This is a genomic window from Kitasatospora sp. NPDC058162 (assembly GCF_042884005.1).
In the GTDB taxonomy this organism is placed as follows: Bacteria; Actinomycetota; Actinomycetes; order Streptomycetales; family Streptomycetaceae; genus Kitasatospora.
The window spans coordinates 1-186821 of the sequence record NZ_JBHVUS010000003.1; the positions used below are offsets into that span (position 1 = coordinate 1).

The 186821-nt window shown below is 72.6% G+C and carries 160 protein-coding genes, 1 tRNA gene, 4 pseudogenes and 1 riboswitch; of the genes and pseudogenes, 70 read left to right on the plus strand and 95 right to left on the minus strand.

Annotated elements, in window-relative coordinates; genetic code table 11:
• Positions 1 to 87: 87 nt before the first annotated feature.
• The 5 genes from moeZ to ACFVXG_RS06430 all read right to left on the minus strand — a co-directional run bounded on the left by moeZ (position 88) and on the right by ACFVXG_RS06430 (position 6691).
• Positions 88 to 1266: an adenylyltransferase/sulfurtransferase MoeZ gene (moeZ, locus tag ACFVXG_RS06410; protein ID WP_387924907.1), complete on the minus strand. Its 1179-nt coding sequence runs from the start codon at positions 1264 to 1266 to the stop codon at positions 88 to 90.
• Between the two features lie 229 nt (positions 1267 to 1495).
• The gene (locus tag ACFVXG_RS06415; protein WP_387924909.1) at positions 1496 to 2503 is read right to left on the minus strand and encodes an NAD-dependent epimerase/dehydratase family protein; all 1008 of its coding nucleotides are present in this window, start codon (positions 2501 to 2503) and stop codon (positions 1496 to 1498) included.
• 107 nt (positions 2504 to 2610) lie between these two features.
• Complete coding sequence (locus tag ACFVXG_RS06420) at positions 2611 to 3690, minus strand: hypothetical protein (protein WP_387924911.1); 1080 nt, start codon at positions 3688 to 3690, stop codon at positions 2611 to 2613.
• A complete protein-coding gene (locus ACFVXG_RS06425; protein ID WP_387924913.1) occupies positions 3690 to 5459 on the minus strand; it encodes a DUF3492 domain-containing protein in 1770 nt (589 codons plus the stop codon). The genes ACFVXG_RS06420 and ACFVXG_RS06425 overlap by 1 nt, the downstream gene beginning before the upstream one ends.
• Positions 5460 to 5788: 329 nt before the next feature.
• Positions 5789 to 6691 carry an alpha/beta fold hydrolase gene (locus ACFVXG_RS06430; RefSeq protein ID WP_387924914.1) on the minus strand — a complete coding sequence of 301 codons (903 nt, stop codon included), beginning with the start codon at positions 6689 to 6691 and terminating at the stop codon, positions 5789 to 5791.
• A 242-nt stretch (positions 6692 to 6933) separates the two neighbouring features.
• On the opposite strand from ACFVXG_RS06430, the gene ACFVXG_RS06435 reads away from it, so the two are divergent.
• The 3 genes from ACFVXG_RS06435 to ACFVXG_RS06445 all read left to right on the plus strand — a co-directional run bounded on the left by ACFVXG_RS06435 (position 6934) and on the right by ACFVXG_RS06445 (position 8421).
• Positions 6934 to 7593, plus strand: a complete 660-nt coding sequence (locus ACFVXG_RS06435) for a TetR/AcrR family transcriptional regulator (RefSeq protein ID WP_387924916.1) — start codon at positions 6934 to 6936, stop codon at positions 7591 to 7593.
• Between the two features lie 133 nt (positions 7594 to 7726).
• Entirely contained in the window at positions 7727 to 7954 is a 228-nt protein-coding gene (locus ACFVXG_RS06440) for a DUF3107 domain-containing protein (protein WP_387924918.1), read from the plus strand.
• 140 nt (positions 7955 to 8094) lie between these two features.
• Positions 8095 to 8421, plus strand: coding sequence for a hypothetical protein (locus ACFVXG_RS06445; protein WP_387924919.1), 327 nt, complete (start codon positions 8095 to 8097; stop codon positions 8419 to 8421).
• A gap of 54 nt (positions 8422 to 8475) precedes the next feature.
• Here ACFVXG_RS06445 and ACFVXG_RS06450 read toward each other — a convergent pair whose 3' ends face one another.
• A complete protein-coding gene (locus ACFVXG_RS06450; protein WP_387924920.1) occupies positions 8476 to 9204 on the minus strand; it encodes a ferritin-like fold-containing protein in 729 nt (242 codons plus the stop codon).
• 691 nt (positions 9205 to 9895) lie between these two features.
• On the opposite strand from ACFVXG_RS06450, the gene ACFVXG_RS06455 reads away from it, so the two are divergent.
• The 5 genes from ACFVXG_RS06455 (at position 9896) to ACFVXG_RS06475 (ending at position 15423) form a co-directional block, all read left to right on the plus strand.
• Positions 9896 to 11932: a DEAD/DEAH box helicase gene (locus tag ACFVXG_RS06455; protein WP_387924923.1), complete on the plus strand. Its 2037-nt coding sequence runs from the start codon at positions 9896 to 9898 to the stop codon at positions 11930 to 11932.
• A 165-nt stretch (positions 11933 to 12097) separates the two neighbouring features.
• A complete protein-coding gene (locus ACFVXG_RS06460) occupies positions 12098 to 12976 on the plus strand; it encodes an alpha/beta fold hydrolase (RefSeq protein ID WP_387924925.1) in 879 nt (292 codons plus the stop codon).
• Between the two features lie 393 nt (positions 12977 to 13369).
• Positions 13370 to 13528 (plus strand): hypothetical protein, encoded by a 159-nt coding sequence (locus ACFVXG_RS06465; protein WP_350506143.1) that lies wholly within the window; start codon positions 13370 to 13372, stop codon positions 13526 to 13528.
• A gap of 321 nt (positions 13529 to 13849) precedes the next feature.
• Entirely contained in the window at positions 13850 to 14488 is a 639-nt protein-coding gene (locus ACFVXG_RS06470) for a DUF6758 family protein (RefSeq protein ID WP_387924926.1), read from the plus strand.
• A gap of 74 nt (positions 14489 to 14562) precedes the next feature.
• A complete protein-coding gene (locus ACFVXG_RS06475; RefSeq protein WP_387924928.1) occupies positions 14563 to 15423 on the plus strand; it encodes a PHP domain-containing protein in 861 nt (286 codons plus the stop codon).
• Positions 15424 to 15545: 122 nt separating this feature from the next.
• On the opposite strand, the gene ACFVXG_RS06480 is transcribed toward ACFVXG_RS06475, so the two are convergent.
• Positions 15546 to 16187 (minus strand): suppressor of fused domain protein, encoded by a 642-nt coding sequence (locus tag ACFVXG_RS06480; RefSeq protein ID WP_387924929.1) that lies wholly within the window; start codon positions 16185 to 16187, stop codon positions 15546 to 15548.
• A 402-nt stretch (positions 16188 to 16589) separates the two neighbouring features.
• On the opposite strand from ACFVXG_RS06480, the gene corA reads away from it, so the two are divergent.
• The gene (gene corA, locus ACFVXG_RS06485) at positions 16590 to 17711 is read left to right on the plus strand and encodes a magnesium/cobalt transporter CorA (protein ID WP_387924930.1); all 1122 of its coding nucleotides are present in this window, start codon (positions 16590 to 16592) and stop codon (positions 17709 to 17711) included.
• A gap of 28 nt (positions 17712 to 17739) precedes the next feature.
• Here the strand turns inward: corA and ACFVXG_RS06490 are convergent, their stop codons facing one another.
• Positions 17740 to 18669 (minus strand): DMT family transporter, encoded by a 930-nt coding sequence (locus tag ACFVXG_RS06490; RefSeq protein WP_387924931.1) that lies wholly within the window; start codon positions 18667 to 18669, stop codon positions 17740 to 17742.
• Between the two features lie 131 nt (positions 18670 to 18800).
• Here ACFVXG_RS06490 and ACFVXG_RS06495 point away from each other — a divergent pair, with 131 nt between their 5' ends.
• The 4 genes from ACFVXG_RS06495 (at position 18801) to ACFVXG_RS06510 (ending at position 22598) form a co-directional block, all read left to right on the plus strand.
• Positions 18801 to 19340 (plus strand): hypothetical protein, encoded by a 540-nt coding sequence (locus tag ACFVXG_RS06495; RefSeq protein WP_387924933.1) that lies wholly within the window; start codon positions 18801 to 18803, stop codon positions 19338 to 19340.
• 129 nt (positions 19341 to 19469) lie between these two features.
• Positions 19470 to 20756 (plus strand): magnesium transporter MgtE N-terminal domain-containing protein, encoded by a 1287-nt coding sequence (locus tag ACFVXG_RS06500; protein WP_387924934.1) that lies wholly within the window; start codon positions 19470 to 19472, stop codon positions 20754 to 20756.
• A 76-nt stretch (positions 20757 to 20832) separates the two neighbouring features.
• Entirely contained in the window at positions 20833 to 21381 is a 549-nt protein-coding gene (locus ACFVXG_RS06505; protein WP_387925735.1) for a DUF1003 domain-containing protein, read from the plus strand.
• A gap of 56 nt (positions 21382 to 21437) precedes the next feature.
• Entirely contained in the window at positions 21438 to 22598 is a 1161-nt protein-coding gene (locus ACFVXG_RS06510; RefSeq protein WP_387924935.1) for an Mrp/NBP35 family ATP-binding protein, read from the plus strand.
• Positions 22599 to 22789: 191 nt separating this feature from the next.
• Here the strand turns inward: ACFVXG_RS06510 and ACFVXG_RS06515 are convergent, their stop codons facing one another.
• The 4 genes from ACFVXG_RS06515 to sigE form a co-directional block, all read right to left on the minus strand.
• The gene (locus ACFVXG_RS06515) at positions 22790 to 23467 is read right to left on the minus strand and encodes a hypothetical protein (protein ID WP_387924937.1); all 678 of its coding nucleotides are present in this window, start codon (positions 23465 to 23467) and stop codon (positions 22790 to 22792) included.
• A 234-nt stretch (positions 23468 to 23701) separates the two neighbouring features.
• Complete coding sequence (locus ACFVXG_RS06520; protein ID WP_387924939.1) at positions 23702 to 24136, minus strand: sec-independent translocase; 435 nt, start codon at positions 24134 to 24136, stop codon at positions 23702 to 23704.
• A 129-nt stretch (positions 24137 to 24265) separates the two neighbouring features.
• Positions 24266 to 25297: an anti-sigma factor family protein gene (locus ACFVXG_RS06525; RefSeq protein WP_387924941.1), complete on the minus strand. Its 1032-nt coding sequence runs from the start codon at positions 25295 to 25297 to the stop codon at positions 24266 to 24268.
• Complete coding sequence (sigE, locus tag ACFVXG_RS06530; protein WP_387925736.1) at positions 25294 to 26022, minus strand: RNA polymerase sigma factor SigE; 729 nt, start codon at positions 26020 to 26022, stop codon at positions 25294 to 25296. The genes ACFVXG_RS06525 and sigE overlap by 4 nt, the downstream gene beginning before the upstream one ends.
• 288 nt (positions 26023 to 26310) lie before the next feature.
• On the opposite strand from sigE, the gene ACFVXG_RS06535 reads away from it, so the two are divergent.
• Complete coding sequence (locus ACFVXG_RS06535) at positions 26311 to 26943, plus strand: O-methyltransferase (protein ID WP_030287423.1); 633 nt, start codon at positions 26311 to 26313, stop codon at positions 26941 to 26943.
• 131 nt (positions 26944 to 27074) lie between these two features.
• Here the strand turns inward: ACFVXG_RS06535 and ACFVXG_RS06540 are convergent, their stop codons facing one another.
• Positions 27075 to 27242 carry a DUF3117 domain-containing protein gene (locus ACFVXG_RS06540; protein WP_014137929.1) on the minus strand — a complete coding sequence of 56 codons (168 nt, stop codon included), beginning with the start codon at positions 27240 to 27242 and terminating at the stop codon, positions 27075 to 27077.
• A gap of 296 nt (positions 27243 to 27538) precedes the next feature.
• Here ACFVXG_RS06540 and ACFVXG_RS06545 point away from each other — a divergent pair, with 296 nt between their 5' ends.
• Positions 27539 to 28339 (plus strand): enoyl-CoA hydratase-related protein, encoded by an 801-nt coding sequence (locus ACFVXG_RS06545; protein ID WP_387924942.1) that lies wholly within the window; start codon positions 27539 to 27541, stop codon positions 28337 to 28339.
• On the opposite strand, the gene ACFVXG_RS06550 is transcribed toward ACFVXG_RS06545, so the two are convergent.
• A complete protein-coding gene (locus ACFVXG_RS06550; RefSeq protein ID WP_387924944.1) occupies positions 28336 to 28944 on the minus strand; it encodes a DNA-3-methyladenine glycosylase I in 609 nt (202 codons plus the stop codon). The genes ACFVXG_RS06545 and ACFVXG_RS06550 overlap by 4 nt on opposite strands.
• Complete coding sequence (locus tag ACFVXG_RS06555) at positions 28941 to 29369, minus strand: DivIVA domain-containing protein (RefSeq protein ID WP_387924945.1); 429 nt, start codon at positions 29367 to 29369, stop codon at positions 28941 to 28943. The genes ACFVXG_RS06550 and ACFVXG_RS06555 overlap by 4 nt, the downstream gene beginning before the upstream one ends.
• Positions 29370 to 29549: 180 nt before the next feature.
• Here ACFVXG_RS06555 and folP point away from each other — a divergent pair, with 180 nt between their 5' ends.
• The gene (gene folP / locus ACFVXG_RS06560) at positions 29550 to 30362 is read left to right on the plus strand and encodes a dihydropteroate synthase (protein WP_387925738.1); all 813 of its coding nucleotides are present in this window, start codon (positions 29550 to 29552) and stop codon (positions 30360 to 30362) included.
• 16 nt (positions 30363 to 30378) lie between these two features.
• Here the strand turns inward: folP and ACFVXG_RS06565 are convergent, their stop codons facing one another.
• Positions 30379 to 31188 (minus strand): TIGR00730 family Rossman fold protein, encoded by an 810-nt coding sequence (locus ACFVXG_RS06565; protein ID WP_387924947.1) that lies wholly within the window; start codon positions 31186 to 31188, stop codon positions 30379 to 30381.
• 112 nt (positions 31189 to 31300) lie between these two features.
• Positions 31301 to 32377 (minus strand): succinyl-diaminopimelate desuccinylase, encoded by a 1077-nt coding sequence (gene dapE, locus ACFVXG_RS06570; protein ID WP_387924949.1) that lies wholly within the window; start codon positions 32375 to 32377, stop codon positions 31301 to 31303.
• 146 nt (positions 32378 to 32523) lie between these two features.
• Between dapE and ACFVXG_RS06575 the strand changes: the two genes are divergently transcribed.
• Both ACFVXG_RS06575 and ACFVXG_RS06580 read left to right on the plus strand, forming a co-directional pair.
• Positions 32524 to 33591, plus strand: coding sequence for a hypothetical protein (locus ACFVXG_RS06575; RefSeq protein ID WP_387924950.1), 1068 nt, complete (start codon positions 32524 to 32526; stop codon positions 33589 to 33591).
• A gap of 309 nt (positions 33592 to 33900) precedes the next feature.
• A complete protein-coding gene (locus ACFVXG_RS06580; protein ID WP_387924952.1) occupies positions 33901 to 34704 on the plus strand; it encodes a hypothetical protein in 804 nt (267 codons plus the stop codon).
• 115 nt (positions 34705 to 34819) lie between these two features.
• Here ACFVXG_RS06580 and dapC read toward each other — a convergent pair whose 3' ends face one another.
• Both dapC and fdxA read right to left on the minus strand, forming a co-directional pair.
• On the minus strand, positions 34820 to 35968 hold the full coding sequence (dapC, locus tag ACFVXG_RS06585; RefSeq protein WP_387924954.1) for a succinyldiaminopimelate transaminase: 1149 nt from the start codon (positions 35966 to 35968) through the stop codon (positions 34820 to 34822).
• A 20-nt stretch (positions 35969 to 35988) separates the two neighbouring features.
• Positions 35989 to 36315 carry a ferredoxin gene (gene fdxA, locus ACFVXG_RS06590; protein ID WP_030287402.1) on the minus strand — a complete coding sequence of 109 codons (327 nt, stop codon included), beginning with the start codon at positions 36313 to 36315 and terminating at the stop codon, positions 35989 to 35991.
• Positions 36316 to 36448: 133 nt separating this feature from the next.
• Here fdxA and ACFVXG_RS06595 point away from each other — a divergent pair, with 133 nt between their 5' ends.
• Complete coding sequence (locus tag ACFVXG_RS06595; RefSeq protein WP_387924956.1) at positions 36449 to 37450, plus strand: GNAT family N-acetyltransferase; 1002 nt, start codon at positions 36449 to 36451, stop codon at positions 37448 to 37450.
• Between the two features lie 31 nt (positions 37451 to 37481).
• On the plus strand, positions 37482 to 38390 hold the full coding sequence (locus ACFVXG_RS06600) for a transglutaminase family protein (RefSeq protein ID WP_387924958.1): 909 nt from the start codon (positions 37482 to 37484) through the stop codon (positions 38388 to 38390).
• Between the two features lie 4 nt (positions 38391 to 38394).
• On the opposite strand, the gene ACFVXG_RS06605 is transcribed toward ACFVXG_RS06600, so the two are convergent.
• Positions 38395 to 39024: a response regulator gene (locus ACFVXG_RS06605; protein WP_387924960.1), complete on the minus strand. Its 630-nt coding sequence runs from the start codon at positions 39022 to 39024 to the stop codon at positions 38395 to 38397.
• A gap of 64 nt (positions 39025 to 39088) precedes the next feature.
• Here ACFVXG_RS06605 and ACFVXG_RS06610 point away from each other — a divergent pair, with 64 nt between their 5' ends.
• Positions 39089 to 40033: a MerR family transcriptional regulator gene (locus ACFVXG_RS06610; protein WP_387924962.1), complete on the plus strand. Its 945-nt coding sequence runs from the start codon at positions 39089 to 39091 to the stop codon at positions 40031 to 40033.
• On the plus strand, positions 40027 to 40521 hold the full coding sequence (locus ACFVXG_RS06615; RefSeq protein ID WP_387924964.1) for a GNAT family N-acetyltransferase: 495 nt from the start codon (positions 40027 to 40029) through the stop codon (positions 40519 to 40521). Before ACFVXG_RS06610 ends, ACFVXG_RS06615 begins: the two co-directional genes overlap by 7 nt.
• A 10-nt stretch (positions 40522 to 40531) precedes the next feature.
• Here the strand turns inward: ACFVXG_RS06615 and ACFVXG_RS06620 are convergent, their stop codons facing one another.
• From ACFVXG_RS06620 to ACFVXG_RS06635, 4 genes are all read right to left on the minus strand, one after another.
• Entirely contained in the window at positions 40532 to 41791 is a 1260-nt protein-coding gene (locus ACFVXG_RS06620; RefSeq protein WP_387924966.1) for a sensor histidine kinase, read from the minus strand.
• Between the two features lie 8 nt (positions 41792 to 41799).
• Positions 41800 to 42522, minus strand: coding sequence for an ABC transporter permease (locus ACFVXG_RS06625; RefSeq protein WP_387924967.1), 723 nt, complete (start codon positions 42520 to 42522; stop codon positions 41800 to 41802).
• Positions 42519 to 43469 (minus strand): ABC transporter ATP-binding protein, encoded by a 951-nt coding sequence (locus ACFVXG_RS06630; protein ID WP_387924969.1) that lies wholly within the window; start codon positions 43467 to 43469, stop codon positions 42519 to 42521. Before ACFVXG_RS06630 ends, ACFVXG_RS06625 begins: the two co-directional genes overlap by 4 nt.
• Positions 43470 to 43628: 159 nt before the next feature.
• Positions 43629 to 45782, minus strand: a complete 2154-nt coding sequence (locus ACFVXG_RS06635; protein ID WP_387924971.1) for a prolyl oligopeptidase family serine peptidase — start codon at positions 45780 to 45782, stop codon at positions 43629 to 43631.
• Between the two features lie 313 nt (positions 45783 to 46095).
• Here ACFVXG_RS06635 and ACFVXG_RS06640 point away from each other — a divergent pair, with 313 nt between their 5' ends.
• The 5 genes from ACFVXG_RS06640 (at position 46096) to ACFVXG_RS06660 (ending at position 52286) form a co-directional block, all read left to right on the plus strand.
• Entirely contained in the window at positions 46096 to 46290 is a 195-nt protein-coding gene (locus ACFVXG_RS06640) for a DUF2304 family protein (RefSeq protein WP_380401919.1), read from the plus strand.
• Between the two features lie 31 nt (positions 46291 to 46321).
• Positions 46322 to 47272 carry an N-acetyl-1-D-myo-inositol-2-amino-2-deoxy-alpha-D-glucopyranoside deacetylase gene (gene mshB / locus ACFVXG_RS06645; protein ID WP_387924973.1) on the plus strand — a complete coding sequence of 317 codons (951 nt, stop codon included), beginning with the start codon at positions 46322 to 46324 and terminating at the stop codon, positions 47270 to 47272.
• The gene (locus ACFVXG_RS06650) at positions 47269 to 47727 is read left to right on the plus strand and encodes a DUF6113 family protein (protein WP_387924975.1); all 459 of its coding nucleotides are present in this window, start codon (positions 47269 to 47271) and stop codon (positions 47725 to 47727) included. Before mshB ends, ACFVXG_RS06650 begins: the two co-directional genes overlap by 4 nt.
• A 239-nt stretch (positions 47728 to 47966) precedes the next feature.
• The gene (locus tag ACFVXG_RS06655) at positions 47967 to 50372 is read left to right on the plus strand and encodes a peptidoglycan binding domain-containing protein (RefSeq protein WP_387924977.1); all 2406 of its coding nucleotides are present in this window, start codon (positions 47967 to 47969) and stop codon (positions 50370 to 50372) included.
• 192 nt (positions 50373 to 50564) lie between these two features.
• A complete protein-coding gene (locus ACFVXG_RS06660) occupies positions 50565 to 52286 on the plus strand; it encodes an ABC transporter family substrate-binding protein (RefSeq protein ID WP_387924979.1) in 1722 nt (573 codons plus the stop codon).
• A gap of 38 nt (positions 52287 to 52324) precedes the next feature.
• Here ACFVXG_RS06660 and ACFVXG_RS06665 read toward each other — a convergent pair whose 3' ends face one another.
• The 19 genes from ACFVXG_RS06665 to ACFVXG_RS06755 all read right to left on the minus strand — a co-directional run bounded on the left by ACFVXG_RS06665 (position 52325) and on the right by ACFVXG_RS06755 (position 79051).
• Positions 52325 to 53374 (minus strand): ABC transporter ATP-binding protein, encoded by a 1050-nt coding sequence (locus ACFVXG_RS06665; RefSeq protein WP_387924981.1) that lies wholly within the window; start codon positions 53372 to 53374, stop codon positions 52325 to 52327.
• Positions 53375 to 53527: 153 nt separating this feature from the next.
• On the minus strand, positions 53528 to 54652 hold the full coding sequence (locus ACFVXG_RS06670) for an ABC transporter ATP-binding protein (protein WP_387925740.1): 1125 nt from the start codon (positions 54650 to 54652) through the stop codon (positions 53528 to 53530).
• 13 nt (positions 54653 to 54665) lie between these two features.
• Positions 54666 to 55718 (minus strand): ABC transporter ATP-binding protein, encoded by a 1053-nt coding sequence (locus ACFVXG_RS06675; RefSeq protein WP_387924983.1) that lies wholly within the window; start codon positions 55716 to 55718, stop codon positions 54666 to 54668.
• 16 nt (positions 55719 to 55734) lie between these two features.
• Positions 55735 to 56649 (minus strand): ABC transporter permease, encoded by a 915-nt coding sequence (locus tag ACFVXG_RS06680; RefSeq protein WP_387925742.1) that lies wholly within the window; start codon positions 56647 to 56649, stop codon positions 55735 to 55737.
• Between the two features lie 76 nt (positions 56650 to 56725).
• The gene (locus tag ACFVXG_RS06685; RefSeq protein WP_387924985.1) at positions 56726 to 57652 is read right to left on the minus strand and encodes an ABC transporter permease; all 927 of its coding nucleotides are present in this window, start codon (positions 57650 to 57652) and stop codon (positions 56726 to 56728) included.
• A gap of 99 nt (positions 57653 to 57751) precedes the next feature.
• Complete coding sequence (locus ACFVXG_RS06690; RefSeq protein WP_387924987.1) at positions 57752 to 59377, minus strand: ABC transporter substrate-binding protein; 1626 nt, start codon at positions 59375 to 59377, stop codon at positions 57752 to 57754.
• Between the two features lie 212 nt (positions 59378 to 59589).
• Positions 59590 to 60606 (minus strand): ABC transporter ATP-binding protein, encoded by a 1017-nt coding sequence (locus ACFVXG_RS06695; RefSeq protein ID WP_387924989.1) that lies wholly within the window; start codon positions 60604 to 60606, stop codon positions 59590 to 59592.
• Positions 60599 to 61648 (minus strand): ABC transporter ATP-binding protein, encoded by a 1050-nt coding sequence (locus ACFVXG_RS06700; protein WP_387924991.1) that lies wholly within the window; start codon positions 61646 to 61648, stop codon positions 60599 to 60601. The genes ACFVXG_RS06695 and ACFVXG_RS06700 overlap by 8 nt, the downstream gene beginning before the upstream one ends.
• A gap of 19 nt (positions 61649 to 61667) precedes the next feature.
• Positions 61668 to 62609, minus strand: a complete 942-nt coding sequence (locus ACFVXG_RS06705) for an ABC transporter permease (protein ID WP_387924993.1) — start codon at positions 62607 to 62609, stop codon at positions 61668 to 61670.
• Entirely contained in the window at positions 62602 to 63528 is a 927-nt protein-coding gene (locus ACFVXG_RS06710) for an ABC transporter permease (protein WP_387924994.1), read from the minus strand. Before ACFVXG_RS06710 ends, ACFVXG_RS06705 begins: the two co-directional genes overlap by 8 nt.
• A gap of 140 nt (positions 63529 to 63668) precedes the next feature.
• Positions 63669 to 65312, minus strand: a complete 1644-nt coding sequence (locus ACFVXG_RS06715; RefSeq protein ID WP_387924996.1) for an ABC transporter substrate-binding protein — start codon at positions 65310 to 65312, stop codon at positions 63669 to 63671.
• 431 nt (positions 65313 to 65743) lie between these two features.
• Positions 65744 to 67612 (minus strand): translational GTPase TypA, encoded by a 1869-nt coding sequence (gene typA, locus ACFVXG_RS06720; protein ID WP_387924997.1) that lies wholly within the window; start codon positions 67610 to 67612, stop codon positions 65744 to 65746.
• Between the two features lie 288 nt (positions 67613 to 67900).
• Positions 67901 to 69742 carry an ABC transporter family substrate-binding protein gene (locus ACFVXG_RS06725; protein WP_387924999.1) on the minus strand — a complete coding sequence of 614 codons (1842 nt, stop codon included), beginning with the start codon at positions 69740 to 69742 and terminating at the stop codon, positions 67901 to 67903.
• Positions 69743 to 69891: 149 nt separating this feature from the next.
• Positions 69892 to 72516 (minus strand): SpoIIE family protein phosphatase, encoded by a 2625-nt coding sequence (locus tag ACFVXG_RS06730; protein WP_387925001.1) that lies wholly within the window; start codon positions 72514 to 72516, stop codon positions 69892 to 69894.
• 256 nt (positions 72517 to 72772) lie between these two features.
• A complete protein-coding gene (locus ACFVXG_RS06735; RefSeq protein WP_387925003.1) occupies positions 72773 to 75508 on the minus strand; it encodes a SpoIIE family protein phosphatase in 2736 nt (911 codons plus the stop codon).
• A 138-nt stretch (positions 75509 to 75646) separates the two neighbouring features.
• Positions 75647 to 76093 (minus strand): NUDIX domain-containing protein, encoded by a 447-nt coding sequence (locus ACFVXG_RS06740; RefSeq protein WP_387925005.1) that lies wholly within the window; start codon positions 76091 to 76093, stop codon positions 75647 to 75649.
• 173 nt (positions 76094 to 76266) lie between these two features.
• Complete coding sequence (locus ACFVXG_RS06745; RefSeq protein WP_387925007.1) at positions 76267 to 76431, minus strand: hypothetical protein; 165 nt, start codon at positions 76429 to 76431, stop codon at positions 76267 to 76269.
• A 210-nt stretch (positions 76432 to 76641) separates the two neighbouring features.
• Positions 76642 to 78069: a DUF4190 domain-containing protein gene (locus ACFVXG_RS06750; RefSeq protein WP_387925009.1), complete on the minus strand. Its 1428-nt coding sequence runs from the start codon at positions 78067 to 78069 to the stop codon at positions 76642 to 76644.
• A 133-nt stretch (positions 78070 to 78202) separates the two neighbouring features.
• A complete protein-coding gene (locus tag ACFVXG_RS06755; RefSeq protein WP_387925010.1) occupies positions 78203 to 79051 on the minus strand; it encodes a methyltransferase domain-containing protein in 849 nt (282 codons plus the stop codon).
• Between the two features lie 248 nt (positions 79052 to 79299).
• Between ACFVXG_RS06755 and ACFVXG_RS06760 the strand changes: the two are divergent.
• Positions 79300 to 80447 (plus strand): annotated as a pseudogene (locus ACFVXG_RS06760) (dihydrofolate reductase family protein).
• A 61-nt stretch (positions 80448 to 80508) separates the two neighbouring features.
• Positions 80509 to 81174 (plus strand): HAD-IA family hydrolase, encoded by a 666-nt coding sequence (locus tag ACFVXG_RS06765; protein ID WP_387925012.1) that lies wholly within the window; start codon positions 80509 to 80511, stop codon positions 81172 to 81174.
• A 59-nt stretch (positions 81175 to 81233) separates the two neighbouring features.
• Here the strand turns inward: ACFVXG_RS06765 and ACFVXG_RS06770 are convergent, their stop codons facing one another.
• The 4 genes from ACFVXG_RS06770 to ACFVXG_RS06785 all read right to left on the minus strand — a co-directional run bounded on the left by ACFVXG_RS06770 (position 81234) and on the right by ACFVXG_RS06785 (position 83453).
• Positions 81234 to 81488, minus strand: coding sequence for a Txe/YoeB family addiction module toxin (locus ACFVXG_RS06770; RefSeq protein WP_387925013.1), 255 nt, complete (start codon positions 81486 to 81488; stop codon positions 81234 to 81236).
• Positions 81485 to 81766 carry a type II toxin-antitoxin system Phd/YefM family antitoxin gene (locus tag ACFVXG_RS06775; protein WP_387925015.1) on the minus strand — a complete coding sequence of 94 codons (282 nt, stop codon included), beginning with the start codon at positions 81764 to 81766 and terminating at the stop codon, positions 81485 to 81487. The genes ACFVXG_RS06770 and ACFVXG_RS06775 overlap by 4 nt, the downstream gene beginning before the upstream one ends.
• Positions 81767 to 81902: 136 nt before the next feature.
• Complete coding sequence (gene ychF, locus ACFVXG_RS06780; protein ID WP_387925017.1) at positions 81903 to 82976, minus strand: redox-regulated ATPase YchF; 1074 nt, start codon at positions 82974 to 82976, stop codon at positions 81903 to 81905.
• A gap of 84 nt (positions 82977 to 83060) precedes the next feature.
• Positions 83061 to 83453, minus strand: a complete 393-nt coding sequence (locus tag ACFVXG_RS06785; protein WP_387925019.1) for a VOC family protein — start codon at positions 83451 to 83453, stop codon at positions 83061 to 83063.
• Positions 83454 to 83755: 302 nt separating this feature from the next.
• On the opposite strand from ACFVXG_RS06785, the gene ACFVXG_RS06790 reads away from it, so the two are divergent.
• Positions 83756 to 84205, plus strand: a complete 450-nt coding sequence (locus ACFVXG_RS06790; protein WP_387925021.1) for a DUF6542 domain-containing protein — start codon at positions 83756 to 83758, stop codon at positions 84203 to 84205.
• Positions 84206 to 84238: 33 nt separating this feature from the next.
• Here ACFVXG_RS06790 and ppgK read toward each other — a convergent pair whose 3' ends face one another.
• Both ppgK and ACFVXG_RS06800 read right to left on the minus strand, forming a co-directional pair.
• The gene (ppgK, locus tag ACFVXG_RS06795) at positions 84239 to 84985 is read right to left on the minus strand and encodes a polyphosphate--glucose phosphotransferase (protein ID WP_387925023.1); all 747 of its coding nucleotides are present in this window, start codon (positions 84983 to 84985) and stop codon (positions 84239 to 84241) included.
• Between the two features lie 150 nt (positions 84986 to 85135).
• Complete coding sequence (locus ACFVXG_RS06800) at positions 85136 to 86110, minus strand: 4-hydroxy-3-methylbut-2-enyl diphosphate reductase (RefSeq protein WP_387925025.1); 975 nt, start codon at positions 86108 to 86110, stop codon at positions 85136 to 85138.
• Positions 86111 to 86220: 110 nt separating this feature from the next.
• Here ACFVXG_RS06800 and ACFVXG_RS06805 point away from each other — a divergent pair, with 110 nt between their 5' ends.
• Both ACFVXG_RS06805 and xseA read left to right on the plus strand, forming a co-directional pair.
• Complete coding sequence (locus ACFVXG_RS06805; RefSeq protein ID WP_387925027.1) at positions 86221 to 87579, plus strand: APC family permease; 1359 nt, start codon at positions 86221 to 86223, stop codon at positions 87577 to 87579.
• A gap of 10 nt (positions 87580 to 87589) precedes the next feature.
• Entirely contained in the window at positions 87590 to 88822 is a 1233-nt protein-coding gene (xseA, locus tag ACFVXG_RS06810) for an exodeoxyribonuclease VII large subunit (RefSeq protein ID WP_387925028.1), read from the plus strand.
• 35 nt (positions 88823 to 88857) lie between these two features.
• On the opposite strand, the gene ACFVXG_RS06815 is transcribed toward xseA, so the two are convergent.
• Positions 88858 to 89346: a GNAT family N-acetyltransferase gene (locus tag ACFVXG_RS06815; RefSeq protein WP_387925030.1), complete on the minus strand. Its 489-nt coding sequence runs from the start codon at positions 89344 to 89346 to the stop codon at positions 88858 to 88860.
• Between the two features lie 93 nt (positions 89347 to 89439).
• On the opposite strand from ACFVXG_RS06815, the gene ACFVXG_RS06820 reads away from it, so the two are divergent.
• Both ACFVXG_RS06820 and ACFVXG_RS06825 read left to right on the plus strand, forming a co-directional pair.
• Positions 89440 to 89697 carry an exodeoxyribonuclease VII small subunit gene (locus ACFVXG_RS06820; RefSeq protein WP_375884656.1) on the plus strand — a complete coding sequence of 86 codons (258 nt, stop codon included), beginning with the start codon at positions 89440 to 89442 and terminating at the stop codon, positions 89695 to 89697.
• 153 nt (positions 89698 to 89850) lie between these two features.
• Complete coding sequence (locus ACFVXG_RS06825; RefSeq protein WP_387925032.1) at positions 89851 to 90453, plus strand: malonic semialdehyde reductase; 603 nt, start codon at positions 89851 to 89853, stop codon at positions 90451 to 90453.
• A gap of 87 nt (positions 90454 to 90540) precedes the next feature.
• On the opposite strand, the gene ACFVXG_RS06830 is transcribed toward ACFVXG_RS06825, so the two are convergent.
• The gene (locus ACFVXG_RS06830) at positions 90541 to 91077 is read right to left on the minus strand and encodes a DUF4245 domain-containing protein (RefSeq protein WP_387925034.1); all 537 of its coding nucleotides are present in this window, start codon (positions 91075 to 91077) and stop codon (positions 90541 to 90543) included.
• A 215-nt stretch (positions 91078 to 91292) separates the two neighbouring features.
• Here ACFVXG_RS06830 and glpX point away from each other — a divergent pair, with 215 nt between their 5' ends.
• Positions 91293 to 92333: a class II fructose-bisphosphatase gene (glpX, locus tag ACFVXG_RS06835; RefSeq protein ID WP_387925036.1), complete on the plus strand. Its 1041-nt coding sequence runs from the start codon at positions 91293 to 91295 to the stop codon at positions 92331 to 92333.
• 121 nt (positions 92334 to 92454) lie between these two features.
• On the opposite strand, the gene ACFVXG_RS06840 is transcribed toward glpX, so the two are convergent.
• Both ACFVXG_RS06840 and ACFVXG_RS06845 read right to left on the minus strand, forming a co-directional pair.
• Positions 92455 to 92883 (minus strand): WhiB family transcriptional regulator, encoded by a 429-nt coding sequence (locus ACFVXG_RS06840; protein ID WP_387925037.1) that lies wholly within the window; start codon positions 92881 to 92883, stop codon positions 92455 to 92457.
• A 263-nt stretch (positions 92884 to 93146) separates the two neighbouring features.
• Positions 93147 to 93917, minus strand: coding sequence for a DUF1707 domain-containing protein (locus ACFVXG_RS06845; protein ID WP_387925744.1), 771 nt, complete (start codon positions 93915 to 93917; stop codon positions 93147 to 93149).
• 230 nt (positions 93918 to 94147) lie between these two features.
• Here ACFVXG_RS06845 and ACFVXG_RS06850 point away from each other — a divergent pair, with 230 nt between their 5' ends.
• From ACFVXG_RS06850 to ACFVXG_RS06860, 3 genes are all read left to right on the plus strand, one after another.
• Complete coding sequence (locus ACFVXG_RS06850) at positions 94148 to 95815, plus strand: fumarate hydratase (protein WP_387925039.1); 1668 nt, start codon at positions 94148 to 94150, stop codon at positions 95813 to 95815.
• 125 nt (positions 95816 to 95940) lie between these two features.
• The gene (locus tag ACFVXG_RS06855; RefSeq protein ID WP_387925041.1) at positions 95941 to 96213 is read left to right on the plus strand and encodes a type II toxin-antitoxin system Phd/YefM family antitoxin; all 273 of its coding nucleotides are present in this window, start codon (positions 95941 to 95943) and stop codon (positions 96211 to 96213) included.
• On the plus strand, positions 96210 to 96470 hold the full coding sequence (locus ACFVXG_RS06860; protein WP_387925043.1) for a Txe/YoeB family addiction module toxin: 261 nt from the start codon (positions 96210 to 96212) through the stop codon (positions 96468 to 96470). The genes ACFVXG_RS06855 and ACFVXG_RS06860 overlap by 4 nt, the downstream gene beginning before the upstream one ends.
• A 19-nt stretch (positions 96471 to 96489) precedes the next feature.
• Here the strand turns inward: ACFVXG_RS06860 and ACFVXG_RS06865 are convergent, their stop codons facing one another.
• On the minus strand, positions 96490 to 97248 hold the full coding sequence (locus ACFVXG_RS06865) for a GntR family transcriptional regulator (protein ID WP_387925045.1): 759 nt from the start codon (positions 97246 to 97248) through the stop codon (positions 96490 to 96492).
• A gap of 136 nt (positions 97249 to 97384) precedes the next feature.
• Between ACFVXG_RS06865 and ACFVXG_RS06870 the strand changes: the two genes are divergently transcribed.
• Complete coding sequence (locus ACFVXG_RS06870) at positions 97385 to 97603, plus strand: hypothetical protein (protein WP_387925047.1); 219 nt, start codon at positions 97385 to 97387, stop codon at positions 97601 to 97603.
• A gap of 239 nt (positions 97604 to 97842) precedes the next feature.
• Here the strand turns inward: ACFVXG_RS06870 and ACFVXG_RS06875 are convergent, their stop codons facing one another.
• A complete protein-coding gene (locus ACFVXG_RS06875; RefSeq protein WP_387925049.1) occupies positions 97843 to 98127 on the minus strand; it encodes a hypothetical protein in 285 nt (94 codons plus the stop codon).
• A gap of 214 nt (positions 98128 to 98341) precedes the next feature.
• Here ACFVXG_RS06875 and ACFVXG_RS06880 point away from each other — a divergent pair, with 214 nt between their 5' ends.
• From ACFVXG_RS06880 to ACFVXG_RS06890, 3 genes are all read left to right on the plus strand, one after another.
• Entirely contained in the window at positions 98342 to 101305 is a 2964-nt protein-coding gene (locus tag ACFVXG_RS06880) for a BTAD domain-containing putative transcriptional regulator (protein WP_387925051.1), read from the plus strand.
• Positions 101306 to 101789: 484 nt separating this feature from the next.
• Positions 101790 to 102563, plus strand: a complete 774-nt coding sequence (locus ACFVXG_RS06885) for a methyltransferase domain-containing protein (protein ID WP_387925053.1) — start codon at positions 101790 to 101792, stop codon at positions 102561 to 102563.
• A gap of 68 nt (positions 102564 to 102631) precedes the next feature.
• Positions 102632 to 104539, plus strand: coding sequence for a SpoIIE family protein phosphatase (locus ACFVXG_RS06890; RefSeq protein WP_387925055.1), 1908 nt, complete (start codon positions 102632 to 102634; stop codon positions 104537 to 104539).
• A gap of 125 nt (positions 104540 to 104664) precedes the next feature.
• Here the strand turns inward: ACFVXG_RS06890 and ACFVXG_RS06895 are convergent, their stop codons facing one another.
• Positions 104665 to 106854 carry an MMPL family transporter gene (locus ACFVXG_RS06895; protein WP_387925056.1) on the minus strand — a complete coding sequence of 730 codons (2190 nt, stop codon included), beginning with the start codon at positions 106852 to 106854 and terminating at the stop codon, positions 104665 to 104667.
• Positions 106855 to 107009: 155 nt separating this feature from the next.
• Here ACFVXG_RS06895 and ACFVXG_RS06900 point away from each other — a divergent pair, with 155 nt between their 5' ends.
• Positions 107010 to 107633 (plus strand): TetR/AcrR family transcriptional regulator, encoded by a 624-nt coding sequence (locus tag ACFVXG_RS06900; protein ID WP_387925058.1) that lies wholly within the window; start codon positions 107010 to 107012, stop codon positions 107631 to 107633.
• Positions 107634 to 107639: 6 nt separating this feature from the next.
• On the opposite strand, the gene ACFVXG_RS06905 is transcribed toward ACFVXG_RS06900, so the two are convergent.
• On the minus strand, positions 107640 to 108596 hold the full coding sequence (locus ACFVXG_RS06905; protein WP_387925060.1) for a LysR substrate-binding domain-containing protein: 957 nt from the start codon (positions 108594 to 108596) through the stop codon (positions 107640 to 107642).
• Between the two features lie 192 nt (positions 108597 to 108788).
• Between ACFVXG_RS06905 and ACFVXG_RS06910 the strand changes: the two genes are divergently transcribed.
• The 4 genes from ACFVXG_RS06910 (at position 108789) to ACFVXG_RS06925 (ending at position 111991) form a co-directional block, all read left to right on the plus strand.
• A complete protein-coding gene (locus ACFVXG_RS06910) occupies positions 108789 to 109340 on the plus strand; it encodes a peroxiredoxin (RefSeq protein ID WP_387925062.1) in 552 nt (183 codons plus the stop codon).
• Positions 109341 to 109343: 3 nt separating this feature from the next.
• Positions 109344 to 109886, plus strand: coding sequence for an alkyl hydroperoxide reductase (locus tag ACFVXG_RS06915; RefSeq protein WP_387925063.1), 543 nt, complete (start codon positions 109344 to 109346; stop codon positions 109884 to 109886).
• A gap of 131 nt (positions 109887 to 110017) precedes the next feature.
• Positions 110018 to 110371 (plus strand): hypothetical protein, encoded by a 354-nt coding sequence (locus tag ACFVXG_RS06920; RefSeq protein ID WP_387925065.1) that lies wholly within the window; start codon positions 110018 to 110020, stop codon positions 110369 to 110371.
• Positions 110372 to 110383: 12 nt separating this feature from the next.
• Complete coding sequence (locus ACFVXG_RS06925; RefSeq protein WP_387925067.1) at positions 110384 to 111991, plus strand: alpha/beta hydrolase; 1608 nt, start codon at positions 110384 to 110386, stop codon at positions 111989 to 111991.
• A 21-nt stretch (positions 111992 to 112012) separates the two neighbouring features.
• On the opposite strand, the gene ACFVXG_RS06930 is transcribed toward ACFVXG_RS06925, so the two are convergent.
• The 4 genes from ACFVXG_RS06930 to ACFVXG_RS06945 all read right to left on the minus strand — a co-directional run bounded on the left by ACFVXG_RS06930 (position 112013) and on the right by ACFVXG_RS06945 (position 117630).
• Positions 112013 to 113515 carry an AI-2E family transporter gene (locus ACFVXG_RS06930; RefSeq protein WP_387925068.1) on the minus strand — a complete coding sequence of 501 codons (1503 nt, stop codon included), beginning with the start codon at positions 113513 to 113515 and terminating at the stop codon, positions 112013 to 112015.
• Positions 113516 to 114036: 521 nt separating this feature from the next.
• Positions 114037 to 114777: a transglycosylase SLT domain-containing protein gene (locus ACFVXG_RS06935; RefSeq protein ID WP_387925070.1), complete on the minus strand. Its 741-nt coding sequence runs from the start codon at positions 114775 to 114777 to the stop codon at positions 114037 to 114039.
• 450 nt (positions 114778 to 115227) lie between these two features.
• On the minus strand, positions 115228 to 116562 hold the full coding sequence (locus ACFVXG_RS06940; RefSeq protein ID WP_387925072.1) for a PhoH family protein: 1335 nt from the start codon (positions 116560 to 116562) through the stop codon (positions 115228 to 115230).
• Between the two features lie 273 nt (positions 116563 to 116835).
• Positions 116836 to 117630, minus strand: coding sequence for an isoprenyl transferase (locus tag ACFVXG_RS06945; RefSeq protein ID WP_387925074.1), 795 nt, complete (start codon positions 117628 to 117630; stop codon positions 116836 to 116838).
• Between the two features lie 374 nt (positions 117631 to 118004).
• Between ACFVXG_RS06945 and ACFVXG_RS06950 the strand changes: the two genes are divergently transcribed.
• Positions 118005 to 119606, plus strand: a complete 1602-nt coding sequence (locus tag ACFVXG_RS06950) for a chitinase (RefSeq protein WP_387925076.1) — start codon at positions 118005 to 118007, stop codon at positions 119604 to 119606.
• 118 nt (positions 119607 to 119724) lie between these two features.
• On the opposite strand, the gene ACFVXG_RS06955 is transcribed toward ACFVXG_RS06950, so the two are convergent.
• Positions 119725 to 120447: a prepilin peptidase gene (locus tag ACFVXG_RS06955; RefSeq protein WP_387925078.1), complete on the minus strand. Its 723-nt coding sequence runs from the start codon at positions 120445 to 120447 to the stop codon at positions 119725 to 119727.
• 276 nt (positions 120448 to 120723) lie between these two features.
• Between ACFVXG_RS06955 and ACFVXG_RS06960 the strand changes: the two genes are divergently transcribed.
• The gene (locus tag ACFVXG_RS06960) at positions 120724 to 121938 is read left to right on the plus strand and encodes a pyridoxal phosphate-dependent aminotransferase (RefSeq protein ID WP_387925080.1); all 1215 of its coding nucleotides are present in this window, start codon (positions 120724 to 120726) and stop codon (positions 121936 to 121938) included.
• Positions 121939 to 122128: 190 nt separating this feature from the next.
• Here the strand turns inward: ACFVXG_RS06960 and ACFVXG_RS06965 are convergent, their stop codons facing one another.
• Positions 122129 to 123955: a phosphoenolpyruvate carboxykinase (GTP) gene (locus ACFVXG_RS06965; RefSeq protein WP_387925081.1), complete on the minus strand. Its 1827-nt coding sequence runs from the start codon at positions 123953 to 123955 to the stop codon at positions 122129 to 122131.
• A 285-nt stretch (positions 123956 to 124240) separates the two neighbouring features.
• Here ACFVXG_RS06965 and ACFVXG_RS06970 point away from each other — a divergent pair, with 285 nt between their 5' ends.
• Positions 124241 to 124933 (plus strand): hemolysin III family protein, encoded by a 693-nt coding sequence (locus ACFVXG_RS06970; protein ID WP_350506039.1) that lies wholly within the window; start codon positions 124241 to 124243, stop codon positions 124931 to 124933.
• On the opposite strand, the gene ACFVXG_RS06975 is transcribed toward ACFVXG_RS06970, so the two are convergent.
• Positions 124904 to 125470, minus strand: a complete 567-nt coding sequence (locus tag ACFVXG_RS06975) for a hypothetical protein (protein WP_387925083.1) — start codon at positions 125468 to 125470, stop codon at positions 124904 to 124906. The two genes, ACFVXG_RS06970 and ACFVXG_RS06975, sit on opposite strands and share 30 nt — an antisense overlap.
• 312 nt (positions 125471 to 125782) lie before the next feature.
• On the opposite strand from ACFVXG_RS06975, the gene ACFVXG_RS06980 reads away from it, so the two are divergent.
• Together ACFVXG_RS06980 and ACFVXG_RS06985 are read left to right on the plus strand one after the other, a co-directional pair.
• Positions 125783 to 127375: an MFS transporter gene (locus ACFVXG_RS06980; RefSeq protein ID WP_387925084.1), complete on the plus strand. Its 1593-nt coding sequence runs from the start codon at positions 125783 to 125785 to the stop codon at positions 127373 to 127375.
• An 8-nt stretch (positions 127376 to 127383) separates the two neighbouring features.
• A complete protein-coding gene (locus ACFVXG_RS06985) occupies positions 127384 to 128040 on the plus strand; it encodes a TetR family transcriptional regulator (RefSeq protein WP_387925086.1) in 657 nt (218 codons plus the stop codon).
• A 70-nt stretch (positions 128041 to 128110) separates the two neighbouring features.
• On the opposite strand, the gene ACFVXG_RS06990 is transcribed toward ACFVXG_RS06985, so the two are convergent.
• Positions 128111 to 129004, minus strand: a complete 894-nt coding sequence (locus ACFVXG_RS06990; protein WP_387925088.1) for a hypothetical protein — start codon at positions 129002 to 129004, stop codon at positions 128111 to 128113.
• 8 nt (positions 129005 to 129012) lie between these two features.
• Entirely contained in the window at positions 129013 to 129687 is a 675-nt protein-coding gene (locus ACFVXG_RS06995; protein WP_387925090.1) for a papain-like cysteine protease family protein, read from the minus strand.
• 214 nt (positions 129688 to 129901) lie between these two features.
• Here ACFVXG_RS06995 and ACFVXG_RS07000 point away from each other — a divergent pair, with 214 nt between their 5' ends.
• Positions 129902 to 130870, plus strand: coding sequence for a hypothetical protein (locus tag ACFVXG_RS07000; RefSeq protein ID WP_387925745.1), 969 nt, complete (start codon positions 129902 to 129904; stop codon positions 130868 to 130870).
• Between the two features lie 13 nt (positions 130871 to 130883).
• Here the strand turns inward: ACFVXG_RS07000 and ACFVXG_RS07005 are convergent, their stop codons facing one another.
• Together ACFVXG_RS07005 and ACFVXG_RS07010 are read right to left on the minus strand one after the other, a co-directional pair.
• Positions 130884 to 131510, minus strand: coding sequence for a hypothetical protein (locus ACFVXG_RS07005; RefSeq protein WP_387925092.1), 627 nt, complete (start codon positions 131508 to 131510; stop codon positions 130884 to 130886).
• Positions 131507 to 133261, minus strand: coding sequence for an alpha/beta hydrolase (locus ACFVXG_RS07010; RefSeq protein ID WP_387925094.1), 1755 nt, complete (start codon positions 133259 to 133261; stop codon positions 131507 to 131509). Before ACFVXG_RS07010 ends, ACFVXG_RS07005 begins: the two co-directional genes overlap by 4 nt.
• Before the next feature lie 67 nt (positions 133262 to 133328).
• Here ACFVXG_RS07010 and ACFVXG_RS07015 point away from each other — a divergent pair, with 67 nt between their 5' ends.
• Entirely contained in the window at positions 133329 to 133694 is a 366-nt protein-coding gene (locus ACFVXG_RS07015) for a hypothetical protein (RefSeq protein ID WP_387925095.1), read from the plus strand.
• A 21-nt stretch (positions 133695 to 133715) separates the two neighbouring features.
• On the opposite strand, the gene ACFVXG_RS07020 is transcribed toward ACFVXG_RS07015, so the two are convergent.
• Complete coding sequence (locus ACFVXG_RS07020) at positions 133716 to 134579, minus strand: GNAT family N-acetyltransferase (RefSeq protein ID WP_387925097.1); 864 nt, start codon at positions 134577 to 134579, stop codon at positions 133716 to 133718.
• Positions 134580 to 134618: 39 nt separating this feature from the next.
• A complete protein-coding gene (locus ACFVXG_RS07025) occupies positions 134619 to 136676 on the minus strand; it encodes a thioredoxin domain-containing protein (protein ID WP_387925099.1) in 2058 nt (685 codons plus the stop codon).
• Positions 136677 to 136837: 161 nt separating this feature from the next.
• Here ACFVXG_RS07025 and ACFVXG_RS07030 point away from each other — a divergent pair, with 161 nt between their 5' ends.
• On the plus strand, positions 136838 to 137293 hold the full coding sequence (locus tag ACFVXG_RS07030) for a very short patch repair endonuclease (RefSeq protein ID WP_387925100.1): 456 nt from the start codon (positions 136838 to 136840) through the stop codon (positions 137291 to 137293).
• A 36-nt stretch (positions 137294 to 137329) separates the two neighbouring features.
• On the opposite strand, the gene ACFVXG_RS07035 is transcribed toward ACFVXG_RS07030, so the two are convergent.
• The 4 genes and pseudogenes from ACFVXG_RS07035 to ACFVXG_RS07050 form a co-directional block, all read right to left on the minus strand.
• Positions 137330 to 138217, minus strand: a complete 888-nt coding sequence (locus ACFVXG_RS07035; protein ID WP_387925102.1) for a DUF6339 family protein — start codon at positions 138215 to 138217, stop codon at positions 137330 to 137332.
• Positions 138214 to 139206: a hypothetical protein gene (locus ACFVXG_RS07040; protein WP_387925103.1), complete on the minus strand. Its 993-nt coding sequence runs from the start codon at positions 139204 to 139206 to the stop codon at positions 138214 to 138216. Before ACFVXG_RS07040 ends, ACFVXG_RS07035 begins: the two co-directional genes overlap by 4 nt.
• Positions 139203 to 141107, minus strand: a pseudogene (locus ACFVXG_RS07045) (transcriptional regulator); the annotation flags it as partial. The pseudogene ACFVXG_RS07045 and the gene ACFVXG_RS07040, both read right to left, overlap by 4 nt.
• A gap of 336 nt (positions 141108 to 141443) precedes the next feature.
• A pseudogene (locus tag ACFVXG_RS07050) lies at positions 141444 to 142829 on the minus strand (RNA polymerase sigma factor RpoD/SigA); the annotation flags it as partial.
• On the opposite strand from ACFVXG_RS07050, the gene ACFVXG_RS07055 reads away from it, so the two are divergent.
• The 4 genes from ACFVXG_RS07055 to ACFVXG_RS07070 are packed head-to-tail and all read left to right on the plus strand — an operon-like array spanning position 142819 to position 150597.
• A complete protein-coding gene (locus ACFVXG_RS07055; protein WP_387925104.1) occupies positions 142819 to 144432 on the plus strand; it encodes an NERD domain-containing protein in 1614 nt (537 codons plus the stop codon). The pseudogene ACFVXG_RS07050 and the gene ACFVXG_RS07055 overlap by 11 nt on opposite strands.
• The gene (locus tag ACFVXG_RS07060; RefSeq protein WP_387925105.1) at positions 144429 to 147587 is read left to right on the plus strand and encodes a helicase-related protein; all 3159 of its coding nucleotides are present in this window, start codon (positions 144429 to 144431) and stop codon (positions 147585 to 147587) included. Before ACFVXG_RS07055 ends, ACFVXG_RS07060 begins: the two co-directional genes overlap by 4 nt.
• 5 nt (positions 147588 to 147592) lie before the next feature.
• A complete protein-coding gene (drmB, locus tag ACFVXG_RS07065; RefSeq protein WP_387925747.1) occupies positions 147593 to 149497 on the plus strand; it encodes a DrmB family protein in 1905 nt (634 codons plus the stop codon).
• On the plus strand, positions 149494 to 150597 hold the full coding sequence (locus tag ACFVXG_RS07070; protein ID WP_387925106.1) for a DNA helicase: 1104 nt from the start codon (positions 149494 to 149496) through the stop codon (positions 150595 to 150597). The genes drmB and ACFVXG_RS07070 overlap by 4 nt, the downstream gene beginning before the upstream one ends.
• Before the next feature lie 130 nt (positions 150598 to 150727).
• Here the strand turns inward: ACFVXG_RS07070 and ACFVXG_RS07075 are convergent, their stop codons facing one another.
• Both ACFVXG_RS07075 and mca read right to left on the minus strand, forming a co-directional pair.
• Positions 150728 to 150919, minus strand: a complete 192-nt coding sequence (locus ACFVXG_RS07075) for a hypothetical protein (RefSeq protein ID WP_350515052.1) — start codon at positions 150917 to 150919, stop codon at positions 150728 to 150730.
• 49 nt (positions 150920 to 150968) lie between these two features.
• Positions 150969 to 151874: a mycothiol conjugate amidase Mca gene (gene mca / locus ACFVXG_RS07080; protein ID WP_387925108.1), complete on the minus strand. Its 906-nt coding sequence runs from the start codon at positions 151872 to 151874 to the stop codon at positions 150969 to 150971.
• A gap of 241 nt (positions 151875 to 152115) precedes the next feature.
• Here mca and ACFVXG_RS07085 point away from each other — a divergent pair, with 241 nt between their 5' ends.
• Both ACFVXG_RS07085 and greA read left to right on the plus strand, forming a co-directional pair.
• On the plus strand, positions 152116 to 152529 hold the full coding sequence (locus ACFVXG_RS07085) for a DUF4307 domain-containing protein (RefSeq protein ID WP_387925110.1): 414 nt from the start codon (positions 152116 to 152118) through the stop codon (positions 152527 to 152529).
• A 372-nt stretch (positions 152530 to 152901) separates the two neighbouring features.
• Positions 152902 to 153402: a transcription elongation factor GreA gene (gene greA, locus ACFVXG_RS07090; protein WP_387925112.1), complete on the plus strand. Its 501-nt coding sequence runs from the start codon at positions 152902 to 152904 to the stop codon at positions 153400 to 153402.
• Positions 153403 to 153526: 124 nt separating this feature from the next.
• Here greA and ACFVXG_RS07095 read toward each other — a convergent pair whose 3' ends face one another.
• The 3 genes from ACFVXG_RS07095 to ilvA form a co-directional block, all read right to left on the minus strand.
• Positions 153527 to 154384 carry an ABC transporter permease gene (locus ACFVXG_RS07095; protein WP_387925114.1) on the minus strand — a complete coding sequence of 286 codons (858 nt, stop codon included), beginning with the start codon at positions 154382 to 154384 and terminating at the stop codon, positions 153527 to 153529.
• Position 154385: 1 nt separating this feature from the next.
• The gene (locus ACFVXG_RS07100; RefSeq protein WP_387925116.1) at positions 154386 to 155483 is read right to left on the minus strand and encodes an ATP-binding cassette domain-containing protein; all 1098 of its coding nucleotides are present in this window, start codon (positions 155481 to 155483) and stop codon (positions 154386 to 154388) included.
• Positions 155484 to 155656: 173 nt separating this feature from the next.
• Positions 155657 to 156868: a threonine ammonia-lyase gene (ilvA, locus tag ACFVXG_RS07105; protein ID WP_350506023.1), complete on the minus strand. Its 1212-nt coding sequence runs from the start codon at positions 156866 to 156868 to the stop codon at positions 155657 to 155659.
• A gap of 122 nt (positions 156869 to 156990) precedes the next feature.
• Here ilvA and ACFVXG_RS07110 point away from each other — a divergent pair, with 122 nt between their 5' ends.
• Positions 156991 to 157473, plus strand: a complete 483-nt coding sequence (locus ACFVXG_RS07110; protein WP_350506022.1) for a MarR family transcriptional regulator — start codon at positions 156991 to 156993, stop codon at positions 157471 to 157473.
• Between the two features lie 67 nt (positions 157474 to 157540).
• On the opposite strand, the gene ACFVXG_RS07115 is transcribed toward ACFVXG_RS07110, so the two are convergent.
• Positions 157541 to 158695 carry a cystathionine gamma-synthase gene (locus tag ACFVXG_RS07115; RefSeq protein ID WP_387925119.1) on the minus strand — a complete coding sequence of 385 codons (1155 nt, stop codon included), beginning with the start codon at positions 158693 to 158695 and terminating at the stop codon, positions 157541 to 157543.
• 191 nt (positions 158696 to 158886) lie between these two features.
• On the opposite strand from ACFVXG_RS07115, the gene msrA reads away from it, so the two are divergent.
• Complete coding sequence (gene msrA, locus ACFVXG_RS07120) at positions 158887 to 159561, plus strand: peptide-methionine (S)-S-oxide reductase MsrA (RefSeq protein WP_387925121.1); 675 nt, start codon at positions 158887 to 158889, stop codon at positions 159559 to 159561.
• 60 nt (positions 159562 to 159621) lie between these two features.
• Here msrA and ACFVXG_RS07125 read toward each other — a convergent pair whose 3' ends face one another.
• Entirely contained in the window at positions 159622 to 161907 is a 2286-nt protein-coding gene (locus tag ACFVXG_RS07125; RefSeq protein ID WP_387925123.1) for a serine/threonine-protein kinase, read from the minus strand.
• Between the two features lie 243 nt (positions 161908 to 162150).
• Between ACFVXG_RS07125 and ACFVXG_RS07130 the strand changes: the two genes are divergently transcribed.
• Positions 162151 to 162513: a cupin domain-containing protein gene (locus tag ACFVXG_RS07130; protein WP_350506018.1), complete on the plus strand. Its 363-nt coding sequence runs from the start codon at positions 162151 to 162153 to the stop codon at positions 162511 to 162513.
• Between the two features lie 67 nt (positions 162514 to 162580).
• On the opposite strand, the gene ACFVXG_RS07135 is transcribed toward ACFVXG_RS07130, so the two are convergent.
• The 3 genes from ACFVXG_RS07135 to ACFVXG_RS07145 all read right to left on the minus strand — a co-directional run bounded on the left by ACFVXG_RS07135 (position 162581) and on the right by ACFVXG_RS07145 (position 166264).
• Entirely contained in the window at positions 162581 to 163870 is a 1290-nt protein-coding gene (locus tag ACFVXG_RS07135; protein WP_387925125.1) for an Ig-like domain-containing protein, read from the minus strand.
• Positions 163871 to 164058: 188 nt separating this feature from the next.
• Positions 164059 to 164391 carry a hypothetical protein gene (locus ACFVXG_RS07140; protein ID WP_387925127.1) on the minus strand — a complete coding sequence of 111 codons (333 nt, stop codon included), beginning with the start codon at positions 164389 to 164391 and terminating at the stop codon, positions 164059 to 164061.
• A gap of 472 nt (positions 164392 to 164863) precedes the next feature.
• Entirely contained in the window at positions 164864 to 166264 is a 1401-nt protein-coding gene (locus tag ACFVXG_RS07145; protein WP_387925129.1) for a cystathionine beta-synthase, read from the minus strand.
• A 232-nt stretch (positions 166265 to 166496) separates the two neighbouring features.
• On the opposite strand from ACFVXG_RS07145, the gene ACFVXG_RS07150 reads away from it, so the two are divergent.
• The 3 genes from ACFVXG_RS07150 (at position 166497) to ACFVXG_RS07160 (ending at position 170151) form a co-directional block, all read left to right on the plus strand.
• Positions 166497 to 167618 (plus strand): SGNH/GDSL hydrolase family protein, encoded by a 1122-nt coding sequence (locus ACFVXG_RS07150; RefSeq protein ID WP_387925131.1) that lies wholly within the window; start codon positions 166497 to 166499, stop codon positions 167616 to 167618.
• A 65-nt stretch (positions 167619 to 167683) separates the two neighbouring features.
• A complete protein-coding gene (locus ACFVXG_RS07155) occupies positions 167684 to 168904 on the plus strand; it encodes an acetyl-CoA C-acetyltransferase (protein ID WP_387925133.1) in 1221 nt (406 codons plus the stop codon).
• Between the two features lie 290 nt (positions 168905 to 169194).
• Positions 169195 to 170151, plus strand: coding sequence for a hypothetical protein (locus tag ACFVXG_RS07160; RefSeq protein WP_387925135.1), 957 nt, complete (start codon positions 169195 to 169197; stop codon positions 170149 to 170151).
• Positions 170152 to 170251: 100 nt separating this feature from the next.
• Here ACFVXG_RS07160 and ACFVXG_RS07165 read toward each other — a convergent pair whose 3' ends face one another.
• The 3 genes from ACFVXG_RS07165 to ACFVXG_RS07175 form a co-directional block, all read right to left on the minus strand.
• A complete protein-coding gene (locus ACFVXG_RS07165) occupies positions 170252 to 170620 on the minus strand; it encodes a hypothetical protein (protein ID WP_387925137.1) in 369 nt (122 codons plus the stop codon).
• A 275-nt stretch (positions 170621 to 170895) separates the two neighbouring features.
• Positions 170896 to 171762 (minus strand): Bax inhibitor-1/YccA family protein, encoded by an 867-nt coding sequence (locus tag ACFVXG_RS07170; protein WP_387925139.1) that lies wholly within the window; start codon positions 171760 to 171762, stop codon positions 170896 to 170898.
• A gap of 141 nt (positions 171763 to 171903) precedes the next feature.
• Positions 171904 to 171985, minus strand: a tRNA-Leu gene (locus ACFVXG_RS07175).
• A 257-nt stretch (positions 171986 to 172242) separates the two neighbouring features.
• Here ACFVXG_RS07175 and ACFVXG_RS07180 point away from each other — a divergent pair.
• Both ACFVXG_RS07180 and ACFVXG_RS07185 read left to right on the plus strand, forming a co-directional pair.
• Positions 172243 to 173055: an ABC transporter ATP-binding protein gene (locus ACFVXG_RS07180; RefSeq protein ID WP_387925141.1), complete on the plus strand. Its 813-nt coding sequence runs from the start codon at positions 172243 to 172245 to the stop codon at positions 173053 to 173055.
• A 47-nt stretch (positions 173056 to 173102) separates the two neighbouring features.
• Positions 173103 to 175658 (plus strand): ABC transporter permease, encoded by a 2556-nt coding sequence (locus ACFVXG_RS07185; protein WP_387925143.1) that lies wholly within the window; start codon positions 173103 to 173105, stop codon positions 175656 to 175658.
• 269 nt (positions 175659 to 175927) lie between these two features.
• Here ACFVXG_RS07185 and ACFVXG_RS07190 read toward each other — a convergent pair whose 3' ends face one another.
• The 7 genes and pseudogenes from ACFVXG_RS07190 to ACFVXG_RS07220 form a co-directional block, all read right to left on the minus strand.
• Positions 175928 to 177295 (minus strand): NAD(P)/FAD-dependent oxidoreductase, encoded by a 1368-nt coding sequence (locus ACFVXG_RS07190; protein WP_387925145.1) that lies wholly within the window; start codon positions 177293 to 177295, stop codon positions 175928 to 175930.
• A gap of 428 nt (positions 177296 to 177723) precedes the next feature.
• Complete coding sequence (locus ACFVXG_RS07195; protein ID WP_387925749.1) at positions 177724 to 178659, minus strand: exopolyphosphatase; 936 nt, start codon at positions 178657 to 178659, stop codon at positions 177724 to 177726.
• A gap of 146 nt (positions 178660 to 178805) precedes the next feature.
• Positions 178806 to 179333: pseudogene (locus tag ACFVXG_RS07200) on the minus strand (DUF501 domain-containing protein); the annotation flags it as partial.
• Positions 179305 to 179787, minus strand: coding sequence for a septum formation initiator family protein (locus ACFVXG_RS07205; RefSeq protein WP_387925147.1), 483 nt, complete (start codon positions 179785 to 179787; stop codon positions 179305 to 179307). The pseudogene ACFVXG_RS07200 and the gene ACFVXG_RS07205, both read right to left, overlap by 29 nt.
• A gap of 185 nt (positions 179788 to 179972) precedes the next feature.
• Positions 179973 to 181262 carry a phosphopyruvate hydratase gene (eno, locus tag ACFVXG_RS07210; protein WP_387925149.1) on the minus strand — a complete coding sequence of 430 codons (1290 nt, stop codon included), beginning with the start codon at positions 181260 to 181262 and terminating at the stop codon, positions 179973 to 179975.
• 283 nt (positions 181263 to 181545) lie between these two features.
• Positions 181546 to 182346, minus strand: a complete 801-nt coding sequence (locus ACFVXG_RS07215) for a transglycosylase family protein (RefSeq protein ID WP_387925151.1) — start codon at positions 182344 to 182346, stop codon at positions 181546 to 181548.
• A 1-nt stretch (position 182347) separates the two neighbouring features.
• A riboswitch (cyclic di-AMP (ydaO/yuaA leader) is annotated at positions 182348 to 182518 on the minus strand.
• 210 nt (positions 182519 to 182728) lie between these two features.
• Positions 182729 to 184045 carry a cytochrome P450 gene (locus tag ACFVXG_RS07220; RefSeq protein WP_387925153.1) on the minus strand — a complete coding sequence of 439 codons (1317 nt, stop codon included), beginning with the start codon at positions 184043 to 184045 and terminating at the stop codon, positions 182729 to 182731.
• A gap of 314 nt (positions 184046 to 184359) precedes the next feature.
• Between ACFVXG_RS07220 and ACFVXG_RS07225 the strand changes: the two genes are divergently transcribed.
• Positions 184360 to 184785 (plus strand): SDR family NAD(P)-dependent oxidoreductase, encoded by a 426-nt coding sequence (locus ACFVXG_RS07225; RefSeq protein WP_387925155.1) that lies wholly within the window; start codon positions 184360 to 184362, stop codon positions 184783 to 184785.
• A gap of 21 nt (positions 184786 to 184806) precedes the next feature.
• Here the strand turns inward: ACFVXG_RS07225 and ACFVXG_RS07230 are convergent, their stop codons facing one another.
• Entirely contained in the window at positions 184807 to 185829 is a 1023-nt protein-coding gene (locus tag ACFVXG_RS07230) for a MazG family protein (RefSeq protein WP_387925156.1), read from the minus strand.
• Between the last annotated feature and the right edge of the window lie 992 nt (positions 185830 to 186821).

Genomic DNA, 186821 nt, shown 5'->3' on the forward strand with positions numbered 1-186821 from the left:
CACATCCGGAGGAGGGCCCCACCGCTCGGCGGTGGGGCCCTCCTCCGTATGTCCGGGCCGTCCGGGGCCGTACGTCCGGCCGGCGGCCTAGTAGACCGGCTTGTGCGGCTCGATCTGGTTCACCCAGCCGAGCACGCCGCCGCCCAGGTGGACGGCGTTGGCGAAGCCCGCGGCCTTGACCACGGCCAGCACCTCGGCCGAGCGCACGCCCGACTTGCAGTGCAGCACGATCTTCCGGTCCTGCGGCAGCTTCTCCAGGGCGTCGCCCATGAGGAACTCGTTCTTCGGGATCAGCACCGCGCCGGGGATGTTGACGATCTCGTACTCGCCGGGCTCGCGGACGTCGATGAGGTAGATGTCCTCCTCGTCGTCCTGCCACTGCTTGAGCTGCTTCGAGGTGATGGTCGAACCGGCGGCGGCGGCCTGCGCCTCCTCGGACACGACGCCGCAGAAGGCCTCGTAGTCGATCAGCTCGGTGACCGTCGGGTTCTCACCGCAGACGGCGCAGTTCGGGTCCTTGCGGACCTTCACCTGGCGGTAGTTCATCTCCAGGGCGTCGTAGATCATCAGCCGGCCGACCAGCGGGTCGCCGATCCCGGCCAGCAGCTTGATCGCCTCGTTCACCTGGATCGAGCCGATGGACGCGCAGAGCACGCCCAGCACGCCGCCCTCGGCGCAGGACGGGACCATGCCCGGCGGCGGGGCCTCCGGGTAGAGGCAGCGGTAGCAGGGGCCGTGCTCGGCCCAGAAGACGCTGGCCTGGCCGTCGAAGCGGTAGATCGAGCCCCACACGTACGGCTTGCCGAGCAGCACCGCGGCGTCGTTCACCAGGTAGCGGGTGGCGAAGTTGTCGGTGCCGTCCACGATCAGGTCGTAGCCGGCGAAGATCTCCATCACGTTGGAGTTGTCGAGGCGCTCCTCGTGCAGCACCACGTCGACGTACGGGTTGATCTCCTTGACCGAGTCGCGCGCCGACTCCGCCTTGGAGCGGCCGATGTCGGCCTGGCCGTGGATGATCTGGCGCTGCAGGTTCGACTCGTCGACCACGTCGAACTCGACGATGCCCAGCGTGCCGACACCGGCGGCGGCCAGGTACATCAGCGCGGGCGAGCCGAGGCCGCCGGCGCCGACGCACAGCACCTTGGCGTTCTTCAACCGCTTCTGCCCGGCCATCCCGACGTCCGGGATGATCAGGTGGCGGGAGTACCTGCGGACCTCGTCGACGGTGAGCTCGTCGGCCGGCTCGACCAGGGGTGGCAACGACACGGGGACTCCGATGGGTGTCTTGTTCAGGCGGCCGGGGCCTGCCTCGGACGGGGTTGTTGCACCGCCACTCAGGTGGCTCTCTAGGCCAACAGTGTCATGCCCCACCGGTATTCCGAGACAGCTCGTCCGATGGGCGAGACGGGCCGCGCCGGATCGTGGAACCGCCCGCCGGACGCCCCGGAGCGCCCCGGGCCCGTCGTTCCGGGCCCGGGGCGCTCCCGCTCCGGACTCACACCCGGCAGGCCGTCTCCAGCCAGACGTCCCCGAGCGACTCCTCCAGCGGCACCTGTGTCCGCCAGCCGAGACGGTCCCGGGCGGTGCGCACGTCCGCCTGCCGCCACGGCACCGGCTCGCCCGGGGCGGGCCGGCCCTCCGGCCGGTGCACCTCCGCCCGGTGGCCCGGCAGGTACGGACCCGGCTGGTGGCCGTGGCCCGGCAGGTGGTCGCCGCCCGGCCCGCCGACCTGCGCCGGCAGCAGGACCGGCCGGTTCTCCTCCACGATCGCCCCCTCGAAGCCCGACGCCCGGACCAGCAGCTGGGCCGCGTCCCGGGCCCGCACGGCGTGCCCGCTGCCCACGTTGATCACCCCGGTGGCGGCCGAGACCGCCGCCGCCTGGATCGCCCGGGCGACGTCCCGGACGTCCACGAAATCCCGGTATCCGGACAGGTCCGGCATCCGCACCTGGTTCTCGTCCCGCTCCAGCGCCCGCCGCAGGCCCTCGGCGAGGCGCCCGAACAGCGAGGCGGTCGGCGCCCCCGGGCCCACCACGTCGAACACCCGCAGCACCGCCGCGTCCAGCCCGGAGGCCAGCACCAGCTCCGTCCCGGCCAGCTTGGACACCCCGTACGGGCCGACCGGCCGCGGCTCGGCCTGCTCGGACACCGGCACCCCGCCGGGCACCGGCCCGTACTCGGCAGCCGAGCCGACGTGCACCAGCCGGGCCGGCTCCCGGCTGCGCCGGATCGCCTCGCAGACGGTCGCGACGGCCAGCGTGTTCGACCGGATCAGGGTCCGCGAGCTGCCGTAGGTGGCGCCCGCGCAGTTGATCACCACCTGCGGCGCGACCGCGTCCAGGAAGCGGGCCAGCGCGCCCGGGCTCCCGGTGGTCAGGTCGAAGCGGATGTCGGCCGAGTCGCGCCGGCCGAGCACCGTCACCTGCAACTCCTGGTCCATCAGCAGACGATCGGTGACCCGGCGGCCGATGAAGCCGTCGGCGCCCAGCAGCAGCACCCTCATCGGGGGCGTCCTTCCACGAAGCGAGGTCGGGGACGACCTGGCGGACTGAAAACAGCGAACGAGAAGCGAACGAGATCTGACAGGTCTGACAGGTCTGACAAGGGGGTTCAGCGGTGCGCACCGGCCCGGCCGAGCACGGCCCAGCCGTGCAGCAGCAGCACCGCCGCGACCGCGCCGCCGCCCACCAGGACGGCCGACGGCCAGGGACGGCCCAGGGCGAGCAGCACCGCCGTCGCGGCGGGCCCGGCCGCGGCGCCCAGCGCGGCGGCCGTCGCCCGGCCGCACCGCGCCAGCAGCGCGGGCAGCACCAGCAGCAGGCCCAGCACGCCCTGCGCCGCCCACGCCGCCGGACCGGCCCGCTCGGCGGCCAGGTGCAGCAGGCCGCCGCCGTGGCCGGGCCCGGGCCGCGGCGCGACCACCGCGAGGACGGCCAGCGCGGCGTAGGTCAGCACCGCGAGCACCGCCAGGTGCAGCGCGAGCGCGACCGGCAGCACCGGGCGCATCCGGGCCCGGAACTCGGCCAGCGTGCGGGCCGACCCGAGGTGCCCCCGGCCGACCTGCCGGTACCAGCGGGCCGCCCGCTCCGCCGAGCCCGCCGACACCGCGGCGGCCAGCACCAGCGCGGCGGCCAGCGGCCGGTCCCGGCCCGGCGCCGCCAGCGGGAGCAGCAGCAGCGCGGCCAGGCCCAGCCCGTACCCGAAGGCGGCGGGGCGCAGCCGGGAGCCGGCCGGCCGGGACGGGGTGCGGACCGGGCCGAGCTCCGCCGGGCAGGCCGGGCCGCAGGGCGGCGGGGCGGGCTCGGCCGGGGCGGGCCCGGTCAGCGCGGGCAGCAGCGCCAGCGGGACGGCGGCGGGCAGCAGCACCGGCCAGCGGGCGCCGAGCGCCACCACCCCGGCGCAGGGCAGCGCGGCCAGCGCGGCGGCGGTCAGTGCCGCCCGGGCGGCGGCCCCGCTGCGGCGCGGCGCGGGCGGTTCGGGCGGCGGCGGGCGCCGGGGCACCCGGGCGTACAGCTCCTCGGCGAGCGCGAAGAGGTCGGCGTGCCGGCAGCGCGCGGCGGCGTCCGGGCCGAGCCCGGCCTCCTCCAGTCCGGCCGCGATCTCCAGCGGGTCGACGGCGCGCTCGCACAACTCCCGGTGCTCGGCCATCAGTTCGCGCACCGGGTCGGCACTGGCGACGGGGCCGGACATCAGACGGCCTCCGCGAGGGCCGGCCCGGAGGGGCGGGCGGGGGTGTCGGCGATCACCGACGCGGCGGCGAGCTGCCCACTACGGCGGTGCGGGCCCGGGGCATCTGCCTCGGCATCGGTCCCGTCCTCCCGACCGCCCGGCGGGCCGTCGCCGAGCCAGTACTCGGCGGGGCGGGCGAACGGACGCGGCGCGCCCGCCCCGCCCCCCTCGGGGAAGGCCGGGTACTGCGAGACCAGCTCCAGGTAGATCTCCCGGAAGGCGCCGATCACCGGCTCGACGGCGAAGCGTTCCTGCGCCCGCAGCCGCCCCGCCAGGCCCAGCCGGGAGCGCCGTTCCTCGTCGCGCAGCAGCGCCAGGCAGGCCCCGGCCAGCGCGCGCGGGTCGCGGGCGGGCACCAGCAGCCCGGTCGGGCCGACCACCTCGCGGGCCACCCCGACGTCGGTGGAGACCACCGCGCGGCCGCTGAGCATGGCGTCGGCGAGCAGCCGGGGGCTGCGCTGGGAGAGCGCGGAGAAGACCGCCACCGTGCCGCCCTGCCAGGCCTCGGCGAGCGAGCCGGGCCGTCCGGCGAAGTCCACCGCCCGGGCCACCCCGAGCCGCTCGGCGACCGCCGCGCAGTGCGCCCGGTAGCCGGGGGCGGCCTCCTCGCCGTGCACCACCAGCCGGGCCCCGGGCAGTTCGGCGCGGACCCGGGCGAAGGCGTGCAGCACCAGTTCGGTGTCGCGCCCCGGCTCCAGCGCACCCGCCCAGACCAGGGTCGGCCGCTGCGGCTCCGGCCCGGCCGCCGGGCGGTCCACCGCCGGGGTGCCCTCGTACACCACCCGGGTACGCGCCGGATCGGCCCCGCAGCGGCGCTGCCACTGCTGGTCGTGGGCGCTGCCCGGGGTGAGTATCGCGGCCTGCCGGTAGGTCTCCTCGGTGAGCGCCCGGAAGAAGGACAGCAGCAGCGCCCGGACCGGCCACCGGTACGGCGCCTCGTGACTCGCCCACTCGCCTCCGGGCGCTCGAACCCGGTGCCGACGGTCGTCGCTCCCGCGCTCGTGCCTCGCTTGTCGCTCCTCACTTTCGGCACCGGCGCGCCCTTCGGCTCGGGGCGCGCAGCCGAGGTACTGCTCGCGCAGGTGCAGCCCGTGCTCGGTGACCACGAAGGGCACCCCGTGCAGCTGCCGGGCGATCAGGGCGGGCAGCGCGGCCGGGCCGCCGCCGACCACGTGGCACAGGTCGGCGGCGCCGAGGCCGCCGGGCCCGGTGCCGTACCAGGGCGCGGACAGCGGGCGCAGGCACTGCTCCAGCAGGTCCGCGGCGACCAGCACGTCGTGGACCAGCGGCTGTCCGGCCGAGGTGTCCGCGCCGGGCAGCCGCCAGGTCCGCTCCAGCACCCGGCGGGCGTGGGCGGAGGCGAGGAAGGCGGGCAGGGTGCCCTCGTCCTCCCGGGCCAGCACCGCCAGCCGGTACAGCCCGGCCCCGAAGCCGGCCCGCTCCCCCGGCAGCACCAGCGCCCGCACCAGCTCCTCGTACGCCCGGGCGTACCGGCGTCTGCGCACCGCCCCGGGGGCCCGGCCGCACGGCCGACGGCCCCAGAGTGCGAGATCCCGGGCGCCGTGCCAGGCGGGCGAGAGCCGCGCGACGGCGCCGAGGCCGTCCGGGCCGGTGAGCAGGTACAGCTCGAACTCGTGCTCCGGCAGGCCCTCGGCCAGCCGCTCGCACCAGGCCCCGGCACCACGGTCGGGATGCGGACGGGCACCCTCGGTGAGCAGCGCGACGCGCACGGGAGACCTCCTTCTGCCTCGGGACGGGGGCGGCGCCGGCGGCCTCGGTCAGGCCGGCCGCCCCCGCACCCCTGGGACGCCCCCTGGGCAGGGGCCACGGGAGCCGCGGGGCCGTACGCCGGGACGCTTGCTCGGGCCGTGCGCCGAGTGCTCCGGCGTCAGCGGTCCTCCCCCACACCTGTTCGGTCCGGCAGCAGAAAGGTAGGACCGGCCCGGGGCGATCCATCGGTCACATGCCTGGCTGCCACCTGAACGAGTGAACCGCCGTGACCTCGCCCCGAGCCGGGCCGTTACCGCGCGCTATACGGCGCTCCGGCGCCGCCCGCCGCTCAGCGGGCGGTGCCCGCGATCAGCTCGCGCACGGCCCGGGCGACCGCGTCGGGGTGCTCCATCATCGCCACGTGCCCGGACTCCGGCAGCACCAGCAGCCGGGCGTCGGCGAAGGCCGCGCAGGCCCGGCGGGCGGAGCGGTAGGAGACCAGCTTGTCGCGCAGCCCGTACACCAGCAGCACGGGCGCCGCGACCTGCTCGGCCTGCCGCCACAGGGCCTGGTCGCCGCGCTCGGTGTAGGCGGAGACGATGCCGCGGGCCGAGCCGATCAGGGCCGGCATCGCGTGCGGCTGCTCCAGCCGGAGCCGGTACTCGGCCACCGCCTCGGCCCGGGCGGCCGGGCTCAGGCCGGCCGGGTCGCCGTAGACCAGCCGCAGCAGGTCCTCGGTGGCCGCCTCGGCGTCGCGCCGACCGGCCGACAGCCGGCGCGCCAGGGCGGGCAGACCGGGCAGGGCGAGCAGACCGGTGGGCCAGGCGGAGCGCTGCGGGGGCAGTTCGGGCAGGGCGGGCGAGACCAGGGTGAGGCTGCGCACGAGGTCGGGGCGCAGTGCGGCGAGCCGGACGGAGACGGCGCCGCCGAGCGAGTTGCCGAAGAGGTGGACGGGCCCGCGGCCGGAGGCCTCCAGGTAGCCGATGACGGCGCGGACGTGGCCGTTGAGGCTGAGGTTGCCGTCGGTGGGCGGGCCGGAGCGGCCGAAGCCGGGCAGGTCGACGGCCTCGCCGTCGACGAGGCCGGAGAGCCGGTCCATCAGGGCGGTCCAGTTGGCGGCCGAGCCGCCCAGGCCGTGCACGAAGAGCCCGGGCTCGCGCCCGTCGGTGCCGCCCTCCTCGGCGGGCCGGTGCACCGCGAGCACCGCGCCGGGGACCTCGACCGTACGTACCTGCTGCTCAGCGCTGCTCATGGTGGACGATGGTAGTGAGGCCCCACCGGGGGCGGCCGGGGTGGTCCGGCGGTTGCGGCCCCCGGTCCCGTCCCCGTCCTTCCCTCGTCGCACCACTGCCGACGCCGAGGTCAGCGCCGTATTGTGGGCTCCTGACAAGCGGGCGGACTGCTTTTCTCGCCTTCACCGAGGGCGGGCGCGGTTACCGAAAAGTAGAATCGGCCCTCTTGCCAGCCCCGAAGAACCCCGAAGTGAGGAGCGCCGTGACGGCCATCCAGGAGGCGCAGGAGCGCCCGCGCGGTGCCCGCCTGCCGCGAAGCGCCCGCCGTGAACAACTGCTCGGTGCCGCCCAGGAGGTGTTCGTCGCGCAGGGTTACCACGCGGCCGCCATGGACGACATCGCCGACCGTGCCGGGGTGAGCAAGCCGGTCCTCTACCAGCACTTCCCCGGGAAGCTGGAGCTCTACCTGGCGCTGCTGGACAAGCACTGCGACGCCCTGGTCGAGTCCACCCGCGAGGCGCTGGGCACCACTCCCGACAACAAGCTGCGGGTGGCCGCGACGATGGAGGCGTACTTCAACTACGTCTCCAGCGAGTCGGGCGCGTTCCGGCTGGTCTTCGAGTCGGACCTGACGAACGAGCCGGCCGTGCGCGAGCGGGTGGAGCGGGCCTCCGAGGCGAGCGCGACGCTGGTCAGCAAGGTGATCCAGGAGGACACCGACCTGCCGGAGGCGGAGTCCAAGCTGCTGGCCGCCGGGGTCTGCGGCCTGGCCCAGATCACCGCCCGGTACTGGCTGTCGCAGGGTCTGGAGATCCCGCGCGACGAGGCGGTGCGGCTGGTCGCCAGCCTGGCGTGGCGGGGGCTGAAGGGCTTCCCGATGCACCCGGCCGACCTCGCGCCGGAGGGTTCCGCTCAGCGCTGACGATCCGCTGACCTTCGCCTCGGCGGTGATCGGGTGCTCTATGGTGAAGCCGTACGGCGCGGTCGCCGTGGCCGCTTGTCCCAGGCGGCCCGTGGCCGCGCGTGGAGACTGCCAACCCGGAGGGACGGAAGCCGTGGAGGTCAAGATCGGCGTGCAGAACGCGCCGCGCGAAATCGTGATCGAGAGCTCGCAGACTGCCGATGAGGTCGAGAGCGCGGTCGCGAAGGCGCTGGAGGGCTCCACCAAGCTCTTCTCGCTCACCGACGAGCACGGCCGTCGCGTCATCGTCCCGGCCGAGCGCCTGGCGTACGTGGAGATCGGCGAGTCGGCCGCCCGCAAGGTGGGCTTCGGCACCGCCTGAGGCGCCGCCCCGTCAAGGCCGGCCCGGTGCCCCGTTCCCGTCAGGGAGCGGGGCACCGTCGCGTGTACGGCCTGGTCGGGCTGGGTACGGCGACAGGTGCGGCACCGTCGCCGCACGCCCGTTCCCCCGGGGAGGCCGCCTTGCTGGTCGAGTCGTTCGTCTTCGTCCTGGTCGGTCTGGTCGCGGCCGCGGCCGCGCTGCTGGGCCTGCCGGGGTACTACCGGGCGTCCCGCCCGCTGGTGGTGGGGACGGCCCTGGCGGCGGCGCTGCTCGGCGGGGTGGTCGCGCACTTCTGCCTGGACGGGCGCTCCCCGGTGGCCTCGGTGGCGTTCTCGGCGCTGGCCGCGGGGGTGGTCACCTCGCTGCTGGCCCGGCCGGACCTCGCGGCCGGGCGGGCCCCGGCGCACCGGCACCACCCGCACCGGGCCGGCGCCCACCGCGCGCCGCGGCGGCACCGACCGGCCTGAGGGCCGCTCCGACGCCCGTCATGAAGCCCGTGACGGAGCCCGTGACGACGCCCGTTACGACGCCAGCCCGAGGGCGGCCATCCGCCGGGTGTGCGCCTCGGTGATCCGGTTGAACATCTTGCCGACCTCGACCAGGTCGAAGCCCTGCACCTGCACGCCGCCGACCAGCAGGTTGGACAGCGCGTCGCGCTCGGCGACGACCCGCTGGGCCTGGCTGAGCGCCTCGCCCATCAGCCGCCGGCCCCACAGCGCGAGGCGGCCGCCGGCCCGCGGGTCGGCCTCGATCGCCTGGCGGACCTTGTCGATGGCGAACTGGCCGTGGCCGGTGTCTGACATGACGCCGAGGACCAGGTCGCGGGTGTCGTCGTCCAGCCGGACGGCCACCTCGCGGTAGAAGTCGGTCGCGATGGCGTCGCCGACGTAGGCCTTGACCAGGCCCTCCAGCCAGTCCGAGGGCGCCGTCATCCGGTGGAACAGCTCCAGCGGCTCGACGAAGGGGCGCATGGCCTCCTGCGGGTCGGCGCCGATCTCGGCGAGCCGGTCGTGCAGCCGCTGGTAGTGCTGGAACTCGGCGGAGGCCATCCGGGCCAGGGCCGCCTTGTCGGCGAGGCCGGGCGCCAGCTTGGCGTCCTCGGCGAGCCGCTCGAAGGCGCTCAGCTCGCCGTACGCGAGCGCGCCGAGCAGGTCGAGCACCGCCGCGCGGTAGCCCGGTTCGGCCGAGCACGTGGCCCAGTCGCCGATCGAGCCGGGCGCGCCGTCCTGCGTCTCACCATGGGTCTCCATGACCCGCCACCCTAAGGCCTGCGCCCCGACGCCGGGTGCACCCCCGGTGACCTGCCGGTTCGACCGGTCCCGCGGCGGCCGGCGGGGGCGGTGTCAGACGCGTCACGTGTTCGAGTCGTCGCCTGACTGTATGGTGGTACGGAGCCCCGTCGTGTTCGCACGGTGTCACCGCCGTCTCGGTGACCCGCACGAGCCCGCTCCGTAGCGGCAGCGCGTCCCCCGGACGTGTCCGCACCGGAGGCACGGGTACTCACGTACGCGGATGCCCGGTCGGAGAGCCGATCGGCTCCGACCATGGCTTGGACTTCAAGCCTTGGCACCGCATCAGTGGCCGAGCGAGGGCCGCCGAGACCACGCCCACCTGGCGGAGGTCCCGCGCAGGTCCCTCACGGGAATCCTCCCCGACGCCGCCGGCGACGCGCCCCGCCATCGGGCCGCGCGCACCGGCCGGCCGCAGGGACCGGCGCGGTTGTGCGTCCGCGCAGCTGTCATCAGGGCCGTCAGGCCCGTACGCAGCCGCGCGGCTGCCCGCCCGCCGCTCGCTCTCGGCCCCTCCGAAAACGGAAGAGGCAGCACCCTGTCCACCACCGCTGAACCCATCAAGACGACGTTCCGGGATCTGGGGATCCTCCCGGAGACCGCCGAGGCACTCGAGTCCGTCGGCATCGTCCATCCCTTCCCCATCCAGGAGATGACCCTCCCGGTCGCGCTGACCGGCCACGACGTCATCGGCCAGGCCAAGACCGGCACCGGCAAGACCCTCGGTTTCGGCCTGCCGCTGATCGAGCGCGCCATCGTGCGCGCCGACGTGGACGCCGGCCGGGCCACCGAGGAGCAGCTCTCGGACTTCCCGCAGGCGCTGATCGTCGTCCCGACCCGCGAGCTCTGCACCCAGGTCACCAACGACCTGCAGACCGCCGGCAAGGTCCGCAACGTCCGCGTGCTCGCGGTCTACGGCGGCCGGGCGTACGAGCCGCAGGTCGAGGCGCTCAACAAGGGCGTCGACATCGTGGTCGGCACCCCGGGCCGACTGCTGGACCTGGCCGGCCAGAAGAAGCTGAACCTGTCCAAGGTCCGCGCGCTGGTCCTGGACGAGGCCGACGAGATGCTCGACCTGGGCTTCCTGCCCGACGTCGAGAAGATCATCACCATGCTGCCGGCGAAGCGGCAGACCCTGCTGTTCTCGGCCACCATGCCGGGCCAGGTCATCAGCCTCGCCCGCCGCTACATGAGCCAGCCGACCCACATCCGGGCCGCCGCCCCGGACGACACCGGCGCGACCGTCGCCAACATCGAGCAGCACATCTTCCGTGCGCACTCGCTGGACAAGGTCGAGATGGTCTCGCGCATCCTGCAGGCCGACGGCCGCGGGCTCGCGATGATCTTCTGCCGCACCAAGCGCACCGCCGCCGACGTCTCCGACCAGCTGACCCAGCGCGGCTTCGCGGCCGGCGCCGTCCACGGCGACCTCGGCCAGGGCGCCCGCGAGCAGGCGCTGCGCGCCTTCCGCAACGGCAAGGTCGACGTGCTGGTCTGCACCGACGTGGCCGCCCGCGGCATCGACGTCGAGGGCGTCACCCACGTCATCAACTACCAGTGCACCGACGACGAGAAGACCTACCTGCACCGGATCGGCCGCACCGGCCGGGCCGGCGCCTCCGGCACCGCCGTCACCCTGGTCGACTGGGACGACATCCCGCGCTGGCAGCTGATCAACAAGGCGCTGGACCTGCCGTTCAACGAGCCGGAGGAGACCTACTCCACCTCGGCGCACCTCTACGAGCTGCTGAAGATCGCGCCGGGCACCAAGGGTGTGCTGCCGCGTTCGGAGCGCACCCGGGCCGGGCTCGGCGCGGAGGAGATCGAGGACCTCGGCGAGACCGGCGGGCGGGGCGCCCGCACCGGCCGCGGCGGGCGCAGCGGCCCGAACCGCGCCGCCGTCGAGACCCCGGCAGAGGAGAAGCCGCGCCGCACCCGTGAGCGTCGCCGCACCCGCGGCGGCTCGTCGGCCGGCGAGGGCGAGGCCGCTGCCGCCGCCCCGGTGACCGGGTCGGCCCCGGCCGTCGAGGGCGCCGAGGGCGAGGCCGCGCCGCGCCGTCGTCGCCGCCGTTCGCGCGGTGGCGCCGCTTCGGGCGAGGCCACCGCGGTGGTGGCGACCGAGGTCGTCGCCGAGGCCGCTGCGGTCGTCGAGGCCGCCGTGGTCGCCGTGGTCGCGGCCGAGCCGGTGGTCGAGGAGAAGCCGCGCCGGACCCGGACCCGCAAGCCGAAGGCGGAGGTCGCCGAGACCGTCGAGACGGCCGCCGTGACCGAGGCTGTGGCCGAGGCCCCGGCGGAGGCCCCGGCGGAGGAGAAGCCGCGCCGCACCCGGACCCGCAAGCCCAAGGCCGAGGTCGCGGTCGCGGTCGCGGTCGCGGTCGCCGAGACCGTCGAGGCGGCTGCCGTGACCGAGGCTCCGGCCGAGGCCCCGGTGGAGAAGAAGCCGGCCCGCGCCCGGACCCGCAAGCCGAAGGCCGAGGTCGCCGAGACCGTCGAGGCCGCCGCCGTCACCGAGGCCCCGGCCGAGGAGAAGCCGGCCGCCCGGACCCGGACCCGCAAGCCGAAGGCCGTCGCCGAGACCGCCCCGGAGGCTCCGGCCGCCGAGGCCCCGGCCGAGGAGGCGCCGGCTCCGCGCAAGCGCACCCGCACCCGCAAGGCCGTGGCCGCCCCGGAGGCCACTCCGGAGGGCTGACCCGCCCCGCCCCCTCGGGCGTTCCCGGACGTCCTGCCCGGTGGGAGGGGGGTCTTGACGGCAGGGCCAGTCTTCGGACTCCCGTCGTCCGCCCGCCCCGCAGGCGGGAGTCCGAAGACGGGCCCTAGGCTCGGGGCGTCGTCTGCCCCGGGAGGGAACCCGCTCATGAGTACTCCGCCGTTCCTGGACCTGCCCCGCTGCGCCCGGGCGGAGCGCGTGCCGACCGAACGCGGGGAGTTCGCGGCGCTGCGGGCGGAGCCGGACGGCCCGGTGCGCGGCTCGGCCCTGCTGGTGCCGGGGTTCACGGGCAGCAAGGAGGACTTCATCGCGCTGCTCGCACCGCTCGCGGCCGCCGGGTACCGGGTGACGGCCGTGGACCAGCGGGGCCAGTACGAGACCGGCGGGCCGGACGACCCGGCGGCGTACGCCGTGGACGCGCTGGGCGCCGACGTCCGGGCGCTGACCGGGGTGCTGGCCGCGGAGGGCGGGCCGGTGCACCTGCTGGGGCACTCCTTCGGCGGCCAGGTGGTCCGGGAGGCGGTGCTCGCGGCCGCCGCCGAGGGCCCGCTGCCGTGGCGTTCGCTGACCCTGATGGCCACCGGGCCGGGGGCGATCGACCCGGCCGAGGCGGCCCGGACCAGGCTGCTGCTGGACGTCCTGCCGGTGCTGGGCCTGGAGGAGATCTGGCAGGTCATGCGGCAGATGGACGAGGACAGCGGGCAGCCGAAGCCCGCCCTGGCGCCGGATGTCGCGGAGTTCCTGCACCGCCGCTGGGTGGCGAACGTGCCGCGGTCGCTGGCCGTCACCGGCGGGCACCTGGTGGCCGCGCCGGACCGGGTGGACGAGCTGGCCGCGGTGACGGCGGGGGCGCTGCCGGTGCTGGTGTTGTCCGGGGAGCGGGACTACGCCTGGCCGGTGCCGGAGCAGGGCGCGATGGCGGAGCGGCTGGGCGCCCGCCGGGTGGTCGTCGCGGGCGCGGGCCACTCCCCCAACGCCGAGCGGCCGGCCGCCACGGCCGAGGCGCTGGCCGCGTTCTGGGCCTGAGCCCGGCCCCCCGACCGGCCCCGGGGCCGACCCTCTCCCGGAGTGGTCTGTACCACTTCCGGAGGTTCGACCGGCTTCAACGCAGGACAAAAGTCGTTAGTTACGGTAATCTTTGATTCTGTCCGGGAATCATCGGCGGCCCCTCCGGGGTTCCTATCAGTCGAAACCCGGACGTTACGGACGGGCAACGGCCCGGTAGCACCACCACGGCACCGTGGTTCACGAGGCACCAGACGCATCAGGCAAGTCCAGGGGGAGCCCTTGCCGCAGCAGACCGCCGCTCGTACGACGCGCCCGGTCCGGCCCCAGCGCCGGATCCGCAAGACCCCGAAAGGGCTGATACCGACTCAGCCGCAATCGCCCCGCACCGCGGGGCCCGGAAAGGAGACGCCCATGACCAAGCCCATGCGCTTCGAGATCCTCCGACTGGACGACGCCAACGGCTCCGCCACCGAGCGCGTGATAGCCGACGCCGAGACCGTCCGCGAATTCGTCCAGGACGCCGCCCGCACCGGTGAGCGCCTACTCATCCGCCCGTGCCCGACCGTCTGACCCGGCGCGGCGCCTCCGATCGGGAGGCCCCACCCGCCGCCGACGAGCCGGGAGCGTCCGACCCGGACGTACCGATACCCGACTGACGCCCCGTCACCGCGATCGCCGATGACGGGGCGTCAGTGCGTCCGGCCCCGGCACCGCCCTCGGCCCCCGGGACGTTTGCCGCCGCCCGCCACGGGACATCCCCCAACGGGGAACCGCCCGCGCCGCACCCCATCCGCGCCGGCCGGGCGTCCAGCACCGACGAGGTGCCGCCGAGCCGTCCGTACGGGTGATCGTCCTTGACGCGGCGGTCCGGAGGGAGGAGCGTTGTCGGCTATGAGGGGCGAGCCAAGCTGTCCGAGGTGCGCCGGTCGGGTCCGCGCCCCCGGTCTTTTTTCGGACACCTGGCAATGCGACCGACACGGAGCCGTGCACCCGATGCAGCCCGTGCTGCCCCCGAGCGTGGAAGCCCTGGGCGTCGCCGTCGCCCGCTCGCAGGTCCCCGTCTGGCTGCCCTGGCCGCTCCCGGTCGGCTGGCTCTACACCGGCATCGCCCACGTCGGCGACGACGTCTCGGGCGCCCGGGCCACCGCCGTCGCCTGCGCCGGGCCCGCCCCGCTCGGCGGCTTCGGGGAGCTGGTGCTGGTCGCCGAGGAACTGGGCGTCGGGCTCGGCGCCCGCTACGCCGGACTGCCCGGCCCCGACCCGGGCGACTCGGTCGGCCTCTACAAGCCCGCCGACGCCAAGCTGATGGCCGCCGGCCGGCCCACCCCGATGTTCCACGTCCCGGACGCCCCGGCCGACCGCGCGGTGTTCGTCGGCGAGGCCCGCGGGCTCTGGCTCTGGGCGATCGCCTGGCCCGAGCAGTCCGCCCTGGTGATGTACGACGAACTGGTGCTCACCGACCTGCGCGAGGCCGGCGCCGAACTGGACCTGCTGCCCTGCGGGGCGCTCTCCCCCCGACTGCTGGGCTGACCCCGGGCCGGACGGACGGCCTGTCCTGCGGACGACCTATCCTGGGCGACACCCGACCCCCAGGAGTCCGCCCCGTGCGCATCGACCTGCACGCCCACAGCAACGCCTCCGACGGCACCGACAGCCCGGCCGAACTGGTCGCGGCGGCGGTCGCCGCCGGCCTCGACGTGGTCGCGCTCACCGACCACGACACCGTCGCCGGCCATGCCGCGGCCGCCGCGGCGGTGCACGCGCTGCCGGACGGCACCCGGCTGACCGTCGTCCCCGGCGCCGAGCTGTCCTGCGTGGTGGGCGGGGTCAGCATGCACCTGCTGGCGTACCTGTTCGACCCGGAGGAGCCGGAGTTCGCGGGCGAGCGGGAGCTGGTGCGCACCGACCGGTTCCGGCGCGGGCGGGCGATCGTCGAGCGCTGCCGGGAGCTGGGCGCGGACATCGACTGGGAGCAGGTGCAGCGGATCGCCGGGGACGGCTCGGTCGGGCGGCCGCACATCGCCAGCGCGCTGGTCGAGGCGGGCGTGGTGGCCACCGTCTCGGACGCCTTCACCGGGCAGTGGCTGGCCAACGGCGGCCGGGCGGACGTCCGCAAGCACGAGACCGACCCGGTGCGGGCGGTCCGGCTGGTCCGGGCGGCCGGCGGGGTGCCGGTGTTCGCCCACCCCGGCGCGGTCAAGCGCGGCCGGACGGTCCCGGACCAGGTGATCGCCGACCTCGCGGCCGCCGGACTGGCCGGGCTGGAGGTCGACCACACCGACCACGACGAGGAGACCAGGCAGCGGCTGCGCGGGCTGGCCGGCGAACTCGGCCTGCTGGTCACCGGTTCCAGCGACTACCACGGCAGCCGCAAGACCGTCCGGCTCGGCGAGTACACCACCGACCCCGCGGTGTACGAGGCGCTGCTGGCCCAGGCCACCGGGGCGAAGCCGATCCAGCGCTGACGGCGGGCGGGGCCGCGCTCCGGCGCACCGGAGCGCGGCGGGGCGGGCGGGCACGGCCGTACGCCTCCCGCCCGCGCCCCGTACGCCTCCCGCCCGCGTCCCGTACGCGTCCTGACCGTGGGTCAGTCGAGCTTGACGCCGCGCCGCTGCGGGTCGCGCAGGTCGGCGCCCTGGTTCAGCCAGCGCTCCTGCAGCGCGGCCGCGCCGTGCACCCGCTTCCAGCCCGCCTCGTTGGGCGTCATCGGCAGCAGCGGCAGGAAGCGCACCGGCTCGGCGGGCTCGGCCAGTTCCAGGTCCTCGACCAGCCCGCCCGGCTCGGCGGCCAGCACCGAGGTGAACGGGGCGCCGTCCCAGAGCGGGGCGCCGAGGTCCAACGAGCCGCCCGGGGCCACCACCAGGCCCTCGACCTGCGGGGTCGCGGCGAAGGTGGCGAGGCTGCGCAGCACGCCGTCCCGCCCGCCGCGCACCGTCAGCACCAGCTCGACCCGCGGTCCGCGCAGCTGGTCGGCGACCGGCTGGGTCGGGTCGGCCATCGGGGCGGCCGACATCCCGAGCGTCGCGTAGCGGACCAGGCCCTCGGGGTCCGGGCCGAAGCGCAGCACCTCGATCCGGTCGGTGCCGAGGAAGGTGACGGCGGCGCGGCCGCTCGGTTCGCCGAGGGTCGAGATCAGCCGGGCCTCGACGGCGGCCAACACCGCCTCCCGGGTGAGTTCCGGGGAGCTGCCGCCGTGGGGGTCGCCGAAGGACGGGAAGTCGTGCGCCATGCCGGTGAGCGTAACCCGGGCCGCCCCGGCGTCCGCGCGGGGGCGTACGGGCGGGGGCCGGCGAACGCCCGGGGCGCCGATACCCGGTCAGATGTTAGGGTGAGCGACTGGCCACCGGGATCGTTCGTCCCGGGGCGGCGGCGCGAAGGAGGTGGTTGCGGTGGATACCGGCCGACCATGCAGTACCGGCAGCTCTGCCCGGCCCCGACGTCCCCGCACCCCCGCACCGCAGGCCTGAGCGGCTGATCCAGCCGCAGTGGCCCGGGCGCGGCCGGCGGCGGACGGACCGGCCGGGAGAGCACCTCCATCCCCCTTCACCGGTGTTCTTCGCCGTCGCACCACGGCCCTGCCCTCGGCCCCTCTTCGCCGCCGTGCGACGGCTCCTGCCCCAGGGAGCCTGCCATGTCGATGATCAACAGCCTGCGCGCCGCCGTCCGCACCAACCGCCGTCGGGGCGCCGCCGGGACGTACGACGCCGTGCCCGAGGGCAGCGGATCGGCGGTCGTGGACTGCGCGGTCTACCAGCACGGCCGGCGCAACGGCGAGGCCTGCAGCCCCCGCGAGGCCGTCCGCCGGGTCAAGGCGGCCCACCAACTCCCGGACACCGCGGGCTCGTTCAGCTGGATCGGACTGCACGAGCCGACCGGGGCCGAGTTCGAGGGCATCGCCCAGCGGTTCGGCCTGCACCCGCTCGCGGTGGAGGACGCGGTGCACGCCCACCAGCGGCCCAAGGTGGAGCGCTACGACGACGTGCTGTTCGCCGTCTTCAAGACCATCCGCTACGTCGAGCACGACCAACTCACGCCCACCAGCGAGGTGGTGGAGACCGGCGAGCTGATGGTCTTCGCCGGGCGGGACTTCGTGATCACCGTGCGGCACGGCGGCCACGGCTCGCTGCAGGAGCTGCGGCACCGACTGGAGGCGGACGCGGACGAGGCCGGACTGCTCGCCAAGGGCCCGGCCGCGGTGCTGCACGCGATCGCCGACCACGTGGTGGACAACTACCTGCTGGTCGCCGATCGGCTGCAGAACGACGTGGACGAGATCGAGTACGGCGTCTTCTCGGCCAAGGGCGCACGCAGCGCGGACGTCGGCCGGGTGTACCAACTCAAGCGCGAGGTACTGGAGTTCAAGCGCGCGGTGGCGCCGCTGCTGCGTCCGATGCAGCAGCTATCCGAGCCGTCGCAGGGCCTGGTCGACCCGGATGTCCAGAAGTACTTCCGGGACGTCGCCGACCACCTGGCCCGGGTCACCGAGCAGGTGCACGGCTTCGACGAACTGCTGAACTCGCTGCTCCAGGCGAACCTGGCGCAGGTGTCGGTGGCGCAGAACGAGGACATGCGCAAGATCACCGCCTGGGCGGCGATCTTCGCGGTGCCCACCATGATCACCGGCGTGTACGGCATGAACTTCGACTACATGCCCGAACTGCACCACGCCTACGGCTATCCGCTGGTGCTCGGCGCGATCGCGGTGATCTGCGTCGGGATGTACCGGGGCTTCCGCCGCAACGGCTGGCTGTAGCCCCCGGCCCCTCTCCCCGCTCCCCCGGTCAGCGCCGCCCGCCCCGGGCGACCAGGACCAGGCCGAGCAGGATCAGCACCACCGCCGGGTAGGCCGCCGCCGGGGGCCACTGGCCGAGCCAGAGGGCGGCGATCAGGGCCGCGCCCGGGGTCTCCAGCAGGATCGCGGTGGAGGTGATCGACGGGCCGAGGGTGCGCACCACCCGGTTGCTCAGCGAGTGCCCGAGCAGCTGCGCGGTCACCATCAGCAGCACGATCTGCCACCAGGCCCCGGCCGACCAGCCGGACAGCCGCGTCCCGGTGGCCAGGCAGATCACCAGCAGGCCGACCGCCGTGGTGGCGTAGCAGACCAGGGTGTACCCGGTGGTGCTGACGGTCTTGCGGACCTCCGCCCCCAGCAGCATGTACCCGGCTGCGGCCAGGCCCGCGGCGAGCGCGAGGCCGTCCCCGAGCAGGGCCCGCGGGGACATCGAGAGGTCGACGCCGGTCAGCACCAGCACGCCGGCGAAGGCGACGACCGTACCGAGCCAGACCATCCTCGGCGCGCGGACGCCGAACAGCCGCATCAGCAGGATCGTCCACAGCGGGGTGGTGGTCACCAGCGCGGTCGCGGAGGCCACCGAGGTCATCCGCAGGCTGGGCATCCAGAGCGCGAAGTGCACCGCGAGCAGCGCCCCGGCGGCGACCGCGAGCAGCAGCGCCCGCCGGCCGATCCCGCGCAGTTCGGCGCGGTGGCGCAGCAGCGCGTACGGGCCGAGGGCGCCGACCGACATGACGTTGCGCCAGAAGGCGATGGCCAGCGCGGGCGCGGCGGTCGCGGAGATCAGCGGGCCGGAGAAGGAGATGCCGCCGATCGACACCGCGAGCAGCAGCAGGTCGACGGTGGGCAGCGGGTGCGCGGGCCGCTGGTCGGCGGCGGTGGCAGGGGCGGGGGCGGTCGCGGGCCGGGCGGCGGGCACGGCGCTCCTTCGCTGGTCGCGGGGGCGGGGCGCTCATACGGTAAGGCCCGTGGGCCGCCAATGGAACTGTCGCCCGGGGGCTGAGACATCCGGCGGACGGGCGCGGGCCGGAAAGCCGTACGCTGTCCGCCATGGACCGCAACTCCGCCGCCCCCACCGCCGACGACTTCCTCGACCAGGCCCTGCTGGAGGAGGCCGCGAAGAAGTCCGGCCTGCTCTGGGTGCGCGCGGACGGCGAGGCGCAGTCCCGCCCGCTCTGGCACGCCTGGCACGACGGCGCGGTGGTGGTGGTCGGCGGGGGCGGCGAGCAGCCGCTGCACGGCCTGACGGCGGGCGCCGGCGCCGTGGTCACCGTGCGCAGCAAGGACAAGGGCGGCCGGCTGACCGGCTGGAGCGCCGAGGTGGTCGAGCTGGCCCCGCACGGCGAGGCCTGGCTGGGCGCCGTCGAGGAGCTCAAGGGCAAGCGGCTGAACGCGCCCGACACCGACACCATCGCCGAGCGCTGGGCCCGCGAGTGCCGGGTGCTGCGGCTGCGGCCGGTCGGCGCGCTGACCGAGCACCCGGGCGCGATGCCGGACGGCTCGCACGCCGCCCACCCGATGCCCACCCCGGCCACCACCCGCCGCCCGATCCCGGCCGGACTGCCCAAACTGCTGTTCAAGCGCCGCTAAAGGTTCACGCCGAGGACTCCTGGGACCGCTACCGTGCCTCACCGGGCCGGGCGCACGCGCCGCGGGTAGCCTAGGCCGGACGTGCGCCCAGGCGCGCACCGGACGGCGTCGAGCGAGTCGAGGGAGTTCATGGCAGGGCCAGGCAGCCGGGTCTTCATCTCCCATCTCTCCGCCATCGCGGTCTTCGACCCGAACGGCGACCAGGTCGGGCGGGTCCGGGACGTGGTCGTCTCGCTGCGCCTCGGCGGCCGCCCGCCGCTGGTGCTCGGCCTGGTGGTCGAGGTCGTCGCCCGGCGCCGGATCTTCCTGCCGATGACCAGGGTGACCAGCCTGGAGTCCGGCCAGGTGCTCACCACCGGCCTGATCAACCTGCGCCGCTTCGAGCAGCGCCCCTCCGAGACCCTGGTGCTCGCCGAGCTGCTGGACCGCACCGTCTCCTGGTCCAAGACCGGTGAGGACGTCACCGTGCTGGACGTCGGCATGGTGCAGACCCGGCTGCGCGAGTGGGAGGTCAGCAAGGTCTTCGTCCAGGTCGGCCGGGCCACCCGGCTGCGCAAGGGCAAGGGCGAACGGCTCACCCTGGACTGGCAGGACGTCACCGGCTTCGCGCTGCCCGAGCAGGACCAGGGCGCGGCCAACCTGCTCGCCACCTTCGAACAGCTGCGCCCCGCCGACCTCGCCAGCGTGATGCACCACCTGTCCGCCAAGCGCCGCGCCGAGGTGGCCGCCGCGCTGCCCGACGAGCGGCTCGCGGACGTCCTGGAGGAGCTGCCCGAGGACGACCAGGTCGAGATCATCGGCAAGCTCCAGGGCGAGCGGGCCGCCGACGTCCTGGAGGCTATGGACCCGGACGACGCCGCCGACCTGCTCTCCGAACTGCCCGGCGACGAGGCCGAACGGCTGCTCGGGCTGATGGAGCCGGAGGAGGCCGAGCCGGTCCGCCGCCTGCTCTCCTACGAGGAGGACACCGCCGGCGGTCTGATGACCACCGAGCCGATCGTCCTGGAGCCGGACGCGACGGTCGCCGAGGCGCTGGCCCGGATCCGGATCCGCGACCACAAGCCCGCGCTGGCCGCCCAGGTGTACGTCTGCCGGCCGCCGAACGAGACCCCGACCGGCAAGTACCTGGGCACGGTGCACTTCCAGCGGCTGCTGCGCGAGCCCCCGTACGTCCTGGTCGGCTCGCTGGTCGACGACGACCTGGACGCGCTGCCGCCGGACACCCCGCTGTCGCTGGTCACCAGCTACCTGGCGACGTACAACCTGGTGGCCGCGCCGGTCGTGGACGAGGCCGACCACCTGCTCGGCGCGGTGACCGTCGACGACGTGCTGGACCACCTGCTGCCCGAGGACTGGCGCGACGCCGCGCTGCACGCCGGGGACGACGACAGAGACGAGGTGCACGGTGGACGGTGACCGCAACGGACGGCCGGGCGAGTCCGCCCGCCGGCGGCTGCAGGGCGAACTGCGGGAGCTGCGCCAGCTGCGCGAACTGCGCACCCGCGAGGGCGGCGGCCGGGACCGCCTGGAGACCTCCCCCATCACCGGCTCCAACCGCACCCGGCTCGACCAGCCGCGCACCGCCCGGCCCGGCCTGCTGACCCTGCCGTCCTACGACCCCGAGGCCTTCGGCGTGCTGTCGGAGCGGATCGCCCGCTTCCTCGGCACCGGGCGGTTCATCGTCTGGATGACGGTGCTGATCGTCGTCTGGGTGCTGTGGAACACCATGCTTCCGGCGGACGCGCGCTTCGACGAGTACCCGTTCATCTTCCTCACCCTGGTGCTGTCGCTGCAGGCCTCCTACGCGGCGCCGCTGATCCTGCTGGCGCAGAACCGGCAGGACAACCGGGACCGCGTCAACATGGAGCAGGACCGGGCCCGCAGCGACCGCAACATCGCCGACACCGAGTACCTGGCCCGCGAGGTCGCGGCCCTGCGGCACGGCCTCGGCGAGGTGGCGACCCGGGACTTCATCCGTTCCGAGCTCCAGTCGCTGCTCAAGGAGATCGACGAACGGCGGGAAGCCTCCGAGTCCTTGTGACCGGCGGCACGCTACCGGCCGGTTAAGCAGTTCGCCGGGCGCCGTACCATCAAGGCATGGCCAACGAGACAGAGGTCGCGGCCGGCGTCACGGAGGACTCCGTACGCCAGGCGCTGGCGACCGTCAACGACCCGGAGATCAACCGCCCGATCACCGAGATCGGCATGGTGAAATCGGTCGGGATCGCCGAGGACGGCGCGGTGCGCGTCGCGGTCTACCTGACCGTCTCCGGCTGTCCGATGCGCGACACCATCGTCACCCGGGTCCGCGAGGCGGTCGGCAAGGTGCCCGGCGTGACCGGCGTCGAGGTCGAACTCGACGTGATGAGCGACGAGCAGCGCAAGGAGCTCTCCCAGCTGCTGCGCGGCGGCGCCCCCGAGCGGGAGATCCCGTTCGCCAAGCCGGGCACGCTGACCCGGGTCTACGCCGTCGCCTCCGGCAAGGGCGGCGTCGGCAAGTCCTCGGTGACCGTCAACCTGGCCGCGGCGATGGCCGCCGACGGGCTGAAGGTCGCCGTCGTGGACGCCGACATCTACGGCCACAGCGTGCCGCGCATGCTGGGCGTCGAGGGCCGGCCCACCCAGGTCCAGGACATGATCATGCCGCCGCAGGCGAACGGCGTGAAGGTCATCTCGATCGGCATGTTCACCCCGGGCAACGCCCCGGTGGTCTGGCGCGGCCCGATGCTGCACCGCGCGCTGCAGCAGTTCCTCGCCGACGTGTACTGGGGCGACCTGGACGTGCTGCTGCTGGACCTGCCGCCCGGCACCGGCGACATCGCGATCTCGGTGGCCCAGCTGGTCCCCAACGCGGAGATCCTGATCGTCACCACCCCGCAGATGGCCGCCGCCGAGGTGGCCGAGCGGGCCGGCACCATCGCGGTGCAGACCCACCAGAAGATCGTCGGCGTGATCGAGAACATGTCCGGCATGCCGTGCCCGCACTGCGACGAGATGATCGACGTCTTCGGCACCGGCGGCGGCCAGACCGTCGCGGACGCGCTGACCCGCACCGTCGGCGCCACCGTCCCGGTGCTCGGCTCGATCCCGATCGACGTCCGGCTGCGCGAGGGCGGCGACGACGGCCGCCCGGTCGTGCTCGCCGCCCCCGACTCCCCGGCCGGCGCCGCCCTGCGCGCCGTGGCCGGCAAGCTCGGCGGCCGCCAGCGCGGACTGTCCGGCATGTCGCTGGGGCTGACGCCCAAGAACAAGTTCTGACGCGAGCGGGCGAGTCTCCGCCCCCGAGCCGAAGGGGCGCGCCGGTGCCGAAAGGGAGAAGCGACAAGCGAGGCACGAGCGCCGGAGCGCCGACCGTCGGCACCGGGTCCGAGCGCCCCGGAGGCGAGCGGGCGACTAGCTGACGAGGGCCCGGGTGGATTCCACCCGGGCCCTCGACGTCTCCGCACGCCCTACGGCCGGGCGTAGCCGCCCAGGTCGGGCACGGTGGCGAAGCCGACGCCGTAGGCGCTGACGCCCCGGCCGAAGGCGCCCAGCAGCACGCCGGGGGCCTCGCCCGCCAGCACCCAGCCGTACTCGGACTCCCGGTAGCGGAAGGGCTGCGGCAGGCCGTTGACCGGCAGGCTCAGGGTCGACCAGCCGGGCCCGGCCAGGTCGTCGGCGAGGTCCCAGGCCAGGTTGCTCTGCTGGTCCAGCCAGTCCTGGCGCAGCGCGCGGTCCAGCTGGCCGGGCCAGGTCGCGGCGAGCAGGCCGGAGCCGGCCAGCCAGGCGGCCGAGGAGGCGGAAGTCGCCTCCAGCGTGCCGGTGTTGTCGGCGCTGCGGCGGCTGTCCCGGCGGGCCATGGTGACCACGACGGCGAACTTCCGCACGTCGCGCGGCTCGTACTGCTTGGCCGGCTCGTCGCCGTGGCCGAGGGTGCCGTAGTCGACGGTGCCGGCCGCCCCGCCGCGCGGGGTTCCGGCGCCGGCCTGCATCAGGAAGCGGCGGCCGGTCCAGCCGTCGTCCAGGCCGTACCAGGGGAAGTCGGCGGACAGGTAGGGCACCAGCGGGTCCGCCGGGCCGGCCTGTCCGCCGACCACCGGGCCGCCGGCCGTGACCGTCGCCCCTCCCGTCTGACTCGTCGCGTCCATCCCCGGGCCTCCTCAAACGCACGTGTGCCTGCCGTGGCGCGCTCCCATGGTGGCGTACCTCGGCGTTCCCGGGGGCCGTACCGGCCCCGCGCGGGCGCAGATGTGACGGACGGCTCAACGGGAACAATCAGCACAATAGCGGCGCACAGGCCGTCGCCCCGCTCAGCCGGGCGGGCCGGCGGGCGGTGGCGTCAGGTCGTGGGCGGGGCCGGGCCCGCGGTCGTCCGGTCCGGATCAGGTGGCGTCGGGGTCGAACGGGGGCCGCTCGCCGGGCTGCAGCGGGGCGCCGGTGGAGACGGGCGCCGCGGCGGCCTTGTCGAAACTCACGCTGCCCGCCCGGGAGTTCACCGGAGCGGCGGGCTTGTCGTCCAGGACGGAGCGGATGTCGAGCGAGTCCTTCATGTCCTTCAGGCCCAGCGGGTCCTGCTCGTCGCCCATGAGCTGCTTGCGGACGAAGGTCTTGGGGTTGAGGTCCTCGAACTCGAAGTCCTTGAACTCGGGCCCCAGCTCGCTGCGGATGTCCTCCTTCGCGGTGTCGGCGAAGGAACGGATCTTCCGGATGAAGCCCATGGTGTCCTGGATCAGCTTCGGCAGCTTGTCGGGGCCGAAGATGATGATCGCCATCACGATCAGGGTCAGGATCTCCAGCCCACCTACGTCGCTGAACACCTTTGCTCCCTAGCTCGTCGGACGACGGTTCCTACAGGGTAATGGCCACCGGCGGGTCCCTGGTCCACAGCGGGATGAAGCCGTGGTAAAGACCAGCCGGTGGCCGGGGCAAGCTCGGTTGTCGTTCGACTAGCGGATCTGCTGGCGCAGGGCGGCGAAGTTGCCCGGGAAGCGCTCCGGCGAGGAGGACGGCGCCGCCGCTTCGCGGGTGGCGGCCACCGGGCGGCCCGGGAAGAAGTCCACCGGGACCTCCGCGTTCATCGGGACCAGGCCGGTGCGGCCGCTGCCGCCGACCGGGCTGACCGTGGTGCCGTGCTGCTCCTCGCCCTGGGTGAGCCCGCCGACGCCGCCGAGCGTCACCGCGGCGACCGAGAAGGCGCCCGCGGCGGCGAAGACCAGCCGGCGGCCACGGGCCGCGGAGGGCCGTACGGCGGCCGCGGCGGGCTGCGGGCGGGCGGCGGTGCGGTCGGGTCGGGCGACGTCCTCCGGACGGCCGGTGCGCCGCCCCATGAGGGGTCGCAGCACCGAGCCGCGGCCGAAGGCGCGCGGGTCGACCCCGGGCACCGGGGCGTCGGCGCCGAGCGCGCCCCCGCCGAAGGAGGCTCCGGCGCCGCGGCCGAAGGAGCCGCCGGTCAGCCGGCTGCCGCCGAGCGTGCCGGTGGCGGGCACGCCGCCACCGGGGAGGTCGTCGTCGTCGCGGCCGCGGCCGCGCGGCCAGCCGGCGTCCGCCGGGGCGTCGTCCGGGAGGCTGCCGACGGCCATCAGCCGGGCCATCAGCGCGGAGGAGGGGCCGGGGGTGTCGGTGCGGGTCAGCAGGTGCTTGACGGACCGGCCCTCGTCGGCCTCGGCCTTGCACTGCGGACAGGTGGCCAGGTGGGCCAGGACCCGCTCGCGGGAGTCGTGGCCGAGTTCGCCGTCCAGGAAGGCGGACAGCCGGTCGCCGAGGTGGTGCTCCTCGGCCGCGGGTTCGGCGGGCCGTACGGGCAGCGCGCGCAGTGCCGTGTCGGCGGGCAGCGGGACGGCGGGCAGCAGGGGGTCACCGGGTTCGCCGCCCACCGGGTCCCCGGTGCCGCGTCGTCCCGGCAGTGCCCAGCTCCGCCAGGCCGAGGACCGGTCGGACGCATCCGAACGGTCCGGACCGGACCAGCTGGTTCCGCTCACGATCGCCTCCGTCCGCGCCCGCCCGGCGCAGTCGCGACCTCGGCGGCGACGCCGACCGGCACCGGCTCCTCCGAGCCGCCGCGGCGCTCGCGGCCCGGGGCCGAGCCGGGGGCGCGGTGCTTGAGGGCGGCGCGCAGGTGGGAGCGGCCGCGGTGGATGCGGCTGCGGACGGTGCCGAGCTTCACGCCCAGGGTGGCGGCGATCTCCTCGTAGGACAGGCCCTCGATGTCGCAGAGCACCACGGCGGCGCGGAACTCCGGGGCGAGGGTGTCCAGGGCCTGCTGCACGTCGGCGTCGAAGTGGGTGTCGCTGAAGTGCTGGGCCGGGCTGGGCTCGCGGGAGGCGAGCCGCTCGGCCGCGTCCTCGCCGAGCGCGTCGAAGCGGATCCGCTGGCGGCGGCGGACCATGTCCAGGAACAGGTTGGTGGTGATCCGGTGCAACCAGCCCTCGAACGTACCGGGGGTGTAGGTCGACAACGAACGGAACACCCGGACGAAGACCTCCTGGGTGAGGTCCTCGGCGTCGTGCTGGTTGCCCGTCAGGCGGTACGCGAGCCGGTAGACCCGGGCGCTGTGCGCCTCGACGATCTCCTCCCACGTGGGCGGAGTCCAGCTCTGCGAGTCGGGACCCTCGGCGAAGGTCGCGAGGACAGGGGCCTCGGCGGTACCGGCGGCCGGCAGGGCGGCGGCGGGCTGGTCCAGGTCGGAGTGCGCAGGCTGGTTCATCACGGGCTTCGGCGTACGGGCCGACGCGGTGCCGCGGGAGTGCCGCCGCACAGGGACGTCGCCCTCGGCCACACCTCCTCGGTCGGCTCTTCTGCCCAGCAGGGCCACCACCATATCCACCTCACCCGTCAAGCCTGGATAAAAGTGCCCGGGAGGTCTTGCGCACCCGGTCCTCAGTGACAACGGCCCGCCGCCGTACGCGGTTCCCGCCCGGCCAGTAACCTGTGGCAGGAAATATCGACATCCCCCGGCACCGGGCCGCCACCCGGGGCTCCGAAAGAGGCAGCCATCAGCGAGTTCGGGCCCGCGCGCGCGGCCCTCGCCGACACCTACGTGGGCGAGGACGCGGTGCTGACCTACGCCCGGGCCCAGTCCGCACGGACCGGCATACGGGCCATCGGACCGAGCGGCGGTGCCTGTCTACGGCTGCTGGCCGCCGCACTGGACGCCAAGGCGGTGGCCGAGATCGGCACCGGCACCGGCGTCTCCGGCGTCTACCTGCTGCGCGGAATGCGGCCGGACGGCGTGCTCACCACGGTCGATTCGGAGCCGGTGCGCCAGCAGCTGGCCCGCGAGGCCTACCAGGCGGCCGGGTTCGCGGCCAACCGCTCGCGGTTCATACCGGGCCGGGCCCTGGAGGTGCTGCCCCGGCTCGCCGACGGCCAGTACGACCTGGTGTTCTGCGACGGGGACCCGGCCGAGTCGCGCGAGTACCTGCTGGAGTCGCTGCGGCTGCTGCGGCCCGGCGGGATGGTCTGCTTCGAGGGGGTCTTCCAGGAGGGCCGGCTCGCCGAGCCGGAACTCCAGGACCCGCAGACCGGCGCGGTCCGGGACCTGGTGCGGGACGTGCGGGAGAGCGACGCGCTGCTGCCCGCCCTGCTGCCGGTCTCGGACGGGCTGCTCTGCGCCGTGAAGCGCTAGCCGCGGGCCGGGCCGGGTGCGGCCCGCCTCGGGTGCGGTCCGGGCCCGGAGCACGCGCGGGCCCGGGCCGACATGACGTCGTGCCCGGGCCCGGCGGTACGTCTCCAGGAGACGGCGAGCACCCGCTGCGGTCAGCCGCAGGCCTTCTTCAGGGCCTCGCCCAGGGCGTCGGCCTCGTCAGGCGTGAGCTCCACCACGAGGCGTCCGCCGCCTTCGAGCGGAACGCGCATGATGATGCCCCGCCCCTCTTTGGTGACTTCGAGCGGGCCGTCACCCGTCCGCGGCTTCATGGCCGCCATGCTCGTTCCCCTTCCTGCAACCGCTCAGCTACGCACCGGCAGTCCGTCCACCGCCGGTATCGAACGCATTGATCGGAAGCCATTATCCCGCATGCCACGGCCTGATGACCAACATCACTCTCGGTGCAACCACGGCCGGACCGGCCGCAACCACCGCAATTGGCGCGATAAGCCCTGGCGTGGCGGTGGTGGCGGCACCGCCGGAAGGTGCGATACCTCACACTCCCCACGGCGCCCCGCGCTCCGGCATCCTGGCACGACCACCCACACGACGATCGTTTAGGGAGCCCTCCCCCATGTCCGATTCCGTGCTGTACGAGCTGGACGGCGGCCTGGCCGTCATCACCATCAACCGCCCGGAGGCGATGAACGCCCTGGACGTGGCCACCAAGGTCGCGCTGCGCGACGCCGTGACCGAGGCGGCCGGGGACGCGGCCGTGCGCGCGGTGCTGCTGACCGGGGCGGGCGAGCGGGCGTTCTGCGTCGGGCAGGACCTGAACGAGCACCTGGCACTGCTCAAGCGGTTCGAGGAGACCGGCGAAGGCGCGCTGCGGACCGTCGCCGAGCACTACAACCCGCTGACCCGGGCACTGGCCGGCATGCGCAAGCCGACCGTCGCCGCGGTCGGCGGGGTGGCGGCCGGCGCGGGCGCCTCGCTCGCCTTCGCCTGCGACTTCCGGATCCTGTCCGACCGGGCCGGCTTCAACACCGCCTTCGCCGGGATCGGCCTGACCGCCGACTCCGGCGCGTCCTGGACGCTGCCCCGGCTGGTCGGGCACGCCAAGGCCACCGAGCTGCTGATGCTGCCCCGGACGGTCAAGTCCGCCGAGGCGATGGAGCTGGGCCTGGCCACCAAGGTCGTGCCGGCCGACGAACTCGCCGCCACCGCACGGGTCTTCGCCCGCGAGCTGGCCGAGGGCCCGACGGTCGCCTACGGCGCCATCAAGGCCTCGCTGGCCTACGGCGCCTCGCACTCGCTGGACGAACTGCTCGACAAGGAGGACGAGCTGCAGACCCTGGCCGGGGAGAGCGAGGACCACCGGATCGCGGTGCGCGCCTTCATCGCCAAGGAGAAGCCGAAGTACGTCGGCCGCTAGGGCTGCTGGCGCTTCTTCCGACCGCCGGTGCGGACGTGGCAGTCCGCCAGGTGGTCGTCGACCAGGCCGCAGGCCTGCATCAGGGCGTAGGCGGTGGTCGGGCCGACGAAGCGGAAGCCCGCCTTCTTCAGCGCCTTCGCCAGTGCCGTCGACTCGGGGGTGACGGCCGGCACCTCGCTCAGCGTGCGGGGCGCCGGTCGGTCCGGGTCGGCGGCGAACTGCCAGATCAGCGCGTCCAGGCCGCCGTCCAGGTCGCGGGCGACCCGGGCGTTGGCGATCGCCGCGTCGATCTTGGCGCGGTTGCGGATGATGCCGGCGTCGGCGAGCAGCCGCTCCTTGTCGGCCTCGCCGAACTCGGCGACCTTGCCGATCTCGAAGCCGGCGAACGCGGCGCGGAAGCCCTCCCGGCGGCGCAGGATGGTCAGCCAGGACAGGCCGGACTGGAAGGCCTCCAGGCAGACCCGTTCGAACAGGGCGTCGTCGCCGTGCACCGGCCGGCCCCACTCGGTGTCGTGGTAGACGCGGTAGTCGTCGGTGGACTCGCCCCAGCCGCAGCGGAGCAGGCCGTCCGCGCCGAGCACCGCACCGCCGGTCGCCTCGGTCACTGGTCCTTCACCGGCTTCGCGTCCTCGGGGGCCGGTGCGTCGGCGGGCGCGCCGCCCGGCCGGACCACCTGGGCGAAGGCCTCCAGGCCGGGCAGCGGCTCGGCGGCCGGGTCCGGGGCGGTGGTGGCCTCGACCGCGCCGCGCAGGTGGGCGGCGGCCTCGAGTTCGGCGATCCGCGAGTCGCGGTAGGCGAGTTCGGCTCCGAGGCGGTCCAGGACGTCGTCCACCTCGTCCATCCGGTAGCCGCGCACGGCCATCGGCAGGCGCAGCTCGTCGACGTCCGTCTTGCTCAGCGGGCGGTCCTGCGGCAGCCGCGCGGCGATGCGGTCCGGCACCGCCTCCGGCATCGAGCCGCCCCCACCGAGCGCAACCAGCGCGGCGCCGCCGACCACCACGGCCATGGCGACCACGATCACCCAGAACACGAGCTGTCCTCCCGAACTCCCGGTCGGCCTCCTCCGAGGGGCCAGGGAACCGGGCTGATCATGACAGCATGGTCCCTAGTGAGGCCGGGGGCCATCATCGCACCCGCAGCAGCTGTGGAGGAGACATCGGTGGCACTGCGCCTGGGACCGCGCGAATTCGGTGACGACGAGCTGGTGATCATGGCGATCGTGAACCGGACCCCGGACTCGTTCTTCGACAAGGGGGCGACCTTCGCCGACGAGGCCGCGTTCGCCGCCGCCGACCGCGCGATGGCGCAGGGCGCGGCGATCCTGGACATCGGCGGGGTCAAGGCCGGCCCGGGCGACGAGGTCACGGTCGAGGAGGAGCTGCGGCGCACCGTGCCGTTCGTGGCCGAGCTGCGCAAGCGCCACCCCGAGGCGGTGATCAGCGTGGACACCTGGCGGCACGAGGTCGGCGAGGCGGTCTGCGAGGTGGGCGCGGACCTGCTGAACGACGCCTGGGGCGGGGTGGACCCGAAGCTCGCCGAGGTGGCCGCCCGATACAACGCCGGGCTGGTCTGCACCCACGCGGGCGGCGCCGAGCCGCGCACCCGGCCGCACCGGACCGGGTACGAGGACGTGATGGCGGACATCCTGCGGGTCACCGTCGGGCTGGCCGAGCGGGCGGTGGAGCTGGGCGTCCGCCGGGACGCGGTGATCATCGACCCGGGGCACGACTTCGGCAAGAACACCCGGCACTCGCTGGAGGCCACCCGGCGGCTGCCGGAGATGACCGCGACCGGCTTCCCGGTGCTGGTGTCCCTCTCCAACAAGGACTTCGTCGGCGAGACCCTGGACCGGCCGGTGAACGAGCGGCTGCTCGGCACCCTGGCCACCACGGCGGTCTCGGCCTGGCTGGGCGCCCGGGTCTACCGGGTGCACCAGGTCGAGGAGACCCGCCAGGTGCTGGACATGGTCGCCTCGATCCGGGGCACCCGCCCCCCGGCGGTCGCCCGCCGGGGGCTGGCCTGAGAAACCCCAAGCGCCGCTAGATCTCGTTCGCGGGTCGGCGGGCGTCGGCGAGGATCTTCAGGACCTCGTCGATCTCGTCGGTGATGTGGAACAGCTCCAGGTCGCGCGGGGCCGCCTTGCCCTGCGCGACCAGGGTGTTCTTCAGCCACTCGTAGAGGCCGCCCCAGTAGGCGCTGCCGTAGAGGATCACCGGGAAGCGGGTGACCTTCTTCGTCTGCACCAGGGTGAGCGCCTCGAACAGCTCGTCCAGCGTGCCGAGGCCGCCGGGCAGCACCACGAAGCCCTGGGCGTACTTCACGAACATCGTCTTGCGGACGAAGAAGTAACGGAAGTTCAACCCGAGGTCGACGAACTCGTTGAGCCCCTGCTCGAAGGGGAGCTCGATGCCGAGCCCGACGCTGAGGCCGCCGGCCTCCGTGGCGCCGCGGTTGGCGGCCTCCATCGCGCCCGGGCCGCCGCCGGTGATCACCGCGTAGCCGGCCTCGGCGAGGGCCCGGCCGATGGCCACCCCGGCCTCGTACTCGGGCGAGTCGGCCGGCGTCCGGGCCGAGCCGAACACGCTGATCGCGGGCGGGAGTTCGGCGAGGGCGCCGAAGCCCTCGACGAACTCGGAGGTGATCCGCAGCACCCGCCAGGGATCGGTGTGCAGCCAGTCGGTGGGGCCCGTGGTGTCCAGCAGGCGCTGGTCCGTGGTGCTGGTTCCGACCTGGTCCCGGCGTACGAGCACCGGGCCCTTCTGCTTCTCGGGCCAGGCCTTCTTCTTCCGCGGCACGCCGACCTGCTCGGGGCCGTGTCCGTACTGCTTGTCGTCTCCTGTGCCTGTCATGACGAAACCCTACGCCGACCTCCCCCCGATTTCAGGCAACGGGGGAAGGTCGGTTGGGCAACCGGAAGGTGGCGTTCGACCGGCCTGCGGATCGACCGCGAACGCTTTCGATTCAGCTGGTCAGCCAGGCCCGCAGGCGGTCCTCGGTCTCGGCGATGGCGGTCAGCGAGCAGTGCTCGTCCCGCTTGTGGGCGAAGTTCGGGTCGCCGGGGCCGTAGTTGACCGCCGGGACGCCGAGCGCGCTGAACCGGGCGACGTCGGTCCAGCCGAACTTGGCCCGGGCCTGGCCGCCGGTGGCCGCCAGGAAGGCCTGCGCGGCCGGCTGGGACAGGCCGGGGAGGGCGCCGGGGGCGAAGTCGGTCACGGTCAGCTCGAAGCCGTCGAAGACCTCGCGGACGTGCTTCTCCGCCTCGGCTTCGCTGCGGTCCGGCGCGTAGCGGAAGTTGATCGTGACGACGCACTCGTCCGGGATCACGTTGCCGGCCACGCCGCCGTCGATCCGCACCGCGTTGAGGCCCTCGCGGTACTCCAGGCCGTCGATCTCCACCCGGCGCGGCTCGTAGGTCGCCAGCCGGGTGAGCACCTCGGCGGCGTGGTGGATGGCGTTGTCGCCGAGCCAGCTGCGGGCCGCGTGGGCGCGCACGCCGCTGAGCCGGATCTGGGCCCGCAGGGTGCCCTGGCAGCCGCCCTCGACCATGGCGCCGCTGGGCTCCATCAGCACCGCGAAGTCGGCGGCCAGCCAGTCCGGGCGGTCCTTGGCGAGGTGGCCGAGGCCGTTGCGGTGGGCCTCCACCTCCTCGCAGTCGTAGAACACGTAGGTGAGGTCGCGGTTGGGCTCGGGCAGGGTGGCGGCGAGCCGCAGCGCCACGGCCACGCCGGACTTCATGTCCGAGGTGCCGCAGCCGTAGAGCAGGTCGCCGTCGACGTAGGAGGGCAGGTTGTCGGCGATCGGCACGGTGTCCAGGTGGCCGGCCAGCACGACGCGCTCGGCGCGGCCCAGGTTCGTCCGGGCAACCACGTTGTTGCCGTAGCGGTCCACGGTCAGGTGCGGGTAGCCGCGCAGGGCGGCCTCGACGGCGTCGGCGAGTGCCTGCTCGTCGCCGCTCACCGAGGGGAAGTCGACGAGCCGGGCGGTCAGCGCCCCACCGTCGATGGTCAGGTCCAAGGGCGTCGGGTTCGGGCTGCTCATGGCGTCAGCCTAGTGCCGTCGCTTGTGCACTCCGTGTGGTCGTTCTGTGACATGGAACGCCTCCGGTTCGGCAACCGGATTGCGCCGCACATCCGTCCGAGTGGGTACGGTGTCGGATCAAGAAGGCGGGCGCGAGAGGGGCGACGGTGGCCAGGAGAAGGAACAGCGAGGAGCTGGGCGACGAGCTGGGCGACGAAGTGGCGCCCCGCCGTCGCGGTCCGGTCCGCGCGCTGTTGCTCGTGCTGGTCGGGCTGCTCGGCCTGGCGATGGTCGCGGGCCTGGCGGTGGTCGGGATCTGGTGGTTCGGCTTCCGGCAGGGCGCCACGGAGGAGTGCACCGTGAAGACCGCGGCCGGCAGCGGCACGCTGGAGCTGCCGCAGGCCGCCAACGCGGCGACGATCGCCGCGGTGGCGCGGGCGCGGAACCTGCCCGACCGGGCGACGGCGATCTCGCTGGCGACCGCGATGCAGGAGTCCAAGCTGCGCAACCTGGCCGGCGGCGACCGGGACTCGATCGGCCTGTTCCAGCAGCGGCCCTCGATGGGCTGGGGCACCCCGGAGCAGATCGCGGACCCGGTGTACGCCACCAACAAGTTCCTGGACGGCCTGGTCAAGGTGCCCGGCTACACCCGGCTGCCGCTGACCGACGCGGCCCAGGCGGTGCAGAAGAGCGGCTACCCGCAGGCGTACGCCAAGCACGAGACCAAGGCGACCCTGCTCACCTCGGCGCTGGCCGGCCGCGAGCCCGCCTCGTTCAGCTGCGTGGTGAAGGACTACGCCAAGCCGGACCCGGCGGACGCGCCCTCCCCGACGGCCGGCGCCTCGGCCACCCCGGCCGCGCAGCCGGACCGCACCCAGGTGCTGTCGGACCGGGTGCGCCGGGAGTTCGGCCGCACCGTCACCCCGGCCACCGGCTACACCTCGACGATCAAGGGCGCGGAGAACGCCGTCGCGCTGACCCCGGACCCGGCCGCCGCCGCGCTGACCACCTCGGCGGACGCCGGGGGCGACGCCGGGGCGTCCGCGGAGCGGGCCAGCGGCTGGGAGGTGGCCCACTGGGCGGTCGCCCAGGCCCAGCAGCTGGGCATCGCGACGGTCGCCTACGACGGGAAGATCTGGCGCAAGACCGAGTCGGAGGACGGCTGGCAGACCCAGACCTCGGGGACGTCGACCAAGCTCGTCCAGGTCACCCTGGCCCCGTACGGGAAGAGCTGACGCACTCATGTTCGGGTAGCCGCCGGACGGGTGATTGCGGTCAACCCCGGTGGACCGCCCGCCCGCCCCGGCGGCCCCCGATGGAGAACCGTCACTTCCCTTGCCCCGGGCCGGTCCGACGGCCTCCCGCGGATCGGGGACGGGCCTCCGCTGCGGTCGTACGATCCGATGGTCGGTCAGGCACTTTCCTTGCACCGGCCGAAACCTTCTGGCTTCTCAAGCGGTAACAACGTCGTCCGCCAGGTCCCGTCCGCACCCGGATCGTCCACCCGGCGGACGGGACGGACCCAGACCCCTTCGAGGAGCCTCATGTCTCACTCCCTCACGCGCCGGATCGCCCAGGCCGCGCTCGTCGTGGCGGCCGGAGCGACCCCGCTGGTCGCGGCCGGCTCCGCGTCCGCCCTGGGCGGGGACGCCCTTCTTCCCAAGAGCGACCTCGCGGCGCCGCTGGGACAGCTGACCAACACCGACACCGGTTCGACCCTGCAGCACACCACCCACCAGCTCGGACAGGCGGCCGGCACCACCGGTGCCGCCACCGTCGCCGCGGGCGTACCGGCCTCCGCCGACGCCGCCGGGAACATCGTCGCCCACCAGCTCCCCGAGGCGAACGAGAAGGCCAGCTCGCTGACCGCCCCGGTGGACCAGACCGCCGCCACCACCGGCCAGCTCTCCGCCGTCACCCCGAAGGTCGCCTCGGCGCTGGCGGGCAAGCTCGGCGAGGCCGTCACCGGCAAGGGCATGGGCACCCGCAGCGCCAACGCCGACACCAGCCCGGTCGGCGGCCTCGGCCAGGCGGGCGCCCTCGCTCACGCGGTTCCCGGTGCCGACAAGCTCTCCAGCGCCGTCCCCAGCACCAACGCCGTCACCGACGCGCTGCCGACCAGCGCCGTGGAGCGCGCCCTGCCGCTCGGCTCGGTCGAGCACGCGCTGCCCGGCGGCCTGCCCGCCACCGACGTCCTCGGCCTCGCGGAGCACGGCTCGGCCAACCGCCTCGGCGGCGCCGACCTCGGCCCGAACAACCCGCTCTCCGGCCTCACCGGCGCGCTCGGCCCGGTCGGCGGCCTGCTGAACGGCGTGAACGGCGGCAGCATCAGCGGCCTGCCGCTGTAGGACCGCCGTCGGTCCGCTCGTCGGTCCGCAGTCGGCCGCGGCGACCCAGCCGAGGCCCGCACACGCAGGAGGGGCCGGTGTTCCGTTTCGGAACACCGGCCCCTCCGTCGTACCGTCAGCGCGCCGCGGTCAGCCGCTCCACGGCCGCGGCGACCCGCTCGTCGGTCGCGGTGAACGCGACCCGCACGAAGTTGCCGCCGGACGGCCCGTAGAAGTCACCGGGCGCCACCAGGATGCCCAGCCCGGCCAGTTCGGCCACGGTCTCCCAGCACGGGCGGTCCTGGGTCGCCCACAGGTACAGGCTCGCCTCGGAGTGCTCGACCCGGAAGCCGTACGCCTCCAGCGCCGCGCGCAGCGCCGAACGCCGGGCCGCGTAGCGGTCCCGCTGCTCGGCCACGTGCGCGTCGTCCGCGAGCGCCGCGATCGTCGCCGCCTGGACGGGCGCAGGCACGATCATGCCGCCGTGCTTGCGCACCCCCAGCAGCTCCCCGACCACGACCGGGTCGCCCGCCACGAAGGACGCGCGGTAGCCGGCCAGGTTGGAGCGCTTGGAGAGCGAGTGGACGGCCAGCAGGCCCTCATGGTCGCCACCGCAGACGTCCGGGTGCAGGACGGAGACCGGCTCGGCCTCCCAGCCCAGCTCGAAGTAGCACTCGTCGCTGACCAGCAGCACCCGGTGCTCCCGGGCCCACTCGACGGCGCGGCGCAGCTCGGCCGCGCCGAGCACCCGGCCGGTCGGGTTGGACGGCGAGTTCACCCAGAGCAGGCGCACCCGGGAGCCGTCCAGCTCGTCCACCGAGTCGTACTCGACCGGCTCGGCGCCGCACAGCCGTGCGCCCACCTCGTAGGTCGGGTAGGCCAGTCGCGGGTAGGCGACCTGGTCGCCCGGGCCGAGGCCGAGCTGGGTCGGCAGCGAGGCCACCAGCTCCTTGGAGCCGACGGTCGGCAGGACGGCCCGCGGGCCGACCACGGCGCCGCAGCGGCGGTTCAGCCAGCCGGCGATCGCCTCGCGCAGCTCCAGCGGGCCCCAGACGGTCGGGTAGCCCGGCGTGTCGGTGTGGGCCGCCAGCGCCTTCTGGATCAGCTCGGGGACCGGGTCGACGGGGGTGCCGACGGAGAAGTCGCAGAGGCCACCGGGGTGGGCGACGGCGGTGGCCTTGTAGGGCTCCAGCTTGTCCCAGGGGAACACCGGGAGCCGGTCGGAAACGCGGCGCGCCGCCCCCGGGTGGCCCGGGAACGGCGCGCGCGTGCTGTTGGTGTTCACAGCTCAGTAGCCACCGATCGTCAGTGGTCGGCGTTCTGCGGCGGCAGCGCGGCGATGAACGGGTGGTCCCGCTCGATCAGGCCGAGCTTGGAGGCGCCGCCGGGCGAGCCCAGGTCGTCGAAGAACTCGACGTTCGCCTTGTAGTAGTCCTTCCACTCCTCCGGAGTGTCGTCCTCGTAGAAGATCGCCTCGACCGGGCAGACCGGCTCGCAAGCGCCGCAGTCGACACACTCATCCGGGTGGATGTAGAGGGAACGCTGGCCCTCGTAGATGCAGTCAACCGGGCACTCTTCGATGCACGCCTTGTCCTTCACGTCGACACAAGGCTGCGCGATGACGTAGGTCACGCTGTCGTTCCTCCTCGGAAGGGCCTGGCGGCCCGTTCTGTTCTGCTGCCGTGCGCGGTGAGCGCGGCGTCGTCGATGCCCGCCCCTAGTATCGCGGGTCGGAGCAGGCAAATGCACAGGAGGTGGCCGGATCATGACCCGAGACCAGCTGGAACGCCGTCCGGAAGTCCGGATAGATCGCTCTGACGTGGGACTTCGGGTCTCCGTGCGACGCCTCTCCGAGTTCGTGGACGACCGTCCGGTGTTCCGCGATGTGATCGGCGTGCTCACATCGTGGGACGATCACGGGTTGACGGTCGAGCCCCGCTCGGGCGGACCGGTCGCCTTCCCGGAGAAGCTGCTGGTCGCGGGCAAGGTCGTGCCGCTGTTCCCGGCCCGGCGCGCGCCGCTGCCCGCCGCCACGCCGGTCGAGCTGCAGCGGACCGCCGGGCGCGGCTGGCCCGGGGTCGAGCAGGAGGCGCTCGGCGAGTGGACGCTGCGCGCGGCCGCCGGGTTCACCCAGCGCGCCAACTCCGTCCAGGCGCTCGGCGACCCGGGCCGGCCGCTGCCGGCCGCCCTGACCGCCGTCCGGGACTGGTACGCGGCGCGCGGGCTGCCCGCCCTGGTCGAGGTGGTCACCCCCGGGACGGACGATCGGCTCCGGCCGCTGCTCGGCCCGCCGCGCTCCCCCACCCAGGTGCGCACCGCCCCGCTGGCCGCGGTGGCCCGGGCCGGCGCCGGGCACGACCGCGTACGGCTCGCCCGGACCGCGGACGACGCCTGGCTGTCGCTGTACGGGAAGCTGAGCGAGGACCCGGCGGTGCGCGCGGCGGCCCGGCAGGTGCTGCACGGCGGCCCCTCGGTCTGGTTCGCCACCGCGCCCGGCGCCCCCGGGCAGCCCCCGCTTGCGATCGGACGCTGCGTCATCGACGGCCCGTGGGCCTGCTTCGGCGCGATCGAGGTGCAGCCGTACGCCCGGCGGGCCGGGCTGGCGACCGCGGTCATGGCGGTGCTCGCCGCCCGCGCGGCGGAGGAGGGGGCGAGCGGCGCGTACTTGCAGGTCGAGGCGGAGAACGACGGTGCGCGGGCGCTCTATGACGGACTCGGCTTCACGACCAGTCACACTTACCACTACGCACTCCTTCCGCAGGAGTAGCCGCCCGACCGTTCCATCCTGGTATGTCCGCTTGTCCGTCCGTCGTACGAAGGCCGTCGCCGTCACCGTGACCGAGCAGAGCAGAGACCGCTTCCGGACCGCCGCCCGCGCCGAGCAGCCCGACCCAGTGCTGCTCTGCCTGCTCGCCGCCGCCGAGCACGTCCCGGTCCTCGACCCGGGCGATCCGGGCGAACCGCCCGGCGTGGACACCCTGCTGGCCGCCTGCGAGGCCGCGCTCGACCGGCACGCGGCGGCCGTCCGGCTCGCCGTGGCCGAACGCTCGCCGTCCGGACCGGAGGAGACCGCCGCGCTGCTCGCCGCCGTGCTCGGCGGGCGGGAGCGCTTCCACGGACGCCAGTCCGACTACCGGCGGCTGGAGTCCTCACTGCTGCCCGACGTGCTGCGGCGCCGGCGCGGACTGCCGATCATGCTCTCGCTGGTGTGGACGGCCGTCGGCCGCCGGGCCGGTCTCACCGTGCACGGCATCGCCCTGCCCGGCCACTTCATCGTCGCGGTCGGCGGCCCGGGCGGCGGCGAGGAATACGTCCTCGCCGACCCCTTCCACGGCGGGCGGCTGCTCGACCCGGCCGACGTCGAACACCTGATCGCCGCCTCCGGACACGACTTCACCCCCGCGCTGCTCACCCCCGCCCAGCCGCTGGACATCGTGCTCCGGGTGCTCGGCAACATCCGGGCCTGGGCCGCCGACCGGCCCGAACAGGCCCGCACCCAGCTGTGGGCCACCGAACTCGCCCTGCTGCTCCCCCGGCACCCGGCCCAGCTCCGCCTGGAACGGGCCGAACTCCTGGTCCGGATGGGCGACTTCCTCGGCGGCGCGGCGGAGATGGACGACTACGCGCGGATCCTGGACGCCTACGACCCGGACGCCGCCGCCAAGGTCCGCCAGGAGGCCCGGGCAGCCCGCCACCGGCTGAACTAGCCGTTCAGAGCCAGCCCTTCTCGCGGGCGACCCGGACCGCCTCGGTGCGGTTGCGGGCCTCGGTCTTCTGGATCGCCATCGAGAGGTAGTTGCGGACCGTCCCCTCCGAGAGGTGCAGCCGCTTGGCGATGTCCGCGTTCACCGCGCCGTCCGCGGCCGCGCCCAGCACGTCCCGCTCGCGCGCGGTCAGCGGATTGGCGCCCTCGGCCAGCGCGGCCGCCGCCAGCACCGGGTCGATGACCCGCTCGCCGCGCAGCACCCGGCGGATCGCCTCGGCCAGCTCGGACGCGGGCGCGTCCTTCACCAGGAAGGCGTCCGCACCGGACTCCATCGCCCGGCGCAGGTAGCCGGGGCGGCCGAAGGTCGTCGCGATGACCACCCGCGTCCCCGGCGCCCGGCGGCGCAGTTCGGCGGCCGCCTCGATGCCCGTCATGCCCGGCATCTCGATGTCCAGCACGGCGACCTGCACGTCGTTCGCCAGCGCCGCCGCCACCACCTCGTCCCCGCGGCCGACCTGCGCCACGACGTCGATGTCCCCCTCCAGCCCGAGCAGCGCCGCCAGCGCCTCCCGGACCATCCCCTGGTCCTCGGCGAGCAGCACGCGGATCCCGGGGCCGTTCTCTGCAGTACCCATGGCCATGACCTTAGAGGGAAAGGGGCTTGAGTCTCCGGCAGGGGGAGACCCCACAGTGGTCCCCATGGACGGCAGCGAAACGCTCTACTCGATCGGCGACCTCTCCCGGCGCACCGGACTCACCGTCAAGGCCATCCGGTTCTACGCCGACACCGGGCTCGTCCCGCCCACCGACCGCACCACCGCCGGCTACCGCCGCTACGACATCCACGCCCTCGCCCGGCTGGACCTGGTCCGTACCCTGCGCGAACTCGGGCTCGACCTGCCCGCGATCCGCCGGGTGCTGGAGCGCCAGGCCCCGCTGCACGAGGTCGTCGCGGCGCACGCGGAAGCCCTGGAGGTGCAGATCAGCACTCTGCGACTGCGCCGGGCCGTCCTGCTCGCGGTCGCCCAACGTTCGTCCACCCCGGAGGAGATGACACTCATGCACAAGCTCGCCCGACTGTCCGACACCGAACGCCGCCGGCTCGTCCACGACTTCATCGACGAGACCTTCGGCGGCCTGGACGCCAACCCCGAGTTCGTCGAGATGCTGCGCTCGGCGATGCCCGAACTGCCGGACGAGCCGCGGCCGGAGCAGGTCGAGGCCTGGGTCGAGCTGGGCGAACTCGTCCAGGACCCGGACTTCCGGGCGGCGGTGCGGCGGATGGCCGAGCACCAGGCCGTCGAACGGGCGGACGGCGACAAGGGCGGGCTGCACGCGGCACTGACCGAGACCGTACGGACGGTGGTCGGCGCGGCCCTGGCCGAGGGCATCGCGCCCTCCTCCCCGGCCGCCGGCCCCGTCCTGGACACCCTCACCGCCGCCTACGCCGAGACCTTCGAGCGCCCCGACGACCCCGCCCTCCGCTCCTGGCTGCTGGAGCGCCTCACCACCGCCGACGACCCGCGCGCCGAGCGCTACTGGCAGCTGCTGGCCGTCATCAACGGCTGGCCGGTGCCGGAGGGCCTGCGCGAGGTATTCGGCTGGCTCACCGAGGCCCTGCGCAGCACACTGGCCGGATGCTGACCCTGGAGCCGCTGCGCCCCGACCACGCCGACGCCGTGCTGGCCTTCGAACTCGCCAACCGCGCCTGGTTCGCCCGGACCGTGCCCGACCGCGGTGACGCCTACTTCACCGCGACCGGGTTCGCCGGCCGGCACGCCGCCCTGCTCGCCGAACAGGCGGCGGGCGTCTGCCGGTTCCACCTCGTCCTGGACGCGGACGGCACGCTGGTCGGCCGGCTCAATCTGATGGACCTCGTGGACGGCGGCGCCGAACTCGGCTACCGCGTCACCGAGTCCGCGGCGGGCCGGGGCGTCGCCACCGCCGCCGTCGCCCTGGCCCGCCGGGTCGCCGCCCGCGACTACGGCCTGCGCTCGCTGACGGCCGCCACCACCCTCGACAACCCGGCCTCGGCGGCCGTCCTCACCCGCAACGGGTTCACGGCCACCGGGGAGTGCCTCCTCGACGGCCGTCCCGGCGTCCGCTACCACCGCGACCTGGACGGCGCCTGACCCCAGTGCCCTAGGAGACCTTCGAGGACCCGGAGGTCGGCGCGGGCACCGTCCGCAGCGGCACCGAGGCCCGCAGCCGGAAGCCCTTGCCGCGCTCCCCCGGGCCGGTCTCCAGGTGCCCGCCGACCAGGGCGAGGCGCTCCTCCAGGCCGGAGAGCCCGTTCCCCGGCTGGGACTTGCCCGGGCCGGGCCCGTTGTCGGTGATCTCCAGGACGGCGTACCGCTCGCCGCCGCCCTCCCAGCTCTCGTCCGCCGTCACGGTGCAGACGGTGGCGCCCTCGCCGTGCCGGACGATGTTGGTGACGGCCTCGCGCAGCGCCCAGGCGAGCGCGCCCGCCTCCTCGTCGGCCAGCGACGGCCAGGCGTCCACCAGCTCCGGCGCGGCCTCCAGCCGGACCTGCGCGGCGGACAGGGCGGTGCGGGCGGCGGCGAGTTCGACCGGCAGGGTGGGACGGCGGAAGCCGGTCACGGCCTCCCGCACGTCGATCAGCGACTGCCGGGCGACCTGCTCGATCTCGGCGACCTGCGCCCGCGCCGCCTCGTCCTTGCCCGCGTCCATGAACCGGCCGGCCAGCTCGCTCTTCAGGGTGATCAGCGAGAGCGAGTGCCCGAGCAGGTCGTGCAGGTCGCGGGCGAGCCGCAGCCGCTCCTCGGAGGCGGCCAGGTGGGCGACGGCGGCCCGGGCCTCGCGCAGTTCCTTCATGGTGGCGACCAGCCGCTGCAGGCCGGTCATCGCGACGCCGGAGAGGAAGGCGCTGAGGGCGAAGGTGGTGGTGTTGTCGGTGTCGGCGTGGGTCACCAGGCCGGTTCCGGCGGTCAGCGCGCCCATGGCGACCAGGAAGCGCAGCGCGTGCTTCGGCGGGGTGATCACCGCGAGGCACACCGAGGCGTAGATGAACATGGTCAGGAACGCGCCGCCGAGCACCGCGGAGGCGGCCACGGCGAGCACGGTCATCGTCCCGACGATCACCTGGCAGGCCCGCGGCTTCATGCCCGCCTGCGAGCGGAAGATCACCAGCAGGACGTAGGCGACCACGAAGACCGCCAGGCAGATCCAGCCGAACACCTGCTCCGCCGCGCTGTGGCCGCCGTTCAGCAGGTTGCCCGCCGGGTAGAGCAGGTAGGTCATCCACAGCAGCATCCAGGCGACCTTGATGGTCATCTGGCGCCGGGTCTCCACCGGGGCGCCGGGGACGTTCATGAAGGAGGGGCGCGCCGGGCCGGCCTCGAGCGGTTCATCGGGGTGCCTGGTCCGGCGCGCGTCAGTCATGTCGATCATCATGCCTGGCGGGTGTCACGGCGGTACAGCACCGCTGCACCCGCCGCGAACACCGCGAAGAAGGCGGCCAGTCCGGCGACCGCGACCAGGTCCAGGGAATGCCCGGGCTGGGTGAAGGTGGCCAGCTTGTTGTACAGGAACACCGGGTTGAAGCGGGCGAACTTCTCCAGCGAGCCGCTCACCGGGAACCAGGTGCCGCCGAGCAGCGCCATCGCCATGTAGGTGATCATCACGATCGGCTGCACCGCGTCCGGCGCCGCCGCGTAGCCCAGCGCCACCCCCAGCGCGGCGAACACGAAGCTGCCCAGCCAGAGCGCGGCCACCAGCCCGATCCACTGCGGCACGCTCAGCGAGACGCCCTGGGCCGCCCCGACCGCGAAGACCACCAGGATCGCCGGCAGCGTGGTCACCGCGGTCGCCGCGATCTTGCCGACGGTGTACGCCCGGCCCGGCAGCGCGGTCAGCCGCAGCTGGCGCGTCCAGCCGCTCTTGCGCTCCAGCGAGATCCGCTGCGCGCTGCCGGTGAGCACCGCGCCGACCGCGCCGAAGGTGGCCATCGACACCATGAAGTAGGTCTTCACGGGCAGGCCGCCAGCCTGGTTGCCGGAGCCGTAGGCGTTGATGAAGAAGACGTACATCAGCGCCGGGTAGAGGACGGTGAAGAACAGGTAGCGCCGGTTGCGCAGGGTCCGCAGGATCTCCAGCTTGATCAGGGTGGTCATCGCACGCTCTCCTTCTCGGCGTCGGCCCGGCGGTCCAGCTCGCCCGTGATGGTCAGGAAGGCCTGCTCCAGGCCGACCCCGGTGACCTCCAGCCCGCGCGGGTACAGGCCCGCCCGGTAGATCCCGGCGACGCCGGCGTCGGCGTCCGCGGTCCGGATCCGCACCGTCCGCACTCCGGGGACGCGGGCGGTGACGTCCAGCGACTGCACGCCCGGCAGGGAGCGCAGCACGGCCTCGTCGAACTCGCCGTCCACGTCGTGGAGTTCGAAGGCGATCCGGCGGGCCCCGGCGCGCGCCTTGATCTCGGCGGAGCTGCCGTCGGCGATCAGCCGGCCCCGGTGCAGCACCAGGACCCGGTCGGCGATCGAGTCCGCCTCCTCCAGGTAGTGGGTGGCGAACAGCACCGTGCGCCCGGCGTCGGCCTGCGCGCGGATACTGGCCCAGAACGCCTGCCGGACGCTGACGTCCATGCCGGTGGTGGGCTCGTCCAGCACGATCAGGTCGCTGTCGCCGGCGACCGCCAGGGCGAAGCGGACCCGCTGCTCCTGGCCGCCGGACAGCTTGTCCACCCGGCGCTCGGCGATCTCCCCGACCCCTGCGTCGGCCAGCACCTCCGCGACCGACCGGCCGCGCGGGTGGACCTTGCAGGCGAGCTCGACCAGCTCGCGGACCTTGACGTCGGTCATCAGCCCGCCGCTCTGCAGCATCGCGCCGACCCGGCCGTCCGCGATCGCCGCCCGCGGGGTGCCGCCGAACAGCGTGACGCTGCCCCGGTCGGGTTCGCGCAGGCCGAGCAGCAGGTCCAGGCTGGTGGACTTCCCGGCGCCGTTCGGGCCGAGCAGGGCGACGGTCTCGCCCGGCCGCAGCACGAGGTCCAGCCCCTCCACGGCGCGCACCCGCCCGTAGCTCTTGCCGACGCCGCGGAAGGCGGCCACCTCGGTAACCATCGCCCGGCTCCTCTCCCTGGTGGTGTTCCGTGCGGAGCCGTCCGCACCACCTCAGGGTCCCGCCCGGGCCGGGGCCGGCGGCAGTGCCGGCCGTCGTGCCTTCGGTATGACGGATGTCATGCCGGAGGCACGACGGCCCACCCGGAGGGCCTACAGGCCCTACAGGCCCAGCGAGCGCTTCACGAAGTCGACCTGGAGCAGCAGCAGGTTCTCCGCGACCTCCTCCTGGGGCGTCATGTGGGTGACGCCCGACAGCGGGAGCACGGTGTGCGGGCGCCCGGCGGCGAGCAGCGCCGAGGAGAGCCGCAGGGTGTGGGCGGCCACCACGTTGTCGTCGGCGAGGCCGTGGATGATCATCAGCGGGCGCTCGAGACCGGCCGCGTACTTGTTCAGCGAGTTGGCCTCGTACACCTCGGGCCGCTCGGCCGGGTGGCCCAGGTAGCGCTCGGTGTAGTGGGTGTCGTACAGCTCCCAGTCGGTCACCGGCGCCCCGGCGACCCCCACGTGGAACACGTCGGGGCGGCGCAGCACGGCGAGGGCGGCGAGGTAGCCGCCGTACGACCAGCCGCGGATCGCGACCCGGTCGAGGTCCAGCGGGAATTCGTCGGCGAGTGCCCGCAGGGCCTCCACCTGGTCGTCCAGGGTGGCGCCGGCGAAGTCGAAGGCGATGGACTTCTCCCAGGCCGGTCCGCGCCCGGGGGTGCCGCGCCCGTCGGCGACGACCACCGCGAAGCCCTGGTCGGCGAACCACTGCGAGTTGAGGTGCGGGTTGTGCGCCTGGACGACGCGCTGGCCGTGCGGGCCGCCGTACGGGTCCATCAGGACGGGCAGCAGGCCGTCGCGCTCGCGGTCGTAGCCGGTGGGCAGGAAGACGGCGGCCGGGATGCGGCGCTCGCCGGCGAAGCGGAACACCGGGCGGGCGGTGATGACCGGGGTCTCGGCGTACGAGGCGACGGTGGCGACGTCGTCGACCACCACCCCCTCCGGCAGGTCGCGGGCGACCTGCACCAGCGTGCCGGGCAGGTCGGGCTCGGCGGTGGCCCGGACGGTGATCCCGCCGGCGTGCACCGCGCTGGTGACGGAGGTGAACGGGCGGCCGTTGGCGGACTCCCAGGCCAGGTCCTTGCCGTCGTGGCTGATCCGGCCGACGGCGATCCAGCCGGGCTCGGGGTCGGTCTCCCCGACGCCGCCGGAGGCGCTGAAGAACACCTCCCGCGCGGTGACCGCGACCACCGACCGGACGTGCAGGTCGGCCCCGGTGACGGCCCGGTCGCCGACCACCAGCGCCCGCACCCCGCCGTGGTCGGAGATCCGGACCAGCTTGCCGTCCGGGGTCCAGGCCGGCACGCCCGGGAAGGCCTCCAGCCAGGCTTCCTCGCGCTCCTCGAACAGCACCTCGGTGGCGCCGGTGGTCACGTCCAGGCCGAGGATCCGCTGGGCGCGCTGGTCGCGGGACTGGACGAGCAGCAGCGGCACGCCGCCCTCGGACCAGTGCACCCGGGCCAGGTACGGGAAGGCCTCGTGGTCCCAGGCCACCTCGGTGCGCCCGCCGTGCAGGTCGAGCACCCAGAGGCCGACCTCGGCGTTGGCGGTGCCGGCCGCCGGGTAGGCCACCTCGGCGGGCTCGCGGTCCGGGTTGGCCGGGTCGGCGATCCACCAGCGGCGCACCGGGCTGTCGTCGGCGCGCTCGGCCAGCAGCCGCTCGCCGTCCGGGGACCACCAGAAGCCGCGGTCGCGGTCGATCTCCTCCTGGGCGATGAACTCGGCCTGGCCCCAGGTGACGTTCGGGCCGTCCGGCTCGGCGAGCGCCCGGTCGCCGCCGCCGTCGGTGCGGGTCAGCCGCAGTTCGCCGGCGGTGTTGGCGTAGGCGACGTGGGCGCCGTCCGGGGACAGCCGCGGGTCCAGCAGCGGGCCGACGGCGGGCAGTTCGGCGGTGCCGCCGGTGGCCAGGTCGGCGATGAACAGCCGGCCGGACAGCGCGAAGGCGGCCCGGGTGCCGTCGGCGTCCAGGGCGTAGCCGACGATGCCGGCCGAGCCCTCCCGGCTGCGCTCGCGGCGCGCCTTCTCGGCCGGCGAGAGGTCCTCCTCGCCGCCGTCGAGCAGCACGGCCGGGTCGGCGGCGATCCGCTCCTCGCCGGTGGCGGTGTCGAGGGTCCAGAGCAGGTTGGCCCGGCCGCCGCCCGAGCCGGAGCGGAGGAAGACGACCCGCGAGCCGTCCGGTACGACGGAGAAGGAGCGGGGGGCGCCGACGGTGTAGCGCTGGGTCCGCGCGTACTGCCGGGGGAAGGTGTCCGCAGGGGTGTGGGAGGTCATGGCACCAGACCCTACGACGGCCGACTCCCACTGCCGGGTGACTGACGATCACTCGTTCGGAGCATCACCCCCGAGGATGCCCCAAAGGGCGCCATACCCCCTCCGACCGGCCCATGCGCCCCACGAGTGCCCCGATGCCCCGGCGCGCGCGGACTCACTGAATGTAATGCTCCCCTTACCCATCGGGTATGACTGATCAGGACGGGTGATCGTCGGGCCCCGTCCCGGGCCCGGGTCACCCGACCCCGGTTCCCGTACGGTCCCACCGCCGCCCTCCCCAGGGGCCGGCACCCGAGAAGGGGTATGAGCCCACATGGCCATGAACATCTCCGCAGCCGTGCTGATGCTCGTCATCGTGGTGGTGATGATCCGCCGCTCCGGCCTCAAGCTGTCGCACGCCATCGTCTGCGCGCTGCTCGGCTTCTACCTGGCGTCCAGCTCGATCGCGCCGTCGATCAGCCAGGTCACCAGCAACCTCGCCGGAATGATCAACGGCCTGAAGCTCTGACCCCTGCGGGCCGGTGGTTAGGCTTCCTCCCATGACCGCGACTACCGGCCGCCGCCTCCTCCTGGTGCACGCCCATCCCGACGACGAGTCGATCGGCAACGGCGCCACCATGGCCAGGTACACCGCCGAGGGCGCCCGGGTGACGCTGGTGACCTGCACCCTCGGCGAGGGCGGCGAGGTGATCCCGCCCGGGCTCGCCCACCTGACGGCCGATCGGGACGACACCCTCGGCGCCCACCGGATCGGCGAGCTGACCGGGGCCATGCACGCCCTCGGCGTCACCGACTTCCGCTTCCTCGGCGGGCCGGGGCGCTACCGCGACTCCGGGATGATGGGCGTGCCCGAGAACGACGCCCCAAGCTGCTTCTGGCGGGCGGACGTGGACGAGGCGGCGGACCACCTGGTCGCCGTGGTCCGCGAGGTGCGGCCGCAGGTGCTGGTCACGTACGACGAGAACGGCGGCTACGGGCACCCGGACCACATCCAGGCGCACCGGGTCGCGATGCGCGCCTACGAGCTGGCCGCCGACCCGGCGCACCGCCCCGAGCTGGGCGCCGCCTGGCGGATCGCCAAGGTGTACTGGAACCGGATGCCCCGCACGGTGCTCGACGCCGGGCTCGCCGCGACCGCCGCCGAGGCGTCGTTCCCGGGCGTCGCCCAGCCCGCCGACGTCCCCGGGGTGGTGGCCGACGAGGTGGTCACCACCGTGCTGGACGGCACCGGGTACGCCGCGGCCAAGGCCGCCGCGCTGACCGCGCACGCCACCCAGATCACCGTGGCCGGCGCCTCCTTCGCGCTCTCCAACCACCTCGGCCAGCCGCTGTTCGCCACCGAGTACTACCAGTTGGTGCGCGGCCAGGCCGGGCCGGAACGGCCCGAGCGCGACCTCTTCGCGGGCCTCGACACCGACGCCGCGGGCCCGGCGACCGACCCGACGGGCCGGGCAGCCGACCCGATCCCGAGCGAGGGGACCGCCCGATGACCGCGCCCGCCGCCAAGCCGAAGAGCCGCTCGATCGCGGTGGCCGTCCTCGGTACCCGCGAGGAGCGGCTGGCCGAGCCCCAACCCCCGCGCGCCGCCCGGATCGCGGCGTATGTCCTGTTCTTCCTGCTGGGCATCGCGGTGTCGGTCTGCGGATCCTTTGTGCAGGCCCTGTGGCCGCCCGTGGGAGTTCTGCTGGCGCTCGCCGCCACCGCCGCGACCTTCTACGCCGGACTGCGGGTCACCGGCACCCGGCTGGGCGCCGCGCTGCCCGCGGGCGGCTGGTTCCTGGCGATGCTGCTGATGATGGTGCCGCGGCCGGAGGGCGACAACGTGCTGTGGTCCAACGCCACATCGCTGGCCTGGCTGTTCGTCGGCTCGATCCTGGGCGTGATCTGCGCCACCCTGCCCACCCGCACCAGCTGGTTCCCCGGCGTGCCCAACCCCCCTCGCTGAACCGGGCGGGCGGCCGCGTACGGTAGCGCGCACAACGCGCAGTCAGGACCACTCCGCCGTACTCTCATACCGGAGGAACCGGACGTATCAGGATCTGTCCGAAGCCGTTCACCGCTCAGTTCTTCCCAGTATGGTGGTCCCGCAGTACGTCGTACCCGACCGCCGTTTGCCCCAGGCCCGGCGACCACGAACCGCGGTCGCGCCGCACGGCCCGCCCGCGAACCCGGAGCAGAGCAGCATTGAGCAGCCGCGAATCTGACAACGCCAACCCGACGCCCCGGCGCACGGGCCCGGACGCCTACCCGTCGGGCACGCCGCCCTACGGCACCCCGGCGGGCCCCGGCGGCGACCGGGCCGCGGTCGGCGCCGACACCGGGTCGGGCGGCGAGGACGACGGCCCGAAGACCGAGACCACCCTGACCACCCGGGTGCGGATCAACATCCCCGGCTCGCGCCCGATCCCGCCGGTCGTGGTCCGCAGCCCCGTCAGGAACGAGACCGCCCGCGGCGATGACGGCCAGGCCGACCCGGCGCCGTCCGCCGAGCCCGGCGGCCCGCGGCACCGCTCCGCGCCCGCCTCGCCCGTCCTCGGCGTGATGGACGGCGGCGCCGGCTCGGCCACCCCGCCGAACCTGCCGCCGGAGTGGCAGATCCCGCCGATCCCGCCGGCGACCTCGGAGGCCGAGTCCACCGGTGCGTGGTTCCGGCCGCGGCAGAAGAAGGGCCCGGCCACCGAGCCCGCCCCGGCCACCGTGTCGGTCGGCGCCCCGAGCGCGCCGGAGGTCCCGGCCGGGCCCGGCACCGCCGCCGAGGCCCGTCCGCAGGCCGCCCCGAACGGTGCCCGCCCGGCTCCGGCCGGCGGTGCCGCGCGGGCGAACGGCCGTCCGCTGCCCGCCCAGGGCAAGGCCCCGCACCAGGGCGCCGCACCCACCCCGGCCGCCCCCGCCTCGCCGTACGGCGCCGGGGCCCCGGACGGGGAGCCCGGGGTGTACGAGGCCGCCGACCCGTTCGCGCCGGTCGGCGACCCGTTCGCGCCGACCGGCCCCGAGGGCGGTGCGCCCGGCCGACGCGACCAGCGCGGCCCGCGCGGCGGACGTCCGCAGCAGCCGGCGCCGCAGCAGGGCGGGCTGCCGCAGCGCAACCCCCAGCAGGGCCTCCAGCAGGGCGGCTTCCAGCAGGGCGGGCTGCAGCAGGGCGGCTTCCCGTCGGCCGAGCCCAACCCGGAGGACACCTCGGTGGACGGCTTCGCGCCGATCCGCGAGCACGCCCAGCCCCCGGCCGCCATACCCGGCCTGGACCGCAACGGCACCCCGCACGGCGCCGACGGCCGCCCGCAGCCGGGCCTGTTCGCCTCGGCCCCGACCGGCACCGACCCGTTCGCCACCCAGCGCCCGGCCGCCCCCGGCCAGGACCCCTTCGCCACCCCGGCGGGCCCGGGCGGGCTCTTCCCGGGCGCGCCCCAGCCGGCCCCGCAGCCCGCCCCGGGCGGCCCCCGGAAGGCCCGCCGCGACCCCGAGGCCACCGAGGTCACCCCGCTGCCGGCCCCCGGCCCCCAGGCCGCGCCGGGCGACCCCGGCTCCGCCGCCCCGTTCCTCCCCGGCGCCGTCCCCGGGCCCGCTCCCTCGACCGGCCCCGCGCCCGCCAAGGACAAGCCCGCGCCGGCCGCCCCGGCCAAGGCGAAGGCCAAGCGCGGCGGCGCGAAGAAGCTGGTCAAGCTCGGCGTCTACGCCGTCGGCGGGGTGTTCTTCCTCGGTGCGGCCGCGTACGGCACCGGCCTGATGCTCAACCAGTCCGACATCCCCAGGGGCACCGTGGTGCTCGGCACGGACATCGGCGGCAACGGCCGCGACCAGGCGATCCACGCGCTGGACGCCTCGGTCGGCAAGGCCGGGCAGCAGCCGCTCAAGCTCAAGATCGGCGACCAGAGCGTCGACCTCGACCCGACGGTCGCCGGGCTGAGCTTCGACACCACGGCCACCGTGGACGGCCTGGCCGCGCACAGCTACAACCCGGTCGACGTGATCAAGTCGATCCAGGGCGGCAACAAGGCCGTCGCCCCGGAGGTCCGGGTCGACCGCGCCAAGCTCAAGGCCGCGCTGGACTCGCTGGCGGCCGGCTCGGGCCAGGGCCTGCAGGAGGGCTACGTCAAGTTCGCCGACAACGGCGACCCGGTCGTGGTCCCCGGCAAGGCCGGCCAGGCGGTGGACACCAACGCCGCACTGGACGTGATCGAACAGGCCTACCGCGACCGCGCCGCCGGCAAGCCCGACCAGCCGATCGCCCTGGCCGTCACGGCCGCCCAGCCCAAGGTCTCCACCCAGGCCCTACAGGCCGCGGCGGACAGCCTGGGCAAGCAGGTGACCAACGGGAAGATCCACCTCGTGGCCGGCGCCAAGACCTGGGACTTCGGCCCGAAGACCGCCGCCAAGGCGCTCACCCTGGTCCCGGACGCCTCCGGCAAGATCACCCCCAAGTGGGACCTCGACGCGCTGAACTCGCAGCTCAACGGCGCGTTCGACAAGGTGAAGGCCAAGAAGAACGGCCAGACCGCCGCGATCACCCCGCAGGACGTCGCGGACGCCGTCACCTCGCTGTTCGACAAGACCGGCGACAAGGACCGCACCTTCAAGTTCACCGTCGCCTGACACCGGACACCGGACGCCCGGCCCCGGACGGCAACGCCGTCCGGGGCCGTCCGCCGACGAACCGGGCGCGCACGAGGGGCGGGGCCGCCGCATCGCCCGGATGCGGCGGCCCCGCCCCTCGACAACTCCCCCTCCCGGTCAGCAAGATGTGACGCCACACCATCCGTCACAGTCACCCCGGGAGCCACGCCGATGGGCCGCCGCCGCCTCCAGCACCACCGGACGGCGCTGCTCGCCGGTCTCACCGTCCTGACCCTCTCCCTCGCGCTCTGCTCCTGCTCCTCCGGGCAGGACGCCCCCGCCCCGGACGCCCTGCCGGGCGCCACCGGGATACCCAAGCTGACCTCGGTCGACATCAACGCCCACGACCGCGCCCAGCTGCGCCAGGGCGGCACCCTGAACCTGGCGATCACCCAGTTCTCCCACCAGTGGTCGCCGATCCAGACCGACGGCAGCGAGTCCTCGACCATCGCGGTCAGCAAGCCGCTGCTGCCGACCTTCTTCCGCTCGGACGCGGCCGGCACCCAGACCGTCAACCCGGCCTACCTCCAGGAGGCCCACGCCGAGGTCAGGGACGGCCACCAGGTGGTCATCTGGACGCTCAACCCCAAGGCCCACTGGTCCGACGGCACCCCGATCACCTGGCGCGACATCGAGGCCGACTGGCACGCCCTGAACGGCAAGGACCCGGCCTACCGCCCCTCCAGCAGCTCCGGCTTCGAGCTGGTCACCTCGGTCGAGCGGGGCAAGGACGACTTCCAGGCCGTGATGACCTTCGACCGGCCGTTCTCCGAGTGGCAGTCGATGTTCAACGGCGCCGCCAACGCCCCGCTGCTGCCCGCGAGCAAGGTCGCCACCCCGGACCTGTTCAACTCGGCCTACCTGGACGCCATCCCGCTCACCGCCGGCCCCTTCAAGGTCGAACGGCTGGACCCGGCCGCACAGACCGTCACCCTGGTCGCCGACCCGACCTGGTGGGGCGACAAGCCGATGCTGGACCGGATCGTCTTCCACGCCCTGCTGCCCGACGCGACCCGCACCGCCTTCGCCAAGGGCGAGATCGACCTCCTCAACAGCGGCCCGGACCTGGCCGGCTACCAGGTCATCAAGAACACCAAGGGCGCCGCGGTGCGCCGGGCCGGCGGACCGGACTTCCGGCAGCTCACCCTGAACGCCCGCAGCTCCCTGCTCTCCGACGCGACCGTCCGCCAGGCCGTCTTCCAGGCGATCAACCGGGACGCCCTGATCCGCTCCGACCTCAACGGCCTGGACTGGCCCGCCGTCCCGCTCAACAACCACCTGCTGGTCGCCAACCAGAACGGCTACCGCGACAACTCCCTGGGCCTGTCCCGCTTCGACCCGGCCGAGGCCGCCCGCAAGCTGGACGCGGCGGGCTGGAAGGTCGACGGCGACGTGCGCAAGAAGGACGGCCACGAGCTGAACCTGCGGATGGTCGTGCCCGCCGGGGTCGACGTGGCCCAGAACGAGACGGCCTCCGTGTCGAAGATGCTCAAGGACGTCGGCATCAAGGTCACCCCGGTGACCGCCACCCCCAGCGAGTTCTTCACCAAGTACGTCTACCGCCACGACTTCGACCTCGCCGTCTACGCGCTGATCGGCACCCCGTTCCCGGCCAGCGGCAGCCGCGCCACCTTCGTCCAGAACAGCGCCGCCAACCGGTCCGGCGCGGGCAGCTCCGCAGTGGACGCCGCGCTCGACCAGGCGGCCGCCGCGGCCGACGCCGGCACCGCCTCCGAGGCGATCAACCAGGCCGACGGCGAGCTCTGGAAGGTGGCCGGGATCCTGCCGCTCTACCAGCGCCCCCAGCTGTACGGCGCCCGCGCCGACCTCGCCAACATCGGCGCCCAGGGCCTGTCCGACATCGTCTGGGAGAACGTCGGCTTCACCAAGTAGCGCCCCGGCGCAGACCGGCCGGCCCATGGTGCGCGGTCTCAGCCGTGCAGGGTCTCCCGCCAGTAGTGGCAGGCGCTGCGGCGGCCCGGCAGCTCGGCCCCGTCCTCGTCCGCCACCGGCACCAGCGCCGGGAGTTCGGTCAGGCAGCGGTCCTGCACCCGGTCGCAGCGGGGGTTGAACGCGCAGCCCTCCGGGATGCGCAGCAGGCTGGGCGGCAGGCCCTTGATGGCGTGCAGGTCCTGGCCCTTCTGGTCCAGCCGCGGGATGGAGGCCAGCAGTCCCCGGGTGTACGGGTGGGCCGGGCGCGCGTACAGCTGGTGCACGGGGGCGGTCTCGACGATCCGGCCCGCGTACATCACCGCGATCTTGTCGGCCACGTCGGCGACCACGCCGAGGTCGTGGGTGATCAGGATCAGGCCCATGTTGAACTCGGCCTGGAGCTCGGCCAGCAGGTCCATCACCTGGGCCTGGACGGTGACGTCCAGGGCGGTGGTGGGCTCGTCGGCGATGATCAGGTCGGGCTCCAGGGAGAGCGCCATGGCGATCATGATGCGCTGGCGCATGCCGCCGGAGAACTGGTGCGGGTAGTCGCCGACCCGCTGCTTGGCGGCGGGGATGCGCACCCGGTCCATCAGCTCGACGGCCTTGGTCTTCGCCTCGGCCCGCGAGAGCCCCTGGTGCTCCCGGAACATCTCGCCGAGCTGGTAGCCCACGCTGAGCACCGGGTTGAGGGCGGACAGCGCGTCCTGGAAGATCATCGCGATCTGCCGGCCCCGGACCGTCCGGCGGTGCCTGGGGCTCATGGTCAGCAGGTCCTCGCCCCGGAACAGGATCCGCCCCGAGGTGATCCGGCCGGGCGGCACGTCCAGGATGCCCATGATCGCCTGCGCCGTCACCGACTTGCCGGAGCCGGACTCGCCCAGCACCGCCAGCGTCTCCCCCGCCGCGACCGAGTAGCTCACCCCGTTGACGGCCTTGGCGACGCCGTCCCGGGTGTGGAACTCGATGTGCAGGTCCTCGACTTCCAGCAACGGGGTCCCGGGCACCAGGTTCTCCCGTCCGCCGCCGACCACCTCGACCGCATCCATCCGGGCAGCCCTCCTCAGCGCAGCCGCGACCATCGACAGGCGCAGTGCAACTATCAAGGAACGGGAGGCACTTGGGGAGTGCGCGGCAGATCTCGGTTCCATCACGGCGAAGGGCGCGCCCTCGGTACGAGGACGCGCCCTGGGGTGCGCGGGTCAGTCCGTACCCTGCTCGGGCCCCCGCTCCGCCGCGCTCTGCCCGATCTCGCGCTCCGCCGCGCTCTGCCCGATCTCGCGCTCCGCCGCGAAATGACAGGCCGAGTCGTGGACCGCCAGTCCGCCCAGCCAGGTCGGCGGCGCCAGCAGCGGCACCTCCACCTCGCAGCGCTGCTGTGCCTTCCAGCAGCGGGTGCGGAAGCGGCACCCCGAGGGCGGGTTGGCCGGCGAGGGCACGTCCCCGGTGAGCACGATCCGGTCCCGGGTCTCGCGCGCCGTCGGGTCCGGCACCGGCACCGCGGAGAGCAGCGCCTGGGTGTACGGGTGGGTGGCGTGGTCGTAGATCTCCAGGTCGCTGCCGAGCTCGACCATCTTCCCGAGGTACATCACCCCCACCCGGTCCGAGATGTGCCGGACGATGGAGAGGTCGTGGGCGATGAACATGTACGACAGGTTGAACTCGCCCTGCAGCTGCGCCAGCAGGTTGATCACCTGCGCCTGGACGGACACGTCCAGCGCGGAGACCGGCTCGTCGCAGATGATGATCTCCGGCTTGAGCGCCAACCCCCGGGCGATGCCGATGCGTTGGCGCTGGCCGCCGGAGAACTGGTGCGGGTACCGGTTGATGTACTCCGGGTTGAGCCCGACCACGTCCAGCAGGTCCTGGACGGCCTTGCGGCGGTCGCCCTTGGGCGCCACCTCGGGGTGGATCTCGTACGGCTCGCCGATGATGTCGCCGACCGTCATCCGCGGGTTCAGCGAGGTGTACGGGTCCTGGAAGACCATCTGGATGTTGCGCCGGACGGCCTTCAGCGCGGCCCCGGACAGCCGGGAGATCTCCTCCCCCTTGTAGCGGACGGACCCTCCGGTGGCCGGCTCCAGGTTCATCAGCACCTTGGCCAGCGTGGACTTCCCGCAGCCGGACTCGCCGACGATGCCGAGCGTCTCGCCCTGCATCAGGTCGAAGCTGACCCCGTCCACCGCCTTGACCGCGCCGACCTGCTTCCGGAACAGCACGCCCTTGGTCAGCGGGAAGTGCTTGACCAGGTCCCGGACCTCCAGGATCGGCTCGCCGCGCGGCACCGGCCGCTCGAAGGCGACCTCCTCCGGCACCACCACGCCCATCGCGCTGGCCCCGTCACCGGTCATGGAGGGTCTCCTTCCAGAAGAAGCAGGCGCTGCCGCGCCCCTCCAGCGGGGTGCCGTCGTCCTCGGCGACCGGGAACAGCTCCGGCACCTCGGCCCGGCAGACGTCCTGCGCCCGGGGGCAGCGCGGGTTGAAGGCGCAGCCCGGGGGGATCCGCAGCAGGTTGGGCGGCAGGCCCTTGATGGCGTAGAGCTCCTGGCCCTTCTGGTCCAGCCGGGGGATGGAGTCCAGCAGGCCGCGGGTGTACGGGTGCGCGGGCCGGGCGTACAGCTCGTGCACGGGCGCCGTCTCGACGATCCGGCCCGCGTACATCACCGCGATCTTGTCCGCGACGTCGGCGACCACGCCGAGGTCGTGGGTGATCAGGATGAGCCCCATGTGGTACTCGGCCTGGAGTTCCGCGAGCAGGTCCATCACCTGGGCCTGCACTGTCACGTCCAGGGCGGTGGTGGGCTCGTCGGCGATGATCAGGTCCGGTTCCAGGGCCAGCGCCATGGCGATCATGATGCGCTGGCGCATGCCGCCGGAGAACTGGTGGGGGTAGTCGTTCACCCGCTGCTTGGCGGCGGGGATGCGCACCCGTTCCATCAGTTCGACGGCCTTGGCCTTCGCCTCGGCGCGGGAGGTGCCCTGGTGCGCCCGGAACATCTCGCCGAGCTGGTAGCCCACGCTGAGCACCGGGTTGAGGGCGGAGAGCGCGTCCTGGAAGATCATCGCGATCTTCCGGCCGCGGATCCTGCGCCGCTCCTCCTTGCCCATCTTGAGCATGTCCTGGCCGCGGAAGCGGATCTCCCCGCGCGGGATCCGGGCCGGCGGCATGTCCAGGATGCCCATGATCGCCTGGGCGGTCACCGACTTCCCGGAGCCGGACTCGCCCAGCACCGCCAGCGTCTCCCCGGCCCGGACGCTGTAGTCGACCCCGTTGACGGCCTTGGCGACGCCGTCCCGGGTGACGAACTCGACGTGCAGGTCCCGTACGTCGAGCAGCGGCCCCTCGTAGGGCGTCTTCCGGTCCTGCCCGGTGGTGTCCACCGCAGTACTCACGATGCGCTCCCCTCGCTCAGCGAAGCTTCGGGTCGAGGGCGTCGCGCACCGCGTCGCCCAGCATGATGAAGGCCAGCACGGTGACGGAGAGCGCCGCGGCCGGGAAGAACAGCACGTACGGCGCCGTGCGGATCACCTTCTGGGCGGAGGAGATGTCGATGCCCCAGGAGATGGTCGGGTCCTGCAGACCGATGCCGAGGAAGCTCAGCGTGGCCTCGGCGGCGATGTAGCCGCCGAGCGCGATGGTGGCGACGACGATCACCGGGGCGATCGCGTTCGGCAGGATGTGCCGGAACATCAGCCGCCCGGTGCCGGCGCCGAGCGCCCGGCCCGCCACCACGTAGTCGGCCTGTTTGACGGTCAGCACCGCGCCGCGCATGACGCGGGCGATCTGGGTCCAGCCGAGCACGCCGAGGGCGATGACCACGCTCCACACCGTGCGGGTGGCGAAGGCGTTCAGCAGCACCAGGGCGCCGAGCAGCAGCGGGATGCCGAAGAAGATGTCGATGATCCGGGAGATCACCGCGTCCACGGCGCCGCCGAAGTAGCCGGCGACCATGCCGGTCAGCCCGCCGAGCACGGTGACCGCGGCGGTCACGAAGACGCCGACGGTGATCGAGGCGCGGGCGCCGTAGATGACCCGGGCGAAGATGGAGCGGCCCTGGGCGTCGTAGCCGAACCAGCTGACCCCGAAGACGTCGCCCCAGTCCGGCCGGCGCAGGTAGTCGTTCACCAGGTCGGCCTTGCGCGGGTCGGCGTCGGTGAAGGCGTACGGGAAGACCGCCATCACCACCAGCAGCAGGATCAGCACCGCCGAGATCAGGAAGATCGGCCGCCGGCGCAGGTCCCGCCAGGCGTCGCCCCAGAGGCTGCGGGCCTCCTCGCGCTTCGCCACGTCGGGTTCGACCAGGGTCTCCTGCTCGACCGCCATGCCCTGTTCGCCCGCGTAGTCCAGGCGCGAGACGCCGGGCTTGGGGTGCGGCTTCGTCGAGTCCTCGTCGTGGATGTCAGGCATAGCGGATCCTCGGGTCCAGGACCGCGTAGAGCAGGTCGACGAGCAGGCTGGCGACCAGGTAGACGATCACCAGGACGGTCACGATGCCGACCACGGTGGGGCCTTCCTTCGTGTTGATCGCCCGGTACAGGACGTTGCCGATGCCCTGCACGTTGAAGATGCCCTCGGTGACGATCGCGCCGCCCATCAGCGCGCCCAGGTCGGTGCCGAGGAAGGTGACCACCGGGATCAGCGAGTTGCGCAGCAGGTGGCGCAGGATGATGGTGCGCCGGGGCAGGCCCTTGGCGACGGCGGTGCGCATGTAGTCGGCCCGCAGGTTCTCGCCGATCGAGGTCCGGGTCAGCCGGGCCACGTAGGCGAGCGACAGCGAGCCCAGCACCACGGCGGGCAGGACGAGTTGGGAGAGGTCGTAGCTGTCCTGCACGGTCGGGGTGACCCAGCCCAGATTGGTGGCGAAGACCGTCTGCGCGATGTACGCCAGCACGAAGACCGGGATCGAGATCACCACCAGGGTCAGCACCAGCACCAGGGTGTCCGCGATGCTGCCGCGCCACAGGCCGGAGACCAGGCCGAGGGCGAGGCCGAGCACCAGCTCGAACACGAAGGCCAGCAGCGCGAGCCGGATGGTGACCGGGAAGGCCCCGGCCATGATGTCGGAGACCGGACGGCCGGTGAAGCTGGTGCCGAAGTCGCCCTGGAACAGGTTCGCCATGTAGTGCAGGTACTGCTTCCAGACCGGCTGGTCGAGGAAGTACTTGTGCTTGATGCTGGCCACCACGGCCGGGTCGGCCGCCTTCTCCCCGAACAGCGCCGTCACCGGGTCACCGGGCAGCGTGTAGACCATCAGGAAGATCAGCAGCGTGGTGCCGAAGAACACCGGGATCATCTGCAGCACCCGCCGCAGCACGTAACTGCCCATCCGAGCCTCCTTCCAGGGCAGGACCGACCGGGGCGACCGGCCGAGAGGACCGGGCCCCGCCCTCCGTGCGGGGAGGGCGGGGCCGGCGTGGGGGGCGGATCAGCCCTTGACCTCGACCTGGGTCCAGGCCGGGTTGCCGAAGGAGTCGAACTTCACGTTCTGCACCTTGGTCGAGTAGCCCGAGTTGGTGCGGTAGTACCAGAGCGGGATGGCCGGCATGCCGCTCGGCAGCACCGCCTCGGCCGCCTGGTAGCCGGTCACCGTGTCGGCGACGCTGGCGGCCTCGTCGGCCTTGGTGGCGGCGTCGTCGAACTGCGGGTTGCTGTAGCCGAAGTCGTTGGAGGCCGCACCGGTGCGGTAGACGTCGGACAGGAAGTTGGCGTTCAGCGGGTAGTCCTGCACCCAGCCGGTGCGGAAGGCGCCGTTGAGCTGGTGCGCGGTGATGGCCGCGCGGGCGGTCTTGAAGTCGGGCTTCGGGTCGCCCAGGCAGTCCACGCCGGTGCTCTGCCGGATCGAGTTGCAGACGGCGTCGACCCACTCCTTGTGGCCGCCGTCCGCGTTGTAGGTGATCAGCAGCTTGTTGCCGGGGACGCCGCCGCCCTCCTGGATCAGCTGCTTGGCCTTGGCCGCGTCGAACTTGCAGAAGTCGCCGCAGGCGCCGTCCTTGTAGCCCTCGACGCCCTCGGCGACCCAGGCGGTGGCCGGCTTGCGGGAGCCCTGCAGCACGGTCTTGGTGATGATGTCGCGGTCGATCGCCATCGACAGGCCCTGGCGCACCTTGGCCTTGTCCGGCGAGGACCAGTCGGCCTGGTAGAGCGTGAAGCCGATGTTCTGGATCGCGCCCTGCGGGGCGTCGATCGCCCGGTCGCCCAGGTCGTTCTTGTAGTTCGCCAGTGCGGACGGCGGCACCTGGTCCATCACGTCGAGGTTGCTGGACTGGAGGTCCGCGTAGGCGGCCTCGGACGTGGTGTACATCTTGAAGACGATGCCGCCGTTCTTCGGCTTGTCCACGCCCTGGTAGTCCGCGAAGGACTTGGTGACCACCTCGGTGTTGTGCGACCAACTGACGAACTGGTACGGGCCGTTGCCCACCGGCTTCTGCCCGTACCCGGCCGGGTCCTTGAAGAAGCCGTCCGGCAGCGGCGAGAAGGCGATGTAGCCGAGCTTGTACTCGAAGTACGAGACCTTGTGGCTCAGCTTGACGGTGAAGTGCAGGTCGTCGGTGACGGTCAGGCCGGACATCTTGTCCGTGGTGCCCTTGCCGGTGGCCGGGTGGACGTCCTGGTAGCCCTCGATGTCGGAGAACCAGGAGCTGTTGATCTGGGCGTTGGCCGGGTTGGCACCCCAGTTCCAGGCGTCCACGAAGTTCTTGGCGTGCACCGGGGTGCCGTCGTGGAACTTCCAGCCGTCCTTCAGCGTGACGGTGAAGGTCTGCGAGTCGCTGGTGTCGATCTTGTCCGCGACCTGCATCCGGATCTTCGCGGTGCTCGGGTCGTAGTCCACCAGCCCCTTGAACAGGTTCTGGATGATGCGACCGCCGCCCACCTCGTTGGCGTTGGCGGGCTGCAGCGGGTTCTGCGGCTCGTTGCTCTGGTAGCTGAAGGTCTTGCTGGCGTCCGACGAGCTGCTGCCACCGCCTCCCCCGCTGCTGCTGCACCCGGTGGCCACCAGGACCACGGACGACGCAGCGGCGAGGACCAGGCGAGCACGGGCGGCTACGGGCATGGAGGTCCCTCCTCAGGGTGTGTGTCGCATCACACCCCATGAGAAGCTCGCCCCGGCGACGGCGCGAGCCGGGTGCACCCGGACGGGTGCCGTGCCCCCCCTTCGGAGTTGACGCGGCGCCGGATCCGCGCGGCACCGGATCCACCCCGCGCCGGGAACGCCGGAAGGGCCCGCGGCCGGAGCCGCGGACCCTTCCTGGTGCGTACGGGACGTCAGGCCGCGGCCGACTCCCGGACCTCGGCGAAGTGGCAGGCCGACTCGTGGGCGGCCGGGCCCTCCAGCGTGGTCGGGATCGCCAGCAGCGGGACCTCCTCCGCGCAGCGGTCCTCCGCCTTCCAGCACCGGGTGCGGAAGCGGCAGCCGGACGGCGGGTTGGCCGGCGAGGGGATGTCCCCGCTGAGGATGATCCGCTCGCGGGTCTCGCGCGCCGTCGGGTCCGGCACCGGCACGGCCGACAGCAGCGCCTGGGTGTACGGGTGGGTGGCGTTCTCGTAGATCTGCTCGTCGGAGCCGATCTCGACCATCTTGCCCAGGTACATCACGCCGACGCGGTCGGAGATGTGCCGGACGATGGAGAGGTCGTGCGCGATGAACATGTACGACAGGCCGAACTCGCCCTGCAGCTGCTCCAGCAGGTTGATCACCTGCGCCTGGACGGACACGTCCAGGGCGGAGACCGGCTCGTCGCAGATGATGATCTCGGGCTTGAGCGCGAGGCCGCGGGCGATGCCGATGCGCTGGCGCTGACCGCCGGAGAACTGGTGCGGGTACCGGTTGATGTACTCCGGGTTCAGACCCACGACGTCCAGCAGGTCCTGGACGGCCTTGCGGCGGTCGCCCTTGGGCGCCACCTCGGGGTGGATCTCGAACGGCTCACCGATGATGTCGCCGACCGTCATGCGCGGGTTCAGCGAGGTGTACGGGTCCTGGAACACCATCTGGATGTTGCGCCGAACGGCCTTGAGGGCCGAACCGCTCAGGGTGGAGATGTCCTCGCCCTTGAACAGCACCTGACCGGAGGTCGCCCGCTCCAGGTTCATCAGCACCTTGGCCAGCGTGGACTTGCCACAGCCGGACTCGCCGACGATGCCGAGCGTCTCGCCCTTCTTGAGGTCGAAGCTGATGCCGTCGACGGCCTTGACCGCGCCGACCTGCTTCTTGAACAGGACGCCCTGGGTCAGCGGGTAGTGCTTGACCAGGTCCTTGACCTCCAGGATGTTCTCAGCCATGGAGGGTCTCCTTCCAGAGGTGGCACGCGCTGCGGCGGCCGGTGAGCTCCGCGCCGTCCTCGTCGGTCACGTGGTGCAGTGCCGGGATCTCCGTACGGCAGAGGTCCGTGGCGACGTCGCAGCGGGGGTTGAACGCGCAGCCGGCCGGAACCTTCAGCAGGTTCGGGGGCAGGCCCTTGATCGCGTACAGCTCCTGGCCCTTCTGGTCCAGGCGCGGGATCGAGCGGAGCAGGCCCTTGGTGTACGGGTGCGCGGGGTTCGCGTACAGGTCGTGCACCGGGGCGGTCTCGACGATCCGGCCCGCGTACATCACGGCGATCTTGTCCGCGACGTCGGCGACCACGCCGAGGTCGTGGGTGATCAGGATCAGGCCCATGTTGTACTCGGCCTGGAGCTCCGCCAGCAGGTCCATCACCTGGGCCTGGACGGTGACGTCCAGGGCGGTGGTGGGCTCGTCGGCGATGATCAGGTCGGGCTGCAGCGACAGCGCCATGGCGATCATGATGCGCTGGCGCATACCGCCGGAGAACTGGTGCGGGTAGTCGTTCACCCGCTCCTTGGCGGCGGGGATGCGCACCCGGTCCATCAGCTCGATGGCCTTGGCCTTGGCCTCGGCCTTGGAGGCACCCTGGTGCACCCGGTACATCTCGCCGAGCTGGTAGCCCACGCTGAGCACGGGGTTGAGCGCCGAGAGCGCGTCCTGGAAGATCATCGCGATCTTCCGGCCGCGGATCTTGCGCCGGTCCTCGTTGCTCATCTTGAGCATGTCCTGGCCGCGGTACAGGATCTCGCCCTGGGTCACCTTGCCCGGGGGCATGTCCAGGATGCCCATGATGGTCTGCGCCGTCACGGACTTGCCGGAGCCGGACTCGCCGAGCACGGCGAGGGTCTCGCCGGCCGCGACGGAGTAGTTGACTCCGTTGACGGCCTTGGCGATCCCGTCCCGGGTGTGGAACTCCACGTGGAGGTCCTTGACCTCCAGGAGCGGGGTTCCGACTTCGAGACGGTCGCTCTTCTGGCTGTTCTCGATCACGGTGGTCATCGGGTCGTCACCTCTTCTCTCAGCGGAGCTTCGGGTCGAGGGCGTCGCGCACCGCGTCGCCGAGCATGATGAAGGCCAGCACGGTGATGCTCAGCATGCCTGCCGGGAAGAACAGCGCGAACGGCGCCGTCCGGATCACCTTCTGGGCCGAGTTGATGTCGATGCCCCAGGAGATGGTCGGGTCCTGCAGGCCGATGCCGAGGAAGCTCAGCGTGGCCTCGGTCGCGATGTAACCGCCGAGGGCGATGGTCGCGACGACGATCACCGGGGCGATCGCGTTCGGCAGGATGTGCTTGAACATGATCCGGGTGGTCCCGGCGCCGAGCGCCTTGGCCGCGGTCACGAAGTCGGCTTGCTTGATCGTGATCACCGAACCGCGCATGACACGGGTCATCTGGGTCCAGCCCAGGGCGACGAGCGCGAAGACCACGCTCCAGATCGTGCGCGAGGTGAAGGCGTTCAGGATCACCAGCGAGCCGAGCAGCAGCGGGATGCCGAAGAAGATGTCGGTGAAGCGGGAGATGATCGTGTCGATCCAGCCGCCGAAGTAGCCGGCCAGCATGCCGGTGATGCCACCGAGGATGGTCACACCGAGGGTGACGCAGATGCCGACCACGACCGAGGCGCGGGCGCCGTAGACGACGCGGGCGTAGATGCTGCGGCCCTGGAGGTCGTAACCGAACCAGTCCGCCTCGAAGAAGTGGTCGTACGCCGGCTTCGTCAGGTAGTGGTTGCGCAGGTCGCCGGCGCGCGGGTCCACCGAGGTGAACAGGCCCGGGGCGATCGCGATCACGATCAGCAGCAGGATGAGCAGCGCGGAGATCACGAAGATCGGCTTGCGCCGCAGGTCGTGCCAGGCGTCGGAGCCGAGGCTGCGGGCCTTCTCGGGCTTGGCGGCCGCCTCGACGGTGGCCTGGGCCGGGATCTTGCCGGCCGTCTTCTTCTCGGTCAGGTCAGGCATAACGGATCCTCGGGTCCAGGACCGCGTAAAGCAGGTCGACGATCAGGCCGGCGGCCAGGTACACGAGCACCAGGAAGGCGACGAAGCCGGAGACGGTCGCGCCTTCCTTCATGTTGATGGCGTGGTAGAGCGCGTTGCCGACACCCTTGACGTTGAAGATGCCTTCGGTGACGATCGCGCCACCCATCAGGGCGCCCAGGTCGGTACCGAGGAAGGTGACCACCGGGATCATCGAGTTGCGCAGCAGGTGGGTGCCGATGACCTTCCGGCGCGGCAGGCCCTTGGCCACCGCGGTGCGGACGTAGTCGGCCTTGATGTTCTCGGCTATGGAGGTACGGGTGAGACGCGCGACGTAGGCCAGCGACAGCGAGCCGAGCACGACGGCCGGCAGCACCAGCTGGGTGATGTCGTTGCTGTCCTGCACGGTCGGGGTGACCCACTTGAGGTTCTGCCCGAAGATCGTCTGGAAGACGAAGCCGAGCACCGGGACCGGGATCGAGATCAGCAGCAGGGTGAGGACCAGCGCGCCCTTGTCGAACGCCTTGCCGCGGCGCAGACCGGCGAACAGGCCGATGCCGATGCCGAGGACGATCTCGATGCCGAACGCGAACAGCGCCAGCCGGATCGTGACCGGCAGCGCCTCGGTGATCTTGTCGAGCACCGGTCGGCCGTCCAGGGAGGTGCCGAAGTCGCCGGTGAGCAGGTTCCCCATGTAGGAGAGGTACTGCTGTACCAGCGGCTTGTCGAGTCCCTGCTGGTGCTTCAGGGCGGCGAGCTGCACCGGGTCCGGCGCCTTGTCGCCCCACAGTGCTGCCACCGGGTCACCGGGCAGCAAGTGCACCATGAAAAAGATGAGTGCGGTGGTTCCGAGGAACACCGGGATCATCTGGAGCAGTCGCCTCGCGACAAAGCGCCCCATCGTGCCTCCATGTATGACTCTGCCGGGCCCGTCAACCCGGCAAGAGATAAGTCGGCGTGCCAACGGCCGGTGCCGGCCCCGCCCTTGTGGGGATGGGGCGGGCACCGGCCGTTGTCACCGGGTCAGGCGGTGCCGACCGATTACTTCTTCTTCTTGACCTCGACGTCGGTGTAGACCGGGTCGCCGAAGGAGTTGAACTTCACGTTCTGGACGTTGTTCGAGTAGCCCGAGTTGGTCTTGTAGTACCAGAGCGGGATCGCCGGCATGTCCTTGGCCAGAACGGCCTCGGCCTGCTGGTACAGGTCCGCGGTCTTCTCGACCGTGGTGGCGGCGTCCGCCTGCTTCGCCAGGTTGTCGAACTCGGGGCTCGAGTAGCCGGCGTCGTTCGCGGCGGCACCGGTGCCGTAGACGTCACGCAGGAAGTTCGCGTTCAGCGGGTAGTCCTGCACCCAGCCGGTACGCATCATGCTGGAGACCTGCTTCTTCGTGATGAGGTCACGAGAGGTCTTGAAGTCCGGCTTCGGGTCACCGAGGCACTCGACGCCGGTCGCCTGGCGGATCGAGTTGCAGACCGCGTCCACCCACTCCTTGTGGCCACCATCGGAGTTGTACAGGATGGTGATCTTGCCGCCGGGGACGCCGCCGCCCTCGGTGATGAGCTGCTTGGCCTTGGCGGGGTCGAACTTGCAGGCGTCGCCGCAGGTGCCCGCCTTGTAGCCCATGACGCCCGGCGCCACGAACGAGTCGGCGGGCTGGCGGCTGTTGTTCAGGACCGTCTTGGTGATGGTGTCACGGTCGATCGCCATCGACAGGCCCTGACGGACCTTCGCCTTGTCCACGCCCGCCCACTCCGGCTGGTACATGGCGAAGGAGATGTTCTGGATCGCGCCCTGGGCCTGGTCGATCGCGCGCTTGCCCAGGTCGTCCTTGTACTTCGGGAGGTCGGTCGAGTCGACCTGGTCCAGGACGTCCAGGGTGTCGGACATCAGGTCCTTGTACGCGGCCTCGGGCGCGGTGTACGCGCGGAAGACGATCCCGCCGTTCTTCGCCTTGTTGGTGCCGGTGTACTTGTCGTAGGCCTTCAGCGTGATGGCCTTCTGGTGGTCCCACGACACGAACTGGTACGGGCCGTTGCCGACCGGCTTCTCGCCGTAGCCCTTCGGGTCCGCGAAGAACCCGGTGGGGAGCGGGAAGAAGGCCGAGTAGCCGAGCTTGTACGTGAAGTACGAGACGGGCTGGGTCAGCTCGATGGTGAAGTGGGTGTCGTCGACGACCTTGAGACCGGCCATCTCCTTGGCGGTCGGGTCACCCTTGTCCGGGTGGACGGCGTCGTAGCCGACGATGTCCGAGAACCAGTCCGAGTTGATCTGGTTGTTGGCCGGGTTGGCGGACCAGTTCCAGGAGTCCACGAAGGACTTGGAGGTCACCGGGGTGCCGTCGTGGAAGGTCCAGCCGGACTTCAGCGTGACGGTGTAGTTCTTGGCGTCGGTGGTCTCGATCTTGTCGGCCACCTGGTTGCGCAGCGCCCCGGTCGCGGGGTCGTAGTCGACGAGGCCCGTGAAGAGCTGCTTGACGATGCGGCCGCCCTGGTTCTCCATGGCGTTGGCCGGCTGCAGCGGGCGCTGCGGCTCCGCGCTCTGGAAGCTGAAGACGCCCGCGGGGTCGACCGCGGCACTGTCCGAGCTCCCGCCGGAGGAATCGCTGCCACTGCTGCTACAAGCAGTCGCGGCGAGCGCGACAGCGACGGCTGCGACAACCCACTTGGCCTGGCTCACACCACGCATCGGTGTGCCTCCTGAATTCGACGTTGCAACGAGGAGGGCACCACGGAACGGTTCTCACCGGACTCGCAATGCCGTCCGCGCTCGTGGTTTCGGCGCGCACCCCTGCGCGTTCACCCTTGACCCGAGCCTGACTGCACCCACTATCCGTCACGCACGGACACGAAAGTGACCAGTGACGATCTCAATTAGGTCACATGAACAGTCGGTAAGTTTCGAAAACCGGACATTTGAGACATAGCCAGACAGGCACCAAACGGACAGTCGTCACGGATGACGAACTGTCACGTTCGCTCAGCGGACACCTGGGTGTGATGAGCGCTATTCCGTTAATAGCGGCCGCGACAACTTGGAGTAGTTGAAAAAGTTCGCCCCCCTCTCCATCGGAAAGGGGGGCGAAGCATTCCGGCCAAAGGCCGATCAAGCCGTCCGGATCACGCCTTCTTGGCGCGCGAGGCGGTACGTCCGCGGTCCTTCTGGTCCAGCACGACCTTACGGATGCGAACCGTCTCCGGGGTCACCTCGATGCACTCGTCCTCGCGGCAGAACTCCAGCGACTGCTCCAGCGAGAGCTTGCGCGGCGGGACCAGGTTCTCCGTGGTGTCGGAGGAGGCCGCACGCATGTTGGTGAGCTTCTTCTCCTTGGTGATGTTGATGTCCATGTCGTCCTGGCGCGAGTTCTCGCCGACGATCATGCCCTCGTACACCTCGGTGGTGGGCTCGACGAACAGCGTGCCGCGCTCCTGGATGCCCATCATCGCGAACGGCGTCACGACGCCCGCGCGGTCCGCCACCAGCGAACCGTTGTTGCGCATCCGCAGCTCGCCGAACCACGGCTCGTGGCCCTCGAAGATGCTGTGCGCGATACCCGTACCGCGGGTGTCGGTCAGGAACTGGGTCCGGAAGCCGATCAGACCACGCGACGGGACGATGAACTCCATGCGGACCCAGCCGGAGCCGTGGTTCGTCATGGTCTCCATGCGGCCCTTGCGGGTCGCCATCAGCTGGGTGATCGCGCCGAGGTACTCCTCGGGGCTGTCGATGGTCATCCGCTCGACCGGCTCGTGGGTCTTGCCGTTGATGACCTTGGTGACGACCTGCGGCTTGCCGACGGTCAGCTCGAACAGCTCCCGGCGCATGGTCTCGACCAGGATGGCCAGCGCCAGCTCGCCACGGCCCTGGACCTCCCAGGCGTCCGGACGCTCGGTCGGCAGCACGCGGAGCGAGACGTTACCGATCAGCTCGCGGTCCAGGCGGTCCTTCACCATGCGGGCGGTGACCTTGTGGCCCTTGCCGCCCTTGCCGACCAGCGGCGAGGTGTTGGTGCCGATGACCATCGAGATGGCCGGCTCGTCCACCGTGATGAGCGGCAGCGCGACCGGGTTCTCCAGGTCGGCCAGGGTCTCACCGATCATGATCTCCGGGATGCCCGCGACGGCGCAGATGTCGCCGGGGCCGGCCACCTCGGCCGGCTTGCGGGTGAGCGCCTCGGTCATCAGCAGCTCGGTGATCTTGACCTGCTGAACCGAGCCGTCCCGCTTCATCCACGCGACCTGCTGGCCCTTGCGCAGCTCGCCCTGCTCGACGCGGCAGAGCGCGATGCGGCCGAGGAAGTTGTCGGCGTCCAGGTTGGTGACGTGCGCCTGGAGCGGAGCGTCCTCGTCGTAGGTCGGGGCCGGGACGTGCGCCAGGATGGTGGAGAAGAACGGCTCCAGCGAGTCGCTGTCGGCCGGCACGGTGCCGTTCTCCGGCTTGGTCATCGAGGCGACGCCGTCACGCGCACAGGCGTAGACGATCGGGAACTCGATCTGGTCCTCGGTGGCGTCGAGGTCCAGGAAGAGGTCGTAGGTCTCGTTGATGACCTCGTCGATCCGGGAGTCCGCACGGTCGGTCTTGTTGATGCACAGGATGACCGGCAGCTTGGCCGTCAGCGCCTTGCGCAGCACGAAGCGGGTCTGCGGCAGCGGACCCTCGGAGGCGTCGACCAGCAGCACGACCGCGTCGACCATCGACAGGCCGCGCTCGACCTCGCCACCGAAGTCGGCGTGGCCCGGGGTGTCGATGATGTTGATCGTGACCGGCGCGCCACCCTCCTTGGGGTGGTACTTGACGGCCGTGTTCTTCGCGAGAATGGTGATGCCCTTCTCGCGCTCCAGGTCGTTCGAGTCCATCATGCGGTCGTCGAGGTGCTGGTGGGCGGCGAAGGCGCCGGCCTGCTTCAGCATGGCGTCGACCAGCGTGGTCTTGCCGTGGTCGACGTGGGCGACGATGGCGACGTTACGAATATCGTTGCGCGTGGGCATGCCTAGCGGATTCTCCCGGAATCGTGGGTTACGGCGGGCCCGGCCGCGAGACGCGCACCGGCGGCCCTTCGGCCGCGCCACCCGTTCCGCCTGCTACTACCGGTCCACCCGCCGGGCATCTGGACATGCCTCGGCTTTTCCCTATGGTACGGGGAAGCGCCCGACAGGGCAGAAACGAGCAGGTCGGCCGGGACCAAGATCACAGATGAGTCACGTGCCCGTCACCCGGCGGACGCGTTCCGACACGCCTCCGTTCGCGATCCGACGGCCCCGGACCGCACCGCACCGCTAGCGGCTCCAGCCCACGTCCTGGAAGCGCGGCCAGCCGAAGCCGAACGCCCCGGCCCCGGTCACCCCGGTCCGCACCCCGACCAGCTCCGGGCGCTGGTACAGCGGGACGGAGTGGCCGAGCTGCCAGATCCGTACGTCCGCCTCCTGCAGCAGGTCCAGCCGGGCCGCCGGGTCGAGTTCGGCGGCCGCCCGGTCGAAGAGGCGGTCGATCTCCTCGGTGCCGCTGCGGCCGTAGTTGCGGCCGTGGTCGAGCGCGCCGTCGGCGTCCGGCCGGGGCTTGGCGTACGCGGCGCGCTGCTCGGCCGCCGGACTGGCGCCGACCGGCCAGGAGAACAGCGCCAAGTCGTACTCCCCGTCGGCGAGTTGGTCCTGGACGAAGGTGTCGGCGGGCGCGGTCCGCGGATTCACCGCGATGCCGAACTCGCCGAGCCCGATGACGAGGGCGTCGGCGGTGCGGCGGGCGGTCGCGGAGCCCGCCGGGATGAGCAGGGTGAGGACGAGCTCCTTGCCGTCCTTCGTCCGGGTGCCGCCGTTCGGCAGCTTCCAGCCCGCCGCGTCCAGCAGCTGTGCGGCGTCCTCCGGTCCGATCGCGGGGCTGTCGTCCCGGTAGCCCTCCTGGTCGGCGGCGAGCAGGTGGCTGCCGAGCGGGGCGCCGGGCAGGCCGAGCGGGCCGAGCGCGGCCTCGGCGACCGCCCGGCGGTCCACCGCCCGGCCCACCGCCCGCCGGAGCGCCGGGTCGCCGAGCGGGCCGTGGCCGGCGTTGAGGGTGAGCTGGGTGAGCGAGGCGGCGGCCGCCCGGTGCACGGTGACCCCGGGCAGTGACTCGGCCCGCCGCAGTGCCGACGCCGCGGCCTCGGGCGCCCCGGCCGGCGGATCTGCGGACGGATCGGCGGGCGCGCCGACGGCGCCCGGGGTGCCGGACGGGGGCGCGGGTGAGGGCGAGGAGGAGGGCGGGACCGGGGACGCGGGCGGCTCCGCCCGGTCCACCGCGGCGGTGAGCGGGACGACGTCCAGCCGGCCCTGGTCCAGCGCGTCCAGCCGCCGCTCGGGCGGGGCGGCCAGGAAGTCGATCCGGTCGGTCTTCGGCACGTCCCCCCACCAGAGCGGGTTGCGCTCCACGGTGACCCGCCCGCCGTCGGCGTCGTACCGGGTGAGGGCGTACGGCCCGGCGCTCAGGTGGCCGGTGCCGGCCAGCGCCCGGTTGAAGGCCTCCGGCGTGGCCGTCTCGGCGGCCGGGTAGAGCGGCCCGAACAGCGCCCGCCACTCGGCGCACGGCCGCCGGAAGGTCACCTTGACCTCGTGCGGGTCGGCGCCCTGGGTGACCGAGTCGATGGCGTCGTACCCGGCCGCCGGCCCGCCCCGGTAGGCCGGGTCCAGGCCGGACAGGGCGGCCCGCTGGGCGGTGAGGTCGGCGGCCGACAGCGGGGTGCCGTCGTTCCAGACGGCGTGCGGGTTGAGCCGGTAGGTGACCACCTGCGGCTGCTGCCCGGGCGGGGTGGACTCGGCACCGGCCAGGTAGTCCGGGTCGGGGACGAGCCGGCCGTGCTCGTCGGGCCGGAACAGCGAGGGGTACAGCGCGTGCGCCAGCAGCGCCGAGTCGGCGCTCGCACCGCGCTGGTAGACGTTGAGGGTGGCCGGTACGCCGTCCAGGGCCCAGTGCAGCGTGCCGCCGTCCCGGACGGCGCCGCGGTCGGCGGGCCGGACGTCCCCGGTGGTGGCGGTGGGATCGGCCGAGGCCGGTGCGGGCGAGGGGCCGCGGACCGGGCCGTCGGAGCAGCCGCCGAGACCGGCGGCGAGCAGCAGCGCGGCGGCTGCGGCGGTGAGCTGGCGGACGCGCATGGCGGCCATCGAACGCCGCCCGCCCGCCCGGCCCCGCCCCGACACGGCGGGCCGCCGGGCGACTGCACCCGTACGGCCCAGCCCCGGGACCTGGGGCCTGTCTTCAAACCCACGCCTGCGGGCAAACGACGGGGGTTTGAAGACAGGCCCTACAGGGCCAGCTCGAACCAGACGATCTTGCCCTTGGGCGTGCGCCGGCTGCCCCACCGCTCCGCCAGCAGGCTGACCAGCTGCAGGCCGCGCCCGCCCTCGTCGGTCTCCTGGGCGCGCCGTTGCCGGGGCTGGGCGTAGCCGTCGTCCCAGACCTCGCAGACCATGCTGCGCTCGCGCAGCAGCCGCAGCCGGATCTCGCCCCGCCCGTGCTTGAGCGCGTTCGTGACCAGCTCGCTGACCAACAGCTCGGTGGTGTCGACCAGTTCCTCCAGCCCCCGGGCGAGCAGCCAACTGCAGGCCAGCTCACGGGCCTTGGCGACGGAGGTGGGCTCGGGCGGCAGGAACCAGTTGCCGACCGCGTCCTCGGGGAAGGCGTGCACCTTGGCCATCAGCAGCGCGATGTCGTCCTCGCCGTGGTGCGGGTCGAGCTCTCCGAGGACGTGGTCGCAGAGGTCCTCCAGGCCCTTGCCGCGGTCGCTGAGCGCGGTCCGGAAGGCGCGCAGGCCCTCGTCCAGCTGGTGCTTGCGGCTCTCCACCAGGCCGTCGGTGTAGAGGCCGAGCAAGGCACCGTCCGGGAGGGTCAGTTCGACCTCCTCGAAGGGCTCGCCGCCGACGCCGAGCGGCAGGCCGGGCGGCACGTCGAGCATCCGGGCGGGCTCGCCCGGGCTGAGCAGCACGGGCGGCAGGTGGCCGGCGTTGGCGAACACGCAGCGGCGGGTGACGGCGTCGTAGACCGCGTACACGCAGGTGGCCAGGTAGACCTCGCGGGCCTCCTCGTCGGCCGTCGAGGTGAGCCGGCCGTACTGGGTGGGCGGGCCGGCCGGGACGGAGTCGTCGCCGAGGCCGCGGGCGATCTCGTCCAGCGCGCCGAGCACCTCGGCCGGGTCGAGGTCGAGCATGGCCAGGGTCCGTACCGCGGTGCGCAGTTGGCCCATGGCGACGGCGGCGCGCAGGCCGCGGCCCATCACGTCGCCGATGACCAGGGCGGTGCGGTTGCCGGGCAGCGGGATGACGTCGAACCAGTCGCCGCCGACCTCGGTGTTGTTGTTGCTGGGCAGGTAGCGGCAGGCGATCTCCAGGCCGCTGGCGGCCGGGTTGCCCGGGGGCAGCAGGCTGCGCTGGAGGATCAGCGCCCGCTCGTGCTCGCGGCGGTAGAGCCGGGCGTTGTCGATGCAGACGGCGGCGCGGGCGACCAGTTCCTCGGCGATCGCCACGTCGCGGGCGTCGAAGGGCTCGCTGCCGATCGCCCGGGAGAGCTGGACGAGGCCGAGCACCTGGTCGCGGGCGACCAGCGGGACGATCAGGGTGGAGCGCAGCAGCGGGTCGCGGCCGGGCTCGGGGACGACGCTGCGGCCGGTGCGCAGCGCCCGGGCGTGCGGGGAGCGGCGCGGGTAGCAGAGGGTGCCGCCGGCTTCGGCGATCGGCAGTCCGGTGACCGAGCCGAGCACCGAGGAGGCGCCGCCGATGACGCTGGAGACGGCGACCCGGCGCAGTTCGCCGCTGCCGTCGGTGAGCACGGTGTCGCCGAGCCGGCCGGCGCTGGGGACGGTCTCGCCGGAGAGCAGCGCGGTGTACAGGTCGACGGTGGCGAGGTCGCAGAACGGCGGGACGACGACGTCCAGGAGCTCCTTGGCGGTGGTCTCCAGGTCGAGGGTGGAGCCGATGTGCGCGCTGGCCTCGTTGAGCAGGGCGAGGTTGCGGCGCACGCCGTCGGCCTCGCGCTCGGCGACGTGCCGGCTGGTGACGTCGGAGACCTGCCCGGCCACGCCCATCGGCTGCCCGGCCGAGCCGTTGAGCCGGTACAGCGAGACGGCCCAGAGCCGGTTGCCCTCGCGGGTCGGGACGGCGCTGTGGAAGCGCAGGTCGAAGACGGGTTCGCCGGTGGCGAGGACCTTGCGCAGGGCGGCGGAGAGCCGGTCGGCCTCGGACGGCGGGAAGAGGTCGTGCGGGGTGAGGCCCTCCAGGTCGGTGGGGACGAGGCCCATCCCGGAGGCGAAGGCGTCGTTGACCCGCTGCAGCCGCAGCCGGTCGTCGAAGAGCACGAAGCCGGTGGGCGTCTGGCCGAAGACGGCCTCGGAGGCGGCGAGGTCGGTCTCGATCCGGCGCAGCCGGCCGAGGTCGACGGCCAGACAGGTGGCGCCCGCGGTGGGCAGGGCGCTGTCGGGCATCAGATAGAGCTCGGCGAGGCCCTCGCCGCCGCCGGCGTCCCGGTAGGGGGTGGTGCCGACCCACTCCTCGCCCGCGAGGGTGCGCTCCAGCCGGGCGCGGCCGCGCTGCCAGAGCTCGCGGGGGACGAAGGTGCTGATCGGGTCGGCGCCGACGGCCTCGGCGGCGGGGACGCCGAAGAACTCGGCGGCCCGCTCGCTCCACTGGCTGATCCGGCCGTCGGGGCCGATCGCGAAGGTGGCGACCCGGATGTAGTCGTAGATCGAGCCCGGGTCCCCGGCGCCCCAGGGCCGGGGTCCGACCGCGGGGTGGGCGCCCGGGTGGTCTGCCCGGACCGGCCCCGCGGTGCCCGCGGGCGGAGCCGCCGGTGCGGGCAGGTGCGGGTGACCGGCCTGCCCGGGCACAGCGGCATGACCGCTGCTGCTCGGCGCGTTCCGCGCCGGTGTGCTGTTCAACGGACCGACCCCTCCAACCCGCGACCGTCCGGATGTCGAGAAGACCGAGTATTCATCATCGAGGGGTGGGTTCACACGCCCTCAACATCACAACATCAGATCGGGCGAAGGTTTTTGTCCTACCGCCCGCGCAACCACAATGCCACGCCCGCGCCCCCTTCCGGAGCGCGCGCTCCCTCCGGGCGCCGGTTGGCATATGCAGCACGGTTCTCCTGGTGTTCTACTCGCGTCCTGCTCGGCTCACGTCCCGCCGGACTCACGCCCGCTCATTACCCGGCAGGGCCAGCTCGAACCAGACCACCTTGCCGATCCCCTCGGCCCGGGCGCCCCAGTGCAGCGCCAGCCGGTGGACCAGTTCCAGGCCCCGGCCGCCCTCGTCGGCCTCGGCCGCGTGGCGCTCCCGGGGCGGGTCCGGCAGCGGGTCGGAGATCTCGACCAGCAGCGTCTCGCCGAGCGTCAGCCGGACCCCGATCGGGGCACTGGCGTACCGGACGGCGTTCGTGACCAGCTCGCTGACCAGCAGCTCGGCGGTGTCGGTGAGCTCCTCCACGCCCCACTCGGTGAGCGCGGCGCGGACCAGCCGGCGGGCCCGGGAGACGGCCGTGGGCTCGGCGGGCAGCGTCCAGCCGGCCGTCGGGGTGCCGGCCTGGCCGTGCCCGAGCCGGGCCAGCAGCAGGGCGACGTCGTCCGGCTCGCGGCCCTGCTCCATGGTGTCCAGCACCGCCTCGCAGGCGGCCTGGATGGAGGCGTGCTGTCCCTGGAGGACGGTGACCAGTCTGCCGAGGCCGACGTCGAGGTCCTTGTCCCGGGACTCCACCAGGCCGTCGGTGCACAGCGCGAGCAGGCTGCCCTCGGGGATCTTCAGTTCGACCGATTCGAACGGGACTCCGCCCACGCCGAGCGGGGCGCCGGAGGGCAGGTCGAGGATCCGGCCGGCGCCGCCGAGCAGCGGGCCGCCGGTGCGGGTCGGCTCCGTGGCCTCCTCGCCCGGCACCACCAGGACCGGCGGGATGTGCCCGGCCTTGGCCACCGTCAGCATCGCCGTGCCCGGGTCGAAGACGGCGTAGACGCAGGTGGCGAGCAGCGCCTCGTCCGGGCCCTGGGCGAGGTCGTCGGCCAGCTCGTGGACGTGCCGCAGCAGGACGTCCGGCGGCAGGTCGAGGGCGGCCAGCACCCGGACGGCGGTGCGCAGCCGGCCCATGGTGGCGGCGGCCCGCAGACCGTGGCCCATCACGTCGCCGACCACCAGCGCGGTGCGGTCCCCGGGCAGCGGGATGACGTCGAACCAGTCGCCGCCGACCTCGGTGCCGCTGCTGCCGGGCACGTACCGGTAGGCGACCTCGACCCCGGTGGGCTGGGGGACCTGCTGCGGGAGCAGGGTGCGCTGCAGGGTGAGCGCGGCGGTGCGCTCGCGGGCGTACAGCCGGGCGTTGTCCAGCGAGCTGCCGGCCCGGTCGGCGAGTTCGACGGTGAAGGCGAGGTCGTCGCGGTCGAAGCCCTCGCGGTAGCCGGCCCGGCTGACCAGCAGCAGGCCGATCACGATGCCGCGGGCGCGCAGCGGGACGACCAGCATCGAGTGCACGCCCAGGTCGTGGGCGGCCTGGGTCTTGGGGTCGCCCGGGTAGGTGACGTCGTCCAGCTGGTCGGCGCCGGAGAGCAGCTCGGGCACGCCGGTGCGCAGCACCCGGCCGCAGGCGGAGTCCTCGGCGAAGGTGATCCGGGCACCGCGCCGGAGCATCACCTCGACCTCGGGGCCGTCCTGGACGGAGGCGGTGCCGAGCTGGAGCAGCGAGGTGCGCCGGTCGTGGCCGTGCCGGGGCAGGTCGTCACCGTGCGCGACGGCCTGGAGCAGGATCACCGCGGAGTGGTCGGCCAGCCGGGGGACCACCGAGCTGGCCAGTTCCTGGGCGATCCGGGCGGCGTCGAGCAGGTCGCCGACCCGGGAGCCGAACTCGTTGAGCAGCGAGAGCCGACGTCTGGCGTGCTCGACTTTGGCCACCGCACGGTAACGCTCCGTCACGTCCATCACGGTGCCGGAGATGCCGAGCACCCGGCCGGCCCGGTCGGTCATCCGGCTGTAGGAGATCGAGCGGTAGCCGGCCCGGGTGGTGACCGGGGAGGCGAGGGTGACGTCGATGACCGGCTCGCCGGTGGCCAGCACCTGGCGCTGGATCGCGGTGATCTCGTCGGCGGCCCGCTCGGGCAGGGTCTCGCCGGTGGTGCGCCCGACGTGGTCCTCCAGGGCGACCCCGTTCATCTCGGCCAGGGTCCGGTTGACGGCGGTGTAGCGCAGGTCGGTGTCCAGGATGGCGATGCCCAGCGGGGACTGCTCGAACAGCGCGTCCCGCACCGCGAGGTCCCGCTCGACGGCCCGTACGGCGGCCGCCTCGGCCAGGCTGACCTGGAGGAACGGGGTGCCGTCACCGTCCACCAGCAGGGAGATCCGGGCGTCCACGGCGACCGGCACGCCGTCCCGGTCGCGCAGCTCGGCGTTGCCCGTCCAGCGGCCGTGCCGCAGGGTGTCCTGGACGGCGGCCCGGATCCGGGCGACCTGCTCCTGGTCCGGGATCAGCTCGTCGATCCGGCGGCCGACCAGCAGCTCGCTCGGCCAGCCGAGCAGCTCCTCGGCGGCCGGGCTCCACAGCACCACCCGGCCCGCGGTGTCCAGGATCGCGATGGCGACCTTGAGCATGTCCAGCAGGCTGCCCCCGGGCGGGGCGGCCAGGCCCTGCCGGGCATCGGCCGGGCCGCCCGGGAACGGCCGGCCGGGGCGGCTGCGCAGCCCGGGCTGGAGGCCGGGCTCGGGGACGTCCAGAGTCGGTGCCGGCTGGACGGGCCGGGCGGCGGCCGGGACGTCGGGGCCGCCGCGACGGCGGCCGGACGCCGGCTGCGGGGCGGCCGGCGGGGCGGCGCGGCGCAGCCGGGCGCGGGCGGCGGCGCCTCCCGCGCCTCCCGCCCGCCGCGCTCCCCCGCCGTTCCCGGTTGTCGACACCGACGGGGCCTCCGGCTCTGGTCGGGATCGGCGGCGCCGGCTGGGGCGGCTCACCGATGGTGACGAATAGTGCCGAAAAGTGACATACCCAGCAGAACCCAGGCTATCCCGGCTGCCGGGTCGTCTTGTCCGATTGACCTATCCGGCGGCTTGCGCGTCGTCCGCGGCCGCGAGCAGCTCGGCGACGTGCGGCAGGACCTCGCGGTCGTGGTCGATCCAGTCCACCGAGTCCAGCTCCGCCGGGCCCAGCCAGCGCAGCTCGTCGTGGTCCTCCAGCGCGCCCGGCTCACCGGACAGCAGCTCGGCGGCCCAGAACCGCAGCTCCAGCCCCGGCCGCACGGCCCACCCGCCGGGCAGCCGCCGCAGCGCCCGCGCCCGGACGCCCAGCTCCTCCAGCAGCTCGCGCTCCAGCGCCTGCGCCTCGGTCTCACCGGGCTCGGTCTTGCCGCCGGGGAACTCCCAGCGGCCGGCGACCGACGCGGGGGAGTTGCGGCGGGCGGCGAGCACCCGGCCGCCGCGGATCAGCACCCCGCCGACGACGATCCGGAGCGGGGGCTCGACAGTGGTCTCGCTGGCCTGGTCCATGCCCCCGACCCTAGGCCCTCTCTTTCGGATCTTTGCCGGGTCCGCGACGCCGGGGCACGCACCTCGCCGCGTTGTCGTCGGTCGCCAATGCTCCGCAGTGGCTCCCTCCTCCGCCTTGCGATGCACGCACCCCAACGCCGCGGCCTGATCCGACAAGATCCAAAAGAGAGGACCTAGAGGGCCGGGTCGGCGTCCTGGGCCTCGACCCAGTACATCTGCTTGTGGCCGCGCGCCTCGAACTCGGCGGCCAGGCGGTGCGCCTCCGCCTCGGCCAGGTCCTTGGCGACCAGGAAGCGGTTGCCGTTGTCGTCCTGCCGCATCACCCGAAAGGTGCCCATGCGGGGAGGCTACCGGCCCGGGCCGCGGCGGGTCACCGCTCCTGCGGTGCCGCCCCGGCCCGGGCCCCCCCGATGCCGTGCCCCCGGCCGGCGTGGGGGTCGGGCCGGGGGCACGGGGGCGACCCTACGGCTCGCGCGCTACCGGCAGGTACGGGCGCGGTTAACGCCGGGTAACCCGGTGCCCGGCCGCGCTCCGGCCGGGCGACCGGCTCAGGCCCGGAGGTCGGGCACCTGCTCGCCGGTGGACAGGCCGAGCGAGCGCCGGATGTCCACGCTGAGCGGCACCGTCTTGGCGACCAGCGCCCGGGCCCGGCGCAGGTCGCCCGCCACGTCGTCGCCGGAGGCCGCGGCGTCCCAGGCGGTGGCCGCCTGGGTCTGGGTCTCGGCCAGCTTGTCGACCTTCGGCTGGATGTCGGTCGGCCACTCGGCCGTCGGCTTGCGCAGCGCGGCGGCCTCGGCCCGGGAGGCGGTGGCCATCCGGCGGGCCCAGGACCGGTACTCGGCCTCGGCCACCGCCACGTCCTGCTTCGGGGTGTCCAGGTAGGCCGCGTTGAAGCCCCGGACGGCCTCCAGGTAGGCCAGCTGGACCGAGGTCAGGCTGCGGCGGTCGGTGCGGACCGTCCCCAGGTGCTGGTCGTCCGGGTCCTCGAAGGCGCAGGTGACGTACCGTTCGCCGACCGCCCAGTTGCCCGCGCTCGGGTAGAGGTAGACGTCGTCCATGCCGTCCGGGACGGCCCACTGGTCCAGCGCGTAGTCGTCGAGCACCGTGCGGCACAGGGTGGCGGCCCGCTCGCGCACGACCGTCGCGCCCGGGTAGGCGCCGCCGCTGTCCGGGACCTTCGCGGTGCCGGCCACCTCGCCGTTGTGCCGCTCCGCGCAGGCCACCCGGCGCACCCAGTAGACCGTCTCGTCGCCGTTCTCGTCCGGCTTCCCGCTCGCCCCGGAGGACAGGTAGCAGTCCCCGGCCTTGAGCGCGGACCAGCGGACCGAGCCGGCGGGCGGCTTCTGGGCGTACCGGTCGCCCCGCCCGTCCCGGGCGGAGCTGAAGTCCCCCGCGCCCAGGGCGAGCGACAGCAGCAGGGTGCCCACCGCCCCGAGCACCACGCCGGCCACCGCCATGCCGTGGCCGCGCTGACCGCGGCGCTTGATCTGGACCAGGGCGAGGATCCCGAGCACCAGGGCCACCGGCGAGAGCAGGCTCAGGGCGGTCGCCAGGGAGCCGACGGCGAAGCCGTTGGTGCGCGGCTCGGGCCGGGGGTCGTACGGGTTGAGGAGGTACGGCGGGTAGGGGTGCGGGTTTCCGTGCGGGCCCGGATGGGAGTGGGGGTAGGGGTGGCCGGGCCGGAGGCCGGACTCGGCGGAGGGCGGCACGGAGGCCCAGCCGCCCGCGGGCAGCGGCGGGGGCGGCGGCTGGGGCGGGGCCTGCGGGGCGGCCGCCGGGGCCGCCGGGACCGGTTGGGCCGGCCGGTCGGCCGGCGGAGCCCAGGGGTCGGCGGCCGTCGGGACCGTCGGCTCCGGGCCGTCGGCCCCCGGCTCCCCCTCCGGCTCCTTCGCCGCGTCCTTCCCCGGTCCCTTGCGGAAGTCCACCCGCGGGTCCGGCCCCGGAGCGGCGGGCGGCGCGGACTCAGGCTCGGACACGTGGGACTCCCCCGGCCCGCCGGGCGGGCCTCGACTCGGCGTTTCGGCTATCGACACCGCCACCCGGGCCGGACGGGCCCGAGGTGAACGGTCGCGCGACTTTACCCGATCTTTCCGAACGCCCGCCCGGCCGTTACCGCCCCGGCTGCTCCGCCCCGACCCGGGCCAGGATCTCGCCGTGGATCATCGAGAACCAGCCGTCCTCGGCGGCGCCCCACTCCCGCCAGCCGGCCGCGATCCGCGCCAGCTCGGCGGGGTCCGCGAAGCCCCGTTCCACCGCCGTCCGGCCGAAGGCCGTACCGGTCACCCGGTCCGCCCACAACCCGGCCCACCACTCGCGCCGCTCGGGCGTCGCGTACGTCCAGGTGCCGCTGCTCGCGGTGACGTCGGTGAGGCCGGCCGCGCGGGCCCAGGACAGCAGCCGCCGCCCGGCGTCCGGTTCGCCGCCGTTGGCGCGGGCGGTCCGCCGGTACAGCTCCAGCCAGCGGTCCAGCGCGGGCGCCTCCGGGAACCAGGTCATCGAGGCGTAGTCGGCGTCCCGGGCGGCGACCAGCCCGCCGGGCGCCGTCACCCGGCCCATCTCGCGCAGCGCGGCCACCGGATCGGCCACGTGCTGCAGCACCTGATGGGCGTGCACCACGTCGAACTCGCCGTCCCGGTACGGCAGTCGGTGCACGTCGGCCAGTTCGAACACCACGTTGGACAGGCCCCGCCCGGCCACGTACCCGGCGGCCAGCTCCAGCACCTCGGCGGAGGCGTCCACGGCCACCACCCGCCCGCCCGGGCCGACCAGTTCGGCCAGGTCGGCGGTGATCGTGCCCGGGCCGCAGCCCACGTCCAGCAGGGCCTGGCCGGGCCTCAGGTGGTCCAGCAGGTAACCGGCCGAGTCGGCGGCGGTCCGGGACCGGTGCGAGCGCAGCACGGCCTCCTGGTGGCCGTGGGTGTAGGTGGCGGCAGGCTTCGGGCCGGGCATTCCGGGCATGAGGTCCCCCTGGGACGTGGTCGGTCGTTCCGTTTCCGCGACACCCCGACGCTACGCCTCATCCCGCATGTCGAGCAGAACCGTCTCACATGTCGATCACCGGGCCCTACGGCGACAACTCGCCGCCGTACCGTGGAGGCGCCCCGACCGGAAGACCGGACCGGACGGCCCGACCGACCGGCCCCGACCGACCCGGCCCCGACAGAACGGTCCCGCCCATGCCCGGCCCCGACAGAACGGTCCCGCCCATGCCCGGCCCCGGCCAGCGCCCCTTCGTCCTGCTGAGCGCCGCCGTCTCGCTCGACGGCCACCTCGACGACGCCTCCCCCGACCGCCTGCTGCTCTCCAACGCCGCCGACTTCGACCGGGTCGACCAGGAGCGGGCGGCGGCCGACGCGATCCTGGTCGGCGGCAACACCCTGCGCGCCGACAACCCGCGCCTGCTGGTCAATGACCCCGCACGACGGGCCTCCCGGGCGGCGGCCGGGAGGCCGGAGCACCCGTTGAAGGTGACGCTCAGCGCGAGCGGCGCCCTCGCCGCCGACCTGCGGTTCTGGCACACCGGCGGCGCGAAGCTCGCCTACACCACGGCGGCCGGGGCGGCGGTGCTGCGGCCCCGGCTCAACGGGCTGGCCGAGGTGGTCGCGCTCGGCGACTCGGTCGAGCTCGGCGCGGTGCTGGACGACCTGGGCGCGCGCGGGGTGCGCCGGCTGATGGTCGAGGGCGGCAGCGGGGTGCACACCCAGTTCCTCGCCCAGGGCCTGGCGGACGAACTCCAGCTGGCCGTCGCCCCGCTGCTGGTCGGCCAGCCCGGGGCGCCGCGCTTCGTCGGCCCGGCCGCCTTCCCCGGCGGCCCGACCCGGCGGATGCGGCTGCTGGAGGCACGTACGGTGGGCGACGTCGTCCTGCTCAGGTACGCCCCGAAGGAGCCCGCGCCGTGACCCACCCCGCCGCCACCGACCTCGACCACCTGCGCCGGGCCGTCGAACTCTCCCGCCGCTGCCCGCCCTCCGCGACGGCCTTCTCGGTCGGGGCGGTGGTCGTCGGCGCCGACGGCGAGGTGCTCGCGGAGGGCTTCAGCCGGGAGACGGACGCGCACGACCACGCCGAGGAGGCGGCCTTGGCCAAGCTCCCGGCGGGCGACCCCCGGCTGCGCGGGGCGACCGTCTACAGCAGCCTGGAGCCCTGCGGGCAGCGCGCCTCCCGGCCGGTGCCGTGCGCCCGGCTGCTGATCGCGGCGGGCGTGCCCCGGGTGGTGGTCGCCTGGCGGGAGCCGGACCTCTTCGTCACCGACTGCCAGGGCACGGCCCTGCTGGAGGCGGCCGGGGTCGAGGTGGTGGAGCTGCCGGAGCTGGCCGAGGAGGCCCGGGCGGTCAACGCCCATCTGCTCCCGTGATCTTTTGTATCATTCGGAAACAAAGAGCTCGCCTTCTCTCCCCGCCTCCAGGAGCCGCCCCATGACCGCCGCCCCCGTCCGGTTCACCACCCGCGCCCTCCTCCTCGACATGGACGGCACCCTGGTCAACTCCGACGCCGTGGTCGAGCGCTGCTGGACCCGCTGGGCCGAGCGGCACGGCCTCGACCCCGTCGCGGCGCTCACCGTCGTCCACGGCCGCCAGGGCCACGCGACCATGGCCGTACTGCTGCCGGACCGCCCGGTCGAGGCCAACCTCGCCGAGAACGAGCAGATGCTCGCCGAGGAGCGCGCCGACACCGAGGGCGTCGTCCAGGTCCCCGGCGCCGACGCCTTCCTCGCCTCGCTGACCGGCCTGCCGCACGCCCTGGTCACCTCCGCCGACCTCCCGCTCGCCCGGGTCCGGATGGACGCCGCCGGCCTGCCGATGCCGCCCGTCCTGGTCACCGCCGAGTCCGTCGGTGCCAGCAAGCCCGACCCCGAGGGCTTCCTCAAGGGCGCCGCCGCCCTCGGCTTCGCCCCCGCCGACTGCCTCGCCTTCGAGGACTCCGGCGCCGGCATCGCCGCCGCCCGGGCCGCCGGCATGCGCGTCATCGGCATCGGCCCCCGCGCCGCCGCCCACCACCCGGACGCCCTCGCCCCCACCCTCACCGCCGTCACCGTCACCCCCGCCCCGGACGGCACCCTCACCATCACCGTCGCCGCCTGACCGACAACGCGGAGGGGCCGGACTTCCGATGGAAGTCCGGCCCCTCCGGCGAACCGTGATCAGTAGTGGTACCTGGCGGCGAGGACGATGATCTCGTCCTGCGTGACCAGGTAGACCAAGCGGTGCTCGTCGTCGATCCGCCGCGACCAGGCGCCCGGCAGGTGGAACTTCAACGGCTCCGGCTTGCCGATGCCCGAGAACGGGTCCCGCAGGGCCTCCTCGATGAGCCTGTTCAGCCGGGCGAGGATCTTCCGGTCGTTCTTGAGCCAGGAGGTGTAGTCCTCCCAGCCCTGCTCCTCGAAGACGAGCCTCACCTGGCAGCCGGCCCCGAGTCCGCCACGTCGGGGTCGATCAGCTCACGCTCGGCGAGGTTGATCCGCCCCAGGGCGTTCTCGTACGCCTTGAGCAGCCGCCGGGCGTTGGCGGGCGAGCGCAGCAGGTACGAGCCCTCGCGCAGGGCCGCGTAGTCCTCGGCGGAGACGAGCACGGCATTCCCGTGCTTGGAGACGATCTCGATGGCCTCGCGATCCTCGTTGACCTTCTTGATCAACGGAAAGAGATCTCGGCGCGCCTCGCTTGCGGTGATGGACATGACGGGCAACCCCTTCCGCAAAGTGGTACGGGAAAGCGTACCACTCCTGGACGTCGCCGAGCCGGGCCGGACAACGCCGGAGGGGCCGGACTTCCGATGGAAGTCCGGCCCCTCGTACGGGAGTTGTGCTACCCGGTCAGACGTTGAAGCGGAACTCCACCACGTCGCCGTCCTGCATGATGTACTCCTTGCCCTCAATGCGGGCCTTGCCCTTGGAGCGGGCCTCGGCGATGGAGCCGGTCTCGACCAGGTCGTCGAAGGAGATCACCTCGGCCTTGATGAAGCCCTTCTGGAAGTCGGTGTGGATGACTCCGGCGGCCTCGGGGGCGGTGGCGCCCTTCTTGATGGTCCAGGCGCGGGTCTCCTTCGGGCCGGCCGTGAGGTAGGTCTGCAGGCCGAGGGTGTCGAAGCCGACCCGGGCGAGGGTGGCGAGGCCGGGCTCCTCCTGGCCCATGGACTGGAGGAGTTCGAGGGCCTCGGCGTCGTCGAGCTCGATCAGCTCGGACTCGATCTTGGCGTTGAGGAAGATCGCCTCGGCCGGGGCGACCAGCGCGCGCTGCACGTCCTTGAAGTCCTCGTCGGCCAGCTCGTCCTCGTCCACGTTGAAGACGTAGAGGAAGGGCTTGGCGGTCAGCAGGTGCAGCTCGCGGATCGGGGCGGTGTCGAAGCCGGCCTCGAAGAGGGTCTTGCCGGTCTCCAGGATCGCCTGGGCGGCCTCGGCGGCGGCCAGCACGGAGGCGGTCTCCTTCTTGAGGCGCGCCTCCTTCTGGAGTCGCGGCAGGACCTTCTCGATGGTCTGGAGGTCGGCCAGGATCAGCTCGGTGTGGATGGTCTCGATGTCGTCCTTGGGCGACACCTTGCCGTCCACGTGCACCACGTCCGGGTCGGTGAAGGCGCGCACGACCTGGCAGATCGCGTCCGACTCGCGGATGTTGGCGAGGAACTTGTTGCCCAGACCCTCACCCTCGCTGGCGCCGCGCACGATGCCGGCGATGTCGACGAAGTCGACGGTGGCCGGGAGGATGCGCTGGGAGCCGAAGATCTCGGCGAGCTTGGCCAGCCGCGCGTCCGGGACGCCGACGACGCCGACGTTCGGCTCGATGGTGGCGAACGGGTAGTTGGCCGCCAGCACGTCGTTCTTGGTCAGGGCGTTGAACAGGGTCGACTTGCCGACGTTCGGCAGGCCGACGATTCCGATCGTGAGCGACATGAAGCGCAGTCCCGTGGGCTTGGAGGAGTTGGGTCGGCACCGTACGGGCCGACCCCCAAGTCTACGGGCAGCGCCCGCGTCGGCTCACTCCTCGGTCGGGGCCGGGAGCGGCTCCAGGAACTCCAGCCGGTTGCCCAGCTTGTCGGCGGAGTAGAAGCGGCGGTGGCCGGGGTGGTGGTCGTCCCAGGTGACCTCGTGGCCGTGTGCGGTGAGGCGCTCGGCCAGGGCGTCCAGCGAGGTCACCAGGATGCCGGGGTGCCCCTTGCGGGCCGGGCGGAAGTCCGGGGTGACGCCGAGGTGCACCTCGACCCCGCCGCCGCGGAACCAGCACCCGCCGCGCGCCGCCAGCACCGGCGGCTTCGGGAGCTCGGTCATGCCGAGCACGCCGGACCAGAAGGCGCGGCACTCGTCCTCGGCGCCGGCCGGGATGTCGAGCTGGACGTGGTCGAGGCGTTCGAAGGTGAAGTCGGCGGTCATGCGGTCCCCCGTGCGGTCATCAGATGATCATGGTGCGTCGGCTCGGCCGAGCAGGTCAGCCCTTGAGTGACGATCACAGGAGTACGCCATCCGGGGACACGGGACAAGGCCTGAACGGTCCATTACACAGTGTGGCGATGATCGGACCGTACGTTGGGCGGGTGGAGCAGAGCATCCGTACCCAGCCGCCAGGGCCCAGACGCCGTCCGCCGACCGGCGCGGCTCCGGCCGCCGTCCCCGGTCCCGGCCGGGCGCCCGAGAGTGCCGGAGCCCCCGCGGCTCCCCCGTCCCGGCTACGCCCGGTGGCCGACCGGCCCGCCGCACGCCCGTCCCCGAAGCGCCGGCTGCGGGTGTACGGCCGGCGCCGGACCGGCCGGCCGACCCGGCTGACCGCGATCGGCACCGGCGTGCTCGCGGTGCTGGCCACGCTCGCCGTGGCCGGCCTGGACCGGCTGCTCTTCGACGACCTCGGCTGGCTGTTCGGCCTCGGCTACCTGGTGGTCTGCTTCCAGCTGGCCGTCCGGGTCCGCTACGTCGATCTGCTGGCCGCCCCGATCAGCGGGCCGATCGCCTTCGCCGTGGCGCTGCTGGCGCTCGCCCCGGTCAGCTCCTCGGGCGTGACCGCCCAGGTGGTGGCGCTGGCGACCGGGCTGGCGCTGCGGGCCGGCTGGCTGTTCTCCGGCACCGGGCTGGCCGCGCTGATCGTGCTCGCCCGCTTCATCGCCCAGCGCCGGATCCAGCGCTCCCGCTGACGGCCCCGGCGCGCGGGCCCTGAGGGCGTGTCCCTAGCCCGCCGCCCGGGCCGCCGCCATGGCGGCCCCGACGATGCCCGCGTCGTTGCGCAGTTCCGCCGGCACCACCCGCGCCCGGCGGTCCTTCAGCAGCGGCAGGAACTTCTCGTGCTTGCGGCTCACCCCGCCGCCGATCACGATCAGTTGCGGGGAGAACAGCATCTCGACCAGGTCCAGGTACTCGTCGACCCGCCCGGCCCACTGCTCCCAGTCCAGCCCGTGCCGCTCCTTGGCGGCCGAGGAGGCCCGGCGCTCGGCGTCCTTGCCGCGCAGCTCCAGGTGGCCCAGCTCGGTGTTGGGCACCAGCGCGCCGTCCACGAAGAGCGCGCTGCCGATGCCGGTGCCGAAGGTGAGCACCAGGACCACGCCCGACTCGCCCCGGCCGGCGCCGTGCGCGGTCTCGGCGAGACCGGCCGCGTCGGCGTCGTTGAGGACGGTCGCGGGCATGCCCAGCGCGTCGCGGAACAGGCCCTCGGCGTCCAGCCCGATCCAGCCCTTGTCCACATTGGCCGCGGTCCGGGTGCGGCCGCCGACCACCACCCCGGGGAAGGTCAGCCCGACCGGCCCCTGGTGGTCGAAGTGGCGCACCACCTCGCACACAGCCGCGACCACGGCCGCCGGCTCGGACGGCTGCGGAGTGAGCACCTTGTGGCGCTCCTGGGCGAGTGCGCCCCGGGCGAGGTCGACCGGGGCGCCCTTGATGCCCGAACCGCCGATGTCCACGCCGAATACCGCCGTCATCGCTCCACCCTCCGCCGTCCGGCCGCGGACCGGCTCGTCCACAGCCTGTGCATGAAACGCAGCCTGGGCACAAAGCTACGAGAGCGGGGGCGGGCCCGCACAGCAACGGACCCGGTGCCCGCTGCGGGCACCGGGTCCGTCACGGAAGGCCTAGAGCTTGCCGGCGGCCTCGGCGCGCAGGTCGCGGCGCAGCTCCTTGGGCAGCGAGAAGATCAGGTGCTCCTCGGCGGTCTTGACCGTCTCCACCGTGTCGTAACCGCGCGCGGCCAGGAACTCCAGCACGCCGTCGACCAGGATCTCCGGCACCGAGGCGCCGCTGGTCAGGCCGACCGTGGTGACGCCCTCCAGCCAGGACTCCTGGATCTCCTCGGCGAAGTCGACCAGGTGGGCGGCCTTGGCGCCGTACTCCAGGCCGACCTCGACCAGCCGGACCGAGTTGGAGGAGTTCTTGGAGCCGACCACGATCAGCAGGTCGGTCTCCGGGGCCAGCTGCTTGACCGCGACCTGGCGGTTCTGGGTCGCGTAGCAGATGTCGTCGCTGGGCGGGCTGACCAGCGCCGGGAAGCGCTTCTTCAGCTCGCCGACGGTGGCCATGGTCTCGTCCACCGACAGCGTGGTCTGGGACAGCCAGACGATCCGGGACTCGTCCCGCACCTCGACGTTGGCGACGTCCTCGGCGCCGTCCACCAGGTGGATCCGGTCCGGGGCCTCGCCCATGGTTCCGATGACCTCCTCGTGGCCCTCGTGGCCCACCAGCAGGATGTCGTAGCCCTCGTCGGCGAAGCGCACGGCCTCCTTGTGCACCTTGGTGACCAGCGGGCAGGTGGCGTCGATGGTGGCGAGCTTGCCGGCCCGCGCCTCGTCGTGGACGGCCGGGGCGACGCCGTGCGCGGAGAACACCACGATCGAGCCCTCGGGCACCTCCTCCGTCTCGTCGACGAAGATCGCGCCCTTCTTCTCCAGGGTCTGCACCACGTACTTGTTGTGGACGATCTGCTTGCGGACGTAGATGGGCGCCCCGTACTGCTCCAGGGCCTTCTCCACGGCGATCACGGCGCGGTCGACACCCGCGCAGTAGCCCCGGGGGGCGGCGAGCAGGACACGGCGCGGCGCGGTGTTGGACATGGCTCCATCGTACGGGCGGCCGGGAGCCCCACCGCGCCGGGCGCGGGGCCGCGCCGCCTCCGGGCCCTTTCCGGTCGCAAACGGTCGGGGATTGCCCAACTGTGGTCTCCATGAGCGCTGTGAGTGAGCAGCCGACGCCGGGCGGCCTGCGCCGCACCCTGGGCGTCCGCGATCTGATGGTCTACGGGCTGCTGTTCATCGCCCCGATGGCCCCGGTCGGCGTGTTCGGCGTGCTGGACGCCAGGAGCCACGGCGCGGTGGCCACCGTCTACCTGGCGGCGACGGTCGCGATGGGCTTCACCGCCTTCTCGTACGCCCAGATGGTGCGCGCGGTGCCGCAGACCGGTTCGGTCTACGCCTACGCGCGGGCCGGGCTGGGCGAGGGGCCGGGGTTCATCGCCGGGTGGATGGCGATGCTGGACTACCTGCTGATCCCCGCGGTGGCCTACCTGTTCTCCGGGATCGCGCTGCACTCGCTGGTGCCGGGGGTCCCGCGCTGGCTGTGGACGGCGGTCGCCGTGCTGGTGACCACCGCGCTCAACCTGGTCGGGGTGCGGACGGCGGCCGCGGTCGGCTTCGCGGTGCTCGCGCTGGAGATCGCGGTGCTGGCGGTGTTCGTGGTCGCGGCCGTGGTGGTGCTGGTGCGGGACGGCGCGCGGCGCGGCTGGGACACCCCGTTCACCGCCGTCGGGGACTTCTCGCTCACCGCGGTGGTCTCGGCGGTGTCCGTCGCGGTGCTCTCCTACCTGGGCTTCGACGCGATCGCGACCTTCGTCGAGGAGGCGGTCGGCGCCTCGGCCGCGGTGGCCCGGGCGGTGCTGTGGTGCCTGGCGCTGGCCGGAGTGCTGTTCGTCGCCCAGACCTACCTGGCCGCGGTGCTGGAACCCACCACCCCGCAGCAGCTGGCCGCCCACCCGGCCGCCCAGGGCTCCGCCTTCTACGACACCGTGGAGGGCGGCATCGGCCACTGGCTGCACGTGCTGGTGGCGAGCAGCAAGGCGATCGGCGCGGCCTTCGCCGCGCTCGCCGGCCAGGCGGCGGCCGGGCGGCTGGTCTTCGCGATGGCCCGGGACGGGCGGCTGCCGCGCCTGCTCGGCTCGGTCGACCGGGGCAGCGCGGTGCCGCGCCGGGCGCTGCTGGCGGCCGCGGTGGTCACCATGGCGGCGGCGGTCTGGGCGGCCGAGCGGGACGACGGGCTGGACCAGCTGACCTCGGTGGTGAACGTGGGCGCGCTGACCGCCTTCGCGCTGCTGCACGCCTCGGTGGTCGGCTGGTACACCGTCCGGCACGGCTCGCCGGACCGGCTGCGGCACCTGGTCGTCCCGCTGCTGGGGATCGCGGTGATCGGCGCCGTGGTCTACGAGGCCTCGACCACGGCGCAGCTGGTCGGGCTGGTCTGGCTGGCGGTCGGCCTGGTGGTGCTCGGCGTGCAGGGCAGTACGGCGGACGGTGTCGGCGGGCGCCGCTAGCCTCGTACGCATGGCCAACACCAGCTCCCCCGAAGCCCCGCTCCCGGTCGGCAAGGTCTCCGCGCTGATCGGCGGCTGGATCGACCGGCTCGGCGCGGTGTGGGTCGAGGGGCAGATCACCCAGCTCAGCCGCCGCCCCGGCGCGGGCGTGGTGTTCCTGACCCTGCGCGACCCGCAGGCCGACGTCTCGCTCACGGTGACCTGCTTCCGCTCGGTGTTCGAGCAGGTCGCGGACGTGGTGCAGGAGGGCTCGCGGGTCGTCGTGCACGCCAAGCCGGAGTGGTACGCGGCCCGCGGGCAGCTGTCGCTGCGGGCCTCGGAGATCCGGCCGGTGGGCCTGGGCGAGCTGCTGGCCCGGCTGGAGCAGCTGAAGCGGCGGCTCGCCGGGGAGGGCCTGTTCGCGGCCGACCGCAAGCGGCGGCTGCCGTTCCTGCCGCAGTGCGTCGGGCTGGTCACCGGGCGCGGCTCGGCGGCCGAGCGGGACGTGCTGGAGAACGCCCGGCGGCGCTGGCCGGCCGTCCGCTTCGAGGTGCGCAACGTCCCGGTGCAGGGGGTCAGCGCGGTGGAGCGGGTGAGCGCGGCGGTGCGGGAGCTGGACGAGCACCCCGAGGTGGACGTGATCATCGTGGCCCGGGGCGGCGGCAGCGTGGAGGACCTGCTGCCGTTCTCGGACGAGGGGCTGGTGCGGCTGGTCGCGGCCGCCCGGACGCCGGTGGTCAGCGCGATCGGGCACGAGCCGGACCAGCCGCTGCTGGACTTCGTCGCCGACCTGCGCGCCTCCACCCCGACGGATGCCGCCAAACGGGTGGTTCCGGACGTCGGCGAGGAGCTGGCCAAGGTCCGCCAGCTGCGCGACCGGGCCCGCCGACACGTACAGGCCCGGGTCGAGCGCGAGCAGCACGGGCTGGACGGGCTGCGCAGCCGCCCGGCGCTGGCCGCCCCGCACCGGATGCTGGACGGGCGCGGCCAGGAGGTGGAGGGCCTGCTGGAGCGGACCCGGCGCACCCTGCGGCACCGGCTGGACCACGCCCAGAGCGACCTCGGGCACACCCTGGCCCGGGTGGTCGCGCTCTCCCCGGCGGCCACCCTGGAGCGCGGCTACGCGGTGCTGCAGCGGGCCGACGGCACGGTGGTGACGGACCCGGCGGGGCTCGCGGCCGGGGAGGGGCTGCACGCCCGGGTGGCGGGCGGCGGCTTCGACGTCACCGTGGCCCCGGGGCCCGGGGCGGCGGACCCTCAGTAGCGGACCCCTAGCCGACGCCCCCCGGCAGCCGAGTCTCAGTAGGAGCGCTGCCGGGACAGCGCCGTCGAGTACTCACCGAAGCCCAGGCTGCGGTAGAGCGACTCGCCGCCACTGCTGGCGTGCAGGTCGATCCGGCCGACCCCGCGGCCGTCGAACCAGTCCAGCAGCACTTCGGTGCAGGCCCGGGCGTAGCCGCGCCGCCGGTGGTCGGGGTCCGTGCAGATGTTGAAGACGAAGCCGAACAGGCCGTCCGGGCTGTTGGGCGTGGGCAGCCGGGGCTCCAGGGTGCCCACGGCGCAGGCCGCGAGCCGGCCGGGCCGGTCCGGGTCGTCGACCACGAAGACGGGCATGGCCAGCTCCTCGGCCGGCAGCGCCAGACGCTCGCGCAGGATCCTCTCGGTGGTGGCCCGCCAGGGCCCGAGATCGGTCTGCGCGACCGTGCCGGACATCGCCTCGAACATCAGCTCGCGCAGCCGGACGAGTTCGGGCGCGTCGTCGGGAACTGCGGGTCGGACCTTGATCATGCGGCGGAGGCTAGCGCCGGGGCCGGTCGGCCGCACTCCGTTTTCGGCCCGTGGAGCCCGCCCCTGTCGGCGCCAGCGCCTACCCTGGCACGCATGGCAGAGCAGCAGGAGCAGCAGGACGCGGCGGCGCCGACCCCGGACGACGCGCTGGGCTACGAGCACGCCCGGGACGCGCTGCTGGACGTGGTCCGGCAGCTGGAGAACGGCGGCACCTCCCTTGAGGAGTCGCTCGCGCTGTGGGAGCGTGGCGAGCAGCTGGCGAAGGTCTGCCAGCGCTGGCTGGACGGCGCCCGGGCCCGACTGGACGCCGCGCTGGCCGCCGAGGAGGGCGCGGGCCCGGGCGGGGAGTGACCCTCGGGGCGGGCGGGGAGCACGGCGACCGCGGGCCGGCGTGGGGCAGCTCACAATCGCTTGGGGAATCGTTGAATCTTCACCTATGTTGGATCGAGTGATCGGCCGCGCCGGTCAAACCGACGAACCCCCTCCCGCATGAGGTGCAGAAGCATGACCACCGACGCCCTGGTACTCGACGCCGCCGCTCAGGACCTGCTGTTCCGCGAGGCCCGCACCGCGAACACCTTCACCGACGAGCCGGTCACCGAGGAGCAGGTCCAGGCCATCTACGACCTGGTCAAGTACGGCCCGACCGCCTTCAACCAGCAGCCGCTGCGCGTCGTCCTGGTCCGCTCCGCCGAGGGCCGCGAGCGCCTCGTCCAGCACCTGGCGGACGGCAACAAGGCCAAGACCGCCGCCGCCCCGCTGGTCGCCGTCCTGGCCGCGGACAACGAGTTCCACGAGGAGCTGCCGACCCAGTTCCCGGCCTTCCCGCAGGCCAAGGACGTGTTCTTCTCGGAGCGCGCCGTCCGTGAGCAGTCCGCCAAGCTGAACGGCGCCCTGCAGGCCGCCTACTTCATCATCGGCGTCCGCGCCGCCGGCCTGGCCGCCGGCCCGATGACCGGCTACGACGCCGAGGGCATCAACAAGGAGTTCTTCGGCGACGGCGAGCACTCGGTGCTGGCCGTGGTCAACATCGGCAAGCCGGGCGAGGACGCCTGGTACCCGCGCTCCCCGCGCCTGGAGTACGACCAGGTCGTCACCACGGTCTGATCGCACCCCGCGACGGCGAAGGGCCCGCACCGGTTCGTCCGGTGCGGGCCCTTCCGCATGTCCGCGCGCCCCTCCGGGGGCCCGGCGCTACTTGAGCGCCTGGGCCAGCTCGGCCATCTCCTGGTAGGAGGCGGTGCCGGTGATCATGGTGGTCGCCGAACCGGTCTGGACGGTCAGCGCGCGGGCCTTCTCGCCCTGCACCCGGTCCCAGGTGCGCCCGGCGGTGTCCGAGGTGCCGTCCGGCTGGGCGCCCGCGACCTTGTCGGCGAGCAGCTTCTCGCGCGGGACGTCGGCCTGCTCGACCGCCGCGTACTGGCCGGAGGGCGTCACGAAGCCCAGGTGCCAGGCGTTGCCCTTGCCGTTGTTGATGTCCGCCGGCGTGTAGCTGACCGAGGTGGCCCGCCACTTGTCGGACAGCCCCTCCGGGGCCAGCAGCGGATACGGCGCGGCGCGCTTCGCCGAGGCCGCCTCCACCTTGTACGCGACCACGTGCACCGGATCGCTGTTCGCGTCGTGCGGGAGGAACAGGTAACCGATCCAGACGACGAATCCGACCGCCAGCATCGACAGGACCATGTCCCGTACGGTCTGCCGACCCCTCATGCCCTTGCTCTCTGCAGCCACCCCCTCATGGTGACTCATCCACATTCCGGCCAGGCCACCCGGGGTGGGCACGTACGGGTGAAGCAGGACGAACCGGCGGTTATCGCACCGGGATGGCGACCCGCGCCACAGACAGTCATCTCATGGGCAGATACGATCGCATCACCCTCACCACGGCGTTCGACCAGGCAGTAGTCGGGCGCTTACTGGCCGTCGCGTACAGAGAGGTAACGACGATGACCACGCAGTACCCGCACCACCTTCCCAGTGCCCTGGAGGTCGCGCCCGAGGCTCCGGACCGGAACCTCGCGCTCGAGCTCGTCCGGGTCACCGAGGCGGCCGCGATGGCCGCCGGCCGGTGGGTCGGCCGTGGCGACAAGAACGGAGCCGACGGCGCCGCCGTCAAGGCCATGCGCACCCTCGTCTCGACCGTCTCGATGAACGGCGTCGTCGTCATCGGCGAAGGCGAGAAGGACGAAGCCCCGATGCTCTACAACGGCGAGCGGGTCGGCGACGGCACCGGCGCCGAGTGCGACGTCGCGGTCGACCCGGTGGACGGCACCACGCTGACCGCCAAGGGCATGGCCAACGCCGTCGCCGTGCTGGCCGTCGCCGACCGCGGCACCATGTTCGACCCCAGCGCCGTGTTCTACATGGACAAGCTGGTCTGCGGCCCCGAGGCCGCCGACTACGTCGACATCACCGCCCCGGCGGCCGTCAACATCCGCCGGGTCGCCAAGGCCAAGGGCAGCGCCGTCGAGGACGTCACCGTGATGGTGCTCGACCGCCCGCGCCACGACGGCCTGGTCCGGGAGATCCGCGAGGCGGGCGCCCGGATCAAGTTCATCACCGACGGCGACGTGGCCGGCGCCATCATGACCGCCCGCGAGGGCACCGGCGTGGACCTGCTGCTGGGCGTCGGCGGCACCCCCGAGGGCATCATCGCGGCCTGCGCGATGAAGTGCATGGGCGGCGTCATCCAGGGCCGGCTGTGGCCCAAGGACGAGGCCGAGCGGCAGAAGGCCCTCGACGCCGGGCACGACCTGGACCGGGTGCTCACCACCAACGACCTGGTCAGCGGCGAGAACGTGTTCTTCGTCGCCACCGGCATCACCGACGGCGAGCTGCTGCGCGGCGTGCACTACCGCTCGGAGACCGCCACCACCAGCTCGCTGGTGATGCGCTCCAGGAGCGGCACCATCCGCGAGATCAACTCGGTCCACAAGCTGTCGAAGCTGCGGGCCTACAGCGCGATCGACTTCGACCGGGCCAACTGACCCGGACCCGAACACGGACGCCCAGACGCGCGGCCCCGGCGGAATCCCCCTCCGCCGGGGCCGCGCGGCATGTCGGTCACGCTCGTACCCGCGCTCCCGCCCGCGGGTCTTCGGCCCGCCGTCAACCCGCTATCCGACGCCCGGCCGTGGCCACCCTGGTCGCCTCGCGCAGCTCCGCGTCCCGGCGCCGGCGCCGGGCCAGCACCACCCGCCGCTCGGCGGCCGTCAGTCCGCCCCAGACCCCGTACGGCTCCGGCTGGGCCAGCGCGTGCTCACGGCACTCCAGCAGCACCGGGCAGCGCGCGCACACCTGCTTGGCCTGCTCCTCGCGCGACAACCGGGCCGCCGTCGGCTCCTTCGAGGGCGCGAAGAACAGCCCCACCTCGTCCCGCCGACAGGCCGCACCGGTGTGCCACGGATTGTCCTCACCCGCGGCCGGACTCGCCGTGCCGCCCGGGGGCTGCGGCTGCGGGCGGACGGCCGGACGGCGCTCCAGCAACTGGGCGGCGGCGACTGGCGAGGTGGTGCGGGACTCGATCGGATGCAGCACGGCCGTACTCCTGACGAGGCTCTCGGACACGGGGAACCTCGCTCCCCTGCCCGGCTGCGAGCCCCCGCTGTCCAACGCCCGGGACGGCCGCTGGGCCGCCTCCGGTGCACAGCCGTACAAGAAGCGATGTGCGGAAGGAACTACCCCGCTCGGCCGCGATTCATGCACACTGCACGCAATCGACTACGGAGTGCACCGGGCACAACGCCGAACGCCCGACCAGGAGTTGATCCCCGGCCGGGCGCTCAACAGGTCAATTCGGGCTATTCCGTCCCGAGTTGCTTGCGCACCCACTCCTTGAGCTTCTTGCCCCGGCGCGGCTTCGCGTTGCAACCACCGAACAGGGCAACGCCCTTGACCCGCACGACCGGAGCGTACGGATCCGCCGCGGTCTGCTCCCGGACGTCGAAACCGCCGAAGATGCCGACCCCGGAACCGAGCAGGCTCACGTTCTCCGGCACCCGGATCTCGACCCCGCCGAAGATCGCCGTCACGGTGATCTCCACCTCGGGGGACTCGAACACGGCGTCGGTGAGGTCGATCTCCACCCCGCCGAACGCGGTGAACGCCGTCAGGTGCGAACCCACCCGCCAGCGGCCCTTGCGGGCCGCACCGCCGAAGATCGCCACCACGGACGGCGCCTCCTGCCGCGCCGGCGGCAGCGGCCGGGCCGGCGCGGGGGCGGGGGCGGGCGCCCGGGCGTCCAGCGGCGGCTTGTCGAAGGACACCGAGCGGTGCGCGGGCAGGTCCCTGGTCAGCGGGACCAGCTCGCCGAAGGTCTTGGCGGCGTACGCGGCGCCGATCCGCTCGGCGTGCTCCTCCGCATCCAGCCGGCCCTCGGCGTAGGCGTCCCGCAGCAGCTCCGCGACCCGCTCGCGGTCGGCGTCCGAGACCCGCATCTCGGCCTCCGCCACCGGGGCGTGCGACGGCCGCGGCTCGGCCACGGGCGCGGGCGCGGGCCGGGGCGCGAGTTCGGGCTTGGGTTCGGGCTTGGGTTCGGGCTTGGGTTCGGGCTTGGGTTCGGGCTTGGTCAGGGGGACGGGCGCCGGCACCGGCGGCTGTCCCGGATCGTCCTGCGACGGCGAGTTGTCCGGCGTGTCGTCCGACGTGTTGTTCACGGGCCAAGCCTAGTGGCTCGCACTGCTGCCCGAGTGAGCCCGGTCACGCAAGGCTGACCTGTCCGCATGCGTCCCGCGGCCGGGTCCTACCCTGGATGGTGCTTCGCCGACGCAGCCGGACCACTGGACCCCTAAGGACCGCCCCGATGGCTCCCACGCCAGACTTCGAGTACAGCGACCTGCTCCCCCTGGGCGCTGACCCGACCCCGTACCGCAAGCTCACCTCCGAGGGTGTCTCCACCTTCGAGGCCGGCGGCCGCACCTTCCTCCAGGTCGAGCCCGAGGCGCTGCGCCTGCTCACCGCCGAGGCGATGCACGACATCTCGCACTACCTGCGCCCCGCGCACCTCGCCCAGCTGCGCCGCATCCTGGACGACCCCGAGGCCAGCCCGAACGACCGCTTCGTCGCGCTCGACCTGCTGAAGAACGTCAACATCTCGGCCGGCGGCATCCTCCCGATGTGCCAGGACACCGGCACCGCCATCGTCATGGGCAAGCGCGGCCAGAACGTGCTGACCCCCGGTGCCGACGAGTCCGCGATCGCGCGCGGCGTGTTCGACGCGTACACCAAGCTCAACCTGCGCTACTCCCAGATGGCCCCGGTGACCATGTGGGACGAGAAGAACACCGGCAACAACCTGCCGGCCCAGATCGAGCTGTACGCCACCGACGGCGACGCGTACAAGTTCCTGTTCATGGCCAAGGGCGGCGGCTCCGCCAACAAGTCGTACCTGTACCAGGAGACCAAGGCCATCCTGAACGAGGCCAGCATGCTCTCGTTCCTGGAGCAGAAGATCCGCTCCCTCGGCACCGCCGCCTGCCCGCCGTACCACCTGGCCATCGTGATCGGCGGCACCAGCGCCGAGTTCGCGCTCAAGACCGCCAAGTACGCCTCCGCGCACTACCTGGACAACCTGCCGACCTCCGGCGACGCCAAGACCGGCCACGGCTTCCGCGACCTGGAGCTGGAGGCCAAGGTCACCGAGCTGACCCAGAAGATCGGCATCGGCGCCCAGTTCGGCGGCAAGTACTTCTGCCACGACGTCCGGGTGGTCCGACTGCCCCGCCACGGCGCCTCGCTGCCCGTCGCGATGGCCGTCTCCTGCTCCGCCGACCGCCAGGCGCTCGGCAAGATCACCGCCGAGGGCGTGTTCCTGGAGCAGCTGGAGACCGACCCGGCGAAGTACCTGCCGGACACCACCGACGAGCACCTCGACGACGACGTGGTGCGCATCGACCTCGACCAGCCGATGTCCGCGATCCGCGCCGAGCTGTCCAAGTACCCGGTCAAGACCCGGCTCTCGCTCACCGGCACGCTGGTCGTCGCCCGCGACATCGCCCACGCCAAGATCAAGGAGCGCCTGGACGCCGGCGAGGGCATGCCCAAGTACCTCCAGGACCACCCGGTCTACTACGCCGGCCCGGCCAAGACCCCCGAGGGCTACGCCTCCGGCTCCTTCGGCCCCACCACGGCCGGCCGGATGGACTCCTACGTCGACCAGTTCCAGGCCGCCGGCGGCTCCATGGTCATGCTCGCCAAGGGCAACCGCAGCAAGCAGGTCACCGACGCCTGCGCCGCCCACGGCGGCTTCTACCTCGGCTCCATCGGCGGCCCGGCCGCCCGCCTCGCCCAGGACTGCATCAAGAAGGTCGAGGTGCTGGAGTACGCCGAGCTCGGCATGGAGGCCGTCTGGCGCATCGAGGTCGAGGACTTCCCGGCCTTCATCGTCGTCGACGACAAGGGCAACGACTTCTTCCGCGAGACCACCGAGGGCCCGCTGATCACCAACCTGCGGGTCCGCTCCAAGGAGTGACCGCCCCCTGCCCTCCCGCCGCCCCGGCCGCCCCTCGCGCCCGGGGCGGTTTTCTCATGGCATCCGGTACCGGAACCTCGTACCATCCAAGTACCGATGATGGGTACAAGCATGGAGGTAGGCCAATGGCGATCAGCGCCAGCGAGGCCCGCACGCAGCTCTTCCCGTTGATCAAGAAGGTCAACGACGACCATGCCCCCATAAGGATCACCTCCAAGAGCGGTGACGTGGTCCTCATGTCCGCCGAGGACTACGACTCCTGGCAGGAAACGATCTACCTCCTGCGCTCCCCCGCCAACGCCCAGCGACTCATGGCGGCCGTTGCCCGCGACAAGGCCGGCCACCCCGGCATCACCAGGAGCATGGAGGATCTGGAAGCCCTGGCCGGTGAGGTGTGAGGAGCGTTCGCTTCGACCCTGATGGCTGGGAGGACTTCCTCTTCTGGCTCGGGTCCAACCGGAAGATGGCTCAACGGATCACCCGCCTGATCGGCGAGATCCAGCGCGACCCGTTCGGCGGGATCGGGAAGCCCGAACCACTGAAGGGCGACCTGGCCGGTTACTGGTCACGCCGAATCGACGACGAACACCGCCTGGTCTATCGCGCCGACGAGAAAGAAGTGATGATCCTCAAGGCCCGCTACCACTACCAGTAGTCAAAGGCCCCAGTCGATCCTAGGCGTCGAAGTCGTACTCCAGGACGTAGGAGGCGGCGTCGAGGATCATCTCGTTGAGTTCGACGACCTGGCCCTCGTCGGCGAAGGCGGTGCGGCAGATCAGGATCACCGGGGTGCCGGCGGAGAGTTCGAGGCGGGTCGCCTCCTCCGCGGCGGGCATCCGGGAGCGGACCTCCTCGCGGAAGTGGACGGGCTTGGCGCCGATCTCGGCCAGCCGGGCGTAGGTGCCGCCCGGGCCGGTGTCCTCGCGGGTGATCGCGGTGCCGGCGACCAGGACGGCCGGCAGGTAGGAGGTGGAGAGCAGCACCGGCTTGCCGTCCAGGACGAAGCGGCGGTGCCGCACGCACATCGGGACGCCCGGCTCCACCCCGAGCACCCGGGCCACGTGCTCGGGCGCGCCCTGTTCGGTGACCGACACCTGGTCGACCACCAGGCTGCGGTTGTCGATGTCCGCGGACCATATCGACCGGCCGGAGCCCCACTGCCCCTGCGCCAGCCGCTGGATGCCCCGTCGGCGCAGCGGCCGGAAGTCCCGGACGAACACCCCCGCGCCCCTGCGGGCCTCCGCGATGCCCTCGCTCTGCAGCACGCCGAGCGCCTGGCGGGCGGTCATCCGGGCCACGCCGTACTCGTCCATCAGGTCGTTCTCGCCGGGCAGCCGGTCGCCCGCGCCGTAGCGGCCCGAGTCGATGGCCGCCTTCAGGGAGTCGGCGATCCGCTGGTACTTGGGCTGTTTGTCGCCACTGCTGCCGGTCATCGCGCTCCCTCTCCCTCGGACAAATCGTAGGCGCGCCCGCGGCCGCCGGTAAGGAGATACGACCGTTGACATCTCTAGAGATATTAGCTTCTCTAGAGATGCTGGCCAGTCGCCGACAGAGCGAAGGAGCGGTGAGGTGAGCACCCGACAGCGCAACGCCCCGGCCTACCGGCCACAGGTGGGCGACCTCGTCCTCGACCGGAGGACCGGACGCACCGGCATCTACATGGGAACCATCGGTGGCGAGCACTACCTCCGCCCCGAGCACGGCGGCCGCGAATGGACCGCCGAACCGCACCAGGTCTCGCCCGCCCCCGAGCCCCGCGATTCAGCTGATTGCGATCAGCCCCGGTAATTGCGGATCAATCCACGCAAACCACGGCATTCAGGGCTTGGTAATCCCCCCGGTGAATCAGGAATTCCGGAACGCTCCGGGGGCGCCGCCGGGCACGTTACGGATGACCGCGGTCACCATGCGTGCATCAAGAGTGGGAATCGGCCACCCGATGGACCCGCACACGAATTGGCGCGCACACCACCACGACAGTGCCCCCGTGCCCGGACGGGGGCAGGGGGGCACTGGGTCCGGACGACTTACGGGTGGCCGCCGATGACACTCTCCGGCTGTCGCGGGGCATCCGGGCCGCCGTCGGCCGGCGGGACGGGGACGTTGACGTATTCGCCCTCGTCACCGAAGGAGCCGTTCTCGAACGCCGTCTTGTCGGCGTCGGCCGGCGCGGTGTAAACGGTCTGGTTCGAGGACGCGGTCACGGCACCCTCGACAGCCTTGCCCGCCTCCACAGCGGTGGCCGGAGTCTCGGTCGTCGTGCCGTTCACGGGCGCCGACGGCGCCGGGGCAGCGCTCTGGTCGTTGGCCATTGAGTGGCCGCCTTTCGGTCATCAAATGTGTCCCGCCCGACCTCCGTGGCGCGGGCGCGGGGACAGTATCGTAGGGTTGATTAAATGTCCGATAAACATCGTGCGGCTTGCAGTGCCGTCCGGCAGAGTCGGCCGTCCGCCTAAGCTGAACCACCGCGGCGGACCGCCGAGCGCCCTTTCACGGAATCAACACGACAGGCCATCGGGGGACTTCATGGAGTTTCGGGAGACGCCGCAGGCCCCTGCGCTGCGCTTCCAAGTCCTCGGTCCGGTCCAGGCCTGGCTCGACGACAAGCCCCTCTCCCTCGGCTCCCCCCAGCAGCAGGCCGTTCTGACCACCCTTCTGCTGCATTCCGGGCGCCCGGTCACCACCCAGGACCTGGTCGATGCCCTCTGGGGCGAGCGGCCGCCGACCCAGGCCGTGGCCGCGCTCCGCACCTACGTCTCCCGGCTGCGCTCCGTCATCGAGCCCCAGCGGGAGGTGCGCCGCCCCGCCGAGCTGCTGGTCTCCGTCGCCGACGGCTACGCCCTGCGCATTCCGGGCACGGCCCTCGACCTCTCGGTCTTCGAGCGGCTCTCCGCCGAGGCCACGGCCGCCCGCACCTCGGGCGACAAGCGTGAGGCCCACCGACTGCTGGCCCAGGCGCTGGACCTGTTCAGCGGCCGACCGCTGACCGGCATCCCCGGTCCGTACGCGGACGCCCAGCGGCTGCGGCTGGCCGAGCGCCAGGTGGCCGCCGCCGAGGAGCTGTGCGCCGCCGCCCTCGACATCGGCCTGCACGCCGAGATCGTCGTGGAGCTCAACAACCTGACGGCCGAGCACCCGTTGCGCGAGCGGCTGCGCGAACTGCTGATGCTGGCCCTGTACCGCTGCGGGCGGCAGGCCGAGGCCCTCGGCGTCTACACCGACACCCGCAAGCTGCTGATCGAGGAGCTCGGGGTCGAACCGGGCGCCGGCCTGTCCAAGATGCACAACCGCATCCTCGCCGCCGACCCGACCCTCACCCTGGCTGCGATCCCCATCGCCACCGCTCGCGAGGACGGCTCCGCCGCTCCCCCGGCCCCGGCTCAACTCCCGGCCGACGTCTCGGACTTCAGCGGCCGCTCGAAGCTCGTCGGCGACCTCTCGACGGTGCTGATGAACGCCACCGGCCAGGCCGTGGTGGTGACTTCGCTGGCCGGTATCGGCGGGGTCGGGAAGACCACCCTCGCCGTCCACGTCGCCCACCGCGTCCGCACCGAGTTCCCGGACGGGCAGCTGTACGTCGACCTGCGCGGAGCCGGCACCTCGCCCGCGGACCCGGTGGTCGTCCTGGGCGACTTCCTGCACGCGCTCGGCGTCACCGAGAGCCCCGACTCGCTCGATCAGCGCGCCGCGCTGTACCGCTCGCAGCTCGCCAGCCGCCGGATGCTGATCCTGCTCGACAACGCCCGGGACGCCGACCAGATCCGGCCGCTCATCCCCGGCGTCTCCGGCTGCGCGGTGCTCGCCACCAGTCGCTCCCGGCTGGCCGGCATCCCGGGCGCCCAGCTGTTCGACGTCGAGGAGCTGACGCCGGACGAGGCGCTCGCGCTCTTCTCGGCCATCGTCGGCGAACACCGGGTCGCCGCCGAACCCGAGGCCGCCATGAAGGTGGTCACCGCCTGCGGCTTCCTGCCGCTGGCCGTCCGCATCGCCGCCGCCCGGCTGGCCAGCCGGCCGCGCTGGAGCGTCTCCGACCTGGCCAGTCGGTTAGCCGATCAGCGTCGACGCCTGGACGAACTCCAGCTCGGAAACCTCGCCGTGGAGACCACCATCGGGCTCGGCTACGGACAGCTGTCCGTGGACGAGGCCCGCGCCTTTCGGCTGCTCGCCCTGATCGACTCGCCCGATATTCCACTGGCGGCCGCAGCAGCGCTGCTCGGCGTGGACGAATACACCGCCGAGGACCTCGCCGAGGCGCTGGTCGAGGCCAACATGCTGGAGTGCTTCGCGCCCGGCCGGTACCGCTACCACGACCTGCTCCGGCTCTACGCCCAGCGGAAGAACGAGCGGCTCGGGGACACGGCGGAACAGGAACTGGCGGTCCTGCGGCTGCTCGACCTCCTGATCCCGACCATCCGCAACGCCGCCCACGTCATCGAGCCGGATGACCCGCTGCCCGAGCTGTTGACGACGTTCACCTCGACGGGGCTCCACCTGCCGACGAGTCAGGCCGCACAGGACTGGCTCCGGACGGAGGGCGCCCTGCTGCTCAGTGCCGTCGAGGCCGCCGCGAACGGCCCCGGCACCCTGCAGCGCGCGGCCGTCGACCTGCTCAACTACCTGTTCAGCATCGACCCGGACCCGACCCGCGGACCGCGGACGCTCCCTGTGCTGGAGGCCATCAGCCGGGACACCCGGGACCGTGACGACTCGGCCGGGATCGCCCGGGTGTACTTCGCCCTGGGCACACTGCAGTCCGCCACCAGCGACTTCCAGGGATCCGAGCAGTCCTTCCGCCGGAGCCTGGAACACCAGAGGCCGGACGAACCGACCGTCCTCCTCCTGGCCACGGCCAACATGCTCGGGGTGATCCTGAACATGAACAACCGTCCGGCCGAAGCGCTGCCGTTCCTGGAACAGGCGCATGCCAGCAACCGGGTGGTCGGCACGTCGATCGGCGAGGCCCGGATCGTCAGCAACATGGCCCGGGTGCAGCACCGACTCGGGATGACCGAGACGGCGATCAAGTCCGCCGGCGACGGCGTCACCGCCGCGCGGGCGTCCAACAACGGCCCGCTGCTCGCCCAGACCCTCTACCAGCTGGGCGTGGTGCTCTCCTCAGCCGAGGCCGTCCCGCACCTGCGTGAGGCCCATCGGCTCTACCAGTCCCAGCGCAACCCGCTCTGGGAGGGCTACGCCCTGGCCCGCTTGGCCTCGGCCCTGCTCGTCGCCGAGGAGCCCGCCGAAGCCGCCGAGGTCGCCGACCAGTCCCTCGCGATCGGGCAGGACATGGACTCCGCCTACTGCCAGGGCCTCGCCAACGCCGCCCTCGGCGAAGCGCTGCTCGCGCTCGCCCAGCCGGCCCGTGGGCTCGCCTGTCTCCAGGAGGCGCACGCGATCTTCACGCGGCTCGGTGTGCCGGAGGCCTCCCCCGTGGCGGACCTCATCTCCCGACAGCACACCGAGCCCTTCTCTTCTCCCCCCGCGCCGTAAAGGCCTCCGCTCCCCCGCGGAGCACCTCCCCCGATCCGCGCGTCGGCGCCCCCGCAGCCCCCCGGCTGCGGGAGCGCCCTCAACGCTTCCCCGGCGCTGGTTCCACTGTGCACCCCACCGATTGACGTTCGATAAACGTCTGATTGTCAGCCTGCGGACTGGCAAAACCGCAGGTCAGCGACGCCACCCCCCGGCGCGCCGTGCGGCGTGCGGGGCCGGTCGCACCACCCGGCCCGCACCCCCGTGCTTCCGCGGACCCGCCCCACTTCGGCCCAAGCATGACGAGTTGGCCGGAAAGGGACCCCATGGCGCAGAGATCACGCATATTCTCAGATGCCAGTACGCACACGAGTGTCTGCCGGCAACGTGTCGGGGTGCAGGCCGTCTGTGTGATGCGGGGAGCGTGACGTACCGCCACCGGCAGCGGCCCAGGAGGCTGCGGAGGAGCCGACCGGAGGCCACGGGTGGAAGGGTGCCTCTCAACGTGACGACCGGACAGATATCCGATGCGTTCCCCGTCGGCGAGGACGCCGGCGACGACGGGACCGACGGGCCCGACGTGCGGCGACGCCGGGCGGCCCGGGCCCTCCAGGCGGTCGCCTTCGACACCATCGGCGCCGGGTACGGCGAGGCGTTCCCCGCCAAGGGCGGCCAGCTGGACTGCGGGCGGCAGCTGCTCGCCGAGCTCGAACCCGGGGCCCGGGTGCTGGACGTGGGCTGCGGGACGGGCGAGCCGACCGTCCGCCAGCTGACCGCCGGCGGGCTGCGGGTGACCGGGATAGACCTCTCGGACGTGATGCTGACGCTGGCCCGCCAGGCTCGGATCGAGGGCGCGTACCCGGCCGAGTTCCACCGCATCGACCTCTACGATCTGGCCACCGAGCGCGCCGACCGGGTGTGGGGCGCGTCCGGGCTGGGGCCGGCGGGCCGCGGCACCTTCGCCGCCGTCACCGCGTTCTTCTCACTGATCCTGCTGCCGCAGGACGAGATCCCGACCGTACTCGGACGGCTGCGCGAACTCCTGCGGCCGGGCGGACTGCTGGTGCTCGGCATGGTCGAGGCGGACCTGGATCACGTTCCGCTTCCGTTCCTTGGCAGAGAGCTGCGGATCAGTGGGTATCTGAGGGAGGATCTGGAGCGGGTTCTGGTCGCAGCCGGTTTCGCCGTCGAGGAGTGCTCGGGGCATCCGTACGCGCCGGCCAGTACCACGCTGCCGCCGGAGGAACAGCTGTTCCTGTGCTGTCGACGCGTCGGCTGACCGACCAGAGGACCAGAACAGCTCACCGACCAGACCTCCCGACCACACCGAATCCAGGACAGGCAGCCGTGCGCGACCAGCTCAAGACCGAGGCGGAGCAGCCGCCCGCCGTCCCGGGTCAGCGCGGCCGGCTCCCGGCCCGACCGGACGAACCGGTCCGGGCGGTGACTCCCGCCCCCGCCCCCGTCCCGGCGAAGCCGCCGACGGCTCGGCCGGACCGCACCGGGGCGGCAGGCGGGGCGGCCGACGGGGTGGCGGACCGCCTCGCCTACCTCGACGCGGCGACCCGGCGGATCAACAGCGCCCTCGACCTGGCCGCGACGCTGCGCAACATCGGCCGGGTCCTGGTCCCGACCCTCGCCGACGCCGCCGTCGTCCACCTGCGCGACCCGCTGCCCAACGTCGAGCGCGAGCCCGGCTTCCCGGAGGAGCTGCGGATCCACCACAGCACCGGCACCCGGATCGGCCGCCGCGGCCGCAAGAGCGGCGCGGACGACCGGCACCGCTCGCGCTTCGGCTCCCGCTCGACCGCCGACACCGGGCCGGCCACCCCGGTCACCCGGGGCGGCGCGCTGGCGCACATCCTGCTGAGCCGCCGCCCCGCCGAGTCGGCCGTCCTCGGCACGCCCGCCGCCGAGCGCACCGAGGCGCTGCTGCGCGAGGTGTACGGCACCCGCGGGCTGGCCCGGCTGGCCGCCGGCAGCTCGGTGGTCGCCCTGCCGCTGCGCGGCCGCAAGGCCGTCCTCGGTCTGCTGGTGCTGATCCGCCGGCCCCCTGAACGCACCGGCCGGCCGGCCTTCGACGCGGCCGACACCGCGACCGCCGCGCACCTGGCGACCCAGGCGGGCCTGGCCGTGGACACCGCGCTGCGGTACGCCCGCGAGTGGGAGATAGCCAACGAACTCCAGCGCAGCATGCTGCCGTTGCGCCTGCCGCAGTCGCACGGCGTCCGGATCGCCCAGCGCTACCTGCCCGGTGAGCGCGGCGCGCAGGTCGGCGGCGACTGGTACGACGCGGTGCCGCTGCCCGGCAACCGGGTCGCCCTGATCGTCGGCGACGTGATGGGCCACTCGCTCACCTCGGCCGCCATCATGGGCCAACTGCGCACCAGCGCACAGACCTTGGCCGCGCTCGACCTGCCGCCGCACGAGGTGCTCTACCACCTGGACGAGCAGGCCCAGCGGCTCGGCCGCGAACAGCACCTGGCCACCTGCGTGTACGCGGTGTACGACCCGATCGCCAACCGGGTGGTGCTGGCCAACGCCGGGCACGTCCCGCCGGTGCTGGTCCGCCCGGACGGCCGGGCCGAGTTGGTGGAGCTGGACTCCGGGGCCCCCATCGGGGTCGGCGGGGTGGACTTCAACTCGGTCGAGCTGCCCGCGCCGCCCGGATCGTCGCTGCTGCTGTTCACCGACGGCCTGGTGGAGACCCGCACCCGCCCGCTCAGCGACGGCCTGGAGGTGCTCCGCGCGCGGATCGCGGCCGCGCGCTGGCAGTCCCCCGAGCAGCTCTGCCAGGAGGCGCTGCGCATTCTGCCGCCCGGGGACCGCGGCGACGACATCGCCCTGCTGGGCGCCTGCTTCGACGGCATCCCGGCCGGGGACGTCGCCCACTGGTACCTTCAGCCGCGCAACGAGACGCCGGGCCGGGCCCGCCGGCTGGCCGCACACACGCTGCGGCGCTGGGGGCTGGACGAGCTGAGCGAGGCGACCGAGCTGATGGTCAGCGAGCTGGTGACCAACGCCGTCCAGCACGCGACCCGGCCGGTCACCCTGAGCCTGGTGCGCACCACCCGGCTGCGCTGCGAGGTCGGCGACGACAGTCCGCTGCTGCCGCGCCCGCGCCGTACCGGTCCGGAGGACGAACGCGGGCGCGGGCTGCAGATAGTGGCCCGGTGCGCGGACCGCTGGGGCGCCACCCGGCTGGGCACCGGCAAGGTGGTCTGGTTCGAGCAGCGGCTGCCCGGCGGGGCCTGACGGTGCCCGGCGGGACCTGACGGGGTCCGTCAGGACGTGACGGTGCCCGGCGGGACGTGACGGTGTCCGCCAGGACGTGACGGTGCCCGGCGGGAGGTCGGATCCCACCGGGCACCGTCAGAGCGTCAGACCCCGGCGGGCTCCTTCGCCGACCGGCGCTCCCCCTCCAGCCGGGCGATCAGCTGCTCGCCCTCCATGTCGACCTTCGGCACGACCTTCTCCAGCCGCTTCGGGAACCACCAGGCCGCCCTGCCGAACAGCGCCATCGCGGCCGGCACCAGGGCCATCCGCACCACGAAGGCGTCCACCAGCACGCCCACCGCGAGGGCGAAGCCGATCGGCTGGACGATCGGGTCGTGCCCGAGGACGAAGGCGCCGAACACCGAGATCATGATCAGCGCGGCCGCCGTCACCACCCGGGCGCCGCCCTTCACCCCGCCGACGACCGCTTCGCGCGGCGCCTTGCCGTGGACGTACTGCTCCTTCATCCCGGAGACCAGGAACAGCTCGTAGTCCATCGCCAGCCCGAACAGCACGCCGATCAGCAGGATCGGCACGAAGCTGACCACCGGTCCGACCTTGGGCACGTCGATCAGGCCGTCCAGCCAGCCCCACTGGTAGACCGCGACCACCGCGCCGAGCGAGGCCAGGATGCTGAGCAGGAAGCCCAGCACCGCCTTGAGCGGCACCAGCACCGAGCGGAAGGCCAGCGCCAGCAGCACCAGCGCGATGCCGACGATCACCGCGACGAACGGCGGCAGGGCCTGGCCGAGCTTGGTGGAGACGTCGATGTTGGCGGCGGTGGTGCCGGTGACGGCGATGCTCGCGCCGGTCGCGGCGGCGATCCCGGCGCGCTGGTCGCGGATCTCGTTCACCAGCGCCCGGGTGTCCTGGTGGTCCGGGCCGGTCTTCGGGATGACCGGCACCAGGGCGGTGCCGCTCGCCGCGTCGACCTTCGGCGGCAGCAGGGTCTGCACGCCCTTCAACCCCTGCAGCCGGCCCGCCACCTCCTGGACGGCCCGCTCGGGACGCGGTGCGCCGTGGGCGTCCACGACCACCACCAGCGGGGCGTTGAAGCCCGGGCCGAAGCCCTCGCTGACCAGGTCGTACGCCTTGCGGGCGTCCGTGCCGACGGCCTGTGAGCCGCCGCCCGGCAGTCCGAGGTCCAGGCTGGCGGCGGGCACCGCCATGGCACCCAGTCCGGCCAGGCCGACCAGCAGGACGGGCAGCGGGCGGCGGACCACGAAGCGGGCCCAGCGCTCGCCCACGGTGACCTTGCCGTGGGTGGTCAGCGCCCGCTTCCAGACCGGCAGCCGGTCGATCGCGCGGCCGGTGAAGCCGAGCACCGCGGGCAGCAGGGTGATCGCGACCAGGACGGCCACCACGACGGCGCCGGAGGCGGCCAGGCCCATCACGGTGAGGAACGGGACGCCCGCGACGGCGAGCCCGGCGAGCGCCACGACCACCGTCAGCCCGGCGAAGACCACGGCGCTGCCGGCGGTCGCGGTGGCCCGGGCGGCGGACTCCTCGGGCTCCAGGCCCTCGTCCAGGTGGCGGCGGTAGCGGAACAGGATGAACAGGGCGTAGTCGATGCCGACCGCGAGGCCGACCATCAGGGCCAGCACCGGCGCGGTGGTGATGATCTCGAACGAGCCGGTCAGCGCCAGCAGCCCGGCCATCGCGACGGCGACCCCGACCAGCGCGGTCAGCAGCGGCAGCCCGGCCGCGACCAGGGTGCCGAGGGTGATCACCAGCACCGCCCCGGCCACCGCCAGGCCGATCGCCTCGGAGCCGCCCTCGATCTGGGCGAACTTGTTGTACGCGTCGCCGCCGAAGGCCACCTCCAGTCCGGCCGCGCGGGCCGGTTCGGCGGCGGCCCGGACGGCGTCCCGCTGCTGGTCGGTGACCTCGGCGAGCTTGTGGTCGAAGGAGACCAGCGCGATCGCGACCCGGCCGTCCGGGGAGACCGCGCCGGTGGCGTACGGGTCGGGCGCCGCGGCCACGCCGGGGACGTGGGCGATCCGGCTGACGGCCTCGCCGACCGCCCGGCCCGCCTCGGGCGAGGCGATGCCGCCGGGCGCCGGGGCGGCGAAGACCACCTGGGCGGAGCCGTGGCCCTGCTCGGGGAAGGTGTCCTTGATCCGGTCCAGGGTGGCCTGGGCCTCGGTGCCGGGGACCTTGAACTCGTCGCTGGTCCCGCCCGCGAGGGCGCCCGCGGCCCCGCCCACGGCGATCAGCAGCGCGATCCAGACGGCCAGCACGGCACGCCTTCTGCGGAAGCAGTAACGGCCCAGTCGGTACAGGTACGTGGCCACGGTCTGACCCCTCGCGGTGCGGTCGGCGGACGGGCGGGTGCCAGGCGGATGCCTGGGCGAACCCCTCCCACGGTAGACCCAACTTTGTCGGGTGACAAAGTTGACCGACCACATCGGTCGACACAGTTGCTCGACCATGGCGCTACCCTGGCTGAATGGCTCATGTCCCCGCCTCCGAACGCCGACCGCAGCTGGTCCGGGCCGCGATCGACCTGATGACCCGGGAAGGGGTCTCCGCCGGCAGCACCCGCGCGATCGCGGCGGAGCTGGGCGTGGCACAGGCGACGGTGCACTACACCTTCGGCACCAAGAAGGACCTCTACCGGGCCGTCGTCGAGGAGGTGGCCGCCCAGTTCATCGACCAGGTGCGCGCCGCCTCCCCCGGTGACGGACCGTTCGGCGACCAGGTCCGCACCCTGGTCCACGCGCTCTGGGACGCCGCCACCGGCGAGGACGGGCGCTGCGTCCTGCTGAGCGAGTTCGAGACGCTGGCGATGCGCGACCCCGACGTCCGGGAGATCATGCTCGGGCTGCAGCACGCCATGGAGGGCACCGCCACCGAGATGCTCGCCGCCCTCGCCGCCGCCCACGGACTGACCCTCGCGCTGCCCGCCGACCGGATCGCCGCCCACTTCCTCACCGGCTTCGACGGCCTGACGGCCCGCCACCTGATCCGGCGCCCGCCGGGCGAGCGGCCCGACCCGGAGACCCTGGAGGCGCTGGACCTGCTGGTGGCGACCACGGTCGGCCTCTGCCTCGGCGCGCCGGCCGCGCGCTGACGGACCCTAGGGACCGTCGACGATCCGGACCGGCAGCTCGACCAGCACCTCGCGCAGCGCCGCCGCGAAGCGCTCGTACTCGACGCTGCGGGCCGAGCCCGGCCGGGTGGCCAGCCCGATCCGGCGACCGGGCGCCGGGGCGGCGAACCGGACGGCGGCCAGCCGGTCTGTGCGGCCGGCCTCGACGTCCAGGGCGGTGGCCGGCAGCAGGGTCACCCCGAGCCCCCCGGCGACGAGTTGGACCAGGGTGGACAGGCCCGCCGCGCGGGTGGTGGAGCCGGCCTGGTCGGCGCCGACCTCGCGGCAGATGTCCAGGGCCTGGTCGCGCAGGCAGTGGCCCTCCTCCAGCAGCAGCACGTCCAGGTCGAGCAGGACGTCCCGGGGCACGTCGATCCGCCCGGCGAGCGGGTGCTCCGGCGGGGCGACCAGGACGAAGTCCTCGTCGAACAGCGGGATGTCCCGGGTCGGCGAGGAGCCGCCGGCCGGGAGCGCGAGCAGCAGGACGTCCAGCCGCCCGGCGGCCAGGCCCTCCAGCAGCGAGGGGGTGCGCTCCTCGTGGACGTGCAGCTCCAGCTCCGGGAAGCGGTCGCGGACCAGCCGCAGCACGGTGGGCAGCAGGTACGGCGCGACGGTCGGGATCACCCCGAGGTGCAGCGGTCCGGTGAACGGACGGCGGGCGGCGTCGACCTCCTCGGTGAGGGCCTGCAGCGAGGCGAGCACCCGGCGCGCGTGCTCGTGCACGCGCTCCCCCAATGGAGTGACGATCACCTTGCGCGTCGTACGCTCGACCAGCTGCGCCCCCAGCGACTCCTCCAGCGCCGCGACCGCCCCGGACAGCGCCGGCTGGCTGGTCCCGGTCGCGGCGGCGGCCTCCCGGAAGTGCCGGTGCTCGGCCACCGCGACGAAGGCCTTGAGCTGGGCGACCGTCGGCGTGCGCGGGCCGCGGACTGTGGCGCTCCCCACAGCCGCCTCGGGTTTGCCGGCGGCGGCCCTGCGGGGAGCGGGCCGCGAGGTGGGCGATTCGGTACTGATAGCAATCTCCGATCAGACACATCCAGTCTAGCTATTTCTCTGATCAGTCCACGATGTGGAATTCTGGGTCGTGTCCGGAATCCGGACAAAGCTCCCTCAGTCTCACTTCAGGAGAAGCGAAACGTGCTCACGATCGGTGACAAGTTCCCCGAGTTCGACCTCAAGGCCTGTGTCGACCTGGATGCCGCGAGCGCCTTCGCCGACATCGACCACAAGACCTACGAGGGCAAGTGGAAGATCGTCTTCTTCTGGCCGATGGACTTCACCTTCGTCTGCCCGACCGAGATCGCCGCGTTCGGCAAGCTGAACGACGAGTTCGCCGACCGTGACGCCCAGATCCTCGGCGTCTCCGGCGACTCCGAGTTCGTGCACCACGCCTGGCGCAAGGACCACAAGGACCTGCGCGACCTGCCCTTCCCGATGCTGGCCGACATCAAGCACGAGCTGATGCGCGCCTGCGGCGTCGAGGCCGAGGACGGCACCGCCCAGCGCGCCGTGTTCATCGTCGACCCGAACAACGAGATCCAGTTCGTCATGGTGACTGCCGGCTCCGTCGGCCGTAACCCCAAGGAGGTCCTGCGGGTGCTGGACGCCCTGCAGACCGACGAGCTGTGCCCGTGCAACTGGAACAAGGGCGAGGACACCCTCGACGCCCAGGCCCTCCTGGCGGGCTGACCCATGGCCCTCGACGACCTGAAGGCCGCTCTCCCGGACTACGCCAAGGACCTCAAGCTCAACCTGGGCTCGGTCATCGGCAACTCCGACCTCCCCGCCCAGCAGCTCTGGGGCACCGTGCTGTCCTGCGCGATGGCCACCCGCAGCCCCGGTCTGCTGCGCGAGCTGGAGCCCGAGGCCAAGGCCAACCTCTCCCCGGAGGCGTACACCGCCGCCAAGGGCGCGGCCGCGATCATGGGGATGAACAACGTCTACTACCGGACGCTGCACCTGCTCTCCGACAAGGAGTACAGCACGATGCGGGCCGGTCTGCGGATGAACATCATCGGCACCCCGGGCGTCGAGAAGATCGACTTCGAGCTCTGGTGCTTCGCCGTCTCGGCCATCAACGGCTGCGGCCAGTGCCTCGACTCGCACGAGGCCGTCCTGCGCAAGGCCGGCGTCGACCGTGAGGTCATCCAGGCCTCGCTGAAGATCGCCGCCGTCCTCCAGGCCGTGGCCGGCGTCCTCGACTCCGAGGCCGCCCTCGCCGCCGTCAACGCCTGACGCACCCCGCACCACCTGACGGGCCCCTCCCACGGAGGGGCCCGTCGGCGTTTCCGCGTCCTCGCCCGGGCCCAACTCCGCTACAGTGCAAGGCGATCCGTGCACGACATACGACCCGAGGGGAAACCGGGTTGTCCGACCATCCGGAGAACGGCGGGGGCTTCCGGACCGACGCCGACCTGCTCCACCAGGCCGCCGGGACGGCCGGTGAGACGGCGGCCCCGATCCCGGACCAGACCGCGGCCCTCCTCGACTCCTCCCAGCAGGCCGTCGCCGGACTGCGCGGACTCCGGTCCGGCACCGCGCTCGACGACTGCACCGGCGCCTGGCACACCCTCCTGAACGACCTCCACGCCACGCTGAGCCGCCACGGCCGGCACCTCGACACGGCCGCACACCGCTACCGGGGCACCGACCAGCGGACCGCCACCCGGTTCGGCCCCACGGCGGCGCAGCGGCAGAACTTCGTCCGGCACTTCGGGTAGGCGGCCGCCGGCATGGACCTCGCGACACTGCGCGACACCGACTTCGGTCTGCTCCACGGCGCCGCCGACGCGTACGACAAGCTGCACGGCGAGTTCGGGCAGCACCTGGAGAACTGGCACACCGGAGTCGACCGGCGCACCGCCGCCGCCGGCTGGACCGGCCCCGCCGCCGACGCGGCGACCCCGGCCCTGCGGCTCACCACCGGCGAGTTGACGGCCGCCCGGACCGGGATCGGGTGGATCGGCCAGGTCCTGCGCACCGGGGCGGACGCCCTCGTCCTCGCCCAGTCGGCGCTGCGCAAGGCGCTGGAGGACGCGCGGAGCGCCGATCTGACGGTCGACGAGCACGGCACGGTCAGCGGTCCGACCCCGTCCCCCGCCGACCGGCACGACCCCGACCACCGGGCGGCCCGCGACCGGACCGCCGAGGCCCTCGCCGCCCGGATCAGCACCGCCCTCGCCGAGGCCGACACCGTCGACCGGGCCCTCGCCGCCCGGCTCCGGCACCACGCCGCCCGCGCCCACGACGGCACCGCCCTCGACCCGGCCGCCACCGCCCGGGACCGCCTCGACCCGACCCTGGCCCTACGCCCCCTGCTCGACGCCGTCATGCCGGGCGCGGACGCCCCGCCGGCCGAGGTGAACGCCTGGTGGAACGGCCTCCCCACGGACGAGCGGCAACGGCTGATCGAGGACCGTCCGGACCTCATCGGCAACCGCGACGGGATCCCCGCCACCGCCCGGGACCAGGCCAACCGGATCCTCCTGCCCCGACTCCTGGCGAGGTACGAGGGCTACCCGCCGCCGCTCGACGGCAGGACCGGGCTCAAGCTCGAAGGCTTCCGCAGGATCAGTGAACGGCTGAGGACCGAGGGCCAGGACCCTCCGGTCCTCCTCCTCGGCATCGGCGAGGAGGGCCAGGGCCGAGCCGTCCTCTCCTTCGGCGATCCGGACACCGCCCAGCACGTCACGTCCCTCGTCGGCGGCATGGGCACCGAACTGCGGCACATCGGCGGAGCCGACGCCGACCGGGCCAGGGCGGTGTACGACGCGGCGAAGCGCGCCGACCCGACCCGCAGCACGGCCTCGATCGCCTGGCTCGGTTACGACGCCCCGCTCGGCGCCGACGTCGCCTCGCGCACCGAGGCCGAGCACGGGGCAGCCGCGTACCAGCGGTTCCTCGCCGGACAGCGCGCCACCCATCAGGGCGCCCCGGCCCACGTCACGGCGCAGGGGCACAGTTACGGCTCGCTCCTGGTCGGACTGGCCGCCCGGCGCCCCGGCGGCCTCGCCGCCGACGACATCGTCCTGGTCGGCAGCCCCGGCACCGGGGCGGAGCACGCCTCGGACCTCTCGGTCGGCGCCGACCACACCTACGTCGGCGCCGCCCGGTGGGACTACGTCTCGCAGGCCGGCTGGTACGCCAGGGATCCCGCGCGGGCCGACTTCGGCGCCCAGCGCTTCGCCGTCCCGGACGGTTCGCCCGACGGCTCCGCGCACTCCTCCTACTGGGACGGCCGGCCCTGCGAGGACCGCACCTCGGTCGACAACATCGGCCGGATCGTCACCGGCCACGGCGACCGGATCACCCGGGAGGCCCCGCGGGGCGGCCGACCGTGACCCCGCGCCGCGGCCCCTCCGTCAGTCCGCGGCCGCCGTCGGCTGGGTGGCCGCCGTGCGTTCGGCGGCTTCACGGGCGGCTTCGAGGGCGGTGAAGACGGCCTGCCCGGCCTCGTTGCGGCGGCGCAGGTGGGCGACCACGGTGTTGGTGACGGCGATCAGCGGGACGGCGACCACCGCGCCGCCGATGCCGCCGATGATGCCGCCGGCCGCGACCCCGAGGACGACGCCGAGCGGGTGGACCCGGACGGCGCGGCCGAGGATGAGCGGCTGGAGGATGTGGCTCTCCACCTGCATCACCGCGATCAGCACGACCAGCACCATCAGCGCCGTCCACGGCCCCTGGGTGACCAGGGCGATCAGGACGGCGACGGTACCGGTGACGAGGGCGCCGACCAGCGGGACGAAGGCGCCCAGGAAGATGATCACGGCCAGCGGCATGGCCAGCGGCACGCCCAGCAGGTCGACGCCGATGCCGATGCAGAGCGCGTCGATGAAGGCCACGCAGACGGTGCCGCGCACGTACGCGGTGAGCGTCGTCCAGGCCTTGGGGCCGGCTCCGGCCATCGCGAAGCGGGACTGCCGGGGCAGGCCGCGCAGCGCCCAGTTCCAGATCCTGGAGCCGTCGTAGAGGAAGAAGAAGGTGGTGAAGAAGGTCATCAGCAGCGCGGTCAGGATCTCGACGGCGATCTGCGCGCCGGTGATCGAGGCCGAGGTGAGCTGGTCGGTGTTGGTGGTGATGGCCTTGGTGATCTGGTTGGCGAAGTCGGTGATCTGCTGCTGGGTCAGGTGCAGCGGGCCGGTGATCATCCAGTCCCGGAGCTGGTTGACGCCGGTCTTCACCTGAGCGGTGACGTCGGGCAGATTGGTGGACACCTGCCAGACCACGAACCAGCCGACCAGCCCGATCCCGGCCAGGCCGCTCAGGAAGACCCCGCCGGCCGCGAGCGAGCGCGGCACCCCGCGCCGGCGCAGCCAGGAGACCGAGGGTTCGAGCAGCGCGGTGATCAGCAGCGAGGCCAGCACCGAGAAGGCGACCAGCCGCAGCATGTCGACGACGTAGAAGACGACGTAGAGGGCGGCGCCGAGCAGCAGCAGCCGCCAGGTCGACTCGGCGGCCACCCGCAGGCCCCACGGCACCGCCTCGGCGGGGGTGGCGGGCCGGCCGGGGTGGTACTCGCGGCCGAGTGCGGCGTGCGCGGGCGGGGCGGGCGGGGTGGCGGGCGCGGTCGCCGCGGGCACGGCGGCCGGGGCGTCGGCGACGGCTTCGGTCGCGATCCCGGCGGCCGGGAGCGGGGCCGGGACCGCAGCCGGAACCGGTGCGGCCGCGAGGGCGGGGTCCGGGTCGGGGTCGGCGCGCGGTACCGGGACCGGGCCGGGTGCCTCGGCGAGGGCCGGGACGGGGAGTTCGTGCGGGTCGGCCGCCATCGCGGCGCGTCGGCGCCGTTCGATCACGGCGGCCGCGCTCGCCACCACGGCCATGCCCTTGGCCACGGCCTTGAAGGCCTTTCCGCCCCGCGCCATCCTCGCTACCGCCGCTTCCCCGTCGGACCCGCCGAGCCGGCGGTGACGCCGTGGGTCCCGCCACGGCCGTCAGGGATGACGCTACCCGGCGGGGGCGGGGCGGGTCCGCCCGCCGTGGGGTTCGGTGCGATCGCATCATTTCGCGAACCCGGACAAATCACCAGGTTCCTGGTGGTTTCGCCCAAGCACGACTGGGGAGGACTTCGAACGGGACGCCGAGTCGTCCCACGGGGGCGACCGATGCCAGCCGGGCCGGTCGTCCCGATGAACCAACTGATCAACCGAGCCAACCGCCGGCGGACCGGCCGGTGCGGGGAGCTACCAGGACCCCTTCCCGCGCCCCGCGTCCGCACCCAGGACCGCACCGCCCGTGGGCGCCTTGGTCAGCGCAACCCGGGCGGGGCGGCCCGCCCTTCCCGGCACGCCCGGGAACGCCACGGCCCCCGGCCGCTCGTCGCAACGGGACGAGCGGCCGGGGGCCGTGGGGAGTTGCGCCGCCCCGGGGGAGACGACGGGTCCTCCTAGTACCAGCTGTGGGCCTGCCAGAACGACCAGGCGCCGCAGGGGCTGCCGTAGCGGCTGTTCATGTAGCTGACGCCCCACTTGATCTGGGTGGCCGGGTTGGTGCGCCAGTCGGCACCGGCCGAGGCCATCTTGGAGCCGGGCAGCGCCTGGACCAGGCCGTAGGCGCCGGAGCCGCTGTTGGTCGCGGTGTAGTCCCAGCCGCTCTCGCGCTTCACGATCTGGCTGAAGCACTGGAACTGGGCGTCGTTGCCGACGATCTGCCGGGCCAGGTCCTGGACGGAGCCGGGGCTGACCGAGACGGGGGGTGCGCTGTTGTCCACCGCGGACATCGCCGACCGCGCCTTGGAGCGGTTGGCGGCGGCGTCGGCCGCGGCACGCTGGTCGGCGGCGGCCTTGGCGGCCTTGTCCGCGTCGGCCTTGGCCTGGGCGTCGGCCTTCGCCTGGGCGTCCGCGGCGGCCTTCTGGCGCGCGGCCTCCTCGGCGGCCTTCTGCTCGGCGGCGGCCTTGGCGGCGGCGTCGGCGGAGGCCTGCTGGGCGGTCGCCTGCTGGCCGATGTTGTCACTGATGGCCTGCGCCTGGGCGCCGGAGGGGACTTCGGCGAGCAGGGTCGCGCCGGCGACGTCGACCGTCTGCATGGCCTTGCCCTCGCTGCCCGAGGCCATGCCCACGACAGCACCGACAGCGGTGACCGCGGTGGCAGAGGCCACAGCAACTCCCCGGACCGAGATCCGAGTCACATGGATTCCTTCCAGCATCGCCCACGCGTGACCGTGCGGACGCAACATGCCCCTTGGCACGGACCTCCGCAGGTGCTCTGGTCACGGGAGGTGCTGGCCCGGCGTCCGGTCGAGGTGAGGCGACCGGGCGTTGGAATCGGGCGGCGTACGGCTCATCGGTCTTCAATTGTGCGTCCACCGACCGGAGTTGGCGGACCTTCCGGGGCCTGACTTCCGGAGTCCGGAAGCCCTGCCGCGCCGTACGCGGGGCCTGACAGAACCCTCACCATGCCGCACCGGGCACTGTCGACGCAATTCCCGTCCGCGTGGCGCATGTCACATTCACCGCCCGGGAGTTCTTCGGACAGAAAGCACTCGATGTGATGAAAGGGACGGGGCCCGCTCCGTCAGGAACGGGCCCCGCGCCGCGAGTTGAACCTATTGTCCGACTATGTCCCGATCAGGGACGTTTCACGGGTTGATGTCCTCCAGCATCTCCGTGACCAGCGCCGCGATCGGCGAACGCTCCGAGCGGGTGAGCGTGATGTGGGCGAAGAGCGGATGCCCCTTCAACTTCTCCACCACCGCCACCACACCGTCGTACCGGCCGACCCGGAGGTTGTCCCGCTGCGCCACGTCGTGGGTGAGCACCACCCGCGAGCCCTGGCCGATCCGGGACAGCACCGTCAGCAGGACGTTGCGCTCCAGCGACTGGGCCTCGTCCACGATCACGAAGGCGTCGTGCAGCGAGCGCCCCCGGATGTGGGTCAGCGGCAGCACCTCCAGCATCCCGCGGCCGATGACCTCCTCGATCACGTCCGGGGTGGTGACCGCCGAGAGGGTGTCGAAGACCGCCTGGGCCCAGGGGCCCATCTTCTCCGCCTCGCTGCCGGGCAGGTAGCCGAGCTCCTGGCCGCCGACCGCGTACAGCGGCCGGAAGACCATCACCTTGCGGTGCTGCCTCCGCTCCAGCACCGCCTCCAGCCCCGCGCACAGCGCCAGCGCCGACTTGCCCGTCCCGGCCCGGCCGCCCATCGACACGATGCCGATCTCCGGGTCGAGCAGCAGGTCCAGCGCCACCCGCTGCTCGGCACTGCGCCCGCGCAGCCCGAACGCCTCGCGCTCACCGCGCACCAGCCGGACCCGCCCGTCGCCGGTGACCCGGCCGAGCGCCCGGCCGCGCTCCGAGGTGAGCACCAGCCCGGTGTGCACCGGGAGCTCCTCGACCCCGTCGATGTCCACGGCGGCGTCGTGGCCCGCCGCGAACAGCGCGTCGACCTGCTCGGCCGCGACGTGCAGTTCGGACATGCCCGTCCAGCCGGAGGTGATCGCCAGCTCCGCCCGGTACTCCTCCGCGAGCAGGCCCACCGAGCTGGCCTTGATCCGCAGCGGGAGGTCCTTGGAGACGACGGTGACGTCGTACCCCTCGGCCTGCAGGTTGCGGGCGACCGCCAGGATCCTGGTGTCCGCCTCGCCGCCGCCCGCCCGGTAGCCGACCGGCAGTATCGAGACGTCGGAGTGGTTGAGCTCCACCCGGATCGACCCGCCCAGTTCGCCGACCGGGATCGGCTCGTCGAGCCGGCCGTGGCGGATGCGGTAGTCGTCGAGCAGGCGCAGCGCCTGACGGGCGAAGTAGCCCAGCTCGGGGTGGTGGCGCTTGGCCTCCAACTCGGTGACGACCACCACCGGGAGGACGACCTCGTGCTCCTCGAAGCGGGTCATGGCGAGCGGGTCCGCCAGGAGCACGCTGGTGTCGAGAACGTACGTGCGCCGGTCTGGTGTCCGGCGGCTCTTGGAACTGACCACTAGGCCTCCAGAGCGGATGACCCTGCGTCATCCGCGGCAAGCCGGCCCCGCTGCCCCGGTGGCCCCGGGACCGGACTGACTGGAGTATTCCCAGGCGGGGGGCGGTGCATTCGCGCCCCCGGCGAACTGACGGATCATTGCCGGTGAACGTTTGGCCTCGCGTGCGGCCCGGGTAGGCCAGGCCTACGGCGGTCATTCCCGCCGGAGCGGGGCCCGGAGCGGCCTGGGAACCGCCCCGAAGGCACCCTGGAGACGCCGCGAAGGCGCCGTGGCTCAGAGCCCGAGCCGCCGGTGGCGCTGTTCGAAGGCGCGCAGCGCGCGCAGGAAGTCGACCTTGCGGAAGGCCGGCCAGTACGCCTCGCAGAAGTAGAACTCGCTGTGGGCGCTCTGCCAGAGCAGGAATCCGGACAACCGCTGCTCGCCCGAGGTGCGGATGATCAGGTCCGGGTCGGGCTGGTTCGCGGTGTAGAGGTGCTCGGCGATGTGCTCGACGGTCAGGATCTCGGCCAGTTCCTCGATCGAGGTGCCGCGTCCGGCGTGCTCCTGGAGCAGCGAGCGGACGGCGTCGGCGATCTCGTGCCGACCGCCGTAGCCGACCGCGACGTTGACGGTGATGCCGTCGATCCCGGCGGTCTCCTCGGCGGCGCGCTTGAGCACGTCGGCGGTGTGCTGCGGGAGCAGGTCCAGCGCGCCGACCGGGTTGACCCGCCAGCGGCGGGCGGCGGCCAGGCCGGTGACGGCGTCCTCGATGATGCCGAGCAGCGGGACCAGCTCGTCGGCCGGGCGGTCCAGGTTGTCGGTGGAGAGCATCCACAGGGTGACGACCTTGACGTGGGTCTCGTCGCACCAGCCCAGGAACTCGCTGATCTTGTCGGCGCCGCGCTGGTGGCCGTACGCGGTGGAGCCGCCGGCCGCCTTGGCCCAGCGGCGGTTGCCGTCCAGGATCACGCCGATGTGGTGCGGGGTGCGACCGAGGTGGACCTCGACCCGTCGGCCGTAGAGCCGGTACATCCCGCCCAGCAGGGTGCGCAGCCCCGGCGTCCGTTCGGCGACATCGCGCAGACCCATGGTTTCCCGGCCCCTCCGTACTCGTTCGGACTGGTGCGTCACCGCCCCGGCGCAGCCTACTCCGGCGCGCAGGCGCACGGTAAAGCCGCAGGTAGCGGTCTGGTCACGGTCCTGTACGAAGTCTGTCGCGACGGGCGTGTCGCGGTCTTCCGGGCGGTGTGCGCGACGTGGACACGGAACGGTCTCCGATTCCTTAAGGGAGCCGTAAACCGGTTGTCGCATCCTTGACGACCAGCAATGGTCTAGTCCAGCTTTTGACCCGAGGCGGAACGAACGATCCCGCCCCCGGAGTCACCCGCGGACCTCCCCTCCCCCACACGCGGCCGCCGCGCCCCCCACCGCGGCGGCCGCTCCTCCCCCAGGAGCGTCACCCCATGGCCCGTACGCCGAACCAGCCCGCGCACAAGCGCCGGCGCAGCCCCCTCCCGGCCCTCGCGGCCGGCGCCACCGCCCTCGCCCTGGCCGGCGGCGGCCTCGCCCTCTTCGCCGGCGGCGCCAGCGCGGCGGACGGCAACCTGGTCACCAACGGCGGCTTCGAGAGCGGACTGAACGGCTGGTCCTGCACCGGCGGCGCGACCACGGTGTCCTCGCCGGTCCACTCCGGCACCGGCGCGCTCCAGGCCACCCCCGGCGCGGGCGACACCGCCGAGTGCACCCAGACGATCAGCGTGCTGCCCAACACCAGCTACACGCTGAGCGCCTGGGTACAGGGCCCGTACGTCTACCTCGGTGCCCGCGGCACCGGCGGGACCGACCCGTCCGCCTGGTCGAACCAGGCCAGCTGGAACCAGCTGTCCAGCACCTTCACCACCGGGGCGAACGCCACCAGCGTCACCGTCTACCTGCACGGCTGGTACGGGCAGAGCGCCTACCTCGCCGACGACGTCGCGCTGGTCGGCCCGGGCGGCACCTCCACCCCGTCCCCGACGGCCACCCCGACCGGGACGCCGACCCCGACGCCGACGGCCACCGCCACGCCGACCGGGACGCCCACCCCCACGGCCACGCCGACCCCCACCGCAACGCCCACCGGGACGCCCACCCCGACCCCGACCGGCACCACCCCGCCGGCCACCGGCCTGCCGGCCCACGCGGTCACCGGCTACTGGCAGAACTTCGACAACGGCTCGACCCCGCAGCGCCTGAGCGACGTGCAGAGCGCGTACGACATCATCGCGGTCTCCTTCGCCGACGCCGTGCCGACCCGGACCGGCGCGATCAGCTTCACCCTGGACCCGGGGCTGTCCAAGGCGCTCGGCGGTTACACCGACGCCCAGTTCCGCGCCGACATCAAGGCCAAGCAGGCGGCCGGAAAGAAGGTCGTCCTCTCCATCGGCGGCCAGAACGGCGCGATCACCGTCGGCGACGCCACCGCCGGGGCGAACTTCGCCGACAGCGCCGCCGCGATCATCAAGGACTACGGCTTCGACGGCGTCGACGTCGACCTGGAGAACGGCGTCCAGGCCGGCCCGCTCGGCGACGCGCTGCACGCCCTGCAGGCCAAGGTCGGCCCCGGCTTCATCCTGACCATGGCTCCCGAGACCATCGGGATGTACAGCACCGCGGGCGCCTACTTCCAGCTGGCGCTGAACACCAAGGACATCCTGACCGTCGTCAACACCCAGTTCTACAACTCGGGCGGCATGAACGGCTGCGACGGCAAGGTCTACAACCAGGGCACGATCGACTTCATCACCTCGCAGGTCTGCACCCACATCCAGGGCGGCCTGCGGCCCGACCAGGTCGGCATCGGCGTCCCGGCCTCCGCCAAGGCGGCCGGCGGCGGCTACGTCGACCCGTCGGTGGTGAACAACGCGCTCAACTGCCTGGCCACCGGCAACAACTGCGGCAGCTTCGTGCCGCCGGCCAAGTGGCCCACCATCCGGGGCGCGATGACCTGGTCCACCAACTGGGACGCCAACAACGGCAACGCCTTCTCCAACGCGGTCGGCCCGTTCGTCCACAAGATGCCGTGAGGCACAGCGAGGTCTAACTCCCCTCGACGCGCCGCTCCTTGAGGGTGGGGCCGGCGCGTCGACGGCGGGGCCCGTCGTACCGACTCCGGTACGACGGGCCCTTCCGCCTTACCGCCGGCTATCGAGCCAGCACCGCGGTGAGCGCGCCGAGCAGCAGGAACGGGCCGACCGGGACGTCGAGTCCGCGCCACGGGCGCCGGCGGACCAGCAGGGCGGCGACCCGCATGGTGCCCCACAGCCCGGCGAGCACCACCGCGGCGACCAGCCCGCCGATCGCGACCCGCCAGCCGTACCAGCCGAGCAGCCCGCCCAGGGCGAGCCCGAGCGGGGAGTCGCCGGGGCCCAACGCGCCGATCTGGACGGCGACTTCGAGCAGCGCCCCGACCGCCAGCGCGACCAGCAGGCAGCGCAGCAGCACCCCCGGGCGCCCCTCGGCCAGCGCCGCCACCGCCAGCAGGGCGGCCACCCCGGCCAGCAGCGGCACGGTCAGCCGGTACGGCAGCCGGCGCACCCGGGCGTCGGTGAAGCCGAGCGCCACGCCGAACGCGCCCGCCCAGGCGAGCGCCGCCGTCTGCGGACCGTCCGCCGCGTACGCCACCGCGACCGCGACCGCCGCGGCGACCGCCTCCACCGCTCCCGCACCGGCCCCCAGTCGCCCGCGGCAGCCCGGGCAGCGACCGGTCGGGGGCAGCAGCCGCCCCACCGGGCGCCCGCACAACGGACAGGCCTCGCACCAGGATTCGCCCTCGGGCACGGCGCAGCGGGCGACCAGCGCGCGCAGCGCGGGCGCCAGCAGGAGACCGACCAGCACCGCCCCGGCCACGACCGCCACCACCGGCACTCCCCCTCCTCGTCGACCCACCGGTCCCCATCTTCGCGTCCGGGGCGGACCTGCGGTGTGCCGTCCGTCTCGTTCCGCACCGGAATCCGCGCGGGAAATGGACGGCGTTCCTCGCATACGCGAGCATTGCGGACATTCGGCCAGCGGTTTGGAAGGCCGTTCGACACCCCCGCCTGTCGATCCAAGGTCGACCCGAGGAGCCCCTTCCCGGCCCCGGCGAGCCTCCTCCCCGGACACCCGACACCGGGCCCCGGCATGCCCCTAAAGTAGGCAGGCATGCAGGTCATCCAGTCCAGCAAGCTCGCCAACGTCTGCTACGACATCCGCGGCCCGGTGCTCGATGAGGCGATGCGGCTGGAGGAACAGGGCCACCGCATCCTCAAGCTCAACACCGGCAACCCGGCCACCTTCGGCTTCGAGGCGCCCCCGGAGATCCTCCAGGACATCCTGCGCAACCTCGCGAACGCGCACGGGTACGGCGACTCCAAGGGCCTGCTCTCGGCCCGCCGCGCCGTGGTGATGCACTACGAGGACCGCGGCCTGCACGGGCTCTCCGTCGACGACGTCTTCCTGGGCAACGGCGTCTCCGAGCTGATCCAGCTCGCCATGACCGCGCTGCTGGACGACGGCGACGAGGTGCTCGTCCCGGCGCCGGACTACCCGCTGTGGACCGCCTCGGTCTCGCTGGCCGGCGGCACCGCGGTGCACTACCGCTGCGACGAGCAGTCCGAGTGGTACCCGGACCTCGCCGACATCGAGGCCAAGGTCACCGACCGGACCAGGGCCATCGTGGTGATCAACCCCAACAACCCGACCGGCGCGGTCTACCCGCGCGAGGTGCTGGAGGGCATCGCCGAGATCGCCCGCCGGCACCAGCTGGTGATCTACGCGGACGAGATCTACGACAAGATCCTCTACGACGACGCCGAGCACGTCCCGCTGGCCACCCTGGCCCCGGACCTCTTCTGCGTCACCTTCAACGGACTGTCCAAGGCGTACCGGGTCGCGGGCTTCCGCTCCGGCTGGATGGTGCTCTCCGGCGACCGCCAGCGCGCCCACAGCTACGTCGAGGGCCTGACCGTGCTCGCCTCGATGCGGCTGTGCGCCAACATGCCGGCCCAGCACGCGGTGGCCGCCGCGCTCGGCGGACGGCAGTCGATCAAGGACCTGGTGCTGCCCGGCGGCCGGCTGCTCGCCTCCCGCGACGCCGCGTACGAGCTGCTCAACCAGATCCCGGGGGTCAGCTGCGTTAAGCCGAAGGGCGCGCTGTACGCCTTCCCCCGGCTGGACCCGAAGGTCTACAAGATCAAGGACGACGCCCAGATGGTGCTGGACCTGCTGCGCTCCCAGCGCATCCTGCTGGTCCAGGGCACCGGCTTCAACTGGCCCGAACCGGACCACTTCCGGCTCGTCACGCTGCCGCGCGCCGAGGAGATCACCGACGCGGTGACCAGGATCGGCGAATTCCTCAGCGGCTACACCCAGCCCTGACCCCTCCCCGGCCCCTCCTCACGGGAGGGGTGTTCCGGTGCGGGAGAGAAAGCATTACGGCCGGAGTCCCCTGCCCTGGTGGTCTCCTTGGTCGGGGAAAGACCACCCGGCGGAACTCCGGCCGTCCTGTCACTCGGTCGGCGCGCGGTTCGTGCCGCGCGCCGACCTCTCGCTCGGCTGAGGCTCAGGCTCAGCCGAGGCGCGCGACCAGGTTCCGGTACTCGTCCCACAGCTCCTTCGGGGTGTGGTCGCCGAACAGCTCCAGGTGGGCCGGCACGAGCGCGGCCTCCTGGCGCCAGATGTCGGCGTCCACGGTGAAGAGCAGGTCGAGGTCCTCCTCGGACAGCTTCAGGTCACCCAGGTCGAAGCCCTCGACCTTCGGCAGCACGCCGATCGGGGTCTCGACGCCGTCGGCCGTGCCCTCCAGGCGCTCGACGATCCACTTGAGCACGCGGCTGTTCTCGCCGTAGCCGGGCCAGACGAACTTGCCCTCGGCGTTCTTGCGGAACCAGTTGACGTAGTAGATCTTCGGCAGCTTGGCGGCGTCCGCCTGGGCGCCGACCTTCAGCCAGTGGGCGAAGTAGTCGCCCATGTTGTAGCCGCAGAACGGCAGCATCGCGAACGGGTCGCGGCGCAGCTCGCCGACGGTGCCCTCGGCGGCGGCGGTCTTCTCGGAGGCGATGTTGGCGCCCAGGAAGACGCCGTGCTGCCAGTCGAAGGACTCGGTCACCAGCGGGACGGCGGTGGCCCGGCGGCCGCCGAACAGGATCGCCGAGATCGGCACGCCCGCCTGGTCCTCCCACTCGGGGGCGATGGTCGGGCACTGCGCGGCCGGGACGGCGAAGCGGGCGTTCGGGTGGGCGGCGGGGGTGCCGGACTCGGGGGTCCAGTCGTTGCCGCGCCAGTCGGTGAGGTGCGCCGGGGGCTCCTCGGTGAGGCCCTCCCACCACACGTCGCCGTCGTCGGTGAGGGCGACGTTGGTGAAGACGGTGTTGCCCCAGAGGGTCTCGATGGCGTTGGCGTTGGTGTCCACGCCGGTGCCGGGGGCGACGCCGAAGAAGCCGGCCTCGGGGTTGATGGCGTACAGGCGGCCGTCGGCACCGAAGCGCATCCAGGCGATGTCGTCGCCGATGGTCTCGACCTTCCAGCCCGGGACGGTCGGCTGGAGCATGGCCAGGTTGGTCTTGCCGCAGGCCGACGGGAAGGCGGCCGCGACGTACTTGACCTCGCCGGACGGCGGGGTGAGCTTGAGGATCAGCATGTGCTCGGCCAGCCAGCCCTCGTCGCGGGCCATGGTCGAGGCGATGCGCAGCGCGTAGCACTTCTTGCCGAGCAGGGCGTTGCCGCCGTAGCCGGAGCCGAAGGACCAGATCTCCTTGGTCTCCGGGAAGTGCGAGATGTACTTGGTGCTGTTGCACGGCCACGGCACGTCCGCCTCGCCCTCGGCGAGCGGGGCGCCGACGGTGTGCACGGCCTTGACGAAGTCGCCGTCCTCGCCGAGCTGCTCGAGCACGGCCTTGCCCATGCGGGTCATCACGCGCATCGACACGGCGACGTAGGCGGAGTCGGTGATCTCGACGCCGTACGCGGCCAGCGGGGATCCGACCGGGCCCATCGAGAAGGGCACGACGTACATCGTGCGGCCCTTCATCGCGCCGCGGAACAGACCCTGCTCACCCTGGAAGATCTCCCGCATCTCGGCGGGGGCCTTCCAGTGGTTGGTCGGGCCGGCGTCCTTCTCCTGCTCGGAGCAGATGAAGGTGCGGTCCTCGACGCGCGCCACGTCCGAGGGGTCCGAGGCGGCGTAGTAGGAGTTGGGGCGCTTTTCCTCGTTCAGCTTCTTGAAGGTGCCCTGAGCCACCAGCAGGTCCGCGAGGCGCTGGTACTCCTCGTCGGAGCCGTCGCACCACTCGATGCGGTCCGGCTGGGTGAGCTCGGCGATCTCGCTCACCCAAGCGAGCAGCTGCTTGTGGCGGGTGGGCGCGGATGCGCTGAGAGCAGAGATCTCGTACGACACGATCGCTCCGTTTCACGCCGTCCCGGCGGGGAGACGGCGTTGCGGGGGTCTGAGGGTGCTTGCAGCGTAGACCCGGCTTCCGGCCTCCAATGAGGCACTGCGGCGAAATTGACGCATCTTTTACTACAGTAAGTATGATTACTGGCCAGTAATGGTCCATGCTCATCGGGCCCGGAGTGTGCGGCACCACACTCCGATTACTCCAAAACGTCCAAGAGTGACGATCGCCACTTCCTTACGCGCCAGTAACCTACGGTTCCGTAGGTAGCAGGTAGCATGCTGCCCATGACTGCTGCTGCGCTCGCGGAGAGCACTGGGGAGGACCCGGCCGAGAGCCGGGAGGGCAAGCCGAAGTGGCGCGGCTGGCTGCACGCCGGGATGTTCCCCGCCACCGTCGCCGCCGGGATCGTGCTGATCTGCCTGGCCGACTCAACGCCGGCCAAGATCGCCTGCGCGATCTACTCGGTCAGCGCCTGGCTGCTGTTCGGGGTCAGCGCGGTCTACCACCGCTTCGACTGGGGCCCGCGCGGGGACGCCGTGCTCCGGCGGCTGGACCACGCGAACATCTTCCTGATCATCGCGGGCACCTACACGCCGTTCACGATCCTGCTGCTCAACGGCGCCGACCAGCAGATACTCCTCTGGGTGGCCTGGGGCGGAGCGCTCGCCGGGATCGCCTTCCGGGTGTTCTGGGTCGGCGCGCCGCGCTGGCTGTACACCCCCGTGTACATCGCGCTGGGCTGGGCCGCCGCCTTCTTCCTGCCGGACTTCCTGCGCGCCGGCGGGGTAGCCGTGCTGGTGCTGATGATCGTCGGCGGGGTGCTCTACAGCATCGGCGGCGTGGTGTACGGGCTCAAGCGGCCCAACCCCTCACCGCGCTGGTTCGGCTTCCACGAGGTGTTCCACGCCTTCACCCTCGGCGCCTTCATCGTGCAGTACGTCGGCGTCTCACTGGTGGCGTACAGCGCGGCCGGCTGAACCCGGCGCACCCCGACGGGCGGTCGTCCGGTCCACGGACCGGGTGGCCGCCCGTTCGGCCGTCCACGGCCGCTCGTACCCGGCCCGGCCCTGCGGGCGGCGCGGGTACGGCGGGTGGTCGGCGGCACCGGACTCCGACTGCGGGGAGTGCACCGCGTCGACGGCCTCCGGCGGCTCGGGCAGCTCCGACTCGACCTCCGGACGCACCGGACCGGCCGCCACCCCCACCGACGACCCGACCCGCCCGCGCGCCTGCCGCTCGTCCAGCGCCTCGCGGGCCCGGCGGCAGCGCTCGCAGTGGGCGGCGTCCGGGATGCCGCGCCGCGGCCGGTGCCCGGCCCGGGAGGGCCGCCGGTGCGCGGCCTGCCAGCGGCGGCCGACGTACACCATGAGCAGCAGCGTCTCGACCCCGGCGACCGCGAGCACCAGCGGCGCACCGTTGATCAGATAGGCCGCGACCACGGCCAGCGCGGAACCCACCACCACGGCCGCGCCCCACGCCTGGGCATTCGCCCACCTGTCGTCACCGTCAGCCACTTCGGTTCCCCTTTCCCGGCGCCGGGCTCGTGGTCGGCTCCTGCCGCCCCACCCCTTCTCCGCTCTCGGCACGCGTCCGGCCAGCACTGACCGATTGCCACATGGTATCTACCGACAGTCACCCGGGGCCTCCCCGAGGCGGCGAACGACAGATCAACGTTGCGTCAATTCCACATGCGGAAGCAGCACTTCCAGGACACATCACGGAGAGTGATCATATCGTCGCAATGCCCACGGATTGACGGTCGGCCTCTTTTGAGAGTTACTGTCATTTGACAGAGACTTTCTCAAGCCACGCCCCTGGAGGCCACCGTGTCCGCCGACCCGCGCCGCTGGCTCGCCCTGATCGCCGTCGCCTTGAGCGTCCTGGTGATCAGCTTCGACATGACGATCCTCAACGTCGCCCTGCCCACCCTGGCCGCACAGCTCCGGGCCACCACCGGGCAGCAGCAGTGGATCGTCGACGCCTACACCGTGGTCTTCGCCGCCGTGATGCTCCCGGCCGGCCTGCTCGGCGACCGGTACGGCCGCCGCCGCACGCTCACCGTCGGCCTCGCCCTGTTCGGACTCGCCTCCGCCGTCGGCATGCTCACCGACTCCCCCGGCACCCTGATCGCCGCCCGCGCCGCCATGGGCCTGGCCGCCGCGCTCGTCATGCCGATGTCGCTGGCGGTCATCCCCGGGATCTTCCCCGCCGGCGAACGCCGCCGGGCCACCGCGATCCTCACCGCCGCCATCGCCGTCGGCGCCCCGCTCGGACCGCTGATCGGCGGCCTGCTGCTCCAGCACTTCTGGTGGGGATCGGTCTTCGCCGTCAACGTCCCGCTCACCGTGATCGGCATCGCCGCCTGCCTCCTGCTGCTGCCCGAGTCCCGCAACCCCTCCGCACCCCGGATGGACCTGCCCGGCACCGTCCTCGCCGCCACCGGCCTCGGCGCGCTCACCTACGGCATCATCGAAGGCTCCGACCGCGGCTGGGCCGACCCGCTGGTGCTCGCCACGCTGATCGGCTCAGTGGTCCTGCTCACCACCCTGGTGCTGCGCAGCCGCCGCCGGCCCGACCCGATGCTCGACCTCACCCTGCTCGCCGAGCCGACCTTCCGCTGGGCCTCGGTCGCCGCCACCCTGATCTCGCTCGTCCTGTTCGGCGCCTTCTTCGTCCTGCCGCTCTACTTCCAGAGCGTGCTCGGCACCGACGCCCTCGGCTCCGGACTGCGGCTGATGCCGATGATGCTCGGCCTGCTCGTCGCCGCCCGGCTCAGCGAGCGGCTGGTGACCCGGATGGGCGCCCGCGCCGTGATCACCCTCGGCCTGGCCCTGCTCGCCGCCGCCCTGCTGTTCGGCAGCCGCACCGGCGCCGCGGACGGGTACGGGCGGGCCGCGGTCTGGCTCACCGTCCTCGGTCTCGGCATGGGCCTGGCCCTGATCACCGCCCAGGCCTCCGCCATGATCACCCTGCCGCCCGCCCGGGCCGGCGTCGGCTCCGGGCTGCTCCAGACCCTGCGGCAGGTCGGCGGCGCGATCGGGATCGCCGCCTTCGGCAGCCTGCTGGCCGGGGCCTACCGGGGCGCGCTGGACACCGGCGGACTCCCCGCCGAGGCGGCACACCGGGCCGGGACGTCGGTGGTCGCCGCCGACGCCCTCGCCCGGGAGACCGGGCAGCCGGCGCTCGGCGCCGCGGCGCACGCGGCGTACGTGCACGGGATGGGGGTGGTGCTGCTCGTCGCCGGGCTGGTCGCGGTGGTCTCGGCGGTGCTGGTCGCGGCCCGGATGCCGAGCGGGGACGGTGCTCCGGGTCCGGGCCCGGGCCCGGACCCGGACCCGGCCGACGTCGTCGCGGACCCGGCCCAGGCCGACGCCGTCGCGGGCCCGGCCGGAGCCGCCGCCACCGGAGATCACCGATAATCGGGGGCATGAAGACCGAGCAGCCGACCACGGCCCTCCCGGACGGCCCGACCAACCCGGTCCAGGCGCTGCTGGAGGCGCCGCTGTCGCTGCGCGAGCGGAAGAAGCTGAAGACCCGGCAGACCGTGCGCCGCGAGGCGTACCGCCTGTTCTCCGAACAGGGCTACGAGAACACCACGGTGGAACAGATCGCGGCCGCCGCCGAGGTCTCCCCCTCCACCTTCTTCCGGTACTTCGCCACCAAGGACGACCTCGTCCTCACCGACGAGTACGACCCGGCGATCATCGCCGGCCTGCTCGCCCGGCCGGCCGACGAGCCCTTCCTGCGGTCCTGCCGGGAGACCCTCATCGGCCTGATCCGCACCCTGCTCCAGCACGAACGCCAGGAACTGCTGACCCGGATGCGGCTGGTCACCCAGGTCCCCTCGCTGCGCGCCGGGATGTTCCGCACCGGCAACAGCCCGCACGAGCTCTACCTCTCCGTGCTCACCCGGCGGGCCGGCGTCGAGGAACCCACGTACGCCATGCGGGTCACCGCCGCCGCCATCGGCGCCGCCACCACCGAGGCCGTACTGCAGTGGGCCGCGGACGACGGCCGGGAGGACATCGCCGACCTGGTCGACCGCACCTTCGCGCTGCTGGAGAACGGCTTCGCCGGGGTGTGAGCCCCCGACGGGACCGGGGCCCGGCTCGGGTGAGCCGGGCCCCGGTGGGCGTCAGCGGTGCTGCTGCCCGTCAGCGGAGGCCGCGCCTCCGCCGTAGCACCGCGCCGGCGCCCACGCCCGCGGCCGCCAGCGCGGTGGCGCCCAGCGCCGCGGCCGCCGTCACGGCCGGGACCGCCGAACCGCCGCCCGCCGCCGCCACCGGCGCGGCCTCCGGTGCAGCCTTCGGTGCGCCGCCCGCCGCGGTCTCCAGCGGGTAGCCGCCGCCCTTGCCCTCCCGGTCGTACGCCGAGCCGGGCAGCTTGTCCCCGTACCGCTGGTGCACCAGCTGCTGGTACGCGGCCAGCGACACCCCGCCCGCGCCCACCGAGCGCCGGGCCTCGTCGTCCAGCGGCAGCACCCGGCCGTCGCGCAGCACGTACCAGGCGTTGACCTGCGGCTCCCGGAAGGCCGTACCGCCGCCGCTGCCGACCGCTTTCGCCGCGTAGTCGCTCTCGTCGCCGCCGGAGGCGATGTTCACCACCCGCCAGGCGTCACCCTGCCGGACCGTCCAGACCGAGGCGGTCTGCCCGTCCGCCGCGACCACCTTGCTCGCCGTGAACTCGGCCTTCGCCACCGGTGCGCCCGGGGTGCCGGCCACGAAACCGGCGTCCAGGGTGTAGACCGGCACGGTGTCCCCGGCCAGGCGGGGCGCCGCGTCACCCGCCGCCTTCGCCTCCTCGGCCGCGCCGATGGTCAGCTGCTGGGTCGGCGGGACGCCCTTGCGGGCGAAGAAGTGGCCCACCTTGTCGAGCACCGACGGGTCCTGGACCGCGCTGCGGGCCCCGGCCAGGTCGGCGGCGGGCACCGCCTCGGGCGCACCGGGCGCGGGCCCGTCGGCGTGCGCGGCCGGGGCGAACGCCAGCCCGAGGCCGGCGGCGAGCAGGGCGGTGACGGCGGCCCGACGGGCCTTGCTGAGCTCGGTCATGGTCGTCCTCACGCGCCGATCCGGTACAGGGAGTGGGTCCAGGAGAACGTGTCGTTGTTCACGTAGTACCAGTAGTCCGCCCAGTTGTAGCGGTAGTTGGACGGCCACGGGTCGCCCCAGTAGACCCAGTTGTTGCCGGTGTCGTAGCCGTACAGGACGTGCATGTGCCCGCCGCCCGAGCTCCACTGGATGCGGGTCTCGACCGGCCGGTCGGCGTCCACCTCCGTCTGCACGGTGCTGTAGCGCAGGTAGCCGGTCACGTACGAGCCCGGATTGATGCCGACCCAGTTCAGCCCGTTCTGCACATCGGCCAGCGAGGCCTGGCTGTTGGGGCAGCTGGAGTCGACCGAGCGGCCGAACGCGGCGTTGCAGAACTGGTTCTGGCTGTAGTTGTAGCCGAACCAGGTGGCGATGGTGTTCCCGCTCGCCGCCCAGCACCAGTTGGTCTGCTGTTGCTGCTGCATGGTGATGTTGAGCTTCTTGAACGTGCCGGCCAGATCGGCCGTACTGCCGGGCGCCGCCGCCGGGCGCACCTGCTGCGCGGCCCGGTGGAGGGCGGGGGCCGGGGCGGGCGTGGGGGCGGCCGCCGCCGGGGTGCTCGCCGCGGCGGTCAGCGCCGGGCCCAGCACGCCCAGGGCCAACAGCGAGACCGCGCGACGCAGCCGTATCCGTGGAACTGGCATGGGGGAATGCCTCCTTGCACGAGTGGAGCGAGGTGCTGTGTGGGGGCGCGGTCCGGATCGCGCCCCGAGCATCGCCCCGCACTCCGGGCCTGGTCAACGGCCCCGGACGGGCTCCGACCCCGGTGTGAACGCACCCGCGCGGAAGTGAACGGCACCCGGGAAACCCCAGCGCGAGCTGCCCGGACCGGTGACAAACCGCCGCCCGGATGTGAATATTCACGGTCAAAACCCGGTCCGCGCCCGCCAGGAGACCGCCATCCACCGAAGCGACCCAGCCGACCTCGCCGCCGCCCTGCGCACCGGCCCGTTCCACCTCGCCCTGCGCACCGCCATCGCCAACCGCGGCCTCGCCCTGCACCGCATCCGCCGCCACCTCGCCCTGCAAGGCGTCAACGTCGGCCTCACCAGCCTCAGTTACTGGCAGCAAGGGCGGCGCCGCCCCGAACGCCCCGAATCACTGCGCGCCGTCGCCGCCCTCGAAGACGTCCTCGACCTGCCCGAACACTCCCTCACCCGACTGCTCGGCCCCCGCCGCACCGCCGCGGCCGCCGGACCCCCCGTCCGCCCCTACCGCGACCTGATCTCCCCGCCCACCGCCGTCGACGACCTGCTCGCCACCCTCGCCGGCCCCCGCGACACCGGCCTCCACACCATCACCCACATCGAACGCATCCGCATCGGCCCCGACCGCCAACTCACCCGCCGCGACTCCCAACACGCCCTGCGCGCCCACCGCGACGGCATCGACCGCTACCTCGCCCTCCACCAGGGCGACCCCGGCAGCGACACCACCCTCGTCGGCGTCCGCGCCGAGGAGAACTGCCGCCCCGGCCGCATCCGCCGCGACCAGGCCCACCACCTGATCGCCGCCGAACTCCTCCTCGACCGCCGCCTCCGCCCCGGCGACACCCACCTCCTCGGCTACGGCTTCGACGACGCCCCCACCCCGACCCCCAGCTGCGAGTACGTCCGCGGCTTCAACTCCGGCGCCGGCCAGTACGTCCTCCAGATCACCTTCCACCCCACCGCCCTCCCCGTCCGCTGCCACCGCATCGCCCTCCACTCCCCCGGCGAACCCCCCTACGAAACCGAGGAGTTGACCCTCGACGGCCACCACTGCGTCCACCTGGTCGCCACGGCGGTCCGGCCCTGCATCCTGGGCATCCGCTGGGACTGGGAGTGAGGCGGGGCGGCGGTCAGTGCGACCAGTACGGGTCGTCGAGGAGGTTGTTGATGACGTACCCCCTGGAATCACGCGGTGTCCGGCCCAGCGGGGACAGGGGCTCGTATTCGTGGGCGGGCTGGTACAACACCCCGCCGGCTTCGGCCCGGAGCATCACGGTGTAGGAAGAGGGATCCTGGGTTTCATAGGCGTAGAACGTCAGGTAGATCTCGCCTCCGACGCTCCCCACGCCTTGAAGCGAGTGGAGCTCCTCGTTTCGCTCGACCACGCGGCTTCCGAGCGCGTGCCACACCTGGGTCACCTGGTCCATCAAGGCCGGCAGCTTGACCCGCGAGACAACGGTCCGCGCACGGATGATCTCGGTGACGTCCGACGCCATACTCGGTTCGCCGTCCCAGAGGTGATGCTCTCTGTCCACCTCGAAGTCCGCACCCGCGTAGGTGAGAGAAGGCGAGATCCCGTCCATGGTGGCGCGTAGGGCCGCGTCGATCCGGTGCTTCGCGGTGCCCGTGCCCACCCGGCCCGATCGGTCGGCCAGCGCCAGGGGGCCGTACCCGTTGACGAACAGCACCGCACCGACGGACACGGCGACGACGAGCGACAGCACGATCGCGCCGGCCACCTTCCAGCGCTTCGTCATCGGCCGGCCGTCAGGTGAACGTCCTCCGGCCTGCCCGCCACGATCGCACCGACGTTGCCCAGGGAGGGACCGCCGGTCTCGGGGGCCAGGTACTTGGTGTGCATCCCGAAGTCCAGCACGCTCCCCGACTTGCTCCAGCCGTCGACGGTGAAGCGCTTCGCGCCGAAGGAGTCGCTCGCCGGGTCCCTCCCGTACCAGAGGTCATGCGGGTCGGCCCCGATCAGCCCGCCGAAGGGCCACGGCGCCAGCTGGGTCTTCGGAGAGGGAATCTGGGTGACCGGGTCGTTTCCGGCCGCGCCCGCCCACACCCGGCCGGCCGGCATCCCGAGGTCCGACGCATGCTTCACCCCGACGCCAGGGCTGCCGATGATCACCACGTCATCCGGCCGCGAGTAGTTGCCCTGGTGAGAGGCCATCCACGTGGCCTGTCCGACGACGAGCGAGCCGTAGCTGTGTCCGATCGACGTGACGTGTGGGCTCTGGCCGCTCGCATTGGTCGCCCGGAGACCGGTGACGAACCTCGCGTAGTCGGGGGCGCCCTTCACTGCCCGCTCGGCCGTGGTCGCGTTCATGTCGGTACCCGGCGGGTCGTAACCGAGCCAGACGATCGAGGCCACCGATCCGCCGGGCTTGACCTTCTTATTGGCCTCCCGCCAGACGTTCAGCGCGTTCTCCGCCTCGTTGTTGCCGGGCGTGGTGCCGGGCTGCGCCTTTCCGAGCGAGTCAGGGGTGGTGGTGATTCCCGGAACGTAGGACGAGATGTCGGTCGCAGTGTCGGGGTTTCCGAAGGAGAGGATCGCGCGGCCCTGGCCTTCGGTACCGATACCGATCAGATACGTGTGCGGCCGACCATCCTGTGCTTGGGAGTCCTGCCGGAGACGTTCCCAGACGGGCCTGAGCTTCTCGTACTCCGCCTGCTCTTCCTTCGTCCGGTCCGTCTTGCCCTTGAGCTCTTTCATCCGCCGGTCGAGGTACTGCCGGTTGACCGAATCCCGCACCTCCGCCGGGATCCCGTCCAGGTTCCCGATGTTCTCCGGGTGGTGGTCGATGAACCACTGGCGGCCGTCCGGGCCGAGGTTGTTCCACCAGCTGTTGACCTCGGTGGGAGGCGCCCCCACGGCCGGCATGTCCCTCAGGTACGGCGCCGCCGGGCCGCTCGCCGCCTTCTGGTCGGCCTCGGCGACCGCGAGGGTCAGCCCCGACTTGCCGGTGGCGTGCTGGGTGAAACCGTTGAGCAGTCCGGCCAGTGTCTGGTCGGCCGTGCTCGCCTCGGTGATGGCCGCGCCGATCCGCTTGGAGATGTCGTCGGCCGCCGCCTTCTGCTTCGCCTCCTGGCCCGCGTCGACCGGGCCGCTCGAGGCGGGCCAGCTCACCGTCCCGTCGTCGCTGACCGTCAGGCCCTTGGCGCCGGCGTCCACGACGGCCTGTCGGAGCTTCGACTGGGCGAGCGTGAAGAGGTCCGCGTAGTCCCGCAGGGTCTGACCGATCGCGGCCAGTTCGGTTTCCGCGGCGTGCAGTTGGGTGGTGGTGGCGTCCAGGGAGGGGATCGCGGCGTCGGCGGCCGGTCCGCTCCAGCCGGAGCCGTGGACCCGGTCGGTGGTACCGCTCTTCCAGTCCGCGGTGTGCTGGGTGTACGCCTTGTGCAGTGCGTCGAACGCGTCCCCCGCCGCGTGCAGGTCGGCCGGCTTGGCGTTCTTCAAGCTCGCGAAGTCGAGGCGGCCCAGTCCCGCCTTCTTCTCTGGATCAGTCATGAGTGTTCCCCCCACTACTCGGCGCTACCATAGCCCACGACTGCCACATCGGAACCGGGGGGACATGATGGCGGACGGCAAGGGATTCACCGTCAAACCAGGCGAGTTGACCGCCGCCGGGAACAACGCGCTGACGGTCGCCGGGAAGGTCCCCGAAGAGACGGCGAAGCTCGCGGAGCCGAGCAGCACGGCCGCCGGGAGCCTGGCCGGGTGGCAGAGCGGGGCGGCGCTGACCGGGTGCAGCAGTGCCTGGAAGACGTTGCTGGACGGGCTCGCCACCGACATGAAGACTGCCGGGGGCCATCTGATCTCCTGCGCGCACGACTACCAGAACGCCGACCACCTGCCGCCGCCGACCGCGACGGCGGCCCACGACCCCTTCGAGACGAAGGTGGTCGGGGTGGCCGGCGTCCATCTGACCCGGGACGCGTGACGCTTAACTCCGTTAACTCCGTTACGGCGTCCGGAAGTCCACCACCAGGCAGTCCTCCACCGGCCGGTAGCCGATCTGCTGGTAGATGGAGTTGCTGATCGGGTTGGCGAGGTCGGTGTAGAGCAGCACCTCCTGCGCCCCCAGGCCGAGCGCGTGGGCGGAGGCCGCCGCGGTGACCGCGCTGGCGTAGCCGCGGCCGCGGCGGTCGGCGGGGGTGTAGACCGGGCCGATGCGGGACATTCCGGCGAGCACGGGGCTGGCGCCGGCCAGGGCGACCGGGGTGCCCGCGTCCTCCCAGAGGTGGAGGCTGCCGGCGGCCAGCTTGTCGTCCACCGCCCGGGCCACCTCGGAGAGGGTCATCTCGAGTTCGCGCAGGAACTCCTCGTACCAGCGAATCGCCAGTTCCCGGTCGGCCGGTCCGGCGAGCCGGGGCTGGCCGGCGGGCGGGCGCGGCGGGTCGGTGAGCCGGCCGAGCCGGTAGAGCCGCTCCTCGACCCGGACGGACTGTTCGGTGCCGGTGGCGGCCGTCCAGGCCGCGGCGAAGGCGCGGACCGGCTCGGCCCCGCCGCCGACGCCGGCGACCTCGGTGAACCCGGGGCCGGCCTCGGCCAGGCGGACCGCCAGCTCGGCGGCCAGGGCCGGTGGCATGGCGGAGAGCCGGGGGCCGAACGGCGGGGTCTGCAGGAAGGCGCCCTCCACCGGACCGCCCGGTTCGGCCTGCCACCAGCCGAAGACCGGCGGCCGCTCCCCGAAGGCGTCGAGGCCGGATCCGGCGAGCCGGTGGGCGATGGTGAGCAGGACGGTGTTCTCGGCCGGGCGGGTGGCCAGGAAGTCGCCCGCGTGGTGGCGGAAGTCGTCGAGCGAGGTGCTGAGCATCCAGGTCATGGACCATCCTCACCCCGCTCGACGCGCGTGCGCCAACGGTTATTCGCCCACGACCGCAACGACGCCGAGCCGCTCGCCGAGCACCGCCGGATCGGTGGTGGGCGCCTCGCAGGCGAAGTGCCGGCAGACGTAGGCCGCGGGCGCGCCGCCGACCAGCGGGCGGTCCGCCAGCAGCGGCACCTCGGCGGCAGCCTCGCCCGGCTCGCCGACCGCGACGACGGCGCCGGGCGCCGTCCCGAGCAGCGCGGCCCGGCGCAGCGCCGCGGTGGCCGGGTGGTCGGCGGGGCCGACGACGGCGATCTCGCGCGGTCCGTCCAGCAGGGCCTCGGCGACGGCGAGGCCCCAGCCGATGAACCTCGGGGCCCGGGCGGCCAGGGCGCCGACGATGCCGAGGGCGCGTTCGGCGGCGGCGCGGTGCCGCTCGGAGCCGGTGTACGCGGCGTAGCCGAGGAGGGCCCCGGCGGCGGCGGTCCAGCCGGAGGGGGTGGCGCTGTCGGTCGGGTCCTGGGGGCGGCGGATGAGCTCCTCGGCGTCGTCGGCGGTGTCGTACAGGGCGCCGGAGGTCTCGTCGGTGAAGTGCTTGAGCACGGTGTCGAGCAGGCCGCCCGCCAGCTGGAGCCATTCCGCCTCGCCGGTGACGGCGTAGAGCGCGAGGAAGCCCTCGGCGGTGTCCGCGTAGTCCTCCAGGACGCCGGCGTTGGTGCCGGGCCGGCCGTCCCGGGAGGTGCGCAGCAGTCGGCCGTCGGGGGTGAGGTGGACGGCGAGCAGCAGGTCGGCGGCGCGTTCGGCGGCCTCGACGAGGTCGGGGCGGTCCAGCAGGGCGCCGGTCTCGGCGAGGGCGGCGATGGCGAGGCCGTTCCAGGCGGCGACCACCTTGTCGTCGCGGGCGGGTGCGGGCCGGGCCGCCCGGGCCTCGAACATCCGCCGCCGGATCTCCTCGTACTCGGCGAAGTCCTCGGGGTCGGCCAGGAGTTGGAGCACGGAGGTGCCGTGCTCGAAGGTGCCGGCGGCGGTGACGGTGAACAGCCGGGCGGCGGTGGCCGCGTCGGCCGGGCCGAGCAGGTCGACCAACTGGCCGGGCTCCCAGACGTAGTAGGCGCCTTCGGCGGAGGCCCCGGTCTCCTCGTCCAGGCTGTCGGCGTCCAGCGCGGAGGCGAACGCGCCCTCGGGCGTGCGGAGTTCGCTCAGCAGGAAGTCGGCCGTCGACAGCGCGACCCGGCGGGCGAGCGCGGAGCCGGTGGCCCGCCACAGGTGCAGGTAGACGCGCAGCAGCAGGGCGTTGTCGTACAGCATCTTCTCGAAGTGCGGCACCACCCAGTCGGCGTCCACGGCGTAGCGGGCGAAGCCGCCGCCGAGCTGGTCGTGGATGCCGCCGCGGGCCATCGCCTCGGCGGTGCGGACGGCCATCTCCAGGGCCGCCTCGGAGCCGGTCCGGGCGTGGTGGCGGAGCAGGAACTCGATCACCATGGCCGGCGGGAACTTGGGGGCCCCGCCGAAGCCGCCGCGGTTCTGGTCGAACTCCCGGCTGAGCCCGACCAGCGCCTGGTGCAGGTCGGCGTCGCCGGGCGGGTGGTGGGCCCCGGCCGAGTAGACGGCGGCCCGCTCGGCGAGGTCGGCCCTGATCCGCGCGGCGACCTCGCCGACTTCCTGCCGCCGGTCCCGCCAGGCCGCGTCCACCCCCTCCAGCACCTGCCGGAAGGACGGCATCCCGTGCCGGGGCCGGGGCGGGAAGTAGGTCCCGAAGTAGAACGGCTCCTTGCCGGGCGTGAGGAAGACCGTCATCGGCCACCCACCCTGCCCGGTCGCGGCCTGCACGGCCTCCATGTACACCGCGTCGACGTCCGGCCGCTCCTCCCGGTCCACCTTGACGGGGAGGAACCGCTCGTTCAGGTACCCGGCGAGCTCGGCGTCCTCGAAGCTCTCGTGCGCCATCACATGGCACCAGTGACAGGCGGCGTACCCGACGCTCAGCAGCACCGGCACCCCGCGCCGCTCGGCCTCGGCGAAGGCCTCCGGCCCCCAGGGCCACCAGTCGACCGGGTTCTCGGCGTGCTGCTGCAGGTAGGGCGAGGTCGCGTCCGCGAGACGGTTCGGCATGCCGCCCATCCTCCCGCATCCCCCACCCCGCTCACGTCAGGCCGGCCCCTGGCCGGGTCGAGCCGCCCCTGCCGCCTCCGGCGGACCCATCCGACGCCGGACCCCGAAGCCGGATCCACCGGCGATGGACCGGAAGCCCATCGAGGCACGAGACTGGAGCCATGCAGTCTGCGCCTCCTTCCAGTCCCGCCGTGTCCTCCCGGATGAGTCGGCAGACCAGCCGGGACACGGGCGCCGAGCGGGCGGTACGGCAGCTCCTCCACGCCGCCGGGTACCGCTACCGGATCCACTATCCGGTGCCCGGCATGCCCAGGCGCAAGATCGACATCGCGTTCACGCGGGCGCGGGTGGCTGTTCTCATCGACGGGTGCTTCTGGCACGGCTGCCCTGAACACGCCACCAGCCCGAAGGCGAACGCACAGTGGTGGCGCCAGAAGCTCGATCGCAACATGGAGCGGGATCGGGAGACGAACGAGCAGCTGGCCTCGGCGGGTTGGACCGTCCTCCGCTTCTGGGAGCACGAGTTGCCGGACACCGTCGCAGCACGGGTGACCACGGCGTTGGAGTGCCGAAAGCCGGACCGCCCACGCCGGTCCGAGTCCGAAACGCACCGGTGAACGGTCCGGGGCGCGTGCTTCCCCGGTCAGCTCGGGTCACCCGCCTCCTGCGGTCTCCTTTCCCCTGACCGACGCATCGGCGAACAGCTCCTCGAAGTGCACGACCAGCCTGCGGACCGAATCCTCCGGGGCACGCTCCTCCTCCGGACCTTCCGGCAGGCCCGTCCGGGGCGACGGAAGCGCCGATCCGGCTTCCTCGATCCAGTCGCGCAGCGACTCCCCGTCGCGTTCCGCATCGGGGGCGATGACGTCGTACATCAGCGTCGCCGCGGCGGCGTTGACCGCGGGCGTCAGGGCGTTGACCTCGCGCCCGGTGCGAACGGCACCGCTCTCCATCAACCGTACGAGTGCCAACGCGGTGGGGCGGTGGTCGATGACGTCCAGCCGCAGGGCCGAGTTGAGCATGTCCTGGTTGCCGCAGGCCACGGTGACCGGGCGGTAGTCGGGGCCGTCCCGGAACAGCTCGGCCGCCCACCAGAGGCGGGCGAACGACTGCTTGTAATGCGCACCGACGAACTTGTCGCGGGCGACACTCCTGCGGGCGCCGTCGGCCTTCGGCTCGGGCAGGTGGCGCCAGACGACGTAGTCCGGCGCCACCCCGAGGGCCAGGAACGTCCAGAGTCCCTTCTCGGCGGCCTCCCGACGTGTGAGCCGGAGGGTCTCGTGCAGCCGTGGAGCCAGCCACGCGTCCGCGGCCGTCGGCCGCTCGTCCCGGAACCTGTCCATCGCGTCGTCGATCAGGTCCCGGACCCGATGCAGCCGAAAGCGCGCGTCGTCGACGGCCAACGGCTCGGACACCTTGTTCAACGCGATGGACGGAACGTCCTCACGTCCTTCGAGCAGTCCTGCGGACAGGAACTCCGCAGCCTGCGCGTCGGTGATCAGAGCGAGCCGTTCCGGCAGGTGCTCAGGGCGGGAGGTCACGCGTGGGTCTCCTGATCGAGTCGTCCGATGGTGCGGATGGTGGCGGCCAGCGTCTGGGGGACATCGGCGCGGCGTGCGGCCGCGTACTGGATCCGCGGCTGCAGATCCGTCCAGCTCCCCTCGCCGGTGCGTCGGATGTGCACCTCGCGAAGAGCTTCCTCCACCGATCGCCCGGGAACGACGTCCGGGAGCATCTCCCGTAGCACCGCACCTCTCCAGTCGGGCGGCAGGAGCGGGGTGCCGTCGTCCTCGATCTCCAGGTCTCCCATGGCCGTGTGGAAGACAGCCGTCCACACGTCGGCGCACATCTGGGCCAGCAACATCTCGGCCACGAGGCTCTCGACCTTCGAACCCTGACCCTCGACGAGCGCCACGAGCCCCTCGAAGTCCGAGTTCAGCCGGACGACGGGCATCCGCCCCGAGGTGTCGACGATCCACGGCGTGTCCCGGAACCTCCGGAGCCACTCGGCTCCGCGGGCGAAACTCACCGTGGTGACGTCGAGTTGGCGCTCCCTCAGCGGGACCTCGGATGCCACGTCGACCATCCAGTCCTGGTCGGTGGAGCCGATGATCCGGCCCGGGACTCCGTCCACGGTGGCGACCACCTGCACGGCGAGGGTCGCCCGGTCCAGGTGGAGGTCCCGATCGAGTTCGATCTCCCCCGTCCACTCCCGGTCGCCCTCCGCCCCTGCCGTCAGCCGCGCGACGGTACGGGCGTTGGTCGCCCCCTCGGTGAGCACGGCGACGACCACGACATCGGTCCAGTGACCCTTCGACTCGATCTCGCGGACCGGCACGGTCGCCGCCACGGAGAGCCGAGCCGTCCGCCAGTCGGGACGTTCCGCCCGGCCGAGCGCCACGACCTGTTCGACGACGGAACAGGCCCGGGCATCCAGCTGCTCCCGAGCGCCTCCCGGGCCTCGGAGTCGAACGGCCGTGACACGTGCCGTCACCGCGCCGACCAACCGGGGGTACGGGTAGACCCTCACGCGATGTTCCCCCTGTTCTCCTGCAGTTCGACGATCAGACCGGTCAGGGCCGCCCGCACCGGATGCGTGGAAACATCGGTGATGCCTCGGAAGACGGCACGGCGTGCACCGGGCGCGAAGTGCAGCACGCCGTCGACCACCTCACAGTTGCTGACGGCGACCAGCTCCGCCCACCGGACCACCGGACGGGGCCCTGACCGGACGTCCAGCTTGGCGACCGGGTCCATGCGCCAGGCCTCCTCCCCCGGTGTGACCTTGACCTCCGCGGTGATCCGCCATGCACCGGACTCGTCGATCGCGGCCTCCAGATCGTTCAGCTTCGGAGGCGTCGCGACGCCCTTCGCCTTGGTGGCGGTCCTGCCGGAGATCTTCAGCCTCTTGGCCACCTTGCTCGCGCCGCCGGGCTTCGACTCCTTCGGGATGGCCACCAGGTCGTGCACGGCCTTGTTGATCTCCGAGGTCAGCGCCGAGATCCGTCGGTGGGCCGAGGGCGAGAAGCGCATCCTCAACTCCTCCGTCTGCCCCCACTTGTTGTGCTCGGGCGGCTCGGATGACCGCAGGAACTCCTCGGCCTCGACGGCGAACGGCGCATCGCCCCCGGCAGCCGTCCCCGCGAGAAGCACCGCCTGGAAGGGGTTCGTCCCCACCGGGAGGCCCGGCACCCAACTGGTCCTGACCGTCATGCGGTTGCCACGCATGGCGGTGACCCGGTTGATCCTTCCGTCGGCGTCCGTCGCCTCCGTGACGAGGAGCACCGCCCGGTGCTCACCTCCCGTACCGGCGAGTCCGTCCCGCTCGGGGACCTTCAACGGCACCGTGGTGAGCGCCACCTGGCCCGCCTCCGTGATGCGATCAACCGTGGTGCCGCTCAGGAAGGCCTGTAGCGCACGAGAACGTGCGGGCTGGTGCACCTGCGGGTCGACCCGCTCCTCGGGCAGGTGCTCCACGCCGTTGCGCAGGGTTCGCACCGAGGCCTCCAGCAGGGGCTGCCGGTCGCCTCCCGATGTCATCGCGGCCCAGAAGTTGCGCCCCAAGGCACCGACCAGCCTCCGGTGCATCCGCTCCAGGCTGTCCTCGTCGTCGCCCCCGTCGCTCTCGCGATCCTGGCCCGCCTCCGCGAGGCTGGCGACATCGTGGGCGCCGACGATCAGGAAGGACGTACCGGGTTCGTCGCCCTCACGGGTCAGGTGCAGGCTCTCGACCGTCTCCTCGTCCGCCCACCACGAGCGGACGACGTCCGAGTTCTCGGCACCGGTGTCCGGGACGCCCAGCCACGCGGGGCCGGCGAACCTCCTTCCGTCCACCTCCCGCCAGGGCAGGTCGAGACGTCCGACGAGCCTCCTCCGGGTGTTCCCCTCGTGCGGTTCGGAGAGCGTCGAGTTCATCAGGACGAGTCCGAGACGGCTGGTCGCCCACAGGGTGGCCTTCCCCAGTCCGTACGAGCCACCCGCCGAGGCGTCGGACTTGCGGCTGTCGAGCTGGCGCCGGACGACGGCCGCGAACCGGCCGTCCTCGTAGTCGTCCCCGGTCAACCCGTTGGCGTTGTAGTCGTCGATGCGCAGGAGGACCAGGCGATCCCGTTCGCGCATCTCGCGCAGGCCCGCGCCGATGACCCGCCCGACCTTCTGGTCCTGCGCGGCGGCCGCCTCGTAGTGGGCGCGGAGGTCGTGCCAGTGGATCGCCCGGCGGAATCGGGTGAGGCTGTCACCGGTCAGCTCGTGCAACGTGTACCGCACCCTGACCGGGCGGCCGTTCCTCCTGTCACGCTCGTCCAGGCTGTTCTGCGTCGCCTCGCGCGCCAGCACCTCCACGTCCGCTTCGAAGGCGAAGGCGGCCGCGTTGCCGAATTCCCGTCCGCCGTCGTCGTGACCGGGACGGTGGTACCACACCGCCGCCGTCCCGACGGACCCGCCATGGGGACCCGCACCCGCTGTGCGCCCCGCCCCGATCCCGACGGTCGTGTTCTCTGTGATCCGGTCGACGAGCTGCCGACCGGACTCGGTCTCCTCCGAGGCCACCGCTTCATCTCTCCTGTCGGAACTGCTCTCTGTCCCCGGCGCACCGGGCGTGCCGGAAGGCCGCGTCCCTTCCATGTCAGGCGTGTCCTTCCTCGTCCCCCGGTCCCCGTGTGTCCCGGTCTCCGCCCTCTCCTGGGCGATGGTTCGAGATCCCCTCGCACGACGACGCTCCGATTCGGAGTCGTCGAGGTCCAGGCCGAGGTGGATCCTCATGTCCTTGAGGGCGAGCTTCTCGATCTGCCGGATGCGTTCCCGGGTGACCCCGAACCGTCGCCCGATCTCGTCCAGGGTCCACGATCGACCGTCGACGAACCCGAATCGCAACAGCAGGAGTTCGCGGGTCCGGTCCGGGAACGAACACGCGTCGAACATCTGCCGGATCTCCTGCCGTTCGAACGCCGACCACAGCGCCTGCTCCGGGCCGGGCACGGTGCGGAGGTCGCCAGCCACCAGGTCCCCGACCGTCGAGTCGACGCCGATGGGGTGCTCCAGCGAGATGACCACGCGTCGACTCAGGGCCAGGTACTCCGTCACCCGCGCGGGGCTGAGTTCGCAGGCCAGGGCGAGATCCTCCGGGTCGGGGATCAGGCCTCGTTCCAAGAACTGCCGCTCGACCCGCCGCAGTCTCTCGATGTCGGTCCAGACGTGGACCGGCAGGCGGATGACCCCGCCCTCGTTGACCACCCCGCGGGTGATGCGCTGCCGGATCCACCACGTCGCGTACGTGGAGAACTTGCAACCCAGGGAGATGTCGAACTTCTCCACGGCCCGGATCAGCCCGAGCACCCCGTGCTGCGCGAGGTCGTCGTAGTCGGGACCGCCGTGCCGATGCCCCATCGACTGGAGGATCTTGTGGACGAGTCGTCGGTTGTGGGACACCATCGCACAGAAGGATCGGTATTCCACGCCGTCCTTCGCCAACGTTGCGACGTACCCCTCGGGTACCTCCTCCGACGACTTCGTCGCACCCCGGAACAGGAGGCAGAGCCCCACCTCCTCCTCGGCGGTCAGCAGTCGACGATGCGGGTTGGGCCGCCGACGGTCCGTCTCGAGCAGGACCATGGCAGCGCGACGGGCTGCCCCGAGATCCTGCACCCGCACCGTCCCCCGGAGGGATGCCAGGTCCGGGCGCTCGTCGTCATCCTCGGGACCGACCCCGTCGTCGAGCGGCTCGATCGGAGCGTGCTCCTGGGCGTCGGCCGCGTCCCTCGGCGGGTCGACGTGGTCCTCGATGCCCTCCGTCCCGACCTCCGCGGCTGCCACCGCCCGCTGCAACACCTGGATGTCCACCGGGTCGAGGAGTGCCGCCCTGGCCACCTTCGCCAGGGCCGTGGGGCGATCGAGACCTTCGTCCGCGAATCGCCGGACGAGGCCGACCAACAGATCACGACCGGTGTCATCCATCCGACTGCCGGATGCCGCGCCCCGCTCCATGATCATCTCGCCCCCTGCACCCACTTTCCCATCAGTACCAGGTTGTAGTCCACCACTCATCGGACCGCCACCGCCGGCACTTCCTGGACGAGGCCCGCGCCCGGTGGAATCCTCAGTCGCTATCTTGATGCCATGTCGGCGCGACCACCGGGGAGAGTGGATGCGGATCATTCCGAGCGAGATCTCGAGCAGGACCAAGAGCCGGGCGGAGCGCGACGTGTTCGCGGCGCTCAAGCGGATTCCCGACGACCGGAGCGTCGCGCTGCACGCCGTCCACCTCCCCGAGGGTGAGCGGAAGCGCGTCGGCGAGATCGACTTCGTCGTCGTCATGCCCGACCTCCTGCTGTTCATCGAGGTCAAGGGCGGCCGGGTGCAGCAACGCGACGGGGATTGGTACTACGGCCCGCCCGGTCGCGAGGACGGCCCGAAGGAGAGCCCCTTCGCACAGGCCAGCGCCGGCATGCACGAGCTCGAGCGACAGATCGGCAACCTGGTCGGCAACCTGCGGGACCAAGGGGTCCCCGGCGGGTACCTCGTGATCACCCCGGACGTGGACCTCCAGCGCACGACCGAGTTCAGGCCCGAACAGTATCTGGGTGCCAAGGAGTTCGACGGCGGACGAGGCCTGGCCCAGGGCATCGAGCGGGCCACGCGCCAATGGCTCAAGCAGAACCGATGGGCCTCGACTCCTGTCCCCGGCGCCCTGCGCAAGAAGATCGTCCAGGCGATCCGCCCTGAGTTCGACCTTGTCCCCAACCTGAACTCCCGCTTGTCACAACTGGACATCAGATTCGAGCAGCTCACGAACGAGCAGCTCGACAGGCTGGACGAGCTGGAGTCCGAACCCCGACTGATCTGGATCGGCGGCGCGGGCACCGGGAAGACCTTCCTGGCCGCCGAGGCGGCTCGCCGCGGATCCGCCACCGGAAGTGTCCTGTTCACCTGCGCGAGCAGGACACTGGCCACCCATCTGGATCGCCTTCTCACCGCGGACGAAATCACCGTTCTGCCGTTCGAACGTCTCGACGAGGTTCGCAATCGCACTTTCGATCAGTTGATCGTGGACGAAGCCCAGGACCTGATGACCTTCGAGAAGTTGGACGTCCTGGAGAAGCTGGTCACCGGTGGTCTCGGCCAGGGCCGATGGATTTTCATGTCGGACAACAACAATCAGGTGCTGGATCCCGACGGCTACAACCCCGAGGCCTGGAACTACCTGAACAGCGTCGGCCGGCCGTACGGCCCGTTGAAGCGCAACTGCCGCAACACCGTACAGATCGTCAAGCAGGTCAACCTCTACACCGGCGCCGACCTCGGCGTCGCCACCGCGGGCGAGGGTGCACCGACCCGATTCGTCGAGGTGAGCGACCGGGAGGAAGAAGGCCGCCGACTCGATGAGTTCCTGGCCGAACTGACCCAGGAGAGCGTCGATCCGAAGCGGATCGCCCTGTTGTCCGCCTCCGGGAACTGGGAGACGAGCTCGGCGCGCCTCACCCGACGCTCCTCCCGGATCGAGCGTTTCACCGACGTGGTCGGAACGGACCGGGCGAACCGCCTGGTGTGGTCCTCGATCCCCGACTTCAAGGGCCATGAGAGCGACATCGTCTGTCTGATCGATCTGGAGCCCGAGTTCCTGGAAGGACGGCTGGACGCGCTCTACGTCGCATGGACGAGGGCACGCGCCCAGCTCTGGATCGCCTGCAGGCCGGGCACCCGCGAGGTGCTGAAGAAGCTCGGCATCGCCTCCCTGACCCGGGAGGGACGTCTCGGATGAGCGAGCCGGACGCACGACTCCCCGGTCACCGCGCGGACTTCGTGAAGTACCTCCGCGACCAGTTGGTCGGCCCTGCCGGCCCCGAGGACGAGGTCCTCGCCGATCCCCCCGACCGCCGGTACCTGATGGGGACGTTGTACCCACGCGGAGCCTCCGTGCTGGAACACTCGCAGGAGGACGGAGAGCCCGCCTTCGACGGGCTCTCCGCCGGAAGCGGGGAGGAGGACAGCTTCGCGGATGATCCGGTCGCCGAGGCGAACGCCTGGCTCCCGTCGTCCCTGGGCTTCTCCTTCTTCACCAATGCCCATCGCATCCGGGTGTCCTGCCGGGCCTCCCGCTACGCGACCCTCCGCGAGGGGGGACGCCGCAGTTGGCGGCGGCTGCCGAGGTTGGCGGCCACGGTGGAGGTCGTCCCCGAGGAGTCCGATCCGGTCGAGGTCCTGGAAGGACACGGCCGGCTCCACGTCCGATGGCGACCCTTCGGCGCCGGCCACCTCGTCACCTGCGCACTCGCCAACGCGCACGAGGAGGAGGAGAGCCGCCACAAGGACCGGGACCTCATGCTCTTCCAGACGGAGCTCGAAGCGACGACGCTCGACGGGACGATCCTCGAGTATCCGAGCACGCGCCTCAACAGCCGTGACGAGGAGGAGCAGGAGCTTCGGGTCCAGTACCGGCACATCGTGACGAGGGCGGTGGGACACGGCTGCGCCGTCGAGTGGGACGAGGGGCCCGGGCATGTCACCACGGTCCGGGCTCAGGTCATGCCGCAGCAGACGGTCGAGCACATCAAACCCGACGGCCCCAGGGACCTGCCGGTGCTCAACCTGGCCCACCTGTCCCGGTCCGACGTCCCGGTCGGCGACCTCCGCTCCGACCTGCTCGCCTTCGTCCTGGGCTACCGCAAGTGGTTCGAGACCCAGCAGTCCGAGGCGGAGTCCTTGCGCGCATGGGCCGCCGCGCCGGCCGAACGCATCCTCGACCGGATCGGCACCGCCCTCGACCGCATGGCTTCGGGTGTGGAGGCGCTCACCGCGTCGACCCTTGCGGGTGAGAAGGCCCGGGAAGCCTTCCGGCTGGCCAATCGGGCCATGGCTCTCCAGATGCTGCACAGCCGCCCCGAACTGGCGGGTACCCGGCGCCGCCGGAACAGCGAGGTCGTCGAACTGACCGAACCGGGCGACGACCACACGTGGCACCCGTTCCAGCTCGCCTACTTCCTGCTCGTGGTCGAGAGCCTGATGGACCCGGATCACGCGGATCGCGGGACGGTCGACCTCATCTGGTTCCCGACCGGTGGCGGCAAGACCGAGGCCTACCTGCTGACCTCCTGCTTCGAAATCCTTTGGCGACGGCTCTGGTACGGCCCGGAAGGCGGAGGCACCGCCGTCCTGAGCCGGTACACGCTGAGCCTGCTCACCACCCAGCAGTTCCAGCGCACCGCGACGGCCGTCTGCGCCCTCGAGTACATCCGGCGGGGGCACGACGGTCCACCGCCCGAGGGCCTGGGGGACGAGCCGATCTCCATCGGGCTGTGGGTCGGCCAGGAGACGACACCGAACAAGATCTCCGCCGCTCAGGAGGAACTCGGTGTCCTGAAGCAGATGACCCAACCGGACGACCGGTTCCTGCTGGAGCGGTGTCCCTGGTGCGGCACCGAGATCGTTCCCGAACGGCACGGGCAGGAGCGGGACTTCGGAATCCGGGCGGACGGAGTCGGCACCGAGTTCTTCTGCCCCCGCGAGACCTGTGTGTTCCACGACCGGCTTCCGGTGTCGGTCGTGGACGAGCAGATCTACCGCAACCCGCCGACCTTCGTACTCGGCACCGTGGACAAGTTCGCCCGGCTCGCATGGGAGCCGGACGCGGGGAACCTGTTCGGCCGGAACGGCAGACGCGGACCGTCGCTGGTGATCCAGGACGAGCTGCACCTGCTCTCCGGCCCGTTGGGCACGATGGTCGGGCTGTACGAGTCGGCGGTCCTCGAACTCTGTGCCTGGCAGGGCACCCGACCGAAGGTGATCGCGTCCACCGCGACGATCCGCCGCTCGCAGGACCAGATCCGCGGCCTCTACGGCCGCCCCGCTCAGCTCTTCCCACCGCCGGGACTGAAGGCCGGCCACTCCTACTTCGCTTCGCCGGACCGTGACAGACCCGGACGCCTCTACGTCGGGGTCATGGCACAGGGACACACCGCGTCGACGGCGACGGTGCACGTCGGCGCCGCCGGACTGCAGGCACCGACCGCGACCTGCGACGACGCTGCCCTGCGCGACGCCTACTGGACGATGGTCGCCTACCACAACAGCCTGCGGGAGCTCGGCCGAACGGTGACGATCGCCCGCGACGACATTCCGGTGCGTCTCGAGCACCTGACGAAGGACGAACGCCGGCGCCGCAGGCTGAACGACGACGCTGTGGTCGAACTGACGAGCAACATCCCCCGCGCCGCGCAGCCGCGGCTCCTGGAGCGCCTCGGGAAGAGGTTCGACGAGACCGGCAGCGTCTCCTTCCTCGCCACGACGAACATGCTCTCCGTCGGTGTCGACGTCCCGCGGCTCGGTCTGATGGTCATGAACGGGCAGCCCAAGACCACGTCGGAGTACATCCAGGCCACGAGCCGCGTCGGCCGGCGTCACGTGCCGGGCCTGATCATCACCTTGTTCCGCTCGACCAAGCCCCGCGACCGGTCCCACTACGAATCGTTCGGCGTCTACCACCGTTCGCTCTACCGGCACGTCGAACCCACCAGCGTCACGCCCTGGTCCATGCCGTCCCGCAACCGTGCTCTGCACGCGGCGCTCACGATCCTCGTGCGACACGGAATCGGTCTCAGTGCGGAGAACAGGGCCGGGGACATCCTCGACCACCCGAGCGCCGTCGCACGGGTCCGGGACCTCCTGCTGGACCATATCCGTCGGGCCGACCCGGAGGAGGCCGCCGCCGCGGCCGAGCAACTGGACTCCCTGATCGAGGAATGGCAACAGGAGGCGGAGGAAGCGGGCTACAACGGCGAGCGGCTCTACTACCAGCCCCAGGGGCGGGGACATTCGGCCCTCCTGACCGACTTCGGCAAGCAGGGCGGCATCTGGGAAACGGCGCAGTCGATGCGCAATGTGGACCGCGAATGCCTCATCGCGGTGAGAGGAACGTGAGCTCGATGAAGGACGTCCGTCGCAAGGTCCGACGGTCGCAGACCATCGTTCCTTTCGGTGTCGGGGGGATCATCGACCTCCGCGGCGAATCGTTCGTGGCTGCCGACATCCGCAGTTGGGCCGCACACGGCGAGTCGGTGGAATCACCACGGCTCGCGAAGAAGCTCGGGGTCGATACCTTTCGTTCGGCCCCGGTCATTCCGTCCGGGAAGGCCTCCTTCGTGACACGCGTGGGCCCCGGGTACGTGCGGTTCCCCAGATGGCTGTTCTGTCCGCAGTGCCGGTCGATGCAGCACTGGCGGAACGACCAGGAGGTGAGGAACGAACAGCCTTCCTGCCGGAGTTGCGTGGGCAGGCCGCAACTGGCCCCGATGCGTTTCGTCCAGGTGTGCCGGGCGGGTCACATGGCCGACATCGACTGGTTCCGTTGGGCGCACTCCAGGAGCGAGGGATTCGCACAGCGCCAGTGCCACCAGAAACGACTGGAGTTCCGGGCCACCCCGGAGTCCTTCGGCCTGGACGCCCTCCACGTCGTCTGCACCACCTGCAAGGCCGAGCGGAGTCTCGCCGGGATCAGCCAGAAGAACGTCCTGCTGCGGACGGGTCTGCGGTGCACCGGAACCCATCCATGGCAGTCCGACTCCGACGAGGCCGATCCCTGCACCGAAGCACCGCGAGCGGTGCAGCGAGGTGCCTCCAACGTCTACTTCCCGATCACCCACTCGGCGATCGACATTCCCTCGCCCGCAGGCCTGCCGGAGGACGACGACGAAGCCATGAGTGTCGTCGACCATCCGCTGTGGCCGCTCTTCAACAGCGAGGAGGACGGCCCCGTATCCGACGTCCTCAGGACGAGGATCGCCGAACAGTGCGGCGTGGACGAGGACTTCGTGGATACGGTGCGACGCCGGAGTGCCGGCCCCACGGGTTCGAATCCGGTCGAGGACGGTTCGGAGGAAGATCTCAGCATCGCCGAATGGGCTGCCTTCGCCGCCCCCGAGTCGGTCTCCGATTCCAAGACCTTCTCCGTCCGTCGGAGCGGGCTCGGAATCGACGACGCCGCCCCGGAATCGCTGCGAACCCTGGCCTCGGCGATCTCTGCGGTCGTCGTGGCGGACCGGGTGCGTGAAGTCCGCGCTCTCGAAGGGTTCACCCGGTACGAGCCCGACTCCGGTGACGGCGACACGGCCGAGGGCGGCCGGGTGGTGTCGGTCAACACTCGGAACCGGACCAGATGGCTGCCGGCGGTGGAAACCTACGGGGAAGGCATCTTCATCGCCGTGGACGAGCGGGATCTTGCCCGCTGGGAGCAGAATCTCGCGGTTCGCCGCCGTACGAGGCGGATCGAGCAAGACCTGGCCGCCTCGTTCAAGGCCGACCGGCTGAGGGGCAAGACCGGACCGGAACTACTCCCCCGGTTCGTGATGCTGCACACCTTGGCCCATCATTTCATCCGCCAGCTCTCGTACGACAGCGGATACAACGCCGCGTCACTGCGGGAACGCGTCTACGCCCGGAGTCACGGCCCCGGGAGCGACCTGCCCCCTCAGGCCGGCGTGTTCATCTACACGGCCGCGGGGGACACCGAAGGCACGCTGGGCGGACTCGTCCGGCAGGGACAACCCCCGAACCTCTCCGAGACCCTGATCCGGCTGCTCGAATCGGCCCAGTGGTGCTCCCAGGACCCGCTGTGCGCCGACTCGACCGGCAGGTCCCTGGCCAACCTCAACCGCGCCGCGTGCCATGCCTGCACGCTGCTCCCCGAGACCTGCTGCGAGATCGACAACTCCCTGCTGGACCGGACGTTGCTGATCGGGGACGGTCCCGGAGAGGAGGACGTACCCGGGTTCTTCCGCGACGTCCTCAGGGCCGCGATCGAGGAATCCGCCGGAGCCGTCGACACCCCATGAACTTCCCTACCCTCCTCGACCTCGGACCCGAGCAACGGGCGGTCGTCGACCTCCCCTTCGACGGCAACCACGTCGTCACCGGCTCCCCCGGTGGCGGGAAGACCGTGATGGCCGTCCACCGGGCCTGGGCACTCGAAGTGGTCAGGCCCGGCGGCGTCACCCTCCTCACGTACTCCAATCTGCTGCACCAGTACCTCGCGCAGATCGCTCCTGGCCTCACCGAAGCCGTCCGGATCACCACCTTCCACCGCTGGGTCCGGAAGTTCTGGCGGGAGCACCTCGGCGCCGACCCCCCGGCGATCGACGAAGGCGGCTGGCGCTACGACTGGACGGCGATGCAGCGGGCCTGTCTCGTCCAGCGGATCAGATCGTTCGAACACCTGGTGATCGACGAGGGACAGCGGCTGCCCATCGGGTTCTACCGGCTGTGCGGGATCCTGGGCATCGAGGTCACGGTGTTCGCCGACGAGAACCAGCCCATCGGGGACCATCACAGCACCGTTCCGGAGATCTCGCGGGAGTTCGGCGCGGCAATCCATCCGCTCGTGTTGAGCGGGAACCACCGGAACAGCCGCGAGATCGCGGCGCTTGCCTCGGAGTTCCACGTCAGGCGACAGAGCGACACCGACCTGCCCCGACGCTCCGGCCGCACGCCCGCCCTGCTGCGGGTCCCGTCCGTACGTGACTTCCTCACCGAGGTCTCCCGGTACTTCGAGGCGCACCGGGACCGCAGCATCGGCATCATCTGCCGGTCGAACCATCTGCTGCGGGAGGTCCACAGCGAGTTCACCCGACTCGGACTCGCGAAGCACACCCAGGCCTACGCCCACGACGACCGGCACCGGAACACGATGGACTTCTCGAACCGCAACATCCGGATCGTGAGCGCTGTGGGCGTCAAGGGACTGGAGTTCGACAGCGTCTTCGTGCCGGACCTGGACGCCTATGCGGAGGACCCGACGAGCGTGAAGGCGCGACTGCGGTTCCTCGTGCTGTGCACCCGCGCCCGCGAGGACCTCGTACTCGCCTACCGGAGCACGCAGGAGCCCGCCATCATCTCGGACATCCCGGAGGCCCTGCTGACCCGGAGCACGGGCTGATCCCACGCCGCCGCACGGCCCGCCGGGCCGGCTTCCCCGAAGCCTGCCCGGCGGCCGTCGCGCGCTCACCCGAAGCCCCGGGGCCCGAGCAGGCCCCGCAGGCCCCGAGGCTTCCGGGGCTTCCGGGGCGTTACTCCTTGGGTGCCTCCGGCTCCTCCGCGAAGTCGACCTTCTTGAACTGCCGGTTCATCGACTTGGCCAGGAACCACGTCGCCACGCCGAGGGCGGCGAAGACGACGAAGCCGAGGAGACCGGGGGTGACCTTGGCGTCGTCGACGGCGAGGTCAGCGGCGAGGTGGATGAGGTTCACGGGGGCACTCATATCTCTATGGTGGCCCGGCTCACGTCGAGCCGGGCCGTCGGGGGGTGGTTCAGTCGCGCGCGTCGGCGGACTCGGCCGCCAGGCTGGGGGTGCGCAGGCCGGCGAACAGGTCGTCCTCCGGGAGGTCCACGTCGATCAGGGTACGGCTGAGCTCGTAGTCCTCGGTGGGCCAGACCTCGCGCTGGACGTCGAGCGGGACGCGGAACCACGGGCCGTCCGGGTCGATCTGGGTGGCGTGGGCGATCAGCGCGCGGTCGCGGGTCTCGAACCAGTCGTCGCAGCGCACCCGGGTGGTGATCTCGCGCTCCTGGCGGCCGCTCTTCTCCCAGCCCGCGATCCACTCGCCGTACGGGGAGTCGAGCCCGTGCTCGGTGAGGTACTGGTGCAGGGCGCGGATGCGGCCCATCGGGAAGCCGTGGTTGTAGTAAAGCTTGAGCGGCTGCCAGGGCTCGCCGGCCTCGGGGTAGGCGTCCGGGTCGCCGGCGGCGTCGAAGGCCAGCATGGTGATCTTGTGGGTCATGATGTGGTCCGGGTGCGGGTACCCGCCGTTCTCGTCGTAGGTCGTGATGACCTGCGGCTTGAACTCGCGGATCAGCCGGACCAGCGGCTCGGCCGCGTCCTTGACGTCCTGCAGCGCGAAGCAGCCCTCGGGCAGCGGGGGCAGCGGGTCGCCCTCCGGCAGGCCGGAGTCGACGTAGCCCAGCCAGGCCTGCTTGACGCCGAGGATCGCCCGCGCCTCGTCCATCTCCTTGCGGCGCACCTCGTGGATGTTCTCCTCGATGTACGGGTCCCCCTGCAGCTTGGGGTTGAGAACCGACCCGCGCTCGCCCCCCGTGCAGGTGGCCACGAGCACGTCCACACCCTGCTCGACGTACATGGCCATGGTGGCCGCGCCCTTGCTGGACTCGTCGTCCGGGTGGGCGTGCACCGCCATCAGTCGCAACTGCTCAGTCAACGCCTTGCGTTCCTTCCACATCGTCGGGCGTTCCGCGAAGTCCGGGTCTGCCCACCGTACGAACCGCTCACTTCGGGACCGCGTCGCCGCAAGGCCGGCCTGCGGCCGGTCTCCGGCTCGGCCGAGCCCCGCCCCCGCCGGACCGGCCGCGGGCGTGTCCCTCCTATAGTGACGGACTGGAGGTCCGTCGCATTCCCCCGCACCACCCGCGCGGCCCCTCCCTAGGAGAGGACGGAGTCCGATGAGCGCACAGAGCACCGCCACGCAGCTGCCCGAGGGTCGCTACGGCCGGAGGGGCGACGGCGAGTCGGACCGTCGCCTGAAGGCGGTCGGCGCGGTCTGCGGCGTGCTCGGCCTGGGGCTGATCGCCTGGCTGGGCGGCTCCTACCTGCTGCGCGAGTCGAAGATCAACGGTTCGGTGCCGACCTTCCAGGTGCTCTCCGACTCCGAGGTGCAGCTGCACCTGACCGTGAGCAAGAGCGACGGGACGGCGGGCACCTGCACGGTCCGTTCGCAGAGCGACGACCACGCGGTGGTCGGAGTGGCCGACTTCCCCGTCCCGGCGACCGGGTCCAGCTACGAGGCCACCGTCACCCTGCGCACCACCGCCCGCGGCACCACCGCCGAACTGCTCGGCTGCACCCCGGCGAAGTAGGGCCGGGGAAGGAGGGCCGGGGGACCGGGGAAACGCCCGGCGGGGCAGCCGGGGAAACGCCCGGCCGAGCAGCGGGAAATCGTCCGGCGGAGCGGACCCGGAACGCCCCCGGGACGCATATTCGTTCGGCAGAACGGGCATCCGTAGGGAGTCCCGCAGCCGGTTGCCGTACACCGTGGCGTCACGCCACCGTCAATGCCGCGACAACGCCTCTCCCGCTTGTCGGCAGGACTTGTTAGGCTCGTGGTTTCGCCCCTTCCGCACCGGATGGTACGGGAGCGGGCGTTGCTTTGTAGTTAAGACCGAAATCATCGTCGACCCTGCTGACGACTCACACCCTCAGCACAGCCCCAGCACCTACGAGGAGCACCCGTGACCCAGACCAGTGAGAACGTGACCTGGCTCACTCAGGCCGGCTACGACCAGCTCAAGGCCGAACTGGATCATCTGACCGGGCCCTGGCGCATCGAGATCGCCCAGAAGATCGAGGCGGCGCGCGAGGAGGGCGACCTCAAGGAGAACGCCGGCTACCACGCGGCGAAGGAGGAGCAGGGCAAGCAGGAGCTGCGCATCCGCCAGCTGACCCAGCTGCTGGAGCGCGCCAAGGTCGGCGAGGCCCCGGCCGACTCCGGCGTGGTGGCCCCGGGCATGGTCGTCACGGTCGCGTTCGACGGCGACGAGGACGACCTCATGGAGTTCCTGCTCGCCTCGCGCGAGGTCGCGGGCGCGGACGCCATCGACGTCTACTCGCCGCAGTCGCCGCTGGGCCGCGCGATCGACGGCAAGAAGATCGGCGACGAGGCCACCTACGAGCTGCCGAACGGCAGGCCCGCCATGGTGAAGATCGTCAAGGTCGTGCCGCACGCCGGCTGATCCGGCACCGAACACCTGAGCAGCCGAACAGCCGAGCAGCACCCGAGGGCGGGTGCGGAGTCCCCTGCGGACTCCGCACCCGCCCTCGGGCTTACCCGGCCGACCGAAGCCGACGCGAGACGGTTCAGCCCACCGCCGAGCGGTACTTGCGCACCGACAGCCACGAGAACACCACCGTGATCACCACCGACCACAGCACCGACACCAGCGCCGCGTGCTGCATCGACCAGGCGCTGTCCACCGGCCCGACCTGGTTCCCGAAGAGGACCCGGCAGGCCTGCACCGTCGCGCTGAACGGGTTCCAGTAGGCGACGCCCTGCAGCCAGCCCGGCATCGAGCTGACCGGCACGAAGGCGTTGGACACGAAGGTCAGCGGGAACAGCCAGATCAGCCCGGCCGAGGTGGCCGCCTCGGGGCTGCGCACCGAGAGGCCGATCAGCGCGCCGATCCAGGAGAAGGCGTAGCCGAGCAGGAGCAGCAGCCCGAAGGCGCCGAGCGCCTTGAGCACCCCGTCGTGGATCCGCCAGCCGACCAGCAGCGCGACCAGCGCCAGCACGACCAGCGTGAAGGCCGTCTGGCACAGGTCAGCGAGGGTACGGCCGACCAGCACCGCCGAGCGGGCCATCGGCAGCGAGCGGAAGCGGTCCACCAGGCCCTTGGTCATGTCCTCCGCGATGCCGGCCGAGGCGCCGGCGACGGCGAAGGTGACGGTCTGGGCGAAGATGCCGGCCATCAGGAACTGGATGTACGTGTCGGAGCTGGAGTTCGTCCCGGGGATCTTGATCGCCCCGCCCATGACGTACGAGAACAGCAGCACGAACATGACCGGCTGCATGAGCCCGAACACCACGATCTCGGGGATCCTGGACATCCTGCGCAGATTGCGCTTGGCGACCACCCAGGAGTCGTGCAGGGTCGCGGACAGGCCCCGACGGGGCGTGGGCATCGCCCCGCCGATGGCGTGCTCGGTGGCGGTGCTCATCTCAGCGCTCCGTTCCGGCCGTGACGGCCTGCTGCTCGTCGGGCCCCCGGCCCGCGCCGTCGTCGCCACCGTCGGCACCGTCCGCACCGCCGCCCGTCGCCCCGCGGCCCCGGCCGCCCCGACCGCGGCCCTTGGCGCCGCCGCCGTCCTCCTCGACCGACTCGGCGACGTGGCCGGTGAGGGTGAGGAAGACGTCGTCCAGGGTCGGGCGGCGCAGTCCTATGTCGTCGATCTCGATGCCCCGGCCGTCCAGTTCGCGGATCACGTCGGCGAGCACCCGGGCGCCGCCGCTGACCGGCACGGTGATCTTCCGGGTGTTCTTCTCCACCGCTGGTGCGCCCAGCGCGTACCCGGACAGCGCCGCGACCGCGTCCGTGACCAGGCCCGGGTCGTGCACCACGACCTCGATCCGCTCGCCGCCGATCTGCGCCTTGAGCTGGTCGGCGGTGCCGCGGGCGATCACCCGGCCGTGGTCGACCACCGCGATGTCGTGGGCGAGCCGGTCGGCCTCCTCCAGGTACTGGGTGGTGAGCAGCAGCGTGGTGCCCTGCTCGACCAGGGTCTCGATGACCCCCCAGAGCGCCAGCCGGTTGCGCGGGTCGAGCCCGGTGGTCGGCTCGTCGAGGAACATCACCGGCGGCCGGACGACCAGCGCGGCGGCGAGGTCGAGCCGGCGGCGCATGCCGCCGGAGTACGTCTTGGCGGTGCGGTCCTTGGCCTCGGTGAGGTTGAACCACTCCAGCAGCTCCAGCGCGCGGGCCTTCGCGGCGCGGGTGCTCATCTGGTACAGCTCGCCGACCATCGTGAGGTTCTCGAAGCCGGTGAGGTACTCGTCGACCGCCGCGTACTGGCCGGACAGCCCGATCAGGCTGCGGACCCTGTCGGGGTGCTTGAGGACGTCGACCCCGGCCACCACCGCGCGGCCGGAGTCGGGGCGGAGCAGGGTGGTGAGGACGCGCACGGTGGTGGTCTTCCCGGCACCGTTCGGGCCGAGCAGCCCGAGCACCGTGCCCTCGGGGACGTCGAGGCTGACGCCGTCCAGGGCTCGTACGTCGCCGAAGGTCTTCACCAGGTTCTCGGCTTGGATGGCTGGCGCCATGGCCTGCCTCATCTCCTCGGACGAATGTGAGCGATCTGTCCCACTCTGCCCCTCCTTCGGGCGCATGGGCGACTCGGTTCTCGCCCACCGACACAGAACGCGATGTATCGCGAGTCTGGCAACTCGCGATACATCGCGTCAAGGGGATTTGAAGGAACCGTCCGCATGGAGGCTCAGTCCGCGACCACGTACCCCGCGTCCCGCAACTCCCCGACCACCAGGGCGCAGTGCTCCGGCCCCTTGGTCTCCAGGTGCAGGTCCACCTCGACCTCGGTCAGCCCCAGCCGCGGGTCGATCCGGACGTGCGCGACGTCCAGCACGTTGGCGTCCACCCTGGTCAGCACCCCCAGCAGGTCCGCCAGCGAGCCCGGCTTGTCCGCCAGCCGCACCCGCAGCGACAGGTACCGCCCGGCCGCCGCCAGCCCGTGCCGCAGCACCCGCTGCATCAGCTGCGGGTCGATGTTGCCGCCGGAGAGCACCGCGACCACCGGGCCCTCGAAGGAGTCCGGCTGCTCCAGCAGCGCCGCGATCGGGGCCGCCCCGGCCGGTTCGACCACCAGTTTCAGCCGTTCCAGCCCGAGCAGCAGGGCCCGCGACAGCGCGTCCTCGGAGACCGTGCGGATGCCGTCCGCCAGCGTGTTGACCACCTCGAACGGGATGTCCCCGGGGCGCCCGACCATGATCCCGTCGGCCATCGTGGCGAAGTGCTCCAGCGAGACCGGCCGCCCGGCCGCCAGCGAGGGCGGGTACGCGGCGGCGGCCGCCGCCTGCACCCCGACCACCCGGACGTCCGGCCGCAGCGGCTTGACCGCCGCCGCGATCCCGGCCAGCAGGCCGCCGCCGCCCACCCCGACCAGGATGGTGCGCACCTCGGGGCACTGCTCCAGGATCTCCAGGCCGACGGTCGCCTGGCCGGTGACCACGTCCCAGTGGTCGAAGGGGTGGATGAACACCGCGCCGGTCGCCTCCGAGTACCGCTGCGCGGCCTGCAGCGCCTCGTCCACGGTGGTGCCGTGCAGCCGGACCTCAGCGCCGTACTCCCGGGTTGCGGCGACCTTCGGCAGCGGCGCCGCGACCGGCATGAACACGGTGGAACGCACCCCCAGCAGCGAGGCCGCCAGGGCCACCCCCTGGGCGTGGTTCCCGGCGCTCGCCGCCACCACCCCGCCGGCCCGCTGCACCGGCGAGAGCCCCGCGATCCGCACGTACGCCCCGCGCAGCTTGAAGGAACCGGTGCGCTGGAGGTTCTCGCACTTCAGGTGGACCGGCGCGCCGATCAGCCCGGACAGGTGCCGGCTCCCCTCCATCGGGGTCACCCGGGCGACCCCGGCGAGCATCTTCTGGGCACCGCGGACGTCGTCGAGGGTGATCGGCCAGTTCTGCATGATCCCAGCCTAGGGGCGCGGCCGCGGCCAACCCGGGACGTCGGGCCTGTTCCCGGGCCCGCTCCGCCCGCGTACGCTGCTGCTTCTGAGCTTCTCTCACCGCATGACGATCGTGAGCCGCGATGACGACGACCTCGCCCCAGGCCACCGACCGAACCGAGCCCGTGCACACCCAACTCCAGTACCAGCTGGCGGTGTTCGCCCGCCGGATGGAACAGGTCCGGACCTCCGGCGGCGGCGTCGCCGCGCTGGACCGGGCCGCCTACCTCCTGCTCGACCGCCTGGAGCGGCACGGGCCGGCCAACGTCAAGGCGCTGGCCGAGGCGCTCGGTGTGGACTCCTCCACGGTGACCCGCCAGGTCGCCCCGCTGGTCGCGGCCGGACTGGTCGGCCGGGTGCAGGACCCGGCCGACCGCCGCGCGGTACGGCTCGCGCTGACCGCCTGCGGCACCGGCCGGCTCGCCGAAGTCCGGGACGGCCGGGCCGAGTTGACCCGCCGCCTGACGGCCGACTGGCCGCCCGAGGAGCAACAGGCGTTCTGCGCCCTGCTGGCCCGCTTCAACCACGCGATGGAGTCGTACACGGCGGACCAGCAGGGGCAGTAGCCCTCAACTCCCCTAGGCCCTCTCGTTCGGATCTCTGCCGGGTCCGACAAGATCCAAAAGAGAGGACCTAGCCGAGCGCCTGGGTGAGGTCGGCCAGCAGGTCGTCGATCGACTCGATGCCGACCGAGACGCGCACCAGGTCGGCCGGCACCTCCAGCGGCGAACCGGCCGCCGAGGCGTGGGTCATCCGGCCGGGGTGCTCGATCAGCGACTCCACGCCGCCCAGCGACTCGCCCAGGGTGAACAGCTGCGCGCGGTTGCAGACCTCGACGGCAGCCTCCTCACCAGCGGCGACCCGGAACGAGACCATGCCGCCGAAGGCCTTCATCTGCTTGGCGGCGATGTCGTGGCCGGGGTGCTCGGGCAGGCCCGGGTAGAGCACCTGGCTGACCTTGGGGTGGCCCGCCAGCAGCTCGGCGACCTTCTCCGCGTTGGAGCTGTGCCGGTCCATCCGGACGCCCAGGGTCTTGATGCCGCGCAGCACCAGCCAGGCGTCGAACGGCCCGGAGACGGCGCCCATGGCGTTCTGGTGGTACGCGACCTCCTCGCCGAGGCCCGCCTCGGCCAGCACCAGCGCACCGCCGACGACGTCCGAGTGGCCGCCCATGTACTTGGTGGTGGAGTGCACGACCGCGTCCGCGCCGAGCGCGATCGGCTGCTGCAGGTACGGGCTGGCGAAGGTGTTGTCGACCACCAGCAGCGCCCCGGCACCGTGCGCGACCTCGGCCAGCCCGGCCAGGTCGGTGATGCCCAGCAGCGGGTTGGACGGGGTCTCGACCCACACCGCGCGGGTGTTGGGGCGCAGCGCGGCGCGGACGTCGTCCAGCTTCTGGGTGTTGGCGACGGAGAACTCGACGCCCCAGCGGGTCAGCACCTTGGCGAACAGCCGGAAGGTGCCGCCGTAGGCGTCGTTGGGGATCACGATGTGGTCGCCCGGCTTGAGGATGGTGCGCAGCAGGGTGTCCTCGGCCGCCAGGCCGGAGGCGAAGGCGAGGCCGCGGGAGCCGCCTTCGAGGGCCGCGAGGCACTCCTCGAGCGCGGTGCGGGTCGGGTTGGCGCTGCGGCTGTACTCGTAGCCGCCCCGCAGGCCGCCCACCCCGTCCTGCTTGTAGGTGGACACCTGGTAGATCGGCGTGACGACGGCCCCGGTCTGGGGGTCTGCTTCCTGACCCGCGTGGATGGCGAGAGTCTCGAAGCCCTGGGGAAGCTGGTGCTCGGTCATGGTTCCGAGCCTAACGGCCGTACGGCCGGGCGCCCGCCGGAAGTCCCGGGACCACCGCCCGCAGGGGCCCCAGGGGCCCCGCCAGGCCCCCGAACCCGTGCCGCCCCACCCCCGGACCCCGCCGGGCCGGAATCCACGGGCCGTCCGGTGCGTTGAATCCGGGGCAACCCTCCCTACCCCTGGAGCAGGCCGTGCTGTTCAACCGCCACAAGACCTCGCTCGTCCCCGCCGACCAGGCGCTGCCCGGCCGCCCGGCCGCGGGCTTCGCCCTGACCGAGCCGCACACCGTCCTCGGCCACCCGCTGACCGGCCCGTACCCGGAGGGGCTGGAGGTGGCCGACTTCGGGCTGGGCTGCTTCTGGGGCGCCGAGCGCACGTTCTGGCGGCTGCCCGGCGTCTGGACGACGCTGGTCGGCTACCAGGGCGGCTTCACGCCCAACCCGACGTACGAGGAGGTGTGCAGCGGGCTGACCGGGCACACCGAGGCGGTCCGGGTGGTGTTCGACCCGGCGGTGGTCTCCTACGAGCGGCTGCTCAAGGCCTTCTGGGAGGCCCACGACCCGACCCAGGGCAACCGCCAGGGCAACGACGTGGGCACCCAGTACCGCTCCGCGCTGTACACCCACTCCCCCGCCCAGGCCGCCGCCGCGACCGCCACCCGGGACGCCTTCCAGCCCGCCCTGACCGCGCTCGGCCACGGCCCGATCACCACCGAGATCGCCCCGGCCGGGACGTTCTACCCGGCCGAGCCGTACCACCAGCAGTACCTGTCGGACGCCAAGAACCCCAACGGCTACTGCGGCCTCGGCGGCACCGGCGCCTCCTGCCCGATCGGCGTGGCCTCGACGGACCGGAACAAGGCCTGACCGGCGCGAAAGGGGGCTGCGGAAACCCGCACCCCCCTTTCCGCCGGCGCCGCTCCTCGATCAGTTGCCGGGCTTCACCCGCAGCGGGGCCAGGGAGTCCAGCACGCGCTTCGCCAGGGCGTCCGGCAGCGGGCCGTACATGAGGTTCTGGCCGGCCGCCTGGCCCGACGCGCTGAGCCCGTGGGCCAGGAAGTTCGTCAGGACGGCGGTGCCGGCGAAGGCGCGGTCGGCCCCGCCGTGGTCACAGAAACCGATGTAGCCGATGTCGACGATCGGGTAGCCGAGGGAGCTGGGCCGCGCGTAGTCGATCGTGACCGTCAGGTTGGTGCCCGTGCCCTGCACCGAGCCCCCGGCGGCCATGATGCCGGCGGACTGGGGGGTGAGTTCCACCGCCGGGGAGCCGCCGTACGTCACCTTGGCCTTCTGGAGGGTGCCGGCGTCCGGGAGCGGCACGAAGGACATCGACCACTGGTGCCCGGCGACGTAGGCGGGGAGGTCGGACGCGTTCGTGCCGGACGCGGCCCGCGACTTGTCGGGCCACGCCCGGCCCGGCTGGTACGGGAAGTCGGCGGGCGCCGCCTTGGCGAGGTACTGGGTGAGGATGGTGGTGGACGCCGACTCGTTGCTCGGGATCCGCACGTCGATCGGCGAGTCCGGCAGGTTCCAGACCGGGTTGAGCGCCTTGATCGCCGGGTCGTTCCACTTGGTGATCTTGCCGGTGAAGACCTTGGCGAGCGTCGGGGCGTCGAACGCCAGCCCCTGCAGCCCGGGCGCGTTGTAGACGACGGCGATCGGCAGCACGGTGACCGGGATCTGGGAGGCGTACCCGGTGGGGCAGTGGCGGCCGACGACGGCCCGCTGATCGTCCGTCATCGGGGAGTCCAGGGCGACGCCGTCGGACTTGAAGGTCGCGTACTGGTCCATCACGGTGCCGCTCGCGGGGCCGTTGACGGTGATCCCGGCGCCCGGGCACTCCTTGGCGTAGTCCGCCTGCCACTGCTTGACGAGGGCCACCTGCAGCCCGTCCGCGCCGACCGCCTGCTTGCCGTTGGGGCCGCAGCCGGAGGCGTCGGTCGCCGTCGTCACCGGGGAGGACGGACCGGACTTCGGGCTCTGGGCCGACGGCTGGTCCGGGCCGTGGTCCCGCCAGGCGAGGAAGCCCAGGGTGCCCGCCGCGGCGACGACCAGCGCGGACAGCGCCGAGCCGATCAGCACCCCCTTGCGCCTGCGCGGGCGCGCGGCGGAGTCGGCGAGGGACCGGCGGGCGGAGGGGGCGGCCAGGTACGAGGGGACGGCCGGTGGGACCGGGCCCGTCGGCACTGCGGCCCCGGCGGGCGGAGCGGCCGGCGGAGCGGGCACCGGCACCGGCGGAGCCACCGCCGCGGGCAGGACCGACGGAGCCGTCGGCATCGGCGCCACCGGTCCCGGAGTCACCGGACCCGCGGCCGTGGGCGTCGGAGTCGGAGCGGAAACAGGAGCCGGAGCCGGCACCGGACCCGCCGGCGCCACCGGCCCCGTCCGCAGCTGGAGCTGCACGGTCCGCTCCCGCGCCCCGTCCGCGATCAGCCGCAACAGCCCCTCCACCGTGGGCCGTTGCTCCGCCTCCTTCGCCAGGCACCCGACGATCAACGGATACAGCTCGGGCGCCAGCCCGGTCAGGTCCGGCTCCTCGTACACCACCCGGAAACCCACCGCGTGCGAGGAGTCCGCACCGAACGGCCCGCGCCCGGTGGCCGCGAAGGCCAGCACCGAACCGAGCGCGAACACATCGGTGGCAGCGCTCGCCGTCCCGCTGCGGAACTGCTCGGGAGCCATGAACGGCGGCGTCCCGACGGCGACACCGGTGCTGGTCAGCTGGGTCTCGCCGGCACTGCGCGCGATGCCGAAGTCGATCACCCGCGGACCGTCCTCGGCGAGCAGCACATTGCCGGGCTTGAGGTCCCGGTGGACCAGCCCGACCCGGTGGATCTCCCGCAGCGCCTCGGCCAGCCCGGCGGCCAGCCGACGCACCTCCGGCGGCGCCAACGGGCCCTGCCCGGCCACCCGTTCGCCCAGGGACGGACCGGGGATGAAGAGCGTCGCCAGCCAGGGCGACGGCGCGTCGGCGTCCGCGTCCAGCACCGGCGCGGTGAACGCCCCGCTGACCTTGCGCGCGGCCGTGACCTCCAGCCGGAACCGCGCCCGGAACTCGGCGTCCGCGGCCAGCTCGGGCCGGATCACCTTCACCGCCACCTGCCGCCCGGACACCGACCGGGCCCGGTAGACGACCCCCATCCCGCCCGCGCCGAGCCTGCCCTCCAGGAGGTACCCGCCGATCTCCCGCGGATCGTTCTCCAGCAAGGTCACGTCCCGACCCCTCCCCCAGGCATGAACGGCCACCCGGCCGACCGACCCAGCCTAGTAGGGCCCCCGTTCACGAACCGACGGCAGCCCTCGGACCCGCAGGTCCGGCCGCTGCCCGCCCGGCCCGTGCGGGCGCCCGCCACCCGAGGTGACCGCTCCCGGAGCCGGGCGCAGACTGGAAGGGCCAGCAAGGGCGGCCCGGCCACCTGCTGGTGGCCGGGCCGTTCCTCGTGAGAGGAGTGCGCCATGTCCGGTCTGGTCCGCATGAGTTTCGAGGCGCCCGAGGAGGTCCGCCCCTTCGAGGACGGCTCGGGGGAGCTGCGCCTGGTGAACCTGGAGTCCGGCCCGGTCGGCCGGGCGGTGTTCGAGCCCGGCTGGCAGTGGTCCAAGCACGTGAAGCCGATCGCCGGGACGGACAGCTGCCAGGCGGCGCACCTGGGGTACGTGGTCTCCGGCCGGATGAGGATCGTCATGGACGACGGCCAGCAGGCCGACTACGGCCCGGGCGACTTCATGATCTGCCCGCCCGGGCACGACGCCTGGATCCTGGGCGACGAGCGGTGCGTGATCGTCGACTGGCAGGGCTTCGCGGACTACGCGAAGCGGTGAGACACCGCCGCCCCGCCCGAAGTATCGGGCGGGGCGGGAGCAGGCGCGGGGCGGAAGCAGGCGCAGGTCAGACCGCGCTGCCGGCCTTCCAGTCGGCCCAGCTCAGGTTCCAGCCGTTCAGGCCGTTGTCCGGGGCGACGGTCTTGTCGCCGGAGTTCCGGACCTCGACGACGTCACCGACGATCGAGGACTTGTAGAACTTGAAGCCGTCCGTGCTGCTGTCCTGGGCACCCTTGGCGTCCTGCAGCCCGACGCAGCCGTGGCTGGTGTTCTGCCCGCCGAAGATCGACGACGGCGACCAGTAGTTGCCGTGGATGAAGGTGCCGGAGGTGGTGAGGCGCTGGGCGTGCGGCACGTCGGCGATGTCGTACTCGCTGCCCAGGTTGACGGTCTGCGAGTTCATCCGGGTCTGGGTGAACTGCTCGGAGATGACCATCTTGCCGCCCCAGGTGGTGTGCTCGGGGGAGCCGCCGGAGATCTTGTAGACGGCGCTGACCTGGCCGTCCGTGGTGACGGTGAGCTTCTTGGTGGCGAGGTCGGCGACGCTGGTCTGGGCCCGGCCGATGGTGAAGGCCACGTCCTTGGACTGGGTGCCGTAGACGCCCTTCGCGCCCTCGACGTCCTTGAGCCGGAGCTTCAGGGTGACCTTGGTGCCCTTGGCCCAGTACTCCTGCGGCCGGAAGTCGAGGCGGGTGCTGGAGAACCAGTGGCCGACGATCTCGACACCCGGCTCCGCTATCACCGTGATCGCCGACTGGACGGCCTTCTTGTCGGTGATCGGCTTGCTGAAGTTGATCGAGACCGGCATGCCGACGCCGACCACCGAGCCGTCCTCGGGGGTGAAGTAGCCCACGAAGGTGTTGGCCGGGGTCGCCGTGGTGAAGCTGGCGTTGGCGTCCGCCTCCAGCTTGTCCTTGTCGACGCCGCTGGCGGTGACGGCGTACTTGGTACCGCTGGCCGGGGCCGCGGCCGAGGTCCAGCTGGTGTTGTCGGCGGAGAGCTGGCCGGCCAGCTCCTTGCCGGTGGAGTCGGTGACCTTGACGGTGCTCAGGGTGCCGTTGGTGACGGTGACCTTGACCGGCTCGCTGAAGCTGGCGCCGGTGGTGCCGTCCGCGGGGCTGACCGTGATCACGGCGGCCGAGGTCTTGGGGGCGCTGCTGCCGCCGGCGGAGCCCGGGGTGCCGCCACCGCCACCGCCGTTGCCGGAGCCGCCGTTGCCACTGCCGCCGCTGCCGGAGCCGCTGTTGTCGTTGCAGGCCGCGAGCAGCAGGACCGGGGCCCCGATCAGGCCCGCGAGAACTCCGCGTCGGCTCCAGTTGCCTCCGGCCACCCGCCCCTGACCGTCCCGTGCCGTCACGTCGCGTCTCCCTGCTGATCTTCCCGGGCATTTACGGATACAGAAACGCAATCCGGCCGCTCACGGTTCCACCACCGAAGAGTAAGCGATCGTATGAGATGACCCAACTTCCCGCTGAACATGGACAAAACACCCGGTCCGCCGACGGCGGACCGGGTGTTCACGGGTGGTGACGGCACGAACGGCCGTTACTCGGCGGACTCCTCCACGGAGTACTCGTCCCACTCGTCGCTCTCGGGGTCGAACTCGGTCTGGGCCGACTCCCAGGTCGCCGAGGCGAGCTCCACGCCCGGGATGTCGCCGAGCAGCGCGACCGGGTCGATGAAGTGGGCGAGCGAACCCGACGGGTCCACGTCGATGGCGTCGACGGACTGGGCGCGCTCCTCGTCGTCGAGGTACTCGTCCTCGGCGACCTGCTGCAGGGCCGCGGCCTTGAGCGCGCCCTCGTCGGTGATCTCCGCGATGAGTTCGATCTTGAGCTTGACGTAGCGCGGGGCGTCGGTCGTTTCAGTGCTGGTCATGCCAGCGAGCGTACGGGAACGAAGGCCCCCGGACGCACGGAAGGGGCCGGTCCCTCGGAACGGGACCGGCCCCACCGCTCCGCCTCGGCTCCCCCACCCGGGAACCGCGGAGCCGCGCCTGTTACGGCACGGTGATCGACCCGTGGGAGCCGCCGCACCCTGTCGACCGGCCGGAGCCGGACAGGGTCGGGACGACGGCGCCCCCCACGGAGGGCCCCTCCCTCCGACGAGCGGTCGGGGAGGGCGGACACGGCGGTCGGGTCAGGACCGTCCGACGTGTCCGGAGCCGACCGCGACCGCCGGGGAGCCGCTCCCGGTGTACCGCTGCCGTCTCGCTCGGCGTCTTGCCGTTGACCACCACGATGCAGGAGCCGTGTTAACCGCGTGCTGCGGGCAGGTGACGCCGGTGTACCACTTCGCCCGTGGACGAATCCTCCGGATCCGGCCACGGGCGAACGGTGGTGAGCAGGCGTCAGTGCGCGCCGCGGGTGGTCAGGTAGCCCAGCAGGTCCTGCCGGGTGACGATGCCCTGCGGCTTGCCCTCCACCAGCACGACCGCCGCGTCGGCCTTCTCCAGCACGGTCATCAGGTTGGTGACGGTCTCGCCCGAGCCGACCACCGGCAGCGGCTTGGACATCACCTTGTCCAGGGTGTCGGTCAGCTCGATCTCCTTGGCGAAGATGCCCTCCAGCAGCAGCTTCTCCACCACCGAGCCGACCACCTCGCCGGCCATGATGTCCGGGTGCCCGGCGCCCGGGGAGACCACCGGCATCTGCGAGACGCCGTACTCGCGCAGCACCCGGACCGCCTCGGCGACCGTCTCGTTCGGGTGCATGTGGACGAACTGCGGAACGCCGCCCTGCTCCATGCCCTCCTTGCGCCCCAGCACCTCGCTGATGTGCGCCTCGTCGGTGGCCGAGGGCAGGAAGCCGTAGTCCGCCATCCAGTCGTCGTTGAAGATCTTCGACAGGTAGCCGCGGCCGCCGTCCGGCAGCAGCACCACGACGACGTCGTCCGGCCCGAGCTTCTTGGCGACCTCCAGCGCGGCCACCACGGCCATCCCGCAGGAGCCGCCGACCAGCAGGCCCTCCTCCTTGGCGAGGCGGCGGGTCATCTGGAACGAGTCCTTGTCGGAGACCGCGACGATCTCGTCCGCCACGCCGCGGTCGTAGGCGGTCGGCCAGAAGTCCTCACCGACGCCCTCGACCAGGTACGGACGGCCGGTGCCGCCCGAGTAGACCGAGCCCTCCGGGTCGGCGCCGACGACCTTGACCTTGCCGCCGGACGCCTCCTTCAGGTAGTTGCCGGTGCCGGAGATGGTGCCGCCGGTGCCGACGCCCGCCACGAAGTGGGTGATCTTCCCCTCGGTCTGCTCCCACAGCTCCGGACCGGTGGAGTAGTAGTGCGAGGCCGGGTTGTCCGGGTTGGAGTACTGGTCCGGCTTCCAGGCGTTCGGGGTCTCACGGACCAGGCGGTCCGAGACGTTGTAGTAGGAGTCCGGGTGCTCCGGGGCGACGGCGGTCGGACAGACCACGACCTCGGCGCCGTACGCGCGCAGGGTGTTGATCTTGTCGGTGGACACCTTGTCCGGACAGACGAAGATGCACTTGTAGCCCTTCTGCTGGGCCACGATCGCCAGGCCGACGCCGGTGTTGCCGGAGGTCGGCTCCACGATCGTGCCGCCCGGCTTGAGGGCGCCCGAGGCCTCGGCGGCCTCGATCATGCGCATCGCGATGCGGTCCTTCACCGAGCCGCCGGGGTTGAAGTACTCGACCTTGGCCAGGACTGTCGCGGTGATGCCCTCGGTGACCTTGTTCAGCTTGACCAGCGGCGTGTTGCCGACCAGGTCGATGATCGAGTTGTGGTACCGCACGGGGGTCCTCCCGGTCTATGGGCATGCGAGTGCATTCGGTACTGCAAAGCCTAGGGCGTGGCACGCACCCCAGCCCGCCCTTCCGCCACTCCCCTCTCGGCCGTAGCGCTCCACCAATGGCCCACCACCGCCCGCGCCCCCGGTACTCCCGCCCTCCGCGCGGGTAAGACCGCTGTGCAGGCATGGCCGTGGCCCCGGAGGGGGCGGCACGAGGACGCGAAGGGGGCAGCGGATGCCAGGGGCACAGGACTCGCGGGCCCGGGTGGCCCGTCGGATCGCCACCGCGGCGGCGTACGGCGGCGGCGGGCTCGGTCTGCTCGGGGTGGGCCTGGTGGGGCTGCTGCTCACCGAGAGCAAACTCGCCGTCCAGGCCATCGGGGTCCTGGAGACCGTCCCGCCCAAGGCCGACGGCGTCTACGGCGAGGCCTTCGCCGACGGCTGCGCGCCGCCCGCACCGCCGCTCGTGCTGGCCGTCCTCGGCGACTCCACCGGCGCCGGCCTCGGTGTGGCCCGCGGCCGCGAGACCCCGGGCGCGCTGCTGGCCGCCGGCCTGGCCTCGGTGGCCGAGCGCCCGGTGCGGCTGGTCAACGTGGCCCGCTCCGGCGGCCGCTCGGCCGACCTCTCCGGCCAGCTGGAGCAGGCCCTGCGGCACCGCCCGGACGTCGCGGTGATCATGATCGGGGCCAACGACGTCACCCGGCACAGCCCGGCCCAGCTCGCCGTCCGCCAGCTCGGCGAGGCCGTCGCCGCCCTGCGCGCCAACGGCTGCGAGGTGGTGGTGGGCACCTGCCCGGACCTCGGGACGATCAAGCCGGTGCGCCCGCCGCTGCGCTGGGTGGCCCGGCGGCTCAGCCGCCAGCTGGCCGCCGCGCAGACCATCGCGGTGGTGGAGGCGGGCGGGCGCACCGTCTCGCTGGGCTCGCTGCTCGGCCCGGAGTTCGCCGCCCGCCCGGAGATGTTCGCCGCCGACCGCTACCACCCCTCCGCCCAGGGCTACGCCACCGCCGCGATGGCCGTGCTGCCCTCGGTCTGCGCCGCGCTCGGCCTCTGGCCGGAGGAGGAGCGCCCGAGCACCGCCGTCCCCGGCGAGACGGTGCTGCCGGTCGCGGTGGCCGCCGCGGCGGCGGCCGGCCGGGCGGGCACCGAGGTGGCGGCCGTGGACGCCGAGGGCCCGGGCCGGCGCTGGGCACTGCTGCGCCACCGGCTGCGGGTCGGCCCGGACGTGCCCCGGGAGCCCGGTGCGGAGTCCGTCGCGGAGCCCGTCGCGGAGCCCGGCGCCGACGCGACCCGGGAGCCCGGCGCGGAGCCCGGGAACACGTCGGCCAGCTCACACGCCGGGGCCGGTGACGGCTGAGCTACCAAGCGGTAACTTTCCTCACGGACCGCCAAGTCCGCCGTCACTCAGCGAGGAGCCCCGCAATGCCCGAAGCCGTCATCGTCAGCGCCACCCGTTCGCCGATCGGCCGGGCGTTCAAGGGCTCCCTCAAGGACGTCCGCCCGGACGACCTGACCGCCCACATCATCCAGGCCGCCCTGGCCAAGGTCCCGCAGCTCGACCCGCGCCAGATCGACGACCTGATGCTTGGCTGCGGCCTCCCGGGCGGCGAGCAGGGCCACAACCTGGCCCGCATCGTGGCCGTCCAGATGGGCATGGACTACCTGCCCGGCGCCACCATCACCCGCTACTGCTCCTCCTCGCTGCAGACCACGCGGATGGCGCTGCACGCGATCAAGGCCGGCGAGGGCGACGTCTTCATCTCGGCCGGCGTCGAGACCGTGTCGCGCAGCGTCAACGGCACCTCGGACGGCATGCCGGGCACCATGAACCCGCTCTTCGACGACGCCCAGGCCCGCACCAAGAAGCGCGCCGAGGAGGGCGGCGGCGAGTGGCACGACCCGCGCGAGGACGGCCTGCTGCCGGACGCCTACATCGCGATGGGCCAGACCGCCGAGAACCTGGCCGCGCTCAAGGGCATCACCCGCGCCGACCAGGACGAGTTCGGCGTCCGCTCGCAGAACCTCGCCGAGGCCGCCATCAAGGCCGGCTTCTGGGAGCGCGAGATCACCCCGGTCACGCTGCCGGACGGCACCGTGGTCAGCACCGACGACGGCCCGCGCGCCGGCGTGACCCTGGAGGGCGTGTCGGGCCTCAAGCCGGTCTTCCGCCCCGACGGCACCGTCACCGCCGGCAACTGCTGCCCGCTGAACGACGGCGCCGCCGCGCTGGTCATCATGTCCGACACCAAGGCCCGCGAGCTCGGCATCACCCCGCTCGCCCGGGTGGTCTCCACCGGCGTCAGCGCGCTCTCCCCCGAGATCATGGGCTACGGCCCGGTCGAGGCCTCCAAGCAGGCGCTCCGACGGGCCGGCCTGACCATCGACGACATCGACCTGGTCGAGATCAACGAGGCCTTCGCGGCCCAGGTCATCCCCTCCTACCGCGACCTCGGCGTCGACCTGGACAAGCTGAACGTCAACGGCGGCGCCATCGCCGTCGGCCACCCCTTCGGGATGACCGGCGCCCGGATCACCACCACGCTGATCAACTCCCTGCAGTGGCACGACAAGCAGTTCGGCCTGGAGACCATGTGCGTCGGCGGCGGCCAGGGCATGGCGATGGTCATCGAGCGCCTCAGCTGACCCACCCCCGCCGCTCCGAAGGGTCTGGACCACCCGTTTGGAGTGACAGTGCGTAATTGAGGGCCGGATCACACCGAGAGGTCGATCCGGCCCTCTCCCATGTCGTTCCCGGCCCGGAAATCGACAGTGCGGAGCGGATCAACTCCACTGCGTAGAACGGTGTTACCTAACAATTTGGGGACAAGCGCGAAAGTCCCGGACGAATTAGACATTCGCCACTGCGGTAACAGCCCCGGATGGGGCAGTGTGGACACGTAACCCCGTTCCGCTCCTCGCTAGGAGTACGTTCCGTGAGCGCCGTCTACACCATCCTGCTGCTGATCCTGATCACCGTGTCGTCCGCCGTGCTGCTGCGCCTCCGGGGCATCTCCCGGCGGCTGGACGCACAGGCCGCGGCCCAGGCCGGGCCCGCACCGGTGGACGAGGCCGCGATACGCCGGGCCGTCGCCGAGGCGCTCGCCGCCGACCGCGAGCGGGAGATCACCGAGGCCCGGGCGTTCTGGGCCGAGCAGGAGGCCCGCGCGGCCGAGGACGCGCCGCTGTTCGACTCCCCCTTCACCGGGGCGCCCTTCACCGAGGTGCTGGCCGGCACCGACGAGTGGCCGCTGTTCTTCCCCCGCCCCACCGGCCCGCAGGACGCCGCCGACAACGCCGGGACGATGGACCCGGAGTTCGGCGAGGCGCTGCGCTCCGCGCTGGAGGACCTGATCAACGAGGGCGGCACCGGCCCGGCCGAGCCCGGCACCGAGGGCGGCACCCCGCTGCGCCCCGGCCACCCCGTCGGCGAGACCCCCAAGGACGCCCGCGCCCGCCGCGAGGCCGACCTGCTGGCCACCGGCCTGGAGGCCGGGCTGCTGGACGCCGAGCCGGTCGTGGAGGAGGCCCCGGTCGCCGCGCCCGACCCGCGCCGCCACCCCTCGCACCCCGACTTCGTGCCGAGCCAGGCACCCTCCCGCGAGTGGACCGACACCCGGCTCGCCGCCCTCGCCGAGGAGGCCGTCGCCCTGATCGACGTCCGCCCGGGCCCGCTCGGCACCCTGGACGTGTACGCCTTCGCCGACGGCACCACGCTGTGCGTGGCCCCGGGCGACCGGGAGGCCGCCTACCGGCTGATCGACGCGGTCCGTGCCGGTGAGCACGTCCGACTGCTCGGCGGCTCGCGCTTCTCCGGCTCCTACTCGCTGACCTTCTCCACCGACGAGGAGGCCGTCTACGTGCTCGCCGACCGGGTGGTCGCCAGCATCTGACCCCACCTCAGCCACGCAGCAGGACCGAAGGCCGACCGGGTCACGGGGTTACCGACCGGGTCGGCCTTCGGCGCGTCCGGCTCCCGGAGGGCCGGGCGGCTCAGGCGCAGAGCCCGGCCGTCTCCCGGACCGCGGCCACCGCCCCGGCCAGCAGCTCGGCCGCCGGCACCGGCCCGCCGGGCAGCGCCACCGCAGCGCCCTCCGGCAGGGCCGCGAGCGCGGCCGCCAGGTCGTGCCCGGCGACGGCCAGCTGGTCCCCCGCCGCGAAGGCCCCGGCATCCGGGAACTCCCGCTCCGGCCCGCCTTCCACCGCCAGCGCCAGCGCGGCCAGCCGCCGCGCGAGCGCCAGCACCGCCGCCGCCCGCGAGGCATGCCCGGGCACGGCGCCCAGCAGCTTGCTCTGCGGCAGCGAGCGGAAACGATCCGCCAGGTTGTCCACGGCTTCGACCAGGGGCTGTACGTCATGCATGGGGAGGAGCCTAGGCCTGTCTCTTGGGTTTTGTCGGATCGGGCCGCGGCGTTGGGGTGCGTGCATCGCAAGGCGGAGGAGGGAGCCACTGCGGTGGGGGCACCTCCCGGCCGAAGGCTGGGGGCCATTGGCGACTGACGACAACGCGGCGAGGTGCGTGCCCCGGCGTCGCGGACCCGGCAAGGACCCAAGAGACAGGCCTGAACGCCGCCGGGCCCCGGAGCGAAGTTCGCTCCGGGGCCCGGCGGCAGTGGGTGGCGACGACCGGGGGTGCGTCAGTCGTCGCCGCGCAGGATCGCGATCAGCCGCAGCATCTCCATGTAGATCCAGACCAGCGACAGGGTGAGCCCGAAGGCCGCCCGCCAGGACTCCTGCTGCGGGGCGCCCTGAGCGATGGCCTCCTCGATCGCCGCGAAGTCCAGCGACAGGAAGAAGGCGCCCAGGCCGATGCCGACCAGGCCGACCACGATGCCCAGCGGGCCGGAGCGCAGGCCCATGTCGGCGCCGAAGGCCATCGCGACCACGTTGACCAGCATCAGCAGCACGAAGCCCAGGGCGATCGCGAGACCGATCCGCTGGTAGCGCGCGGTGACCCTGATCCGGCCGCTCTTGTACGCGAACAGCATCGCCGCGAACACCGCCGCCGTACCCAGCACCGCCTGGATCACGATGCCGTTCAGCATGGTGTTGAACGCGTGCGAGATGGCGCCCATCGCGAAGCCCTGGAGGGCCGCGTAGACCAGGATCAGCGCCGGGCTGACGCTGCGCTTGAACGAGACCACCAGGCCGACGACGAAGGCGACCAGCGAGGCGCCGATCGCGAAGCCGAAGTTCTCGAACGGCAGCGTGAACCAGGCCACCGCACCCGCGGCGACCAGGGTGAGCAGCGTCATGGCGGTGCGGGCGACCACGTCGTCGAGCGTCATCCGCCCGGTGGCCGCCGGGCCGGCCGACGGCCCGTTGTACATCTGGTAGAGCTGCTCGTCCGTCAGCGGGCCCTGCCCCTGGGGCTGGGCGTACTGCGTGCCCGCGTAGGGGTTGCCGTACGGGCTCCCGGCCTGGCCGGTGCCACCGAACCCCGCGTAACCGGGCTCGCGGGAGAAGGAACCCTCCCGCGAGAAGACCGGGTTGCTGCTTCTCATTGCACATTCCCTCCGTGGCGGCACTGCACCGCCCAGGTACCAGGGTAATGGCTTGGCAAAAATAGCGGGATACGCCGCGAGGAGGATCCGGTGAACGACTGCCGGCGGGGACGCCGGAGGCGTCCCCGCGGGTCGATGCGGTGCCCGGAGCCGGACTCGAACCGGCACGGCCTCGCGGCCAAGCAGTTTTAAGCTGCCCGTGTCTGCGTTCCACCATCCGGGCGTCCCGTGAACCACCCCTGAGACTAGTCGCCCGGCTCACCCTTTCGCATGTTCTCAGCCCGGGAAGTTGTCATGTTTCCTTGCCATCTGACGAACAGTTCGGGATTTGGCCACGAAGCACGGCGATTCCGGCCACCGCATCACCCTCAGGGTTCCCGTCATACCGCAGGAGGAGGGTCCGGTACCTCCCGTACAACCAGCGGCGGTCGGGCCAACCGTTCGACGGGGCGACGCCGAACCATGATCACGTCGCGGAGCATGGAGGTACGAATCCGCGGACCAGCAAGGAGCACCCCCGTGACCACGTCGACCGCAACCGCCGTCCGTACCGGCCTGGCGGCCGCCCGCGCCACCGGCCTGAACAAGGTCTACGGGGAGGGGGAGACCCGGGTCGTCGCCCTGGACAACGTCAGCGTCACCTTCCCCCAGGGCGAGTTCACCGCCATCATGGGCCCCTCCGGCTCCGGCAAGTCCACCCTCATGCACTGCATGGCCGGCCTGGACACCGTCTCCTCCGGCTCCACCACCATCGGCGACACCGAACTCGTCGGCCTCAAGGACAAGCAGCTCACCCAGCTGCGCCGCGACCACATCGGCTTCATCTTCCAGGCCTTCAACCTGCTCCCCACCCTGACCGCCCTGGAGAACATCACCCTCCCGATGGACATAGCCGGCCGCAAGGCCGACAAGGCCTGGCTGGACCGCGTCGTCGACACCGTCGGCCTCTCCGACCGCCTCAGCCACCGCCCCTCCCAGCTCTCCGGCGGCCAGCAGCAGCGCGTCGCCTGCGCCCGCGCCCTCGCCGGAAAGCCCGACATCATCTTCGCCGACGAACCCACCGGCAACCTCGACTCCCGCTCCGGCGCCGAGATCCTCTCCTTCCTGCGCAACTCCGTGCGCGAACTCGGCCAGACCGTCGTCATGGTCACCCACGACCCCGTCGCCGCCTCCTACGCCGACCGCGTCGTCTTCCTCGCCGACGGCAAGATCGTCGACGAACTCCACGGCCCCACCGCCGACACCGTCCTGGACCGCATGCGCCGCTTCGAGGCCAAGGGCCGCACCAGCTGACACCCGGCCCGCCCGCCCCACGCCCTCGAACCTCCCCAGGACTCCTCATGTATCGCACCGCACTGCGCAATGTGCTGGCCCACAAGGGCCGACTGCTGATGACGGCGCTCGCCGTCATGCTCGGCACGGCGTTCGTCGCCGGGACCATGGTCTTCTCCGACACCTTCGGCAAGGCCCTGCGGGACAGCAACTCCAAGAGTTACTCGGACGTCGCCGTCCAGGTCGTGGACCGCGCGGCCGGCTCCGGCGCCTCGGCCAAGCAGAAGAGCGAGGCCGGCGCGGGCCTCACCGACGACACCGTCCAGCAGCTGGCCGGGCTGCCCGGCGCGGCCGGCGCCCGCGGCGTGGCCGGCGGCTTCACCGGGGTCGCCGACAAGAAGGGCAACCTGATCGGCCAGGTCTGGTCGGCCAAGGGCGCCAACTTCGCCCCGGGCCAGGACGGCCGGGACCCGCGCTACCCGATGACCGAGGGTCAGGGCCCGAAGAACGCCAAGGAGGTCGCCCTCGACCGCAAGACCGCCGACAAGGCGGGCTACAAGGTCGGCGACACCGTCCGGGTGGCCGCCAACGGGCCGGTGATCGAGGCGAAGCTCACCGGCGTCTTCACCACCGACGACCCGGTGGTGAACACCGGTGGCACGCTCACCCTGTTCGACAAGGCCACCGCCCAGCAGACGCTGCTGGAGCCGGGCCGCTACAGCAGCATCGTGCTCACCGCCAAGCCCGGCACCTCCCAGGACGCGCTGCTCGCCCAGGTCGAGTCGAAGGTGCCGGCCGCCCGCCAGTTCGACGTCGAGACGGGCGCCAAGCTGCAGGCGGACGACCAGGCGCAGATCGCCAAGGGCACCGACAGCATGCGCACCATGCTGCTGGTCTTCGCCTTCATCTCGCTCTTCGTCGGCATCTTCATCATCGCCAACACCTTCACCATGCTGGTCGCCCAGCGCACCAAGGAGCTCGCACTGCTGCGGGCGATCGGCGCCAGCCGCAAGCAGGTGACCCGCTCGGTGCTGATCGAGGCGCTGCTGATCGGCACCGTCTCGGCCGTGGCCGGTCTGCTGGCCGGTGTCGGGATCGGCGCCGGGATGCAGTCGCTGATCGGCTCGCTGGACGAGAACATGCCGAGCGGCGCGCTGGTGATCCAGCCGCTGACCGTCGTGGTGACCCTCGTGGTGGGCGTCCTGGTGACGGTCCTGTCCGCCCTGCTGCCGGCCGTGCGGGCGGCCCGGATCGCGCCGGTGGCGGCGATGAGCAGCGGCGACCAGCCGACCAGTCAGAAGAGCCTGGTGGTCCGCAACACCATCGGTTCGGTGCTCGCCGGCGGCGGCCTGGCGCTGATCGCCTACGGCGCCTCCACCGGCAACGACAGCGGCCGGATGCCGGTCGGCGCGGGTGCCTTCCTGGCCCTGATCGGCGTGTTCGTGCTGCTGCCGCTGCTCTCCCGCCCGGTGGTCGCCCTGGTCGGCCCGCTGCTGCGGGGGCTGGGCGGCACCCCGGGCAAGCTCGCCCAGCAGAACGCGGTGCGCAACCCGCGCCGCACCGCGGCCACCGCCGCCGCGCTCACCATCGGGCTGACCCTGGTCACCGGTCTGACCGTGATCGGCACCTCGGTCGGGGACACCATCGACCGGGCCGTCACCAAGTCGATGAAGGCCGACTACCTCGTCTCGGCCGCCAACCGGATGGGCCTCTCCGAGCAGGTGCCCGCCCAGATCGCCAAGGCCCCCGGGGTCGCGGCCTCCTCGCCGATGACCTCCACCGACTGGAAGCTCGACGGCACCTACAAGGAGATCACCGGCCTCGACCCGGCCGTCCTGGAGCAGGTCGTCGACATCAAGCTGACCAGCGGTTCCACCGCCGGCCTCGGCCAGGGCCAGCTGCTGGTGGACCAGGACGTCGCCACCAAGTTCAACGTCACCACCGGCTCGACGATGGCGGTCTCCTACCCGGACGGCTCCGCCGGTCAGCTCACCGTCGGCGGCGTGTACGAGAAGGGCGGCATGCTCGGCCCGGTCCTGCTGGCCAACAGCGAGATCGCCAAGCACGAGCCGAAGCCGTACGTCCCCCAGGTCCTGGTCAAGGGCAAGGACGGCGCCACCGCCGGGCTCAAGCAGTCGATCAAGGACGCCACGGGCGCCAACCCGGTGATCGAGGTCAAGTCCAAGCAGGACGTCCGGGACCAGTTCAGCCAGGTCATCACCTTCGCGCTGAACCTGATGTACGGCCTGCTGGGCATGGCGGTCCTGATCGCCGTCCTGGGCGTGATCAACACGCTGGCCATGTCGGTCTTCGAGCGCAAGCGCGAGATCGGGATGCTGCGGGCGATCGGCCTGGACCGGAGTGGCATCAAGCGGATGGTCCGGCTGGAGTCGGTGGTGATCTCGCTCTTCGGCGCCGGGATCGGCCTGCTGCTCGGCTGCTTCATCGCCTGGGCGATCAACGGGACGCTCAAGTCCAGCCTGAGCGGGCTGACCACCGTGCTGCCGTACGGCCAGCTGGCGCTGTTCCTGGGCCTGGCCGGGCTGGTCGGCCTGGTGGCCGCGATCTGGCCGGCCCGCCGGGCCGCCAAGCTGGACATCCTGTCGAGCATCAAGACCGACTGACGCCCCGTCGGCCCGCCCCGCCCCCGCCCCCGCCCCCGGTCGCACCCGCGGCCGGGGGCGGGGGTGCTTCGGCACCCACACCGGCACCGGGTACGGTCCGGGCACGGCAGGAGCCCCTGCCGGAGGGTTCTCGGCAGGGGCTCCTCTACTGCTGTACTCCGCCCGGTCGCACGGCCGGCTGAGCACCACGGAGGTCGTGGTCCGGCGACACTGCCGGGCGGAGGGCCTCCGACTCATACCCCGGCGCTCCCACACCGGGGTCCAGTCGCTTACTTGCTGGCGAGCTCCTTGTCGGCGGCCGGCTTGGCGGCCTCGACGGGCTTGGTGGGCGGCGTGACCTCCTGGATCGGAAGCTGCGGCTTCTCCATCTGGGAGAGGCCGACCGCTTCGCGCTTCAGGAACATCGCGAGGGTCCAGTCGGTGAAGACGCGGACCTTGCGGTTGAAGGTCGGGACCATCGCACCGTGGTACAGGCGGTGGAACCACCAGGCCGGACGGCCCTTCAGCTTGTACTTGCCGAAGAGGATCGCCACGCCCTTGTGCAGGCCGAGACCGGCGACCGCACCCAGGTTCTTGTGCTTGTACTCCTTCTGCGGGAAGCCCCGCATGCCGGAGATCACGTTGTCACCGAGGACGACGGCCTGGCGGCAGGCGTGCTGGGCGTTCGGCGGGCACCAGGCGCCCTCGCCGGCGGCGAGGTCCGGGACCTGGGCGTTGTCGCCGGCGGACCAGACGTAGTCGAAGCCCTGGACCTGGAGGGTCGGCGCCGTGTCGACGTGGCCGCGCGGGCCCAGCGGCAGGCCGAAGTTGGCCAGCACCGGGTTCGGCTTCACGCCGGCCGTCCACACGATGGTGGCGGCGTCCATCTCCATGCCGTTCTTCAGCACGACGTGGCCGTCGATGCAGGAGTCCATCGAGGTCTCGATGTAGACCTCGATGTCGCGCTCCTCGAGCTTCTCCTTGGTCCACAGACCGAGGTCCGGGCCCATCTCGGGGAGGATGCGGTTGGCCGCCTCGACCACGACGAAGCGCATGTCGTCGCGGCTGACGGTCTTGTACAGCTTGGCCGCGTCGCGGGCCATGTCCTCGACCTCGGCGACCGTCTCGATGCCGGCGAAGCCGCCGCCGATGACGACGAAGGTCAGTGCCTTGCGGCGGACCTCCTCGTCCGAGGTGGACTCGGCCTTGTCGAGCTGGGCCATGACGTGGTTGCGGAGGCCGATGGCCTCCTCGACCGTCTTCATGCCGATGCCGTTCTCCGCCAGACCCGGGATCGGGAAGGTGCGGGAGACCGAGCCGGTCGCGACGACCAGGTACTCGAAGGGCAGCTCGTAGCTGTCGCCGGCCGCCGGCTGGATGGTCGCGACCTTGCGGGCGTGGTCGATGCCGGTGACGGACCCGGTCAGCACCTCCGCCTGCTTGAGGGTCTTGCGCAGCGGCGCGACGAGGTTGCGGGGCGCGACGTTGCCGCCGGCCGCCTCGGGGAGGAAGGGCAGGTACGTCATGTACGACCGCGGGTCGACGACCGTGACGGTCGCTTCGCCGTAGCGCATCTTCTTGAGGATGCGCATCGCGGCATACAGGCCGACGTAACCACCGCCGACAATGAGGATGCGAGGACGCTCCGTGGTGCTCATATCCGAAAGTATCCAGCACCGTCCGGAGCAGCCTTCGTGAGCCCGGTCACAAGCTTCTGGACACCCCGTGCTACACTCCGCGCCCACAAAAACCGGCCCGGCGCACCGGCTCACGGCCCCCGGCGGCCCCCCGCGAACGTGCGCCGGAGCACTACCCGGCTGAGCAGCAACGATCCGTACAGCGCCCGGGTTCCCGCTCGTGATTTCGATTTTCAAACCCTGAACGAGGCCTGACCTGCGATCCAAGGGGCCGCGCGACCGGCGGGCCTTCGGTCTCACAATTCGGGCGTAGCGGGCCACGGGGTGCGACGAAAGACTGGATCGTCATGTGAAGAAATTCACGAAGGTTCTCGCACGGGCCCGGGCGCGCCCCGGCCCCGGCACCCCGGAAGGGGCGTCGGGGCCGGTCAGGTAAGGCCTGCGGGTCGTCAGGAGGCCGTACTCCAGGCGATGCCGTCCAGGATGTCGTGCTCGCTCACGACCACCTCGGCGGCGCCGGTGCGGTCCATGATCTCCAGCAGCTCCAGCGCGCCCGCGGCGATCACGTCCACCCGGCCCGGGTGCATCGACGGGATGGCCGCGCGCTCGGCGTGGGTGGCGGCCAGCAGCTCGCCCGCGATCCCGGCGACCCGCTCGCGGCTGATCCGGGAGTGGTGGATCCGCTCCGACTCGTACGCGGGCAGGTCCTGGGCGATCGCGGACACCGTGGTGACCGTCCCCGCCAGGCCCACCAGGGTGGCCGCGCCGGTCAGCGGGACGGCCTCCTCGGCCTTGTCCAGCTCGGCCCGCACGTGCGCCCGGGCCTCCTCGATCTGCTCCGCCGAGGGCAGCTCGGCGCCGCCGAAGTGCCGCTCGGTGAGCCGCACGCAGCCGATGTCCACCGAGCGCGCCGCCTGGACCTCCGCCCCGCCGAGCACGAACTCGGTGGAGCCGCCGCCCAGGTCGAAGACCAGATAGGGGGCGGGGAACTGCCCGCCGGTCAGCTCCTTGGTGGCGCCGACGAAGGACAGGTGCGCCTCCTCCTCGCCGCTCACCACCTCCGGCTCGACGCCCAGGATGTCGCGCACGCCCTTGACGTACTCGTCGCTGTTCTCGGCGTCCCGGGAGGCGCTGGTGGCGACGAAGCGGGTGCGCTCCGGGCCGACCCCGAAGCCCTCGATGACCTCCCGGTACTCCCGGCAGGCCGCGAAGGTGCGGGCCAGCGCGTCCGGGTGCAGCCGGCCGGTCCGGTCCACGCCCTGGCCCAGCCGGTTGATGATCATGCGGCGGTCGAGGTCGGTGATCTCGCCCGTCTCCGGGTCGAGGTCGGCGACCAGCAGCCGGATCGAGTTGGTGCCGCAGTCGATCGCGGCCACGCGGGTCATGCTCACTCGGACTCCTGCTCCGTGGTGGCGTCCTCGACGGCGCGCTTCTTGGCGGCCCGCTCGGCGGTCTTCTGCTGCTTGGCCGCAATCACGGCCTCGTGGTCCTGGTCCTTGGCCCGGTTGCGCAGGACCCGCTCACCGGCCGCCTCGACCTCGGCCGGGGAGACGCACGGGCCCTTGGCCCACCAGTCCTCCAGCATGCCGATCGCCTCGTCGCCGAGCGGGTTGACGCCCTCGCCGGCCGCCAGCGAGTGGCCGACCAGCACGTGCAGGCACTTCACCCGGTCCGGCATGCCGCCGGCGCTCGGGAAGCCCTCCAGCACCTCGATCGCGTCGCGCCGGGCGATGTAGTCCTCGTGCGCCTTCTGGTAGGCGGCGGCCAGCTCCGGGTCCTCGGCGAGCCGGGCCGTCTGGTCCTTCATCACGCCCTCCGCCTCCAGGGTGCCGATCAGCGAGGCGGCCTTGGGGCAGGTCAGGTAGTACAGCGTCGGGAACGGCGTGCCGTCCGGCAGCCGGGGCGCCGTCTCGACGACGTCGGGGTTGCCGCAGGGGCAGCGGTGCGCCACACCGCGCAGGCCGCGCGGCACCCGGCCGAGCTGGGCGGCGATGGCCGCGACGTCGGCGTCGGAGACGGCGGGGTGGTTCTCAGTGGTCATGGGGGGTGGGGTCTCCAACGGAGGACGGGGGGAGCGGACGGGGGGCGGCGGCGACCGGCGCGGCGGCGTCGGCGGCGTCCACCGAGTCCCAGATGCTGGTGTACCAGGGCTTGGCGGCCTTCGCCGCGCCGGCGGCCGCGTCGGCGGAGCGGGAGGCCGTACCGGCCGGGGCAGAGGGCTGGGCGGCCGGACCGGCCGGGTCCACCGCGATGTACGGGGTCTCCCCCGGCACCGCGTAGTGCAGCCGGGCCCGGGCCTGCGCCTTGACGTACTCCGGATCCTGCCAGCGCGCCTTGTCCCGGCGCAGCTGGTCGACCTGCTGGCGCGAGTGGTCGGCCTTCGCCCGCTGGGCGGAGATCTCGGCGCGCTGGGAGATGAACTGCCGCGTCGGGTAGGCCAGGATCGCCACCAGCGAGCAGAGCACCAGGACGAGGACGGTCGCCCGGCTCGTGAACCGAGGCCGGGCCGCCAAGCCCGGGATCCTCCAGCCAGCCATCTCCCGTATCCCCTCCTGGTCGCGACGGTGCCCCGCCGTCCACCCTACGGGGTGTGCGGCGGGGCACCGGTCAGGCGTGCGCTAGCTCGCGGTCTCCGACCTCGTGCTCGCGGTCTCGGCCCTCGTGCTCGCGGCCTCGGCCCTCGTGCTTGCGGTGCTCGTCACTCCGCCGCGGAGCGGAAGCGCGGGAAGGCGCCGCGGCCGGCGTACTCGGCGGCGTCGTCGAGGATCTCCTCGATGCGCAGCAGCTGGTTGTACTTGGCGACGCGCTCGGAGCGGGCCGGGGCACCGGTCTTGATCTGGCCGCAGTTGGTGGCGACGGCCAGGTCGGCGATGGTGACGTCCTCGGTCTCACCGGAGCGGTGCGACATCATGCAGCGGTAGCCGTTGCGCTGGGCCAGCTCGACGGCGTCCAGGGTCTCGGTCAGCGAACCGATCTGGTTCACCTTCACCAGCAGCGCGTTGGCGGTGCCGGTCTCGATGCCCTTGGCCAGGCGGGCCGGGTTGGTGACGAACAGGTCGTCGCCGACCAGCTGGACCTTGTCGCCCAGCTTGACGGTCATGGCCTTCCAGCCGTCCCAGTCCGACTCGTCCAGCGGGTCCTCGATGGAGACCAGCGGGTAGGCGGCGACCAGCTCGGCGTAGTACTCGATGAGCTCGGCGGCCGACAGGGCCTTGCCCTCGAACTGGTAGGCGCCGTCCTGGTAGAACTCGGAGGCGGCGACGTCCAGGGCCAGCGCGATGTCGCGGCCGGGCACGTAGCCGGCCTTCTCGATGGCCTCGGTGATCAGGTCCAGGGCCTCGCGGTTGCTGTCCAGGTTCGGCGCGAAGCCGCCCTCGTCGCCGAGGCCGGTGGACAGGCCGCGCTCCTTCAGCACGCCCTTGAGGGTGTGGTAGACCTCGACGCCCCAGCGGACGGCCTCGGAGAAGGACTCCGCGCCGATCGGGGCGATCATGAACTCCTGGATGTCGACGTTGGAGTCCGCGTGCGAGCCGCCGTTGAGGATGTTCATCATCGGGACCGGCAGGACGTGGGCGTTCGGGCCGCCCAGGTAGCGGAACAGCGGCAGGTCGCTGGCCTCGGAGGCGGCGTGCGCGACGGCCAGCGAGACGCCCAGGATGGCGTTGGCGCCGAGCGAGGACTTGTCCGGGGTGGCGTCCAGGTCGAGCATGGCCTGGTCGATCAGGCGCTGCTCGGTGGCGTCGTAGCCGACCAGCTCCGGGCCGATCTGCTCGATGACGGCGAGGACGGCCTTCTCCACGCCCTTGCCGAAGTAGCGGTTCTTGTCGCCGTCGCGCAGCTCAAGCGCCTCGAAGGCGCCGGTCGAGGCACCCGACGGAACAGCGGCACGACCCGTGCTGCCGTCGTCGAGGCCGACCTCGACCTCTACCGTGGGGTTGCCGCGGGAGTCGAGGATTTCACGGGCTACGACGACATCGATGGACGGCACGAAGCATCTCCTTGCGGAAGCAGGGTCCGGCTGGCGGTGGTGCTGTCAGGCCGGACGATTGCGGAGTCGTTACGACCAGAGCCTAACCGCCCGGGCTCCCGGGACCACGTCGGCCTCGACTCCGTCTCAGCGTGTGGCCCTGCTACCCACCGGTAGTTCACCTGCTCGTCCCGGCCCGTCCCACCGGGGCGGGCCGGGACGAGGACGGGTCCGGACGGACGCGGAGGACGCGGACGGAGGGGGCCGCCGGGCGCGGCCCCCTCCGTGTCCGCCGTGGAACGGCTCAGCCGAGGTGCAGGACCTGGCCGGGCATGATCAGGTTCGGGTTGCCGCCGACCGTGCCGCGGTTGCCGTCGTACAGCGCCTGCCAACCACCGGACACGCCCTGGGTGGTGGCGATGCCCGACAGGGTGTCGCCGTCCCGGACGGTGTAGTCGTGGCCGGTCGTGGCGGCGGCCGGGGCCTGGGCGGCCCGCGGGGCGGCGTGCTTCGGGGTGTACTGCTGGGCCGACTGGTCGACCGGCTTCTCGGCCGTCTTCGGCGCGGCGTGCTTCGGCGCGTACTGCTGGACCGGCTGCGGCTGGGCGGGCTTCGCGGCGGCCTTGGGGGTCTGCTGCTTGGGCGCCTGCTTCTGCGCCTGCTGCTTCTGGACCTGCTGCTTCTGCGGCTTGGCGTCCGAGGAGGCGTCCACGTCGGCCGGGGCGCCGCCCTTGCTCAGGCCGGCCTTCAGGGAGCAGACCGGCCAGGCGCCGGGGCCCTGCGAGGCGAGGACCTTCTCGGCGACCGAGATCTGCTGCGCCCGGCTGGCCTGGTTGGCCTGCGCCGCGAACGCGGTGCCGCCGTACGCCTTCCAGGTGCTGGAGGTGAACTGCAGGCCGCCGTAGAAGCCGTTGCCGGTGTTGATGCCCCAGTCGCCGCCGCTCTCGCACTGGGCGACCGAGTCCCAGGCGGAGGCCGGGGCGGCGGAGGCGCCGGTGGCGGAGAGGAGCGGCAGTGCGAGTCCGACGCCGGCCACACCGGCGACGGCGATGGCCTTCTCGGCCTGGGTGCGACGGCGATGACGGCCAGATCCAACGAACAGCATGAAGGTCCCTCTCCGCACGCCTGCGAGGTGAGCTGTCGGGTTCGGACCGGGAGGTGGCCCGGCCGCCGTGTGCGGAAACGCTTCCGCTCGGGCGGCTTCACCCCAAGCCGTGGAGGAACGGCAACAAACCTGGTTCCCCCGCCCCTGCCCAGGGTTCTGGTCGGTTTCCCGTGACGCGGCGGGCAGGATTCGGCGTCCCGCGCACGAGGTCCGCAGCTGCGAACTCCAGGGAGACTAGACAGATCCTCAGACCAATCACAAGCTCATATCACCGACATCACACAAAAATTACGGCCCGTGTTCGGTCGCCTACCAACGGCGGGTCTTTGTCCGGTTTGATGGGTGTTCATACCGCCCTCCGGGCCGGATTTGCGACGTCACGTCAGCGTGTCGGCGGCTCAGGACGGCTGTGCGGCGACCGGCTCTCCGGACTGAATTCGACCGGAAGTTCGCGCAATCCGCGCATGATCAGGCCACCTCGCCAGCGCAGATTCTCCGGGGTTTCGGCCAGCCGGAGATCGGGCAGTCGGGAAAGCAACGTGGCCAGCGCGGACCGCCCTTCGAGCCGGGCCAGCGGGGCGCCGATGCAGTAGTGGATGCCGTGCCCGAACCCCAGGTGGGGATTGTCGCTCCGGGCCAGGTCCAGGGTGTTCTCGTCCGAGAACCGGGCCGGGTCGCGGTCCGCCGCCGCCAGCACCACCAGCACCGGGTCGCCGACCGGGATGTCCACCCCGCCGATGGTCAGCGGGCGGGTCGCGAACCGCCAGGTCGCCAGCTCCACCGGCCCGTCGTAGCGCAGGAGTTCCTCGATCCCGGTCTCCAGCAGCGCGGTCTCGCCGCGGGCCACCGACTCCTGCAGCAGCGCCCGCTGACCGGGATTGCGCAGCAGCGCGTACGTCCCGTTGCCGATCAGGTTCACCGTCGTCTCGAACCCGGCGAAGAGGAGGATGAAGGCCATCGCGGCGGCCTCGTTCTCGGTCAGGTGCTCACCGTGGTCGCTCGCCCGGATCAGGCCGGAGATCAGGTCGTCCCCGAGGTCCGCCCGCTTGCGGTGGATCAGCTCCAGCAGGTACGCGCGGATCTGCTTCACCGCCCGCCCCACACCGCCGCGTTGGCCGCCACCCTGGCCCGGCTTCGTGTGTCGCAGCATCATCCCGGCCCAGTCCCGGAAGTCGTCCTGGTCCTCGGCCGGCACGCCCAACATGTCGCAGATCGCGTAGATGGGGAGCGGGAACGCGAACTCGTGGATCAGGTCCGCCGACCCGCGCTGCGCGAAGCCGTCGATCAGCCGGTCGGTCAACTGCTGCACCCGCGGCTCGAACTCGGCCACCCTGCGCGGGGTGAACGCCTTCGACACCAGGCGGCGCAGCCGGGTGTGGTCCGGCGGGTCGATGTTCAGCAGGTGGGTCATCAGGTCCGCCTGCCGCTCCCCCGGGATGCCCACCCGGCCGGTGCGGTGCGCCTGCTCGCTGTGGTGCGCCGGGTTCTTCGACAGCCGGCCGTCCGCGAGCGCCTGCCGGGCGTCCGCGTACCTCGTCACCAACCAGGCCTCCACCCCGCTCGGCAGCTTGGTGCGGTGCACCGGGGCGTGCTCGCGCAGCCAGGCGTAGGCCGGGTACGGGTCGGCGGCGAACTCCCAGGTGAAGAGCTGCGGATCGGGCTGGGCGGCGGACGGGGCGCCGTCGGGCTGAGCTGGCATGGGTCGACCGTAACCGCTCGGCAACCGCTCGACCGGACGCGCCCGGACCGGCCGGCGATCGTCAACGGTTCGCGAACGGCGCGCGAGCGGCGGACGAGCGGAGCGCGAGCAGGTCGTCAACACTCCGTGGACGCCCCGTGGACGGTCCGTGGACGGTCCGCGGACAGGCCTTGGACAGCTCTTGGCCGGGTGGCAGGCGTGAGCCTGGTCACCTGCGGGGTAATCCCTGTTGCGGAGGGTCAGGACGTGCCTACGATCCTCCGAAGTACGCGTGGGCGCCGGTGCGGTGTCGCCCGCAGGGAGGAGCTGGACCAATGAAGGTCAGCGGAGCAGTCGTCGTCATCGCGGTACTCGACGGCGGTTCGGGAGCCGACCTCGCCCGCCGGTTCACCGCGGCCGGCGCCGCCGGGATGCTGATCGCCGACACCCACGTCGGCATCGCCGAGGACCTCGCCTCCGAACTCGACCGGCCGGGCTGCCCCGTGGTCGGCGTCGGCGGCGACATCCGCCGGCCCAGCGACGTCGCCGCCCTGGTCGACACCGCCGAGAAGCACTTCGGGCCGATCGACCTCTTCTGCGTGGCCGGCCCCAAGGGCGAGCGGATCGTCTCCCTCGCCGACCTGCCCGACCACCTCGACCTGGAGCGCCTCGCCGAACTCGTCGTCCTGATCGGCGAGGCCATCGGCGAACTCGTCCCGCCGCAGCGGGGCTCCTCCGAGCGCACCGCCACGGCGGCCTGAGCCGGCCGGTTCGGCCTCCGGCTACTCCGGCTTGAGGCCCTCGGCCGCGCGCACCGCGTCCCGGTAGCCGCGCGCGGCCGAGCGCAGCGCCGCGTCCACGTCCACCCCGGCGTCGTGCGCCCGCTGCGCCACCGCCAGCAGCAACCGGCCCGCCGACTCCGCGGTCAGCTCCTCCGGCAGTCGGTACGGCTCGTCCGGCACCTCCGTGAAGCCCGCCCGGCGCACCCGGGACACCAGCTTCGCCGTGTACGCCAATGCCGGCAGCCCGGCCGGAACGCCGTCCAGGACGGACTCCCGGTCCGCCTTCTCGGCCGCCTTCAGCTGCTCCCAGTTCGCCTCCACCTCGGCGGCGCCCTCCGCCTCGACGTCCCCGAACACGTGCGGATGCCGGTACATCAGCTTCTCGACGATGTCACCGGCCACGTCGTCGATCGAGAACGCCTCCGACGGGTGCTCCTCGGCGATCCGGGAATGGAAGAACACCTGGAGCAGGACGTCGCCCAGCTCCTCGCGCAGCATGTCCCGGTCCCCCTCCTCGATCGCCTCGACCAGCTCGTAGGCCTCCTCGACCAGGTACTTCACCAGGCTCTCGTGGGTCTGCTCGGCGTCCCACGGGCAGCCGCCCGGCGAGCGCAGCCGGTCCATCACCGAGGCGAGGTCCAGCAGTCGCGCCCCCGGCAGGTCGTACGAACCCGGCAGCACCTCGATCTCCGGCACCTCCCCGGCGTGCTCCACCGCGAGCCGGGCCAGCGCGTCCGTCAGCCCCGGATCCCCGTCCGGGCCACCCAGCCACACCGTCGGCCCGGCCTCCGCCGGCTGCCCGGTCAACAACCGCGCCAACGCCGGCGCCGACCCGGCGGGCACCACCTCCACCACCACCCCGGCCTGCCGCACCGCCGCCACCTGCGGATTCCCCTCGTCCCCCACCAGCACCCGCCCGGCCGACCGCAGCGCCTCCCAGGCCGGCCACGCCAGCAACCCGGGGGCCACCCGGTGGGTGGTGGTCAGCAGGATCAACTTCGCGCCCGGAAGATTCGTCGTCACACCCCGAACCTACCCGCCCCACCCCACCCCGCCCCCGCCTTCAGCGCCACGGGAGCAAGGGGCAGTGCGTCCCCTCCCACCGATGGCACACACCCTCGAGCCCGACCACACCCCGCCGCCGGCCCCGCTACCCGGGGACGCGCCATCGGGGCCCAAGCGTGCAGACCGCCCCCGCGCGGGATGGCATGCCTGCCGAGCGAGGGCACGAGGGCTCGCCAGCCACACTCCCGGAACAGGAACTCGGCCCCGCCGACCTTCCACTCCGGCCCGACGGGAACGCGCAATCGGGGCCCAGCGCACGGGCCACCCCCGCGCGGGACGACAGGCCCGCCGAACGGACAGCAGATGAGATCACCGACCGCACTCCCGGCGCAGGAAGTCGACCCCGCCGACTTCCTGCGCCGGCGGGGAAGGCGCTTTCGGGGCCCGAGCACGCTGGCCTTCCCCGCGCGGGATGGCAGGGACGGCGGGTGGGATCTCCAGCCGCACTGCGGGCGCAGGAAGTCGATTCCGCCGACTTTCCATTCCGGCCGGGGCTCGGCAGGTGTCGTCACGTTGGAGCTACGGCCCAGGCCGGCAGCAGCCCCCGGCCCAAGCGGAGGAAGCCGACGCCGTCGACCCTCCACTCCAGCTACGACAGCAGTGGATCCGACTTACAGCGACAGGGCTGGCCCGCCCCGCAGCAGGAAGTCGGCCCCGCCGACCTTCCACTCCGGCCCGGCGGGAGCGCGCCACCGGGGCTCAAGGGCTCTGGCCTTCCTCGCACGGGATGGCCGGCCTGCCGCGCGGCGATCGCGGGTGGGATTGCATCAGTGGGGCCGCCCGACTGCCGCATTCCCGGAACAGGAAGTCGAGTCCGTCGACTTTCCACTCCGGCCCGGCGGGGGCCCGGGCGCGCTGGCCACCTCCGCGTGCGATGGCAGGCCTGCCGAGCGGACGGCGGGCGGGATCGCCGGGCGCCGCCCCCCCCCCGGGGGGGGGGAGGGGTAACA

Coding starts and splice junctions, on each gene's coding strand:
- ACFVXG_RS06415 (WP_387924909.1), bottom strand. CDS start 2,503: ATGAGGGTGCTGCTGCTGGGCGCCGACGGCTTCATCGGCCGCCGGGTC.
- ACFVXG_RS06420 (WP_387924911.1), bottom strand. CDS start 3,690: ATGTCCGGCCCCGTCGCCAGTGCCGACCCGGTGCGCGAACTGATGGCC.
- ACFVXG_RS06430 (WP_387924914.1), bottom strand. CDS start 6,691: ATGAGCAGCGCTGAGCAGCAGGTACGTACGGTCGAGGTCCCCGGCGCG.
- ACFVXG_RS06450 (WP_387924920.1), bottom strand. CDS start 9,204: ATGGAGACCCATGGTGAGACGCAGGACGGCGCGCCCGGCTCGATCGGC.
- ACFVXG_RS06455 (WP_387924923.1), top strand. CDS start 9,896: ATGACCCTCCCGGTCGCGCTGACCGGCCACGACGTCATCGGCCAGGCC.
- ACFVXG_RS06460 (WP_387924925.1), top strand. CDS start 12,098: ATGAGTACTCCGCCGTTCCTGGACCTGCCCCGCTGCGCCCGGGCGGAG.
- ACFVXG_RS06465 (WP_350506143.1), top strand. CDS start 13,370: ATGACCAAGCCCATGCGCTTCGAGATCCTCCGACTGGACGACGCCAAC.
- ACFVXG_RS06470 (WP_387924926.1), top strand. CDS start 13,850: ATGAGGGGCGAGCCAAGCTGTCCGAGGTGCGCCGGTCGGGTCCGCGCC.
- ACFVXG_RS06480 (WP_387924929.1), bottom strand. CDS start 16,187: ATGGCGCACGACTTCCCGTCCTTCGGCGACCCCCACGGCGGCAGCTCC.
- corA (WP_387924930.1), top strand. CDS start 16,590: ATGTCGATGATCAACAGCCTGCGCGCCGCCGTCCGCACCAACCGCCGT.
- ACFVXG_RS06495 (WP_387924933.1), top strand. CDS start 18,801: ATGGACCGCAACTCCGCCGCCCCCACCGCCGACGACTTCCTCGACCAG.
- ACFVXG_RS06500 (WP_387924934.1), top strand. CDS start 19,470: ATGGCAGGGCCAGGCAGCCGGGTCTTCATCTCCCATCTCTCCGCCATC.
- ACFVXG_RS06510 (WP_387924935.1), top strand. CDS start 21,438: ATGGCCAACGAGACAGAGGTCGCGGCCGGCGTCACGGAGGACTCCGTA.
- ACFVXG_RS06515 (WP_387924937.1), bottom strand. CDS start 23,467: ATGGACGCGACGAGTCAGACGGGAGGGGCGACGGTCACGGCCGGCGGC.
- sigE (WP_387925736.1), bottom strand. CDS start 26,022: ATGAACCAGCCTGCGCACTCCGACCTGGACCAGCCCGCCGCCGCCCTG.
- ACFVXG_RS06540 (WP_014137929.1), bottom strand. CDS start 27,242: ATGGCGGCCATGAAGCCGCGGACGGGTGACGGCCCGCTCGAAGTCACC.
- ACFVXG_RS06545 (WP_387924942.1), top strand. CDS start 27,539: ATGTCCGATTCCGTGCTGTACGAGCTGGACGGCGGCCTGGCCGTCATC.
- folP (WP_387925738.1), top strand. CDS start 29,550: ATGGCGATCGTGAACCGGACCCCGGACTCGTTCTTCGACAAGGGGGCG.
- ACFVXG_RS06565 (WP_387924947.1), bottom strand. CDS start 31,188: ATGACAGGCACAGGAGACGACAAGCAGTACGGACACGGCCCCGAGCAG.
- dapE (WP_387924949.1), bottom strand. CDS start 32,377: ATGAGCAGCCCGAACCCGACGCCCTTGGACCTGACCATCGACGGTGGG.
- ACFVXG_RS06580 (WP_387924952.1), top strand. CDS start 33,901: ATGTCTCACTCCCTCACGCGCCGGATCGCCCAGGCCGCGCTCGTCGTG.
- ACFVXG_RS06595 (WP_387924956.1), top strand. CDS start 36,449: ATGACCCGAGACCAGCTGGAACGCCGTCCGGAAGTCCGGATAGATCGC.
- ACFVXG_RS06605 (WP_387924960.1), bottom strand. CDS start 39,024: ATGGGTACTGCAGAGAACGGCCCCGGGATCCGCGTGCTGCTCGCCGAG.
- ACFVXG_RS06610 (WP_387924962.1), top strand. CDS start 39,089: ATGGACGGCAGCGAAACGCTCTACTCGATCGGCGACCTCTCCCGGCGC.
- ACFVXG_RS06615 (WP_387924964.1), top strand. CDS start 40,027: ATGCTGACCCTGGAGCCGCTGCGCCCCGACCACGCCGACGCCGTGCTG.
- ACFVXG_RS06620 (WP_387924966.1), bottom strand. CDS start 41,791: ATGACTGACGCGCGCCGGACCAGGCACCCCGATGAACCGCTCGAGGCC.
- ACFVXG_RS06625 (WP_387924967.1), bottom strand. CDS start 42,522: ATGACCACCCTGATCAAGCTGGAGATCCTGCGGACCCTGCGCAACCGG.
- ACFVXG_RS06630 (WP_387924969.1), bottom strand. CDS start 43,469: ATGGTTACCGAGGTGGCCGCCTTCCGCGGCGTCGGCAAGAGCTACGGG.
- ACFVXG_RS06635 (WP_387924971.1), bottom strand. CDS start 45,782: ATGACCTCCCACACCCCTGCGGACACCTTCCCCCGGCAGTACGCGCGG.
- ACFVXG_RS06640 (WP_380401919.1), top strand. CDS start 46,096: ATGGCCATGAACATCTCCGCAGCCGTGCTGATGCTCGTCATCGTGGTG.
- mshB (WP_387924973.1), top strand. CDS start 46,322: ATGACCGCGACTACCGGCCGCCGCCTCCTCCTGGTGCACGCCCATCCC.
- ACFVXG_RS06650 (WP_387924975.1), top strand. CDS start 47,269: ATGACCGCGCCCGCCGCCAAGCCGAAGAGCCGCTCGATCGCGGTGGCC.
- ACFVXG_RS06660 (WP_387924979.1), top strand. CDS start 50,565: ATGGGCCGCCGCCGCCTCCAGCACCACCGGACGGCGCTGCTCGCCGGT.
- ACFVXG_RS06665 (WP_387924981.1), bottom strand. CDS start 53,374: ATGGATGCGGTCGAGGTGGTCGGCGGCGGACGGGAGAACCTGGTGCCC.
- ACFVXG_RS06670 (WP_387925740.1), bottom strand. CDS start 54,652: ATGGGCGTGGTGGTGCCGGAGGAGGTCGCCTTCGAGCGGCCGGTGCCG.
- ACFVXG_RS06680 (WP_387925742.1), bottom strand. CDS start 56,649: ATGGCGGTCGAGCAGGAGACCCTGGTCGAACCCGACGTGGCGAAGCGC.
- ACFVXG_RS06685 (WP_387924985.1), bottom strand. CDS start 57,652: ATGGGCAGTTACGTGCTGCGGCGGGTGCTGCAGATGATCCCGGTGTTC.
- ACFVXG_RS06690 (WP_387924987.1), bottom strand. CDS start 59,377: ATGCCCGTAGCCGCCCGTGCTCGCCTGGTCCTCGCCGCTGCGTCGTCC.
- ACFVXG_RS06695 (WP_387924989.1), bottom strand. CDS start 60,606: ATGGCTGAGAACATCCTGGAGGTCAAGGACCTGGTCAAGCACTACCCG.
- ACFVXG_RS06700 (WP_387924991.1), bottom strand. CDS start 61,648: ATGACCACCGTGATCGAGAACAGCCAGAAGAGCGACCGTCTCGAAGTC.
- ACFVXG_RS06705 (WP_387924993.1), bottom strand. CDS start 62,609: ATGCCTGACCTGACCGAGAAGAAGACGGCCGGCAAGATCCCGGCCCAG.
- ACFVXG_RS06710 (WP_387924994.1), bottom strand. CDS start 63,528: ATGGGGCGCTTTGTCGCGAGGCGACTGCTCCAGATGATCCCGGTGTTC.
- ACFVXG_RS06715 (WP_387924996.1), bottom strand. CDS start 65,312: ATGCGTGGTGTGAGCCAGGCCAAGTGGGTTGTCGCAGCCGTCGCTGTC.
- typA (WP_387924997.1), bottom strand. CDS start 67,612: ATGCCCACGCGCAACGATATTCGTAACGTCGCCATCGTCGCCCACGTC.
- ACFVXG_RS06725 (WP_387924999.1), bottom strand. CDS start 69,742: ATGCGCGTCCGCCAGCTCACCGCCGCAGCCGCCGCGCTGCTGCTCGCC.
- ACFVXG_RS06740 (WP_387925005.1), bottom strand. CDS start 76,093: ATGGACCAGGCCAGCGAGACCACTGTCGAGCCCCCGCTCCGGATCGTC.
- ACFVXG_RS06745 (WP_387925007.1), bottom strand. CDS start 76,431: ATGGGCACCTTTCGGGTGATGCGGCAGGACGACAACGGCAACCGCTTC.
- ACFVXG_RS06755 (WP_387925010.1), bottom strand. CDS start 79,051: ATGCCCGGAATGCCCGGCCCGAAGCCTGCCGCCACCTACACCCACGGC.
- ACFVXG_RS06765 (WP_387925012.1), top strand. CDS start 80,509: ATGACCGCCGCCCCCGTCCGGTTCACCACCCGCGCCCTCCTCCTCGAC.
- ACFVXG_RS06775 (WP_387925015.1), bottom strand. CDS start 81,766: ATGTCCATCACCGCAAGCGAGGCGCGCCGAGATCTCTTTCCGTTGATC.
- ychF (WP_387925017.1), bottom strand. CDS start 82,976: ATGTCGCTCACGATCGGAATCGTCGGCCTGCCGAACGTCGGCAAGTCG.
- ACFVXG_RS06785 (WP_387925019.1), bottom strand. CDS start 83,453: ATGACCGCCGACTTCACCTTCGAACGCCTCGACCACGTCCAGCTCGAC.
- ppgK (WP_387925023.1), bottom strand. CDS start 84,985: ATGACGGCGGTATTCGGCGTGGACATCGGCGGTTCGGGCATCAAGGGC.
- ACFVXG_RS06800 (WP_387925025.1), bottom strand. CDS start 86,110: ATGTCCAACACCGCGCCGCGCCGTGTCCTGCTCGCCGCCCCCCGGGGC.
- ACFVXG_RS06805 (WP_387925027.1), top strand. CDS start 86,221: ATGAGCGCTGTGAGTGAGCAGCCGACGCCGGGCGGCCTGCGCCGCACC.
- xseA (WP_387925028.1), top strand. CDS start 87,590: ATGGCCAACACCAGCTCCCCCGAAGCCCCGCTCCCGGTCGGCAAGGTC.
- ACFVXG_RS06815 (WP_387925030.1), bottom strand. CDS start 89,346: ATGATCAAGGTCCGACCCGCAGTTCCCGACGACGCGCCCGAACTCGTC.
- ACFVXG_RS06820 (WP_375884656.1), top strand. CDS start 89,440: ATGGCAGAGCAGCAGGAGCAGCAGGACGCGGCGGCGCCGACCCCGGAC.
- ACFVXG_RS06825 (WP_387925032.1), top strand. CDS start 89,851: ATGACCACCGACGCCCTGGTACTCGACGCCGCCGCTCAGGACCTGCTG.
- glpX (WP_387925036.1), top strand. CDS start 91,293: ATGACCACGCAGTACCCGCACCACCTTCCCAGTGCCCTGGAGGTCGCG.
- ACFVXG_RS06850 (WP_387925039.1), top strand. CDS start 94,148: ATGGCTCCCACGCCAGACTTCGAGTACAGCGACCTGCTCCCCCTGGGC.
- ACFVXG_RS06855 (WP_387925041.1), top strand. CDS start 95,941: ATGGCGATCAGCGCCAGCGAGGCCCGCACGCAGCTCTTCCCGTTGATC.
- ACFVXG_RS06865 (WP_387925045.1), bottom strand. CDS start 97,248: ATGACCGGCAGCAGTGGCGACAAACAGCCCAAGTACCAGCGGATCGCC.
- ACFVXG_RS06875 (WP_387925049.1), bottom strand. CDS start 98,127: ATGGCCAACGACCAGAGCGCTGCCCCGGCGCCGTCGGCGCCCGTGAAC.
- ACFVXG_RS06880 (WP_387925051.1), top strand. CDS start 98,342: ATGGAGTTTCGGGAGACGCCGCAGGCCCCTGCGCTGCGCTTCCAAGTC.
- ACFVXG_RS06900 (WP_387925058.1), top strand. CDS start 107,010: ATGGCTCATGTCCCCGCCTCCGAACGCCGACCGCAGCTGGTCCGGGCC.
- ACFVXG_RS06915 (WP_387925063.1), top strand. CDS start 109,344: ATGGCCCTCGACGACCTGAAGGCCGCTCTCCCGGACTACGCCAAGGAC.
- ACFVXG_RS06925 (WP_387925067.1), top strand. CDS start 110,384: ATGGACCTCGCGACACTGCGCGACACCGACTTCGGTCTGCTCCACGGC.
- ACFVXG_RS06930 (WP_387925068.1), bottom strand. CDS start 113,515: ATGGCGCGGGGCGGAAAGGCCTTCAAGGCCGTGGCCAAGGGCATGGCC.
- ACFVXG_RS06945 (WP_387925074.1), bottom strand. CDS start 117,630: ATGGGTCTGCGCGATGTCGCCGAACGGACGCCGGGGCTGCGCACCCTG.
- ACFVXG_RS06950 (WP_387925076.1), top strand. CDS start 118,005: ATGGCCCGTACGCCGAACCAGCCCGCGCACAAGCGCCGGCGCAGCCCC.
- ACFVXG_RS06960 (WP_387925080.1), top strand. CDS start 120,724: ATGCAGGTCATCCAGTCCAGCAAGCTCGCCAACGTCTGCTACGACATC.
- ACFVXG_RS06970 (WP_350506039.1), top strand. CDS start 124,241: ATGACTGCTGCTGCGCTCGCGGAGAGCACTGGGGAGGACCCGGCCGAG.
- ACFVXG_RS06985 (WP_387925086.1), top strand. CDS start 127,384: ATGAAGACCGAGCAGCCGACCACGGCCCTCCCGGACGGCCCGACCAAC.
- ACFVXG_RS06990 (WP_387925088.1), bottom strand. CDS start 129,004: ATGACCGAGCTCAGCAAGGCCCGTCGGGCCGCCGTCACCGCCCTGCTC.
- ACFVXG_RS06995 (WP_387925090.1), bottom strand. CDS start 129,687: ATGCCAGTTCCACGGATACGGCTGCGTCGCGCGGTCTCGCTGTTGGCC.
- ACFVXG_RS07005 (WP_387925092.1), bottom strand. CDS start 131,510: ATGACGAAGCGCTGGAAGGTGGCCGGCGCGATCGTGCTGTCGCTCGTC.
- ACFVXG_RS07010 (WP_387925094.1), bottom strand. CDS start 133,261: ATGACTGATCCAGAGAAGAAGGCGGGACTGGGCCGCCTCGACTTCGCG.
- ACFVXG_RS07015 (WP_387925095.1), top strand. CDS start 133,329: ATGGCGGACGGCAAGGGATTCACCGTCAAACCAGGCGAGTTGACCGCC.
- ACFVXG_RS07020 (WP_387925097.1), bottom strand. CDS start 134,579: ATGACCTGGATGCTCAGCACCTCGCTCGACGACTTCCGCCACCACGCG.
- ACFVXG_RS07025 (WP_387925099.1), bottom strand. CDS start 136,676: ATGCCGAACCGTCTCGCGGACGCGACCTCGCCCTACCTGCAGCAGCAC.
- ACFVXG_RS07030 (WP_387925100.1), top strand. CDS start 136,838: ATGCAGTCTGCGCCTCCTTCCAGTCCCGCCGTGTCCTCCCGGATGAGT.
- ACFVXG_RS07055 (WP_387925104.1), top strand. CDS start 142,819: ATGCGGATCATTCCGAGCGAGATCTCGAGCAGGACCAAGAGCCGGGCG.
- ACFVXG_RS07060 (WP_387925105.1), top strand. CDS start 144,429: ATGAGCGAGCCGGACGCACGACTCCCCGGTCACCGCGCGGACTTCGTG.
- drmB (WP_387925747.1), top strand. CDS start 147,593: ATGAAGGACGTCCGTCGCAAGGTCCGACGGTCGCAGACCATCGTTCCT.
- ACFVXG_RS07070 (WP_387925106.1), top strand. CDS start 149,494: ATGAACTTCCCTACCCTCCTCGACCTCGGACCCGAGCAACGGGCGGTC.
- ACFVXG_RS07075 (WP_350515052.1), bottom strand. CDS start 150,919: ATGAGTGCCCCCGTGAACCTCATCCACCTCGCCGCTGACCTCGCCGTC.
- ACFVXG_RS07085 (WP_387925110.1), top strand. CDS start 152,116: ATGAGCGCACAGAGCACCGCCACGCAGCTGCCCGAGGGTCGCTACGGC.
- ACFVXG_RS07095 (WP_387925114.1), bottom strand. CDS start 154,384: ATGAGCACCGCCACCGAGCACGCCATCGGCGGGGCGATGCCCACGCCC.
- ACFVXG_RS07100 (WP_387925116.1), bottom strand. CDS start 155,483: ATGGCGCCAGCCATCCAAGCCGAGAACCTGGTGAAGACCTTCGGCGAC.
- ilvA (WP_350506023.1), bottom strand. CDS start 156,868: ATGCAGAACTGGCCGATCACCCTCGACGACGTCCGCGGTGCCCAGAAG.
- ACFVXG_RS07110 (WP_350506022.1), top strand. CDS start 156,991: ATGACGACGACCTCGCCCCAGGCCACCGACCGAACCGAGCCCGTGCAC.
- ACFVXG_RS07115 (WP_387925119.1), bottom strand. CDS start 158,695: ATGACCGAGCACCAGCTTCCCCAGGGCTTCGAGACTCTCGCCATCCAC.
- ACFVXG_RS07130 (WP_350506018.1), top strand. CDS start 162,151: ATGTCCGGTCTGGTCCGCATGAGTTTCGAGGCGCCCGAGGAGGTCCGC.
- ACFVXG_RS07140 (WP_387925127.1), bottom strand. CDS start 164,391: ATGACCAGCACTGAAACGACCGACGCCCCGCGCTACGTCAAGCTCAAG.
- ACFVXG_RS07150 (WP_387925131.1), top strand. CDS start 166,497: ATGCCAGGGGCACAGGACTCGCGGGCCCGGGTGGCCCGTCGGATCGCC.
- ACFVXG_RS07155 (WP_387925133.1), top strand. CDS start 167,684: ATGCCCGAAGCCGTCATCGTCAGCGCCACCCGTTCGCCGATCGGCCGG.
- ACFVXG_RS07165 (WP_387925137.1), bottom strand. CDS start 170,620: ATGCATGACGTACAGCCCCTGGTCGAAGCCGTGGACAACCTGGCGGAT.
- ACFVXG_RS07170 (WP_387925139.1), bottom strand. CDS start 171,762: ATGAGAAGCAGCAACCCGGTCTTCTCGCGGGAGGGTTCCTTCTCCCGC.
- ACFVXG_RS07180 (WP_387925141.1), top strand. CDS start 172,243: ATGGAGGTACGAATCCGCGGACCAGCAAGGAGCACCCCCGTGACCACG.
- ACFVXG_RS07185 (WP_387925143.1), top strand. CDS start 173,103: ATGTATCGCACCGCACTGCGCAATGTGCTGGCCCACAAGGGCCGACTG.
- ACFVXG_RS07190 (WP_387925145.1), bottom strand. CDS start 177,295: ATGAGCACCACGGAGCGTCCTCGCATCCTCATTGTCGGCGGTGGTTAC.
- ACFVXG_RS07195 (WP_387925749.1), bottom strand. CDS start 178,659: ATGACCCGCGTGGCCGCGATCGACTGCGGCACCAACTCGATCCGGCTG.
- ACFVXG_RS07215 (WP_387925151.1), bottom strand. CDS start 182,346: ATGCTGTTCGTTGGATCTGGCCGTCATCGCCGTCGCACCCAGGCCGAG.
- ACFVXG_RS07220 (WP_387925153.1), bottom strand. CDS start 184,045: ATGCCAGCTCAGCCCGACGGCGCCCCGTCCGCCGCCCAGCCCGATCCG.
- ACFVXG_RS07225 (WP_387925155.1), top strand. CDS start 184,360: ATGAAGGTCAGCGGAGCAGTCGTCGTCATCGCGGTACTCGACGGCGGT.